The 192,565-nt window shown below is 42.0% G+C and carries 189 protein-coding genes, 3 tRNA genes, 1 other RNA gene and 5 pseudogenes (1 of these 198 running past the window's edge); 41 read left to right on the top strand and 157 right to left on the bottom strand.

Going from position 1 to position 192,565, the window contains the following annotated elements:
• Nucleotides 1–950 (bottom strand): annotated as a pseudogene (locus FZ941_RS04880) (IS110 family transposase); the annotation flags it as partial.
• Between the two features lie 439 nt (nucleotides 951–1,389).
• Between FZ941_RS04880 and FZ941_RS04870 the strand changes: the two are divergent.
• Nucleotides 1,390–1,575: pseudogene (locus tag FZ941_RS04870) on the top strand (transposase); the annotation flags it as partial.
• A 328-nt stretch (nucleotides 1,576–1,903) separates the two neighbouring features.
• On the opposite strand, the gene FZ941_RS04865 reads toward FZ941_RS04870, so the two are convergent.
• The 7 genes from FZ941_RS04865 to pezA all read right to left on the bottom strand — a co-directional run bounded on the left by FZ941_RS04865 (nucleotide 1,904) and on the right by pezA (nucleotide 7,264).
• Nucleotides 1,904–2,983, bottom strand: coding sequence for an Abi family protein (locus FZ941_RS04865; protein ID WP_148887049.1), 1,080 nt, complete (start codon nucleotides 2,981–2,983; stop codon nucleotides 1,904–1,906).
• A gap of 327 nt (nucleotides 2,984–3,310) precedes the next feature.
• Nucleotides 3,311–5,017, bottom strand: a complete 1,707-nt coding sequence (locus tag FZ941_RS04860; RefSeq protein WP_148887048.1) for a DUF2326 domain-containing protein — start codon at nucleotides 5,015–5,017, stop codon at nucleotides 3,311–3,313.
• A complete protein-coding gene (locus FZ941_RS04855) occupies nucleotides 5,007–5,240 on the bottom strand; it encodes an ABC-three component system middle component 6 (RefSeq protein ID WP_044814943.1) in 234 nt (77 codons plus the stop codon). Before FZ941_RS04855 ends, FZ941_RS04860 begins: the two co-directional genes overlap by 11 nt.
• Complete coding sequence (locus FZ941_RS04850) at nucleotides 5,227–5,790, bottom strand: hypothetical protein (protein WP_148887047.1); 564 nt, start codon at nucleotides 5,788–5,790, stop codon at nucleotides 5,227–5,229. Before FZ941_RS04850 ends, FZ941_RS04855 begins: the two co-directional genes overlap by 14 nt.
• Nucleotides 5,791–5,970 (bottom strand): hypothetical protein, encoded by a 180-nt coding sequence (locus FZ941_RS04845; RefSeq protein ID WP_148887046.1) that lies wholly within the window; start codon nucleotides 5,968–5,970, stop codon nucleotides 5,791–5,793.
• A gap of 41 nt (nucleotides 5,971–6,011) precedes the next feature.
• On the bottom strand, nucleotides 6,012–6,788 hold the full coding sequence (pezT, locus tag FZ941_RS04840; RefSeq protein ID WP_148887045.1) for a type II toxin-antitoxin system toxin PezT: 777 nt from the start codon (nucleotides 6,786–6,788) through the stop codon (nucleotides 6,012–6,014).
• Entirely contained in the window at nucleotides 6,788–7,264 is a 477-nt protein-coding gene (gene pezA, locus FZ941_RS04835; RefSeq protein ID WP_148887044.1) for a type II toxin-antitoxin system antitoxin PezA, read from the bottom strand. Before pezA ends, pezT begins: the two co-directional genes overlap by 1 nt.
• A gap of 542 nt (nucleotides 7,265–7,806) precedes the next feature.
• Between pezA and FZ941_RS04825 the strand changes: the two genes are divergently transcribed.
• The 3 genes from FZ941_RS04825 (at nucleotide 7,807) to FZ941_RS10735 (ending at nucleotide 10,172) form a co-directional block, all read left to right on the top strand.
• Nucleotides 7,807–8,568, top strand: a complete 762-nt coding sequence (locus FZ941_RS04825) for a hypothetical protein (protein WP_148887042.1) — start codon at nucleotides 7,807–7,809, stop codon at nucleotides 8,566–8,568.
• A 128-nt stretch (nucleotides 8,569–8,696) separates the two neighbouring features.
• Entirely contained in the window at nucleotides 8,697–9,059 is a 363-nt protein-coding gene (locus FZ941_RS04820; RefSeq protein ID WP_148887041.1) for a hypothetical protein, read from the top strand.
• Nucleotides 9,060–9,926: 867 nt separating this feature from the next.
• A complete protein-coding gene (locus tag FZ941_RS10735; protein WP_262366270.1) occupies nucleotides 9,927–10,172 on the top strand; it encodes a hypothetical protein in 246 nt (81 codons plus the stop codon).
• Between the two features lie 82 nt (nucleotides 10,173–10,254).
• Here FZ941_RS10735 and FZ941_RS10655 read toward each other — a convergent pair whose 3' ends face one another.
• The 10 genes from FZ941_RS10655 to FZ941_RS04760 all read right to left on the bottom strand — a co-directional run bounded on the left by FZ941_RS10655 (nucleotide 10,255) and on the right by FZ941_RS04760 (nucleotide 20,373).
• A complete protein-coding gene (locus tag FZ941_RS10655; RefSeq protein WP_222861808.1) occupies nucleotides 10,255–11,688 on the bottom strand; it encodes a hypothetical protein in 1,434 nt (477 codons plus the stop codon).
• On the bottom strand, nucleotides 11,679–14,483 hold the full coding sequence (locus tag FZ941_RS04800; RefSeq protein WP_222861807.1) for an N-6 DNA methylase: 2,805 nt from the start codon (nucleotides 14,481–14,483) through the stop codon (nucleotides 11,679–11,681). Before FZ941_RS04800 ends, FZ941_RS10655 begins: the two co-directional genes overlap by 10 nt.
• A gap of 99 nt (nucleotides 14,484–14,582) precedes the next feature.
• Nucleotides 14,583–14,882: a DUF5960 family protein gene (locus FZ941_RS04795; RefSeq protein WP_148887039.1), complete on the bottom strand. Its 300-nt coding sequence runs from the start codon at nucleotides 14,880–14,882 to the stop codon at nucleotides 14,583–14,585.
• A complete protein-coding gene (locus FZ941_RS04790) occupies nucleotides 14,875–15,237 on the bottom strand; it encodes a hypothetical protein (protein WP_148887038.1) in 363 nt (120 codons plus the stop codon). The genes FZ941_RS04795 and FZ941_RS04790 overlap by 8 nt, the downstream gene beginning before the upstream one ends.
• Nucleotides 15,234–16,649, bottom strand: coding sequence for a Y-family DNA polymerase (locus tag FZ941_RS04785; protein ID WP_148887037.1), 1,416 nt, complete (start codon nucleotides 16,647–16,649; stop codon nucleotides 15,234–15,236). The genes FZ941_RS04790 and FZ941_RS04785 overlap by 4 nt, the downstream gene beginning before the upstream one ends.
• A gap of 3 nt (nucleotides 16,650–16,652) precedes the next feature.
• Nucleotides 16,653–17,339 (bottom strand): XRE family transcriptional regulator, encoded by a 687-nt coding sequence (locus FZ941_RS04780; RefSeq protein WP_148887036.1) that lies wholly within the window; start codon nucleotides 17,337–17,339, stop codon nucleotides 16,653–16,655.
• Nucleotides 17,340–17,347: 8 nt separating this feature from the next.
• On the bottom strand, nucleotides 17,348–18,205 hold the full coding sequence (locus FZ941_RS04775; RefSeq protein WP_148887035.1) for an ImmA/IrrE family metallo-endopeptidase: 858 nt from the start codon (nucleotides 18,203–18,205) through the stop codon (nucleotides 17,348–17,350).
• Between the two features lie 116 nt (nucleotides 18,206–18,321).
• Nucleotides 18,322–19,437 (bottom strand): FRG domain-containing protein, encoded by a 1,116-nt coding sequence (locus tag FZ941_RS04770; RefSeq protein ID WP_148887034.1) that lies wholly within the window; start codon nucleotides 19,435–19,437, stop codon nucleotides 18,322–18,324.
• Nucleotides 19,424–19,972, bottom strand: coding sequence for an ImmA/IrrE family metallo-endopeptidase (locus FZ941_RS04765; RefSeq protein ID WP_148887033.1), 549 nt, complete (start codon nucleotides 19,970–19,972; stop codon nucleotides 19,424–19,426). Before FZ941_RS04765 ends, FZ941_RS04770 begins: the two co-directional genes overlap by 14 nt.
• Nucleotides 19,973–20,031: 59 nt before the next feature.
• The gene (locus FZ941_RS04760; protein WP_002908809.1) at nucleotides 20,032–20,373 is read right to left on the bottom strand and encodes a helix-turn-helix domain-containing protein; all 342 of its coding nucleotides are present in this window, start codon (nucleotides 20,371–20,373) and stop codon (nucleotides 20,032–20,034) included.
• Between the two features lie 862 nt (nucleotides 20,374–21,235).
• Here FZ941_RS04760 and FZ941_RS04750 point away from each other — a divergent pair.
• From FZ941_RS04750 to FZ941_RS04680, 15 genes are all read left to right on the top strand, one after another.
• Nucleotides 21,236–21,532: a hypothetical protein gene (locus FZ941_RS04750; protein ID WP_000611955.1), complete on the top strand. Its 297-nt coding sequence runs from the start codon at nucleotides 21,236–21,238 to the stop codon at nucleotides 21,530–21,532.
• 22 nt (nucleotides 21,533–21,554) lie between these two features.
• Nucleotides 21,555–22,010, top strand: a complete 456-nt coding sequence (locus FZ941_RS04745; protein WP_148887031.1) for a conjugal transfer protein — start codon at nucleotides 21,555–21,557, stop codon at nucleotides 22,008–22,010.
• Nucleotides 22,011–22,020: 10 nt separating this feature from the next.
• Nucleotides 22,021–23,709, top strand: coding sequence for an FtsK/SpoIIIE domain-containing protein (locus FZ941_RS04740; RefSeq protein ID WP_148887030.1), 1,689 nt, complete (start codon nucleotides 22,021–22,023; stop codon nucleotides 23,707–23,709).
• 204 nt (nucleotides 23,710–23,913) lie between these two features.
• Nucleotides 23,914–25,146: a replication initiation factor domain-containing protein gene (locus tag FZ941_RS04735; protein WP_148887029.1), complete on the top strand. Its 1,233-nt coding sequence runs from the start codon at nucleotides 23,914–23,916 to the stop codon at nucleotides 25,144–25,146.
• 13 nt (nucleotides 25,147–25,159) lie between these two features.
• Nucleotides 25,160–25,390: a hypothetical protein gene (locus FZ941_RS04730; RefSeq protein ID WP_148887028.1), complete on the top strand. Its 231-nt coding sequence runs from the start codon at nucleotides 25,160–25,162 to the stop codon at nucleotides 25,388–25,390.
• A gap of 3 nt (nucleotides 25,391–25,393) precedes the next feature.
• Nucleotides 25,394–25,951, top strand: coding sequence for a conjugal transfer protein (locus tag FZ941_RS04725; RefSeq protein ID WP_148887027.1), 558 nt, complete (start codon nucleotides 25,394–25,396; stop codon nucleotides 25,949–25,951).
• 11 nt (nucleotides 25,952–25,962) lie between these two features.
• Nucleotides 25,963–26,958 (top strand): conjugal transfer protein, encoded by a 996-nt coding sequence (locus FZ941_RS04720; RefSeq protein ID WP_148887026.1) that lies wholly within the window; start codon nucleotides 25,963–25,965, stop codon nucleotides 26,956–26,958.
• Nucleotides 26,959–26,969: 11 nt separating this feature from the next.
• Nucleotides 26,970–27,194: a TcpD family membrane protein gene (locus FZ941_RS04715; RefSeq protein WP_001091060.1), complete on the top strand. Its 225-nt coding sequence runs from the start codon at nucleotides 26,970–26,972 to the stop codon at nucleotides 27,192–27,194.
• A 2-nt stretch (nucleotides 27,195–27,196) separates the two neighbouring features.
• Nucleotides 27,197–27,607, top strand: coding sequence for a conjugal transfer protein (locus FZ941_RS04710; RefSeq protein ID WP_148887025.1), 411 nt, complete (start codon nucleotides 27,197–27,199; stop codon nucleotides 27,605–27,607).
• A gap of 12 nt (nucleotides 27,608–27,619) precedes the next feature.
• On the top strand, nucleotides 27,620–30,124 hold the full coding sequence (locus FZ941_RS04705) for an ATP-binding protein (RefSeq protein WP_148887024.1): 2,505 nt from the start codon (nucleotides 27,620–27,622) through the stop codon (nucleotides 30,122–30,124).
• Nucleotides 30,125–30,135: 11 nt separating this feature from the next.
• Nucleotides 30,136–32,022 carry a conjugal transfer protein gene (locus tag FZ941_RS04700; protein ID WP_148887023.1) on the top strand — a complete coding sequence of 629 codons (1,887 nt, stop codon included), beginning with the start codon at nucleotides 30,136–30,138 and terminating at the stop codon, nucleotides 32,020–32,022.
• A complete protein-coding gene (locus FZ941_RS04695; RefSeq protein WP_148887022.1) occupies nucleotides 32,000–32,224 on the top strand; it encodes a hypothetical protein in 225 nt (74 codons plus the stop codon). The genes FZ941_RS04700 and FZ941_RS04695 overlap by 23 nt, the downstream gene beginning before the upstream one ends.
• Before the next feature lie 14 nt (nucleotides 32,225–32,238).
• Nucleotides 32,239–33,351 (top strand): CHAP domain-containing protein, encoded by a 1,113-nt coding sequence (locus FZ941_RS04690; RefSeq protein WP_148887021.1) that lies wholly within the window; start codon nucleotides 32,239–32,241, stop codon nucleotides 33,349–33,351.
• Nucleotides 33,352–33,363: 12 nt separating this feature from the next.
• Entirely contained in the window at nucleotides 33,364–33,636 is a 273-nt protein-coding gene (locus FZ941_RS04685) for an excisionase family DNA-binding protein (RefSeq protein WP_148887020.1), read from the top strand.
• Between the two features lie 11 nt (nucleotides 33,637–33,647).
• Complete coding sequence (locus FZ941_RS04680) at nucleotides 33,648–34,865, top strand: site-specific integrase (RefSeq protein WP_148887019.1); 1,218 nt, start codon at nucleotides 33,648–33,650, stop codon at nucleotides 34,863–34,865.
• Between the two features lie 110 nt (nucleotides 34,866–34,975).
• Here FZ941_RS04680 and rpsI read toward each other — a convergent pair whose 3' ends face one another.
• The 6 genes from rpsI to FZ941_RS04650 form a co-directional block, all read right to left on the bottom strand.
• Nucleotides 34,976–35,368, bottom strand: a complete 393-nt coding sequence (rpsI, locus tag FZ941_RS04675; RefSeq protein WP_002902303.1) for a 30S ribosomal protein S9 — start codon at nucleotides 35,366–35,368, stop codon at nucleotides 34,976–34,978.
• A gap of 18 nt (nucleotides 35,369–35,386) precedes the next feature.
• Nucleotides 35,387–35,833, bottom strand: a complete 447-nt coding sequence (gene rplM, locus FZ941_RS04670; protein ID WP_003026230.1) for a 50S ribosomal protein L13 — start codon at nucleotides 35,831–35,833, stop codon at nucleotides 35,387–35,389.
• A 183-nt stretch (nucleotides 35,834–36,016) separates the two neighbouring features.
• Nucleotides 36,017–36,880, bottom strand: coding sequence for a DegV family protein (locus tag FZ941_RS04665; RefSeq protein WP_148887018.1), 864 nt, complete (start codon nucleotides 36,878–36,880; stop codon nucleotides 36,017–36,019).
• A gap of 142 nt (nucleotides 36,881–37,022) precedes the next feature.
• Nucleotides 37,023–37,667: a hypothetical protein gene (locus FZ941_RS04660; protein ID WP_148887017.1), complete on the bottom strand. Its 645-nt coding sequence runs from the start codon at nucleotides 37,665–37,667 to the stop codon at nucleotides 37,023–37,025.
• Nucleotides 37,667–38,398 (bottom strand): 23S rRNA (guanosine(2251)-2'-O)-methyltransferase RlmB, encoded by a 732-nt coding sequence (gene rlmB, locus FZ941_RS04655; protein WP_148887016.1) that lies wholly within the window; start codon nucleotides 38,396–38,398, stop codon nucleotides 37,667–37,669. The genes FZ941_RS04660 and rlmB overlap by 1 nt, the downstream gene beginning before the upstream one ends.
• Nucleotides 38,399–38,927: 529 nt before the next feature.
• Nucleotides 38,928–39,296: a hypothetical protein gene (locus FZ941_RS04650; RefSeq protein WP_125372661.1), complete on the bottom strand. Its 369-nt coding sequence runs from the start codon at nucleotides 39,294–39,296 to the stop codon at nucleotides 38,928–38,930.
• Between the two features lie 215 nt (nucleotides 39,297–39,511).
• Between FZ941_RS04650 and FZ941_RS04645 the strand changes: the two genes are divergently transcribed.
• Nucleotides 39,512–40,402: a helix-turn-helix domain-containing protein gene (locus FZ941_RS04645; protein ID WP_148887015.1), complete on the top strand. Its 891-nt coding sequence runs from the start codon at nucleotides 39,512–39,514 to the stop codon at nucleotides 40,400–40,402.
• A gap of 173 nt (nucleotides 40,403–40,575) precedes the next feature.
• Here the strand turns inward: FZ941_RS04645 and tig are convergent, their stop codons facing one another.
• The 5 genes from tig to truA form a co-directional block, all read right to left on the bottom strand.
• Nucleotides 40,576–41,859 (bottom strand): trigger factor, encoded by a 1,284-nt coding sequence (gene tig / locus FZ941_RS04640; RefSeq protein WP_148887014.1) that lies wholly within the window; start codon nucleotides 41,857–41,859, stop codon nucleotides 40,576–40,578.
• A 428-nt stretch (nucleotides 41,860–42,287) separates the two neighbouring features.
• The gene (locus FZ941_RS04630; protein WP_148887013.1) at nucleotides 42,288–42,851 is read right to left on the bottom strand and encodes a TIGR01440 family protein; all 564 of its coding nucleotides are present in this window, start codon (nucleotides 42,849–42,851) and stop codon (nucleotides 42,288–42,290) included.
• A gap of 12 nt (nucleotides 42,852–42,863) precedes the next feature.
• Nucleotides 42,864–43,346 (bottom strand): ECF transporter S component, encoded by a 483-nt coding sequence (locus tag FZ941_RS04625; protein WP_015605737.1) that lies wholly within the window; start codon nucleotides 43,344–43,346, stop codon nucleotides 42,864–42,866.
• Complete coding sequence (locus FZ941_RS04620) at nucleotides 43,336–44,097, bottom strand: bifunctional hydroxymethylpyrimidine kinase/phosphomethylpyrimidine kinase (protein ID WP_148887012.1); 762 nt, start codon at nucleotides 44,095–44,097, stop codon at nucleotides 43,336–43,338. The genes FZ941_RS04625 and FZ941_RS04620 overlap by 11 nt, the downstream gene beginning before the upstream one ends.
• The gene (gene truA / locus FZ941_RS04615) at nucleotides 44,087–44,836 is read right to left on the bottom strand and encodes a tRNA pseudouridine(38-40) synthase TruA (RefSeq protein WP_148887011.1); all 750 of its coding nucleotides are present in this window, start codon (nucleotides 44,834–44,836) and stop codon (nucleotides 44,087–44,089) included. Before truA ends, FZ941_RS04620 begins: the two co-directional genes overlap by 11 nt.
• A gap of 121 nt (nucleotides 44,837–44,957) precedes the next feature.
• Between truA and FZ941_RS04610 the strand changes: the two genes are divergently transcribed.
• Nucleotides 44,958–45,449 carry an NUDIX hydrolase gene (locus FZ941_RS04610; protein WP_187418377.1) on the top strand — a complete coding sequence of 164 codons (492 nt, stop codon included), beginning with the start codon at nucleotides 44,958–44,960 and terminating at the stop codon, nucleotides 45,447–45,449.
• 146 nt (nucleotides 45,450–45,595) lie between these two features.
• Here the strand turns inward: FZ941_RS04610 and FZ941_RS04605 are convergent, their stop codons facing one another.
• The 17 genes from FZ941_RS04605 to FZ941_RS04520 all read right to left on the bottom strand — a co-directional run bounded on the left by FZ941_RS04605 (nucleotide 45,596) and on the right by FZ941_RS04520 (nucleotide 59,779).
• Entirely contained in the window at nucleotides 45,596–46,747 is a 1,152-nt protein-coding gene (locus FZ941_RS04605; protein WP_148887010.1) for an FtsX-like permease family protein, read from the bottom strand.
• Nucleotides 46,748–46,750: 3 nt separating this feature from the next.
• On the bottom strand, nucleotides 46,751–47,431 hold the full coding sequence (locus FZ941_RS04600; RefSeq protein ID WP_148887009.1) for an ABC transporter ATP-binding protein: 681 nt from the start codon (nucleotides 47,429–47,431) through the stop codon (nucleotides 46,751–46,753).
• Entirely contained in the window at nucleotides 47,428–48,006 is a 579-nt protein-coding gene (locus tag FZ941_RS04595; RefSeq protein WP_148887008.1) for a TetR/AcrR family transcriptional regulator, read from the bottom strand. Before FZ941_RS04595 ends, FZ941_RS04600 begins: the two co-directional genes overlap by 4 nt.
• 397 nt (nucleotides 48,007–48,403) lie before the next feature.
• Nucleotides 48,404–48,952 (bottom strand): carboxymuconolactone decarboxylase family protein, encoded by a 549-nt coding sequence (locus tag FZ941_RS04585; RefSeq protein ID WP_148887007.1) that lies wholly within the window; start codon nucleotides 48,950–48,952, stop codon nucleotides 48,404–48,406.
• A 183-nt stretch (nucleotides 48,953–49,135) separates the two neighbouring features.
• Nucleotides 49,136–49,906 carry an acetyl-CoA carboxylase carboxyl transferase subunit alpha gene (locus tag FZ941_RS04580; RefSeq protein ID WP_148887006.1) on the bottom strand — a complete coding sequence of 257 codons (771 nt, stop codon included), beginning with the start codon at nucleotides 49,904–49,906 and terminating at the stop codon, nucleotides 49,136–49,138.
• Nucleotides 49,903–50,766 carry an acetyl-CoA carboxylase, carboxyltransferase subunit beta gene (accD, locus tag FZ941_RS04575; protein ID WP_148887005.1) on the bottom strand — a complete coding sequence of 288 codons (864 nt, stop codon included), beginning with the start codon at nucleotides 50,764–50,766 and terminating at the stop codon, nucleotides 49,903–49,905. Before accD ends, FZ941_RS04580 begins: the two co-directional genes overlap by 4 nt.
• A 65-nt stretch (nucleotides 50,767–50,831) precedes the next feature.
• The gene (locus FZ941_RS04570; protein ID WP_045500622.1) at nucleotides 50,832–52,199 is read right to left on the bottom strand and encodes an acetyl-CoA carboxylase biotin carboxylase subunit; all 1,368 of its coding nucleotides are present in this window, start codon (nucleotides 52,197–52,199) and stop codon (nucleotides 50,832–50,834) included.
• An 18-nt stretch (nucleotides 52,200–52,217) separates the two neighbouring features.
• Nucleotides 52,218–52,640, bottom strand: a complete 423-nt coding sequence (fabZ, locus tag FZ941_RS04565; protein ID WP_148887004.1) for a 3-hydroxyacyl-ACP dehydratase FabZ — start codon at nucleotides 52,638–52,640, stop codon at nucleotides 52,218–52,220.
• Nucleotides 52,637–53,134 carry an acetyl-CoA carboxylase biotin carboxyl carrier protein gene (accB, locus tag FZ941_RS04560; protein ID WP_148887003.1) on the bottom strand — a complete coding sequence of 166 codons (498 nt, stop codon included), beginning with the start codon at nucleotides 53,132–53,134 and terminating at the stop codon, nucleotides 52,637–52,639. The genes fabZ and accB overlap by 4 nt, the downstream gene beginning before the upstream one ends.
• Nucleotides 53,135–54,367 carry a beta-ketoacyl-ACP synthase II gene (gene fabF / locus FZ941_RS04555; protein ID WP_148887002.1) on the bottom strand — a complete coding sequence of 411 codons (1,233 nt, stop codon included), beginning with the start codon at nucleotides 54,365–54,367 and terminating at the stop codon, nucleotides 53,135–53,137.
• A gap of 50 nt (nucleotides 54,368–54,417) precedes the next feature.
• Nucleotides 54,418–55,152 carry a 3-oxoacyl-[acyl-carrier-protein] reductase gene (fabG, locus tag FZ941_RS04550; protein WP_148887001.1) on the bottom strand — a complete coding sequence of 245 codons (735 nt, stop codon included), beginning with the start codon at nucleotides 55,150–55,152 and terminating at the stop codon, nucleotides 54,418–54,420.
• Nucleotides 55,153–55,164: 12 nt separating this feature from the next.
• The gene (gene fabD, locus FZ941_RS04545; protein ID WP_148887000.1) at nucleotides 55,165–56,085 is read right to left on the bottom strand and encodes an ACP S-malonyltransferase; all 921 of its coding nucleotides are present in this window, start codon (nucleotides 56,083–56,085) and stop codon (nucleotides 55,165–55,167) included.
• Nucleotides 56,078–57,052 (bottom strand): enoyl-[acyl-carrier-protein] reductase FabK, encoded by a 975-nt coding sequence (gene fabK / locus FZ941_RS04540; RefSeq protein ID WP_148886999.1) that lies wholly within the window; start codon nucleotides 57,050–57,052, stop codon nucleotides 56,078–56,080. Before fabK ends, fabD begins: the two co-directional genes overlap by 8 nt.
• Before the next feature lie 129 nt (nucleotides 57,053–57,181).
• On the bottom strand, nucleotides 57,182–57,406 hold the full coding sequence (locus tag FZ941_RS04535; RefSeq protein ID WP_005591706.1) for an acyl carrier protein: 225 nt from the start codon (nucleotides 57,404–57,406) through the stop codon (nucleotides 57,182–57,184).
• A gap of 54 nt (nucleotides 57,407–57,460) precedes the next feature.
• The gene (locus tag FZ941_RS04530) at nucleotides 57,461–58,435 is read right to left on the bottom strand and encodes a beta-ketoacyl-ACP synthase III (RefSeq protein ID WP_148886998.1); all 975 of its coding nucleotides are present in this window, start codon (nucleotides 58,433–58,435) and stop codon (nucleotides 57,461–57,463) included.
• Nucleotides 58,435–58,869 carry a MarR family winged helix-turn-helix transcriptional regulator gene (locus FZ941_RS04525; protein ID WP_148886997.1) on the bottom strand — a complete coding sequence of 145 codons (435 nt, stop codon included), beginning with the start codon at nucleotides 58,867–58,869 and terminating at the stop codon, nucleotides 58,435–58,437. Before FZ941_RS04525 ends, FZ941_RS04530 begins: the two co-directional genes overlap by 1 nt.
• A 118-nt stretch (nucleotides 58,870–58,987) precedes the next feature.
• On the bottom strand, nucleotides 58,988–59,779 hold the full coding sequence (locus FZ941_RS04520) for an enoyl-CoA hydratase (RefSeq protein ID WP_148886996.1): 792 nt from the start codon (nucleotides 59,777–59,779) through the stop codon (nucleotides 58,988–58,990).
• A 245-nt stretch (nucleotides 59,780–60,024) separates the two neighbouring features.
• On the opposite strand from FZ941_RS04520, the gene FZ941_RS04515 reads away from it, so the two are divergent.
• Nucleotides 60,025–61,392: an aspartate kinase gene (locus FZ941_RS04515; RefSeq protein WP_148886995.1), complete on the top strand. Its 1,368-nt coding sequence runs from the start codon at nucleotides 60,025–60,027 to the stop codon at nucleotides 61,390–61,392.
• A gap of 66 nt (nucleotides 61,393–61,458) precedes the next feature.
• Here the strand turns inward: FZ941_RS04515 and FZ941_RS04510 are convergent, their stop codons facing one another.
• The 10 genes from FZ941_RS04510 to FZ941_RS04460 form a co-directional block, all read right to left on the bottom strand.
• Nucleotides 61,459–62,370, bottom strand: a complete 912-nt coding sequence (locus FZ941_RS04510) for a DMT family transporter (protein ID WP_148886994.1) — start codon at nucleotides 62,368–62,370, stop codon at nucleotides 61,459–61,461.
• 310 nt (nucleotides 62,371–62,680) lie between these two features.
• Nucleotides 62,681–62,917: a hypothetical protein gene (locus FZ941_RS04500; protein ID WP_262366269.1), complete on the bottom strand. Its 237-nt coding sequence runs from the start codon at nucleotides 62,915–62,917 to the stop codon at nucleotides 62,681–62,683.
• 48 nt (nucleotides 62,918–62,965) lie between these two features.
• Nucleotides 62,966–63,322 (bottom strand): hypothetical protein, encoded by a 357-nt coding sequence (locus tag FZ941_RS04495; RefSeq protein WP_148886993.1) that lies wholly within the window; start codon nucleotides 63,320–63,322, stop codon nucleotides 62,966–62,968.
• A 90-nt stretch (nucleotides 63,323–63,412) separates the two neighbouring features.
• Nucleotides 63,413–64,846 (bottom strand): Asp-tRNA(Asn)/Glu-tRNA(Gln) amidotransferase subunit GatB, encoded by a 1,434-nt coding sequence (gatB, locus tag FZ941_RS04490; RefSeq protein ID WP_148886992.1) that lies wholly within the window; start codon nucleotides 64,844–64,846, stop codon nucleotides 63,413–63,415.
• Nucleotides 64,846–66,312, bottom strand: coding sequence for an Asp-tRNA(Asn)/Glu-tRNA(Gln) amidotransferase subunit GatA (gatA, locus tag FZ941_RS04485; protein WP_148886991.1), 1,467 nt, complete (start codon nucleotides 66,310–66,312; stop codon nucleotides 64,846–64,848). Before gatA ends, gatB begins: the two co-directional genes overlap by 1 nt.
• Complete coding sequence (gene gatC / locus FZ941_RS04480) at nucleotides 66,312–66,614, bottom strand: Asp-tRNA(Asn)/Glu-tRNA(Gln) amidotransferase subunit GatC (protein WP_005591696.1); 303 nt, start codon at nucleotides 66,612–66,614, stop codon at nucleotides 66,312–66,314. The genes gatA and gatC overlap by 1 nt, the downstream gene beginning before the upstream one ends.
• A gap of 200 nt (nucleotides 66,615–66,814) precedes the next feature.
• Entirely contained in the window at nucleotides 66,815–68,551 is a 1,737-nt protein-coding gene (gene aspS / locus FZ941_RS04475; protein WP_148886990.1) for an aspartate--tRNA ligase, read from the bottom strand.
• Nucleotides 68,552–68,860: 309 nt separating this feature from the next.
• Nucleotides 68,861–69,418 (bottom strand): cysteine hydrolase family protein, encoded by a 558-nt coding sequence (locus FZ941_RS04470; RefSeq protein ID WP_148886989.1) that lies wholly within the window; start codon nucleotides 69,416–69,418, stop codon nucleotides 68,861–68,863.
• Nucleotides 69,418–70,206 carry a GTP-sensing pleiotropic transcriptional regulator CodY gene (gene codY, locus FZ941_RS04465; protein ID WP_005591692.1) on the bottom strand — a complete coding sequence of 263 codons (789 nt, stop codon included), beginning with the start codon at nucleotides 70,204–70,206 and terminating at the stop codon, nucleotides 69,418–69,420. Before codY ends, FZ941_RS04470 begins: the two co-directional genes overlap by 1 nt.
• A 212-nt stretch (nucleotides 70,207–70,418) precedes the next feature.
• The gene (locus FZ941_RS04460) at nucleotides 70,419–71,633 is read right to left on the bottom strand and encodes a pyridoxal phosphate-dependent aminotransferase (protein WP_148886988.1); all 1,215 of its coding nucleotides are present in this window, start codon (nucleotides 71,631–71,633) and stop codon (nucleotides 70,419–70,421) included.
• Nucleotides 71,634–71,890: 257 nt separating this feature from the next.
• Between FZ941_RS04460 and FZ941_RS04455 the strand changes: the two genes are divergently transcribed.
• The gene (locus FZ941_RS04455; RefSeq protein WP_005591690.1) at nucleotides 71,891–72,346 is read left to right on the top strand and encodes a universal stress protein; all 456 of its coding nucleotides are present in this window, start codon (nucleotides 71,891–71,893) and stop codon (nucleotides 72,344–72,346) included.
• Nucleotides 72,347–72,454: 108 nt separating this feature from the next.
• Here the strand turns inward: FZ941_RS04455 and uvrA are convergent, their stop codons facing one another.
• A complete protein-coding gene (uvrA, locus tag FZ941_RS04450; protein ID WP_148886987.1) occupies nucleotides 72,455–75,280 on the bottom strand; it encodes an excinuclease ABC subunit UvrA in 2,826 nt (941 codons plus the stop codon).
• 122 nt (nucleotides 75,281–75,402) lie between these two features.
• On the opposite strand from uvrA, the gene FZ941_RS04445 reads away from it, so the two are divergent.
• Together FZ941_RS04445 and FZ941_RS04440 are read left to right on the top strand one after the other, a co-directional pair.
• Nucleotides 75,403–76,347 carry a magnesium transporter CorA family protein gene (locus tag FZ941_RS04445; protein WP_148886986.1) on the top strand — a complete coding sequence of 315 codons (945 nt, stop codon included), beginning with the start codon at nucleotides 75,403–75,405 and terminating at the stop codon, nucleotides 76,345–76,347.
• Between the two features lie 18 nt (nucleotides 76,348–76,365).
• Nucleotides 76,366–77,040: a DUF1129 domain-containing protein gene (locus tag FZ941_RS04440; RefSeq protein WP_148886985.1), complete on the top strand. Its 675-nt coding sequence runs from the start codon at nucleotides 76,366–76,368 to the stop codon at nucleotides 77,038–77,040.
• Nucleotides 77,041–77,174: 134 nt separating this feature from the next.
• Here FZ941_RS04440 and FZ941_RS04435 read toward each other — a convergent pair whose 3' ends face one another.
• From FZ941_RS04435 to gla, 11 genes are all read right to left on the bottom strand, one after another.
• Nucleotides 77,175–77,684, bottom strand: a complete 510-nt coding sequence (locus FZ941_RS04435) for a GNAT family N-acetyltransferase (RefSeq protein ID WP_148886984.1) — start codon at nucleotides 77,682–77,684, stop codon at nucleotides 77,175–77,177.
• Nucleotides 77,685–77,778: 94 nt separating this feature from the next.
• Complete coding sequence (gene rpsR, locus FZ941_RS04430) at nucleotides 77,779–78,018, bottom strand: 30S ribosomal protein S18 (protein WP_000068664.1); 240 nt, start codon at nucleotides 78,016–78,018, stop codon at nucleotides 77,779–77,781.
• Nucleotides 78,019–78,058: 40 nt separating this feature from the next.
• Nucleotides 78,059–78,553 carry a single-stranded DNA-binding protein gene (locus FZ941_RS04425; RefSeq protein WP_148886983.1) on the bottom strand — a complete coding sequence of 165 codons (495 nt, stop codon included), beginning with the start codon at nucleotides 78,551–78,553 and terminating at the stop codon, nucleotides 78,059–78,061.
• A gap of 11 nt (nucleotides 78,554–78,564) precedes the next feature.
• Nucleotides 78,565–78,855 (bottom strand): 30S ribosomal protein S6, encoded by a 291-nt coding sequence (gene rpsF / locus FZ941_RS04420; RefSeq protein ID WP_148886982.1) that lies wholly within the window; start codon nucleotides 78,853–78,855, stop codon nucleotides 78,565–78,567.
• Nucleotides 78,856–79,031: 176 nt separating this feature from the next.
• Entirely contained in the window at nucleotides 79,032–80,036 is a 1,005-nt protein-coding gene (gene fni, locus FZ941_RS04415) for a type 2 isopentenyl-diphosphate Delta-isomerase (RefSeq protein ID WP_148886981.1), read from the bottom strand.
• On the bottom strand, nucleotides 80,020–81,039 hold the full coding sequence (locus FZ941_RS04410; protein ID WP_148886980.1) for a phosphomevalonate kinase: 1,020 nt from the start codon (nucleotides 81,037–81,039) through the stop codon (nucleotides 80,020–80,022). The genes fni and FZ941_RS04410 overlap by 17 nt, the downstream gene beginning before the upstream one ends.
• Entirely contained in the window at nucleotides 81,029–81,976 is a 948-nt protein-coding gene (mvaD, locus tag FZ941_RS04405) for a diphosphomevalonate decarboxylase (protein WP_148886979.1), read from the bottom strand. The genes FZ941_RS04410 and mvaD overlap by 11 nt, the downstream gene beginning before the upstream one ends.
• Complete coding sequence (gene mvk, locus FZ941_RS04400; protein ID WP_148886978.1) at nucleotides 81,958–82,836, bottom strand: mevalonate kinase; 879 nt, start codon at nucleotides 82,834–82,836, stop codon at nucleotides 81,958–81,960. Before mvk ends, mvaD begins: the two co-directional genes overlap by 19 nt.
• Nucleotides 82,837–83,026: 190 nt before the next feature.
• Nucleotides 83,027–83,959 carry a serine hydrolase domain-containing protein gene (locus FZ941_RS04395; RefSeq protein WP_148886977.1) on the bottom strand — a complete coding sequence of 311 codons (933 nt, stop codon included), beginning with the start codon at nucleotides 83,957–83,959 and terminating at the stop codon, nucleotides 83,027–83,029.
• Entirely contained in the window at nucleotides 83,956–84,693 is a 738-nt protein-coding gene (locus FZ941_RS04390) for a CppA N-terminal domain-containing protein (RefSeq protein ID WP_148886976.1), read from the bottom strand. Before FZ941_RS04390 ends, FZ941_RS04395 begins: the two co-directional genes overlap by 4 nt.
• Nucleotides 84,694–84,884: 191 nt before the next feature.
• Nucleotides 84,885–85,781 (bottom strand): aquaglyceroporin Gla, encoded by an 897-nt coding sequence (gene gla / locus FZ941_RS04385; protein ID WP_148886975.1) that lies wholly within the window; start codon nucleotides 85,779–85,781, stop codon nucleotides 84,885–84,887.
• A gap of 102 nt (nucleotides 85,782–85,883) precedes the next feature.
• Here gla and FZ941_RS04380 point away from each other — a divergent pair, with 102 nt between their 5' ends.
• Complete coding sequence (locus FZ941_RS04380) at nucleotides 85,884–88,175, top strand: Xaa-Pro dipeptidyl-peptidase (RefSeq protein WP_148886974.1); 2,292 nt, start codon at nucleotides 85,884–85,886, stop codon at nucleotides 88,173–88,175.
• A 36-nt stretch (nucleotides 88,176–88,211) separates the two neighbouring features.
• Here the strand turns inward: FZ941_RS04380 and FZ941_RS04375 are convergent, their stop codons facing one another.
• Nucleotides 88,212–88,625, bottom strand: a complete 414-nt coding sequence (locus FZ941_RS04375) for a glycosyltransferase (RefSeq protein ID WP_187418376.1) — start codon at nucleotides 88,623–88,625, stop codon at nucleotides 88,212–88,214.
• Nucleotides 88,626–88,794: 169 nt separating this feature from the next.
• Between FZ941_RS04375 and FZ941_RS04370 the strand changes: the two genes are divergently transcribed.
• Nucleotides 88,795–89,094, top strand: a complete 300-nt coding sequence (locus FZ941_RS04370) for a YbaB/EbfC family nucleoid-associated protein (RefSeq protein ID WP_015605798.1) — start codon at nucleotides 88,795–88,797, stop codon at nucleotides 89,092–89,094.
• Nucleotides 89,095–89,214: 120 nt separating this feature from the next.
• On the opposite strand, the gene purH is transcribed toward FZ941_RS04370, so the two are convergent.
• The 22 genes from purH to rsgA all read right to left on the bottom strand — a co-directional run bounded on the left by purH (nucleotide 89,215) and on the right by rsgA (nucleotide 114,026).
• Nucleotides 89,215–90,762, bottom strand: coding sequence for a bifunctional phosphoribosylaminoimidazolecarboxamide formyltransferase/IMP cyclohydrolase (purH, locus tag FZ941_RS04365; protein WP_148886973.1), 1,548 nt, complete (start codon nucleotides 90,760–90,762; stop codon nucleotides 89,215–89,217).
• Nucleotides 90,763–90,803: 41 nt separating this feature from the next.
• Nucleotides 90,804–91,511, bottom strand: a complete 708-nt coding sequence (locus FZ941_RS04360; RefSeq protein ID WP_148886972.1) for a suppressor of fused domain protein — start codon at nucleotides 91,509–91,511, stop codon at nucleotides 90,804–90,806.
• Nucleotides 91,512–91,571: 60 nt separating this feature from the next.
• Entirely contained in the window at nucleotides 91,572–92,123 is a 552-nt protein-coding gene (gene purN / locus FZ941_RS04355) for a phosphoribosylglycinamide formyltransferase (protein WP_148886971.1), read from the bottom strand.
• Nucleotides 92,120–93,142 carry a phosphoribosylformylglycinamidine cyclo-ligase gene (gene purM / locus FZ941_RS04350; protein WP_148886970.1) on the bottom strand — a complete coding sequence of 341 codons (1,023 nt, stop codon included), beginning with the start codon at nucleotides 93,140–93,142 and terminating at the stop codon, nucleotides 92,120–92,122. The genes purN and purM overlap by 4 nt, the downstream gene beginning before the upstream one ends.
• 44 nt (nucleotides 93,143–93,186) lie before the next feature.
• On the bottom strand, nucleotides 93,187–94,629 hold the full coding sequence (gene purF, locus FZ941_RS04345) for an amidophosphoribosyltransferase (RefSeq protein ID WP_148886969.1): 1,443 nt from the start codon (nucleotides 94,627–94,629) through the stop codon (nucleotides 93,187–93,189).
• A 12-nt stretch (nucleotides 94,630–94,641) separates the two neighbouring features.
• Nucleotides 94,642–98,367 (bottom strand): phosphoribosylformylglycinamidine synthase, encoded by a 3,726-nt coding sequence (locus FZ941_RS04340; RefSeq protein WP_148886968.1) that lies wholly within the window; start codon nucleotides 98,365–98,367, stop codon nucleotides 94,642–94,644.
• 56 nt (nucleotides 98,368–98,423) lie between these two features.
• Nucleotides 98,424–99,131, bottom strand: coding sequence for a phosphoribosylaminoimidazolesuccinocarboxamide synthase (gene purC / locus FZ941_RS04335; protein ID WP_148886967.1), 708 nt, complete (start codon nucleotides 99,129–99,131; stop codon nucleotides 98,424–98,426).
• Between the two features lie 183 nt (nucleotides 99,132–99,314).
• Entirely contained in the window at nucleotides 99,315–100,661 is a 1,347-nt protein-coding gene (gene glnA / locus FZ941_RS04330; protein ID WP_148886966.1) for a type I glutamate--ammonia ligase, read from the bottom strand.
• A gap of 29 nt (nucleotides 100,662–100,690) precedes the next feature.
• Entirely contained in the window at nucleotides 100,691–101,056 is a 366-nt protein-coding gene (locus tag FZ941_RS04325; protein WP_125372569.1) for a MerR family transcriptional regulator, read from the bottom strand.
• Nucleotides 101,057–101,132: 76 nt separating this feature from the next.
• The gene (locus FZ941_RS04320; protein WP_125371179.1) at nucleotides 101,133–101,657 is read right to left on the bottom strand and encodes an aromatic acid exporter family protein; all 525 of its coding nucleotides are present in this window, start codon (nucleotides 101,655–101,657) and stop codon (nucleotides 101,133–101,135) included.
• A gap of 243 nt (nucleotides 101,658–101,900) precedes the next feature.
• A complete protein-coding gene (locus FZ941_RS04315) occupies nucleotides 101,901–103,100 on the bottom strand; it encodes a phosphoglycerate kinase (RefSeq protein WP_048764136.1) in 1,200 nt (399 codons plus the stop codon).
• 244 nt (nucleotides 103,101–103,344) lie between these two features.
• Nucleotides 103,345–104,355 carry a type I glyceraldehyde-3-phosphate dehydrogenase gene (gene gap / locus FZ941_RS04310; RefSeq protein WP_000260673.1) on the bottom strand — a complete coding sequence of 337 codons (1,011 nt, stop codon included), beginning with the start codon at nucleotides 104,353–104,355 and terminating at the stop codon, nucleotides 103,345–103,347.
• A gap of 238 nt (nucleotides 104,356–104,593) precedes the next feature.
• The gene (gene fusA / locus FZ941_RS04305) at nucleotides 104,594–106,672 is read right to left on the bottom strand and encodes an elongation factor G (RefSeq protein WP_148886965.1); all 2,079 of its coding nucleotides are present in this window, start codon (nucleotides 106,670–106,672) and stop codon (nucleotides 104,594–104,596) included.
• Between the two features lie 170 nt (nucleotides 106,673–106,842).
• The gene (gene rpsG, locus FZ941_RS04300) at nucleotides 106,843–107,313 is read right to left on the bottom strand and encodes a 30S ribosomal protein S7 (RefSeq protein WP_005591659.1); all 471 of its coding nucleotides are present in this window, start codon (nucleotides 107,311–107,313) and stop codon (nucleotides 106,843–106,845) included.
• Between the two features lie 19 nt (nucleotides 107,314–107,332).
• Entirely contained in the window at nucleotides 107,333–107,746 is a 414-nt protein-coding gene (rpsL, locus tag FZ941_RS04295; protein ID WP_005591658.1) for a 30S ribosomal protein S12, read from the bottom strand.
• Between the two features lie 333 nt (nucleotides 107,747–108,079).
• Nucleotides 108,080–108,625: a hypothetical protein gene (locus FZ941_RS04285; protein WP_148886964.1), complete on the bottom strand. Its 546-nt coding sequence runs from the start codon at nucleotides 108,623–108,625 to the stop codon at nucleotides 108,080–108,082.
• Nucleotides 108,626–108,640: 15 nt separating this feature from the next.
• A complete protein-coding gene (gene purR, locus FZ941_RS04280) occupies nucleotides 108,641–109,456 on the bottom strand; it encodes a pur operon repressor (protein ID WP_148886963.1) in 816 nt (271 codons plus the stop codon).
• A gap of 200 nt (nucleotides 109,457–109,656) precedes the next feature.
• A complete protein-coding gene (locus tag FZ941_RS04275) occupies nucleotides 109,657–110,601 on the bottom strand; it encodes a 3'-5' exoribonuclease YhaM family protein (protein ID WP_015605815.1) in 945 nt (314 codons plus the stop codon).
• Complete coding sequence (locus tag FZ941_RS04270; RefSeq protein WP_148886962.1) at nucleotides 110,591–111,847, bottom strand: DNA recombination protein RmuC; 1,257 nt, start codon at nucleotides 111,845–111,847, stop codon at nucleotides 110,591–110,593. The genes FZ941_RS04275 and FZ941_RS04270 overlap by 11 nt, the downstream gene beginning before the upstream one ends.
• A 1-nt stretch (nucleotide 111,848) precedes the next feature.
• Nucleotides 111,849–112,481: a thiamine diphosphokinase gene (locus tag FZ941_RS04265; RefSeq protein WP_148886961.1), complete on the bottom strand. Its 633-nt coding sequence runs from the start codon at nucleotides 112,479–112,481 to the stop codon at nucleotides 111,849–111,851.
• Nucleotides 112,474–113,133, bottom strand: coding sequence for a ribulose-phosphate 3-epimerase (gene rpe / locus FZ941_RS04260; RefSeq protein ID WP_148886960.1), 660 nt, complete (start codon nucleotides 113,131–113,133; stop codon nucleotides 112,474–112,476). Before rpe ends, FZ941_RS04265 begins: the two co-directional genes overlap by 8 nt.
• Nucleotides 113,134–113,147: 14 nt before the next feature.
• A complete protein-coding gene (gene rsgA, locus FZ941_RS04255; RefSeq protein ID WP_148886959.1) occupies nucleotides 113,148–114,026 on the bottom strand; it encodes a ribosome small subunit-dependent GTPase A in 879 nt (292 codons plus the stop codon).
• 99 nt (nucleotides 114,027–114,125) lie between these two features.
• Here rsgA and FZ941_RS04250 point away from each other — a divergent pair.
• Nucleotides 114,126–114,208 (top strand) — tRNA-Leu (locus FZ941_RS04250).
• A 117-nt stretch (nucleotides 114,209–114,325) separates the two neighbouring features.
• Here FZ941_RS04250 and rsmA read toward each other — a convergent pair.
• Genes rsmA through FZ941_RS04220 form a run of 6 tightly spaced genes read right to left on the bottom strand, consistent with a single transcriptional unit; the run spans nucleotide 114,326 to nucleotide 119,192 of the window.
• Nucleotides 114,326–115,198, bottom strand: coding sequence for a 16S rRNA (adenine(1518)-N(6)/adenine(1519)-N(6))-dimethyltransferase RsmA (gene rsmA, locus FZ941_RS04245; protein ID WP_148886958.1), 873 nt, complete (start codon nucleotides 115,196–115,198; stop codon nucleotides 114,326–114,328).
• Nucleotides 115,195–115,530, bottom strand: a complete 336-nt coding sequence (locus tag FZ941_RS04240; RefSeq protein WP_148886957.1) for a hypothetical protein — start codon at nucleotides 115,528–115,530, stop codon at nucleotides 115,195–115,197. The genes rsmA and FZ941_RS04240 overlap by 4 nt, the downstream gene beginning before the upstream one ends.
• Nucleotides 115,531–115,541: 11 nt before the next feature.
• Entirely contained in the window at nucleotides 115,542–116,957 is a 1,416-nt protein-coding gene (locus FZ941_RS04235; RefSeq protein ID WP_148886956.1) for an SseB family protein, read from the bottom strand.
• 36 nt (nucleotides 116,958–116,993) lie between these two features.
• On the bottom strand, nucleotides 116,994–117,848 hold the full coding sequence (locus tag FZ941_RS04230; protein WP_148886955.1) for an SDR family NAD(P)-dependent oxidoreductase: 855 nt from the start codon (nucleotides 117,846–117,848) through the stop codon (nucleotides 116,994–116,996).
• Nucleotides 117,849–117,859: 11 nt separating this feature from the next.
• Nucleotides 117,860–118,456: a ribonuclease M5 gene (rnmV, locus tag FZ941_RS04225; RefSeq protein WP_148886954.1), complete on the bottom strand. Its 597-nt coding sequence runs from the start codon at nucleotides 118,454–118,456 to the stop codon at nucleotides 117,860–117,862.
• Nucleotides 118,422–119,192 (bottom strand): TatD family hydrolase, encoded by a 771-nt coding sequence (locus FZ941_RS04220; RefSeq protein WP_148886953.1) that lies wholly within the window; start codon nucleotides 119,190–119,192, stop codon nucleotides 118,422–118,424. Before FZ941_RS04220 ends, rnmV begins: the two co-directional genes overlap by 35 nt.
• Before the next feature lie 235 nt (nucleotides 119,193–119,427).
• On the opposite strand from FZ941_RS04220, the gene FZ941_RS04215 reads away from it, so the two are divergent.
• From FZ941_RS04215 to FZ941_RS04205, 3 genes are read left to right on the top strand one after another with little or no spacing between them, the layout of a single operon-like run.
• Nucleotides 119,428–119,904: a DUF2975 domain-containing protein gene (locus FZ941_RS04215; protein ID WP_041826919.1), complete on the top strand. Its 477-nt coding sequence runs from the start codon at nucleotides 119,428–119,430 to the stop codon at nucleotides 119,902–119,904.
• Between the two features lie 8 nt (nucleotides 119,905–119,912).
• Nucleotides 119,913–120,131 carry a helix-turn-helix transcriptional regulator gene (locus FZ941_RS04210; protein ID WP_005591644.1) on the top strand — a complete coding sequence of 73 codons (219 nt, stop codon included), beginning with the start codon at nucleotides 119,913–119,915 and terminating at the stop codon, nucleotides 120,129–120,131.
• A 2-nt stretch (nucleotides 120,132–120,133) separates the two neighbouring features.
• The gene (locus FZ941_RS04205) at nucleotides 120,134–121,552 is read left to right on the top strand and encodes a DUF4153 domain-containing protein (RefSeq protein WP_148886952.1); all 1,419 of its coding nucleotides are present in this window, start codon (nucleotides 120,134–120,136) and stop codon (nucleotides 121,550–121,552) included.
• A 421-nt stretch (nucleotides 121,553–121,973) separates the two neighbouring features.
• On the opposite strand, the gene rpmH is transcribed toward FZ941_RS04205, so the two are convergent.
• The 21 genes from rpmH to FZ941_RS04080 form a co-directional block, all read right to left on the bottom strand.
• A complete protein-coding gene (gene rpmH / locus FZ941_RS04195; RefSeq protein WP_000831905.1) occupies nucleotides 121,974–122,108 on the bottom strand; it encodes a 50S ribosomal protein L34 in 135 nt (44 codons plus the stop codon).
• A gap of 139 nt (nucleotides 122,109–122,247) precedes the next feature.
• A complete protein-coding gene (locus FZ941_RS04190) occupies nucleotides 122,248–122,880 on the bottom strand; it encodes a ribonuclease P (RefSeq protein ID WP_148886951.1) in 633 nt (210 codons plus the stop codon).
• A 51-nt stretch (nucleotides 122,881–122,931) separates the two neighbouring features.
• A complete protein-coding gene (gene jag / locus FZ941_RS04185) occupies nucleotides 122,932–123,942 on the bottom strand; it encodes an RNA-binding cell elongation regulator Jag/EloR (RefSeq protein ID WP_148886950.1) in 1,011 nt (336 codons plus the stop codon).
• Nucleotides 123,943–123,960: 18 nt separating this feature from the next.
• Nucleotides 123,961–124,776 carry a YidC/Oxa1 family membrane protein insertase gene (locus FZ941_RS04180; protein WP_148886949.1) on the bottom strand — a complete coding sequence of 272 codons (816 nt, stop codon included), beginning with the start codon at nucleotides 124,774–124,776 and terminating at the stop codon, nucleotides 123,961–123,963.
• Complete coding sequence (gene rnpA / locus FZ941_RS04175) at nucleotides 124,760–125,119, bottom strand: ribonuclease P protein component (RefSeq protein WP_045500481.1); 360 nt, start codon at nucleotides 125,117–125,119, stop codon at nucleotides 124,760–124,762. Before rnpA ends, FZ941_RS04180 begins: the two co-directional genes overlap by 17 nt.
• 355 nt (nucleotides 125,120–125,474) lie before the next feature.
• Complete coding sequence (locus FZ941_RS04165) at nucleotides 125,475–126,116, bottom strand: DUF6287 domain-containing protein (RefSeq protein ID WP_148886948.1); 642 nt, start codon at nucleotides 126,114–126,116, stop codon at nucleotides 125,475–125,477.
• A gap of 250 nt (nucleotides 126,117–126,366) precedes the next feature.
• The gene (gltX, locus tag FZ941_RS04155) at nucleotides 126,367–127,824 is read right to left on the bottom strand and encodes a glutamate--tRNA ligase (protein WP_148886947.1); all 1,458 of its coding nucleotides are present in this window, start codon (nucleotides 127,822–127,824) and stop codon (nucleotides 126,367–126,369) included.
• A gap of 111 nt (nucleotides 127,825–127,935) precedes the next feature.
• Nucleotides 127,936–128,715, bottom strand: a complete 780-nt coding sequence (locus tag FZ941_RS04150) for an alpha/beta hydrolase family protein (protein WP_148886946.1) — start codon at nucleotides 128,713–128,715, stop codon at nucleotides 127,936–127,938.
• A 160-nt stretch (nucleotides 128,716–128,875) separates the two neighbouring features.
• Nucleotides 128,876–130,543, bottom strand: coding sequence for a ribonuclease J (locus FZ941_RS04145; protein WP_148886945.1), 1,668 nt, complete (start codon nucleotides 130,541–130,543; stop codon nucleotides 128,876–128,878).
• 447 nt (nucleotides 130,544–130,990) lie between these two features.
• Nucleotides 130,991–132,373, bottom strand: a complete 1,383-nt coding sequence (locus FZ941_RS04140) for a glycoside hydrolase family 1 protein (protein WP_148886944.1) — start codon at nucleotides 132,371–132,373, stop codon at nucleotides 130,991–130,993.
• Between the two features lie 328 nt (nucleotides 132,374–132,701).
• A complete protein-coding gene (locus FZ941_RS04130; RefSeq protein WP_148886942.1) occupies nucleotides 132,702–133,832 on the bottom strand; it encodes an ABC transporter ATP-binding protein in 1,131 nt (376 codons plus the stop codon).
• Between the two features lie 157 nt (nucleotides 133,833–133,989).
• The gene (locus tag FZ941_RS04125) at nucleotides 133,990–135,273 is read right to left on the bottom strand and encodes a response regulator transcription factor (protein WP_148886941.1); all 1,284 of its coding nucleotides are present in this window, start codon (nucleotides 135,271–135,273) and stop codon (nucleotides 133,990–133,992) included.
• 7 nt (nucleotides 135,274–135,280) lie between these two features.
• Entirely contained in the window at nucleotides 135,281–136,924 is a 1,644-nt protein-coding gene (locus FZ941_RS04120; protein WP_148886940.1) for a sensor histidine kinase, read from the bottom strand.
• Nucleotides 136,921–137,541: a DUF624 domain-containing protein gene (locus tag FZ941_RS04115; RefSeq protein WP_148886939.1), complete on the bottom strand. Its 621-nt coding sequence runs from the start codon at nucleotides 137,539–137,541 to the stop codon at nucleotides 136,921–136,923. Before FZ941_RS04115 ends, FZ941_RS04120 begins: the two co-directional genes overlap by 4 nt.
• Before the next feature lie 134 nt (nucleotides 137,542–137,675).
• Nucleotides 137,676–139,157: an ABC transporter substrate-binding protein gene (locus FZ941_RS04110; RefSeq protein ID WP_148886938.1), complete on the bottom strand. Its 1,482-nt coding sequence runs from the start codon at nucleotides 139,155–139,157 to the stop codon at nucleotides 137,676–137,678.
• Between the two features lie 85 nt (nucleotides 139,158–139,242).
• Entirely contained in the window at nucleotides 139,243–140,175 is a 933-nt protein-coding gene (locus FZ941_RS04105) for a carbohydrate ABC transporter permease (protein WP_148886937.1), read from the bottom strand.
• A gap of 12 nt (nucleotides 140,176–140,187) precedes the next feature.
• The gene (locus FZ941_RS04100; RefSeq protein ID WP_148886936.1) at nucleotides 140,188–141,108 is read right to left on the bottom strand and encodes a sugar ABC transporter permease; all 921 of its coding nucleotides are present in this window, start codon (nucleotides 141,106–141,108) and stop codon (nucleotides 140,188–140,190) included.
• A gap of 167 nt (nucleotides 141,109–141,275) precedes the next feature.
• Entirely contained in the window at nucleotides 141,276–143,159 is a 1,884-nt protein-coding gene (locus FZ941_RS04095; RefSeq protein ID WP_148886935.1) for a family 20 glycosylhydrolase, read from the bottom strand.
• Nucleotides 143,144–144,022, bottom strand: coding sequence for an ROK family protein (locus FZ941_RS04090; RefSeq protein WP_148886934.1), 879 nt, complete (start codon nucleotides 144,020–144,022; stop codon nucleotides 143,144–143,146). Before FZ941_RS04090 ends, FZ941_RS04095 begins: the two co-directional genes overlap by 16 nt.
• Before the next feature lie 94 nt (nucleotides 144,023–144,116).
• Entirely contained in the window at nucleotides 144,117–146,756 is a 2,640-nt protein-coding gene (locus tag FZ941_RS04085) for an alpha-mannosidase (RefSeq protein WP_148886933.1), read from the bottom strand.
• Between the two features lie 22 nt (nucleotides 146,757–146,778).
• Nucleotides 146,779–148,068, bottom strand: coding sequence for a glycoside hydrolase family 125 protein (locus FZ941_RS04080; RefSeq protein WP_148886932.1), 1,290 nt, complete (start codon nucleotides 148,066–148,068; stop codon nucleotides 146,779–146,781).
• Nucleotides 148,069–148,237: 169 nt separating this feature from the next.
• Between FZ941_RS04080 and FZ941_RS04075 the strand changes: the two genes are divergently transcribed.
• On the top strand, nucleotides 148,238–150,337 hold the full coding sequence (locus FZ941_RS04075; RefSeq protein ID WP_148886931.1) for a GH92 family glycosyl hydrolase: 2,100 nt from the start codon (nucleotides 148,238–148,240) through the stop codon (nucleotides 150,335–150,337).
• A 198-nt stretch (nucleotides 150,338–150,535) separates the two neighbouring features.
• On the opposite strand, the gene FZ941_RS04065 is transcribed toward FZ941_RS04075, so the two are convergent.
• The 7 genes from FZ941_RS04065 to FZ941_RS04035 all read right to left on the bottom strand — a co-directional run bounded on the left by FZ941_RS04065 (nucleotide 150,536) and on the right by FZ941_RS04035 (nucleotide 156,161).
• Nucleotides 150,536–152,239 carry an alpha-L-fucosidase gene (locus FZ941_RS04065; RefSeq protein WP_148886930.1) on the bottom strand — a complete coding sequence of 568 codons (1,704 nt, stop codon included), beginning with the start codon at nucleotides 152,237–152,239 and terminating at the stop codon, nucleotides 150,536–150,538.
• Nucleotides 152,240–152,478: 239 nt separating this feature from the next.
• The gene (locus FZ941_RS04060; protein ID WP_148886929.1) at nucleotides 152,479–153,516 is read right to left on the bottom strand and encodes an alcohol dehydrogenase catalytic domain-containing protein; all 1,038 of its coding nucleotides are present in this window, start codon (nucleotides 153,514–153,516) and stop codon (nucleotides 152,479–152,481) included.
• A 744-nt stretch (nucleotides 153,517–154,260) separates the two neighbouring features.
• On the bottom strand, nucleotides 154,261–154,467 hold the full coding sequence (locus FZ941_RS04055) for a CsbD family protein (protein WP_015605852.1): 207 nt from the start codon (nucleotides 154,465–154,467) through the stop codon (nucleotides 154,261–154,263).
• A gap of 34 nt (nucleotides 154,468–154,501) precedes the next feature.
• Nucleotides 154,502–155,101 carry an Asp23/Gls24 family envelope stress response protein gene (locus tag FZ941_RS04050; RefSeq protein ID WP_005591615.1) on the bottom strand — a complete coding sequence of 200 codons (600 nt, stop codon included), beginning with the start codon at nucleotides 155,099–155,101 and terminating at the stop codon, nucleotides 154,502–154,504.
• Nucleotides 155,102–155,114: 13 nt separating this feature from the next.
• Nucleotides 155,115–155,288, bottom strand: coding sequence for a DUF2273 domain-containing protein (locus FZ941_RS04045; protein WP_005591614.1), 174 nt, complete (start codon nucleotides 155,286–155,288; stop codon nucleotides 155,115–155,117).
• Nucleotides 155,289–155,300: 12 nt separating this feature from the next.
• Nucleotides 155,301–155,867 carry an alkaline shock response membrane anchor protein AmaP gene (amaP, locus tag FZ941_RS04040; RefSeq protein WP_045500434.1) on the bottom strand — a complete coding sequence of 189 codons (567 nt, stop codon included), beginning with the start codon at nucleotides 155,865–155,867 and terminating at the stop codon, nucleotides 155,301–155,303.
• Between the two features lie 54 nt (nucleotides 155,868–155,921).
• Nucleotides 155,922–156,161, bottom strand: a complete 240-nt coding sequence (locus tag FZ941_RS04035) for a GlsB/YeaQ/YmgE family stress response membrane protein (protein WP_148886928.1) — start codon at nucleotides 156,159–156,161, stop codon at nucleotides 155,922–155,924.
• A 283-nt stretch (nucleotides 156,162–156,444) separates the two neighbouring features.
• Here FZ941_RS04035 and FZ941_RS04030 point away from each other — a divergent pair, with 283 nt between their 5' ends.
• Nucleotides 156,445–157,926, top strand: coding sequence for a M protein trans-acting positive regulator PRD domain-containing protein (locus tag FZ941_RS04030; RefSeq protein WP_148886927.1), 1,482 nt, complete (start codon nucleotides 156,445–156,447; stop codon nucleotides 157,924–157,926).
• Between the two features lie 161 nt (nucleotides 157,927–158,087).
• Here the strand turns inward: FZ941_RS04030 and FZ941_RS04025 are convergent, their stop codons facing one another.
• The 15 genes from FZ941_RS04025 to FZ941_RS03945 form a co-directional block, all read right to left on the bottom strand.
• On the bottom strand, nucleotides 158,088–158,846 hold the full coding sequence (locus FZ941_RS04025; protein ID WP_061422115.1) for an ABC transporter ATP-binding protein: 759 nt from the start codon (nucleotides 158,844–158,846) through the stop codon (nucleotides 158,088–158,090).
• Nucleotides 158,843–159,709, bottom strand: coding sequence for an ABC transporter permease (locus FZ941_RS04020; RefSeq protein WP_125370900.1), 867 nt, complete (start codon nucleotides 159,707–159,709; stop codon nucleotides 158,843–158,845). The genes FZ941_RS04025 and FZ941_RS04020 overlap by 4 nt, the downstream gene beginning before the upstream one ends.
• 102 nt (nucleotides 159,710–159,811) lie before the next feature.
• On the bottom strand, nucleotides 159,812–160,306 hold the full coding sequence (locus tag FZ941_RS04015; RefSeq protein WP_061908850.1) for a carbonic anhydrase: 495 nt from the start codon (nucleotides 160,304–160,306) through the stop codon (nucleotides 159,812–159,814).
• Between the two features lie 167 nt (nucleotides 160,307–160,473).
• Complete coding sequence (locus FZ941_RS04010) at nucleotides 160,474–161,169, bottom strand: TIGR00266 family protein (protein WP_148886926.1); 696 nt, start codon at nucleotides 161,167–161,169, stop codon at nucleotides 160,474–160,476.
• A 72-nt stretch (nucleotides 161,170–161,241) separates the two neighbouring features.
• Nucleotides 161,242–162,609 carry a DNA repair protein RadA gene (gene radA, locus FZ941_RS04005; RefSeq protein WP_148886925.1) on the bottom strand — a complete coding sequence of 456 codons (1,368 nt, stop codon included), beginning with the start codon at nucleotides 162,607–162,609 and terminating at the stop codon, nucleotides 161,242–161,244.
• A gap of 10 nt (nucleotides 162,610–162,619) precedes the next feature.
• Complete coding sequence (locus tag FZ941_RS04000) at nucleotides 162,620–163,186, bottom strand: histidine phosphatase family protein (RefSeq protein WP_262366268.1); 567 nt, start codon at nucleotides 163,184–163,186, stop codon at nucleotides 162,620–162,622.
• Nucleotides 163,137–163,580, bottom strand: a complete 444-nt coding sequence (locus FZ941_RS03995) for a dUTP diphosphatase (RefSeq protein ID WP_148886924.1) — start codon at nucleotides 163,578–163,580, stop codon at nucleotides 163,137–163,139. The genes FZ941_RS04000 and FZ941_RS03995 overlap by 50 nt, the downstream gene beginning before the upstream one ends.
• 85 nt (nucleotides 163,581–163,665) lie before the next feature.
• Nucleotides 163,666–164,115, bottom strand: coding sequence for an 8-oxo-dGTP diphosphatase (locus FZ941_RS03985; protein WP_148886923.1), 450 nt, complete (start codon nucleotides 164,113–164,115; stop codon nucleotides 163,666–163,668).
• A gap of 254 nt (nucleotides 164,116–164,369) precedes the next feature.
• Nucleotides 164,370–165,059, bottom strand: a complete 690-nt coding sequence (locus tag FZ941_RS03975) for a gamma-glutamyl-gamma-aminobutyrate hydrolase family protein (RefSeq protein ID WP_005591601.1) — start codon at nucleotides 165,057–165,059, stop codon at nucleotides 164,370–164,372.
• A gap of 169 nt (nucleotides 165,060–165,228) precedes the next feature.
• Complete coding sequence (locus FZ941_RS03970) at nucleotides 165,229–165,972, bottom strand: 16S rRNA (uracil(1498)-N(3))-methyltransferase (RefSeq protein WP_148886922.1); 744 nt, start codon at nucleotides 165,970–165,972, stop codon at nucleotides 165,229–165,231.
• Nucleotides 165,973–166,926 carry a 50S ribosomal protein L11 methyltransferase gene (prmA, locus tag FZ941_RS03965; protein ID WP_316246081.1) on the bottom strand — a complete coding sequence of 318 codons (954 nt, stop codon included), beginning with the start codon at nucleotides 166,924–166,926 and terminating at the stop codon, nucleotides 165,973–165,975.
• A gap of 143 nt (nucleotides 166,927–167,069) precedes the next feature.
• Entirely contained in the window at nucleotides 167,070–167,540 is a 471-nt protein-coding gene (locus tag FZ941_RS03960; protein ID WP_148886920.1) for a GNAT family N-acetyltransferase, read from the bottom strand.
• Complete coding sequence (locus tag FZ941_RS03955; RefSeq protein ID WP_148886919.1) at nucleotides 167,527–167,964, bottom strand: NUDIX hydrolase; 438 nt, start codon at nucleotides 167,962–167,964, stop codon at nucleotides 167,527–167,529. The genes FZ941_RS03960 and FZ941_RS03955 overlap by 14 nt, the downstream gene beginning before the upstream one ends.
• A gap of 1 nt (nucleotide 167,965) precedes the next feature.
• Nucleotides 167,966–169,033 (bottom strand): site-2 protease family protein, encoded by a 1,068-nt coding sequence (locus tag FZ941_RS03950; RefSeq protein WP_148886918.1) that lies wholly within the window; start codon nucleotides 169,031–169,033, stop codon nucleotides 167,966–167,968.
• 18 nt (nucleotides 169,034–169,051) lie between these two features.
• Entirely contained in the window at nucleotides 169,052–169,522 is a 471-nt protein-coding gene (locus tag FZ941_RS03945) for a DUF3013 family protein (protein ID WP_148886917.1), read from the bottom strand.
• Between the two features lie 87 nt (nucleotides 169,523–169,609).
• Here FZ941_RS03945 and FZ941_RS03940 point away from each other — a divergent pair, with 87 nt between their 5' ends.
• From FZ941_RS03940 to FZ941_RS03930, 3 genes are all read left to right on the top strand, one after another.
• On the top strand, nucleotides 169,610–170,878 hold the full coding sequence (locus tag FZ941_RS03940) for a replication-associated recombination protein A (protein WP_148886916.1): 1,269 nt from the start codon (nucleotides 169,610–169,612) through the stop codon (nucleotides 170,876–170,878).
• 67 nt (nucleotides 170,879–170,945) lie between these two features.
• Nucleotides 170,946–171,139: non-coding RNA, 6S RNA (gene ssrS / locus FZ941_RS03935), on the top strand.
• Between the two features lie 4 nt (nucleotides 171,140–171,143).
• A tRNA-Lys gene (locus FZ941_RS03930) sits at nucleotides 171,144–171,216 on the top strand.
• Between the two features lie 86 nt (nucleotides 171,217–171,302).
• Here FZ941_RS03930 and FZ941_RS03925 read toward each other — a convergent pair.
• A pseudogene (locus FZ941_RS03925) lies at nucleotides 171,303–171,980 on the bottom strand (site-specific integrase); the annotation flags it as partial.
• Nucleotides 171,981–172,113: 133 nt separating this feature from the next.
• Between FZ941_RS03925 and FZ941_RS03920 the strand changes: the two are divergent.
• Together FZ941_RS03920 and FZ941_RS03915 are read left to right on the top strand one after the other, a co-directional pair.
• Nucleotides 172,114–172,629 carry a DUF308 domain-containing protein gene (locus FZ941_RS03920; RefSeq protein WP_148886915.1) on the top strand — a complete coding sequence of 172 codons (516 nt, stop codon included), beginning with the start codon at nucleotides 172,114–172,116 and terminating at the stop codon, nucleotides 172,627–172,629.
• 62 nt (nucleotides 172,630–172,691) lie between these two features.
• Nucleotides 172,692–172,764, top strand: a tRNA-Lys gene (locus FZ941_RS03915).
• A gap of 137 nt (nucleotides 172,765–172,901) precedes the next feature.
• Here the strand turns inward: FZ941_RS03915 and FZ941_RS03910 are convergent.
• Nucleotides 172,902–173,989: pseudogene (locus tag FZ941_RS03910) on the bottom strand (AI-2E family transporter).
• 9 nt (nucleotides 173,990–173,998) lie between these two features.
• Entirely contained in the window at nucleotides 173,999–175,288 is a 1,290-nt protein-coding gene (locus FZ941_RS03900; RefSeq protein ID WP_148886914.1) for a DUF308 domain-containing protein, read from the bottom strand.
• 802 nt (nucleotides 175,289–176,090) lie between these two features.
• Here FZ941_RS03900 and FZ941_RS03890 point away from each other — a divergent pair.
• Nucleotides 176,091–177,236 (top strand): low temperature requirement protein A, encoded by a 1,146-nt coding sequence (locus FZ941_RS03890; RefSeq protein ID WP_148886913.1) that lies wholly within the window; start codon nucleotides 176,091–176,093, stop codon nucleotides 177,234–177,236.
• A 49-nt stretch (nucleotides 177,237–177,285) separates the two neighbouring features.
• Here FZ941_RS03890 and FZ941_RS03885 read toward each other — a convergent pair whose 3' ends face one another.
• Complete coding sequence (locus FZ941_RS03885; protein WP_148886912.1) at nucleotides 177,286–177,741, bottom strand: GNAT family N-acetyltransferase; 456 nt, start codon at nucleotides 177,739–177,741, stop codon at nucleotides 177,286–177,288.
• A 72-nt stretch (nucleotides 177,742–177,813) separates the two neighbouring features.
• Here FZ941_RS03885 and FZ941_RS10730 point away from each other — a divergent pair.
• Nucleotides 177,814–177,966: pseudogene (locus FZ941_RS10730) on the top strand (dehydrogenase); the annotation flags it as partial.
• 272 nt (nucleotides 177,967–178,238) lie between these two features.
• On the opposite strand, the gene groL reads toward FZ941_RS10730, so the two are convergent.
• The 13 genes from groL to FZ941_RS03815 all read right to left on the bottom strand — a co-directional run bounded on the left by groL (nucleotide 178,239) and on the right by FZ941_RS03815 (nucleotide 191,524).
• The gene (gene groL, locus FZ941_RS03875) at nucleotides 178,239–179,861 is read right to left on the bottom strand and encodes a chaperonin GroEL (protein WP_148886911.1); all 1,623 of its coding nucleotides are present in this window, start codon (nucleotides 179,859–179,861) and stop codon (nucleotides 178,239–178,241) included.
• Between the two features lie 23 nt (nucleotides 179,862–179,884).
• Nucleotides 179,885–180,166: a co-chaperone GroES gene (gene groES / locus FZ941_RS03870; protein WP_048766103.1), complete on the bottom strand. Its 282-nt coding sequence runs from the start codon at nucleotides 180,164–180,166 to the stop codon at nucleotides 179,885–179,887.
• 141 nt (nucleotides 180,167–180,307) lie between these two features.
• Nucleotides 180,308–180,598 (bottom strand): hypothetical protein, encoded by a 291-nt coding sequence (locus FZ941_RS03865; protein WP_005591588.1) that lies wholly within the window; start codon nucleotides 180,596–180,598, stop codon nucleotides 180,308–180,310.
• 17 nt (nucleotides 180,599–180,615) lie between these two features.
• Nucleotides 180,616–181,455 (bottom strand): PTS system mannose/fructose/sorbose family transporter subunit IID, encoded by an 840-nt coding sequence (locus FZ941_RS03860; protein WP_039975565.1) that lies wholly within the window; start codon nucleotides 181,453–181,455, stop codon nucleotides 180,616–180,618.
• 1 nt (nucleotide 181,456) lies between these two features.
• On the bottom strand, nucleotides 181,457–182,302 hold the full coding sequence (locus FZ941_RS03855) for a PTS sugar transporter subunit IIC (protein ID WP_005591586.1): 846 nt from the start codon (nucleotides 182,300–182,302) through the stop codon (nucleotides 181,457–181,459).
• 124 nt (nucleotides 182,303–182,426) lie between these two features.
• A complete protein-coding gene (locus FZ941_RS03850) occupies nucleotides 182,427–182,921 on the bottom strand; it encodes a PTS sugar transporter subunit IIB (RefSeq protein WP_005591585.1) in 495 nt (164 codons plus the stop codon).
• Nucleotides 182,922–182,959: 38 nt separating this feature from the next.
• Nucleotides 182,960–183,394 (bottom strand): PTS sugar transporter subunit IIA, encoded by a 435-nt coding sequence (locus FZ941_RS03845; RefSeq protein ID WP_148886910.1) that lies wholly within the window; start codon nucleotides 183,392–183,394, stop codon nucleotides 182,960–182,962.
• A gap of 179 nt (nucleotides 183,395–183,573) precedes the next feature.
• Nucleotides 183,574–184,854: an ABC transporter substrate-binding protein gene (locus FZ941_RS03840; RefSeq protein WP_148886909.1), complete on the bottom strand. Its 1,281-nt coding sequence runs from the start codon at nucleotides 184,852–184,854 to the stop codon at nucleotides 183,574–183,576.
• Nucleotides 184,851–185,534 carry a response regulator transcription factor gene (locus FZ941_RS03835; RefSeq protein ID WP_148886908.1) on the bottom strand — a complete coding sequence of 228 codons (684 nt, stop codon included), beginning with the start codon at nucleotides 185,532–185,534 and terminating at the stop codon, nucleotides 184,851–184,853. The genes FZ941_RS03840 and FZ941_RS03835 overlap by 4 nt, the downstream gene beginning before the upstream one ends.
• Nucleotides 185,527–186,840 carry a sensor histidine kinase gene (locus tag FZ941_RS03830; protein ID WP_148886907.1) on the bottom strand — a complete coding sequence of 438 codons (1,314 nt, stop codon included), beginning with the start codon at nucleotides 186,838–186,840 and terminating at the stop codon, nucleotides 185,527–185,529. Before FZ941_RS03830 ends, FZ941_RS03835 begins: the two co-directional genes overlap by 8 nt.
• The gene (locus FZ941_RS03825; protein WP_148886906.1) at nucleotides 186,840–187,826 is read right to left on the bottom strand and encodes a substrate-binding domain-containing protein; all 987 of its coding nucleotides are present in this window, start codon (nucleotides 187,824–187,826) and stop codon (nucleotides 186,840–186,842) included. Before FZ941_RS03825 ends, FZ941_RS03830 begins: the two co-directional genes overlap by 1 nt.
• Nucleotides 187,827–188,037: 211 nt before the next feature.
• Entirely contained in the window at nucleotides 188,038–189,816 is a 1,779-nt protein-coding gene (locus FZ941_RS03820) for an ABC transporter ATP-binding protein (protein WP_148886905.1), read from the bottom strand.
• 1 nt (nucleotide 189,817) lies between these two features.
• Entirely contained in the window at nucleotides 189,818–191,524 is a 1,707-nt protein-coding gene (locus tag FZ941_RS03815; RefSeq protein WP_148886904.1) for an ABC transporter ATP-binding protein, read from the bottom strand.
• Between the two features lie 157 nt (nucleotides 191,525–191,681).
• On the opposite strand from FZ941_RS03815, the gene FZ941_RS03810 reads away from it, so the two are divergent.
• Nucleotides 191,682–192,565 carry the 5' portion of an NAD(P)H-dependent glycerol-3-phosphate dehydrogenase gene (locus FZ941_RS03810; RefSeq protein WP_148886903.1) on the top strand. 133 nt of this gene lie beyond the right edge of the window, so the window shows 884 of its 1,017 coding nt (coding positions 1–884); the start codon lies at nucleotides 191,682–191,684; its stop codon lies beyond the right edge, outside the window.

Raw genomic sequence — 192,565 nt, 5'->3', positions numbered from 1 at the left:
GCGAGAAAGTTCCCAGATTCATAGTGTCTCAGGTCAATGCTAATAAAAGCGTTGATTTGATTGGTAGACTGAAAGCGACGAATATCTCCCAATTCGCCAATGATAGATGTCGCTGTGGTTTCTGCGATGCCAGGAATTGACCGTAAGATGTCATACTCTGGTAAAAGCTGAGCTAGAGCTACCATGTCGTTTAAGACAACTTGTCTGCGTTCAGAAAGACGAAGCAATTCTTGAGCATAGTAACGAACCTCTTCAAGCATTGGAGAGGTTTTCTTGACCGCACAAAAAGATTGTTTAGCGAGTTTTATAAGTTTATCAGTCAGGTAAGCAATACGCTTTTCAGAGATGCGTTTGGAGGTAGATTGACGGATAATCTCACACAAGTTACTTTGAGATAGGCTTAATACAAACTCTTTGCATGGAAAAGCCATCACTAAGTTTCAATATTGCTCTCCAGTAGGTGTGGATAATAGATTTTCCAATTCAGGAAATGTGACTTGTAGGACCTTGTGCAGACGGTTTTTAGTTCGAACAAGATCTTCTGTCATATTTTGATAGAAACGGCTTAAATCACGCAGGTGTTGATAAACTTCTTCCTGCACGTAAGTTGGTTTACGATTGTGCACAAGCTAAGATTTAGCCAGCTTTTCAGCGTCAATTTTATCTGTTTTACGAACTCGCAGACTATCCAATTGCTTCTTAGCTTCCAGTGGATTTAGCCGTGTGTAAGCGTAACTATATTCCTCAAGAAAGGCTTGAAGACGTCGAGAATAGACACCTGTAGCCTCAAATATAATCTCAGGGTTATGAACAGTTTTCAAGTCGCCCAACAGGCGATTGAATCCAATAGCATCATTGAGTATGGTGTAGCCATGAACCTTCTCACCGTTGACTAAAATGGCCACCTCAGAACTTGTTTTACTGACATCAATTCCAAATACTGCACGCATGACATTACCTCTTTTGTCTTGAATAATTCCATGCTTTAGTGATTTTATTTTCAATACGCGACGTTTAGCGTCCTACATACTTTGATCAAACTCCACCTAAAACAAGGTGTCTTGCCAGTTTGTCAAGCGACGTCTAGCGCCATAGAGCCCTACGACTTTACAAGACACCACTACTTTAACATAAAGAAAAAGTAGTGAGTACTCTCTCGCATCGGAGATTTCTTCACTACTAATCTTAGTATGTTTTCTACAACAAAATAGACTCTATAATTCCTATGGTGGCTTTACCCACTACAGAAATTATAGAGCCAAGAACTTTAGCTTGCATACCCAATAGCTAAAGTCCTTTTGGTAGTGTAAAATAGGTTGTGTAAACACAAAAAGGAAGAAATCCGTTATAGTAGAGTTACGAAACATTACTAGAACGAGGTTTATTCCTATGACTCAGTTTACCACAGAACTACTTAACTTCTTAGCCCAAAAGCAAGATATTGATGAATTTTTTCGTTCATCCCTTGAAACAGTTATGAACGATCTGCTTCAAGCAGAGTTATCAGCCTTTTTAGGGTATGAGCCTTACGATAAAGCTAATTATTTTAAAGCCAACAGTCGTAACGGAACGTATTAACGGAAATTCAAGGTTCAAATATTTGGGGTGAACAGAAAAAGCATCCCGTATTTTTGATACGAAATGCTTTCAATAAGTTTAAATAAGTTTTAACGTTTACTAAATTGTGATGCTTTACGAGCTTTCTTAAGACCTGGTTGGAAACACTTCTATTTGAATACGTTTCAAGATGCGCTTAAAATCAATGTTTTCCCACGTTTTCAGTAAGAACAATTTCATCTAATTTGAATAACTTTCAGTTGAATGGTGTGAATTTTACACTAAAAATACACGAATTGAGCTAGATTTTACCAAAAAGTTCACACCATTTTGGTTATTATTAGTTTTATGCATTCTTTTTCTGGATTTTTAGCAATTCAAACCAATTTTCTGGAAAACCATAATTTACAAAATCGATTTCATAGCGATGACTCTCTTCCAACAATCGTTTTAACTTATCATTCCAAAATAAATGTGACTCTTCAGACATAGATATTATAATATGCCTCATTGCCACAAAATAGACAAATAATTTTTTATCATCATCATCATCTAAACAATCACACACCAATTCTTCATCAGCACGATGAATAATTGGTGGCAAATTGTGCAACCGACCATATAAACGTCCATTATGGGAACAGATATTTCTCAAGTAGCGAAGAGCATTACACCATGACAACAATACCTTAGCGGCAATTTTATTTGTTTGATCTAAGGGTAAACTTACATAGGAAGCAACCTTATTTCTATAAAGAGGCTGCAACGCAACCAAAAAAGAAGAAATATTCCCAAATGTCATCAAGCGGAAAACTGTCCAAGGAAGTACTACCCCAAATTCAGATATCTGTTTTTTAACTATATTGTCTTCACTTTTTTGCAATATCAGGCTAGATAAATAATATTTCGTTCGAAGAACTAAATCTTTCCTATGGGGGTCATCCTTACTATATTTTTTACTCTCATTATAATACAACTCATCATCTTCAAAAATATAGATTTCTTTATTATAGCCCAATGTTATAGCATCTGAGGTACTCTTTTTCAAAAAAACTTCAATACGTTCTAAAATCTCTTGAAGAAAATTTCTTAAATAGCTGTCAAATAAATAGGCAGTTTTTGCTTTGAAATAATTACGTTCCGTTAACTTACCATACTGTGAGAATGATTGAAAATCAATATCTCTTAAAAAATTAACGCAATCTTCTTTATAAAAATCATCGCAATCTTTTTTTGAGAAATTCCATTTAGATATATATTTCATGTGGTCATAAAGCTTCTCTTCCGATAACGATGGTTCAATTTCTTTCTTCAATTGAGTTGGTGCTAAAATCGGTTTATAATGTAAATATTCTTTATCAGAAATATCAACTTCTAATGGTAAATATTCTTTAAAATTTTTGAGTTCAAATATGTTATCTGACATGAATAATATTCCCTCTATGTATAAAAAAAGGCCACCTAGTTATGCCCAACGGCACCTTCGATGACTTCAAATCTAAAGTAAGTATAACAAAACATAAAATATTTGTCAACAATATTCTATATCTTCAATGGTAGAAAATAAGTATCTAAATTATTTCTAATAATAGAACCGAACTGTTTGTATATATCTGGCTATAAACCCTTTCGAATATCATTTGGTATAGGAAATTTATATTATCGATAACCATAATAAAAACTTCTCTTAAATTATTCTTAGGTATCCGATTTAGATTATAAATAATTAACAATGAACATTTAATAACTCACTTCATTTCTCAAACAATCTATCTTTCATAGAAAGTTCCAAAATAATCATTTTGTTTTGTTCCTCCAATGACATCCCAGAGGATACCAACTTTTCTTTTAAAATCGCTGAAATATATTGTATTTGATTACTTTCCACTTCGTCAACTAACGCCCTAATATCATCACCTTCAATACTCTCAAGAACATCATGTACAATAAATTTAGGAGTTGCTTTATTAATTTTTCTAGCAAAAAGTTGATAAGCAATATCGTATGCAGCAATAAGAGACTTTCTAGTCCCTGTACTTGTACCTTCAGATAGTTGGCCAATTGAAACTGGAAATTCATCTGTCTTGGGATTATAAAGTAAGACAGGCTGTTCTTTATTTATTCGACCTGCAACGCTCTTAAAATAACTATTAAAAATATCCATTTTTTTCTGGTATTCTACTTCATTATTTTTAACAGTCTTCTCCAGTTCAGATAGTCTTTTTTCTATAGACTGTTTTTGCTCCTCAATGTTTTCTAAGCTAATAATTGTTGAATTATTTTGTACTTTTTTTATTTTTAACTCATTTAGTTGATTTAATTTATCATAATATAAATCTACTTTATTTTCTTCTACTAAAGAAATAAATTCTGAATTTTTTTCAGTCAATTCCGTCAATATATTTTCTTTATTTTCCTTTTCTCTTATCAATTCTTGAATTCTATCATTAAAATAAGACAATTTATTTATACTCAATTGGGAATTAAATTCAACTAAATCCAAAAAAGTTTTAGTAATACTAGGTAGCAATTCTGAAATTTCTTGAAAAAAGTCATTTGCCAGTTCTTGATTAACTATTCTTTGGGATTTCTCCTCAGCCTCTTTGATATATTTTTGTAACTGTAAAATGTCAAAATCAATTTTACTTAATTGTCGACTTATCTCCTCGTATTTTTTTCTAATATCGTTGATATGAATTCTATTTTTCTCAAATGCTTTTTTATCCACTAAATCATTTATTTCTTTTTCTAACCGATCAATTTCTTTATCAATTGCAACATTAATTTGTTTTATTTTTACAACATCATCTATAGTATTTGTTTTTTTATAATTCTCTTCCTTACTTTTTATTTTTTTTAATTCCTGTTTTAATTTACCAAGCTCTAAATCGTTTTTAGGATCTGAAATATCGAACAAATAATTATATATAGCACGATATTCCGAAATATTTGAAAAATTATCTAATACTTTTAAAAATTGAGTATTATCCTTAGTCATTAAAATTCGTACAAATGACTTTATTGTGCTTCTAAAACTTGGCTTTTGAGAGCTGTTTTCAAACAATAATTCATTTAAATATTTGTTAACTTCATCATATGAAGTTTGCTCACCATTAATATATCTCTTACCTCTGTTAAACAACTCTGTCTTTATAGAAACTTCTTTAGAAGGATGGTTGAAATCATCTATTAACACCATATCAGTATAGATTTTTTGATTTTCAATGAACAATCTTAATTGCTCATTAACACTCTGTGTTTCATAATCTTTAAAAATGGCATCTTTACTTTTTGCCCCTAAACTTAAATCCAGTAGTTTTAAGCATGTTGTTTTTCCAACTTTATTATGCTTATCAGACTTCTCCGAATCTACTATAAAATTAATTCCATTTTTAAATTCTATTTTTCTCAATATAACATCAGTATTTTTACTGATAATACTCAAACTTTTAATGAACACTCTCAATATCTCCTTCATTATTAACTCTTATTTTATCTAATAGAAAAAGAAAATCTAGTGCTAAAATAAAAAAATCATAATTTAGTTCATCTTCAATTTCTTTTTGAAGTTCTATATAAAGACTTTCTATATTGACTATCTTCTTTAAAATCAAGCCATGTACAATAGCTGAAAGATAAAAAATAGTCTTTTTGGGCTCAGCATTTTTATCAAGTAATAACATTATTATCCCCCATATAAATATTTGGATTCAATAATATCTGACACTCCATGACTCCATATTGAAGAAGTGCAATAATAAATTTATCCAATTCTAAGTCATCAATTTGACTAGATAAAAAATCAGGATCTCTCGCGATTCTTTCTTTGATATCATCATGCATCTTTTTCAAACATTCATCACCATTACCTACTGTCGGATTTCCTTCTGCATCTATAGGAGTATGATCCATAAAAATATTCTTTATATTTTCAACTACTCTTTGACTATCTGTGAATTCATCTTTTAGTACCTCTTCTAGTGAAATATAGTTACCGAGACCCTCTTTAAATAATCTAATATATCTCCTAGAATTATTAAATTGTAGTTTTGCTTTTAATTCAGCTGGTTGTTCAAGTAAAAATTCTTCATCGTTTTGAGAGTGAAATCCTTCAACATATTTTAAAAGCTGAAAAATAACAGTTGGGATCAATGTACGCTGCTCAATATTTGTTATGTATAAATTTTGAGTATTATTATTGCTATGATTTCCAATACTCTGAGAATTAGCCATCTATTTCCCCCTATCACCAATATTTTGCACATTATTACTACTATTATTACCTATATTTTGACTATTATTAGAATTTTTTATAATTACTTCAATATCTTTCTTATTTTTAAGAGAAATTACCGTAGCATATATACCAAACAACGATCCAACTATTCCTAAAATTGTATTTACAGTTTCCATTATCTATCCCTCATATTATATACTAAATATCTATGTGAAAATTAATTTTCCACCGTCACACTTCCCCCTAGCTCTCTCAACCGTTCCTGCCCCATCTTCAACATCTCTTCCTCCACCTTACTCCATTTTCCGAAGAGGCATTCGTGTAGAACTTCTGCTGCTGAGGTTTCGTCTACTTGCGAATCATAAACACACGATTGATCTCTTTGATAAATTTGAATTTGATTAAAAATCTTGTCATTTTCTAACTCCCGTAAGTTATCAACTAAATGTTCTACAATTCCATCATGGTGTGCTTTAGAAGTTACTCTAGCTTGACTAGGATTTATAGTATAAAGCTCTTCGTAACGTATCAAGGTGCTAAGGTAGGACAATTCTGGCTTGGTCGCAATCAGTGCAAGTGAGACTTGATATCCTCTAATTGCCAATAATTGGGCCGTTTTTCGGGGAACTTCTGTTGTTCTCAAGGTACCCTCGATTAATAAATGATAACCTTTTTTACTCAACTCATCTACAAGATATTCAACCATTTGTCCCGCGAATACTTTGGTATAATCCACACTATCTTTGCCATACTTTTCCTGTAGGCCAAGGTAGTTCGGATGAAAAGAGCGATAACTATCCCCATCAATGATAATGATATTACCTTGAAATTCCCTTTGTTTAATACGATGAATCGTTGTTTTCCCAGCACCACTCTGTCCACCGAGCAAAATAGCCTTAGGATGAGATGAGGTTGTTTTTCCACGAGTTAAAGAACGAACGAGTCGTTTGGAGGCTTGTTCAAAATTATCTTGACTAAATTCTTCTAGCTTCATTAAGCCACCACCAGATGACTAGCTTGTTCTAGCATACGTTCAATGCCATCCAAATAGCCATTATATCGCTCTACATCCTCAAAAGTTGCAACAAGATAAATCTTCGTGTTAATTAAATCAGACAGATCATCGCTCATTAGAACCCACGGATTAGAAGTATCATTAAATGCAATTCCTTGTTCATCTTGAAAACGATAAAGTCGCGCTAAGACATTCGCCCCCCGTTCCTTTATTAATTCTATTTTTAAAGTTAACTGGTAATCTTCTACTGGCGTAAGCATCTTTTCCTCCCCTATGATATCGATATAGGAAACATTAAATTTCTGGCAAATACGGTCTATCAATTCTGTCGAAACTGAGCTTGTCCCATTTTCATAGCGGCTCAAACTATTTCGTGAGATACCAACAATCTTTGCGAACTCAGGTTGGGTTAGATCATGTGTTTTACGTAATATTTTTATATTTTCTCCAATCATAAGAGGCCTCCTTTAGTTATTTCTTATTATAGCATAAAAAAAGAAAACACACCATTTTTGGTGCGTATAGTCTTGCTACATTCTATACTTCTTTTAACAGATCTGTTGATAAGCTTCTTAGAATAGAAGATTCCAACATAGTTCCTATGACAGTTGGTGAGTTCGCCCTAAGATCTCTGAAACAATAAGGTAAACTTTGAGGTGAACTTTTTCAAAAAATACGAAAAAAGCACCCATAAGATAAACTTTTGAGTGCTTTGAAATATTGATATAAAGCCGTTTCTTAACGCTTTGAGAACTGGCTAGCTTTACGAGCTTTCTTAAGACCTGGTTTGACAAGGTCTCTTTTTATGTGAATTCAAAAAGCCACAACCATAACCTCTTTCAAAACCTTTTATCGAAAAAGATTTCAAAAAATTTGAATGAATTATTTTAAAACAGGGAAACTATTTCCCAATCTTCCTATCGTTGATGATATCAGCAGGTAAAAGTTATTAATTTTATAATTAGTATTATATAATAGAAGAAAACGGAGGTCAATAATGATAGATGAAGAACTAAAGGCTAATATTATGCCTGCAACAGTTTTATTGAATAACTTTGTTGATAACGAAAGTCACTCAAACTATGAATACTTCCTAATGGAATATCTCAATCAATCCCTATTCTTTCAAAAAAAATCAGAACATCATGTATATGAACACCCTTTAAGTGAAAGCAATTCTGAACCAGATGCAACCACACCTTCTTACGAGATTGACTTTAAACTTCTAGCTTCAAGATCCTATCTCAGAGGTCTGCGATTAGCTAGCCCAAGCGTATCAGTTCCATGCAAAGGTGTAACAGCTTACGGGCCACCTAGAGAACCGAATAAAAATTTTAGAGTTGGCGAAATTCATAAAATATTTAGATCCTTAACACTCGATGATATGTTGTATTTACGAGAAAATCAAAACAATAAACCTCTATGTGATGAAGTTGATATTCTCGACGTATTAAACACTATAGAAACAGAAAAAAATTTACTACTTTTCTTCCCTTATATGTTCTATACAAAACGAGAAATAAAGCAAGATAAATTAACATTTCTTGTCAAGGAAGCTATAGAAAATGACTTTATTGAATTAGCAACCTACCGAAGTCGTTCTGTTCCAAAATTTGAAACATATATTGTTACCGAATGTAACAACTATTTCATTCTATTCACATTCAACCCTACAGGCTTTCAATACATAGAAAAAATTGAAGTTCAGAGGCTACCAACCTATGTTAAGTTACTTAAATATTCCAAACAATTTAGATAAATTGTCTACACATTAACCACTATTTTCCGAAAAAGACTTATTTTCCCGAAAGAAGGAAAACTAACTTAAAAAATTAATGTCTTACACCTGTAATATTCCTTTGATATAATAGAAATGGAGGTAAGCAAATGAAAAGATTTATCACATTACTTTTAGTGTCTCTATCTGCCGTTTTATTAATTGCCTGTTCTAACCAATCAAGCAATTCTTTAGATGGCGAATACTACTGGATAAACGAGAGTCGAAATGAAGTTGCCTTTACCATTTCAGGTAACAAAGGAAATATCAATAAAGGGGAGGCTGATGCCTTTACAATTGATAAAGATAGTTCAACAATCGAACTGACTGGTTCTAATATCATAAATAGAAAAGAGAATTATACCTTCAAGGATGGCGTATTCACTGTAGATATTTCAGGAACGAAGCAGGACTATTACAAAAAGGGTAGTGAAGCATATAAAGAAGCTGTGAAGAAATACGGCAACAAGTAAACTTTCAAACTATTCGTTATTCTTTATACAATAAAAACGCTTTGATTGAAGCGTTTTTTGTTGTCCCATTAACAAAGGGAAATTGGGCATAATTTATTTTTTAGTGCTTTTCAGGCTATATTTTGATCATTTGAGGAAAGCAACATTATTTTTAAGAATTTACCTGATAAGATAGGAGTATGAAAAATTTAAAAGAAGATAACATTCAAAAATCCTTATGGCACATCAAACGACATTGCGAGAATATAGAGAAAAATACTGATATTCTTAGAAGAAAAATCGAACTCCTTCATCTGAAGGAAAGTGTCGAGATACTAAAGAGAGTTTTTAACGATGAGAAACCCTATCCGAATTTGGATAGGGAGGAAGTGTTTTGATACATGTCTCACTTAATTTTAGTTCAGATTCTACATTTTGGAAAATCTGGCTTAATAAGCGTTTATTTCAACCAGTTTCAAAAAGCTTTAGCTTCAACATTTTTAGAATTACCGCTCAAATTTTATTATATTTGATTCAATTATATCAGAATGGTGTAAATTTTGCTGATCTTCCAAAGGGGAATCAAGCAAAGTCCTAACATAAATATTATACCATTTATTAATTGAAATATATATAAGATAATTCAAAAGATTAGGTCTACTTAAACGGACTTATCAAAAAATTTCCGTTATAATGGACATTATTTTATTTTTTAGCAGACAAATATTATCTATTATAACAGTAGAAAAGGAAAATTTCACCACGAAAAAAATCTTATCATTTCTACTTCTTACCCTATCAGAGTTTATCCTCATTTCTTGTTCCCCACAAGACAACCTAGATGACAACTACTATTGGATTAATACCGAGAATGGTCTAAGAAACGAGTTGTCATTCTCTATCAAAGATACTGAAGGTACGATCGATAAGGAAGAGTATGACAAATTCACCATCAATAGTAAAAACAACACCTTTGAACTTTCTGGTGAAGAGGTTTCAGCTAAAGAAGTTACTTACAAACATTCTGACGGTGTTATTACCGTAGATATTAGTGGTACAGAACACGACTATTATCTAAAAGGAACGGATGCTTACGAGGAAGCACTTAAGAAATACAATGAATTACAAAACTAAAATCTTCTTTATACATAATTTAAAAAGGGCTACGAAACTAATAAAACAATAGTTTCGTAGCCCTTTTTTCTAGAATGGACTTTTAACTTTTCAGGCTTTGTTCAATTAAACTTTCAACTTCCAATTGCTTTTCTATAATTTGTTCAGTTGATTGATTCTGCAAGTCTATCTCTCCTTTTATCAAAGAAACGATTCTTTCTTGCTCCTCAATGGTTATATCCGGTATAGGAAGTTCCTGAATTTGACTAGGAAATATATTTAAGTTGTTTCCCAGACCTTTCCAGTTTACTTCCAATAAATGTTGGAAATAAGTTGTCCTGAAATAATAGTAAGCAAATCTAGGTAAATACGATTTAAGTCTAATTCTCATCGTAAAATCGGCAAATATTCCTTCATGATTATCATTATCAATTAAAGCGACTTTGCCTATTGTCCCCTTACCAGATCTTGCTAAGATTATATCACCTTTTTGAATAGACTTGGTTGCTTTATTTTCATTATAATACTGTTCTGATATTGTCTTTGCGTTCTCAGAATCAGGATTAAATCTCCAATCCTTTATAGCAGCCATTGATATATAATAGCTTTCTCCTTCTTCGTCATAATTGACAGGTGATATACTTTTACCTAAGACGATAGGTTCTGAAATATAGTCCTTTATCTTTTTCGATGACTGTTTCTTTAACTCATTATATACATACTGTCCGGATGGCCAATGAAATTTCACACTATTACGAAGATCTAAATTCGCTGAAAAACTTTCTAAACTGGTTTGGAAAATTCTAATTTTCCTTTTCTCATGATACTCATTTAAATTCAAACTGAATTCTTGCTTAAATATATCATTTATTAATTGGCTTTCAGGTTTTCTGGTACGCTCTAGTTGTAAAATTTCACTCTCTCTTTGCTCTATTTTCTGCAACAATTCCTGTTCTTTTTTTAAAAGTAAATCAATTATCGATGCATCAAACTTCATAGATAAGAGATCCGTTTCATTTAATGTTGGATATCCTTTACCTTGTCTAGAAATCGCAATCAGATTCTCAAAAAACAAAGTTCGCATGCAATAATACATAATCTTACCCATCTTTTTAGGTCGAATGTGTATAAAAGCAGAAGTATAATAATATTTCGAATTATCATCATCAATTAGTAAGATCTTCTTTAAATAAGGTCTTACTTTTGAAATAAGTATATCCCCCTTTTGAACTTTTATAATATTTCCTTTTTCAATTTTCTTATAATAATCTTCATCTTCTAACTGACGATTATTAAAATTTAATTTTACAGGAAATACATTTCCTAATTTATCCGCATTTCCAATTTCGACATAATAAAAATCATCGTTTAGATTCTCTAAAGGTACTTTATGATCATTAACTATCTCAAAGAGTTCTTTGAATTTATAGAATCGATTAACGACAGCATTTTCAAATGAAATAAAATTTGAGTCATTTCTCAGACTTGGCTCTAAAGCCATTCTTTGAAATTCAACGTTATAAATCTTTACTGCCATTCAACTTCCCTCAAATAATCCAAAACTTTTATTTTTACTCCACTTCTCAAAGCTACCCTATGAGATATAAATGGCTTAAGGTACGGATTTAGAAATACAGATTGCAACTCACCTTGTTGTATTCGATCAAAGTATTCATCTTTCAGTTTTCCGTCATCATACAGTTTATCTATTAGATCTTCTAGCTCAGCAATTTCACGTTCTAAATTAAGTCTTTTCGTTTCTAACTTACCTAATTCATCTAGTGATTTTTTTGTTTCGTTCTTTTCTAGATTTTCTATCTGACTCAACACACTAGTTAGTTCTGATAACAATGGCTTCATAACCTCCTCTTTATCCAACGTTTGGGGTGCGATTTCTAAATCATAAAGATCATTTGGCATTTCTTTTTCAGATCGTTTAGTTCTCTTATAACCTACGTTGTCAACTTCAGCCATAAATATTGAATAAGACAGTTCCTTTGCAACTTGATTAAATACCCACCATGTATTTACAAAACCAAATACTTCCTTTGTGTCCTTATCTAGTGTAATTAGATCAATCAACTCTTGTCGATAGGTTTTGAGTAATTCTATGATCGATAGATTTTCATCAATTGAATCGTAAACATTTAACAAATAGAGAATATTATTTTTTCTCTGTTCTTCATTTTCAGAAGCTATAGACCATTTACTATTCAAAGTTATATTTGATAATAATTCTTCAAGTTCTGAAAAACTCTTTTGAACAAGAGAATCCTTATCCGATTTTTTCAACTGATAGCATTTTTTTATCTGTTTATATAGCTCATCCTTTTCTTCAGCCGACAATTCATCAAAATTATCCAGCAATTCCATCAAAGTAAGTAATTCAAGCTCTTTTTCTATCCGTGTCTTTAACTTTTCCCACTCTTTACCATATTTTTTCCACAGAACATTCCATTCGGAGATTTCTTCAGGAGTTTTTTTCTGAGCAAACAGTAAACTTGTTTTTGTAGAAGTATACGGCTCAAAAGTAACTTGTGGAAGACTAATAATTGCTTTAACATTGAAGTACTTATAGATGAATAAACGAATATACTTATTTTCACTAGTATCAAATACACTCTCAGGCAAAACAACTCCCAACCGCCCTTTATCTCTTAATAATTGATAGTATCTTTCGATAAATAAATTTTCAGAGTTTTTCTTATCTGAGAAAAGGAAACCATCATTTAATTTCCGTTTTGTATCTTTGTCTAGATCCACAGAAAAAGGAGGGTTAGTCACAATCACATCAAAGGCCTTGTTTACCTTTTTATTATTATAATATGAGTCTTCCGACGAATTATTTAAGACATTAGGAGCTTTCTCGCTATTGTATTCCATAAATGGCAATAAGCCATCACCGTTTGGACTTCCAACGAAGATATTAGTTGAACCATCACCATGCAAAATCATATTAACCTTTGTAGCTGTCCCCAAGTTAAAATTGATATCCGACCCATATATGTAATCCTTCGCCCATTTATTTTCTCGATGGTCTGGTGTAAACCATTGATCAAATTTATCTTCAACATCCCTACTAGTCGCTAGTTGGTCCTTAAAGCGTCGCTTCAAGTTCTCAGTAATGAATTTCATATATTCGATAAGAAATGTCCCGCTCCCAGAACTCGGATCAATCATATATGGAATTTCTTGATCTTTATTGACACGTTCAATTGCTAACTTATCAACTTGTAATCCCCACAATAAAAATTTTACAACATTGATATGGGTAAAGAACTGTCCTTTACTTTGTTTGAAACCTTCCCTAATAATTCCTTCAAAGAAATCACCAAGTATATCTTTACCCGTGAATGAATTTTTTCCATCAACAAAAGAATAAGATTCCAGTGTTTGCACAGTATATTTTAGTTTAGAAAGAGAAAATTTATTTACATCAATAACTTTTGCATCTTCTACTTTTGATACATTCATTCTCTGATTTAAAGCACGTTGATATAATAAGTTAATCCGATCAAATAATACTTCATCAGATTCGATAGCATTATCCTTAACATCAGCTAGAATTTGAAAGTCATACTGATCTCCATTTCTTTTCTCACTTTCATCCTGTATTTTTGCAAGAATGATATTTACCAAACTGGAAAAGACTTCATTATCATCTGTTCCACCTCCTCCCCATAGTACATTATGGAGATTAACTCTAATTCCGTCTATCTGTTCATGAGTAAAATTTTTCTCTAAATCTTTATCACTACCTTTACAGTAAGGCTGTTTTTGAGCAATACCATATCTTTTTGGAATTTCATCGGAGAAATCTCTTACTTTTTCCCAACTCTCATAAGATTTAAATTTTTCAAAATCAATGATAATTACTTTATCTTTTATTGTTTCACCATTAATTTCATATGTATAATACGCCAAATATTTAACACCAGTCTTTGCATCCTCACTTGGTGCTAAATTAAACAATTGATTTTCAATTGCTTCTTCTTTTTCTTTCTCAAATTGATCTGGCTCTTTTACTTCAATGAAAAGAAATGCTTTTCCTTCATTATCACGTACAATTACATCAACACGTGGACGTTCTTTAGCTTTTTTTCTACCTACTGGGTATTCTGTTTCAATTTCAATTTTTCCAATTTCATAATCTAATTCATTAACAAGTTTTGATAATAAATACGATCTAACCTGTTCTTCAGGAGTGAATGAGGAAATACTCCAACCTTTTAAGTTTTCAGTATATTTCACTTTTTTATTTGTAAAATCAAATTCTTCTACAACTTTATTTTTTACAGTAGATAAATAGAGTTCCAATGCACTCGTCATCATTTATTCTCACTTTCTCTTTATAAATAATACCTTCTAAATTATATCACACTTCACTCAAACATCCCATAGTAGTACATAGGGATATGTTCTAAAATAAAGTCAAATACATTGAAGGCTACTAAACACCTGCAAATACTGATACTTCCTAACCATCTTACTTTCATCACTCATTTTAATTTTAAAGTAGAAATAATGTTCTCGCCCATCCTTAGAATTCTCTTTATTAAGTTTGAAGTAGTTTTTCTGATTCATAGCCATAGTTCTGAGAATATCATCAACTAGAAAAGTAAGTGGTATGTCCATTGCTGAGTATTTTTGGAAATCTTCTTCAAATCGAATATAGTTGTCAGAGAAATAGTCCATCTGCAATTTATTCTCATAGAGTTCTTTTCTACTCATAGGCAACCTCTTCTAATAGTTGAATGTCCAGGATGTCTTCCACTTCAACCAGCTGGTATCCTTCAAGTGTTTTGAGGGATATTTCCTTTACTGCAATTTCCCCCACCTCCCCAATTAAGGTTATTTTTTGAGCTTTTTGTTTGACTGTGAAACGACCTTTTAAACGCCCAACATAAAGCTGAGAAAGTAACAAGAGTTTTTCTGTTCTGTTCAAGTCACTAGTTAGATCGACACGATGTTTCTCTTCTCCTAGTGATGTAGTATGTTCAGATAAAAAGAAGCCCATCCACTTTTGCATACCTGAATCTTGATATTCTCGGGCTGACTGATAGGGCAAATAGGAACGATCTATCATTTTAAACCATCTAGTCCACCAGCAGAATGACCTCCAATTAGTTTACTTCTAACAATGCTTCTTGATGCTGACTCAAGGGCATTGGCTTTTAAGAGTGAAGTGAACCCAAACTGATCTCGGATGCTGTCAATCGCTGATTGGAGCCTTTCTTCTTTTTCTATTTTTTCAACATCATCAAATAAAGAAATGAGTCCAAACGATTCATCCACTAGACCTGAATAGTTGACAGCAACGTTCCTTACGGCACCTGAACTGTATTTCTGATGCAATAACTGTAAAACCACATTAGTTAGCGTGTCCGTATGATTAGTCGGTTCGATCTTTTTTTGTGTGTTGATTGATTTTTTATTTTCCTGTTTGGAATAGCCTACATGAATAGAGACAACAGTTGTTTTCTTACCCGCTCGTCTAAGACGAATAGCAACCTGCTCTGCCATCTCTCGAAGGACAATCTCGATATCCCGTTGCTTGATATAATCCCTTGGTAAGACTTGAGAGTTACCTAATCCTGTGCTCTTTGGTTTATATGGATTATTAACATTACTTTCATCTACTCCATTTGCGTAAAACCAGAGACGTAGCCCTACTACTCCTAAAGACTTTTTTAGTAAATCGGGATTACTATTAGCAAGTTCCTTAATAGAAAAAATTCCCAAATTATTTAATCTCGTTTCCATACGATGACCAATTCCCCAAAAATCTGTCATGTTACGAATTGCCCAAACCTTACTTTCTACATCTTCATAAGACCAATTAGCACGCATGGTGGGCATTTTCTTAGCTTCGTTGTCCAAGGCTAGCTTAGCAAGCAAGGGATTACTATTTGACATACCAACAGTTGAGTAAATACCTGTCTTTCGCCAAATATCTTTTTGAATCTTAGCAGAGATCATATCCAACTTATCTTTTCGGGATATGGTCTGATTACTAATAAAGTAGTTAAGAGAAGTTGTTAGGTCAATAAAGCCCTCATCAATCGAATAAGGGTATATTTCATTGGGGCTACCGTAGTTTTGAAAAACTCGCTGTATTTCCATATTAACCTCAATGTACTTGTCCATTCGAGGTGGAACGATAAAGGTGGTCTTCGCCCATTCCTCAATATAGCGTACAAAATCTGGATCCGTTGGAAGTCCCTGCTTTTTTGCGTTATAGTAAGAAAATTTTCTGGTTTTGACATCAAAGGGTAAATCATAAGCCCGACCAACATTCTTTTTCCCAAATACTTTCTTAAACATGGGTGATGATGCCAATATCAATCCAGCAGAATTATCTGCTCGACTCATCACACAGAGGGAGGTTTTAAGAGGATGAAGCCCTCGCTCCACACACTCAACGCTGGCATAGAAAGATTTCATATCAATAAAGGCAATATCACTAACAGGTTCTTTTGAATAGTCAATGATTCCCATAACCTAGTCCTCTAGAGGCATAAAATTTCCGACAATTTTTCCGACAATGCGAGGATCATCGTCATAAGGAGCAAATTTGTCTTTGTATTTCTTGTTGATGGAAACGAGGCGTAAGCCGTCTTCTTCCAGGTAGACTCGCTTGATATAGGTCTGCTCATTCCAAACAACTGCATAAACTGCCCCATTATAATCAAAGCCCGTCTCACGAATAAGGGCAACGGAACCATTTGGATATTTAGGCTCCATAGAATCCCCCGATACCCAAGAGGCGAAATCATGCCCTAACTCTTCGTTATAGTAGACTGTATCGTATTCTTTTTCTCCATAGATAGTGGCACCAAGACCAGCAGACATTTCTTCATAGACCCGATATTCATAGCGTGGTTCAGTAATAGAGACCACCTTCTTATTTTGCTCTTCTGCGACTAAGTCACGAGCATAAGACACAACTTGTTCTTTTCCATTTGGTGAGAGGACATTATAAAGTCTGACAATCTCTATCTCAGTGAAATAGCCTTTTGGAACTTTCAAAAGTTTCTCTAATAATGCCACTTTCTCAGTAGAAGGTTCTTTGACTCCACGTTCCCAAGCAGAATAGGCTTGATAGCTAATTCCTAGCTTATCTGCAATATCTTTTTGTGTTAGTTTTAGCTCTTTCCTCCGAGCTTTTAATTTTTCTGGTTGATACATGATTCACCTCACATGACTAATAATTCTAAATTTGCCTTTCTCCTAGCTTCTGCCTCTGATAGTTTGTTGCTATCCCACACATAGGCTAAAGATTTTCCTTTATTGTAAACAAGCCATACCTTGAAATTCTTTACCGCTCTAATCTCGTCCCATCTTTTCTGGTCAAGCAACTCTGGTAGTTCATGACTAGTCACAAAATTGCTTTGTTTCAATCTCTTTTTTAGCCGTGCTATAAGCGAGGGTTGATATTGATTGAACTCTTCAATCAATATTTCTTTCAGTTGATGAAAGTAATGGTGAAGGGAGGCATTTTGACCGTCTAGGTATTCATCTACTGCCTGTTTGATAACTGATTCAGTATCCACTTGGTAAACTCTCAACAAGTCAATCAGTCGGAAATAAAGTGCCTGCTTTGAAACTTCTAGATCCTCTTTGACCTTTTGAAAAGATTCACAAGCGTAGTAAATCTTGGATAGTAACACTATATCAGGCATTAGTACAATAGCTGAAAATACATTGGCTTCTCGCTCTAGAATCGATTCCTGATTATCCACCGACTCTGTAAAATAAGAGCCATCGTGCTTCAAAATGAAGTGCCCTAATTCATGACATAAGGTAAAATTACGCTTGGTTACAGGATTGTCTTGCTCATAGGAAAAACTCGTCCCTAGTTTATCAATAACTGTCAAACCTTCAATTTTATGATTTGAAAAGTGGTGACTAATAACTTGAATGTTATTATCATGAACGCAATAGTCAAAATAATAGTGAAAGTGATAGTGTAGAGTTGAAATTTCTTCCTCTTTCATAAAGGAATAAAGGACTTGTTTTGTGATTTCACTTACTCTTGAATACAATTCATCCAACGAACAGTACCTCCTTTAAGTCACAACGCTCTATACTAAACCGAATTGGTTGAGTATATTATACAAAAAAAGCGGACAATTGTCCACTTTCATTTTATTATTAATTAGGAAATTTGTTATTCAGGTTTATCGAACAACTTCATTCTATTCTTTAAAAAATCTTCAAAATCTGGGAATAAATCATCTTCATTGTATTTAAACTCAGATAATTTTTTCCTTAATTTTTCTTTAACATCCTGAAAAATTTCTGCTCTATCAACAGTAAATACATTTCCATATTCTTTCGCTAATGTCCTCGTATTTTTGTTTTTTCCTAACTTTTCGTTAATTTCAGATTGCTTTTTATTTTCCGCTTCAGTGTCTTCCTCTAAGTACTTAATTTCCAGAACCACTCTAGGTATTTGCATTTTATTATCATCGTTTTTTAATTCATCAATCAAACTAGTATTTCTCTTAACTTTTGAAAGCAGCATTTCAAAATTAAGAAAAGCACCCTTTTGAGCAAGTATTCTATTATTTAATTCAGTCTTTTCGGGCTCCATAAATAACTTTGTATCTGAAACATCATAAAATTCAAGTTTTGGATTATCCATTTCTCCATTAGTCATAAACAATAAAGCTATAAATGGATTTGACGTAATATCTAATAATGCAGTATGTAGTTCATAATGTTGTAATAAAGCTAACTGTTGACCTCGAGCTTGTATTATTGTTGAACATTCATCTGATACTCTCATTTGAGGAAATTCTACATATTCAATTTTCTCAGGAAATTTTCGATGAATCTCTTTATAAATATCTTCAAATTCATCAGAATATAAATCCCCATGGATATTTACAAGATCTCTGAAAGCAGAAGGAATTGTTTTCCATTCCCCTTTTCTCTGTCCCCTATAATAATTAAAGTGAAATTCATCCCTTGACAATATCTGAATACACTCTTTTATTAAAAAAAATATACTCCATCCCGAATTCTTATCACTTGTTTTGAAACCTGTATTTGATTTATTGGAAACCTCTTTATTAAGTTCCTGAATAAATTTACGAATTTTTATAAACTTATCATTTTTTCCTTCAGAGCTAGCTTCAATTTTACTAACTCTATATTTATGAGATAAATCATCACTATTATCATTAATACCAACAAGCCCAATAGTAATTATCAACGTATCAAAGAGCGAATCCTCTTTATCTAAAAAGTCTTTAATTATTTTATATTCATTTTTGCTCATTTATTACCGCTTTCAATCTGTATTCCATTGCGATATAAGAAACATTAAATTTATCAGCTAGCTTAGTAACTACTTGCCTTTCGTTTCGAATTTCCTTGTTATCTTCTAAGTATTTTTTTACACCCAAAAGTAGCTTCTCAGGCATCAAAAGTTTTGAGGCAAAATCATTTGCTTGTCTCTCAATAAGAATATCTACAAAAGAACGTTCTGTTTTATTAATCTTTTGATCTTTCGTAATTCTATTTCTAACACCACTATGGTCATAGACATTATGCCCAATCTCATGAGCTATTGTAAATCTTTGTCTATAATCCGGATCAAGTTCATTAACAGTAATCTCTTTACTTTCTATATTATGACTTCCGGCCTTTGATATTAAAAAACTATATTTTATTTTACATCCCAGCGATTCTGCAATTTTTTTCACATCAATTTGAGGATTATCTATGCTCACATTAAAATCATCAAATTTAAAATCTTTTTTCTCAAGTAAAGATTTTACATCTTCATCCAAATACTCTTTTAGGTTGGTCATGTTTTTTTCCTTTCATATACTACTTTATTATTGATAAATTAGTCTACTTATGTTATTCGTTATTCTCTGGTCTCAAACGCTTTTTTTCGTTTTCTCATAAACTCAATTAATTCTTTTTTAAAAATTATCTTTTCTTCTTCAGTTAATCCCTTTGAATTCATTCGGAAAAGTAATTCAATATTGTCGAATTCATCTGATTGTTCTTCTGAGTTGCCAACTAAATAGTCAACTGTAACGTTTAGTATCTGTGCAATTTTAATAAGATTTTCTTGTGTAGGTTTCTTCACTCCACGTTCCCATGATGCGTATGCCTGTTGAGAAATATCTAGTTTTTCAGCTATTTGGGATTGTGTTAATTTTACTTGTTTCCTCAGTATTTTCAAGCGTTCTCCGAATTTCATATGTGACCTCAAAAAATTAATTTAAATTTTTGTAGAAAATCGTTGACTTTTACAACTAATGGTTGTATAATAAAATCAACAACTAATAGTTGTATAGCAATTGAAAATAATAACCTTATCTTCAAGGCTGAATCACGATCATTGACAATTAAATAAAAAGTGCGTCTGACAACCAGAGGACTGATTGCCAAAACTACACTAAACTTCGTACCTTTATTGTAAACGTTTTGGAAAGAAAAGTCAAGTCTGTTTGATGGTTGAAGTGAAGATTTAAAACATTTTTTGTGGACTTCCACGCATTTCGGACTTTCGCACTTTTCCGAATAGTAAAGTGAACTGGCTTCGCCAAAAGGCGTAAGAGAATCTTAAGGGTATGACAATGACTACCTGATGAGATTGGCTGGGAAAGCGATGGTAATTGATGCAAAGCACCTTGCTAAACGTTGCCACCGCGAAGGAGGAATCCTTCAACCAAATAACTTTTCTCTACTGCTTTCTATCTAATTTACTAGATAGATTTACTCTAGCTACTAAGTCCATTTTCTTAGTAGCTTTTTACTTTTACAATAAAGGAGAACACTATGTCTAACTTTTTTCGCACAACAATGTGAACGACTCTACAATAATTACATATTCACCTATGATATGTTTTCTGCTTCCGAACAACTCCAGGGACAACTCTATCATCAAGCCCAAAATGATTTAGATAAACTTGCCAACCAATCACTACTTACTGGCTTTGCTCAAGGTGAAGTACAATTTTATACCAGAATGTTTAAACGAAAACTTTTTACTCATTACTACTCAAGAGTGAAGCAACTAGCTTAACTCTTTTTAATTTACACTCAGAAAGGAAACACTTATGATCCCAGAAACACTTGTCATGCTACCAGAATTTATCGGTACTGCTTACTACGAAAAATTGGGAAATGCCCCTCGCTATGTCTTCGGAAAAGAAGGCAAATATCAACGCCACGTGCTAAACAATGAACAACACGGAGCCTTCCACGTAATCACACCTGCTTCAGCTACCGTCTTTCCAGAAGATGCTTTGGTTGAAGTGGTTAATCCCATTTTTCTCGCAGATACTTCCCTAAACGGAAATTCTGTTGCCCCAGCACTTAATGTATTTGCTGAAAAATTGGTTTTGAAAAAATAAAAAAGAATAGGAGAAAACATACATGGCTAAAATTGGATTAAACTACGGAGAAAAACTTCAAATTGCAGATAAAACCTATCGAGTTATTTCAGAAGGTCTAAACATCCCTCAAGTCTTTGGAAAATTGACTTTCCGAGGAATTGAAGGAACAGATACCATCTATGAAATTGACCGTTCCCAACGCAATCCTGACGGATCCTACGTTCAAGTTAATACGGGGGAAATTCGGGGTGTTGTGGTAGGGATTCATTCTTCAGTCCAACATGAAACTCTCTTTTTCACCATTGCCGATATGTCAGAGTCTGAAATCGAAGACTTGGGGCTCAAGTACCGTGAGGGAGTGGAGCTAGAAGACATTGTCGTAACTCATACTCACGTTAACCGCAATGATATCTACAAGCTCTTTGCTTCTAAGATTAAGAAAAAAGGGGCAAACCCTAAAGACTCTAAACCCGTAGAAAACAAGAAAGAAAACTAGGAGGTGACACATGAAACTCTTTACCTACCGTGGACAAAGAGTTCAAGTCTATCATCGACATATCAAGGCAATCACTTGGTTTATCTTGTGGTCGCCTTTTTTATTTGCCTTAGCTTATTATGTCTATCAACACCACTTGGAACTACAAGCCCAACCCCTTCCCACAACCTACTACTTAGTTGCCTTTGCCTTACTATCCGCTCTCATCTCTCAAATTCTGAATTGGCTTTGCTACGAGAAACTACTCGCTTTTCAAAAACTCAATAGCTTGCGAATTCTCTCTCGTTTTCTCTTAGAAAACAATCTCTACCTAGTCAAGAAAGTCAAACGAGAGAAAAGGATGATAGAGAAAATCAGACTTCCTCAAGTCTATCTCAAACAATCCCGTTATAGTTTGGAAGTGAGTTTTATCCTAGAAGGCAATAAGTTTCAAGATCGATTTCTCAATCTTGGGGCAACCCTTGAAGTCATGTTTAATGGTGACTTTCGAAATAAAACCTTTGATAAACGTTTTATTAAGTACGATATCGCCATCAATCGGATTGATAGCCGTATTGGGATTGACCAAGTAGTGGTTGACGGGTCAAAACTCCAACTTATGAAAGATGTTGTTTGGGACTTCATCGAAGAACCACACTTACTGATTGGTGGAGGGACAGGAGGAGGGAAAACGATTCTTCTCATGTCCATCATCTATGCTCTTGCTAAGATTGGTTTCATAGATATTTGCGATCCGAAAAATTCTGACCTATCTGGTTTGAAAAAAATTCCTGTCTTTCATGGTCGAGTCTTTACCAGCAAGGAAGATATTATCCAGTGCTTTAGGGAAAACGTGGAGTTCATGGAGAAACGCTATGAACTCATGTCTAACTCTCCCAAATTTCAAGCTGGTAAGAACTTTACGTATTACGGGATGAAGCCTAAATTCATTCTGGTAGATGAGTGGGCAGCACTTATCGCTAAAATCGAACGTGATTATAGCCTACAAGCAGAAGTCACTGAATACCTGACACAACTAGTCCTAGAAGGCCGTCAAGCTGGAGTTTATGTAATTTTTGCCATGCAACGTCCTGACGGGGAATTTGTCAAAACTGCTCTTAGGGATAACTTCATGAAGCGTCTCTCAGTCGGTCATTTAGAATCAACAGGCTATGACATGATGTTTGGAGATGCCAATAAAACCAAAGAGTTCAAAAAACTGGATGAAATCAATGGCGTTAAGGTCAAGGGACGGGGTTACATCGCAAACAACGGAGACTTGGCTGGTGAATTTTTCTCACCTTATGTACCATTGGACCAGGGCTTTTCTTTCTATGAAGCCTACTCGCAAATTCCTATTTTAGAATTTGAAGGAGAAGAGTTTTCTGTCTTTAAAGACTATGACTCACTAGTCCCAACAAAAGAACTAATAGAAGAGGTAGTACAGTTAGAAAACCATATCAACCAACGACCACTAAAGGATTTTGCAGAAGAGCAGGAACTAAAAGTCGCAACACTTCGAAAGATTATCTATCTCTTAGAAGAACAAGGAATTAATTTTGACCGTTCTGACTCAGCTATTTTGGTGACTCCTCTTCAAGAAGAACTCCTTCTGGAAACTCTGATTCGCTTTGAAGAGGGCAGACGAAAATCATATGCCAAAGCCGTTCAGACGGCACTTAATCATCAGGAACTAGGACAAGGGCAAGGGCAAGCCTGACGGCAAGTCAGGCGCAGACCGTAGCCCGAAGTTCCTAGTTTCTGATGATGAAACCCCCGATTTCTAATAGGGGGGTTACATTTGGCAAAATGGCAAAGTCCAACCCTCCTCATTCCTTGTGGGAGTTGGGATTGCGAATTTTAGAAAGTGTGTCACTTTGGCAAAAAAAATGTGTCACTCATAAAAAAGGAGGTGTCCCCATGAATGGATAAAATCAGCCCATTCAATCTTAAGAAATTTCGTCAAGAAACAGGTATGAGCCAAAAACAATTTGCAGAAGCGGTTGACCTACCTACTAGAACCTATCGCTCCTACGAAGCTGGCGAGAGAGGATTGAGCATTGAAAAATTCCGTGACCTAAAAGCCAAACTAGGCTTTCATAGAGAGCATGAAAAACAAAGTTTGCGTGCTCGGATTGACTACTTACGAATCTCTTTTCCTGCCCTACGTGACTTAGATTCTTTCTGTGAAAACTATCTCTTCTGTCATCTGAGCGAATTTAGCGCTCAAGAAACACGGCTCATGAACTATACTCATCTTTGGCAACGAGGTAACATTTGGATTTTTGATTTCTTTGATAAAGCAGAAACCAAAGACTACCAATCCTGTCTTCAACTATCAGGACAAGGGTGCCGTGAGTTGGAAGTACTCCTAGAATATAAGGGAATCACTTGGCAGGCCTTCCTTCAAAATCTCTTCTATGCTTATGAGGATTGCCGAATTAAGAGGTTAGATATTGCTCTAGATGAGCTTTACAAAGGGTTTGGAAAAGAAGACCAGCAGATTCATATCCCTAAGTTAATTGAGAAGCTCTACGCTAAGGAAATAGTTCTTAATACTTTTCGGAAATGGAATGTAACAGGAGGTGGCTCTTTTATTGATAATGAGGATATGGAAGCCAATCACGGTTTATCTCTCTACTTTGGCTCAAGGCAAAGCCAACTCTACTTTAACTTTTACGAGAAACGCTATGAACTCGCCCGTCAAGAAAATATCTCCTTGGAAGAATCCTTGGAGATTTTTGGTGTTTGGAATCGCTATGAACTTCGCTTTTCAGACCAGAAAGCACAAGGAGCTATCGAGGAATACATCAACGGTGTAGACCTTGGGGAAATCGCCCGTGGGGTTATCAATCATGAAATGCAAGTCTATGATGGAATCAATCAATTTGGAGCTTATAAGCCTGACCAAAAATGGCAGCGACTTTTTGGTGGAGTGGAACCTTTGAAACTCTCAACCAGTCCTCAACCCTACTCTATTGAACGAACCATCCGCTGGTTAACTTTCCAAGTGGCGAACTCCCTTGCACTAGTTTCAGAAGCAGATCGCATCATGCAGACTGAATACATGAAGATGATTCAAAATAGTGGAGAAATTACTGAAAGAGGGGAGGCAATGTTAAAACTCCTCAAAACCAATCAAACCTACCACTCATAGAAAGGAAACACAAATGGAATACAAAGTACATATCAACTCACTAGAGAACTTTAAAGCATGGTCAGGCGCTGTAACAACCCTAAATACTGTCCGTGAACGTGGAGGATTAGATACCCTCACCACTATTTGTGAGGACATCTTCTCTGGTGATATCCCAACTGAAACCCAAATCAATGATTGGCTCTGGTTTGAGTCTGATTTCATTTACCAGGCCTTGGGTTATCAGGATCTAATTGAGGCATAAGTCATGCTCAAGAAAATCTACCAAGCAGATTTATTTCTCTTGCCAGATAAACAATTTTGGCACTTCTACATTCTCCTAAGAAGGGGAAAAGATTTCTACTATGAATGTGCTGGAAGGTGTACCGAAAAGGAACCAAATTCTAAAGGTCTCTATAGCTACGAGCATGCTTGCTTCACACTAGAAGGACAAGTTCTTACTAACAATCAGAAGATGCGTCCCTCACTTATTGCTTACATCCAACAAACCATCAAGCAAAATCAAGAACAATTTAGAAAGGAAATCGAAATGGCAACAAAAACAAACTTCACTCGACAAGTAGAACAAGTCGTTAATGAATTAGGCGAATGTCTCAAAAAGAAAGATTATAAAGAATCTTGGACAAAAGCAGGTGAATTAAATAGCTTGCTGAAAAAAGAGGAGGCAAAGACTCTAGCTCCCCAATTACTGGAACAACTTCAATACGAGCTAAAAGGATATTACTTTATCAATTCAGAAATGGAAAAACTTAATAAACGATTCTATGCAAAAGGAACCAAACTTATTGAGTTAGCCCAAGTGTAACAGGAGGAACTATGGACAATTTAAAATCCTATCTCTTAAAGGTGAGGCAATTTCTAGAACAATTTAAAAAGGTTGAACAGAAAAAGAAGCCTCCAAAACTTAAAACCCTCACCAAAAAACAAGTTAATCTTGCTGTAGTTGGCGGAACTTGCTGCCTTCTCTTTATTGGGCTCATGGGCTCTATTCGAGCTATCACTTTATCAAATCAAGTTTCAAGTCTAAAAACAAGCATTGAAAACTTTGAAAAGGAAAAATCAGACACCCCTTCAACTACTAGGCAATATGACTACCGCCTACAATACTATCTAAATGATTTTGTTTATGCTTACTTTACTCTCTCACAAGAAAATAATAAGCAAACCGAACAAATAAATCATCTGAATTCCTTTTATGGTGCCCTTCCTGACACCAAGTCACAAGGGCAAGTCCGAAACCCTAGCGAGGTGATTTATTCGCAACTTGTCACTGTAACAGATAAAGTGGCAACCTATCGTGTCAAATACAAGGAATGGATCAAAAAGGACAACAATACCGAGAAAAAGGAAATCACAACAGGATTTAATATTCCTTTTGAGGAAGTAAACGGTAAATATCGTATCGCTGGTCTACCTTGGTTCTCAAGTCTTGACTCCTCACAAGCAACTCCATCTTCAAAAGATGAGCAATTGACCTTATCAGCAACTGATCGTCTATCGGAGGATGAACACAAGAAAGTAGACAAGTTTTTAACTGTTTTTTTCACCAACTACACTACAAATCAAGACAACCTGAATTTGATTGCTAAAGATGTTTCTGTAGTCGCAAATACTACCTTTAAAAGTATTGACTACACCTATCTAAAAGAAGATGGGGAAAAGCTTATCGCAATTGTTCAAGTTACTTTTGAAGTAGGGGCTTCAACTCATTCAGAGAATTTCACTCTCACGCTTACTCAAAATAACGGGACTTATTTTGTAGATGAGTTAGCCCACACTATCCCTCTTAACTACGCAAAACAAGAAAAATAAAGGAGAACAACATGAACACAGAAAATTTACGAGCCTTCCTACAAGGAGATGCTGTTTGGGTACTAGGAGCAATTGCCGTACTACTTGCAGTTAAAGCTTGGCGCAACAGCTCCTGGATCCAACTTTTTTCAGTAGTTTGTTTTTATGCTGTCATTGTCTCACTCACAAAAGGGCAAGACATTCTAAAAGCATTTGGCTGGTTCCTTCGTCTCTTTGGGATTGAAACAGGACTCTAACTATGAAAGATGAAAAACTGTATGATTACGCCAAGGGGCTTAACGCCCCTTATTGGATTCAAGAGATAAAAACTAAAAAAGGCACTCGCATTTGGTACTTTGCTACACCCATGCAACTGTCCTTTTTTATAGTCTTTATCTTCATCTTTGTTACCATGCTACTCTTTGGTGGTTTTATTCTTGTACCTCTAGCTAAAGCCACTCACTCTATTTCGTTAATTCTCTACTGGTTTATCCCTTATAAACTAGCAAAGTTTTATACCGAATACGAACCACATGGAAAGAAAATGCATCTCTTTCTAGCAGATTACCTAATCTACTGTTGGGATTTTAAACTCAATAGAAAGGCAATCTACCATGAAGATCATATTGAACCGGTTGAAGAAATTGTATTTGAAAAAACAAACCTCTAGAAAGGAGGAAATATGCCTCTACCTTTAACTTATCCCATTCTACAAACGCATGATAATCTTGTCTTGAAACGGGATCGGTCTGTAATGGCCTACTACCGTATTCCGAATACCCCAATCACCATCACGGATGATGAACGAAAAAATAAGCACAAATTAACTGTTGCCCAAATGATGAAGAAACTTCAAAAGAATCAATATTTTGAGGTTTCCCTCATTCCCAAGGACTATCTTTTAGAGGAGAAATTAAAAGACTTTTCAGATGCACTAGCGGATGATAGTAGAGAGCTCGGTGAAGAACTCCTCCTCTACACCGTTGACCATTTAACAAATGAAATGGAAATCCCCTATCAATTTGATTGGGTGATTGGAGTTAACCTACGAAAACAAAACCATGGGCAAACAATCAAAGAATTAGCACTTGAAAGCCTCACTGATTTTTCCGAAAAAATCGCTCAGGGATTTGGCTATGAATATGAACTCGCTGAAAACTGGTATGAGGACTACCGTGCAGATGAGTTTACCATTTACCAAGCCCTTGCTCCCTTACGAGCAAAAGCCTTATCGGATGAGGAATTGTTCTACTATCAACGGATGCAATATCTCCGCTATATTCCCCACTACAAAAAGGAAGTCCTTGCCAATCGTTCCCAATTTAATATCACGGATACTCTAATTAAAGTCACCAAGGGGGGCTTTTTAAAACTAGAAAGTCCTTATGGATCTTCTTTTGTAACCATTCTTCCTGTTGGAAAATTCCCCATTCAGTTTAACGGCTTTCATCTAGGAGAATTTGTTCAACGGCTTAACTTTCCTGTCGAATTGCGTATTAAGGCAGAATTTATTGATAACAATAAAATCAAAGGGAAAATGGGACGTTCCAATACCCGTTATCGCAATATTATGGAAGAGGCAGAAAATACAGATACTGTCCAACAAGATGAAATCATCATGGGGTCGCTTTCTCTGAAAGACTTGATGAAGAAGGTAGGAAATAAGGAAAATATCATCGAATATGGAGCTTATCTTATTGTCTCTGCTTCCAGTATTGGACAACTACGACAACGTAGACAAGTAGTTCTCAATTACTTTGATGATATGGGCGTTGAAATTAGTGAAGCTAGCCAAGATGCACCCTACCTTTTTCAAGCCCTCCTCTATGGTCAACACCTTCAAAAGAAAACGAGAACTTGGACTCATATGGTAACTCCTCGTGGTTTCTCAGAACTGATGCCCTTTACCAATAGCTCTTCAGGAAATCGGATTGGCTGGTATATCGGACGAGTAGACAACTGGACAGGGCGTTGGGATTCGATTGAAAAAGCTATCGAATCCTCCAAAAACATTGTCCTATATAATGCCACTGTCGGTAACAAAGAAGATATCGCTGGTAAAATCACTAAGAATCCACACATTATCATCACAGGTGCTACTGGACAAGGAAAATCCTTTTTGGCTCAGATTATTTTCTTGAGCGTTGCCCTGCAAAATGTCAAAACCCTCTACATTGACCCGAAACGAGAACTCAGAAATCACTACCAACAAGTGATTAACTCGCCTGAATTTGCAAAGCTCTATCCTGAACGTAAGAAACAGATTGAGGCATTTAACTTTGTCACTCTTGATAGCTCGCTACCATCTAACCATGGTGTTTTGGATCCTATCGTCGTTCTTGAGAAAGAACAGGCGGTCGAAGTCGCAAAAAATATGTTGGAATTTCTCCTGCAAGCCGTAGATGATGTTACCATGGATCAAAAGACAGCCATTACAGAGGCTATAAATATCATTGCAGAGAAAAGAGAGCAAGGTCAAGCTGTTGGATTTAAACAGGTCTTAGAACGCCTGAAAATGGACGAGAAGGACGATATTGCTTCTGTTGGACGTTATCTAACTTCTATTGTCACAAATTCCATCTTAGAACTTGCTTTTTCAGATGGAACCACTCAAGGACTCAACTACGATTCCCGAGTCACCATTCTAGAAGTTAACAACCTTAAGCTCCCTAAGGATAATTCCACAAAGATTTCAGATCACGAAAGAAATTCCATTGCCCTCATGTTTGCGCTTGGCGCCTTTTGTACCCACTTTGGAGAGCGCAATGAAAATGAGGACACCATCGAATTTTTCGATGAAGCATGGATTCTGATGAAATCCGCAGAAGGAAAAGCTGTTATAAAAAACATGAGACGTATTGGGAGATCAAAAAACAATACCCTCGCACTCATTACTCAATCTGTACATGATGCTGAAAATGACGATGACACGACTGGCTTTGGAACCATATTTGCTTTTTACGAAAAATCAGAAAGAGAGGATATTCTTCGTCACGTCAACCTAGAAGTCAACGAACAAAACCTAGAATGGATTGATAACATGATTTCAGGGCAATGTCTCTACTATGACGTCTATGGCAACCTGAACATGATTTCTGTTCACAATCTTTTTGAAGATATTGATATGCTACTAAAACCTATGAAAGCAACAGTTTCTTCAAGTCTTGAAAATAAATACGCTAGTTAGGAGGTGAAACCATGCAAGAAGCTTTTGAGAAATTAAAAGGCGTTGATATTTTCTCGCTCAAATCCTATATGGAGCCAACTGGGTTCGGTTCCTTTAACGGTGCATGGGTAATGATTAATGAAATCTTCGTCAATTTTTTCTTTTTCCTGCTCAATGCCATTGTCGGTTTCTTCTCTCTTCTTATTCGTATCTTAGAACAAGTAGACCTCTACTCCGCCTACAAGACTTATGTCTTTAACGGTGCAAGTTCTATATGGCAAGGATTCACTGCTTCAACCACTAACGGAGTTGGCAAAGATTCGCTCATTTCAATGTCCTTACTTATTCTTGGGATTTATCTATTTTACCAATACTTCTTTTCTAAAGGGAGTTTCTCAAGAACGGTGCTTCATGTCTGTTTAGTAATTCTCTTAGGATTTAGCTACTTTGGAACAATCGCTGGAACTTCAGGTGGGCTTTATCTGCTTGATACCATCCACAATGTTTCAAAAGATGTCTCCTCGAAAATTTCCAAAATTGAAGTCAACTATGATAAAAATAAGTCTATCAAAATTGGCGATTCAATGGCTGATAGCTATATTGCTGAAACTTCTTACAAAGCCTATATCTTTGTGAACACTGGACAAGAAAACGGTAAATACAAGAATAGTCAGGATGGAAAAGAAGAGGAATTTGATAATAGTAAAGTTTTAGGTACTTCTGATTCAAACGGAAACTTTACAGCAGTTAAAGCTAAAGAGCGCTCTGACTATCTAGATAAAATCGGAAATGGTGCTAATGAGGATGGTGAAAAGAACCGCTGGGTGTCTGCGATGCCTGACTTCATCTTCATTCGTATGTTTTATATCATATTTAAAATTTTAGAAGCCATTGTTTTAGCTATCCCAGTTATATTGATTCAAATTCTAAATATACTCGCTCAAGTTCTAGTTCTTATGATGATTTTATTATTCCCAATTGCTCTTCTTGTTTCCTTTATTCCACGGATGCAAGATTTGATTTTTGGGGTTCTTAAAGTCATGTTTTCGGGCTTAACTTTTCCAGCAATTACTAGCCTCTTAACACTATTCATCTTTTATATTGAGCAATTAGTTGAAAACTTAGTAACGTCTGGCTTTGATGGTATTTTGAAGACTCTCCCTTCTCTCCTGCTTTTTGGACTCGTCTTTAAACTCTTGGTTTCTGTTGCTTCTAAAGCTATGATCTTTTTCCTCCTTTGGAAATACAAGGCGGAAATTATTCAGTTTATTCTTGGTTCTAAAGCTCGTATGGTAGCAAATGATATCGGAAATAAGGTCACGCAAACGGTTAGCCAAACAAAGGAATTAGCTTCACAAGTACCAACTAGGGCACTTTCATCTGCTCAAGGATTAGGAAATTTTGTCCTTTCTAGCGCTGGATATGGAGCTGGTGCAGTCATGAATGCAAAGAGCCAATTCCAACAAGTTGGATCATTCTTTACTAATAAGCAGCCAAATGAGGATGAACTTTTACCACCCATAGAAACAGAGCAAGCCCAAGAAGATGGGGCTAAATTATATCCTAGGGTTCAGCATAGAACGAAACAACAAGAAAAAACACTTTCGTCTAACTTTGAACCAATTTCGCAACCAAACAATGAAAAAGTCACTCCAGAAGAAGAATTTGAAACTCTCAAGGAAGAATGGATTTCTCCTATCAAGCAATACCGTATCAATCGTATAGAGGCAAAACTAGAAGATTACAAAGATCCTCAATCCATGTTTAAAGCGCAAGGTTCAAATGCCTTTACCCGTGCATACAGAAAAACTATGACAAGGGATGATAAAATCAAGGCTAATATTGAACGCAGAAACAGACTAACCGAGAGACTAAACCAATTACGAGGAGAAGCAAATGAACACAAAAATTCGTTCTAGAACCTCATTCCCAAGAATTCTAGAAGATACACTCTATCAAGCCTATCAAGAAGGAAAACGCTCAGTCGATTTCCTTCTTTTATTTCCAGTAAAGGATTCTGAAAGAGAAATAATTATCTCCCAAGTAAAAGCACATACAATTGTCTTAGATGCCAAATGGCGCTTTGGAACAGTTCTCTTTACTGCCTACATTCGCTATTAAGAGTAGGAGGGTTTATGAAAAAAATCAAATGGTTTCTCATCCTCGGTCTCCTCCCTCTGCTCATGCCGATTCTTGTTATTCTCATTCTTGCCTCTGCTATGGCTGGGGGCTCTATTGGTGGAAATTCCAACAGTCAAAACGGAGTTACCTATTCTGAACACTGGTCAGACGGGGACGCCTACACACATAATCTATTAGTTCATCGTTACGGAATCAAGGCCTCACAATTAGATGGATTCCTAAAAACTCTAGGAATCAACTATGATTCAAGTCGCATCAATGGGACAAAATTGTTAGAGTGGGAAGCCAAGTCAAATCTGGATGTTCGAGCGATACTTGCAATCGCATTGAATGAAAGTTCACTAGGAACTGCTGGAGTTGCTACAAATCCAGGAGCCAATATGTTTGGCTATGGAGCTTTTGACTCTAATCCCGAAAATGCCAATAACTTCAATGATGAGGTTGCCGTAGTCGCTCTTACCCAACAAACTATCATTGGTAATAAAAATCAAACCTTCAAAATCCAGGACGACAAGGCAAAGAAGTTAGCTTCTGGCACTTTGAATACTGCCGTTGATGGAGGGGTCTACTTTACAGACACTTCTGGTTCAGGAAAAAGAAGAGCTGAAACCATGCAAAAACTGGATACTTACATTGATGAAAACGGGGGAACTCCAAAAGCACCTAAACAAACTACAAGTAAAACAAGAGACGGTGGCGGTGTTACTTCAAGCGATATTCCAGAAGGCTACAGTCTTACTCAAGTTATTGATACTACTAACTATATCGCAAGTTCTTATCCATGGGGGCAATGTACTTGGTTTGTCTATAACCGTGGAAAAGAAGTTGGTGTCAACTTTGACCCTTATATGGGGAATGGTAATCAATGGATGGAAAAACCAGGTTATACAACTACAAATACGCCAACTGAACACTCTGCCTTATCCTTCTCATCGAGTCAAGCTGGCGCAGACCCAGTATACGGGCATGTAGCATTTGTAGAGCAAGTTAAATCTGATGGATCCATACTTATTTCCGAATCTAATTTTAAGGGACTCGGAATAGTCAGCTATCGAACATTCGATGCAGAATCAGCTAAACAATTTACATATGTCTTAGGACATTAGAAAGGAGAAAATATGTTAGTACAATTACCTGACGAACAAACACAAGAAATTCAACAAATGATTGCAACACTCTTAAAAAACGAAATTCATCACTTTAAAGAAGAAATTGGGGCAGATAGTCCTTTTCTTAATAAAAAGCAAACTTGTAATTATCTGGGTGTATCCAATAACACTTTAGATATTTGGATTGCTATGGGACTACCATTTATTCGAATTGGAAAATCCATTCGCTTTAATAAAGAAAGTATCAATCAGTGGATGACAAGATTAGAAATTAGCGCATAAAGGGGAAAACAGTGGCAATAAAGAAAACAAAAAATGGAACATATCATCTAAAAGTATATATTCCAGCAGAAGTTCAAGGAAAACTCGGTTTAGGACAATATTTTGAAAAAAGATATAAAAGTAAACGAGAAGCGAAAGAAGCAGAAATAAAATTAAACATTGATATTGAAAATGCACGATTAGGTAGACAACCCATAGATTCAAAACTTAATGGGAATATCTTATTTAAAGATTTTTATAAAGATATTTGGCTGGAACCTTACAAAGCAGGTCAAACCACTACTACTATAAAACCTCCTACTAAAGCTACTGTTTTTCAAACAGAGAGTATTTTTAGATTACATATTCTTCCGATATTAGGGAAATACTCGCTAGAGCATTTAATAAATAATAAACAACTAGTTCTGTCACTCCTTACTCCCAAAGCAAATAGTTATGCTAATTTCAAGGTCATTAGGAGCTATGTAAATTCTGTTTTCGATTGGGCTGAGGAGCTTGAGTATATTCCATCAAATAAACTCCGAAAGACAATTAGTAGAATTAAAGCAAATAAAAAAATTCTCCTTAAAGAGAGTAAACGTGAAGAAGATCTTTCTCTCGATAAAGAGGAGTTAAAGTTATGGTTACAAGCTTTTGACACTGATTTAGAGGAAGGACTTATTGAGCTAAAAGACTACACTCTCTTTTATACAACATTCTTCTTATCTGACCGAAAATCAGAAAGTTATGCTTTGCAATGGAAGCACATCAACTTTTCAACTGGAGAAATACTCATAGAACAAGCTTTAGACCGTTTTGGCAATGTAAAATCAACTAAAGGGAACAAAAAAACTCTCTTTAAAGCTCCGACTGAATTGATGGAACTTCTAGAGAATTGGAAAGTTAGACAACAAGAAGAACTCAAACTTTTTGGACTACGACAAACACAGAAACAATTTGTGTTTACATATAATGACCGGACTAATAACATAAATTTACCTCTCCATACAGACTATCTCAACTACCGAATGAAATCTGTAAGAAAAAGACATCCTGAACTTGCCCCAGCATCTCCACATAAATTGAGACACACAGGTGCTACTTTAGCGAAACGAGCTGGTGTCTCACTAGAGACTATTTCTGAAGCTCTAACTCATAGCGATAAACAGGTAACAAAAATATATGTAAATACAGCTGATACCGTTAATCAGACAGTTGGTGAAATTGCTTTTAGGAATCTCAAAAAATGATTCAGGGAAATCTCAGGGAAATTTTCAGGGAAATTCTTGATTTTTAAACAAAAAAAGACATCCAAGAGAAAATTCTTGAATGTCTGTAAACGTTGATATAATCGTATTGATTAACGTTTTGAGAATTGTGATGCTTTACGAGCTTTCTTAAGACCTGGCTTCTTACGTTCTACCATACGGGCATCACGAGTAAGAAGGCCTGCGCGTTTCAATGAATCGCGGAAGTCTGGGTCTACTTGAAGAAGGGCACGAGCGATACCGTGACGGATAGCGCCTGATTGACCAGCGTAGCCACCACCATCAACGTTTACAAAAACGTCGTATTGACCAACAGTTGAAGTAACTGCGAATGGTTGGTTGATAACCAAACGAAGGTCAGCGTGTGGGATGTACTCTTCAACATCTTTTTTGTTTACAGTGATTTTACCAGTTCCTGGAACAAGGCGAACGCGTGCAACAGCGTTTTTACGACGTCCAGTACCTGCATATTGTGCTTGTGACATACTTTATTGTTCCTTTCCTTAGATAAGTCCTGAAATATCAAGAACTTCTGGTTGTTGTGCAGCGTGAGTGTGCTCAGCGCCTACAAATACTTTCAACTTCATACCTTGAGCGCGGCCAAGAGTATTGTGTGGAAGCATACCTTTAACTGATTTTTCGATCAAACGAACAGCGTTCTTAGAGCGAAGTTCACCAGCAGTGATAGACTTCAAACCACCTGGGTACATTGAGTGAGTGTAGTAAACTTTATCAGTTGCTTTTTTACCAGTCAATTTAACTTTTTCAGCGTTGATAACGATTACGAAGTCACCTGTATCAGTGTGTGGTGTGAATGTTGGTTTGTTTTTTCCACGAAGTACGCTTGCTACAACTGCAGAAAGGCGTCCAAGAGGTACATCAGTAGCGTCTACTACATACCATTTGCGTTCAACTTCACCTGGCTTAGCCATGTATGTTGTTTTGTTCATGATTTCTCCTATATGAATATCGTTTTTGTTTACAGGGCGGATGTTCCGGTCCGCGGGTTATTTGAAAGGTTCCGGGGCCTTACAAATGGGGTAAACAATACCGCCTACTATCATACCAAATTTTCTAACCAAAAGTCAATATATTTGATGCAATTATTTATAAAATAACGATTTCATTTCTATTTAGTCTGAAAGTTCACTGCCAATGCTAAAAAGTCCTAGAGTACCTGGGCCGGTATGCGTCGAAATAACCGGACCAAGAGGCAGTATAAGGACTTCTGTGACCTGCCCAGAAGCTAAAAGCTGCTCCTTGACAGTTTCAGCGACTTCTTTTTCACCTGCATAGGCGACCACCACCCGTGGATCAGAAATCGTATCTAAGGTCATCCGAACCACCTCAGCCTGCGCCTTCTTCTTGCCTCGCACCTTAGCGACCGAATCCAGACTTCCATCAGCTGTGACTGCGATAATGGGCTTAATATTGACCAAGCTTCCCATGAGAGCCGCTGCCTTGGAAATACGGCCACCCCGCATGAGGTGGTTGAGGTCATCTACTAAGAAATAGGTCTGGACTCTAGGCACTAGACTTTGGAGCAAGTCTGCCGTCTGCTCCAGACTTTGACCTGCCGCTCTCGCTTCTACAGCCTTCATGACCAAGAGGCCTTCACCCATCGAAGCTGCCTTGGTATCAAGGATGGTGATGATCGCCTCAGGATAATCCTCTAAGACCATCTCCCTTGCCATGACTGCACTTTGGTAGGTTCCAGACAAGGCTGAAGCAAAAGCCACATAGAGAACCGCTGTGCCCTCCTGAGCATACTGGCGGAAAACATCTTCAAATTGGCCGACATTGATCTGGCTGGTAGTTGGCTTGCTGCCAGACTCCATCTTGGCTAAAAGCTGCTCACTGGTCAGCTTATCTGGTCCGACGGTCTCGTAGGTTTGCCCGTCCAGCTGAATGGTCAAGCCCAGAACCTGCACATCATGTTCTTGGGTCCAGCTTTCTGGCAGATCTGCCGTCGAATCCGTTAAAATTTTAAAGGTCATCTTTTTTCTCCATCATTTTTTAGTTGCCACAGAGAAGACTTCTCCATGGACATAAGCGGGTTAGTAGTGGTGCTTTGACTGCCACCATATCGAGACTAGCTATGGAAATTTCTTACTTCTTAGGAAAGCTAGTTTCGCTCGGTTAGTCTAGAACAGGACTAACACCTTGAAAGCCTTTCAAATCAAAAATATATTGGAAATATTCATCTTGTGAATTTTTTAAAATAAGGTTTGCTTTGCCATTAAGCAATTCAATACAGGTCCATTCCCCATCTAAACACTCAACATTATATTTTTTATCTTCTAAAAATAAATTTGATAATTGCACCTCTGGATATTTATTTTGAAAAGAAACCATCCCAGAGTTATCACTTCGGAAAGCAAGCACAGGAACTTCCACTTTTTGGTTCCCCATATAAAAGGAACTCATACACCTCTTTTCAGCAAGGCACTCATATTTTCCTTTTACATAATTCACAATCTCTTTATTTAAAATTGTAGAAAAATTGAGAATACTGATGAAATCCGCCTTATCACTAGATAAGGTTTCTACCTCAATGAGGTATTTCAAAGCGCCATTTACCTGACTTCCTTGACCGTATAAATCCGTGCAATTCAAGGAATACTGGGTCAATAAGTCCTCTAAGGGATACTGGTCTGCTTCCTCAGTGATTTCAAAGCAAAAGCAATAATTATCTTCTCTTTTATTATGGTAGATAGCATAAATGATCGGCTCAAACGTTTCTGTTTGATATTTTTCTAACAGATAGCTTCCTAGTACTTGCATTAGCCCACCCGATTTCTAAAGACTTCATACATGAGAATGGCCGCTGCGACGCTGGCGTTGAGGCTTTGGACATGACCATTCATGGGAATGGTCAGCATTTCGTCCACTTGCTTCTTGATGTTGCTGGAAATCCCCTTGCCTTCGTTGCCGATGATGAGGGCCAACTTTCCTGCCGTATTCCACTTATGAACAGGCGTCCCCTGCATATCCGTCCCAAAAATCCAGAAGCCAGCTTCCTTGAGCTTGTCCAGAGTCTGGCTGAGATTGGTCACACGGGCAATGGGAATGTGCTCGATAGCGCCCGTAGAGGTCTTGGCCACAACTGGTGTCACGCCGACTGCTCGGTGCTTAGGAATGATCACTCCAGTCACATTGGTCGCGTCAGCCGTGCGCAAGATAGAGCCCAGATTATGCGGGTCTGTCAAGCCATCCAAAATCAACAGCAGAGGATTCTCTTTCTGCTCTGCTTTTTTCAAAACATCCGCCAAATCTGCATAGGCAAACTCCGATACCCGCAAGACAAAGCCTTGGTGAACAGCTCCATCTGTCATCTCCTGCAAGGTTTTCTTGGGTGTCCAAGAGATGGAGACCTTCTTTTCTGCCGCCAGATCTTTCAGCTTGCTCACGTTTTTGCCACGCAAGTCGTCCTGAATGTAAAGTTTATTTCCCGTATTGGCCATCAAGGCCTCGGTCACAGCATGCACGCCGTAAACAATATCATTTTTTTCCATACTAACAGTATATCACAAGCTCCCCAAAAAAATCTGTCTAAAAGCTAAATATCTCTCTATGACAGCCTAGCATTTCTCAGCAATCAGCTAAAAGCTGCTTTTTGGTATCCTATTTATTTTTGAAACAATTCCCTATTTGAGACCTAGAAAGAAATCTCCCTCTCGTCAAATACTTACTTTTGGCCAACAGCTATCAAAAAGTATCATTTACCTCAAAAACTAAAGGAAAGTGACCGACCGAGGCCTAAGCTACCAAAAAACTATAGGAAAAGTGGCTAGCCAAGGCTTAGATTGCAATAAAACTATAGGAAAAGTGAGCGGCCGAGGCCTAGATTACCAAGAATCTATAGGAAAAGTAGCCAGCCGAGGCTTAAGCTAGACATACTTCCTCTAACCAGTTACTCCAAGAGGTCAAACTTTTTATCATAGAGCCCAAAATCTAAACATGCAACAAAAAAAGTTCCACTTTTAAGTGGAACTTTTCTCTCTAATTCAACAACCAGCAATTAACATCAGCAAGTTGTATGATTTAGTTATTCTTAAGTGCTTCTTTGATTTCACCAACTGTTGCAGCAACACTTTTATCTTGGAAAGATTTTAATTCTTTATTGCCATTCTCATCAGTTGTCTCTACTGGATTACTGTAGTCATCTGTAGAGCTAGTTGTAAAACCACCTGATTTGTCTGCAATGATCAGTTTACTGTCTGATAAACCTGAAAAGTAGTCATTAATTTCTTTTTCAGATTTACCTTTTAGTAAATTCTTATAAATTGAAATCGTCTGATTTTCGTTTGTTTTACCGATTGTTGTTTCTGCAATAACTGGTTTCAGCAAAGTATATGAAGCAATTCCTAATGCTACGACTGATAAAGTTAACAGCATCTTTTTCTTAGCCATTTTTGACCTACTTTCTTATTTCTAAATTCCATATCCTACACAATTCTCTAGCCTAACATAGAGTTTAGTAAGAATATATAAGAAAATGACAGAACATAATTTACGACTTGAATTTTTTTATATTTCTTTGCATTCCTCCTTACTAAATTATATAATGTAGTCAGAATCATGTAGTATTGTTTTAACTATTTTCAAGCTTTTTTGGAGATTATGATATGAGATATGATTTTGGAAAAGTTTATCAAGAAATTAGAAAGTCTAAAAACCTCACTCAGTCAGATGTGTGTGGCAATGTACTGTCTCCTACAACACTCTCTAAAATAGAGAATGGACTTGTCGTTCCAAAGTATGAGAACATGGCTTTTTTACTTCAACAAATTAATATGAGCTTTGATGAATTTGATTATATTTGTAATCTTTACCATCCTAGTGAGCATACCCAACTATTAAATCAAATCAGCAATATTCATTCAATTAGTGGAGTAGGAGAACTTGAAACTATTTATAAAAAATGTGAATCTTATCTAAAAACTCATTGGGATATCTCTATCCAAAAATTGCACCAATCCTTGACAGTCATACTTCAAGTCAGAAAGAATGGAATTTCAAACAGAGATAAGGTGACACCAGATATCGTTGACATTTTACGGAACGATCTAAAACACCATGACACCTGGTACGCATCAGATTTCAACATTTTAAACTCCATTCTTTTTGTCCTTCCTACGGAGACTATTCTAGATACAACTCAATTAGTTCTTCACAGACTAGAAAAATACTCTGACTTCCAAAATATCCTTCCTATAAAGTTAGCTCTTCTATCAAATTTGTCTACCTTTTATTTTTATTACAAACATTTTCCGATGTGCAGTCATATTTGTTCGATGGTTATTAAAACAGCAAAATTACTTAAACGGTATGATGCAATTGCATTTCATTCGGCTAGAATCGGAATTTGTGATGCTAATGAGGAACTGACACAAAAGAATCTTGAAATATTACGTTTACTAGAGGAAGATGAGTTATTAAAAATTATTGAAAACGAAATAGCTGCATTTCATGCTACTAAAGCATTAAACGAAATGGGTATGCCATGGATGTTGTGATATGAGCTCTATAATTTCTACAGAGATTAACTCCCTGTAGGAATTGTAGAGCTTATTTTAATCTAGAGATTAGCTTTCCCATTTTAAACCATCCCTCCAAGATCAAAAAAGAGAGAACAAATCGTTCTCTCCTGTGCTTGCATTTGTCATCCACTAGGGCTGACTAGAAGCTATTATTTTACTTTAGCAGTGCTTGTGATAACTTCAACTGCTTTTTTAACAGCGATATCATGTTTAAGCATTTCTTCTGAAAGCAATTGGCGAACGCGGTCTGCTTCCATGTTGTAGTCTGTTGCCAATGAAGTGATTTCTGCTTCAACTTCTTCAGCGCTAGCTTCAAAGCCTTCTGCTTTCGCAACTGCTTCTACAACAAGGTTAGTCTTAGTACGTGCTGCAGCATCTGCTTCATATTGTTTGTGAAGGTCTTCTTGAGTTGTACCAGTGATTTGGAAGTACATATCAGGAGAGATACCTTGACGTTGCATGTTTCCGAGGAATTCGTTCACAGCGCGATGAACTTCTTCGTGAATCATTTCTTCTGGAAGGTCAACGATTTCTGCATTTTCTACTGCAAGATCAATCGCTGCTGCTTCAACTGCATCGTTGTAAGCTGCTTCCTTCGCTTCTGCTAATTCTTTACGGTATTTTTCTTTCAATTCAGCAAGAGTTTCAACTTCTTCGTCGATGTCTTTTGCAAGTTCATCATCAAGAGCTGGAACTTCTTTTTCTTTAACTTCATGGATTGTTGTAACGAATTTTGCTTCTTTACCAGCAAGGTCAGCTGCTTGGTAGTCTTCTGGGAAGGTTACAACAACATCTACTGTTTCACCAGCTGAGTGGCCAACCAATTGGTCTTCGAAGCCTGGGATGAATTGACCTGAACCAAGTCCAAGTGAGAAGTTATCACCTTTTCCGCCGTCAAATTCAACACCGTCAACAGAACCAACAAAGTCGATGACAACTGTATCACCTTCAGCTGCTGCTCCATCTTTCAGAACCAATTCAGCCAAGTTGTTGCGTTCACGCTCAATGCGCTCATCAACTTCAGCGTCAGTAACTTCCTTAGAAACTTCTACAGATACTTCAAGGTCTTTGTAAGCACCCAATTTCACTTCAGGTTTTGTCACAACTTCAGCAGTGATCACCCAGTCTTGGCCTTTTTCCATTGAAGTTACATCAATTTTTGGTTGTGCAACCACTTCAAGACCAGCTTCTTTTACAGCTGCTTCATAAGCTGCTGGAAGCAATGCATTCAAGACATCTTGATAAAGTGATTCTTCACCAAAACGTTGGTTGAAGACTGGACGAGGAATATGACCTTTACGGAAACCTGGTACAGCAATATTTTTCTTAACTGCATTAAAAGCACGATCCAAAGCAGGTTTGATTTGGTCTTGACCGATAGTAAAAGTCAACACTCCACGATTTGTTTCTTTGTTTTCAAATGATACAGACATTCTGTCAGTTCTCCTTCAAATTTTTTACATACAATCCATTATAACATAAGTAGCAGTTTTTTCAAGCGACACCTTTTATTTTTCGCCTTTTTCCCCGTTCACAAGCCAAAATCCAAGCCACTTTTTGCTCTTTTTTGACCATTTGCCCAGCTCTTAGCAGACAATATTCTCCTATCACTGTGGGTTTATTTCCCTCACCAGCACGAGAATCGACTAGCAAAGTCTACCATTTGGGAAAAGAGAGTGGGACAGAAATCGGTCATTCGTTAGAATTCGATTTCGTCGTCCCACCTCCGCACAGTTGAGTAGGGCTGTAAAAGCTGATGAAATCAGCGTAGTAGAGCCCACTCAACCACTGCGTCTTGCTCGACAATCCAAAGACAATTGAGAGGCTAGGACTTTTGTCCCAGCCTCTTTCTACTATCCTACTAAGATTTTCGAATCCTATCTTCGATATAAGACGCTCTAGCTCCGCCAATTAACTTGGGACGACTGGCAAGGGCGGTAACGTGAGCCTGACCCAAACTGCGTAGCTGAGGGCGAATCGGAACCTGAACATGCTTGACATGCATTCCGATTGACGTATCTCCCACATCCAAGCCAGCATGGGCTGTGATAAACTCAACCTCCACAGGATCTTTCATATAGTCAAAAGCCGCTAGCTGGCCACTCCCGCCTGCATGTAGACTGGGCAGGACATTGACAATCTCTAGGTCTTTCTTTTCTGCCAATTCTCGCTCCACGACCAAGGCGCGATTGAGGTGTTCACAGCCTTGAACGGCCAAGTAAATCCCCCGAACTTGCAGAATATCTAACAAGGTCTTGACAATGACCTGACCGACTTCCCTGCTGGAATGCTGGCCAATGTGTCCCCCCATGACTTCACTAGAAGATAGACCTAGGACAAAAATATTTCCCTTAACCAAACCCGCCTTGTCCAAGACATCTGTAGCGATCTGGCTGGTCTCCTTTTCAAGCTTCTCTAAATCCATCTCTTACCTCACTTACTCTGGCTGAAGGGCTCTTTTCAAGACAAGGGGAAAGGCTCTATAAAGGGCATAGCCGACCACCAAGCCAAAAATATTTTGCATGACATTGCCCCAAATCGCTGCGATAGCTGCACCAGGTCCACTCAAAATGCTACCAAAGAGAGCATAACCGCCGACCATGGCAAGTCCAGCCAAGAGTAGACCGATATAACGCTGCTTGCCAGTGAAGCCGGCAAAGTAGCCTTGAAGGCCATGGCAGATGAGACTGAAGACCATCCACTGAGGATAGCCGGCCACCAAGTCAATCAAGAGACCGGACAAGCCCCCAACCAAGGCTCCTTCCTTACGACCAAAATAAAATGCGGTAAAGTAAATCCCTGCATCTAGCAAGGTCAGAAAGCCAGTTGGCGTCGGGATTTTGAAAAAATTCCCCAAAACAATAGATAGGGCTGTAATGACAGCCAGCAAAGCGATTTTTCTTGTCTGATTATTTTTCATATTGAATAACTCCATACTGATCTGAGCGCTGGATAGCGCGGTAAACAAAATCTTTTGAATAGTTGACGGCTTCAAGAGGTGATTGGCCTGCTAAAAGCTGACTAGCTATGCTAGAAGCAAAGGTACAGCCGGCTCCTGTATTATTATTTGCTAAAACAGGGCTTTCTAACAACTCAAAGTCTTTGCCATCGTAAAATAAATCAAGGGCCCGATCTTGACTGAAACGATTTCCTCCCTTGATTACGACATTTTGAGCTCCTAGTTCATGGAGGGTCACAGCCGCAGCCTTGAGGTCATCCAGACTCTTGATCTCCGACTGGGTCAGGATCTCTGCTTCTGGTAGATTGGGCGTGATAATGGTCGTATAAGGGAAAAATTTGATCAATTCATCTCGGAGAGCCGAAACTTCCACATCATGGGTTTCCTTGCAGACTAGGACAGGGTCTAGCACGACTGGTATGCCCGCTTGCTTTTTGATGAAGGCCAGGGCCTGATCTGCAATGGCAACCGTCGGTAACAAGCCCAACTTGATGGCCGAAAACGGCACATCTTTGAGCGAGGAGAGTTGCTGCGCAAAGACCTGCTCGTCGGTCGGAAGAACTTCAAAGCCCTTGTCCGTCATAGCGGTCAAGCAAGTCACCGCTACAAAACCATGCAGGCCATAGACCGTATAAGTAGCCAGATCCGCATGAAGACCACCACCACTAAAAATATCATTGCCAGAAAGGGCTAAAATCAGCTTATTCTTCATAAATAATCTCCTTTAGATAAAGACCGTTGGGTGCTGCGGTTGGCCCAGCTAGTTGCCGATCTTTTTCTTCTAAAATCCGTTCGATTTGGTTGACTGGCATCCGCTTATTTCCAATCTTAAGCAAGGTTCCCACCATGTTGCGGATTTGCTTATAGAGAAAGCCATTGCCCGAAAAAGTAAAGACTAGAAAATTGCGTTGCGCATCAAAAGTCAGACTGGCCGTTGTAATCGTGCGAACCTTATTTTCCACACTGGTACCCGAGGCTGTAAAGCCCGTAAAATCATGCGTTCCCTCCAAAGCTTTAATGGCCTGCTCCATCAGAGGAATCTCCAAAGGATAGGGATAGTGGGTCGCATAGTGGCGCATCATTGGATTTTTTGGCCGACCAATATCCACCAGAAACTCATAGGTCTTGCTGTGCGGCTTGTAACGGGCATGAAAATCCTCCGTCACTTCCTCCACAGAAATGACATCTATATCTTCTGGCGTCTGGGTATCCAAGGCAAACCGCAGCTTTTCTTCATCCCTAGCGGAAGGGAGGTCAAAGTGAATGACCTGCCCAAGCGCATGAACGCCGCTGTCGGTCCGACCAGCTCCGTGGATGACAATGGGCTGGCCTTTGTTAATACGAGTTAAGGTTTTTTCAATTTCTTCCTGAACGCTCCGAGCATGAGGCTGGCGCTGAAAGCCAGCAAAGTCATGTCCGTCGTAGGAAATAAGGGCTTTATAACGAGTCATGTCCTTATTTTAACAGGAAAAAAAGCCTGTCGCAAGAGAGAAAGAATAGGACTGTCTGGGTACAGAAAGTATTGACAGGAAGTTCTAAATCAAGTAAACTAAAAAACGCAAGGAGGATACTATGGCAAAGGATATTTCTTATAGGCAAGGACAGGAGCGCTTTCGCTATCGGGCTGCTGCACTCATCATTGAGGAGGAAGCCCTCTGTGTCATATCTTCTCCTAGCGAGGACTATTTCTATTCAGTGGGAGGGGCGGTCAGATTTGGAGAGACCTCCGAAGAAGCTGTCCAGCGAGAAGTTTTCGAAGAAACTGGACAAAGGTATGAGATTGAAAAGCTAGCTTTTGTTCATGAAAATTTATTTTCAAACTCAACCGGTGTCCTCAAAGGACTAGACTGTCATGAGATTTGCTTCTATTACCTAATGAAACCACGCGGCAAGCAATTTGATTACCAAGATAAGCAAGAACAAGTCTATTGGATTCCCCTGACAGACTTGGAAAACTACAAAGTTTTTCCAAAAGAAATCACACACATCCTCAAGCACCTCCAAACAGGCATCCAGCATATCATCAGTAAAAAGAGAGTGGGACAGAAATCGGTCATTCGTTAGAATTCGATTTCGTCGTCCCACCTCCGCACAGTTGAGTAGGGCTGTAAAAGCTGATGAAATCAGCGTAGTAGAGCCCACTCAACCACTGCGTCTTGCTCGACATTCCAAAGACAATTGAGAGGCTAGGACTTTTGTCCCAGCCTCTTTTATTCTCCCAACATGACCTGCTTAATAGTCAGTTGATCTAGCCTCCTGTTGGATAAATAGATTAAACTTTCATAGACTAAGACAAAGACTAGCAAAGTCATCAGGCAGACTCCAAAATCAAAATCATAGTCAACTTTCTGAGCTATGGATTTTTCCATCAATCTGAGTAAAAGCTGCATAATCCCGTATTGATAGCCTGTTCCTAAAACGAAGCCCAAAAAAGCAAGAAAGCGGTAGGGAGCAAACAAACTCTTATGGCACTCATTTCTACTATAACCAAAAACCTTCATAATAGCTAGGGTTTCTTGATTTTCCTGCAGGAGTACTCCCAGCGACAGATAGAGGATTGCCACTGACAGGACAGTACCGATTGACATCATCATGATCTGAATGGTCTCATCTGTCAATTCTTTCATACCAAATGATAGTTGAATCATAGCTGAAAAGCACATCGAACCGAAAATGACAAAGAAAATTAATAACTTTCTAGACCAGAGCAGACTGGCAGAAAGGTCTGTTAAAAAGGGGCGGTCTTTCCTTATTTGCTTTACTGTTTTTCTTTTTGGTGACCTTCGACTAGGGCTGACCCGCTTGAGCAAGTCTAGAGCAGGCAAACGTAGACAATAACTAGCGTAGAGAACAGCTAAAGCAGCAAAGGCAAGAGTCGGCAAGACAACGAGAAACAAGAAGAGGGGCCAATGTTGCCGGATGGTAATTTCAGGCAAAACTCCGCTTTGATTACGCAACTGATAAAAATGTGGCATCATGACAAACGAAGAGAAGTAGCCAGTGCCTGTTCCCAAACCAATTGGAAGACTAAAAAGCCAAAACTTTCGAGCAACTTCCCAGTTTTTATAGCCCAGAGCCTTCAGAATTCCTAATTCTGGCTTATGCTGGTCAATAAATTGCCGAATGTAAAAGAAGAGGAGGAGTATCGATGTTAGGGATAAAACAGCTCCGCTAATGGATGCAATCAACCAAGAAATCGCAACTTGAGCATCGTAAGCAGCTCGAATCTCAGGCAACCAATTTGTTTGATCTAATAAACGGATATCCAGATAAAAATTTAAGAAGAGATTGGTCACAAAGACCGCACAAAAGCTAATAATTGATACAACGACTAATCTATACAAATCTTTTATTGAAAACATAGCTTACCATCCAATCTCATAGGCCGTCTTAGGCTGGCTATTTGTCTCTAAGCTTTGAATCTGACCGCTATTGATATGAACCACAGTCTTAGCCATCTGAGCAATATTTGCATTGTGGGTCACCATGACCAGCGTAAAACCTAGCTCCTCTTGAAGACTTGAAATATAGGCTAGAATCTGACGACCTGTTGCTTCGTCCAAGGCTCCAGTCGGCTCGTCCAAAAAGAGGACACGCGGTCTTTTAGCTAGGGCTCGTGCAATAGCCACCCGCTGCTGCTCACCACCTGACAGCTGACTTGGATAATGCTGAAGTTGATCACCTAAACCTAAAGCCTCCAAAATACGGACATAATCTTGATTGCCTGCTAGGTTGGCGCCCATTTTGACATTTTGCTCCACTGTGAGATTTGGAAGTAAGAAATACTGCTGAAAAATAAAGGCAATCTTCGCTCGACGAAAAGCCGTCAATTGAGCTTCTGTCAGCTGGGATAGATCTTCCTCACCGTAGTATACATGACCACTGTCTGGTTTTTCTAGGCCTGATAAAACGTTGAGCAAGGTTGACTTTCCAGATCCAGAAGCTCCCAAAATGACCAAGTAATCTTGGTCAACAATCTCTAAGTCGATCCCTTTTAAAACTTCTCTTCCATTGTGGGACTTGCGAATTTCCTTTAATCTAATCATTCTTGCTTTCCTTTCATTTCCTTTAGGAGGGCAGTAAATACTTGCGTTAAGCGTTCTGTCACTTCCTCCTGACTAAAAGAATAAATACCCGCTGCTATCATGCTAGCCAAACCATGAGAATAGATAAATAAATGCTGATAAACAAACTCTGCACTCTCTATGGACATGGGATAATCCTCCACAATCGACTCTAATATCTGCTGATAACTATGGTCTTTCTGAGGTAAAAAGTCCTTGAAAGACTCAATGGGGTGCTTGTGAGGATTTAGATAGAGAATTTTAAAAAGCTGAGGTTCCTGACTGGCAAAAAGAATATAGGCCATACCAACTGCTCTGAAAGGCTTGGCTCGCTCCAAAGCCGAACGGATATATTGGACCAGAACGAATTCAGCCGCCCGAACAACCGAATGACTTAGATCCTCCATATTTTCAAACTGACCGAAAATGACCTTGGGGCTAGAATGTAATCGTTCCGCCAGAGAACGAGCCGTCAAACCAGCCAAACCGTCTTCTCTGACAATCCCTAGAGCTGCTTGGATAATTTCATCACGAGTAAATTTATTTTTAGGTGGCATCAGAACTCCTTTTAGATACAATTGTTGCGCAACATTTGTTTCTTAAAATATAATATCACACAAAACATTAAAAAACAAGTATAAAAAGAAGCCTTTCGGCTTCAATTTTTTATATTTTCTAAAGTATTAGTAAAGCTCTTTCAGAAGTTGAGCCAGGGAAAGTCTCCCCAGCTCGGGACTAGTTTTTACTTGGCTATAGCTAATGATAAGAGTCTGGGACAAAAGTCCTAGCCTCTCAATTGTCTTTGGATTGTCGAGCAAGACGCAGTGGTTGAGTGGGCTCTATTACGCTGATTTCATCAGCTTTTACAGCCCTACTCAACTGTGCGGAGGTGGGACGACGAAATCGAATTCTAACGAATTACCGATTTCTGTCCCACTCTCATCTCCTCAAAGGCTAAGCATAAGGCTGCAATTCCGGATTAATTGGTGTGTTGGCCATATTATTGGCATAATTGCAGAGGGTCGCAAGGCTGACACCCAGAACCACATCCAGAGCATTCTCATGCGTATAGCCCGCTTCTAGGAAGTCTGCCAAAGCCTCGTCTCCGACTCGTCCCTTGGTATTAATGACGGCAATGGTAAATTTAGCAAGCGTATCTAGCTTCGGATCTGTATCAATCGGAGTACGATTGCGCAGAGCCTCCAAAAGATCATCATTCATTTGAATCTGCTTGATTGAAAAGGCTGTATGACCCGCTACACAGAAAGCACAGCCATTAGTGACCGCGGCCGTTATCTGCACTACTTCACGCTCAGTCGGTGTCAGACTGTTACGGCGATTGATAGCTCCAACCGTCCGATAAGTTTCCAAAGCCGTTGGCGCATTGGCCAAAAGACCGATAAGATTGGGAATGTAGCCACCGTTATCTTTTTGAACCGTTTCTAAAACCTCTTTCACCTCAGCTGGTGCAGACTCAATCGTATGGATAGTAAATTTTGACATATGAAACCTCATTTCTTTTGATTAGCAACTATCTTAACATAGGTCTGGCAGCTTGTATAATATATATTTTATATGGCCTCTATAAAGAGAATATATTGCTACATGTCAAACCTAAATATATTACCTGCCTTAACTGCCTCCATACCTCTCTCAAGCATGAAAAAGAAGCCCTAAGGCTTCTGGCTAATATTTTCTAAAACGTTGATAACGCTCTTCTAAGAGTTGGTCAAGGGAAAGTTTAGAAAGTTCCGCTAGTTCAGTACTGATCTCTTGCTTGACTGCAGCTAGGAGCTCATTTTTATTAAAGCCGCGTTCGGGGATGACCTTCTCAACGACACCCATCTGCAAAAGCTCATGCGAGGTGATTTTCATCATCTCAGCCGCCTCCATTGCTCGGCTGCCATCCTTCCATAAAATCGAAGCAAAGCCTTCAGGACTGAGAATGGCATACATAGAGTTTTCCAGCATCCAGACCTTGTCAGCAACTGCCAAGGCTAGCGCCCCACCAGAGCCACCCTCGCCGATGATAATGGCAATAATGGGCACTTGCAGATCGCTCATTTCCATGAGATTACAGGCAATTGCCTCACCCTGTCCGCGCTCTTCAGCACCGACGCCAGGATAGGCACCAGCCGTATTGATAAAGGTCACGACTGGACGGCCAAATTTCTCAGCCTGTTTCATGAGACGCAAGGCCTTACGATAGCCTTCAGGATGAGGTTGTCCAAAGTTTCGTCGCAGATTGTCTTGCAAATTGCGACCTTTTTGAATACCGACCACTGTGATCGGCTGACCATTTAATGTTCCGATACCGCCAATGACAGCACCATCATCACGAAAACCACGATCTCCGTGCAATTCCACAAAATCATCAAAAATGCCTTGGGCAAAATCCAGAGCCGTCAAACGGGACTGATCACGCGCTGCTTTGATAATCTGACTGATTTTTGTCATTGGTCACCTCCATGAAAGCTCAAGAGAGTAGCAATCCGATCCCGCAATTCACCACGTTTGACAATCGCATCAACAAAGCCATGCTCCAGCAAAAACTCTGCCTTTTGAAAATCATCTGGCAATTTTTCCCGTACAGTCGACTCAATAACCCGGCGACCAGCAAAGCCTATCAGAGCCTGCGCTTCTGCCAAGATAATATCCCCTTCCATAGCGAAGGAAGCTGTTACACCGCCTGTAGTCGGATCTGTCAAAACGGTCAGGTAAAAAAGACCAGCCTTTGAATGACGTTGCACAGCAGCAGAAGTTTTAGCCATTTGCATCAAGCTCATGATACCTTCCTGCATGCGGGCACCGCCAGAAGCTGTAAAGAGGACGACTGGCAACTGATGCTCTGTCGCATACTCAAAGAGGCGGGTAATCTTCTCACCAACAACCGTTCCCATGGAAGCCATGATAAAGTTAGAATCCATGATCCCAAGGGCAGATTTGTGACCTTTTATCAGAGCGGTTCCTGTCAAAACGGCTTCATCTAGACCAGTCTTTTCCCGCATCTTTGCCAGTTTTTCTTGATAATTTGGAAAATGTAAGGGATCTGTCGTCTCAATACCTGTGAACAATTCCTCAAAGCTTCCTTCATCCACCGTCAAACTCAGGCGCTCAAAAGCTGAAATCCGAAAAGTGTAGCCACAGCTTGGACAGACACGCTCTGCCCCCAAATCCTTTTGATAAATGATATGCTTACAACCTGGACACTTGGAAAAAAGCTCATCTGGAACTTCTGGTTTTGGCTGAGGCAAGGCACGAGAGGAACGATTAGGATTGATTCGAATATATTTATCCTTTTTTGAAAACAAAGGCATTGCTTACTCCTTCATTAAATTTTAGAGTGATTCTGCTTCTTTCAAACAAAATCACTCCTTGTCATCTATTTTTTCTCTTGATAAGCCGGAAGGAACTTCTCCATGAGAAAAGCTGTATCATAATCACCAGCAATCACATTAGGATCTGAAATCAAATCCAGCTGGAAACTGCTATTGGTCACAACACCGTCGATTTCTAGCTCATAGAGGGCCCGTTGCATCTTCATCAGGGCATCAAAGCGATTTTCCCCGTGAACGATGATTTTGGCAATCATACTGTCATAGTAAGGAGGAATGGTGTAGCCAGGATAGACTGCTGAATCCACGCGCAATCCCACTCCACCACTTGGCAGATAAAGATTGGAAATCTTGCCTGGGCTCGGTGCAAAGTTAAAGGCTGGATTTTCAGCATTGATCCGACATTCAATCGCATGACCGCGAATTTCAACATCTTCTTGACTAAAGGACAGCTCTTGACCATCCGCAATCTTAATCTGCTCTTTAACAATATCCACACCGGTAACAAACTCAGTCACTGGGTGCTCAACCTGCACCCGAGTATTCATCTCCATAAAGTAGAATTCACCCTTGGCTTCATCCAGCAGAAACTCAATCGTCCCAGCATTTTCATAGCCGACAGACTCAGCTGCTCGAACAGCCGCTTCCCCAATCTGCTGGCGTAGGGTTTTCCCAATTGCCACAGATGGACTTTCTTCCAGTACCTTCTGATTATTCCGCTGCAAAGAGCAATCCCGCTCGCCCAAGTGGACGACATGCCCCTGCTGATCTGCTAAAATCTGGACTTCAATATGGCGCGCTGGATAGATAACCCGCTCCATATACATAGCACCATTACCAAAAGCCGCTTTGGCTTCACTAGAAGCAGACTCAAAGGCCGCTACTAAATCCTCAGGCTTTTCAACCTTACGAATGCCCTTACCGCCGCCACCAGCAGAAGCTTTGAGCATGACTGGATAGCCAATTTTTTCGGCTACTTCCAAGGCTTCTTCAGAGGTATGGACTTCTCCATCAGAACCTGGGATAACTGGTACTTTGGCCTTAATCATCTGAGCCCGAGCATTAATCTTGTCCCCCATCAAGTCCATAACAGCACCTGAAGGTCCAATAAACTTAATGCCGACTTCTTCGCACATGGTCGCAAATTTAGAGTTTTCACTCAAAAAACCAAAACCAGGGTGAATGGCTTCTGCACCTGTCAGAACAGCAGCAGATAGGACAGCATTCATATTCAGATAAGAATCCGTAGACTTGGCTGGTCCGATACAAACCGCCTCATCAGCCAGTAGGGTGTGGAGTGCTTCCTTGTCAGCCGTTGAATAAACAGCGACAGTATCAATTCCTAGCTCGCGAGCTGCACGAATAATTCTGACCGCAATTTCCCCACGGTTAGCAATTAAAATTTTACGAAACATGGTGAAATCTCCTCTTTCTTATTGACCAATCGCAAAGGTCAAGGTTCCGCTGGCTGCAAGTTTACCGTCAACTTCGGCCTTGGCCTCTACCACTGCAATGGTTCCGCGACGCTTGACAAACTTGGCCGTCATAATCAGCTGATCGCCTGGTACAACTTGCTTCTTGAACTTAACCTTGTCCATGCCAGCATAGAAGACCAGCTTGCCCTTGTTTTCTTCTTTAGACAATTCCAGCACACCAGCCGTTTGAGCCAGTGCTTCCATGATTAAGACACCTGGCATAACTGGATACTGAGGGAAATGTCCGTTAAAGAATGGCTCGTTGATTGTCACATTTTTCAAAGCGACAATCTCATCTTCGCTGACTTCCAATACACGGTCCACCAACAACATAGGATAGCGGTGCGGAAGCGCCTCTTTTATTGCATTGAAATCAATCATTTGATGCGTACCAGCCCTTTCCCAAACTCAACCATTTCTTCATTCTGAACCAGAATTTCTGTAATCAGACCATCTTTCGGTGCTGGCACTTCATTCATGACCTTCATGGCTTCAATAATCATCAGGGTTTGACCTTTTTTAACTTGGTCTCCTACACTGACAAAAGCTGGTTTATCTGGACCTGCGGCCAAGTAAGCCACGCCAACCAAGGGACTTTCCACGACATCACCCTCAGCAGCTGGTGCTGGGGCCTCTGGAGCCACCTCAGGTGCTGCAGTTGGAGCTGCTTGGGAAACTGTCTCAGATACAGGTGCACTTGCTGGCTGCACTGGAGCTACAACAGGGGCTGCACTGGCTGCTGGAGTTGTTGCGACTGCGGCAGAACTTTCATTCTTGCTGAAAGTCAATTCATCACTTTGATTTTTGTAAGAAAATTCACGCAGGCTTGATTGGTCAAACTGAGCCATCAAGTCTTTAATTTCATTGATATTCATCTAGCCCTCCCAACGCTTGAATGCCAGAACAGCATTGTGGCCGCCAAAACCAAATGTATTGGAAATCGCATAAGGAATTTCTTGCTCCAAGCCTTGTCCATAAACGACGTTCGCTTCAATATAGTCTGACAATTCACTTGTTCCAGCTGTTTTTGGTACAAAGTTATGGCGAATTGCCTCTATTGTAGCGATTGCTTCTACCGCTCCTGCAGCTCCAAGCAAGTGTCCTGTGAATGACTTGGTTGAAGATACAGGTACTTCTTTACCAAGAACAGCTACGATAGCTCCACTTTCTCCTTTTTCATTAGCAGGAGTTGAAGTACCGTGGGCATTGACATAAGCTACTTGCTCTGGGGAAATCTCTGCCTCTTCCAAAGCCAATTTAATTGCCTTGATGGCACCTTGACCTTCTGGATGTGGAGAAGTCATGTGGTAAGCATCACAGGTATTACCGTAGCCAACTACTTCAGCCAAGATAGTCGCTCCACGTTTTTCAGCGTGTTCCAGACTTTCAAGCACCAACATACCAGAACCTTCTCCCATGACAAAGCCGTTACGGTCTTTATCAAATGGAATAGAAGCACGAGTTGGATCTTCTGTAGTTGATAGGGCAGTCAAAGCTTGGAAACCAGCAATGGCAAATGGAGTGATAGAAGCTTCTGATCCACCAACTAACATGACATCTTGGAAGCCAAACTTGATAGAGCGGAAAGCATCTCCAATCGCATCATTTGATGAGGCACAAGCTGTATTGATTGATTTACAAATCCCGTTTGCTCCGAAGCGCATAGCAACATTTCCTGAAGCCATATTTGGCAAAGCTTTTGGAAGAGTCATTGGCTTCACACGTTTTGGACCTTTTTCATGAAGACGGATAACCTGATCTTCGATTTCTTTAATTCCCCCAATACCAGAAGCCACGATGACACCAAAGCGATCTTTGTCGATTGCTTCTACATCAAGATTGGCATTTGTTACCGCTTCTTGAGCTGCATACAAGGCATATAAAGAATAGTTGTCAAAACGATTGGTATCTTTCTTGATAAAGTATTTATCAAAAGGAAAGTCTTGGACTTCAGCCGCATTATGAACAGCAAAATCGCTATGATCAAACTTGGTGATGGGACCAATCCCAATCTTACCTTCTTTTAAACTATTCCAAAATTCTTCTGGTGTATTTCCGATGGGAGAGGTTAAGCCATAACCTGTCACAACAACTCGATTTAGTTTCATAGTGAACTCCTTTATGATAATTGGTAAACTGTCAAATCCAAATTCAGCAATTACTGCATTGTCAGTCCGCCATCAATCGCGATGACCTGACCAGTAAGGTATTCCTGACCTGCTAAGAATAGGGCAACATCCGCCACTTCTTCGGTATTTCCGAACCGCTTCATTGGGATTTGAGCCAGAGAAGCTTCTTTGATTTTTTCAGAAAGCCCGTCTGTCATATCCGATTCGATAAAGCCTGGGGCAATCACATTGACACGGATATTACGCCCAGCTACCTCACGAGCAACCGACTTAGAAAATCCAATCAAGCCAGCTTTAGAGGCTGCATAGTTGGCCTGACCGACATTACCAGTCAAACCGACAACACTTGATAGGTTGATAATTGCTCCCTGACGAGCCTTGGTCATTGGTTTCAAGACAGCTTGCGTCATATTGAAGGCTCCAGTCAGATTGACCTTCAGCACTTGCTCGAAGTCTTCCTCTGTCATCTTGAGCATAATCTTATCGCGGGTAATTCCAGCATTGTTGACCAAGATATCTACAGAACCCAAAGCCGCAATCGCCTCCTCAACCATTCGCTTAGCATCAGCGCCATCAGACACATCGCCTGAAATAGCCACGACCTTTATTGGATAGCCAGCAAACTCAGCTAAAACTTCGTCCGAAATTTGTCCGCGCCCGTTCAAGACAATATTGGCACCTGCACTTGCAAACTTATGTGCAATGGCCAAACCAATCCCACGGCTAGAGCCAGTAATAAAAACATTTTTATTCTTTAATTCCATTGATATTCCCCATTATTTTTCCAGTAGGGCTGTCAAAGTCTCTACACTTTCAACAGAATGAACAATTGCCGATTTATCAATTTTCTTCATAAAGCCAGACAGGACTTTCCCTGGGCCAATCTCGATAAATTCTGTCACACCAGCTTCCTGCATTTTAGCGATACTGTCATAGAAACGAACTGGTTCCATGACCTGACGGGTCAGCAATTCCTTAATTCTGCCAGCTTCCATAATATCCGCTTCTGTATTTCCCACTAGTGGAAGCTGAAATTCAGCAAATTCCGTTTCAGCCAAAACCCGAGCTAATTTTTCACTGGCTGGTTTCAAGAGCGCTGTATGGAAAGGACCAGAAACATTCAGCGGAATCAAGCGTTTCACACCTGCTTCCTTGAGCAATTCCACCGCCTTATCCACCGCTGCCACATCTCCCCCGATGACGATTTGACCTGGAGTGTTGTAATTAGCTGGAGAGACCACGCCCAGCTGGCTAGCTGTCTGGCAGACTTCTTCAATAAGAGCCACATCCGCATTCAGGACCGCAACCATCTTTCCAGAACCAGCAGGAGCTGCTTCCTCCATGAAAGCTCCACGTTTTGCAACTAGAGCTACCGCTGTTTTGAAGTCCAGCGCGCCAGCAGCTACCAAGGCAGAGTATTCACCTAGAGAGAGGCCAGCCACCATATCAGGACGGATTCCTTTTTCTCCCAGCAGGCGATAAATAGCAAGAGAAATTGTCAAAATTGCTGGTTGAGTATAGCGAGTTTGGTTGAGTTTTTCTTCATCTTGGTCAATCAATGCCCGAACATCATAGCCCAGAACTTGACTCGCTTCCTCAAAAGTCGCCTTGACCACATCATACCGCTCATAGAGGTCACGAGCCATTCCCAGATATTGGGCTCCCTGACCGGCAAAGAGAAAGGCTGTTTTAGTCATTTCTAGTAACTCCTGCCCAACGTTTTGCTTCTTGCTGAATCTTTTCAGCAGCGCCATAGTAAAGATCCTTAAGGATTTCTTCGACCGTTTCTTCCTTGCTGACCAAGCCGGCAATCTGACCAGACATGACGGAACCATTTTCCACATCGCCACGGACAACTGCATTGGCCAAGGCACCAGCACCTAGATTTTCAAAAACAGTCAAGTCTGGAGTTTCTTGCTTGAAGGCCTCTTTTTCTGCCTTTTCGAAGTCACGCGTCAGCTTATTCTTGATAGCACGAACCGCATGGCCGAAATGCTGAGCAGAGATTGTCGTATCAATATCACGAGCCTTCAAGATCATATCTTTATAATTTTGGTGGGCATTGGATTCCTTAGCCACGACGAAGCGTGTTCCGACCTGAACAGCCTCTGCCCCCAACATGAAGCCAGCTGCAGCACCAGAGCCATCCGCAATACCACCAGCTGCAATAACTGGAATGCTGACTGCTTCTACAACCTGACGAACCAAGGTCATGGTCGTTAACTTACCGATGTGACCACCGGCTTCCATCCCTTCAGCAATGACGGCATCCGCTCCGATTTTTTCCATCCGTTTAGCCAGAGCCACACTTGGTACAACAGGAATCACAGTAATACCTGCTTCGTGGAAACGAGCCATGTACTTACTTGGATTGCCGGCACCAGTCGTTACCACTTTTACCCCCTCTTCAATGACGAGGTCCACGATGTCATCTACAAAAGGCGACAAAAGCATGATATTGACACCGAAAGGACGATCCGTCAAAGACTTAATCTTGTCAATATTGGCTTTCACCACTTCCTTAGGCGCATTTCCACCACCAATGATCCCAAGACCACCAGCCTTTGAAACCGCACCAGCCAAGTCACCATCTGCGACCCAGGCCATACCACCTTGGAAAATAGGGTATTTAATATCTAATAATTCTGTAATTCGTGTTTGCATAATACCTTCCTCTAATCATTGCTTAAGTAATAGCTTGAGCTAAAGCTGCTAGATAGCAGACTTTTTACTTTGACAGTCAAACTATTACCTAAACAAGAGAGAATATCTTGCGATACTCTCAAATCTTTATTATTTTGTTTTTTCTTCTACGTAAGCAACCAAGTCACCAACTGTTTTCAAGCCTTCTTCAGTTTCGATTTGGATGTCAAATGCATCTTCGATTTCTGAGATTACTTGGAACAAATCCAATGAATCTGCTTCAAGATCATCGAAAGTTGACTCAAGTGTAACTTCTGATGGCTCTTTACCAAGTTCTTCAACGATAATTTCTTGTACTTTTTCAAATACTGCCATGGATAGACTCCTTTAAAAATATATATTTTTATCTATGTGTTTCCACATGATTAACTAAATTGTAACAATAAGCGTGCCCCATGTCAAACCTCCACCGAAACCTGACAACAAAACTGTCTGGTCTCCGTTCAACTTAATCAAGTCCTGTTGAACACACTCAGATAATAAAATCGGGATACTGGCTGCACTAGTATTGCCATACTCCATCATATTGGCAGGCAGTTTTTCCCTAGAAACTCCGAGCTTCTTAGCCATTTTTTCTAAAATTCGGATATTGGCCTGATGCAAGAGCAGACAGTCAAGCTCCTCCACTGAAAACGGACTCTCTTCAATGGTGTTTTTGATAGAATTAGCTACATCGCGAATAGCAAAGTCAAAGATTGCGCGACCTTCCATTTTCAAATAGCGGTCATCAGCTTGCTTTTCCGAAAAGGGAGAGGACAAACCAAGTCCACCACAAGTCAAGCTCTGACCTCTCAAACCATCAGTAAACTGACTTTCAGCCCAAAAATGCTGCTTTTCTGCCGCTTCAAGCAAGACTCCCCCAGCCCCATCACCAAATAAGACTGATGTCGCACGATCCGACCAATCAACGACCTTCGAAAGCGTTTCGCTACCGATGACCAAACCTCTTTGATAGCGACCAGAGGAAATGAACTTTTCTCCAGTTGATAAGGCAAAAATAAAGCCACTGCAAGCTGCCGTCAAGTCAAAAGCAAAAGCCTTGGCAGCTCCAATATTAGCCTGCACTCTAGCTGCAGTTGACGGCATCATAGAATCCGGAGTGATCGTCGCAACAATGATAAAATCAAGCTGATCAGCAGACAGCTGAGCCTTTTCTAGCAATTGCTCAGCAACCTTTGTAGCTAAATCACTTGTTGACTCAGTCCGAGATAAATGTCGTTGTTTGATACCTGTTCGACTTGAGATCCATTCATCACTTGTATCCATCATCTTAGCCAGATCATCATTTGTGACAATCTGCTCTGGAGCATAATGAGCTACTTGAGTAATTCTTGCATAGTTCATTATTTCAACTCCTCTAAAAAATTATACAAGTTCTGCAAACCTTTTTGCATTGCATTTTTTTCTTCTGAGGACATTCCTTCCACTACTTGCATGACCATGCGATTGTGGAATCGTTTATGAAGGCGATACAAGAGCCTCCCTTTCTTAGTCAAGCTCAGATGAACCACGCGACGGTCAATGGATGAACGACGGCGCTCGATATACCCTTTACGCTCCAAATTATTCAAGCTAGTTGTGACAGTCCCCAAAGTGACTAACAATTCCTTTGAAATATCGCTTGGAGTCGCATTAGGCATGCTACCAATAACATCAATAGTGTGCATTTCTTTAATGGAGACGTCTTTAAATTGACTGCCTCGGAGGCTGGACTCTTCAATAACCAAAACATTATTAAAAATGGATGTTAAATAATCATTGACTAATTGATAATTCAAACCAACACCTCCTTCATAAATACTTTGACAATCAAATTTTATCAGATCTCAAAATATTTTGCAAGTCTTTTTGAAAATTTATTTGATTTTCAAACAATTTTCTTATCCTGCAAAATCCTTACTTACCTGTAAATTGTGGACGCCGCTTCTCAGTATAAGCTTGGACACCTTCTTTGAAGTCCTCAGTGAAAGCCAGGGATTTCTGCAAAGCCAACTCCAGCTCTGCATACTCTTTCCAACCGCTGAAGAGACTCTTCCAGACCATTTCTTTCATGGCTCTGTAAGAATTCAGCGAGCCACGTTTTAGCTTTTTCAGCAACTGTTCCGTTGTTTTTTCCAGTTTTTCTGCTTCACAAACCTTATAGAGCAAACCATAATCCAGAGCCTTCTCTGCAGTCAGGGCCTCTCCAGTCATAACCAAATGGGTTGCCCGAGTCACACCAATTGCCCGAGTTAGTAAATACAATCCACCAGCATCTGGCGCTAGCCCCACTCCCACAAAAGCTTGAATGAATCGAGATTTTTCCGTCGCAATGCAGAAATCTGCAGCCACGACCATATTGGCAGCTGCACCAGCAACAGGGCCATCCACACTCATAATAACTGGCTTGGGTAGCCGTTTCATGGCAAAAGAAATGTCATTGACCAGCTCTGCAATTTTTACCAAGGATTGAATATCGTCAGCACTGACAGCTCTTTGCATCTCAGCTAGGTCGCCACCGACAGAAAAGACCTTCCCATTGGCATTGATCACTAAAAACTTCACTGCCTCATCATTTGCGGCCAGCTCAATCGCTTCTAAAATCTCCTCACACATGGGAATATTGAAACCATTTGAAACTTCAGGACGATTGAAGGTAATAGTTGCCACTTCATCAACTACCTTATAAAGAATACCATTAAAAGTCATTCTAACTCCATTCCAGACTGGGTACTTACAGTCGTTTTCTTTTATAATTAAATAATTTGATAATCAAATTATATTTATTCTAGCATAAAAGATGTAAGAAAGAAAACAAAAACTAGAAAATTTGATTTCATATTCGCTTTTTACTTATTTTTGCAACAAATTTACATAAAGCAGTGCTTCTGATAGATTTGCAAAATTTTCAGAATTTTGTTATAATTTTTCCTAAATCGTGTTTAGGAGTTTCTATGAAAGTTGTAAAATTTGGCGGAAGTTCACTCGCTTCTGCTTCACAATTAGAAAAAGTCTTACATATTGTAAAATCTGATGCCGAGCGTCGCTTCGTTGTCGTTTCTGCACCAGGAAAAAGAGATGACCAGGATACAAAGGTCACTGATGCTTTGATTAAGTATTATCGCCAGTACATTGCAGGAAATGATGTCTCCAAGGAGCAAAATTGGATTATTAAACGCTACTCCGATATGGTCTCTGAGCTAGGCCTGAAATCTGCAATTATTGAAAAAATCTCTAAGAGCATCATCTCCCTAGCTACTCTGCCAATTGAAAATAATGAATTTCTTTACGATACTTTCCTAGCAGCTGGTGAAAACAACAATGCTAAGCTCATAGCAGCTTACTTTAACCACAATAGCATTCCGGCTCGCTACGTCCATCCTAGAGAAGCTGGACTAGTGGTTTCAAGCGAACCAGGAAATGCTCGAATCCTTCCTTCAAGCTATGATAAATTAGAAGAACTAATCCATTCCGATGAAGTCCTTGTCATCCCTGGCTTCTTCGGTGTCACTCAAGATGGACAAATCTGTACTTTTTCTCGTGGTGGCTCAGATATTACAGGATCAATTATTGCAGCTGGTGTCAAAGCTGACGTCTATGAAAACTTCACTGATGTGGACGGCATCTTTGCTGCTCACCCTGGGATTATTCACAAGCCACGCTCCATTGCTGAGCTTACTTATCGCGAAATGCGGGAATTAGCCTATGCAGGCTTTACGGTTCTTCACGATGAAGCCCTGCTTCCAGCCTATCGCGGAAAAATTCCACTCGTTATCAAAAATACCAATAATCCAGAACACCCTGGTACGCGCATTGTCCATAAACATAGCGAAGATCATCCTCCTGTTGTAGGAATCGCTGGTGACTCTGGCTTCGTAAGCATTAACATGTCCAAGTATCTCATGAACCGAGAAGTTGGATTTGGCCGAAAGGCGCTTCAGATTTTGGAAGATCTAAATATCGGTTGGGAGCATATGCCAACAGGAATTGATGATCTTTCCATCATTCTTCGTGAACGTGAATTAACTCCAATTAAAGAAGAAGAGATTCTACGCCAGCTTGTACAAAAGGCAGAAGTAGACTACGCTGAGATTGAGCATGACCTCTCTATCATCATGATTGTCGGCGAAAAAATGAAAAGTCATATCGGGGTGACTGCTACTGCGACTAGAGCTCTTTCTGACAACAAAATCAATATCCAAATGATGTCACAAGGTTCCAGTGAAGTTTCTATCATGTTTGTTGTCAATAAGAACCAAGAAAAAGAAGCCATCCGTGCTTTGTATAAAGCATTCTTTGGCAGCTCAGAAAGCGATGAATAAACCGAATAAGTAAACAACAAAGACCTAGCTCTATATGGAGCCAGGTCTTTCCTTATTCTTTCTTGCTTATAATAAACCTTTTTTCTTTTCCAAGATCAAGTCCTTGACAGATATCAACAGGACAGCTAGCAAAATCATGCCCATACCTACAAAATCAAGCAGATAAAAGCGTTCATTCATAATGACAAAGGCAAAAAAGACCGCTGAAATTGGCTCAATCGAGGCTAGGAGGCTAGATTTGACAGGGCCAACCAAGCTTGTTCCCTTCAAAAAGACGGTGTAAGCAAAGATTGTTCCGATGACAATGATGCCGACCAGGGCTAGAAGGATATCCAAACGGAATAGCCACTGATGCTGGAAAATACCGCTGAAAGGAAGGAGCAAGATACCTGCAATGGTCATGCCAAGCCCGATAACCAGCATGCTTCCCCACTTTTTAATGAGCTCAATCGGCAAAAGAATATATAGCGCGTATGTAAAGGCTGAGAAAATCCCTAAACATAAGCCTTTTGGCGTCATCGAGAGCTGATTGACCTGACCGTGGGTCGCAATCAGAAAGGTCCCACCTATGGCTAGAATCATTGAACAAATTTGAACCACAGTCGGTGCTACTCTGTCTTTGATACAAGTGTATGCCAAAACACCAACAGGACAGAGATACTGTAAAACCGTTGCCGTACCTGCATTTGTCTCATGGATGGCCGCTAAATATGCATATTGATTGATGAATAAGCCTAGAACTGCAAAAATTAAAATGTGTAGCAGAGAGCTCTTATCTTTCCAAATCTCTTTAAAAGAGTCTTTATTTGTCGCATAAGCCAACATCATCAGGACCAAACCCGCTAGCAACAAGCGCACATTGGTCAAGCTCAGTGCCGAAAAACCATGCTCCATCAGATATTGACCACTTGTTCCCGATAAGCCCCAAGCAATCCCCGCAGCCAAGGTATAAAGGGTCCCCCTTAAAACTTTTGACATCCCCAACCTCTTTCTTTTAGCTTCGATCATTATAACATAAACCATAAAGAAGAGTGTGGGACAGAAATCGGTAATTCATTAGAATTCGATTTCGTCGTCCCACCTCCGCACAGTTGAGTAGGGCTGTAAAAGCTGATGAAATCAGCGTAGTAGAGCCCACTCAACCACTGCGTCTTGCTCGACAATCCAAAGACAATTGAGAGGCTAGGACTTTTGTCCCAGCCTCTTTATGATTCGACACAGCTCAAAGACGGCTAAGCTTCTATCTCAAGAAGTAAATAAGGCAAGCCTAAGATCAAGCCAACAACTCCTAGCATAGCTCGCATTCCAGAAGCTGTGACAAGTACCTTCTGCCATCTTTTACCTGAATCTTATGCGATTTCATAAAACTTTGTCCAACCTGTAGTTTAACACTGTCTCCCTCAAAAGTCAGCGTTTTACTTTCATCATTCGTAAGTTTATCCACAAGTTCGCCATTTAGATATACTGCAATATTTTGAGCTATTCCAACCATACCCGTAGAACGCGTAATTGTAAATTTTGACATCAAAAACTCCCTTATTTCAATCCAGCCTATCAACCAAAACTTCTAAGTTTATTCTTCAATCCTAGCTGAGTAAAAAGGCAGAAGAAACATTAAAGCCATAGCAAGAAGCAATAAAATTGCACGCACTAGGCCACCAAAGAACAGGCCGAGCAACAAAAGTCCTAGACAACTAGAAAAATTCGTAAAATTCGTTTCAACCAACAAGGTTTGCCCTGCTTTAACTGTCACTGGCTTGGTTCTCATAGGAGCAGCTCCTACACGAACAACAGCTTCTTCTCCCTCAATAGGAAAGACAGCCTCGTCACCATTCTGGATTGTACCAACCTTTTGACCATTGATTAAAATTGGAAAATTCCCAATAATCCCTACAAAACCTGTTCCACGTTTTACTTTAATTTCTGACATAAGGACTCCTTTATTTTTTACCTATTTTACCATAAGTTCCATTCAAATAAAAGGTAAAAACCAGCCTCACGACTGGTTTTCCACTTATTTCTAAAGTTTTTCCAACTCTTCATTGAGCAATTTTTGTGCTACTTGTGGGTTGGCTTGACCCTTGGTAGCCTTCATCAATTGACCGATCAAGGACTTGGCCGCATTCTTGTTGCCGCCCTTATAGTCATTGATGGCTTTTTCATTATCCGCAAAGACTTGCTGGATAATAGGAAGAAGTTGAGCAGGGTCTGAGATTTGAATCAGGCCTGTTTTTTGTACATATTCCTTTGCAGAACCGCCATTTTTGGCCAGATGGACAAAGACCTTCTTAGCAATCTTAGAAGAAATCGTGCCATCTGCAATCAGGGCAATCATCTCAGTCAGGTTCTCAGGTGTCAACTCAATCTCAGAGATGGTCTTGCTTTCGGCATTGAGGTATTGAGCTACTTCTCCTTGGAGCCAGTTAGAGACAGATTTAGCATCGCCACCTGCCGCAACAGCTGCTTCAAAGAAATCTGACACAGCCTTCGTAGCTGTCAGCTGCTTGGCATCGTAGTCAGACAGACCGTAGTCGCCCACATACTTGGCACGGCGCTCTTTTGGAAAGGCTGGCAGGCTACTGCGCACTTGCTCAATCCAAGCATCTTCGATCTCAAAGATAGGCAGATCAGGCTCTGGGAAGTAACGATAGTCAGCCGAACCTTCCTTCACCCGCATGAGCAGAGTTTCGCCAGTCGCTTCATCATAACGACGGGTTTCCTGACGGATTTGACCGCCACTACGTAGGATTTCTGCTTGGCGTTTTTCCTCAAATGCCAGACCCTTACGGACAAAGTTGAAAGAGTTAAGGTTTTTCAGCTCAGTCTTGGTACCAAACTCTTTCTGGCCGTAAGGACGGATGGAAATATTGGCGTCGACCCGCATGGAACCCTCTTCCATCTTGACATCAGAAATGCCCGTGTACTGGATGATTTCCTTGAGGGCAGTCAGATAGGCATAAGCTTCTTCTGGACTGCGCATATCTGCTTCCGATACAATCTCAATCAGCGGTACCCCTTGGCGGTTGAGGTCCACATAAGAGTAGCCATCGCTGCCATGGGTATTCTTTCCGGCATCTTCTTCCAAGTGGGCCCGCTCGATACGGATTTTCTTGGTCGTGCCATCTTCTAGCTCAATCTCAATCCAGCCATTGTAGCCAATCGGCTCATCAAACTGAGAAATTTGATAAGCTTTTGGATTGTCCGGATAGAAGTAATTCTTGCGATCAAAGTGCATCTTCTGGTGAATATCCATGTTCAAAGCTAGAGCAGCCTTGATACCATAATCAATGACCCCCTTATTCATAACAGGCAGAACACCTGGGAAGGACCAATCAATGATATTGGTGTTGGCATTTGGATCTTCACCGAAGTGAGCTGGAGCCGGTGAGAAAATTTTTGAATTGGTCTTCAATTCAACATGGACTTCCAGTCCGATAACTGTTTCAAAGTTCATTATTTTTCACCTCCAAAGATAACTGGCTGCTGTTTGTGGTAGTCAGTCGTCGCTTCAAATGCTGCGGCTGCCTGATAGATGGTCGCTTCATCAAAGTGGTTACCGATCAGCTGCAGGCCAACAGGAAGACCATCTGCAAAGCCAGCTGGGATTGAAATGCCAGGCAGACCAGCCAGATTAACTGGAATGGTCAAAAGGTCAGCCAGATACATAGCCACCGGATCTTGGTTTTGACTGCCCAAGTCATACGCTACAGTTGGTGCAGTTGGACCTAAAATCAAATCATATTTTTCAAAAACATTAGCAAAATCCTGCATAATCAAGGTCCGAACCTGACCAGCTTTCTTAAAGTAGGCATCGTAGTAACCAGATGACAGACTGAAAGTCCCCAGCATGATGCGGCGTTTCACTTCTTCACCAAAGCCTTCGCTGCGAGATTTGACATAGACATCTTCTAGATTTTCAATGCCTTCTGCGCGGTAGCCATAGCGAATACCATCAAAACGCTGCAGGTTGGAGCTAGCTTCAGAGGAAGCAATGATATAATAAACAGCTACACCATACTTGCTGTGGGGCAGGCTGACTTCTTCAACAATCGCACCTAGGCTTTCCAAGTGCTTGGCTGCTGCCAAAATCGTTTCCTTGACCTTGCTGTCAATTCCCTCACCCATGTATTCCTTAGGTAGGGCAATCTTCATCCCCTTGATGTCTTGGCCAATCTTGCTAGTAAAGTCTGGCACTGCCTCTTGTGATGATGTAGAGTCCTTAGGATCATTACCAGCAATAACATTTAGAAGCTGAGCATTTTCCTTAACTGTCTGAGAGAAAGGCCCAATCTGGTCTAAGGAAGAACCAAAAGCAATGAGACCAAAACGGGAAACTCTCCCGTAGGTTGGCTTGAGGCCGACTACACCGTTAAAGGAAGCCGGCTGGCGAATAGAACCACCCGTATCTGAACCCAGTGACAGACGAACCTGACCAGAGGCAACCGCTGTCGCTGATCCACCAGATGATCCACCAGGAACCTTGCTGCTGTCCCAAGCATTCTTAGTCGTCTTAAAATAAGAGTTTTCGCTGGATCCACCCATGGCAAACTCGTCCATGTTGGTCTTCCCAACGATAATCATATCCTTACCGTAAAGCTTCTCTACGCTGGTCGCATTGAAAATTGGCTTGTAGTTGTAGAGCATTTTAGATGCAGCTGTTGTCAAAATTCCCTTGGTTGAGATATTGTCCTTAACAGCCAGCGGAATTCCACTCATAAGATTATCAGCATCAATGCCCTTGGCATCCAGAGCCGCTGCCTGAGCCAATGCTTCCTCTTCACTGATAGTGATGAAACTGTCCACGGCAGCTTCACGTTCTTTGATGTCTGCCAAAGTCGCCTGAGTTAACTCTACTGCAGAAATTTCTTTCTTGACCAGCAAATCATGCAGCTCTTCAATGGTCTTGTGATTAAAAGTCATTAGGCATCTCCTCCGTCATCTAGGATGGCAGGCACTTTGATGTAGCCCCGCTCTTTTTCAGGTACATTTTGGAAAAGCTCTTCCCGGTTCCAGCCTGGCTGAGCCACATCTTCTCGCATATAGTTGATGTTAGCTGCCACATTGGAAGTGAAAGGCACACCCTCCGTATCTACTTCATTGAGCAATTCGACCATGTCGACAATTTTAGACAAGGTTGTCGCAAACTCAGCTGTCTCTTCTGGTGAGAAAGCCAGTTTTGACAGTTTTGCAACGTGACTTACTTCTTCTTGAGTAATCTTCATCTCTGATTCCTTTCATAAGATAGGCGAGCCTGAATACCGACCGAAAACGATAAATCTAAGAAAAATCTTTGTTTTCGAGGTTGAGCTCGCATTGTTTTGCTAAGATAGGGACGCCAAGCTCTCGTAGCTGCGACCTCTTTCTTTGGCTTCTTCCTGATTTCTTCAGGAATTCGCATCATTTCATTTTACCATATTTCAGGCTAATTCTTCAATTCCAAATGCAGTTCTTTGAGCTGTCTTTGGTCAACCAAACTTGGACTTTCCAGCATAGGGTCAAAGCCAGTACCATTTTTCGGAAAGGCGATGACTTGGCGGATATTTTCTTCCCCAGCTAAGATCATAACCAAGCGATCTAAGCCCAGAGCCAAGCCACCGTGCGGTGGGAAACCATATTCTAAGGCTTCTAGGAAGAAACCAAAGTCCCGCTCATAGTCTTCTCGGCTCATGCCCAACAGCTCAAACATCGCTTCCTGAGCTTTAAGATCATGAATCCGCAGACTACCTCCGCCAATCTCATAGCCGTTCAAGACGATGTCGTAAGCGTGGCTGCGGAATTGATCTGGCGCCTGACCTTCTTCAAAAATGCCCTGTGTGAAAGGATGGTGCATGGCTTGATAGCGGTTTTGGTCTTCATTCCACTCCAGCAATGGCCAATCCACAACCCAGAGGAAATGAAGCAGACTCGGATCGATCAAATCTAAAGCTTTTGCAACTTCTAAACGCAGATGTCCCAAAGCTTCCTGAGCCCGACGCTTCTTGGCCATGACTAGCAGGATGAGGTCTCCATCCTTGGCCTCAAAACGTGCCTGCAAAGCCTGACTTTCAGCTTCAAAGGTACTAGCCAAATCCCCAATCAACTGGCCATTTTCAACCTTGAGACTGGCAAAATGACTGCAGCCAAAGTCCTTCATTTCTTGATAAAAATGACTGAGCTGTTTCTTGCTAAAAGCACTAGCCTCATCTGGCACACAGATTCCCATCACTTCCTCTTGGCTATCCAAGGCTTTCTTGATAAGAAGAGAGCCATTTTCTTGGCACAAATCCGTCAAATTCTTTAGTTCCAAACCAAAGCGCGTATCTGGCTTGTCAGAGCCGAAGCGGCTCATAGCCTCTTCATAGCTGATAGTTGGAAAAGCTTCCGTCAGCTCTAAACCATGAGTTTTCTTGACAATAGCCTTGAGCATGGCTTCAACCAGAGCTCGTATTTCTTCCTCGCTGGCAAAACTCAGCTCTAAGTCCACCTGGGTAAACTCTGGCTGACGGTCGCCCCGCAAGTCTTCGTCACGGAAGCAACGAACAATCTGATAATAGCGCTCGAGTCCAGCTCCCATCAGCAACTGCTTGAGCATCTGTGGGCTCTGTGGCAGCGCGTAGAATTGATTTTTAAAGACCCGACTAGGAACTAAGAAGTCTCTAGCTCCTTCAGGAGTTGACTTGGTCAGATAAGGCGTCTCGACTTCCAAGAAGTCCAATCCGTTCAAATATTCTCGAATGGTTGAGGTGACCTGATGGCGCAGTTTGAGGTTATGTGTCATCTTCTCACGGCGCAAGTCCAGGTAGCGGTATTTCTGACGCAGGTCTTCCCCTGTATGAGCATGCTGGTCCAGCTCAAAAGGCAGGGCCTTGCTGCTGGCAATGACTTCAATCTTCTCAGCCCTTAGCTCAACCTGACCAGACTTAATGGCCTTGTTGACAAAGCGCTCTTCTCGCTGAACGACTTGCCCTGTCACTGCGATGACATCTTCCTTGCCAATTTCTTCCAGCTTAGCAAAATCTTCAATCTCACCGCCAACGAAGACCTGCAGCAAACCCTCACGGTCCCGCAATTCAATAAAGGCTAGCTTACCGTGATTGCGGATATTGGCCACCCAGCCAGTTGCGGTCATGGTCTGTCCTACCTGCTCTAAACCATAATTTCCGATAAAAATTTCTTTCATGTTCTTTCCCTCTCAAATCCATTTGCAAGCTGCCCTGTCCTTGAGCATATTAGCAACTCTCTTACAGCATCTCTACTTTTCCTTTTGCAAAATAAAAAGCTTTCGTCTCTAAAACAGACGAAAGCCGTGGTACCACTGTTATTCGCTGCCCTAAAAGGCAGCCTCTGAGCTCGTAACGTGAGCGACGTTTATGCTTGATCACACAAAAGATTACGAAACATGTTCTTCGGTTTTGCTTTCTTGGTGCTGCTCTCAGCTATCAGCACTCTCTGTGCAAGTCAGCAAGCCTACTCTGCTTCTCTTTTACTCTTAAATTGTATTTATTATAGTCGAACCCAGGACATTTTGCAAGTGATTTAAGGCAAATTTGTGATTTTCCTCTGACAAAGAAGCCACAGCTGGCTCTACCACCTGAATCTGGTAACCAAGATTATAGGCATCGATCGCCGTATGCAGGACGCAAATATCCGTCAAGACTCCAGTCAAAATGACCGTATCTACCTTTCTTTCCCGCAACCGAATATCTAAATCCGTGCCAGAAAAAGCAGAATAATGGCGTTTATCCATCCAAAAGACCCGAGAGTCTGCTTGATGCTTGTCATAAAAATCAGCCAAAGGACCATAAAGATTGCGACCGCTAGTCCCTTTGATATTATGAGGCGGAAACAGCTTGCTTTCAGGATGAAAGGCATCATTCTCATCATGAGCATCAATAGCAAAGAAGATATAGTCGCCTCGATCAAAAGCTGCCTCGGTCACTTGGGCAATGGCTTCAGAAATCGCCTGAGCCGGCGCTCCTGCGGTCAACTTGCCCTCATCTGCAACAAAATCAACTGTATAATCAATGGAAATCAGTGCTTTAGCCATTAATAGTCCCTCTTTTTAATTTCCTCAAAAACATCTGGAATCAGTACTTTCAGATAAGTTCCCTTCATCCCCAGCGAGCGGCTTTCAATAATCCCCGCACTTTCCAGCTTGCGCAAGGCATTGACAATCACTGAACGGGTAATCCCGATGCGGTCAGCAATGACAGAAGCCGTCAGTTGTCCTTCATTGCCATTGAGCTCGCCCAGAATAGCTGAAACGGCTCTTAGCTCTGAGTAAGACAGGGTATTAACCGCCATGGTCACAGCTGTCCGGCGACGGATGTTCTTCTCGTCCTCTTCCCGCTGGAAGTTAAGCAGCTGGATACCGACCACTGTGCTGGCAATCTCAACCAGAATCAAATCGTCATCCAAAAATTCCTTGTCATTACGCCAGATAATCAATGAGCCTAAGCGAATCCCTGAAACATGAATCGGCGCGATAGTAGTCAAACCATCTGGAAATTCATCCTTGGTTTCCACTGGGAAAATGGTCAAATCGTGAGTTACAGGCAGATTGGCCTCTGTCTCATACACCATGTTTGCTTCTTGGACATATTCTTTGGGGAATGTCTTGTCTTGGAAAAAGGCTTCTACACGATCATTATTTGTCTTGTAGCGCATGAAATAGCCCAAAAGACGGCCCTTGCTGTTGATGATGCAGGCATTGCAATGAATAATATCAGCAAGCTGGCGAGTGATCGCATTGTAAGGAAGTTCCTCCTGAAGTTGCTCCTCTGAACGTTTCAAGATAGAAGTAATCTTCCTTGTTTTTTCTAATAGTTTTGCCATACATTTACCTCGTATTTAGTCTCCTTGATTGTATCATAATCGACCCAAATTTTCAATAATTATCTGAAAATTGTGTATTGAAAAAAAATTCGCTACAATTCTGAAAGATTCAGAATTTAATGATAGCGAAAAAAATCACTTCATCAAAAAAACCATTTAAAACAATTCTAAGACGAATTTGTTTTAAACGGTTTATGACTTGTATTTTATGCTTATCTGCGGTATTGGCGCAGGAAGCGCGTCATTTTTTCTTGGATCTGAGCTAACTCATCTACCCGAGGCAGATAAACGATTCGGAAATGATCTGGATCCTTCCAGTTAAAGCCTCGTCCATGGACAAGGAGGACTTTTTCCTGCTTGAGGAAATCCAAGACAAACTGCTCATCATCATCGATACGGTACATTTCTCGATCAATCTTCGGGAAGATGTAAAGACCCGCCTTAGGTTTGACTGCAGACAAACCTGGAATATCTTGAATGGCATTGTAAATGAAGTTTCTTTGTTCATAGATACGACCGCCTGGCAAAAGCAATTCATCCACCGACTGGTGACCTCCAAGCGATGTTTGCACAACCTGCTGGGCCAAGACGTTGGAGCACAAGCGCATATTGGAAAGCATATTAAGGCCTTCGATATAGCCCTTGACATGTGTCTTAGGTCCAGACAAGACCATCCAGCCAACTCGGAAGCCAGCGATACGGTGGGACTTAGACAGACCATTCATGCTGACACAAAAGACATCTGGAGCTAGGCTTGCCACAGGCGTATGCACATGCCCATCCATCACCATACGGTCATAAATTTCATCCGCAAAGATAATAAGATTGTTCTGGCGAGCAATTTCCACAATTTCTAGCAAAAGTTCCTTAGGATAAAGTGCTCCCGTTGGATTGTTAGGATTGATGATAATGATAGCCTTAGTATTAGAAGTGATTTTTGACTTGATGTCATCAATATCTGGATACCATTCCGCCTGCTCATCACAGACATAATGAACAGCATTCCCACCAGCAAGACTAACTGCAGCCGTCCAGAGCGGGTAGTCCGGCATTGGTACTAGGACCTCATCTCCATCATCCAAGAGTCCCTGCATAGACATAACAATCAGCTCGCTGACTCCATTTCCAAGGTAAATATCATCGATATCAACATTAGGGAAATTTCTGAGCTGGCAATACTGCATAATGGCCTTACGGGCTGAGAAAATCCCCTTAGAATCAGAGTAGCCCTCACTATCACGCGCATTCATAATCAAATCATGAATGACCTCGTCTGGAGCAGTAAAGCCAAATTCAGCTGGATTTCCTGTGTTCAGGCGGAGAATTTTCTCTCCATTAGCCCGCATCCGCATCGCTTCATCCAAAACCGGTCCACGAATATCATAGGCTACATGCTCCAGTTTGCTGGACTTATTAAATTCTTTCATCCTATTTTCCTCAATTCATCTGAATGATTTTATTATACCATCAGAAAAAAAGATTGACAATCAGGAAGAATTTGGGAAAGCTCCTTTCAACTAAAATAGGGCTTATAATTTAGGAAAATACACTAATTCATCAAAATAATTTCACTTGATTTCTGAATTTCATTTGCAGCTTTACTTTTTTTCTGAAAAGGTTTACAATATAAGTGAAGATATAAGAAACTCGAATCTAAGATTCGACAAAAGATGGAGGTAGCTTTATGACTCAACAAAAATATGAAAATATCATGGTCGCTGTTGACGGCTCTCGCGAAGCAGAACTCGCTTTTGAAAAAGGTGTTAATGTAGCGCTGAGAAATGCTTCTCGTTTGACAATTGCTCATGTGATTGATACACGAGCTCTCCAAAGCGTCTCAACCTTTGACGCCGAGGTCTACGAAGACCTCCAAGAAGAAGCACAAAAGTTGATGACAGAGTACAAGGAAAAGGCGCAAAAAGCAGGGGTCAAATACGTTGATGTCGTCATTGAATTGGGCAATCCCAAAACCCTCCTGTCAACTGACATTCCTGACGAACACAAGGTTGATTTGATTATGGTCGGAGCTACTGGTCTCAATGCCTTTGAACGCCTCCTAGTCGGCTCATCATCTGAATATATCCTCCGCCACGCTAAAGTGGACTTACTGGTCGTTCGTGACAAAGAAAAAACATTCTAAACCCACCAGGTAAGCAGTTCTAATGCCCTGCTTCACCCATAAATGCAAGTTAAAATCCCTCATTAGGTTAGCCTAGTGAGGGATTTGTGTTTTAGAACGATAAAAATCTTATTTCAGCTTGCCTTTCAAATACTGACCAGTATAGCTGGCTGGATTGGCTGCGACTTCCTCTGGTGTACCTGTCGCAATGATCGTTCCACCACCGACACCACCTTCCGGTCCTAGGTCGATGATATGGTCTGCCGTTTTGATAACGTCCAGATTGTGCTCAATGACGAGGACCGTATTGCCATCATCCACAAAGCGTGATAGCACATGAAGAAGCTTGGCAATATCCTCAGAATGCAGACCCGTGGTCGGCTCATCCAAGATATAGAAGGACTTACCAGTCGAGCGCTTGTGAAGCTCGCTGGCCAGCTTCATCCGCTGGGCTTCACCACCCGACAAGGTTGTGGCTGGCTGCCCTAGAGTCACATATCCTAGTCCCACATCCTTGATTGTCTGGAGTTTGCGAGCAATCTTGGGAATGTGCTGGAAGAATTCTACCGCATCATTGACCGTCATGTCCAGAACCTGAGCGATATTCTTCTCCTTGTAGTGGACTTCCAGAGTTTCACTATTATAGCGGGTGCCGTGGCAGACCTCACAGGCCACATAGACGTCAGGCAGGAAGTGCATCTCAATCTTGATAATTCCATCACCCGAGCAGGCCTCACAGCGGCCACCCTTGACATTAAAACTGAAACGTCCTTTCTTGTAGCCGCGAATCTTGGCTTCATTGGTCTTGGCAAAAAGATCACGAATATCGTCAAAGACTCCAGTATAAGTGGCCGGATTAGAGCGCGGTGTCCGCCCAATCGGACTTTGGTCAATATCAATCAGTCGATCCACATGCTCAATGCCGCGGATTTTCTTGAACTTACCTGGCTTGGCAGAATTGCGATTGAGTTTTTGAGCAATGGCCTTTTTAAGGATAGAATTGACCAGCGTTGACTTACCAGATCCAGAAACTCCAGTCACAGCGATGAATTTGCCCAAGGGGAATTTAGCTGAGATATTCTGCAGATTATTTTCCTGAGCCCCAGTCACTTCGATAAAGCGGCCAGTGCCGACACGGCGGTCCAGCGGTACTGGGATTTCACGTTTACCTGACAGGTATTGCCCAGTAATAGACTTCTTATTTTTAGCCACTTGTGCAGGAGTACCGGCTGCGACGATTTCTCCACCGAAAACACCGGCTCCTGGTCCCACATCAATCAGCCAGTCAGCCTCCCGCATGGTGTCCTCATCGTGCTCAACTACGATGAGGGTATTGCCCAGGTCGCGCATCTTCTTGAGGCTGGCAATTAGGCGGTCATTGTCACGCTGATGCAAGCCAATAGAGGGCTCGTCCAGGATATAGAGGACACCACTCAAGTTAGAACCAATCTGAGTCGCCAAGCGAATCCGCTGGCTTTCTCCTCCTGATAGAGTCCCAGCCGAGCGAGACAGGGTCAGGTAATTGAGACCAACATTATTAAGGAAGGTCAGGCGATCATGAATCTCTTTGAGAATAGGCCGCGCAATAGTAGCTTCATTGTCAGTCAGACTTAACTTCTCCAACTGTTGCAAGTGATCTGCAATAGACAAGTCTGAAACCTCACCGATGTGCAAGCCGTCTTCGCCGCCAACCTTGACAGACAAGGCCTGAGGGCTGAGTCGATAACCATGGCAAGCCGCACAAGTCAGCTCATTCATATAAGCCCGCATCTGCGTCCGAGTAAAATCACTATTGGTTTCATGGTAGCGACGGTTGATATTGGTGACAACCCCCTCAAAAGGAATGTCAATATCGCGCACGCCACCAAATTCATTTTCATAATGGAAATGGAACTCCCGCCCATCTGAGCCAAAGAAAATCAATTGCTTCTCTTCCTCCGTCAGCTCCTCAAAAGGCTTGTCCATATCAATGCCAAAGGCTGCCATGGCCTGCTCCAGCATCTGCGGATAATAGTTGGAGGAGATGGGATTCCAAGGTGCTAGCGCTCCTTCGCGTAAGGTCTTGCCAGCTTCTGGCACCACCACATCTAGATCCACCTCCAGCTTAACCCCCAGACCATCACAGTCCGGACAGGAGCCAAAAGGCGCATTGAAAGAAAAGAGGCGCGGCTCTAGCTCTGGCACCGTAAAGCCACAGACTGGGCAGGCATAGTGCTCAGAAAAGAGCAACTCTTGACCATCCATGGTGTCAATCACCACATACCCCTCAGCAATCCTCAGAGCTGCTTCGACCGAGTCAAAGAGGCGACTGCGCACTCCTTCCTTGATGACAATTCTGTCCACCACAACTTCAATATCATGCTGCTTGCTCTTAGAAAGCTCTGGCACTTCTGTTACATCGTAGACATCACCATCCACTCGCACTCGGACATAACCGTCTTTCTGAATCTTATCAAAAACGGTCTTATGCTGGCCCTTTTTCTTGCGAATGACCGGCGCTAAAATCTGCAGCCGCTGACGCTCTGGCAATTCTAGGACCTTGTCGACAATCTGCTCAACAGACGAAGCCTTAATAGCTCCATGTCCATTGACACAGTAGGGCGTTCCAACACGGGCATAGAGCAGCCGTAGGTAGTCATTGATTTCGGTAGCTGTTCCCACAGTTGAGCGGGGATTTTTGCTGGTCGTCTTCTGGTCGATGGAAATAGCCGGGCTAAGACCATCTATCGAATCAACATCCGGTTTTTCCATATTGCCCAAAAACTGCCGAGCATAGGCCGACAGACTCTCTACATAGCGGCGTTGTCCTTCAGCATAGAGGGTATCAAAAGCTAGGCTGGACTTACCCGAACCAGACAGACCAGTCACTACGACTAGCTTATCTCGGGGGATTTCTACATCAATATTTTTTAAATTATGAGCTCGCGCTCCATGAATTACAATTTTATCTTGCATCTAGTCCACACTTTACCTTTAAACTTCTTCTATTATAGCAAATTTTTCTGCAAACTTTTGCCCAAAAGACTAGAATTTGTAGTATAATAAGACGGTGCTTATAAACGATTCTAGGAGGAGATATGAAACAAGTATTTTTATCAACAACAACCGAGTTCAAGGAGATTGATACACTTGAATCGGGAACTTGGATCAATATGGTCAATCCTTCCCAGAATGAATCTTTAGAAATCGCAAATGCTTTTGGCATTGATATTGCTGACTTACGAGCACCACTCGATGCCGAGGAAATGTCTCGGGTCACCATCGAAGATGACTACACCTTGATTATCGTGGATGTGCCCATCACAGAGGAACGGAATAACCAGACTTACTATGTCACCATCCCTCTTGGTATTATCATCACGGAAGATGCCATCATCACGACTTGCTTGGAAAAGCTGCCCCTGCTGGATATCTTTATCCACCGTCGCTTGCGTAACTTTTATACCTTCATGCGGTCACGTTTTATCTTTCAGATTCTTTACCGAAATGCCGAGCTATATCTGACAGCCCTGCGTTCTATTGACCGCAAGAGTGAGCAGATTGAAAGCCAGCTGCACCAGTCAACTCGAAACGAAGAACTGATTGAGCTCATGGAGCTGGAAAAGACCATCGTCTATTTCAAAGCCTCCCTCAAGACAAATGAGCGCGTGATTAAAAAACTAACCAGCTCTACTAGCAATATCAAAAAATATCTGGAAGATGAGGACTTGCTAGAAGACACCCTGATTGAGACCCAGCAGGCCATTGAGATGGCTGATATTTATGGAAACATCCTCCACAGCATGACAGATACTTTTGCGTCCATTATTTCCAACAACCAGAACAATGTCATGAAGACACTGGCTCTGGTAACCGTTGTTATGTCCATCCCGACCATGCTCTTCTCAGCCTATGGGATGAACTTCAAAGATAATGAACTGCCTCTAAATGGCGAGCCCCATGCCTTCTGGATTATCATGTTTATCGCCTTTGCTCTGAGCGGCTCTCTAACCCTCTACCTCTTCCATAAAAAATTATTCTAACCACCAGAAAGGACTCACATGTCACAAGTAGTATCAGACAAACTAACTAAGAAAAATAAGGAATTCCTCCACATTGCTACTCATCAACTCCTCAAAGATGGCAAATCCGATGAAGAAGTGAAAGCAATCTTAGAGGAAATCATTCCAAATATTTTAGAAAATCAAGCCAAGGGTATCCCTGCCCGTGCTCTCTATGGGGCACCAACTTACTGGGCTTCTTCTCTCACTGCTAAAGAGCGCTATGATGCCGAGCATCCCAAGCAGAATGATGATCCAAAATGGATGATGCTGGATTCCGTCCTCTTCATTTTCGGTTTCTTCACCGTTCTGACCTCCATCGTCAACTTAGCATCTTCTAAACCCTCTGTTTACGGCATGACGACACTTGTCTTTGGTAGTATTGTCGGTGGTCTTGCTTTCTACGCCCTCTATCATTTCGTTTACCGTTTTTACGGACCAGACACTGACCGTAGCCAACGACCACATCTACTCAAATCTATCCTTATCATGCTAGTAGCCATTGCTCTTTGGACCCTTTCAATTGTTGGTTCTAGCCTACTGCCTGACTCTCTCAACCCACATTTATCAAATATCATTGTTGCCATCATCGGAGGGATCACCCTAGCACTTCGTTTCTACCTCAAGAAACGCTTCAATATCAAGAGTGCGACTATGGGACCAGCAAAATATTAAGCAGCATAGAGAGGCTAGTACTTTTGTCCCAGCCTCTCTATTATCTTTGGATTGTCGAGCAAGACGCAGTGATTGAGTGGGCTCTACTACGCTGATTTCATCAGGTTTTACAGTCCTACTCAACTATCCCACTCTCATTTTGCACTTTTTGAAAAGTATAAGACCAACTCATCGTTATTCTCGCACGAAGCATAGGGCGTGAGTGGCTGATTTTGAAACCAAACTCCTGACCCATCTGGCATATAACCACGACCCACATACAGTCGTTGTGCTGGACCATAGCCTTTATGCAGCCCAACACCCAAGCTGACCACATCTGAATAATGCCGCGCTACTTGCTCAGCTTTGTTCAATAAAGCCGTGCCAATTCCTCGCTTTTGGAAACTTTCAAAAACATTAAAATCAGTTAACTCAGGATAAAGACTAGCAAAGGGTCCATGCTTTGCCAATGGAATAACCGTAATGTAACCAGCCAAAGATTCCCCAACAACAGCCACCAAAACTTGGCGCTCACCCGCCTCTTGCTCCAGAAAGTAGTTTTTTAAAATCTCTCTCCGTCCAGGCCAGCCTTGCTGGATAAAAGCATTCGATAAGCCTTCAATGTCCTCAAAAAACATCTTCCTAATGGCTAGTGCTTCTGTCATGGCAAGCCTCCCATATCTTGATAGTTTCTTCTATTATAGCACTGTCCCTTTCTATCATCACAGCAAAAATCCCTGCTAGAAGCAGGGACTCTCATTAGTCTTCGTTTACGAAAGGCATCAAAGCCATTACGCGAGCGCGTTTGATAGCTGTTGTTACTTTACGTTGGTTTTTAGCTGAAGTTCCTGTTACACGACGAGGAAGGATTTTCCCACGTTCTGAAACGAAACGGCTAAGAAGCTCAGTATCTTTGTAATCAACATATTCAATCTTGTTTGCTGCGATGTAATCAACTTTTTTACGGCGTTTGAATCCGCCACGACGTTGTTGAGCCATGTTATTCTCCTTTATATTATAGTTCTAGTTTTGTCCATTATTAGAATGGTAAATCATCGTCTGAAATGTCCATTGGATTTGAATTGCCAAATGGGCTTTCATCACGAGAAAAATTCGGTACTTGGTTGAATGAGTCAACATTACCATAGCTTGGTGTAGAATTTCCACCGAAGCCACCGCCACCAAAGCCAGCTGAAGGCTGCCCTTCACGGCTTGCACGACTTTCCAGAAGCTGGAAGTTGTCTGCAACGACTTCTGTGACATAGACACGCTGGCCTTGCTGATTGTCGTAGTTACGAGTCTGAATGCGACCAGTAATTCCGATTAGAGCGCCCTTTTTTGCCCAATTAGCAAGGTTTTCTGCCTGCTGACGCCAGATAACAACATTGATAAAGTCCGCTTCACGCTCACCACTTTGATTTTTAAAGTTGCGATTAACAGCCAGAGTAAAGGTTGCGACCGCTTGGTTTTGCGGTGTATAGCGAAGTTCAGCATCACGGGTCATACGTCCCACAAGTACAACGTTATTAATCATAATTTACCTTCTTAAGCGTCAAGTTTGACGATCATGTGACGAAGAATGTCAGCGTTGATTTTTGAAAGACGGTCAAACTCTTTAAGAGCTGTATCGTCGTTTGCTTCAACGTTAACGATGTGGTAAAGTCCTTCACGAAAATCTTGGATTTCGTATGCAAGACGACGTTTTTCCCAGTCTTTTGATTCAACAACAGTTGCACCGTTGTCAGTCAAGATAGAGTCAAAGCGTGCTACCAAAGCGTTTTTAGCTTCTTCTTCAATGTTTGGACGAATAATATAAAGAATTTCGTATTTAGCCATTGATATGTTCCTCCTTTTGGTCTAATGACCCCAAGTCGCTGCAAGGGGTAAGTGAGGTTCACTCACAAATAATAATTATACTAGATTTCCTTGCAAATAGCAAGAATAATTTTCGCTTTTCTTTGAATGATCTTCCAAAGCATTTTATCAGCTATACAAAGCATAGCATCCAGTGATTATTGTACCTGTTCAGCTCCTTCTTTTAAGCGACCATAGAGCAGATAGGGAACGGATCTTAATTCTTCAAGGTTGCGGCAGGACAAGGCGCACATCAATAGACCTAACTCTTCTTTCCAGCCGTTCACGATAGCAATGACCTCTTCGACTGAGTATTTTTCTACCAAGGCTAACATGGTTCGAGAAAGGCCAACTGCCTTTACCCCCAGAACCAAGGCTTTAACCATGTCTAGAGGATGGCGAATACCACCGCTAGCCAGCAGCTCCACCTTGTCCACCCAGTCCTGCGCTGCCAGCAAGGCTTGGGCTGTGGTCTGCCCCCAACCGTTGAGATAGTCTCGCTGACGGCTCCGCCGATTTTCAATATAGGCAAAGCTAGTACCACCACGACCAGAAATATCAAAGGTAGAGATACCTAGTGCCTGAGCCTCCTCAATTGTCTTCCGATCCATGCCAAAGCCTACTTCCTTGAGAACAAGGGGGACTGGAAAATCTTTTCCATAGGCTTCCAGATGCTGCTTCCAAGTTCTGAAAGTCCGCTCTCCCTCAGGCATTAGCAATTCTTGCATGACATTGACGTGTAGCTGAAGAAACAAAGGTTTCAAATCCGACACCGCCTGCAAGCCTGCCGCTACTGGTTTATCAAGACCAATATTGCTGGCCAAGAGTAGGCTAGGCTTATCCTTTGCCACAGCATAAGAATCATCATCTGGATTTTTCAGAGCAGCACTGTAAGAACCTGTCACAAAGAGGATGCCACAGGCCTCTGCCACTTTAGCCAGTTTTTCATTGATTTCTCGCCCTTTTGGACTTCCACCTGTCATAGCATTGATATAAAAGGGAAAATCCCAATCACGACCAGCGAAATGAGTGGATAGATCAATCTCGGCCAAATCATAGGCTGGCAAAGATCGATGAATCAATTCTATATCATCAAAGCTATTGTAGCCAAGGGGCTGTTCTAGGGCGTAGTTGATATGATCATCTTTACGACTTTGGCTCATAAGCACCCATCCTTTCTTGGTAGAGTAATTCCAGACCAGCTTCTTGCCAGCGTTGGATCAATATTTGACTATCCTCGGTAGCAAAAGACAGGGCGAAACCACAGTCTCCACCGCCTGCCCCACTGCTTTTAGCGACACAATCCAAGCCCTGACTCGCCTCTCTTAAGGCCTGTAATTGCTCCGTGTAAATCAGCGGACTGAGGCTATCTAAAAGCTGGCTGGCAGTCGATATGCTATCTTTTACAGCTGTCTTATCAGCAGACTCAAGAGCTTCTTTCAGACAATCCACCTGAAGCTGGGTCTGATTCAGGAAGTCTTCGTTTAAACTCGACTTAACCTGCTTGACAAGGTCACTCGAAATAGCTGGTTCTCCCGTCCAAGCAACCAGAAAATCACAGGCTAATGCAGGCTGGATGGGCTTGATTTCATAGCCCCAATCTTGCTCCAAAATCTCTAATAGACTTGTGTCAGCCAATCGCTGGCGGATTGCCATCCGGTCAAAAGAACGATAATAAACCAGTTGCTCATAAGCAATGCAGGCCAGATCTCCCATGGAGCCATTATCCCCCCGCTTGAGAAGTACTACTGCAGCTAGTCTAAAGAGGAGGTCAGAGCTTAGTTTCAGCTGATAAAAGGCAGCCATAGCTTTGATCGTCAAGACAACCACGCTGCCACTAGAGCCCAACCCAAACTTGCGCCCGTCTTTCTCCATTTTTCCCCTGATAGTCAAAGCAAATGGGTGTAATGGGCGTTGCAGCAAGCTGAGATAGTCGTTCATCAACTGAATGGTCTCTTGAATCAAGCCATAATCCGCATCTGGTGCTAGACTGGCTTTATGGCTAAAGAGATCCGAATCCAGCTCATAGATGTCCGCCGCCTCAATCTCTGCCCGCATATAGATGGGAATATTCTTAATCAAAGCCGCATACCCAGGGCTCAGGACAGCATATTCCCCGGCTAGATAAAGCTTCCCGCAGGTCTGGACTTGTATCTTAGTTTCCATCAGGCAATTCCTTCGTTTTGGAGACAATCAGACGGTACTGATCCGCAAAGAGGGGCACCAAGTCTTCCAAGTCCTCTTCAAGACAGAGAACCTTGACATTAGGACCAGCGTCCATGGTGAAATAGCAAGGATGCCCCTGGTCTCGGAGCTGGCGAACAAAATCCATCGCAGCATAGCTTTCCTCCGTCAGATAAGTAAATGGAGGCGTAGCTGTCTCGGTCGTTGCATGCATCCGCAGGGCATTCTCCTCGGTCAACAGCCCAACTTTCTCAAAATCATTATCCTTTAGGTAGACTAGCATATTCTGATAGTCCTGAGCTGACTGGTCAATCCAAGCCTGAAAATTTTTGGACGTTTCGGCACAGAGCTGCATGCCAAGTCGACTAGAAATCGGCTTTTTCTCATCATTAAGCACCAACATAATCATGGCCAGCTTAAGGTCGGTTTGCACAGGGTAAATTGCTCCGCTATCCTTGTCCCATGCTGCCAAAGGACCAAAAAAGGAGCGAGCCGACGAACCTGAAGCAAACTTAGCCAACTGGGCCAACTCCTCAGTATTGTAATGAGTTTCAAAATAAGCATCACAAGCCTTGACCAGAGCAGATAAGCCGCTGGAACTAGAGGATAAACCTGCTGCTGTCGGCATATTGTTACTGGTGTCAATCCGCACCCAGTCACTTGGCTCCGTCCGAAAACGATCAATAATCCGACTGACCTTAGCATGCTCTTCTGGGCTTTGCAGTTGCCCATCGATATAAAATTCATCGCCAGCAGCCTCAGCCGAAAGTGGACTTAACTGGGTTTGGGTATACATATTCTCTAAAGTCAAGGAAATACTGCTAGTGGAAGGAATCATCCGCTCAGCATCTGCCTTTCCCCAATACTTGACAATAGCAATATTGGCGTAAGACTTGACACTTACAGGCTTTCTATCCATATATTGCTGGCTCCTTTCTCTCTCAAAAGACGGGCTAAGTCTTCCGCCTCTTTATTTTCTTTGATTAGCACAATCACGCAGCCGCCTAGGCCACCGCCGCTCATTTTGGCTCCAAGAGCCCCATTTTCAAGCGCCAGCTCAACCAAATCATCAGATAGCTGGCAAGAAACTCCCAACTGAGCTAGTTTGCCGTGAGCCTTAGTCATAGCCTGACCCATGGTCAGCAAATCTTTGAGATGGATTGCCTTTTCAACAATTTTCGTCAGATTTCCCAACTCCTGTAAGAGGGGCAGAGCCTCCTGACCCAAGATTTCCACCTTTTTGATGGCTTCCCGCGTGTGTCCGTGAATGCCCGTATCCGCAATCAGCAGATAAGCGCCCAAATCTAACTCAATTTCTGAAAATCCGACATTACGGATAAACTTGATAGCTACATCACTAAGACAGGTCTTGGCATCCAGACCGCTTGGATTCATATGGGCAATCATCTCTGCTCGATTAGCCAAAATTTCCAGAGTTTCATGATCCAAGGCTTCCTCGAAGTAGTCAAAAACCGCACGAATAGCTGCAATGCTGACAGCTGCAGACGAACCCATGCCTCGCTTTTCTGGCACCATGGAATTCACCTGGCAACGAATCTGAGCACCTTGCTTCCCCAAGTGCTCCAGGCAGGCAAAAACAGCCATGGACAAGGTATCTTCCTCATAGAGAGTCCAAGGCTTCTCAGAAGGAAATACCTGACAAGTCACTTCGATATTATTGAGAGGCAAAGCCAAGGCTGGATAGCCATAAACCACCGAATGCTCTCCCATCAGAATAATCTTGCTATGTGCCTTGCCGACACCCTTCTCTTTTGTCATACTTTCTCTCTATTTCTTCCTTCTATCTTCTATATTTTAATATACTTTTGGAAAAAAAGCGATCTTTTCCTATCTTGACTGACAAAGTCACGTTAAGCAGTCAAAAACTCCAAGCAAGTGCCGGAGTTCTATCCTATTTCATCATCAGTGACGGGCTTTTGACTTCCATTGCAAATATGGAGTGGGGAGGCTACCACTCTCTTCTGATTAGATCCATCAGTTCATTGCGGTCTAAAATCCACTGGGCTCGTTCATCCTTTTCATAGGTGCGATTAGACAGAAAGATTGCAGCTTTCTGGTCTGCTCGATTATACATGATAAAAGTTCCCGTATAGCCAGTATGATCCAGCCATTCTCCCTCCAAATTCCAAGCTAGACTACGCGTCTTGCCCGGCTCTAGAGCAAAGTTTTGGCTCAATTTCTCTGCAAATTCATCCTGCAAATAATGCTCTAAAAAGATCTGCAAATCCTCAAGTCTTGAAAAAAGCCCGGCACTTCCAGCATGCTGGCCTAAGACACGCGCTTTGGGATCATGAACCACTCCCGCTTTCACGCCACGAACAGTCGGCACCGCAGAAGCCACTGGCCCAAAGCTAGTGTTCTTCATCGCCCACGGCTTAAAAATCTTGTCTTCAAATAAACGGTCCAAAGCTTCCCCGTACAGCTCCTCCAACATAAAGCCCAGCAGGAGAAAATTAACATCTGTATAATGGAAGGTTTTGTCATCCAGCACTGTCAAGCTATTGAGTGCTGCCTTTAATTCTTGAGCATTGAGCCTATCCCGATTAGGAATAAAGGGATCGAGCCCAGAGGTATGGGTTAACAGCTGGCGCAGAGTCACCCGATCATCATGAAAGGCAGGATAATATAGTCGCAAAGGCGCATCAACATCCAAGTCACCAGTCTGAAACAAAAATGCCACCAAGGTTCCTACGCCAACCACCTTACTGACGCTGGCCAGATCATAAACCAGACCAGATCGCGTCTCTGACTGATTGGCTGGGTCTGCCAAGCCCAGATAGAAACTCTGCCAGTGCCCATCTCGATAAAGAGACAAACTAGCCCCAGGATAAAGCCCCACAGCAAGCTGCTGATCTATCTTTTCTAAAATCCGCTGGGTCATAGTTGCTCAAACCATAATTCAATATTACTTTGATCTTGGCTGACCAAGAATTTTTTAGATTTTGGGACAAAAAACTCCTGCGTCGCAAAAATCGATGACAGTTGTTCCACATCAAAATTCGCCACCAAACATTTGAGCATAGCCAAATCCCAAGTTTTCGTATTATCAGCTGTCAAATCTTCTCCTTGGGCTTCCTGCACATCTAGGAAATCCAAGACATTGCTTACTGGCTGATAGAAATCCTTGACAGCCTGCAAATCTGGAGCACGAAGCTCGATCTTTTCCACTTCAAATTGACTCAAGCCGATAAAATCGTCCTGCACTTCAAATGCAGGAGTTTCTTGGACTGGTTGCAGACAAGTCGCCTTCTCTTCCGCATAGAGCAAGATGCGATCACCTTCTGGGGAAGTCGCTTCAAAAGCATATCCTTTCTCCCCACGGTACAAATTGTCAACTTGGATTCCTCGAGCCAGCAAAGCCTCAATTTCTGACGCTTGTGCCACCTTGATCACTAAGCGAGCCAATTTCTTTGCCCCTTTCACTCGGCGAGAGCGCATGCTTGGAGATTCTTCTAAGATCAATCTTTCTGTTCTGGTTTGATCGCCCAAAGACAACTGGGCTCCTTCTTCCAATAGGGATTTCATCCCTAGCGTTTTACTATAGAAATCTTGATTTAGGTTCCGATTATTTACTTTTATTACTGGAACAACTCTTGCAACATGATTCACACTCATAACTTCCTCCAAACTATTTTATTGTAATAAATTTTCATTTTTTTGACAAGAAATTATGCGCAAACCAACAATTTTCAGAACATTTCCACTATCCTAATCTAACAGACCAAAAATATAAACCAAATCGCATTTTTCCATTAGTCAAAAGCTAACAAAAAAGACCGAGATTTCTCTCGGTCTTTTGATAAATATTATCCGTAAATCGCTTTAAACAAAGCTACTGCTGTGATACCTGCAAGAATTGGTGCCACAACTGGTACCCAAGCATACCACCATTTTGAATCACCCTTGTGTTCACCAAGGATTGATTTTGGCAAGATAGAGTGCAAGATACGAGGTCCAAGGTCACGGGCTGGGTTAAGACCTGGTCCAGTAGGTCCACCAAGTGAAGTTACCAAGGCCATAACAAGGAAACCAAGTGCCAAGTGAGCAACCGCAGATGAACCATTTGTTGCTTGTGCAAATGTATTATGAATCAAACTTTGAACATCAGATTCCGCTACTTTTTGACCAGCTTGAGCTGCTTGAAGAGCTTGTTGCTGCACATTCTTCTCGATAAGGACCTTCAATTCCGCACCGAAGTGAAGTTTAGTCATGCCCATCGCTGCAAAGAAAAGAACAAAGGAACCAACAAACTCATTGATAAAGCCATTGATTGTTGCTGCTTTACGAGACTCAGCTGTTCCGTGATCTAGACTTGAAATGGTTGAGAAAGTACCTAAAATATTATTAGCTTTTTCTGTTTGCAAGTAGTAAGGACGGTGTGTTGCTACGACCAAAGCCTGTCCGAAGATCGCACCCAAAACTTGAGCAATAATATAAGGAGCTACCTGAGCCCATGGGAAGTAACCGCTAATCGCAAGCCCTAAAGTGAAGGCAGGGTTGATGTGGTTACCTGAGGTATTTCCAAACATCAGAGCTGGAATCATAACCCCCATACCGTAACCAACGGCAATGACTAACCAGCCACTTTGATGACCTTTAGTTCCTTTTAATTCAACATTGGCAACAGCACCATTCCCCAAAATGATAAGGATTGCTGTTCCGAAAAATTCCGTGGCATATTTAATAGCCCAACTGAAATCCATCTAATTTCTCCTTTAAAATTTTTTAGACAATCTATATTTTATCAAGTATAATGGATAATGTAAAGGTCATTTTAAACAAAAATAAGAAAAAGAGGGAAAAATATGCGCTTTAATCAGTATAGTTATCGCAAGACAAATCCAGACATCATGCGCCAAGAATTAGCCGGTCTGGGTTTTATTTATGAGCCACACCTTTCTGACAAAGATAATCTCCAAAGCTTTCTACGACGCTGTTTCTTTCTCTATCAGGATACCGACTACTTACTTCGAGCTTGGGCCGCTGATAGCGAAACAGACTTGTTGACCTTCTTCGAGTCAGACCGCGAACTAACAGCTGAGGTCTTTTATATGACAGCCTTTCAGCTCTTGGACTTTGTCCCTTTTGTTGATTTCACCGATCTTGAGAAATTCCGAACAGAAAGCGACTTCCCTATTGTCTACGGCAATCTGCTAGAAAACCTCTACCAGTTGCTCAATACTCGGACAAAAAACGGTAATTTGCTGGTTGATAAGCTAGTCAGCGAGGGGTTGATTCCCGAGGACAATACCTACCACTACTTCAACGGCAAGAGTCTGGCGACCTTTTCCAGCCACGATGCCATCCGCGAGGTGGTTTATGTGGAAAGCCGAGTTGATACTGATGGAGACGGCCGGCCAGATCTAGTCAAGGTCAGCATTATCCGTCCTCGTTATCAAGGGCAAATCCCTGCCGTCATGACCGCTTCTCCTTATCATCAGGGAACCAACGACCCGGCCAGCGACAAGGCTCTCCATAATATGAATGTGGATCTAGCAAAAAAAGAGCCCCATCAAATCACAGTCCAAGACCCTGAGCTCAAATTGCTCCAGCTGGATGCGCCAGCTCCAGCTCAAGAAGTCTCTGAAGCCGAGGAAAAACTGGGTCATATCGGCACCTACACGCTCAATGACTACTTGCTACCCCGCGGCTTTGCCAATCTCTACGTGTCTGGCGTAGGAACCAAGGACTCTGAAGGTTTGATGACCAGCGGAGACTATCATCAGATCGAAGCCTATAAGAACGTTATTGACTGGCTCAATGGCCGCTGTCGAGCCTTCACCGATCACACGCGCCAGCGGGAAATCAAGGCTACTTGGTCTAACGGAAAAGTGGCTACGACCGGCATCTCCTATTTGGGCACCATGTCCAATGGATTAGCGACAACTGGTGTAGATGGGTTGGAAGTCATTATCGCAGAAGCTGGGATTTCTTCTTGGTACAACTACTACCGCGAAAACGGTCTCGTCACCAGCCCCGGTGGCTACCCAGGAGAGGACTTTGAATCCTTGACCGAACTGACCTACTCCCGCAACCTGAGGGCTGGTGACTACCTGCGCCATAATGATGCTTATCAGCAAAGTCTAGAGCAACAGCGCAAGGACTTAGACCGGCAAACCGGAGATTACAATCAATTTTGGCATGACCGCAACTACCTGCTCCACGCAGATAAGGTCAAGGCTGAAGTCGTCTTCACCCACGGCTCTCAGGACTGGAATGTCAAGCCCCTCCATGTTTATAATATGTTCCGAGCTCTGCCAGCTCACATCAAAAAACACCTCTTCCTCCACAATGGAGCCCATGTTTACATGAACAACTGGCAGTCCATCGACTTCCGCGAAGCCATGAATGCCCTTCTCAGCAAGAAACTACTGGGCTATGCTTCAGACTTTGAACTACCGCCAGTCATCTGGCAGGACAACAGCCAAGCCCAAAACTGGCTGACTCTGGAGAACTTTGGTGGTCAGAAGAACTACGCTCATTTCCAACTAGGTAAAGGCACTCAAAAGATTCAAAATCAGTATTCAGAAGAAGACTACAATCGTTTTGCCAAAAACTACCAAAGCTTTAAAAACGAACTCTTTGACGGCAAGGTCAACCAGATTACTCTGGATTGGACTTTAGAAGATGACCTCTTCCTCAACGGAGTCACCCAGCTCAAACTGCGCCTCAAATCCAGCACGGACAAGGGGCTGATTTCCGCCCAGCTACTGGACTTTGGACCAGCCAAACGCCTCACTCCAATTCCGACACCGCTTGAGCCTCGAGTTATGGACAATGGCCGCTACTATATGCTGGACAATCTAGTTGAGTTGCCTTTTGCTGAAACGCCACACCGTGTCATCACCAAAGGCTTTCTCAACCTGCAAAATCGGACAGACTTGCTGACGGTCGAAGAAGTTGCCCCTGACCAATGGATGGAGTGTAGCTTTGATCTACAGCCAACTATCTACAAGATGAAAAAAGGCGACCAACTGCGCCTCGTCCTCTACACCACTGACTTCGAACACACCGTCCGTGATAAGACCGATTATCAGTTGACGGTAGATTTAGGGCAATCTAGTCTAGACTTGCCGACCATGGCATCACTTTCATAAAACCTAAAAGACGCTGAAATTCAGCGCCTTTTTCTTCTACTGTACATTGAAATATTTTTCTGCATATTTTTTATAATCTGGCTTTTCCTTGCGGTTCATGGCAAAGAGCATACTACCTGTGAGATAGTCATCGTCTGAATCAGGAATTAGCATAATAGCAATATTTTTATCTTTCTCAGGAAAGACGATAGAAAATTTTTTGCCATTATCTTTCCGAGTCAGGCCATAATAACTCACCCCATTTTTAAAACCAACAGCATTTTGAGTATACTTATACTCTTCTTCGTTGACAATGATGGTCTTGTCTTTTATTTCAATGATCGTTTGTTCACCGCTAACATCCTGAACATTCCATTTCCCCTGAATTTTAGGGCTGCCACTACAGCCGATTAGGATGAAGAGGGATGAGAGCACTACCAACAGCAAGCCTTTTATCTTCTTGTTTTTCAAGTTATATTCTCCTCGGTATATAGTTTCATGACTATACTACCATAAATACTAAATCTTTGTCAAACCGTCTAAAAATGTTCTTCTTGCCACTTTCCTAAAAAATGATATAATTGAAGAGTGAAGATTACTAAGGGACTCAGCCCTTGCGAGAGAAAGGAAAGAAAATCTTATGATGAATATGCAAAACATGATGAAGCAAGCCCAAAAACTTAAAAAAGAGATGGACATTGCTCAAGCAGAATTAGCCGCAACTGAATTTGTTGGAAAATCTAGCCAAGATTTAGTTGTAGCAACTCTTACTGGTGATAAAAAGGTTGTCAAAATTGACTTTCAGCCTGCTATCGTAGACCCAGAAGATATGGAAACTCTATCTGATTTGACTAGCCAAGCTATCAATGCTGCTATCGATCAAATTAACGAAGTAGCTAAACAAAAACTCAGCGCTTTCCAAAGTGGACTTTCTTTCTAATTCTGTTAAGTCCTTATAAAAATCAACTCCCAAAAATATGGTTCATTCATCCTTTTGGGAGTTTTTTTGCGCAAAAAAATTGGAGAAAAGGTCTCAGCATTTTCTCCAATATAAATCTTCTTAATGTCTAAAATGTCTCACTCCTGTGAAGACCATGGTCAAGCCATATTTGTCCGCTGCTTCGATGGACTCTTGGTCACGAACGGAGCCACCTGGCTGGATGATGGCTTTGATTCCTGCTTTGGCGATTTCTTCCACATTATCCGCAAATGGGAAGAAGGCATCGGAAGCAAGAACAGCACCGTCAAGGCGGTCTTTGGCCTGGTCAATGGCGATACGAACAGAGGCCACACGGTTAGTTTGACCCGGGCCAACACCAAGTGTCATGTGGTCGTTGGTCACGATGATACCGTTTGATTTGACATACTTGATAGCCTTCCAAGCGAAATCAAGGGCGGTTGCTTCTGTCTCAGTTGGCTGACGTTTGGTCACCACTTGCCAGTCAGCTGGACTTTCTTTGACCACGTCTTGGTTTTGCACAAGAAGTCCACCTACTACACCGATGTATTCTGCTTCCACTTCACTAGCGTCTTGAGCATCAAATGGCAAGGCAAGGATACGCAAGTTTTTCTTTTTATTAGTCAAAATAGCTAGTGCTTCATCCGTATAGCTCGGTGCTATGATGATTTCAAGGAAAACACCGTGCATCTTCTCAGCCGTCGCAGCATCCACCTCACGGTTGAGGACGACAATCCCACCAAAGATAGAAACTGGGTCAGACTCATAAGCGTAGTCCCAAGCAATTTCGATGTCATCAGCCTGACCAATACCACATGGGTTCATGTGTTTGAGAGCCACAACGGTTGGACGATCTTTGAAGTCACGAATAATACGAATGGCTGCATCCGCATCACGGATATTGTTAAAGGACAATTCTTTACCGTTGAGCTGTTTCGCTGATGCAATCGAATAGTCAGTCGGTAAGGCTTTTTGGTAAAAGTCCGCATCCTGCTGAGGATTTTCCCCATAACGCATTGATTGCTTGAGATCATAAGTCAAAGTGAGCTTTTCAGGTTTTGTTTCACCCACTTGAGCTGTGAAGTATTCTGCAATCAAGGCATCATAAGCCGCAGTGTGACGGAAAACCTTGGCTGCTAAACGTTGGCGAGTTTCGTAACTTGTTTCACCATTGGCTGCCAATTCGTCCAAAACCACTGCATAGTCTGCAGGATCTACCACAACTGTTACGCTGGCATGATTCTTCGCTGCTGAGCGAAGCATAGATGGTCCACCGATGTCAATATTTTCCACCGCATCAGCGTAAGTCACATCTGGTTTGAGAATGGTTTCCTTGAAAGGATAAAGATTGACCACTACAAGGTCAATGAGCTCGATTTGATTGTCCTTAGCCGCTTCCAAGTGGCTATCCAAGTCACGACGAGCGAGGAGCCCACCGTGGATATTTGGATGAAGGGTCTTGACACGACCATCCATCATTTCTGGGAAACCAGTCACATCATCGATGGCAATGGTCTCCACCCCGGCATGGTCAAGGGCAACTTTGGTACCACCTGTTGAGATGATGTCCCAACCAAGTTTTTTGAGTTTTTGGGCAAATTCAACAATGCCCGCTTTATCTGAGACACTGATTAAGGCGCGTTTCGTCATGTTATTTCCTTTCATTGTATCAAGAGGTGCTTTCATATCATTTAAACCAAAGACTGGCGATTATAGTCTGTAAGCTGATTCCCAAGTTCTTTTAACAGTTTTCTGACCTCAAGCTTACTAGTTTCACTTTCGTACACACTTCGCAGTTCTGCATCTGTCGCACCAATTAAGGTTACAAATTCCACTTTTCCATGTGGAGTATCTAGAGGTTTAGCTAAATCATCAGCGGCAGTCAAGAAGCCTGTCAAATTAGATTTCTGTTGGGCATCAATTCCTACCGTTTGCTTGGTATATATGTATTCTTCTGGCAAAACCACTTTACCAGTTTTAAAAATATATCTTGCCACATACTGTAGCAAACCACAGCCATTTTTAATTTCTTCTTCGTCATTATTTGATTTCTTTAACTTAAACGTTAATTCAATCCCATAACCACTGTATTCTGGATCTGAGCTTTCCTTTGTATATAATTCTGACAAGCCATAGCCAACAAAATGCCAAAAATCTCCTGCATCGTAAACACTGATGCCATCAAGTGGATCTGGGCCGCCTAGCATATACTTGATAACTGTCCCATAATGAAGTGGATTGGGCTGATCAGGGTATAAACGATTAAATTCTGCATCAATCGCTTCCCATCCTGGAGCGCTATCATCTGTATTTTCAACTTTAATAACAATCTTGTCTTCATCTTTAGTTGACTTCTCTTCATCAGAAGATTTCTTCTTAAAAAAATCAAACAACCCCATAAATTTCTCCTTAGCAGATGACTTTTATTCCTTGCCACAAAATCATCTATGATTTCCTTCTTATTTTCGTGCAACTCCCAAACTATCCAATACCTCTGGATACAACTTGTACTCCGCTTCATGAATGCGAGCTTCAAAGCTTTCTATGGTATCATCAGCTAGCCGTGGCACACGGACTTGTTTAATAACCTTCCCTGTATCCACACCGGAGTCCACCCAGTGAATGGTAACGCCGCTCTCAGTAACGCCTGCATTCCAAGCATCCTCAATGCCATGAGCACCTGGAAATTCTGGCAAGTAAGCTGGATGAATGTTGATAATTCGGCCCTCATAAGCTGACAATAAAGTTGGCCCAACGATTTTCATGTAGCCTGCTAGGCAAACCAAGTCAATCTGGTGTTCTTCCAAGAGTTCAACAAGGGCTGCTTCGTAGTCCGCCTTGTTCTCAAATTCCTTGAGTTCAAAAGCATAGGACAGAACACCGAGATTGTCTGCACGCTCGAGCACATAGGCGTCACGATGGTCTGAAAAGACAAACTCCACCGGAAACTCTTCAGCAATCACCTGAAAATTTGAGCCATTACCAGAAGCAAAAACCGCTATTTTTTTCATTTGATGATGACACTTTCGTTTTCTTTCTTGACGATGCGACCAATTTCATAGACTGGTTCATCCAGCAATTCTTTGATACGATCTACGTTTTCAGGGCTAACTGCCAGCATGAGTCCCACACCCATGTTGAAGATTTCAAACATTTCTTCATGCTTGATTTCACCATATTTTTCAAGGGCTTTGAAGATTGGTAAGACTGGAACCTTACTTTCCTCAATCTCTGCAGCCAGCTCAGCTGCAAACATACGAGGGACATTTTCGATAAAGCCCCCACCTGTGATGTGGGCAATGCCGTTAACCAACCCTTCCTTGATGAGTGGCAAGACAGCCTTGACATAGATACGGGTCGGCTCAAGCAGAACTTCCTTAAGTTTCTTGCCTTCCAATTCTGGCAAGACTTCCTCACCTGTGTAGTCAGCAAAGACACGACGCACGAGTGAGTAACCATTGGAGTGAATGCCACTCGAAGCAAGTCCGAGAAGAACATCTCCTTCAGCTACTTTTGAACCGTCAATGATTTGAGATTTTTCAGCCACACCGACTGCAAAACCAGCCAGATCGTAGTCATCTTCGCCATACATACCAGGCATTTCAGCCGTTTCCCCACCGATGAGGGCAGCGCCTGCCTGCAAACAACCTTCTGCCACACCAGCAACGACTTGTTCTAGTTTAGCTGGTTCATTCTTGCCAGTCGCGACGTAGTCAAGGAAGTAAAGAGGCTCCGCACCTGCAGCGATGATGTCATTAACACACATGGCCACACAGTCCTGCCCGATGGTATCGTGCTTGTCGTACTTGATAGCCAGCATGAGCTTGGTCCCGACACCGTCAGTTCCTGAAATCAAGACGGGCTCTTTGACACCAGTTTTTGAAAGGTCAAACATGCCACCGAAACCACCAAGGGCTCCCATAACACCTGCGCGTTCCGTACGAGCCACGTGCTTTTTGATCCGCTCAACAACTTCATAACCCGCTTCAACATCCACACCCGATTGGGCATAAGCATTCTTATTTGTCATTTTTGTCTCCTCTTCCTTTCCTTTAATGGAGGGTCTTCATCCGCCTATTTGTAAAAACTGGTTTTTTCATCCAAACTTCTACGATAGTCTTCTTCATAGTCGTAGAGAGGAGTTGGGTAGTCGCCATCAAAGTAAGCGACACAGAGGCCACCGTTCGGCGCATCTGTTTCAATCCCGATAGAATTAATCAAGCCATCAATTGAAAGATAGGTCAGGCTATCCGCACCAATGATTTGGCGAGTTTCTTCAACTGTATGATTAGCCGCAATCAGCTCCTGACGCGTCTGGATATCAATACCGTAGAAGCATGGATAAGCTAGTGCTGGACTTCCAATGGCAACGTGAACCTCGGACGCACCTGCTTCTTTCAAGAGCTGAACGATACGACGAGAGGTTGTTCCACGAACAATGGAATCATCAATCATGACCACACGTTTACCTTTGACAACACCCGAAACAGCAGACAGTTTCATCCGCACCCCTTGCTCTCTCAATTCTTGAGTTGGTTGGATAAATGTACGTTGGGTATATTGGTTTTTGATCAGCCCCATTTCATTTGGCAAACCAGACTCCTCCGCAAAGCCCATGGCTGCACTGAGTGAAGAATTAGGCACACCGACCACGATATCCGCCCCATGCTTAAATTCACGCGCCAATTGAGCCCCCATACGTTTGCGAGCTGTATGGACATTGACCCCATGGATGTTAGAGTCAGGGCGAGCAAAATAGATATACTCCATAGAACAAATCGCCAACTGGGTATCATTCGTATAACTATCGTACTGGATGCCATTGTCATCCACAATCACAATTTCCCCTGGTTTTACATCACGAATCCACTCGGCACCGATTACTTCAAAGGCACAAGTTTCAGAGGAAACGACAACTGCTCCGTTGGCCATTTTCCCGATTGATAGAGGTCGGAAGCCATTTGGATCAAGGGCTGCAATCAACTTATCTTCAAACAGCAAGAGATAAGCGAAACCACCTTTGACAAGACTAAGCGCTTCCTTGATTTTGCCCATCAAGTTTGGATTGTGGCTACGGCGAATGAGATGAGCCAAGATTTCCGAGTCCGAAGTCGCGCTGAAAATCGCTCCTCTTTGTTCCAATTCTTGCTTGAGAGATTCTGCATTGGTCAGATTCCCATTATGAGCCAAACCAAACTGCATATCATGAAAGCGAAAGAGGAAGGGTTGGATGTTATCAACAGAAGCTTCGCCAGCAGTCGCATAACGCACGTGTCCAATCGCTCCAGGCCCTGTCAATTTATCCAAATTAGCAGGATTTCTGAACACTTCTGATAAAAGCCCCATATCGCGATGACGCTTTAATGTCCCTTGGTCATTGGAGAGGATCCCTGCCCCCTCCTGACCACGGTGCTGAAGACTGTGGAGCCCAAAATAGGTCATTTTAGCAGCATCTGGATGTCCCCAAATACCGAAAACACCACATTCTTCATTAAGAGATTTTACTTCGTATGTCATTTTTTATACCTTTTATTTCCCTGTGAAATAACGCACAGCTGACGCAAATAGGTGCTGGTCTTTATTTCCTGGGATATTTTGGAAAAGACCGTCTTCATAACGTTCTGAGTGCCCCATTTTACCGATAATCTGGCCGTTCTTACTGATGATTCCTTCGATGGCATTTACAGAACCATTTGGATTATATTTAGAATCCATGCTTGGTTTGCCTTCGAAGTCCACGTATTGGCTGAAAATTTGTCCATTGTCACGGAGCTCCGCAAATTCCTCCGCCGTCACGACAAACTTCCCTTCCCCGTGCGAAACAGGAATAGCGTGGATATCGTCCACTTGCACCCCAGCCAACCATGGCGAGTTGGTATTGGCAATGCGAGTTTCCACCATCTTGGCCACGTGTTGGTTGGCATCATTGTAGAAGAGGGTTGGACTAGTACTGCTTGCATCTTCAAAGTTTCCGTATGGAAGAAGGCCTGATTTTACGAGAGCTTGGAATCCATTACAGATACCGATAATCAAGCCACCACGAGCGATAAAGCTATCAATGGCCGCACGCACTTTTTCATTGAGAAGGATATTGACGATAAACTTAGCTGAACCATCTGGCTCGTCCGCAGCTGAGAATCCACCGGCAAAGAAGAGGATATTAGCCTTGCCGATGTTGTCAACCATGGTTTCAACTGACTTGACAATAGCTTCTTCATTCAAGGTCACAAATGGCACCAAGTTGACCTCTGCACCTTCTTTTTCGAAGGCCTTAGCTGAGTCATATTCTGAGTTGGTACCTGGGAAGACTGGGATGTAAACCACAGGTTTTTCAATAGTTTCTTTGGCTTTGATGACTGCGTTAGAAGCGACAGCTGGAACTTCTGCCAGTTCTTTCGCTTGGGCAAATTCTGTTGGGTAAACAGCTTCTAATTTATCTTGGAAGGCACTGTCTAGTTTGTCTCCATCTAGCTTCACGCCGTTGACAAGGAGAGCAAAGTCTGCACTCGTTTGACCAATCTTCTCAACACCAGCAATTTCTTCAGGAGATGTGAAGACAAATCCGCCTAGCTGAGCTGTCAAAGAACTTTCAAGTTCAGGCAAGGTCACCTCTGCACCGATATGGTTTCCAAAAGTAGCAAGTGCCAAACTTTCAACCACACCACCATACTTGACAGCTGATGCAGATGTCACATTGTGAGCCTTTTGAAGGGCTTCAAACTGAACGAAGTTAGACTTGATAAGATCAAAGTCAATCTCTTGTGCCAAGGCTTGACCTGGAATGTAGTAGATGTTTTCACCAGCAGTTTTGAACTCAGGAGAAAGAACCTGACGGCTATCCGCTGTTGTCACCCCAAAGGCAACCAAGGTTGGCGGTACTGTCAATTCTTCAAAGGTACCAGACATAGAGTCCTTACCACCGATAGATGGCAAACCAAGTTGGATTTGTGCTTCGATAGAGCCTAGAAGAGCTGCTACTGGCTGACCAAAACGCTCTGCTTGCTTGTCCATCCGCTCGAAGTACTCTTGGTAAGAGAAACGAGCCTTAGACCAGTTGGCGCCTGCCGCCACTAGACGAGCAGTCGCTTCGATAACTGCATAGGCAGCTCCGTGGTATGGAGACCATTCAGCTACATATGGATTGAATCCTTGAGCCATGACGGACGCAGTATGAGTCACACCGTGTTGAACTGGTAATTTCTGCACAGATGCCTCAGTTGGTGTGAGTTGGTAGCGACCACCAAGTGGGTGATTAACCGTAGAACGACCAACGGAACAGTCAAAGATAGTCTGCAAGCCTTTTTGACTCGCATGGTTGAGGTCAGATAGAACCGCAAGGGTATCTGTTTCCAGTGTTTCAACACTCGTCTTGCGCTCTTCTGGGAGCTTGACATCCTTGTCCACCACCTTGGCATCAACAACGACACGCACACCATTGGTATCAAGGAAACGACGCTCCAAGTCCACGATTGTCTCACCATTCCAATGCATGACTAGATTTGGTTTTTCAGTCACTGTAGCAACCACAACCGCGTCAATATTTTCTTTGTTACATTCAGCAACGAAGGTATCTACATCCTCAGGACGAACCACGACTGCCATACGTTCTTGTGATTCAGAGATGGCAATTTCGGTACCATTCAAGCCTTGATATTTAAGAGGAACCTTGTTGAGGTCAATTTCAAGACCGTCTGCCAATTCACCGATAGCTACACAGACACCACCAGCACCGAAGTCGTTGGATTTCTTGATAAGACGAGTGACATCTCCATTACGGAAAAGACGTTGAATCTTGCGTTCTTCGATGGCATTCCCTTTTTGAACCTCAGCACCAGCAGTCTCTACAGACTCAACTGTTTGAACCTTAGAAGACCCTGTCGCACCACCGACACCATCACGGCCGGTCTTGCCTCCAAGAAGGATAATCACATCACCGGCTTCCGGTTTTTCACGGACTACATTGCCCTTGGGAGCAGCACCGACAACAGCACCAAGCTCCATGCGTTTGGCTACAAATCCTGGATGGAAATACTCACGAACGTAGGTCGTCGCAAGACCAATTTGGTTACCATACGAAGAATAACCATGAGCTGCTGTTTTAGAAATGACTTGTTGTGGCAATTTCCCAGCACGCGTTTCTGAAATCGGAGCTGTAATATCACCCGCACCAGAGATACGCATAGCTTGGTAAACGTATGAACGCCCTGACAACGGGTCACGAATGGCGCCACCGATACAAGTAGCCGCCCCACCAAATGGCTCAATTTCCGTTGGGTGGTTGTGGGTTTCATTTTTGAACATGAGAAGCCATGGCTCTTTCACACCATCAACGTCCACTTCGATTTCAACTGAACAAGCATTAATCTCGTCAGACACTTCCATGTCGTCCAAACGACCATTAGCACGCTCATAACGACCAAAAATAGTCGCCATATCCATCAAGGTTTGTGGCTTTTCCGAACGCCCCAACTCCTCACGCATGGCAATATACTTATCATAAGTCGCCTGCAATTGTTTTTGGAATTTAGAAGCTGAGAAATCAATCTGTTTCAACTCTGTCTCAAAAGTCGTGTGACGACAGTGGTCAGACCAATAAGTGTCCAAAACCTTGAGCTCTGTCTCAGTTGGCACGCGCCCGATTGACTTGAAATAGTCTTGGATAAAGAGCAAATCGTCCACTTCCATGGCCATCCCTTGCTCTGCCTTGTAGCGGGCAAAGTCTTCTGCCGTATAGCTTTCAAAGAAGGTCAATTTTGGAATGGTCTTGTCTGACTCTGAAAATTCCTGCTTGGCAATCCCTGTCGTAATGTCCTTGAAACGAGAATCAACTGGATTGAGCAAGTAGTTCTTGACCGCTTCCAACTCCGTCGCATCAATATCTTTATTGACCAAGTAAAGTTGGGCTGTATTGACTGTCACATCACTAGAGCTTCCAAGCAGAAGCAAGGCTTCTTGAGAGGAAGCCGCGCGTTGGTCAAACTGCCCTGGCAGGCTTTCAATGGCAAAGAAAGCATAGTTGGCAAGATCCGCTTGCACAGCCGATTCTTCCAAGACATGGTCTGTCACCTGCTCAGAGAAGATGTGTTTCTCTGCGGGCGCAAACAAATCCTCTGCCAAATCAAAGACATCATAAACTTGCACAATGCGAATACTTTTCAAAGTTGACAGTCCCAAGTTGTGCTGGAGTTCTCTTACCAAACTCTCTGACTTGACCTGAAAATCAGCCTTTTTTTCAACAAAAATACGTTTATCCATCAATTCTTATTCCTTTATTTCAGCTCTTGCAATATTCCCAAATGACCTTGAAGGTGTTATTTTAAACCTTGCAACTTCTCCCAGACAACTTCGTAAACGTCTGTTAGTTCACCTAGACCTCTACGGAAAACATCCTTATCCATGTGGTTTCCATCCGCATCCCACAAACGGCAGTTATCTGGTGAAAATTCGTCTGCCAAGATGATCTTGCCATCCTTGTCAAAACCGAACTCTAGCTTAAAATCAATCAATTTGAGGCCAATTTCAGCAAACCAAGCTTTCAAAAGCTCATTGATACGACGCGTTTCTTCCTTCAAGTAGGCAATCTGCTGGTCATCCGCAATTTTAAGGAATTTCACATGCTCGTCATTGATAAAGGGATCATCCAAATCATCATTTTTATAGTAAAATTCTACAATTGGAGTCTCAAATGCGATACCTTCTTCTACGCCAAAACGTTTTGAAAAGGAACCAGCTGTGTAGTTGCGGAGCACGACTTCCAAAGGAATGATATCAACTTTTTTATTGAGCTGATCTGTATCTGAGATTTTCTCGATAAAATGCGTTGCTACACCGGCAGCGTTCAACTTTTCAAAGATAAAGGCTGAAATCTGATTATTCAAAACTCCCTTACCTGCAATCTGCTCCTTCTTGACACCGTTAAAAGCAGTCGCCTGATCCTTGTAGCGGGACAAAATCACCTGCTCATCTTCTGTCGCAAAAATATCCTTTGCTTTTCCCGAATATAACAACTTGTTTGACATTTTATTATTCGCCTTTCGTGCTTTTATGCTTTAATTTTATCACTTTTAAATACATTTTACAAGTATTTCCGTACATTACGGACGTGAAAACATGAAAAAGATTGGAAAAACAACATTTAAAAGCTGAAAATATCCTGTTCCCATACAAAAACAGGACTTTTTCAAGCCCTGTTCTAGATTTCTCTAATATAAGTCCAAATAATTATCAACTTCCCATTGGGAAACAAAGGTCGCATAGCTAGCCCATTCAATCCGCTTGGCTTCAACAAAGCTAGTGTAGATATGGTTACCCAAAGCTGCCTTGACGACCTCATCTTCAGTTAAAGCCTTAAGGGCATTATGGAGAGTAGATGGCAGGTCTGTAATACCGGCTTCCTTGCGTTCCTCAGCTGTCATCACATAGATATTTTCCTCGATTGGAGCTGGCGCTTCGATTTTATTTTCCACTCCATGCAGTCCCACTTCTAGGAGCACTGCCATAGCGATATAAGGATTGGCCATAGGGTCTACTGAACGCAATTCCAAGCGAGTTCCCATGCCGCGCGATGCTGGTACTCGCACCAAAGGCGAGCGATTTTGACCAGCCCAAGCGATGTAAACTGGCGCTTCAAAGCCAGGCACCAAACGTTTATAAGAGTTGACAGTTGGATTCATGATAGCCGTATAGTTATAGGCGTGCTTAATCAAACCGCCCAAGAAATAGTAGGCTGTCTCAGACAACTGCATTCCTTTTGGATCCTCTGGATCATAAAACGCATTATTTCCATCTTGGTCAAAGAGGGACATATTGCAGTGCATACCAGAACCAGCAATACCAAACTTTGGCTTAGCCATGAAAGTCGCATAGAGACCGTGCTTACGAGCAATGGTTTTCACCACCAATTTAAAAATCTGAATCTTATCACAAGCGCGAAGCACTTCATCATACTTAAAGTCAATCTCGTGCTGGCCGACTGCTACCTCGTGGTGACTAGCTTCCACTTCAAAGCCCATCTTAGTCAAAACATTGACAATTTCTCGACGGGTATTATCCGCCAAGTCTGTCGGCGCCAAGTCAAAGTATCCACCCTTGTCATTCACTTCCAGTGTTGGATCGCCATTTTCATCCAATTTGAAAAGGAAAAATTCTGGCTCAGGACCAAGATTGAAAGACTTGAAGCCCAGTGCTTCCATATGTTTGAGAGCTCGCTTAAGGTTGCTACGAGGATCTCCTGCAAAGGGAACATGTTCTGTCGTATAAACATCACAGATCAAGCCTGCTACACTGCCATTTTCATCTCCCCAAGGAAAAACTGTCCAAGTATCCAAATCAGGATAAAGATACATGTCAGATTCATTGATCCGAACAAATCCCTCGATAGACGAACCGTCAAACATAGCCTTATTTGATAAGACCTTTTCAAGCTGCTCATCCGTTGCTGGAATTTCAACGTTTTTCATGGTTCCCAAAATATCAGAGAACATCAGACGGATGAAAGTGACGTTTTTTTCTTTTACTTCGCGACGAATATCAGCTGCTGTAATGGACATGGGTAACTCCTTATATTTTTAAAAATAGTTTATGGTCGACGCATGTGACCAAAAGTTGGCAGAGAAGAGCCAAAACGACCTTGCTGTAAAATATCATTGTGGAGAGCTCGACGGACTTCCTTTTCACTAATCGTTTTGTGGGATTTAGCTTCACGCTCAGCATATTTCTTTTTGATAGCAGCGATATTATAGCCTTCAGAAATATAATCCTTAATTTCCAAAAGTCGATCCATATCATTCAAGGAATACATCCGACGATTGCCCTCATTCCGAACGGGGGTAATCAGATTTTGCTCCTCATAATATCGAATCTGACGGGCAGATAAGTCCGTTAACTTCATAACGCTACCTATGGGAAAGACTGCCATATTTCGGCGAAACTCTTTTTCCTTCATTTTTTTCCTCTCTATGCACTATTATAACTAATTTTTTTTGTATGTCAACAATCAATGTGAGATTTTCTTACACATTTTAATTTATAGATTTAAAGAAATTCTTAATTCTATCTACATCCGAATTTACAACTATTGCGACAAAGACTCCCATAAAGGTTTCAAAGACCCTAGCAAAAACGTATAAAATAGTATCTTCCGGACTAATGGAAAGAGTGATAATCAGCATGGCTGACACACCACCAATCACTCCAGCCTTATTGTTCATAGCAACATTGGTCATGATCGTCAGCATCGTACAGATTGGCACAAATACTAAAGTCACCCAAAACTGGCCATTCAATAAATTTCCCAACAAATAGAATATCAAGGCATAAAAGCCCCCGACACTATTTCCTAAAATACGAGAAGTCCCGAAATGAACACTTTTATCAAAATCTTCTCGCAGGCTAAACACCGCTGTCAGAGCCCCAATTTGGAGCCCCTTCCAGCCAAACATGCCAAAAATAAGTAGGACAATAAAGACTGCTATCCCTGTTTTCATCGTCCTCATGCCTAAGCGAAACTTTGATTTATCAAATTTGTACTTACTAAAATAGCTCATGCCTTTTCCTTTTTAAAAGTAAACTATCTCTATTCTAACATATTTTCTAACAAAAAGGCTCTGTCCATCCAGTTTATTGTTTGTATCCTACAGGGATGCATAGCCAGCTCCTACTGTATTTCTAACTACATTTCCCATTATTGATTACTCGCTAGGAAAATAGAAGTCAAAAGCCCATTTCCTCAGACGCCTACGAGGACAACAGAAAAAGAGTTGGTTTCCCAACTCTTTCCGTTTCAAAGATTATTTTTCAGTCAAAGCTGCAAGCCCTGGAAGAACTTTACCTTCAAGAAGCTCCATAGAAGCGCCTCCGCCCGTACTAATCCATGAGAACTTGTCTGCACGACCAAGGTTGATGGCTGCGGCAGCTGAGTCACCACCACCGATGATTGATTTCACACCTGGTTGTTTCACGATAGCGTCCATGACACCGATTGTACCAGCTTGGAAGTCAGGGTTTTCAAATACACCCATTGGTCCGTTCCATACAACTGTTTTGGCACCAGTTAAGGCTTCGTCGAATTTAGCGATTGATTTTGGACCGATATCAAGACCAAGGAAACCTGGATCTACTGCTTCACCTTCAGTATCTTTCACTTCAGTGTAGTCAGCAAATGCGTTTGCTTCTTTTGAGTCAACTGGTAAGATCAATTTGCCGTTTGCTTTTTCAAGAAGAGCTTTAGCAACATCCAATTTGTCTTCTTCTACAAGTGAGTTACCGATTTCGATCCCTTGCGCTTTGTAGAATGTGTAAGTCATACCACCACCGATAAGGACTTTATCAGCTTTTTCAAGCAAGTTTTCGATAACACCGATCTTGTCTGAAACTTTTGAACCACCAAGAATGGCCACGAATGGGCGTTCTGGAGCTTCGACTGCTTCTTGGATGTAAGCAATTTCGTTTTCAAGAAGGAAACCAGCAACAGCTTTTTCAACATTTGCTGAGATACCAACGTTAGATGCGTGCGCACGGTGAGCTGTACCGAATGCATCGTTTACGAAGATACCATCTCCAAGAGATGCCCAGTATTTACCAAGTTCAGGATCGTTTTTAGATTCTTTCTTGCCGTCAACATCTTCAAAACGAGTGTTTTCAACCAAGAGAACTTGTCCATCTTCAAGAGCGTTAACAGCGGCTTCCAATTCAGCACCACGTGTAACACCTGGGATAAATTTAACTTCTTGTCCCAATTTAGCTGCCAAGTCAGCAGCTACAGGAGCAAGTGATTTACCAGCTTTGTCTGCTTCTTCTTTTACACGGCCAAGGTGAGAGAAGAGGATAGCACGTCCACCTTGTTCAAGGATGTACTTGATAGTAGGAAGAGCTGCAGTGATACGGTTGTCGTTGGTAATCACGCCATCTTTTACAGGAACGTTGAAGTCAACACGAACGAGAACTTTTTTCCCTTTCAATTCAACGTCTTTAACAGTCAATTTTGCCATTAGATATGACTCCTTCTTTTTTTATACGTGTTAATTATATCACAAAATCTACAAAAGTGATAGCAAAAATTAATGGCTTTTCCTTTTCTCCAATCAAAGATAGATGAAAGACTACACGATTCTCATTTTTCTGATAAATGCTAATGATGTTGCATGAGCAAGGTGATTTCCAATAGCCATTCCTTCACGCTGTTCCGCAAAACAAAAAAAGAGATCCGATAGATCTCTTTTTCATGCAATTGAATTATTTAGCGATTTTTGCAAAGTATTCAAGAGTACGAACAAGTTGTGAAGTGTAAGACATTTCGTTGTCATACCATGAAACAACTTTAACCAATTGTTTACCGTCAACGTCAAGAACTTTAGTTTGAGTTGCGTCAAACAATGAACCGAATGACATACCTACGATATCAGAAGATACGATTGGATCTTCAGTGTAACCATATGATTCGTTAGAAGCTGCTTTCATAGCTGCGTTTACTTCATCAACAGTAACGTTCTTATCAAGAACCGCTACCAATTCAGTTACAGAACCTGTTGGAACAGGAACACGTTGAGCAGCTCCGTCCAATTTACCGTTCAATTCAGGGATAACCAAACCGATTGCTTTAGCAGCACCAGTTGAGTTAGGAACGATGTTAGCTGCAGCAGCACGAGCACGGCGAAGGTCACCTTTACGGTGTGGTCCATCAAGAACCATTTGGTCACCAGTGTAACCGTGGATAGTAGTCATCAAACCTTCAACGATACCGAAGTTGTCATGAAGAGCTTTAGCCATTGGAGCCAAACAGTTTGTAGTACATGAAGCACCTGAGATAACTGTTTCAGTACCATCAAGAATGTCATGGTTAGTGTTAAATACAACTGTTTTAACATCTGATCCACCAGGAGCAGTGATAACAACTTTCTTAGCACCACCAGCGTGCAAGTGTTTTTCAGCAGCTGCTTTAGTAGCAAAGAAACCAGTTGCTTCAAGAACGATTTCTACACCGTCGTTAGCCCAGTCGATTTGTTCTGGATCACGTTCAGCAGAAACTTTAACGAATTTACCGTTAACTTCAAATCCACCTTCTTTAACTTCAACAGTACCATCGAAACGACCTTGAGTTGTGTCGTATTTCAACAAGTGTGCAAGCATCACTGGATCTGTAAGGTCGTTGATGCGAGTAACTTCAACACCTTCTACGTTTTGGATACGGCGGAAAGCAAGACGACCGATACGTCCGAAACCGTTAATACCAACTTTAACTACCATTAGTGATTTCCTCCTTATGAAAATCATGAAAATTTTATTGTGAAAAGAGTAACTTGAATCACTACAAATCACCTTTCAACATATCTATTATATACCTTATTGAGCAAAATTGCAACTGATTTCATTATTATTAACAAGTAACAAATTTTCTTTCATGTATTTTCGATATTTTTCATAAATTTCATATGTTGATCCATAAAGAAAAAACGCCCGCTAGAAGCGAGCGTCATGTAGTAAATTATTCACCACGGTGTTTCTTAATGATTTCTTCTTGTACTGACTTAGGTACATCTTCGTAGTGGTCAAATACCATCATGAAGGTACCACGTCCTTGTGTTGCAGAACGAAGAACAGTCGCATAACCAAACATTTCAGCAAGTGGAACATAAGCACGAACGATTTGGCTGTTACCATGTGCTTCCATACCGTCAACACGTCCACGACGAGCTGTTACGTGACCCATAACATCACCAAGGTTTTCTTCAGGAACAGTGATTGTTACCAACATCATTGGCTCAAGGATAGCTGGTTGTGCAGTCTTAGCAGCTTCTTTCAAAGCAAGTGAAGCCGCAACCTTGAAGGCTGTTTCAGATGAGTCGACATCGTGGTATGAACCATCGTAAAGTTTAGCTTTCACATCAACGATTGGGTAGCCAGCAAGGACACCATTCGCCATTGACTCAATCAAACCTTTTTCAACCGCTGGGATGAATTCACGAGGAACCACACCACCGACGATAGCATTTTCAAACTCAAAGCCTTTTCCTTCTTCGTTTGGAGTAAATTCAATCCATACATCACCGAATTGACCTTTACCACCAGATTGGCGTTTGAAGAATCCACGAGCTTGAGTAGAAGCGCGGAATGTTTCACGGTAAGATACTTGAGGAGCACCTACGTTTGCTTCAACCTTAAACTCACGACGCATACGGTCAACAAGGACATCCAAGTGAAGCTCACCCATACCAGAGATAACCGTTTCACCAGTTTCAACGTTTGTTTCAACGCGGAATGTTGGATCTTCTTCAGCCAATTTTTGAAGGGCGATACCCATCTTGTCTTGGTCAGCTTTAGATTTTGGCTCAACCATCAATTGGATAACTGGTTCTGGAACGTTGATTGACTCGAGGATGATTTTTGCTTTTTCATCGGTCAATGAGTCACCAGTTGTCGTATCTTTCAAACCAACGGCAGCAGCGATATCACCTGAGTAAACAGTGTCAATTTCTTTACGAGTGTTGGCGTGCATTTGAAGGATACGTCCGATACGTTCACGTTTACCTTTAGAAGTGTTCAATACGTATGAACCTGATTGAAGAACACCTGAGTACACGCGGAAGAATGTCAAACGACCTACGAATGGGTCCGTCATGATCTTGAAGGCAAGCGCTGCAAATGGCTCTTCGTCAGATGCTGGACGTTCTTCTTCTTCGTCTGTATCTGGGTTTACACCCTTGATTGCAGGGATGTCAAGTGGGCTTGGAAGGTAATCAAGGACAGCATCCAACATCAATTGAACCCCTTTGTTCTTGAAGGCAGAACCACACAATACTGGGAAGAATTCAACGTTGATAGTCGCTTTACGGATACCAGCTTTCAATTCTTCATTTGTGATTTCTTCACCTTCAAGGTATTTCATCATCAAGTCTTCATCAGTTTCAGCGACTGCTTCAACTAATTTTTCACGGTATTCTTGAGCTTGGTCAAGGTATTCAGCTGGAATATCTTCTTCAAGAATGTCTGTACCAAGGTCGTTAGTATAGATTTCAGCTTTCATCTTGATCAAGTCAATGATACCACGGAAGTCATCTTCAGCACCGATTGGCAATTGGATTGGGTGTGCGTTTGCTTGAAGACGGTCGTGAAGTGTGCTTACTGAGTAAAGGAAGTCAGCACCGATTTTATCCATTTTGTTGGCAAATACGATACGTGGAACTCCGTACTCAGTTGCTTGACGCCAAACCGTTTCTGTTTGAGGCTCAACACCTGATTGTGAGTCAAGAACGGTTACAGCACCGTCCAAAACACGAAGAGAACGTTGTACTTCGATCGTGAAGTCCACGTGTCCTGGTGTGTCGATGATGTTTACACGAGTGTCTTTCCATTGAGCTGTTGTTGCAGCAGATGTGATAGTGATACCACGTTCTTGCTCTTGCTCCATCCAGTCCATTTGTGATGCACCTTCGTGAGTTTCACCGATTTTGTGGATTTTACCAGTGTAGTAAAGAATACGCTCAGTAGTTGTTGTTTTACCAGCATCGACGTGAGCCATGATACCGATATTACGAGTTTTTTCAAGTGAAAATTCGCGTGCCATGAGGTTAGTTTCTCCTATTTTTTTATTTTACAATCTATTATAACATTATTTAGCAAAAACGGATAGGCAAGACCCACCCGTTCTCAATGTTTATCTTGTTTTTGTTAGTTTCAACTTACATAATGGTAAATTGAATGATACTCGGGCTAAAAGCTCGTAGTATCTTATTCTTACCAACGGAAGTGTGCGAAGGCACGGTTAGCTTCAGCCATACGGTGAGTATCTTCGCGTTTCTTAACTGCTGCACCAGTGTTGTTAGCCGCATCCATGATTTCTTTTGCAAGACGATCTTGCATAGTGTGTTCACCACGACCACGTGAAATTGTTACCAACCAACGAAGCCCAAGTGTAGTACGACGCTCTGGACGAACTTCAACCGGTACTTGGTAGTTTGAACCACCAACACGGCGTGCACGTACTTCAAGAACAGGCATGATGTTTTCCATCGCTGTTTCAAATACTTCAAGTGCATCATTTCCAGTAGCTTCTTTGATTTGCTCAAAAGCTCCGTAAACGATAGAAGCTGCTGTACCACGCTTACCATCAAGCATAACGCGGTTGATAAGACGAGTAACTAATTGTGAATTGTAAAGCGGATCTGGCAATACTTCGCGCTTAGGCGCACGGTTTTTACGACTCATTTATCTTTATCCCCTTTCTTTATGCTTTTGGACGCTTAGTACCGTATTTAGAACGGCCTTGCTTACGGTCAGTAACACCTGCTGTATCAAGTGCACCACGAACGATATGGTAACGTACCCCTGGAAGGTCTTTTACACGTCCACCACGAAGAAGCACCACGCTGTGCTCTTGCAAGTTGTGTCCGATACCTGGGATGTAAGCTGTAACTTCGATCAAGTTGCTCAAACGTACACGGGCAAATTTACGAAGGGCTGAGTTAGGCTTCTTAGGTGTCATCGTTCCGACACGAGTTGCAACACCACGTTTTTGTGGTGAAGATACGTTTGTTTGAACTTTTTTGTGGCTGTTGTAACCAACGTTCAAAGCTGGTGATTTAGATTTTTCTACTTTTGATTTACGCGGTTTGCGAACCAATTGGTTAATTGTAGGCATCTACATTCTCCTGTATTTTTTTAATTTTGGTGATGATACACTTGGTGACAGCTACCATCTGTGTGTACTTTTGCAACATTTGTCAGCACGTCTCTGTACACTTTTGAGAGACCAAAAGTAAAAAGTACCGTTTATCATTGTAACACAGAAGCCTATCCTCGTCAATAGGTTTTCTTAATTTTTTACTTATTCTGATAATCTTTAATAAGCGTTTAAAATAAAAATATTTTACTATTAACAAACTAAAAAACTCTCAGAACATGCTTCATATTGCACGATTGAGAGTTCTTATTATTTTTAGCATGATTCTTCTACTCGTAATCACTGTGTCGCTTAAGCTCCTGCGGGAGTTGAAGACGAGCTGGGAGTATGCTCCGAATTTGTAGCAGGAGCTGGATTGTGATTTTCCTGTGGTTGAGACGGTGTCTCACTTGAAACTGCGGGAGCTACATAAGCTGGTGAGGGCGTTGGAACAGGCTGCTGGTCTGAATCAGGTTCAGAGGAGCCCTCAGGTGTTTTCATTGCATCTTTTACGGCTTGAATTCGGCCTTGGAACTTAGCTTTGGATTCCTCATCTTTTACCTTATCAACCGCCGCTTGTGCTTGAGCTAAACTTTCATCGGTACGCTCTTCTTCTAATTTTTTAACAGCAGCTTCAGCATCCTGAATCGTATTATCTTCTGATGATGCTTGATTCGTAGAGCTAGCGTCGCTAGAGCTTGAACGTCTACTGTAACTAACGTTTTTAGTAGAGCCCGTATTCTTCTGGGCTGGTTTTAAGAATAAAAGACCAGAAATCAAGATAGCCGCTAAGATCAATATAATTCCAGAACGAACAAAAATAGAAATTCCTTCTAATTTATCAAAAATATTTCTCATAATTCTTTCCTAAAGTTAATCAAATATATTCCCAATCTCAACATCAATCGTATTTGATTTAACATCGATATTGGTCACCTTTAACAGTGATTTGTATTCTAGATGATCGCGATTGGCTTGCGCATTGTCCGCAAAGACAGCTACTCCTGCTAACTTCGAATCAAACTCGGACAGAAGACTAATCATCCCATTAACCGTTCCGCCTCCCTTGAGAAAGTCATCGACAATCAGCACCCGACTTCCAGCCTTTAGGCTACGTTTTGAGAGGAACATTTTCTCAATCCGATCTCCGCTAGAGCCCGAGACATAGTTAACACTGACCGTAGAGCCCTCGGTGATTTTCAAATCGCGGCGGACAATGACAAAGGGAACATTCAAAACATTAGCGACAGCATTGGCCAAGGGAACCCCCTTTGTCGCCACTGTCATGACCGCATCAATCTTTTGGTCTTTGAAAGCTTTGGCAATGATGCGACCGATATTATTGAGGATAGATGGCGTACTAAGCAAGTCTGATAAGTAGATATAGCCGCCAGGGAGGATTCGATTACTCTCAGACAGCTGATCGCGGAGGTCTTGAACGATAGCCTTGGCCTCCTTTTCTGAAATGGAAGGAGTAAAGACGACACCTCCCCCAGCACCGGTAATTGTCTCAATCGTACCAATTTCGATTTCTTCAAAGGCACGTTTGATAATCACGATGTCTTCTGAAATGGAAGACTTGGCAGATTCATATTTTTCTGCAAATGTATTTAAACTTGTTAATTGGTAAGGATGGTTAATCAAGTAATTGGAAATAACCACCATGCGCTCACTTCTTCTTAATTTCATTTTTTCACCAATTCGACTCCATCAAAATCAGCCACAAACTAATCTATGAGCTAGAATTTTCTCACACAGAGCACAAATCAGCTCTTCCGATTCCAAAGTTTGGAGTGATTTCTATGAATATTTATTTTATTTTTTTCATTATATCATACTATATCAAAAAAACGAACATTATGCTAAATATAATGCCCATTTTTCGTATTTTACTTATCAATTTTTGGTTTATAGAAGGAACGATTTTCCAGAGCGAATATTTTATTGGTCATTTCTCCTGGAGCAACGAGAGACAAAGCCGTGGTCATCATCATCATTTCTGCATCCAGATTGTCAATCATGTGCAGGATTTCGGCCTCCATAATCTTTGGACGAACGGGACTGCCGTATTCGAGGAGACCGTGGTGACTGAGAAGAACGTGGCGCAAAACGATGACATCTTCTTTAGTATCATCGATTTTCAGCTCCGCCAAGGTTTTAGTCAGTTCCTCATCGATCAGTGCAATATGCCCAATCAAATTGCCTCGGACAGTGTATTCCGTATTTTCTGGGCCACTCAACTCAATGACTTTGGCCAAGTCGTGCAGCATAATCCCTGCAAAAAGTAGGCTTTTATTGAGCTGAGGATAGATGTCGCCAATCGCATCCGCTAGTTTGACCATGGTCGCTGTGTGAAAGGCTAGACCTGACTCAAAAGCATGGTGATTGGTTTTCGCAGCTGGATAGGAATAAAATTCCTTATCGTATTTGCTGTAAAGTGAACGGACCACGCGCTGCCAGACTTGATTTTCAATTTTGAAAATCATTTGCGCCAAGTATTCCCGCAGTTCTTTTTGATCAACCGGTGGTTTTTCTTTGAAATCCGCAGGATTGTTGGGCTCACCAGCTTTTGGCAGGCGCAAAGTCAACTGATTAACCTGCGGGGTGTTATTGTAGACTTCGCGACGGCCTTGCATATGGACGACTTTCCCCGCTGTAAATTCTGCCACATTATGGGGCTGGGCATCCCACAATTTCCCCTCAATCACTCCAGTGTCATCTTGGAAAGTGAAGGCGAGGTAATTTTTCCCAGCTCTGGTCTGTCGGACTTCCGCTGACTTAATCAGATAAAATCCTTCAAACAATTCATCCTTTTTCATTTGATTAATTTTCATAGTCTTCCCTTTCGTCTGGAATATCTAGCAAGTGTAACTGAAGGTCTTGGTCAGACAATTCAATATGCCGCAACGTTCTTTCAATGGCATTGGTTCGGCGAGTCAGTAACTCATCGATGCTGCCAGAAGCGTTCTTCAGATGCTTCTGAGCCTTGGCTAGAATGCCGCCAAATTTATTGAATTCCAGCTTGACACTGCCCAGAACCTTGCTGATGTCATCTGCGCTACGCTGGATGTTCAGGGTTTTAAAACCAACTGAGAGAGAATTAAGCAGGGCTGACAAGGTAGATGGACCCGCCACGACAATCTGCTCATCTCGCCGCAGACCGTCGAAAAACTCTGGATTGCGAACCACTTCGGAATAGAGACCTTCCGTTGGCAAAAACATAATCCCAAAATTAGTCGTAGCTGGCGGAGCTAGATATTTACTGTTGATATCCTTGGCAAAGCGCTTGACGCTAGCCAACAGCGACTTACGGTAAAGTTCAATTTCTTCCTTATTGCCAGACTCATAAGCCTCTTCCAAGCGGTAGTAATCCGCCAGAGGAAACTTGGAGTCAATAGGCAGGTAGACATAGTCCTGCTCCGTTTGTCCCGGCAATTTGATGGCATACTCCACGCGCTCACTAGAACCTGCCACTGTGGCAAATTCCCGCTCATACTGACTAGGTGTCATGATGTCTTCGATAATTTGTCCCAGCTGGAGCTCGCCCATAATGCCGCGGGTTTTGGTATTGGAAAGAACCTTATTGAGGCTGCCCACATCCCGAGCCACCGTCTGCATCTCTCCCAAACCACGATTGACAGACTCTAGCTGCTTGGATACCGTCTCAAAGGAGGTCTGCAGGCGACTCTGCAAAGTCTTCTCCAATTTTTCCTCAACGGTCTGGCGCATCTGCTCCAGCCGCAGGTCATTGGACTCCTGAATCTGACGCATCCGCTCATCGGTTTTATCTCGATTTTTGCTGAAACTCTCCGCCATTTCGGTTCGCAAATCAGTCAAATGAAGGTGCAAATCTGTTCGAACTTCTGCTAACCGATCTCCCAGAATAATTTCCAGCTCTTTTTGCCGAAGAGCCTCCTGCTGTCTTTCTTGCTCAAAACGGTAATCCAGCTGGTCAGACAAGTGATCCTCCTGCTCTTCTAGCAAGACTTTGATTGCCTGCTCCTGCTGACCCTGTTTCTGCCAGAAGAAATAGAGAAAGACCAGATTGATGATCAGCAGGATGATGATGATATATTCCATATCAACTCCTATCTTTACTGTAAATAACAACCGTATAACCCCTGTCAAAGGATAAAAATACAGGTCTATCTATAAATTCGTTAGAAGCATAGACTTTTTTAAAGAAAAAATTCCTTGCATTTAAAGGATATTTAGCTCCTTCAATGGTCAGAGCCACATCCTCTGTCGGCAGAAAGGCTAGATAGTCCATGCCTTCCACCGGCTTAATTTCATGACAACCAGAGGGCACATAGCGGATACAATTCTGGGCATCCACTAAAGTCAGCTGCTCCATATAGGGAGCGATTTTATCATTGCTGGGCAAAAAAACATTGGCCAGAGCATGGTCTAGACGACCGCCAAAGGCGCCGAAAATCGTCAGATAAGCATCTGGATAGCGCTCAAAGCAAGCCAGAACAGCCAATTCCAAGTCCGTATCATCCTTTTCAGGCTGAGCCTGAATGACTTCCTTGGCGCTAGCTTTTATGCGCAGCAATTCTTCATCAGAAACAGAATCAAAATCGCCAACCGCTAAGCCCAGAGGCAAGCCCTGCTTTAAGAGATAAAAGGCGCCGCGATCAACTCCGACAAAAACATCAAAATCTCGATTGACCGCAGTCAAATCACCGCCAGCAAACAGAGCAATTCTAAGCATCTAACGCATCCCTCAAAGTCTGCACTTGATGACTGACATCACCCTTGAAGACATAGCTGCCTGCTACGAAAACATTGGCGCCAGCTTCGCGGGCCATCTGAATTGTCTTATCATCAATCCCTCCGTCAACCTCAATATCAAAGTTTAGATGATTAGCTTCTCGCAGAGCGACTAGTTCACGAATCTTACCCATGGTTTCGGGGAGAAATGCCTGACCACCAAAACCTGGATTGACTGTCATGACTAGGACCTGATCCACTAGATTCAAAACATTTTTTATCGCTTCAACTGGTGTTCCAGGATTGATAGCAACGCTAGGTTTGACACCTGCCGCACGAATCTTCTGCAGAGCCCCATGAATATGCGGTGTCGCTTCCACATGGATGCTGATAATATCTGCGCCCGCCCGAGCGAATTCCTCAATATGATGCTCAGGATTGGACACCATGAGATGGCAATCAAAAACCATCTTGCTGTGGGGACGCATACTGGCTACGACACCAGCACCAAAGCTAATATTAGGGACAAAATGACCATCCATGACATCCAAATGGGCATACTCCGCCCCGCTAGCCTCTAGCTTTTTCAACTCGGTCTCAAAATTAGCATAATCCGCACTCAGAACAGAGGGAGCAATTTTAAATGTTTTCATGATGTTTCCTTTCTTTATTTAGGAAGTTTTTTAGCTGTCTTTTTATAGGTTTCACGGCGATTCTCGATTTCACTGAGAAATTGCAGGTAGTTTTCGAAACGAAAAACAGCAATTTGCTCGGCTTCTACGGCTGGTTTGACAGCACAAGCCGGTTCATGCGTATGGGTACAAGTGCGGAACTTGCAGTCCCGACTGATTTCGGCAATTTCTGGAAAGGCAGCATTTAAGTCTTCTGCCTTGTCCACTTCATAGTCCAGAGAAGAAAAGCCCGGAGTGTCCGCAATCTTTCCTCCGTTAAGATTATAAAAGCTGACCGCCCGTGTCGTATGGCGACCCCGCCCCAGACTTTCAGAGATTTCTCCTGTTTCTAACTGCAAGTCTGGTGCAATTTTATTGAGCAGGGTGGACTTTCCAACACCCGTCTGGCCCATGAAAACAGTAATTTTCCCCGTCAGAAGTGGCAGTAAATCCTCGACAGACTGGACCACCTGATAGCCAATCTGCTGATAGACCTGAACATAAGTAGCCAAGCTCCCTTCATCCTCCAGCAGATCCAACTTACTCAGATAGATGAGGGGGTGGATGCCCTTGTGCTCCAAAAGCACCAGAAAACGATCCAAGAGATTGGCATTGAAGTCTGGCTCTTTAGCACTCATGATGACAACTGCCTGATCAATGTTGACAATGGGTGGCCGCACCAAACTATTTTTACGCTCGGCGATTTTTAAAATGTAGCCTTCAGAATCCTTGTCCGCTGAAAACTCAACATGATCGCCAACATAAGGCGTTTGTCCTTTTTTGCGGAAATTCCCACGCGCTCTGGTCTGATACACCTGCCCATCTGACTCTACATAATAAAAGCCAGCCAAGGCTTTGATAATTATTCCTTGCAAGACTGCTCCTTTAAAGTTAATACAATTATTATATCAAAAAAACATATATTTGGCTTTTACTATTGGCATTTTCGAAAAATATGTTATAATAAAAAGCAAGCGGAGGTGGTGGAACGGCAGACACGCATGCTTCAGGCGCATGTGCCCGTACGGGTGTGAGGGTTCAAATCCCTTCCTCCGCATCTAACAGGAACTCTTGTCCAAGTTGACAAGAGTTTTTCTTTTGGAAAATTATAAAATCTTCTTGAAATTTCTTTCAGAAAAACCAGCCCTTTTCAAAAAGGGCTGGTTTTCAATTCTTATAATCCTTGTTCTTTCAAGGCATCTGCTAAGCGGGCAAAAGCTGCCAAGTCTAGCGCTTCTCCTCGAACATTGGCCACAAGATTGGCTTTCGCTAAAGCATTTTCAAGTTTTGCCTTGACTTCTTCAGACTTACCGAAATAACTGGTCAGATTATTCCAAAGAGTTTTTCTGCGATGGACAAAGCTAGCCTTGGTGACCTTGAAAAAGAATTTCTCGTCCTGGACCTCAACTGCTGGCTCGTCTCTGCGCACCATCTTGAGAATTGCCGAATCCACATTTGGAGCAGGCACAAAGACTGTCCGCGGTACGATAAAGGCAACCTTGGCCGTCATGTAATACTGCACCGCAATTGATAAACTACCGTAGGCCTTGGTATTCGGCTGAGCCGAAATCCGATCTGCTACTTCTTTTTGCATCATAACGACAAACTCACTAAAAGGAATTCCGCTTTCGATCAAATGCATAAGAATCGGCGTCGTGATGTAGTAGGGCAGATTCGCCACTACCTTGATGGGTAGATCTGGATTCTTAAACTCAGCTATGTACTGGGCTAAATCAACCTTAAGAATATCCTGATTGACCACTGTCACATTGTCAAAATCGCGCAGGGTATCCGCCAAAATCGGCACCAGCCGATCATCAATCTCAAAGGCCATGACTTCAGCGGCACTTTCTGCCAAAAATTCTGTCAAAGCCCCAATCCCAGGACCAATCTCGATAACATTGACATTTTTGTCAATCTCAGCCGTATCCACAATCTTCTGGAGGATGTTAGTATCTGTCAGGAAATTCTGACCGAAGGATTTTTTAAAAGTGAAACCGTGACGCTCCAGAATGGCACGGGTAACACTATAATCTGCAATTCTCATCTATTCTCTTTTCTTTTTAAATAATTTTCAGGTGTAGAATGGTAAATCAGCTCAAATTTGTTATCACCATTTGCCTCTTCAATCATTGTCTTTAACAAGGCATCTGCTTGAAGCGTCTCTTTTGTTTTTGTAAAGTAGGCTCCCTGTTCCCCATTGATATTACGAAGCTCCCATGCAACATCATTTCCTTGAACAAGGGGGAGATATCTATCCTCTTCAATAAAATCAAAGAAAGCTCCTACCGTCATTTCTTCAGACACTTCATATTCTGTCTTATGTGGAACAGTATCATCTCCTGCACTAACAGAGACTCTGTCAACTATGATCTTCATCTTCACCTCTTCTACTGCTTTGGAGCATCATTTAACTCAGCACTTATTTTTTCCATTTCTTTGAAAGAATCTTGGCTTATGTAACATCCCGCTTTTAGATACTCTGTTCCATTGACAATGTAGTCAAACATAGCAATCATATTTCCTGCCGGCTCAATCATTCCGTCCCATTCTTCATCAAAAACCATCCGCAGACGTTTCCAGTCTGTAAAGAGAGAGATAGCTTGTCGGCCATCTTTCCCTTCTCGAACGGGCAAATCTAGACTAGCCCCTCTTTCTAACATTACTTCCTTTGCTTCATCGCTCGCTTCAGGGAAATTCTCACCTCTTCGCACGGGAATGAGGAATTTAGCCTTAGGCACTGCCTTTGATAGGAAGCCATAATAAAGCCTGTCTACCAGCTGTTTGTCTTCTGTATCTGGCTTACCTAGCTGTCCAAGTAAGAGTAGCCATCTCACTACATCAGGATTCATGATAGGCACTTGGACCTCAGGTAGATTTGAAAAATCAGGTTCTTCTACCAAGCTTTTAGCCTTAATGCACACATCATCTGAATTCATGATAATTCCTAGCGCACCATTAAGGTAAAAGGCTGACCCCAAAAAGTTTTTAATAGCTTCTTTGTCCTCTGTATTTTCAATCCGTCTCACTTCGGTATTTGGCTGACTGTCAAACGTCTCTTTGTAATGATGGTACCAACGAGAAGTTGAGAGGTGAATCAAAGGATCTGTACACAGATAGCCATCATCCCCTCTGTCATATGTCTTTGAAAACATATAGGGCTCTCCTGTTAATTGCGAATAAATCACATAGACCTCATCTGCTTCAAGTAGCTTGTCTCTGACAACTTCCTCAAGATGGGCAATTTTAGCCAGATTTTTTTGATATTCTTCTTCGCTTCCATTTTGTCGATTCTCTCTACAATCCCATAAGAACAAACGCAAAATTTCTACACTATCTTCTAAACTAGCTCGCAGATAATCTTCATTGCTCATATCTCCATTCTGCATTTCCACAAAAGATGTATAAAGGGCATCTGTATAACTAGATAAAAGCTGGCGCTCATCTATCTTGGACTTGTAGAGAACACTCCCTTTTTTAAGTCGACCTGCGGTTTCAGATTCAGTTACAACAATATGGGCAAGGGGCTCGTCCGTCAAGGAGTTGGAATCTTCTTTTCCATTGCTTAATTTTTCAACAGACAGCTCGCCAAAAGACTCAAAACTTTCACCAGGATTGCATACTTGCAGACGGTCGCCTAACTTTAAGTTTCCTTTCAATCGGCCCAAGATCAGTACCTGATCGGATTTCCCAAGCGCAAAGAAGTCAAACACTCCCAAGCAAGCACTTGACTCACTGGTCTCTTTTTCAACTTCTGTTGTAGTTTCTATTTTTTCTTTTTTCTTCCCAAAATTAAACCAAGCCAAAGCTATTTCTCCTTATGAACTTTATTTTCTAACTCTTTATTCATTGTCCTTTACGCAGGTCATTTGCTCAAGCAAAGTGCAAAGTTTTTTCTGCTCTTCTTCCTCGTAAGCAGTTCTATTTGCTTTTACTTCCCTGCATTTCTCGTCATACAAAAAACCCTCATAGCCATCTTCTGTAGATAAAGCTGTATAGACTTTCGCCATTTCTTCAGGACTTATCGAAAATCTCGACTTAACTTTATACAGATTTTTCATAAAAGCGCTGAGATGATCATAGCGGCGCATATCAACTTTGACATTGGTTACACGGATTGTCTGAATTTTGATGCTTTTCCACTGTTTCCGCATATAAAGCGACAGCATCAACAAGGCCAGTTTATTCTGATAATAGGTCTTGGCAGGACTGTAATGTTTTTGACCAGATAAATTTTCAAAATCAAGCTTCATAAAAGGATAGAGCATCAGTCCTTGGGAAGAAATATTAATAATCCGACCACTATCCGACTTTTTCAGCAAATCTTTCAACTGGATAGACAGCAAGAAAGGGGCAACAACATTGGTCGCAAACTGCTTTTCTAATCCATCTTTGGTAAGAATCGGCTTTTTGACCGATAAATCAAAATCAGCCGCATTGTTAATTAAAACATCTAAAGTCTCTTCTCTTTGGATATACTGTTCTACTGCTTTTCTGACACTCTTCATCTCAGATAAATCAGCCAAGATATAATTCACATGCAGATTTCCTGTTTGTTGACGTATTTTTTCACAGGCTTGCTCAGCAGCTTCTTTTCGCCGGCAAAATAGGGTCACTGACCACCCCTTTTCAGCTAACTGTTTAGCAGCCTGGTAGCCAATACCACTATTGCCGCCCGTAATAATTACTTTTTTCATTTCTTACTCCGTTAGACTAAATATTTGAGCATGGCTTCTTCCACTTCCGCCAAGGTCACTCCAAACAATTCCAAGCGTTTAAGCAGTTGCTTGCCGTTAGAATAGCCGATACGAAGCTGCTCACCCAAATATTCTCGACGCTGACGGCTATCGCTTCCCATAAGCAGACCTAGTCGCATGAGGTCATTCTTTGTTACATCAAAATCACTGCTTGACTCAAAATGGCTGGTTAGCCCAGCAAGGGCTGTTTTTAAGTCTTCAAAACTCGCATGCTCAATGCCTAATGAGCGCCCTTTGGTCTTAGACTTGGGGGCTGCTTCGTTACGCTTGAGAAAGGCATGTTGGACAGTGGGAATTTCCGTCATGATCAGACGACGAATCCGCTCGCCATTGAAATCAGGGTCTGTAAAGACAATAACACCATGTAAGTCCTGCAGGCGACGAATTCGCTCGATATCCGCATTGCTGATAGCGGAGCCTCTCGTTTCATAGGTCTCAACATCAAAATAGCGCTTGAGATTGGCTGTGTCATCACGCCCTTCCACAACGACCACTTGCGGGATATTTATCTTTTCAGTCAAGCCCAAACACCTTCTTTGCATTTTCATAGGTCGCTTGCGCAGCTTCTTCGACCGTCAGCCCACGAAGTTCAGCAATTTTTTCTACCACATAGCGGGTATAAGCTGTTTTGTTTTCTCGGCCACGTTTGGGAACAGGCGCCAAGTAAGGCGCATCCGTCTCGACGAGGATTTTGTCCAAAGGCAGGTTCTGCGCAGCCTCCTGAATATCCGTCGCTTTTTTAAAGGTGACGACTCCAGAAAAGGAAATCATCATCCCTAGCTCGATAAAGCGCTCTGCCATTTCCAAAGAGCCAGAATAAGAGTGCATGATACCGCCACGAGGGCCTACACCCTCACTCTTGATAATCTCATAGGTATCTTCTAAAGCGTCTCGCGTGTGGACGACAAAGGGCAGATCTAACTCTTTCGACAGCTGGATTTGTCGGCGAAATACTCGCTCTTGCACTTCCTTGGGCGCTGTCATCCAGTGGTAATCCAGCCCAATCTCGCCCAGAGCCACCACTTTTGGATGAGCAAGCTTGCCCAGCAGATAGGCTTCCACTGCCTCATCATAAGTCCCAGCCTCAGTCGGATGCCAGCCAATCGTAGCGTAAATCTGCTCATAACTATCTGTCAACTCCAAGGCGCGCTCAATGGTCGGCCGGTCAAAACCGACAACATTCATATTGCTAACACCCAGTTCTGCAGCTAGCTGGAGCTCCTCTACCTCTCGCCCAGCAAATTCTTCCACATTTAAATGCGTGTGTGTATCAAAAATTTTCATGCTTTACTTCCTTGTATTTCCTGCCTTTCATTATACCAAAAAAGTCAGATAAAGGGGCAAGAGCTTTACTTTCTCTCCATCTATTCCAGCGAATATTTGTTATTTTTTTAGCGCCTATCAAAAATACTTTTACTGTTTTTTGATAATTTTTTATTATTTTTCGATATTTTGTTATTGATTATCGATATATTTTGTGCTATAGTAAATAAAAATAGAAATTTATTTGGAGGAATCCATGTCAAAGACAAGACAAAAAACAGCTGAAGATATAAGCATTGTGCTTACAAAAATCAGCCTCAGCATTTTATTTATTGCTTCCATTGTCCTGATAGCCATCGGACCTTGGGTGGTCAGCCTAGTCATCGAATTTCCCTCTCCTTTCTTTCAGGGAGAAAGTCGCTATTGGATATTGTTGCTTCTAGGCTATGTCTTGGGCTGCCTGGCTCTGACCTGTATCGTGCATCTCTATCGGCTCCTTAGCCGTATCGGGAAAAATCAGGTCTTTATCAGACAGAATGTACAGTATATGCGCTATCTGGGCTGGGAAGTCGGAATGGTCGCCCTCATTTCTTTCTTTATGGGCTTGACAGTCTATATGCCCATGCTCCTCGTAGCCGTTTCTTGCTGCATTTTAACCTTGATTATTCGGGTTATCCGCAATGCTTTTGGCAAGGCAATTGAGCTGCAAGAAGAAGTAGACTACACGATTTAGGAGGGACTATGATTCAGATAAATTTAGACCTTGTCATGGCTCAAAAACGGATTAGTGCTGGACGCTTAGCAGAATTGATTGACCTCACCCCTGCCAACTTGTCCATCTTGAAAAATAACCGAGCCAAGGCAATACGTTTTTCAACACTTAATGCCCTTTGTCGGGAATTGGACTGCCAGCCCGGCGATATTCTTGAATATATCACAGATGAAACCGAGGAGGAATAAACATGGAAACACCATCACAAGGACAGATGACGGGACAACCCTACCTTCCTTTTGAAAAAGACCAAGAACGAAAAAGCATCTTCACAGCTTTAAATATAAAGGAACTGAAGAATTTTAGAATCAGCTCTCTCATTCTCTATTTCTTAGCCTACTTTTATACAGTTGCCATTGACGGCAACAAGACCATTTACTTTTTTCCTATTGCGATTGGTTTGATTAGCCTGACCGAGTGGTTAGTAAGAAAAACGCCGACAAGCTTGCCTCAAATCGAAAAGGAGGCCTCTGCTGGCCTCGAGTCCAATCTTTTCCTGATTCTCAGCCTGACTCAGGCACTGGCTCTCAGTATCTGGGGCTTTCACCCGCAATTAGAGATTTTTCAAGCTTTGACTCTCCACATCTCCTTTTCTTTTTATATCCTATCACGGACGGGTTGGCTCAATCAAGGTCGCTTGGGAATCATGGTTTGGTACGATAGCATTCAGGCCTTTGTGATTCTACCTTTTAGAAACTTTTTCGCTGGTCTTCAAGTCTTTGCTCGGACTGGCAAGATTTCAGATACGACTGCTGAAGACGGCGATTCTTCTAAAAAGGCAGTCCAAAGTACGATGATAGCAAGTAGCCTTCTTATTGCTGGTATGCTTGTCTTCTTCGTTTGGTCACAACTTAGCCAAGTCTCTGATCGATTCGCTCTTTTCTTTAGTGATACAGCTGATGCCTTGCATCTTTTCTTTGACTTGATCTTTTCAAATCTTGATACAGACGCCATCGCTCTTCGCATCTTTTTGGCCCTACCTATCGGCCTTTATCTCTACAGCCTGATTGTTGGTGGATTATTGAATCAAAAAAATATCAAAGTTACCTACCAAAGCTTCCAAAATAACATTCAGCCACTGCGGATGTTCCCTGCTTTTACAGCCTATATCATCATCGGCAGCCTCTGCCTGACCTACGCTCTCTTTTTCCTCGTTGGTTTAGGAGAATTAAGTGAACTCCTTAGTGCTGGCACTAGCCTCCAAACTATTTCTCCACAAAATGCCTCAACTGTTGCTGTTGCTGGCTTCTGGCAACTCGTTCGTGTATCACTTCTAAATTTCGCTGTCCTAGCCGCCTTTTATTTGTTGGCTCAAAAGCCTCTCTGGGACCAGAAAGGTACTCGTCTAGCCAGCACTGTCCTCTTTATTTTTGCCTTTTTGCTGGCCTTGCTTGCTGGCTGGAAACTCTTTGGTATCTACATCTATCTTTATGGTCCAACACCATTGCGCCTGATTTCAGCCTGGTTTATCCTCGTTCTATTGGTCTGGTGTATCCTGACTCTGATTCGCTTCTACAAGCCCATCCAAGCAATCCGAATCGGTATCTTCTACGCGCTTATTAGTTTCACACTACTCTGCTATCTCTATCCCCTGCTCTTAGCTGCTTGATAGAGAGCATACTTATATGCCAATATAATTATCAAAAAGAGGCTGGGACAAAAGTCCTAGCCTCTCAATTGTCTTTGGATTGTCGAGCAGACGCAGTGGTTGAGTGGGCTCTACTACGCTGATTTCATCAGCTTTTACAGCCCTACTCAACTGTGCGGAGGTGGGATGACGAAATCGAATTCTAACGAATTACCGATTTCTGTCCCACTCTCTTTTCTTTTATTCAAACTAGATAAGATACACCTAGAAACCACCTAGACTAGCCCGTTTACCTTCCATTTCATGTAAAGTTCCTATTCTGCATGGACTCCTTCATAGCAATACTAGCCACCCTTAAACCATAGAAGCCTATTCTATCAAGTACAATAGAAAAACCAGCGGTCTCGAGTCTCCACTGGTTTCTTTATGGTAATCGTTTGGATTATGCAGCCAAAACTTTGCGTCCTTTACGACGACGAGCTGCCAATACGCGACGACCATTTTTAGTTGACATACGGTTACGGAATCCGTGTTTGCGCGCACGACGAAGTTTACTTGGTTGATAAGTACGTTTCACGATGAATACCTCCTCATAGATTTTGTATTCGTTTAGCCGGCTATAAAGTGATCAGTTACTAAACATACTTTACTATTCTATCGGATTCTCTCTTGTTTGTCAATAGTATTGGACGAATTGTTTCATTTTGGAAACGAAATCATTCAAATCGTGTCGCTTCATAGAAGGGAATCAAGGCAGTCATAGCCTGCTCAAGCTCCGATAAAACTTGCTGCTTGCTTGTAGCTTGGGAAAGATTGACGTCATATTTGATCAAAACCTTGCGGACTAGCCCAGCAGCCACCTCCTGTCTTAGATGCTGCCTATTTGCCTCCGTAGCTTCGAAGCGTTGACTCACGCCATCTATCTGGGCAAAATAGTAAGCTGGCGGCTGAATAGACAGATTCAGCACCCGATTTTGCTTGCTGAGACTGTGCTCGTCTTTCTTGCGCTCCATAAAGCTTACCTCCAGCGACACTCCAAAATCTTCTGCAGTTCCATACAAGCGCAGAGCGAACATGGGCTCCGTGATGTCCCCATAGCCTCTTAGATAGTTCCAAAAATGTGGGCGTAAAATCTGAGCCTGATTCAGCCAATTGCTGGTCCGCTCCAGACTCAGCTTAGGATAGAGTGCCTGAAAGTCTCGGACTAAGTTCGCAAACTCCTGCCGAGCAGCCTGACCTCTAGCTTTCAAATCCAACATTGTCTCTCGCAGATCCCCTGCCTTGTCTGGTGAAATGTATTTACTTCCTTGAGCAGTCAAAAATGACTCAATAGCTGGAAAAAGTGACATAGAATTTTCTCCTTTCTGTATCTAAAAACCAGCTGAGCAGCTGGTTAAGATTTATTCCGAATCAATATCCACAACAACGTAGCGGTTAGGCTCATCGCCTTCTGAATAGCTAGTCACACCATCAATTCTTGAGATAATCCGGTGGATGATTTTACGCTCACTATTGGACATAGGATCCGTATGCTGGCTGCGACGGTCTTCTAGAGCACGCTGAGCCAATTTTTGCGCATAGCTTTGTAAAACTTCTGCCCGATGCTCCACATAGTCATTTACATTGATAGAAATGTAGAAACTCTTGGAATATTGATTGTAAAGATAATTCTGAGCCAACAGCTGCAGAGCTTTCAAGACTTTACCGTGGTAACCAATCACGCGCCCTGGCTCATTGGTATCAATTTGCATATTGATTGTTCGGCGATTGTGGCTGCTGGAAAGAGTCGCTTCAACATCCATTTCATCCACAATCTTTTGCACATATGTGGTTACACTTGCGACAACTTCTTCAATATCACAATCATCCTCAACCTGGATCCCCAAGTCAAAGAAGGACGACTCCGCTGTCTCTTGCTGATTAGGTACCACTTCTGCTAAAGAGCTATCTTCCTCTGAGTCTTTCAGAGTTTGTGCTTCATCAATCGCTTGACTGGTCTTTAAGAAATCAATTGCACCTGTTTCTTCCAGAATGGTACTGGCGTCTTTATCGTTTTTAAGAATTTCAGCCTTGACTTTTTCTGAAACAACTTCACCTTCGCCCTCGGCCTTCTTGATAGCCGTCACCACTCGCCCTAAGTCGACTGTTGCTTCACTAACACTCTGTACCGGCTCGTTTTGTGCATTGATTTCCTCAGGAACTCCTTTTACCGCCTGTTGGTTGGCCTTGGCCACAGTCGTTTCAGCAATCGGCTCCACATCTACCTGCGCAGGCTTTTTGCCAAATAAACCGAGAAAACCTTTCTTTTCACGCGAAACAACGGTAATATGTGCTCTCATTCGTGGGATATCCAGCGTTTTTAGTCCATTTTGAATCGCTTCTTCAACACTTGCTCCTGTAAAAATAACCATCTGCAAGAGTCCTCCTTTTTACTTTTTCTTTTTCTGTGCTTTTTGAAGGGCACGTTTTTTCTTCATTTCCAATTGGCGCTCCGCCTTTGCCTTTGCTTCACGTTCAGCAATAATCTTAAAAGGATTGCTCAAAAGCAAGGTCTGACCGACTTGATAGGCGTTAGAAACCGTCCAGTAAAGAGCAACCCCGCTGGCTGCATACACCGCAAAGAAGAAAATCAATACCGGCATCAGGTAGGTCATCACTACCGTCCCACTATTTTTCTCTGGCAAGGCTTTATTGGATAGCCAAGTGCTAAAGAAAGTAAAGAGAGCAGCGAGAATAGGTAGGATAAAGGTCGGATCTGTTGTTCCTAGATTGAGCCAGAGGAAGTGACCTGTCTTTAGAAATTCAACTCGTGTCAGAGCTTGGAAAAGTGCCACAAGCACTGGCATTTGGATAAAGAGCGGAAGGAATGCAGCATAGGGATTGACGCCCATTTCTTTATAAAGCTTGCTGGTTTCCTCTGCTAAAGCTGCTCTGCTATCCATATCTTTGCCCGGATATTTTTCCTGAAGTTTCTTGATATGAGGCTGAACTTCCTGCATCTTTCTAGATGAGGTCGTCTGAAATTGGAAGACTGGCAACAAGACTGTCCGAATAATCAAGGTAAAGAGAATAATCCCGATCCCTGTACTTCCATTAAAGGACAAGAATTGAATCATCTCCGCAAAGAAATAAACTAATTTCTCCCAAAAATCACTTGAATTAGCAGTCACTTCGCTGGTGCCACAAGCCGTCAGAATGAGCAGCGAAGCCGCTAAAAGAAATCCTATTTTACTCTTCTTTTTCACAAACAAATCCTTCCTGATAAATTTTTGCAACTTTTAAGACATGCAATAAATTTTGTTCCACTTGATGGTAGTCTAGAGTTTCAACTCCCTTGCGGGCAATAACAACAAAGTCATCCTTGGTCAAGTCCGCCCGATGCTGAATCAAGACATGACGAATCTTTCTTTTGATACTATTACGAACAACTGCATTGCCCAGCTTTTTACTAACTGAAATCCCCACTCGAAAATGGCGCTGTTCTTTTTCTAATTTATAAACGACAAACTTTCGATTGGCAAAATTCTGCCCAGCTTTAAAAATCGCCTTGAAATCTTTTTCGCTCTTGACGCGATAGTTTTTTCTCAAAACTCAACTCCATCCACTAAAATTAACTCTATTATACCATATTTTCCCAAAAAGCCAATAAGGGCTAGGGTTGCAATGCGAGCCCTCTTTTTCGAAAAGTTCACCTAAAAATCGAACTTGAAGCAAGTACCGGTCACATTACAGAAAAATCCAGAAATGATTAATACCACAGCTCCAAAAAAGAGTCCGGGACAAAAGTCCTAGCCTCTCAATTGTATTTGGATTGTCGAGCAAGACGCAGTGGTTGAGTGGACTCTATTACGCTGATTGCATCAGCTTTTATAGCCCTACTCAACTGTGCGGAGGTGGGACGACGAAATCGAATTCTAACGAATTACCGATTTCTGTCCCACTCTCATTTTACACGGTAAAAAACGTCTAGGTGCTCTGAGATGCCTTGGGCAATAATGAAGCGGTCTTGACTGCTATCAGTCGGATCCTGCCCGCTAACAGTCTCTCCTGCTGGCAACTTTTTCCCTGCTGGAATAATAGACAAGGCAGCACCTGTAAGATTATGCCAACGAATGCTAGTACGATAAATTCCATTTTCATCCAGACCGGCGTATACCAGTTCCAACTTGGCAACATCCGATACCAGTCCCTTGGCATCAAATGTATAAGTGACGCCATTGGCATCCTGCCAAGTACCAGCCATGCTAGAAAAGTCCCCAGAAGCAATGGCCTGCATATCTAAACCAGAGGTAGCCGCAGGTTCGTCATTTCTCTTGCTTTCTGACTTAGCAGAAGACTCCTTAGTTGCTGGCTCCGAAGGCTCCTGACTGCTAGATATAGAAGTGTCCGAACTACTTGTTTCAGTAGACAGCTCTGTCGAACTTTTGCTCGTCTCAGACTTTTTGGAAGAAGCTGAGCTGGTCGAGGTCGAGCTAACTTTGGAACTGCTAGAAAGCGAAGTCGGCTGATCTTTCTTTTGACCGCAAGCCACTAACACAGACGATGCCACCAGAGTTCCAGCCAAGAGAATCATCCATTTTTTCATCTTTAGCACCTCGCAATATTTTCTTTTTCTTGTAACATTATTGTAACATAAATACAGCTTTTTAGAAAGCAAAAGGCTGGGACAAAAGTCCTAGCCTCTCAATTGTCTTTGGATTGTCGAGAAAGACGCAGTGGTTGAGTGGGCTCTACTACGCTGATTTCATCAGCTTTTACAGCCCCACTCAACTGTGCGGAGGTGGGACGACGAAATCGAATTCTAACGAATTACCGATTTCTGTCCCACTCTCATCTTATTGAATTTTTTTAAGCATATTGTCGATATGCTGGATAGATTTTTCGCGGCCTAATAGGTAAATGGTATCTGGCAACTCTGGTCCGTGCATTTCACCTGAAACAGCGATACGGATTGGCATGAAGAGGTTCTTGCCCTTGATACCTGTCTCTTTTTGGACGGCTTTGATTTGTGGGAAGATATTTTCTGTCACAAATTCTTCATCCGTCATTGCTTCCAGTTTCGCTTTGAAGGCTTCTAGAACAACAGGAACGGTTTCTCCTGCCATGACCTCGCGCTCAGCGTCTGTCAATTCTGGGAAATCTGAGAAGAAAAGATCTGTCAGCGGAACAATCTCATCTACTGATTTCATTTGTGGTTTGTAGAGTTCAACTAATTTCTCAGCCTTGTCAGTCAAGCGTCCTGCTTCTTCCAAGAATGGTTTTGCCATTTCAAAGATTGTTTCAAAATCCGCATTCTTGATGTACTCATTGCTCATCCAGTCCATCTTTTTCTGGTCAAAGGCCGCTGGAGATTTGCTGAGGCGATTTTCATCAAAGAGTTTGATGAGTTCTTCACGAGAGAAGATTTCATGCTCGCCACCAGGATTCCAACCGAGAAGAGCGATAAAGTTAAAGACTGCTTCTGGTAAATAACCTTTTTTACGGTAGTCTTCGATAAACTGAAGGGTGTTGGTATCGCGCTTAGACAATTTTTTACCCGTTTCAGAGTTGATAATCAAAGTCATGTGACCGAACTCTGGAGCTTCCCAACCAAGCGCCTCATAAACCATGAGCTGTTTTGGAGTATTGGCAATGTGGTCATCCCCACGGATAACGTGGGAAATTTTCATGTCATGGTCATCAATCACAACGGCAAAATTGTAAGTTGGGTAGCCGTCTTTCTTTTGGATAACCCAGTCGCCACCGATATTGCCACCTTCAAACTCAATGTCGCCCTTGACCATGTCCGTCCACTTGTAGATACCAGCTTCATTGACAGCCAGACGAACCGTTGGAATGATGCCCGCTGCTTCACGTTCTGCGATATAAGCTGCTTTTTCTTCTTCGCTCATACCGAGATATTCATTGATGTAGCGTGGTGTTTCACCTGCTGCTTCTTGACGTTCGCGCTCAGCAGCCAATTCTTCTTCTGTAACGTAAGATTTGTAGGCTTTTCCTTCTGCTAGCAATTGGTCAATGTATTTTTGATACAATTCCAAACGCTCTGATTGGCGGTAGTTTTCATGTGTTTCAGGGCTTTCATCCCAGTCCATACCCAACCAACGAAGGTTTTCAAGCTGTGAACGTTCACCATCTTCGACATGGCGCTTGCGGTCTGTATCTTCAATACGGATGATAAAGGTTCCGCCATGATGACGAGCATAGAGGTAGTTAAAGAGCGCCGTCCGCGCATTTCCGATGTGTAATAGTCCTGTTGGACTTGGTGCATAACGCACTCGAATATCTTTTGTCAATTTTCGATCTCCTATTTGGGAATAGCAGGGATATCTCGCTCCTGCTTTCGTATTCAAACGTTATTATTATATCACATTCTCGACCCAGAATCCGCTGAATCGCATGATTTTTTAAGACAGTCTTTCTTCGAGGACAAAGTCAATTGGCAGCCAAGCTAAAACCTGCTCCATCTGCTTTTCCCAGTAGTACCATTCATGGTTGCCAGGACTGTGGCTGTAGGTGATATCCATGCCTAATTCTCGCAGATTTTTCACAACCACCTGATTGGCCTCGTAGAGAAAATCCTCTTCACCGCACCATGCCCAAAGCTTGGTCTTTTTATCAGATTGCTTGGCTATGCTCTCCAGCGAATGAGAACTGCTGATCCAGTCTTTATAGTCTCCAAAAACTCCCCGCCAGTAGGCTGGTGTTGCTATTTCAACATCATCTGGATGACTATCAAGAAAACTCAAAGCCCCTGAAAGACTAGCCGCATATGAAAAACAGTTAGACTTGAGAGCCAGCTTAAAGGATCCGTAGCCGCCCATAGAAAGGCCAGCGATAAAATTCTTCTCTCGCTTGTCAGACATATTGGGGAAAAAGCGCTTGAGCACTCGTGGCAGCTCTTCAGCGATAGCCTCGTAATAGTTAAAGCCGTATTGAGTATCGGTGTACCAGCCATTGCTGGTATTCGGCATGACAACAATCAGGTTAGTCGAGCGAACCAGGCGCTCAATATTCGAGCGCTTGAGCCAGCTATTGTGGTTACCGTTCATACCATGAAGCAGATACAAAACAGGAATATCCTTATCATCTGGCTTGTCCACGCGCGACGCATCTGGATAGAGAACATTGACTCCCCACTCCATCTCCAAGGCTTCTGAATAATATTCGATCTGCATCACTGCCATCTTTTTTCTCCTCTTATAAAAACTACTGTTCTTGACTAGGCAGCACAGCCAGCCACACTCCGAAAGCAAAGCCTGTTCTGCGACCGCCAAAAGATAAGAAAAAGCCGATATTCGACTTTCTCTCTGCAAAATACTGGGAAAGTTGCTCCCTCGAGTGACTCTAGCGAACTTCCATGACAACCGGAAGAATAGCCGGCCGGCGCTTGGTCTGCTCAAAGAGGAACTTGGCCAAACTATCACGAACCGCTCCCTTGAGCTCGCCCCAGTCGAAGCTTTCCTGAGCCAGATAGTCTTCCACTGTCTTATTGATCAGGTCAGTACTCTCCCGCAGGATGTCACGACTCTTCTTGACATAGACAAATCCCCGAGTATGAACCTTGGCTTTGGAAATGATTTTCTTCTCCTTACGGTTGACCGTAAGGGCCACGATGAAGATGCCGTCTTCAGACAAGACCTTGCGGTCACGCAGGACGATATTGCCCACATCACCGATGGCATTTCCATCAATCATGACATCGCCTGCTGACACTGCTCCAGCTGGCACAAAGTCGCCATTTTCGTAGGCCATGATGCTACCACGCTTAGGTATCAAGATGTTTTCTGGTAAAATCCCGACTTCCATAGCTGCCTTGGCATGGGCGTCTAGTCCGCGGTACTCTCCCTGAATCGGGAAGAGGTACTTGGGTTGCAGTAAGTTGAGCATAAGTTGCAAGTCACGCGCATTGGCATGGCCAGATACACGTAAGTTTTGGGTAATCAGCTTGACCACGCCACCAGCTTGGTAAATCATGTTTTCCACACGCGCCACAACTGCTTCCTTGGCAATTGATGGCGTTGTAACGATATAAACCAAGTCTCCGTCTTTGATTTCTACATAACGGTGACGACCAATGGACATCTTGCGCAGGCCATTAATAGGCTCACCCATCCGACCCGTCTCCAAGATAATCAACTCATGGTCCTCAAACTTAGACATTTCCTTAGGCTTGATCAAAAGGCGTTCATCCGCCAAGGATAATTTCTTGAGGCGGATAGCCGTACGAACGATGTTTTCAATATCAAAGCCTGTCAAAACGACGCGACGACCTGTTTCTGCCGCAGCTTCAAAGACCTGCTGGATCCGAGACAGGTTGCTGGCAACCGCTGCTACGATGACACGCCCATCCCAATCCGAAATCGTGTCCGTAATCTCACGGCCAACCTCGCTCTCACTAGCCACTTGCACAGTGCTGTCAGCATTGGCTGAATCACTCAGCAAAGCTAGAACTCCCTCACGGCCAATCTCAGCCAAACGGCCGAAATCTGTCGCATAGGATTCGCTGGCAGATTGGTCAAACTTGAAATCTCCCGTATAAACAATATTGCCTTCACGCGTCTTGACAACGATTCCCAGACTCTCTGGAATCGAGTGGGTCGTCCGGAAGAAAGAGACAACCGTTTCGCCAAATTCAATCTCGGTATTTTCATCGATAACATGAAAGTCATTGAATTTCTTCACGGCGTCATTGTTTTTGACAAAGAGCTTGGCTAGCTCAATCGTCAACTCCGAACCAAAAACCGGTACCTTAGCTTCTGTCAAAAGATAAGGCAGTGCACCAATGGCATCCGCATGACCGTGGGTCAGAAAGACACCTGCAATTCGGTCTTTATTTTCAAACAAATAATCCATGTTGGGAATGACGACATCTACTCCCAGCTGCTCATTTTCTGGGTATTTGAGCCCAGCATCCAATACAAAAATGGAATCATCCACTTCGGCGACGTAGAGGTTTTTCCCATTCTCGCGCACGCCGCCCAAAGTAATCAGCTTAATAGTGCTTTTACTCATTTTTACTCCTATTCGATTTTAGAATCTCACGTATCAAAGATTCCTTGATTTTATTACTAACGGTCCTTGGCAAGCCAAGTCGAATTACAGTTTTGCAAACAAAGTTTGCACATCTTAGTCATTATAGCATTTTTTCACGCTTTTTTCAAAACAAAGGAAACTCATAGAGCAAGCTAGAAATCTAAGAATAGGTATTTGATACAGCAAGAAGTATCTGGCCACTTCTTCCTTCCTAATTCAAAATGCGGAGAAAGGCATACTCCCAGTTTCATTTTAGAAGATAGCTTTTAGGAGCTAGATCTACTCACAAGATAAAAAATAATAGAACCTAGTCTGAGACTAAATTCTATTATCCGAGCGGAATTCCCTATACTGATCTCCTAATATCGATTAGAAGATTACTTGGGAAACTGCCCTATCTTATATAGGCTGAATGGATGAACAGACTTACTCAAAGCCATTGTTCTGGCTTAATTCTTTGAACCAGTGCCCTGATTTTTTGATAGTCCGTTCTTGGGTTTCTAGATTGAGCTCAATCAAGCCGTAGCGGTTCTTATAGCTATTGAGCCAAGACCAACAATCGATAAAGGTCCACATGAGGTAACCTGTACAGTTGGCCCCGTCCTGGATGGCACGATGGAGCTGGCGCAGATGGCCTTTAACAAAGTCAATCCGATAATCGTCTTGAATCATGCCATTTTCACGGAATTTCTCTTCACCCTCGACTCCCATGCCATTTTCCGTCAGCATCCATTCAATATTGCCATAGTTTTCCTTGATGTTTTGTGCAATATCGTAGATTCCTTGCTCATAAATTTCCCAGCCACGGTGAGGATTAATCTTGCGGCCAAGCATAACATAAGGCTCATAGAAATGATCTGGCAGAAGCGGCGACTCTGGATGTTTCAAATACTTGGGCGCTGCAACCCGCAGAGGCTGATAGTAATTGACACCCAAAAAGTCGACCGTATTTTCCCGAATCGCTTGCAACTGCTCCTCAGTCGTAGCTGGTAAAAGATCATGCTCACGCAAAAGATCAACTAGCTCTGCTGGATAATGCCCCAAAACAGATGGATCCAAGAAAGACTTGGCTTGGAAGAGCTCGGCAATGCGAGCGGCCTTCAAGTCCACCGGATGCTGGCTGCGTGGATAAGCAGGTGTCAGGTTTAGGATAATACCGATTTTGTAGTCTGCTCCAACCTCATGACAGGCTTTCACTGCTAAAGAACTAGCTAGCTGGGTATGATAAGCCACCTTAACCGCAGCCCGAGCGTCCACTTTATTAGGATAATGTCCATCGTAGAAATAGCCAAACTCAACTGGTACAATAGGCTCGTTAAAGGTCACCCACTGATCCACCAAGTCCCCGTAGCTTTCAAAGCAGAAACGAGCATAGTCTACATAAGCATCGACTGTATCTAAACTTTCCCAGCCTTCTTGCGCTTCCTGCAAGGCAAAGGGCAGATCAAAATGATAAAGATTGACAATCAAGCGAATGCCCTTGGCCTTGATTCTTTCAAAAACCTTGCGGTAGAAGTCAACACCAACCTGATTAACCGGACCACGACCATCTGGAAAAATCCGTGACCATTGGATAGACGTCCGAAAGGCTGTGTGACCTGTTTCGACTAAAAGGTCGATATCTTGCTCCCAATTTTCGTAAAAAGTGGATGCCTTGCCAGGTCCAATTTCATTATAGAAACGATGGGCTTCTTGGCTAAACCAATAGTCCCAAAGATTGTCTCCCTTCCCATCTCCTGAAATCCGCCCCTCCGTTTGCGGACCCGATGTAGAAGATCCCCAGACGAAGCCTTTTGGAAATTGAATCATATTTTATTTACCTCTCGATTTATCTTTACACCTCATTATATAAAGACCTTTTGCAAAAAGAAAGCAACAGTCTATTCAAATTTCTCTACTGATTAAAGGCATTTGTGATTGCGAAGACTAAAAGTTCATTCAAAAAGAGAGTGGGAACAGGAATCGGTAATTCGTTAGAATTCGATTTTGTCGTCCCACCTCCGCACAGTTGAGTAGGGCTGTAAAAGCTGATGAAATCAGCGTAGTAGCGCCCACTCAACCACTGCGTCTTGCTCAACATCCAAAGACAATTGAGAGGCTAGGACTTTTGTCCCAGCCTCTTCATCATTTTCACTGATTAATAAACTGTTTTCTCTGTTTCGAAATCAAAGAAATGCGCCTTGTTTAGGTCAAAGCCAAGGTCAATTCCAGCACCTGTTTCTGAGTAGTCACGAGCATCTACACGTGCAATAAACTCGCTGTCACCAACTTGACAGTAAAGGTGAGACTCAGAACCCAAAAGCTCAGAGACAGAAATAGTCGCATGAACCACAGAATCTGGAAAGGTCTCTAAGAAGGCAGGTTCTGTATTGATGTCTTCTGGACGAATACCAAAGATCAACTTCTTGCCGTCATAACCCTTCTCACGCAGCACCTTCAGTGTTCCTTCTGGAACTGTCAAACGCAAGCCATTGGCAACAATTTGATTTCCCTCAAGTGTCACAGTGATAAAGTTCATCGCTGGGCTTCCAATGAAGCCTGCCACAAATTTGTTAACTGGGTGGTTGTAAACTTCTTGTGGGCTACCGATTTGCTCTACTCGACCAATCGTTCCAGTTCCAGCAGGGTTCTTGGTTGCTGACATGATAACAATCCGGTCTGCAAGCGTCATGGCTTCTGTTTGGTCGTGGGTAACGTAGATAGTGGTCGCTCCGATACGGCGGTGGATCTTGGCAATCTCAGCACGCATGGACACACGCAATTTAGCATCCAAGTTTGACAATGGCTCGTCCATTAGGAAAACCTTTGCATCACGCACGATGGCACGACCCATAGCAACACGCTGACGTTGACCACCTGACAAGTCTGCCGGCTTGCGATCCAAGAATTCTTTCAAACCAAGGATTTCAGCCGCTTCTTGCACCCGTTTGTCAATATCTTCCTTGCTGTACTTACGCAGTTTCAATCCGAAAGCCATGTTGTCATAGACTGTCATGTGTGGATAGAGGGCATAGTTCTGGAAGACCATAGCAATATCGCGGTCTTTCGGTGCCACGTCATTGACAACTTTACCATCAATCGACGCTGTTCCTTCTGTGATATCCTCAAGACCCGCAATCATACGCAGCGTTGTAGATTTCCCACATCCTGACGGACCAACGAAAACGATAAACTCCTTGTCCTTGATGTCCAAATTAAAGTCTTCAACAGAATAGTGCTCACTGTTTGGATACTTTTTATAAATATTTTTCAGATTTAACTCAACCATAAGCTTCTCCTAACTCCTTTACCATATTGTAAGTTCTTTCTGCTTGATTATATCACGAATAGCAGGCCCTCACACTGACTCTTCTATATCTTTTTTTCTACTTTTTTTAGCATTAATATAGAAAAGAAATAAAGGTTCACTCACTTCAGCGATTTCATCACTCGACTTGCTTCCGATAGGCCTTAGGCGACTTGCCACACAGCTTCCGAAAGACTTTGTAGAAATAACCAACATTGCTATAGCCAACTGCATAACAAACGTCTTCTATACTGTCATTTTTGGCAAGTAAGAGCTGCTGGGCAGCCTTGATGCGCTGCTTATTTAGCAACTCTGCAAAAGTGGAGTTGGTCTCCCGCTTGATTAGCTGCCCCAAATAAACTGGATTGATGTAGAGTTCCTTGCTGATATCTTTTAGGGACAAGTCTTTTTGATAATCGCGACCAATCACTTCCAAGACATTGGCAACATTCTCATTCATTCGATACTGGGCGAACAAATCTGAGAGCTGATCTTTCATATAATCCAGCAAGTCTGCAAAGGTATTCGTGCTTTCAATCTTTTTGATAATGGTTGTCATATCGTCTGGTTTCAAATGCTGAAACAGATGGTAAACATCCATGATAAACTGAATGAACAATTGCTTGGTAATTGAAACTTCAGGCGTATTTTGCAGCACGATATCCTTGAGCAGGTCCAATTCGTCCAAAATCTGGCCGATATTTCCTTGGATAATCACGCGATACATAGGCTCATAGTAGCTAAAGAGCGGATTGGTTTCTTGCAAGCTAACCGTTCCATAAAATAGAGTTTTTTCTAGATTAAGCTTGAAAGCCTGCAGGCCTTGTTTATAAGGAGCTGTGAATTCTTCCAAATAGAGCGCTTCTTCCTTTTGCGAGGATAAAAACAAATAGCCTGTCTGTCCTAAAATACTATAAGGGACTGAAACTAGCCCTTTTTCGTGAGCAGCTGCTCCCAGCCAAACACTATCAAAGGATTTAAGATAAGTAGCTATTTCATCTTCGCTTGTCTCTTCTTTAAAAATCAGCTCTAGTTGATTGTTGGAAGAACGGTCAAATTCCCTTTCTAATTTTTCTAGGATTGCTGCCAGTTCGACCTTATCGACTGGCTTCACCAGATAATCTGCCACCTGCAAATTGAGAGCGGTTTTGACATATTCAAATTCTTGATAGCCTGAAAGAATGATAAAAGCTGCATTGGGCAGGGAATTCTTCATCTGCTCAATCATCTGCAAGCCATTCATCCCTGGCATATTGACGTCGGTAATGACCAAATCCACAGGATTGTCCTTAATATAGGCGAGAGCCGTTTCTGCATCATTGGCTGTAGCCACAACCTGCATATTCCACTTTTCAAAAGGAATCAGCACCTTCAAGCCTTCTGTGATCATGTATTCATCATCGACTAGTAATACTCTGTACATCTTTTTTCTATTCATCCTTAATTTCTATAATATAGGTCACTCCTTGGTCCTGTTGCGATTTCAGTCGGATACTGTAACGGTCGCCAAAAAAGAGCAGGAAGCGTTCATGAATATTCCGAATACCAATGGATCTTTGCTGTTCTCGATTCTGGGCATCCATTAGCTCTCGGCTGGCCAGAATGTCTTGGATTTCGGCCAAACGGTCAGCTGGGATGCCTCGACCATTGTCTTGGATCATCAGCCTTACAGCGCCGTCTATCTTTTGAGCCTTAACACTAATAACATTATCCTGCCTGCGGTAGTCGATGCCATGTGCAAAGTAATTTTCAATCAGCGGCTGAATACTAAACTTGGGAATCATCATTTCTTCCAAGCCTTCTTCAATTTTGAAGCCATAGGCCACTGATTTGGGATGCCGAACCATGCAAAGATAGCTATATTTCCGACAAAATTCCAATTCATTTTTCAAACTGCTTCTGGATTCATCTGAGATATTATTTCTCAGAAGACTGCTAAATTCATAGATAATATCCGCTAATTCTTCCTGCCTCTGCATGACCGCATACATCCTGATAAATTCCAAGGTATTGTACATAAAATGAGGATTGATTTGCGCCTGCAAGGCTCTCATATTGGCATCTTTTTGACTGATCTCCAAGCGATAGATATCCCGAATACTCTTATCCATACTATCCAACATGGTATTGGTCGTTGTTGCAATCAGAAGCAACTCCTGCTCCTTGGTCTCTGTCGCAATACGTTTCTGATTATCACCATCTGTGATGAGATGGAGTGTATCCACAATATCAACAACCTGCCTTTGGTAATTGAGAAAAATTCTCTGCAACGCAGCATATAAAACTCCAACCAAAATCAAACCAGAAAAAATAATCAAACCAGTGCTGAAAACCGTCTTCTCTATCACATAATGCGCAGGCACTGCTGTCTGGACAGTGTAATTGTAGATAGTTTCTTTTTTGATCCAATCATTTTGGCCAATTCCTTTTGTATCACCAAAATGCAGAATTTCTTTTTTGTAAGGCGAAATAACGCTGAGAGCGAGTGGAACATCGCCCCGCGTATTATCGACAACCTTGTTGAAGACTTCCCCATCAATCCGAATGTAAATCGTTCCGATGACTTGATCAACTGCCTTATCATAAATCGCGATGGGAAAGGCATCGCGCGCAGGTCTAAATTCCTCAGCAGGAAGCTGTTTGCCACCTCTCGCTTGCCTTGTGGAGACAAAAACAGTTTTGTAATCATTTAAAGTAATATCAATGCCTGTAACAAATTCATTTTCAACATAAATATCATTGATATTTTGGTGGAGGGATACTTGAACATAAGTAGGCACATCTGCTGATAAGCGCCAACTAGCGTACTCAGAGGGACTCATGATAAAGTAGTTATAAACCCCGTCCAATTTTGCTCGATTTTCAACCAGACTTTGAGCCAGTTGATTCGCTCGGCGGTTATAATAATCCACTTCATCAGCCAATCGAGTCACTGCTTGTTGCGCAATCTGCTCAGTTTCCTTATAACGACTGTGCCAATCAGAATAAGACAAAATGAGACCCAAACATCCCACAATAGCCACCATAATGACAGCATAAACTTTTAGTAACGAATGGAGCCAAAATTTCTTCATGGTTTTTCTGTTATCAACTTAGACTGAATGGTTTGGTAAATTGGGTCTAGAACATCACTAACAAAAAAGTGCCAAAGCCCAATAAAAGCAAAGAAGAGTAAGGCCGGCATGAAGTAGCTGGCAATCAATAGCAGGATTGTCCCTAATAAGAGTTTCAACATGGCTGAAATATTGAGAAAGACGCCAATCAAAGATAATTTCAAGCTATTTTTATAAGAAAACTCAAAAAAGACCTGCAATTTCAGATAGACTGCATACACTGCTGGTGCCAAAAGCAAAAAGAGCAAATTTGCAATCGTCAACACCAGATAAAGGATAGTCTGGTGAGGAAGCTGGATGAGGATATAAATTCCATACGACAAAAGAGCTTGCACTATAAGCAAAGTGAAGAATACTTTATTTGTAGCAAGGAAATTTTCTTTAAACAAATCCCACGCTTCTTTCCAGTGATATTTTTTATAGTCATAGCGATATTGCTGAAACAAAGTCATGAGCACACAACCGGCTGGAGCAAGTCCAAAAACAAGACCTCCACACAGAGCCAATACCCAAAAAATTGCGGATGCAAGCATAGCCATATAAACTCGTTGAAAAATCCACTCAACTAGTCTTCCCATTGTTTTTCCTTTCTGTTCTTTGTATTCTGCACATTATAAAATTATAACACATTTCAACCGTTTCCAAAAATTCCTCTCAGTCAACAGAAGAAAAATCCTCCTCAAAATATGACGAGGAGGATTTATGATTTTGCTTATTTCTTAGCAGCAAGGAATTCGTCGTATTGTTTTTGCATTTCTTTCAATACTTTATCGTATGCTCCTTCAGATTTCAGTTTGTCCATCATCTTAGGAATTTCAACATCAGGATCAACTGTACCAGTGTTGATAGCAGTGTCGTATTCTTTCATTGTGTTCGTGATGCTAGATACTTCTGCTTTAACTGGGTCTACATTGAAGTTAAATCCAAGAGCTGGTGATTCTGGTGCTTCTGCAAGAATCTTCTTAGAATCTTCGATTTGTTGATCTGTTACGTTTTCATTGATGTAAAGGATCCAGTTGTTACCTGTGTTCCAGCCAGACATGTGGGTATTACCATTGTAGCCTTTCAAAGTACGAACGCGGTTTTCTTTACCTTCAACTTTTTCCCAGTTTTCGCCTTCTGGACCATATACAAGGCCGTTCAACAATTCAGGATTAGTGTTAAGCAAAGTCAACAATTCCATTGATTTTTCTTTGTTCTTAGAGTTGTTTGAGATAACGAAGTTCGCTACTTGAGTAGTTTGGTTCTTCTTGTAGTTCTTAGTCAGTTGGCTGATTTCGATCTTACGGTTAGCTACACGAGAAAGCAAGCTGTTACCATAGTCAGCAGGTCCTACTGTTTCTTCACGAACGAACCAAGAATCTTCAGACAATTGATAAGCAGTATCACTAGTTGCTACGTCTTTTGGAATGTAGCCAGCTTGATAGTACTTATGGATGGTTCTGAGGCTATCCAAGAAACGAGGGACTTCATAACGGTTTACAATCTTAGTTGTATCGCCTTCCAAGTCAATAACGAAAGGAAGTCCGTTAGTTACAGGATAATCAAAGTTATCAGATGGGATAAAGTTCTTACCGATAGCGAAAGGAACAACTTTTGGATCTTTTTCTTTAGCAGCTTTCAAAACTGGTTCCAAATCTTGGTAAGAGTGGATATTTGAAACATCGCTGATACCATATTTTTCAAGAAGTGGCCCGTTGAAGGCAAAGTTTTGTGAAGAAGTTACATTGGCATTAACTGGAACAGCATAGATTTTACCGTTGACAGTGTTTCCTTTGATGTAAGCTGGGTCTAAAGAATCGTAAAGTTTTTTACCTTCTTTTTTGTAGAGCTCAGTCAAGTCAGCATAAGCGCCTTTTTGGGCATTGATGACATAGTTTTGAGCGAAAGCGATGTCGTAGTTTTCACCTGATGAAGTGATAACGTTCATTTTTTGTTCGTAGTCACCCCAACCGATGTATTCAATATCCAACTTAGCATCGATTTCTTTGCCGATAATCTTGTTAGCATTTTCGAGCAATTTGTCCAAATTGTCTGGTTTGTCACCGATTTGGTACATCTTGATAACTGTCTTACCATCATCAGTTTTTGATGATTTTTGGTTGTCCCCAGTAAGACTACCGCAGCCTGCTAGGAGGCCTGAAAAAGCCAAGAAGCTAGCAGAAGCTAGAGCATATTTTTTCCAATTTTTCATAGAAAAATCTCCTTTTAATTTTTTATATACAAATTTAATAATGTGAGTTTTTAGTAGTAAAAACTCTAAGACTAAAGGGGGCAAGCTATTCTTTGACGCCTCCGATAGTCAATCCCTTAACGAAGTAACGTTGGAAGAATGGATAGACGCAAGCGATTGGCAAGGTTGCAATTACGACCATGGCCATACGTCCAGACTCTTTAGGGAGAGATCCTGTTAAGCCTGCAAGCTGAGCACTCGCTCCCGCACTCTTAGACAAGTAGTCCATATTTTGCTGAATCTTCATCAGCAAATATTGAAGGGGAACTAAGTTGTCACTGCGAATGTAGAGCAGGGCGTTAAACCAATCGTTCCAATAAGCAAGGGCAGTGAAGAGAGTGATTGTAGCGATACCTGGAAGAGATAGTGGCAAGCAGATTTGGAAGAAAATCCGAGTCTCGCTGGCACCATCAATCTTAGCAGATTCAATAATCGCTTCTGGGATCGTTCTCTTGAAGAAGGTTCTCATCAAAATGATATTGAAAGGACTAAGCAGTAGTGGCAAAATCAAGGCCCACACTGTATCTCCTAAACCAAGCAAGTTGGTCATAACGATGTAAGTAGGGATCATCCCTGCTTGGAAGAGCATACTTGCCATTGCAAACAAGGTAAAGAAGCGTTTGAATTTAAAGCTTCGACGTGAAATGGCATAGGCGTAAGTTGTTGTGAAAAAGACATTCAAACTAGTACCTACTACCGTAATCACCACTGTCACAAAGAGTGACTGCAAGAGCTGATCTTTCAAGCTAAATAAGAATTCATAGCCCGCCCAGCTAAACTGTGATGGCCAAAAGGCAAAACCATTATGAACCAAACTGCTTTCATCTGTCAGCGAGATGATGATGACAAAGAAGAAAGGCAGAACACAGGAAAGCGAGAAGATCGCAATCAAGATGTTAAAGAAAAAATCGGCTTTTTTACTAAAGGAGTGAATTCCCACATTATCGACTTTCTCTTTTTGAATTTTTGGGGATTTCATAAGTTCCTCCTTCTAAAAGAGAGCAGATTCTTTATCAATTCTGCGGACAATCAGGTTGCTGACGATAACGAGGATACAGCCAACAATTGATTGATAGAGACCCGCAGCTGACGCCATCCCGATATCACCTGTACCGGTCAATCCACGATAAACATAGGTATCCAAAACGTTGGTTACACTATAGAGCGATCCTGAATCATGCGGAACAGTGTAGAACAAACCGAAGTCCGCGCGGAAGATATTTCCAACTGCTAGAATGGTTAGTACTGTGATAAGAGAAGCCAAAGATGGCAAGGTGATATTACGGATACGCTGCCATTTTGTAGCGCCATCGACCGTTGCTGCCTCATAGTAAGTCGGATCAATTCCCATGATACTTGCATAGTACAAAATACTGCTGTATCCTAAGCCCTTCCAGATACCAATGAAAAGGATGAAGGCTGGCCAGAAAGAGACCACTGTATAAAAGTTGATATTCGGATTGTGCAACAAATTGTTCAGCAAGCCCTTGCCAGGGTTCAAGAAAGCATCTACGAAGAAACTAATAATAACCCAAGAAAGGAAATACGGAAACAGCATGGTTGTCTGATAAATCTTTACCATCTTTTTCGAACGAAGTTCGCTAAAGATAATGGCAATTCCGACAGAGAAAATCAATCCTAAAATAATGAAACCGCCATTATAAAGAATGGTATTTCGTGTAATCGTATAGGCATCCTTGGAATTAAATAAGAACTTAAAGTTATTGAAGCCCACCCATTCACTGCTCATAAGGCTATGGATGAATCCTTCACCACTTAGTTTAAAATTCTTAAATGCAACGACGTTTCCTAAAACTGGTATATAGAAGAACAAAACAAACCAAACAACTCCTGGTAAGACCATGAGCAAGAAAATAAAGTTTTCTTTCAGTGTTTTGATAACCTTATTCATTCAAATCTCCCTTTCTATTGTTTTGATATCGTTTTCATGTTTCTATTATATGCCTTTTTCTATTCTCATTTAAACTCCTAATTATAGAAAAAACTATACAAATTATTTATCTAATATACAGATAAAAAGTAGAGTAGAGCCATGAAAACTTTGATCAAGCAAAGTGCTTACGTTGTGTAAATCGTTGACGCTGTAGCGATAGTGTGCCATTGGTTGGCTGTCGTCGCTATTAGACCTTGCTCCTTATAAAAGTCATTGAAAGGCAAGATTTCTTGCTCTAATTCTTCTACAGAATCAAGCTGACCAGTCGTGTATTGCTGCAGGCGCTCCTGCGCCCGTTTGATCCGCTTGAGCAAACCTCCAAAGCGGATATCAATCGTATCCAGACCGAAAATCTTGTTTTCCTGCTGCCATTGATGGCTGAACTGCTCGGCAAAGTCTTCCACTTTTTGGTAGAGCAAAGGCAACTCTTTCTCAGCTAGTTCTGCCAAGCGAGCTTTGTCTCCTACACCATAGGCTTTTTGAATACCAGATGTGACAGCAATCTTCAAGGCCAAGAGCGCATTCAACTGAGCCTGAGTTTCAAAGAGATAGCTATATTCACCAGCTTTGAGGCTGACTTCTTGCAAGGACTGAGCAGCAGCTTCAAAATGCTGCCTGTCTTCTTCCGATCGGATATGGCGTTCCAGCAAAGGACATAGAATATCCTGATAGAGGATGTAGCGATTTGGATTGATACCGCTGAGGTTTTCTGGCAAGCCTGGCAAAAGATTGGCTAGGTCTACTTTCATAAAATCATCAAAGGCAAGGCCTGTGCTCACCAAGAAATGCTCGGCTAATTTATCTAAATCATTTCGGTAGGCTAGTTCTGCCCAAATCTGTAGGGCAGGCAGGATTGAGAATTGAGAGGTTTCTCCTCCATTATCCCCCCAGCCAGTCACAATCACTTCCTTGACATGATTCTTCCGGCAAGCCTTATTGGCTTCGATGGCTACCAAGCGACTGAAATGGTTGTGCGGTGTAAAGCCAATCCACTTCCAAGCACCGCCAGCAAAGGCAATGTCCTGACTGATTTTGTGATGATTTTGGAAGTTACGGTTGTATTTTTCCTCGCTATCCTGATAGTAATCCCAGTAAACCAAGGTCACACGTTCTTTGAGACGATCCAGAGAAACGCGAGTCTCTTCAGGAATTTCCACATCACGGTCGTACTGGCCATCTGCTGACATGAGCTTGAAGAACATATCGCTCCACATCTGGCAGTGGAAACCGTACTTATCAGCGATATCCAGCACGCGCTCAAGATGTTGGCACATGAGGAGACTGCGATTTTGGAAACCATGCTGAATCAAATGGCGTCCGAGGCCAACCAAGTGGGCTTCGTCCATCCCGATATTTATCTTACGTGTACGAAGCTGGGACATAGTCTTAAACATGCCTTCGATAAGGTCATAGACCTTTTCTTCCCCGATCAGTAAAATATCCTCAACATCTCGAAGCTCCTGCACTTCCTTGACACCCCATTTGACAAAAGCTGACAGATGGGCCAAGGTCTGAATGCAAGGCACGAAGGTCAAATCAAAATCTGCGGCATAGGCCTCAATCTCTTGCAATTCTGCAACAGTGTAGCGACCTCTGAAATAGCCAAAATAGGGCTGGTCTTCTATCTCATAGGTATCTTCCATGTAAAGTTCAAAAGTAGAATACCCCATCAAGGCCAAGACTTCAATCATTTTCTTAGCCGAGTTCAGATTCAAGACGGCGTTGCGAGAGCAGTCGGCCATATAAGCCAAGTCCTCATAAGCTGCTCTTTCCTCGATCTCCACCTCATCCTGCCCTGCTTTAAGGGCGGCAGATAGGAGGGCTAAAGCTCGATAGAGCTGATGAGGCTTATGATAGCTGACCTGATAACGTCCCATACAGCCTTCCACCTTGATTGAGACAGCTGAGTTAGGGACAAGACTGACTTCAATCTCACCTAAGTTCAAATATTTTTCTAAGCGAGCAAGAGCCTTTTCTTGCTTGCTTGATAATCCTACAAATGTGGCCATTGGCCTTCCTCCTGTAACCAGTTTACTAAAGCGCCATAAAGATTCGCTTCCCCCTTATAGGTACACGCTAAAATTTCTGGCACCACCGAATACTCTTCATAGCGATCGACATAATAAGCAATCGCTGATCGGACACCTTGGATGAAGTCTGGATTTTGACTAATGGAGCCCCCCAAGCTAATCACATCTGGATCGATGAGATACTGGATATTGAGCAAACCTTGCGCAAGATTGCGGTTCATCCGCTCGATAGCTTCTTGGCAAAGGGTATTTCCTGCCGCAGCTTCTTGGTAAATCTTGCGTCCATCCCAGTCTGTCTGCCCTGATTTCTCGACCACGTAAGCTACCATGTTGCCAGTTGAGGCAAGTTGCGACCAGTTGTTAAGCCTTTCAGCGGGGGCTAGAGTTGTCATATAGCCAAACTCCCCACCCAAACTGTGGCGGCCTCGATGGAGCTTGCCATTGATTATCATAGCTCCGCCAATACCAGTGCCGATAACTACACAGGCTGCATTTTCCAGCTCTGGATGGGCCAGAAGTTCACTCAAACCAACACAGTTGGCATCATTTTCTAAGTGAACCGGCAAACCATAAGAAGCCAGCTTATCATACCAAGAAAAACCGTGAATATAAGGAACAGCGCTAATCCCACCAATGACTCCTGTCTCTCGGTCAACCGCCCCAGGCACACTCATGGCAATGCCTTGGTAAGCCCGCTTGGAAAGACAAGAATCCAGCCAAGCCAGCAAGTCATCTAAATTGTCTGGCGTAGCAATGTCTTGCTTTTCCAGTATCTCTCCTTCTTTGGACATAGCCGCAAACTTGATACCTGTACCGCCTATGTCAATTGTTGCAATAAGCATTTTTTCTCCGTTCTCTGTTTTCTAGAACTTACAAGGCAATAGGGCAAGGAACTAAATTTTCAAGTATTTAGTCCATTGCCCTAGCCTCCTCTTTTTAATCTTTCTTCAAGAGCTCTGTGCGAATTTCCTGTGGTCCTAAGATTCCGTCTTTTTCTGGAAGTACTTCTTCCAAAAGGTTGACTAGGGTTTGGGAAGCAGTTGTCACTTCTTGCTCTTCTTGGGTCATATTGTAGTAGCGAAGTACGATACCTGACTCGTCTTCAGACACTTTCAGGGCTGTCGGACAAATTTCTGCTAGGTTCAAAGCAGGGTGATCCAAGGCTTGTCCAGCTGCCGCAACACTTCCTTCTTGTTTGGAAATTTGCAGAGCTGTCAATGGTGTTTGGAAGGCTTTGGCCCGACGGTAAGCAGCAAATCGCTCTTGTGGTTGGTGGCATTCTACTGTGTATTCGACTTGGAAGTCACGCAAGCACTGCGCTTCTGGCGTTGGGAAGTAGCCCCAGTCGCCCAGCTCACCTGTTGCCCGTAGAATAGTGACCGCAATCGTATCATCACCTAAAATCTCGTATTCATTTAGACCTTTATTAGCAACTGTGACTGCTTTTTGGTCATCATAAAGACTGACGAAGGATTGCTGGTGCTGTGGATTTTCTGGATTTTCCCATGAAGCAGCTGGTTGGTTGTTGCGGCGAACCACTTCGTAAATGCTGTCTGAATCGTTGGTTTTACTGCTGTTGTGAGTTCTGAAAAGAACACGAATGCGGTGATCCTTAGCAGTATTGGTAAAGCAAGTCTTAAAGCGCAATTGTGGGCTGTCCGCAAAGACTGTCAACTCAGTTGTCAAGATCATAGTTGTCAATTCTGACGAACGGCCTGCTGAGCGCTTCATAAACTCAACGATGCCCTTTTGTTCTTGATCCAACAGTTCATCTGCACTTACTGGCAAGGTCAATTCATGGCTTAATTCCACCTTGGCATAGCGGGCATTGTTTTCCAACACCTTAACGCCAGCCAGTTTAGCATAGATTGGCTCTGTATTTTTTGGCTGGAAGTAGATATACTCATTTCCAATATCGCCGCGATCTTCAAAGCGGAGGAAGCCTTCATAGGCTTCATGGGTCGTCTTATCATAGACGGTCAAGTCTTCATCAAAGCTGATAGTCACAAATGGAGTGTCAATTACACCATTACGGTAGAGACTTTCATGCTCTTCTTTTGCACCAGGAAGCAATTGGAAGGTTTTCCAAGCCAGAGGTGCTAGATGAATCGGTAACGTCACGCGCAACTGACGAGCGATATAAGCCTGACGGAAGCGGTCTTTTGGAAGATCATATTGGAAATTAGCTCCCAAATCCTCGATTTTAGCTTCAACATAGCGACCATCCAAATCCTGAACAATCAAGTCTGAAATTGTCAATTCTGCCATTCTTCGATAGGCTTCTGTCGGATGCGCTTCCTTGAAATCACGGGTCGCAAATGTCACATCTACAGAAATGGTATCTACCTTGTCATGGAGCCCAGTATTGACAACGGTGAAGAGCAGGTCGCTATCAGCTTGGCGGCTATCTAATTTTTGCTTCCATTCTTCCAGCAGGTTGCCTTTGACAAATTCGCCCACTTGATTAACCTTGGCGAAGCGAATTTCCATTTCGCGGTGAACTTCATCGACACTGCAACCGCAAATGCTATCATGTGGAGCATTTTGCAAGAGAGTCTTCCAAGCATAAGTCAGCTGATCTTTGTGATTGTGACCGCCTGTGATAACAGTCAGCGGCTCAACCACCTGCTCTAGCAAGTTGCTGCTTTCTTGGAAAGCCTGCTTCAGATAAATACGAGCTGAAGAGGTATTAGCCAAAGTGTACCAACCATCAGTTTCTTGGCTGGTCAATTCTCCTTGAACTGTTGACAGTTCCTCAGGCAGAGCAGCTTCCACAGCTTGCATATAGTCATCAAAAGAACTGTGGATAAAGTTTATTTCTGGATAAAGCTCATTGGCTACTCGGATGGCTTGGCTGAGGTCGCGCTGAACTGGCTGGTGGTCACAGCCATTCATCATTAGCCATTGATTGGTAGAAGCATAGTTCTTCACATCAGCCAGTTTTTGCTCCCAGAAAACTTTCGCTTCTTCTGGATTTGTTGGGATTTCATTTCCATTGCTGTACCAGTTGGCAAAGAGGATGCCTAGAACTTTACTGCCATCGGCACCTTGCCAGTACATTTCAGAATACTGAGAAGTAAATTGCTCATCCTCTAAAACTTGGTTGTCAAAGCCGATTGGCTTAACCCCACGGCCGAAAGCGGCTATATGAATGCCTGATTGCTGCAAAAGCTGAGGCGCTTGTCCCATATTTCCAAAAGTATCTGGGAAATAACCAATCTGAGTGGACTTGCCCCATTTCTTGCACTCTTGCTGACCAATCAAGGTATTGCGGACATTGGCTTCGCTAGAAATCAAATAATCATCCTGCAAGATATAGAAAGGCCCGATTTTCAGCTTGCCCTCGTCAATATAGCGCTGCAATTTGTCGCGATTTTCCGGACGGATTTCCAGATAATCATCCAAGACAATGGTTTGCCCGTCTAGGTGGAAGCTTTTGAATTCTGGATCATGTTCAAACAAATCAAAGAGATTGTCAAAAAGCTCGACCAGCTGCATACGGTGGGATTCAAAGGGGAGATACCATTCGCGATCCCAGTGGCTGTGAGAAATGATATGTACAGTAATATTTTCCATTTTTGTTCCTCTATTGTTAATTCTATACCTCAATTTTTAAATCATAATAATCTAATACTAGTTCGCAGAACATCATGTTGGCCCAGCTGAACCATTCACGAGAATACTTGGTTGGGTCGTCCACATGGAAGCTTTCGTGCATGACACCTGTGCCACCATCGCAGGCCACAAGCAAGTCCAAAATTCGACGTTTTTCTTCCTTATCGTGTGTGGTCAAGCCTTGAATGGATAGAGCAATCGGCCAGATATAGCGGTAGAAGGTGTGCGAGCTACCAAGTCCTGCAGCATATTTACCCTCATAATAGTAAGGATTTTCTGAGCTCAGGATGGTGCGGCGTGTCGCTTGGTAAACTTCGTCGTCAATTGAACAAAAGCCTAGATATGGCGCTGCCAAAAGACTTGGCACATTCGGATCGTCCATAATGCTGGCATTCCCCAAACCGTCTACCTCAAAAGCGTAAATCTTTTCGCCTTTAGCATTTTGGGTGTAGGCGTGGTTTTCAATTCCTTCCTTGATTTCCTTTTGCAGGCGCTGCGCATGCGGAACGATCTCCTCAGCACCCTCTAAGTTCAATTTTTCAAAGATTTCTGCCACATAGCCCAAGACAACCGTTGCAAACATATTAGACGGTACCAGATAGCTGTAAATACAAGCATCATCACTCGGACGAAAGGCTGACCAAGTCATGCCTGTCACTGCAAAATCAGGACCTTTCCCATCATTGACCAAGGTATCTTCCTTGCGATCCGTATCACGGACAAAGCGATAAGAAGACTGGCTGTGGTCCTGCTCGATCGTCCAAACTCGTAGAATTTCTTTAACACCAGCAACAAAGGTAGCGTCTAGATGACCCGTTTCCCCAGTCTCTTTCCACAAGAGATAAGCCAGCTGCAGAGGATAGCAGAGAGAGTCCACTTCGTACTTGCGTTCCCAAATCCAACCAGACAAGTCTGTGTGGTCTGTTTCATGGTGACCTTTCCAGTTGTCAGCGATATTAAAGGCATTGGCATAAGGATCTTTGAGAATCAGCGTCATCTGGCGTTTGACCAAGCCAGCAATCGTTTGACGAATTTTTGGATCTTGCTTGGCTACAAAGAGGTAGGGCTTGAGCTGAGCAGTCGAATCCCGTAGCCACATAGCTGGAATATCGCCTGTCAGCACAAAAGTAGATCCATCTTCTAAGATTTCGACCGTGTTGTCCAAGGTATCCGTATAGCAACGCTCAAAAACAGAGACCCAAGCTGGGTGATCCTGGGCTAACTGGGCAATAGACTCCAACCATTTCCCAACAATTTCTTTAGAATAAACCATATTCCTTCTCCTTTTTCATACTCGTTTACATTCTCTAGTATAGGCTAAACAGTTTTTAAAATATATACACAAACTAAAGGCCTTTCGATCATATATTTTTGCCTTGGTCACTGGTTCTCGATTCATGTTATAATCAAGACAAAGCAAGCTGGATTGAAGGAGATTTCCCATGAAAACAATACTAGAAACGATTGATACCCGCTATGGAACGGACAATTCCCATAGCTTTTCCCACGGCAATACCCTGCCCTATACAGGGGCACCATTTGGCATGAATTATTTCGTCCCTCAGAGCAGCCATACAGATGGATCTTGGTTCTTTAAACCAGACCTACCCATCTTCCAAGGCATTCGTCTGACCCACCAGCCCAGTCCTTGGATCGGTGATTTCTCTTGGCTCCTGCTCACGCCTGTCACCGAAAAGATAAGCAAGCCTGATATCTATCATCGTCAGTCGTCCTACCGACCGGACGAGAGTATTTTTCAGCCACATTATTTGAAAATTCACTCCAATCGTTATCAAGTCAGTACGGAACTGACTCCGACTACTTACGGAGCCTGCTTCCGTCTCACAGGCCAAGGGGCCCAGCCTATCAGCCTTATCCTACACAGTGAGGCTCAGGCTCATTTCCGTATGCTGGACGCCTACACGCTTCTAGGTTGTCTGAAAGAAGAAACCAATCCAGCCAAGCAAGCTCTGACCATGCATGTCTGCCTGCGCTTTGACCAGCCCATTCAAGCCAGTCATGCCCTTGGAGAGGACTTGGTGCTAGACTTTGAACAAGGAAAACTGCAATTTGCCCTAGCCACTTCCTTTATCTCGGAAGAGCAGGCCCTGACGAATTTGCCCCAAGCCGACTTTGATGCGGTAAAAGAACAAACCAAGCAAGCCTGGGAAAGTTATCTCCACCGATTTGATGTTGTGGAGCAGGGGAAAGTTGACCGCCGCATATTCGACCAGACTCTTTATCGCCTCTTCCTCTTTCCTCAGACCTTTTATGAAATAACTCCTGAAGGACAAGAAATTCATTGGGACTTTACCCATCAAACTGTCCAGTCTGGCAAATTCTTTACTAATATCGGTTTTTGGGATGGTTTTCGAACCAATTTTCCTCTCCTAGCTCTTATCGCACCAGACATCTATCATGACTTTCTAGAAGGATTTCTAAATTTCTACAAAGAAACGGGTTATCTACCCAAGTGGCTGGCTCCTGATGAACGGGGCATGATGCCAGGCACCTTGATTGACGGTGTTATTGCGTATGCCGCTGCGAAACATCTCATTCCCGACCTAGAACAGGAATTGTTCCAAGCCATGCTAGACACAGCTGAGAAAGAAGATCCTTCCAAACGTTACGGCCGACACGGGGCTAGCGACTACCGAGCCTTGGGCTACCTGCCAACAGATTATCATGAAAGCGTCAGCCACACGCTGGACTATAGTTACAGCGACTTTTGCATTGCCAGCCTGGCCAGCAAACTCCAAGAGGAACAAGTAGCCCAGCGATACGGCCAGCAGGCACGCCATTACCAAAACCTTTTTGACTCAGAAACGGGCTATATGCGGGCCAAAGACCGACAAGGACAATTCCGAGCCAACTTTTCTCCTTACAGCTGGGGACGAGATTACGCAGAATGCTCTGCTATTCAAAATACGCTCAGCGTCTTCCATGATATCGAAGGCTTGAAAGAGCTCATGGGCGGTGAGGCAGCCTTTACCGATTATCTGACTAGGCTCTGTCAGGATCAGCCTTATTTTGATGTCAGAGGCTACGGCTACGAAATTCATGAAATGAGCGAGATGGCGAATGCTCACTTTGGCCAGCTAGCCATTTCCAATCAACCTAGTTTTCATATCCCTTATCTTTTTCGCTATAGTGCCAAGCCAGAATATACTAGTATCCTAATCAAAAGCTTGAGAGAAGAGGCTTTTCAGGCTGGTTGGCAGGCTTTCCCTGGTGACGAAGACAATGGCAGCCTCTCTGCTTGGTATATCTGGAGCGTCTTGGGGCTCTATCCGACTTGTCCTGGCAAGCCTCACTATGACTTAGGCATTCCGCTCTTTGACCATCTGCGCCTCTACCTGCCACAAAGTCAAAAATGGCTTGATATTTACGCTCATGATAACTATCCCCACTTCCAGTTTGTGAAAAAGGCAGAATTAGACGGACGAAGCCAGCAGCGAATTTCCCATGAGGACTTACTAGCTTCTGACAGGCTGGACTTCTACCTGTCTTGGTTGCCAAATTCATCCTCTACACAATCATAAAAACAGCAAAAGGAGGCTAGGACAAAAGTCCTAGCCTCTCAATTGTCTTTGGCTTTTCGAGCAAGACGCAGTGGTTGAGTGGGCTCTACTAGGCTGATTTCATCAGCTTTTACAGCCCTACTCAACTGTGCGGAGGTGGGACGACGAAATTGAATTCTAACGAATTACCGATTTCTGTCCCACTCTTCTTTTCTCATTCTAACTTCCCTTGACCTCAATCTTGAGTCTGCTTTGACGACCATCCTCTCGGCTAGCACAAAGGTAAAAATTCAATTCCTTATGACCTGTGAAAGCCAAGGTTGATAAGGTCAACTCTTTGTTTGTCTCGCCCGAAGCAAAGGTCACATCCCAGATTTGATCCTCATAAGCCGTTCCGTGCGTACCTGTGCCAGGCTCCGTAACCAGTCGGATCTGCTCCGCTTGCTCCAGCCTGTCTAAACGACGCAGACGAATCTGACTTGATTGCCCCCCAATTACTGTGTCCGCTGCTTGTGAAAGTACCAAACCAGAAGGCCTCTTCTCTTCCTCCATGATCGCTGGTGTCCTATACACGGCCAGCTTACTCAACAGTGGCAAGGCTTGGAAATCCGTCAAAATCAAGCGTAAGTGACGAGCCTCGACCATTTCGCCCAAAAGCAGACGCTTATAGCCAATCGTCTGACCACGGGCAAAGACAGTCCAACCATCCTCCTTCTTCACTTCCAGGATAAAGCCTGCGACCCGTTGCCCTTTGGCAATCGGTTCTCTTATTTCTAGCAGATTAAAAGTGCAGCTGTGACCTAGGTCAATCTCCAAGATATAGGAAGCCTCCTCCGCATTCGGAGCCCAGAAGCTATCCCTTTGACCATCCGTCAGTTTGCTTGCTGGATAGCCTGCCCTTTCACTGCTACTTGTGACTTTAGCCTCCGCAGCCAAGTCTTCATCGTAAAGGCTAGAGATAACCTGATGAAATTCCTGCAGGCGCTGGACATCGACTTCCGCCAACAAACCCTCCTTGGTCGGAGGTACATTGAGCAAAAGCGGTGTCCCCCGCCCCACCGAAGCCAGATAAATATCCAACAAATCCGCCAAGGACTTGGGTTGCTGACTTTCATGATAAAACCAACCCGAACGCAGGGAAACATCTGCTTCTCCAACAGAATAGTGCGTACCGTCTGGATCGCCATGGTAAAGATAGACAGGCGGTGTCTGCTCACTCAACTTTTCCGGTCGAATCTTCTGCCACAAGGGATCGCCAGCTCGACCGCTTTCATTGCCAATCCAACGCAATTCAGTCGCCTCGGTTGAAAAAATGACAGCGTCCTTTTGATGGCGACGAATGGTCTCAAACCAAGCCTCAAACTCATAGGAAAGCTTTTGAGCCCCTTCTCCACGCGCCCCATCCATCCAGATTTCAACAAATTTCCCTTTATTGCCATAGAGCGGATTACTCAATATTTCTTCTAATTGCTGCTGATAGTACTCATTGTAGGCTTTTTGAGTATCTACGTGATAGAGCGGACTGTGGGCATCCCAAGGCGACAGATAAAGCCCCAAATCCATATCATACCGACTGGCTGAGCGTGAAATCTCAGCCAAGAGATCACCCTCACCATCTCTCCACGGACTGGCAGCCACCGTATAGTCTGTATAACGACTTGGATAAAGAACAAAACCATCATGATGCTTGACCACGAGAATGACCCGTTTAAAGCCTGTTTCTTTCAGAACTCTGATCCACTGGTCTGTATCTAGTTTAGTCGGATTGAAACGCTTAGGGTCTTCTTGACCATTTCCCCATTCCTGCTCGTAAAACGTATTGATGCCAAAATGGATAAAAGCTGCCAATTCATCTCGATGATAAGCTAGCTGGGCTTCCGAAGGCAAGGGACCAAAATCCGCAATCTCTTCCATTTTTTTCATAAGTCTCGCTATTCCTCATTTCTTCCTAGTCAATCTCTTCTCTAGCTCCACTATAGCAAAAAAAGAAGACGCTAGCAACGCCTCCTTTTCGACTTCCTAAAAAGCCACTCTTTCTTCTATAATTTGTGGAAGACTGAAAATCCTATCCTAATCCTTACAAATCGTTTTGCTGATCTCTCAGAATTTCAAATTCCTTTGAGTGCCTTTAACATCCCCTAGCATAATAATCTTGACAAACCTTAGTCAATCACAATCAAGGCCTTAATGGTCTTGCGTTCATCCATATCTTTATAAGCTTGATCGATCTCTTCTAGATTATAGCTGGAAGTAAAGACGCGACCTGGATTGATATCGCCATCAAGAACTGCTTTCAATAAGAGTTGTTTGTCGTAGGTTGTGACAGAGGCTGCGCCACCCGCCACTGTGATGTTTTGTGCAAAAGTGGAACCAAGGGCACGATTATTATAGTGGGGAACACCAACAAAACCTAATCGGCCACCATTATGAAGGACACCAAGGGCTTGGTCGACAGCCGCTTCTGTTCCGACACATTCAAGCGCAGCGTCGGCTCCGCCACCGAGGAGTTCGCGCACCTTGGCAATGCCTTCTTCACCACGCTCTGCAACAACAGCTGTCGCTCCTGATTCAAGCGCCATCTTTTGTCGGTCTTCGTGGCGACTCATGAGCACAATTTGAGAAGCTCCCCGCATCTTAGCCGCGATAACAGCACATTGTCCAACAGCGCCATCCCCGATGACAACTACCTTGTCGCCTGGTTTAACATCTGCCACACGCGCCGCATGGTAACCTGTCGGCATGACATCAGCCAGCGCCAAGAAGGACTTAAGCATCCCTTCTGAATAATCTGATGGCTGACCTGGAATCTTCACCAAAGCCCAGTTGGCATACTCGAAGCGCATATATTCCGCTTGCACACCATCTGACCAGTTATTGCCAATATGCCGGTCACAAGTCCCATCATATCCTGCTCGGCAAGCGTCGCAGTCCCCGCATCCATGGGTAAATGGAGCAATGACAAAATCGCCTGCTTTCACAGTCGTTACTGCATCACCGACTTCCTCGACAATACCGATCGCCTCGTGACCACTGTTCATGCGCCCAGGCTTCACCTGCTCATTTCGATAACTCCACAGGTCAGAGCCACAGACACAGGTACGAACAATGCGGATAATGGCATCATCTGGGTCTAGAATTTGCGGATGATCCATTTCTACTAGTCCAACTTGACCAGCCTTGAGATAGACTGCTGATTTCATTGCATTTCTCCTTGTATTTTGCTAACTATATTATATCACCTTTCAGATAGATAGACGAAGAAAAGCCCAAGGAGCTGTGGGGAAATTTTCTTCTCCAGCAAGCGCTAATGCCCTACCTCATCGCTTTTTAAAAGCTGCTTTCTTGGTCTTTACTAGCTGAAGTCCAAACTCCACTAACAACTGCCTGAATCAATCAAAATGACCTCTAGCTTGACTCGGCTAGAGGTCTGACTTACCTTGCTGATATGGGAGCAATCAGTTTATCCTATTCGGAACTGACTAACAATTGATTGTTGATTATTTAATTTATTAAATTTTTAATTCCTTTAAGCGCTAATGATTTTCTTTTATCTTAGCATTAGAAATATTAATCACAAAGCAACTATCGGTTAACATCTCGAAGTCTGAAAACCATCTAAAAAGCTTCTACTTTCTATCCCACTGTCATAATCAGATAGGCTAAGCAGGCCTACCCAACGATTTAACCAATAGTCCAGTAAAGCAACGACTTATATGTTACAAATAAATATATCAGCAAAGCAAATCGAATGCGAAATTTAGTTTTTCCTTTCTCTATCTTTACTTATATTATACTCCTCCTAGCAAAATATTGCAAGCGTTTACACCGTGTAGATTGAAAATATTTTAACTAAAAAGAATGAATATAAAAGTAAAAGAGACCCTAAAAGAGGTCTCCTTTAAACTGTAAATGATTTCTAGCCCCTACTATATATTAGCTTAGGCTTATTTATCATCATCTTTATGAAGCATGTTTTTAACACCTTCAATAGCGCCCTCAACTGCATCTTTTGCATCTTCAGCAACTTCTTTGACTTTAGAAACAACTTTTTCAGCTGCTCCTTCTTTTTCAAGTTTTTCGTCACCGATTACTTTCCCAACACCTTCTTTGACAGCGCCTTTAGCTTGGTTGAATTTTTCTTCTGTTGACATAGCTATGTCCTCCTTTATTTCTTTTTGTTTTTAATTAATGTACGCGAGCTTTTTCACTTGATGAAGCAGCATCTTTAACAGCTTCTACACCTTCACCAACTTTTTCTTGAACGGCTGAAAAACCACCGCTAAGACCAGATTTTGCTTTTTCGAATTGCTCTGAAGCAAATTCTCCTGTTGATTCAGCAACATCTGTCACTCGATCTTGAAGGCTAACTGAGTCAGCTTCATGTTGTTCTTTCGTTTTAATATCAACAACATTGACATTTACTTCAACAACTTCCAAATCAGTCATCTTAGAAACTTCCGCCACAACAACATCTTTAATTTCCTTGTACAAGGCAGGAACATTCTTTTGATATTCCACTACTACGTTCAAGTCAACAGCCACTTGTTCTTTCCCAACTTCAACATTAACACCATTCGTTACGTTATCAGTATTAATCAATTTATCTGCTAAATTAGAGAAGAAGCCACCATCAACAGCTAGCAAACCTGAAACTTTCTCTAAAGAGAGACCAATGATTTTTTGAATGACTTTATCTTCGTAAGTCAATTCACCTTTTACTTCATGAGTTGCTTGCGCAACTTCCTTTTTAGCAACATCTTTAAAATCTTTATTTGTATTTGACATAAGAAACTCCTTATTATTTATTTAATATATTTTTTTGTTGTATATAATATCCGATTCCTGCTCCTATGGCAGCGCAAATCAAGACAAATAGTGTCTTAAAGAAGCCAAAGGATAGGATAAAGCAGGCTAGAACACCGCCCGCTAATCCAGATAGGATTAGATATTGATATTTTTTAAACCATTCCATTTTGGTACTTCCTTACTTTACACGACTAGTATTTTTTTTAGCCTGCGATTTTGGTTTGAAATCTGATACAGAGATTTCAAGCTTGACATCATGATTGAGACCGAAGAATTCTGTTAATCCAGTAGCAATTTCTTCTTGAATCAACTGACTTCTTTTGATGATGTTTTCTGACGGAACAATTGCTCCTTTAACAGAAACCATACATTTGTTTTTCCGGCTATTTACGGAAACTGTAGGATCTTTAATAAAATCATGGTCTGTCACCAGACTACGAACAAATCCTTCAATTGCTGAATTTTTCAGCATCAGTTTCCCATCTGCATCAGCTAACTTAATTTCCAATGTTCTCTTAGGATAAAAAAGTATAACCAACATCAATAGCAAGATCAAACTTGATAAAACCAATGTTCCCCAGAAAACGTATCTAGAAAGAAAGTACCCTACAAAAGGAATATTCTTCCAGGTAAATAACTGAAGACCTAAACCACTAACTTTATGAAAATCTAGCAAAACAGGAATCAAAATCGTCAAGATTAAAATACAGAGAATAAGAAAAAGTATTTTTCTTGATTTTGACATATTAAATCCTTTCATAATTCAAATTTAAATTTAAATTGTATATAAAAAGAATTCTTATGCCTTTTTACCTACAAAAAACGATACAACAGCAACTACAATAACTGCACCAATGATAGAAGGAAGCAAGGCCATGCCAGCTAAACTAGGACCCCAAGTTCCCAAAAGCGACTGACCGACAGCAGAACCAACTAAACCTGCAACAACGTTGGCGACAATTCCCATAGAACCGCCTTTTTTTGTTATTGATCCAGCAACCAGACCAATAAGCCCACCGATAATAATTGACCACAACATAGTGATTCTCCTTTCTAAATCAAAATTATTTAATATTATTTTTGATTAATATAATTATATAATTTTTCATCAAAAAAACATAATAATTCAGCTTGGAATTGTTCCCAAATTTATGTATTATGGGTACGCAAAAATAATAGAACGCTTTCATTGTTTATTTAAAAGCGTATCACGTTTTTTCTTTTTTTAAAAATACTATTGAATAAGCATAATCACTCATAACATGATATAATTGTATAATAAAAAAACAATATAGGAACTATAATAAGAAAGAAAAAATATTATGAGAGAATTATTATCTAAAAAAAGCCTCAGGCAATTAGAATTGTTAGAATTACTCTTTAAAACTAAACGTCGGTTTTATATTTCTGAACTAGCCGAACGATTGAACTGCTCAGAACGGTTGGTAAAAGATGACCTATCTTATGTCAAGTCCTCTTTTCCTGACCTGATCTTTCACTCTTCTAATAGTGGTATTCGTATCATGAATACGGATGACAGTGATATTGAGATGGTCTATCATTATTTTTTCAAGCACTCAAGTCATTTTTCCATTTTAGAGTTCATATTCTTTAACGAAGGGTGTCAAGCTGAGGATATTTATAACGAGTTCTATATCAGTTCTTCCTCGCTCTATCGTATCATCAGTCACATCAATAAAACGATAAAAAAACAATATGATTTTGAAGTTAGTCTGACCCCTGTTCAGATCATTGGGAATGAGATTGATATCCGTTACTTTTTTGCACAATATTTTTCGGAAAAATATTATTTCCTGGAATGGCCATTTACAGATTTTCCCAAAGAGCCTTTGTGTCAGTTGTTAGAGATTGTTTATAAAGAGATTAGCTTCCCTATGAATGTATCCACTCATAGGATGTTAAAGTTGCTGCTCGTTACGAATCTCTATAGAATACAGTTTGGACATTTCTTGGAAGTTGAGAATGATTCTTTCAATGAACAATTGATGGAATCTTTTATGCAGGCTGAAGGGATAGACGAAGTAGTAGATAGATTTGCTACAGATTACGATATTTCTTTGACTAAAGAAGTAATCGGTCAATTATTTGTTTCCTACTTCCAAAAAATGTTTTTCATTGATGAAACACTATTTATGGACTACGTAAAGTCTGATAGGTATGTGGAAAAGTCCTATCATTTATTAAGTGATTTCATTGACCAGATATCATCCGCATACAATTTTAAAATAGATAACAAGGACCATCTGATTTGGCATCTACATAATACCGCACAACTGCATCGGCGGGAATTATCAACAGAGTATATTTTGTTTGATCAAAAGGGCAATACAATCCGAAACTTTCAAAATATTTTCCCTCAATTTGTTTCAGAAGTAAAAGAGGGAATCTTAAATTATCTTGAAACCTTGGGTATCCATAGTAACCAAATGCATGTCAATCATTTATCCTATACCTTTATAACTCACAGTAAGCATTTGGTTTTGAATCTGTTGCAAAATCAACCTAAATTAAAGGTGCTAGTGATGAGTAGTTTTGATCAACATCATGCAAAATCCATAGCAGAAACCCTTTCATATTATTGTAGCAACAATTTTGAACTGGAAGTTTGGAACGAATTAGAATTATCCATCGATTCTTTAAAAGAATCACCCTATGACATCATCATTTCTAATTTCATTATCCCACCGATTGAAAACAAGAAGCTGATTTATTCCAACAACGTTAATACGGTTGAGTTAATATCCTTACTTAACGCCATGATGTTTATTCAAATAGATGAGTGAGTAAGATTTTCACAAGATAAAAAACCGCAATCTAGCGGTTTTTCTTGATTTGTTTGAGAAAATGTTAAAAAGATACAGTCCTGTGGAAAACAGAACTATATCCGTTTAATAACTATTCACTGCTTATTCCCTTTGTCAGCCTTACAAAAAACTGGTCAACTTTACTCAAACAAGCCGTAATAGTCCGCTATGGTCATCTTGGCTTTTTCTTCTTGCTTGAGGTCTTGGATGATCTGACCCTCCTTCATGACAATCAGACGGTTGCCGTATTTGAGAGCATCCTCCATGTGATGGGTAATCATGAGGGCTGTCAGCTGGTCTCTGCGAACAAAGTCGTCAGTCAACTCCATAAGGGCCACACTGGTCTTGGGATCCAGCGCTGCTGTATGCTCGTCCAAGAGAAGCAGCTCTGGACGCTTGAGTGTCGCCATGAGCAGACTCAAAGCCTGTCTCTGACCACCTGATAGAAACTCAATCGGCGTATCCAAGTGTTTCTCCAGACCATTGCCAATCTTATCAATGGTCTCCTGAAACTCCTGCCGATAGCTATTCAGCCGACGAGGGACTAGACCGCGCGATTCGCCACGAAACTTGGCAATCAGCAGGTTTTCCGCCACTGTCATCCGAGGAGCCGTTCCCATCTTGGGATCTTGAAAGACGCGCGATAGATATTTGGCTCTCTTTTCAGGTGAAAAGTTGGTCACATTTTCGCCCAAGATGTAAATGCTACCGCTGCTCAGAGAGAGCGTACCGGCAATCACATTAAAAAGAGTTGACTTCCCTGCTCCATTACCGCCCAAAATCGTGATAAAATCGTGCTCATGAATCTCCAGCGACACATCGTTTAGGATGATCTTTTCTTCATCAAAGCCGTTATTGACCCGCTTGCTGGCATTTTTTAATTCTACAATCGCTGTCATTTGCTTAACTTAGCTCCTTTAAAGAATGTATTTTTCAAGGTTGGAATCATGAGGCAGACCGCCAAGATAACCGCACTGTAAAGACGGAGATAGCTCGTGTTGAAACCAAGAGCAATGACGCCCCAAATCAGAAACTGGTAGGCAATGGCACCAACCACAATGGTAATCAGACGTTCCGCCAAGGTCAGACCCCTAAAAAGCACTTCTCCGATAATCAGACTGGCCAAGCCGACGACGATAACCCCAATCCCGCGGGACACATCCGCATAGCCTTCCTGCTGAGCAATCAGAGCACCAGACAAGGCAATGACTCCATTAGACAAGATCATGCCCATCAATTCCATGCGACCAGTATTGATACCGAAACTACGCGCCATATCAGGATTGTCCCCAGTTGCGATGTAGGCCTGCCCCAGCTTGGTATCTAGGAAAAAGAGCAGAGCGACAATGACCAAACTGACAAAAATCAAGCCTGTCAGGAGATTGTTAATTTCTCCAGAGAAGGGCAAAAAGTCCTGAATCTGCCGAGTTCCCAGCAAACCTAGATTAGCCCGCCCCATGATCATGAGCATGATGGAATGACAAGAGGTCATGACCAAAATCCCCGACAGCAGGGTCGGAATCTTGCCCTTGGTATAGAGAAGCCCAGTCGCCAAACCTGCCAGACAGCCCGCCAATACCGCAGCTGCCGTTGCCAAGAAAGGGTTCACCCCTTTGGTGATTAAAGTGACGGCTACCGCCCCACCCAGAGGAAAGGAACCTTCCGTCGTCATATCCGGAAAATTCAAAATCCGAAAAGTCATGAAAATCCCCAGACCCAAAATGGCCCAGACCAGACCTTGTGAAATAATGGAAAGAATCATCTTATTGTCCTAACTAAATTAAAATCGTATTCTATTTTAACACAAAAAAGCAGCCAATTTCAATGCCGAAATACCGACAGATAAATTGGCTTTCCTAGGTAATTACTGAACGACGGTCATTCGCCCTGTAGCAACGTCATATACTGCTCCCGAGATCTCTACATCATCTGGGATTAGGGGTGATTGGCGGAGAAGCTCCACGTCTTCCCGCACACTTTCCTCCACATCTGTAAAAGGAAGGAAATCCTGACCGCTGACATCAACGCCTAGCTCTTGATTGAGAAAAGCAGTAAATTCTTCATTTTTGAAAGTCTGTGCGCCACAATCCGTATGGTGCAAGACTACAATTTCCCGCGTGCCCATCTGCTGCTGAGAGATGACCAGCGAGCGAATCATGTCCTCCGTCACCCGACCGCCAGCGTTGCGCAAGATATGAGCATCTCCCAGCGCCAAGCCCAGAGCCTGAGCCACGTGTAGCCTAGAGTCCATGCAGGTCACGATTGCCACCTTGGTCTTGGGCTTAATCGGCAGGTGGGAGGTCCCATGCAGGTCCACATAGGCTTGATTGGCCTTCATAAAATTTTCAAAATAGGACATTCTTTCCCCTTACTAGAATTCATTTGATATTCAAATTATTCCCTACCATCTTATCATCTTTTAAGTATTTTGTCAGTTTTTAATCCCCTATAAAGCAAAAATGTACGTTTTTTATAAAAAAATGGAAGAAAAATCTAAAAAAGGTGCGGAAATTCATCCACACCTTTCTATGAACCTTTTGCGATATAGCGACTGAGTGAGCCCGCAAAGCTTTGAAGATTGAGACTTTGAACATAGATTTCCCCGGTACCTCGGAAGGTGTTGACAACTCCTTCTCCCGTTCCGATCGACTGCCAGAAACCATTTTCTAGATGGATATTATAATCCAAAGACTGGCTCCAAGCTACGACATGGGCATTGTCAATGGTTACTTCTTGGTTATTTAGCTCAATTTTCCTAATCGATCCATAGGCATTGGCCAAGAGAGTACCCTGCCCTTTAGTCGTCATGACGAAGAGGCCACCTTGACCGCCAAATATCGCCTTGCCAACAGACTGGCGCTCCATCGTATAGTAAGCTGTACCATCCAGAGCCAGAAAGGCACCATCATTGAGCCGGTACTGCTTTTCTCCCAGATAGAGAGGAATAACTTGGCCGGGAACTTCTGGTGCTAAAGCTAGGAAACCATTGTCAGACTGGGCGACAGCTTGGGTGATGAAGGTACTTTCACCAGACACCATGGAACGGCCGACTGCCTTGACAAAGCGTCCCAAACCTGAACCGTTAGCATTGAGCTGAGTGTTCAAGGTTACATTAGGCGTGTGATAGACCATACTGCCACGCTGGATAAAGACTGTCTCTCCTTGATTAAGGTAGAGGTCAACGAGTGGAAATTGCATGTTGCTATCCATGGAAAATTGCATAAGAGTTCCCTCCTTGTTTTTAAGAAAATTATAGCAATAATAAAATATTTTTGCAATCTAAAACAAAGAAAATCATCCAGCAAAGACTTTTTTCAAGACTTCCCCAATCGTCGTCACACCGATGACTTGGATATTGTCTGGCACCTTGAGGCCGTTCAGAGAGTTTTTGGGAGCATATATCTTGGTGAAGCCCAGTTTTGCTGCTTCGTTGATGCGCTGCTCGATGCGATTGACTCGACGGATTTCACCAGTCAGGCCGATTTCACCGATGAAGCACTCTTGGGGATTGGTCGGTAGATCCTTGTAGCTGGAAGCAATGGCTACCGCTACTGCCAAATCAATCGCTGGCTCATCTAGCTTGACACCGCCAGCTGACTTGAGGTAGGCATCCTGATTTTGCAGGAGGAGCCCCGCCCGTTTTTCTAGAACCGCCATAATGAGGCTGGCTCGGTTAAAGTCCAGACCAGTCGTGGTTCGCTTGGCATTGCCGAACATGGTCGGTGTCACCAAAGCCTGCACCTCAGCTAAAATCGGCCGCGTCCCTTCCATGGTCACGACGATGGATGAGCCTGTCGCACCGTCCAGCCGCTCTTCCAGAAAGACTTGGCTTGGATTGAGCACCTCGACTAGCCCGCCAGACTGCATTTCGAAGATACCAATCTCATTGGTCGAACCAAAGCGGTTCTTGACTGCTCTCAAGATACGGAAAGTGTGTTGGCGTTCGCCCTCAAAATAAAGCACGGTGTCCACCATATGCTCTAGCGTTCGGGGGCCTGCTAAGGTTCCTTCCTTGGTCATGTGACCAACGATAAAGGTCGCGATATTATTGGTCTTGGCCAGCTGCATGAGCTCGGCTGTCACCTCGCGGACCTGAGAAACAGAGCCTTGAACACTGGAAATCTCCGGCGACATGACCGTCTGGATGGAGTCGATAATCAGAAAATCTGGCTTGATTTTCTCAATCTCCGTGCGGATATTTTGCATATTGGTTTCGGCATAGAGATAAAATTCACTGTCAATATCACCGAGCCGTTCCGCCCGCAGCTTAATCTGCTCAGCTGATTCCTCCCCGCTGACATAAAGAACAGTACCCTGCTGGGAAAGCTGGGTAGATACTTGCAGAAGCAGGGTAGACTTCCCGATACCAGGATCCCCACCAATCAGGACCAGACTGCCAGGCACTACGCCACCACCCAGCACACGATTGAACTCGTCCATGTCCGTCTTGGTCCGGTTGACATCAATCGAAGTGACCTCAGCCAGCTTCATGGGTCGAGTCTTTTCGCCTGTCAAGGAAACACGGGCATGCTTGACTTCCGCAGCCTCTACCTCCTCAACAAAAGAAGACCAAGAGCCGCAGTTGGGACAGCGGCCTAGGTACTTGGGCGAATGGTATTCACAATTTTGACAGACAAAGGTCGTTTTTTTCTTAGCGATGATAAACCTCTTTCTATATCTCTATCTCACACTCAATCACTTGGCAAAAATCAATTTGCTCATTTGGCACAAACTGACGGATCAGCATGCGATGGGCTACAAGGGCTACTGTCTGGTAATCTCGATACTTTGCCATACAGTCTACAAAACGAGCCTTCATCTCCTCAGCCGTCTCATACTGAATAGGACTACTGGGGAGCAAGGCACCATTATTTTCTAAAAACAGGCTTCGAGCTTTTTCAAAGTTCCCTCTTCCCGTTTGATAAACCTGCCATTCGTGTAGCAAAGGCTCCACTCTCAAAGGAAGGCCAGTGGCACAAGCCACATAAGATGCCGTTTCTAAAGCTCGCGTCATTGCAGAAGACACCAGCAAATCAGCTGAACGCAGTAAAGGATGCTGGCAAAGTTCCTGAGCCTGCCGTCTTCCCTGCTCAGATAAAGGCGCCAAATCCAGACCAAAGCCAGTATAAGAACGCTCCTCTAACTCATGGTAATCAGGCTCACCATGGCGCACAAAAATAACTTTCATCTCAATGCCCAGTAGAGCCAAATCCGCCTGTCCGCACACCGTCGGCTTCATCCCCATCTGCCATCAAAAATGGTGCGAAGACTGCCTGCACAATGCGGTCACCCACTTCCAGTACAACCTCTTGGTCCGTGATGTTCTGCATCTGAGCAAAGATATGACCTTCATTTCCAGGATTGCCATAGTAGTCGCCGTCGATGACCCCAACGGAGTTAATCAAAATCAGGCCTTTTTTACGAGGATTGGACGAGCGGTCATAGAGATAAAGCACCTCACCCGGCTGCATATAGGCCTTAACACCCGTCGGAACCAGCTTAATCTCCCTCGGCCCAATGATGGTACGCTCTGCCACTTTCAAATCATAGCCCGCTGCGTGAGCCGTCTCTCTCTTGGGTAACAAATCTTCATTTGGAAAGCTGGAAACCAGCTCGAATCCACGAATTTTCATACAGTTCTCTTTTCTATTTTTGCTGTCCCTATTATACTAAATTCGCAAAAAACAAGCAAAAGAACCGCCGATTGGGCGGTTCTCCTTAGTATAAATCTTTGATGACCTCTCCATCCTCTAGATAGGTAAACTGCTCCGTCAAATCTGATGTGAAAACCTGATACATTTCCTTAAAACTCACAGCTAGCGAGTAGCGGTCAAGATCTTTGCGGTCAATCCAGAATACCTCGCCTTCTTCGGATGAGACCAGTTCTCCCTCAAAACGATTGGTCTTGTAAAGAAAAACGATATAGCGCTCATCTTTTTCAGTGTAAAACTGCTTGACACCACACAAGCGAGGCTCATAGATAGTCAGGCCTGTTTCTTCTTTGATTTCCCGTATCACTGATTTGACAAAGGACTCACGATATTCAACATGACCACCTGGAAAGCAGAGGCCCGTCCAATCATCATTTACTTTATTTTGCACTAAAATGCGGTCCCCATCGTAAACCATACACATATTTGTTAAAATAACTCGCTCTGCTCTTGACATCCCTACTCCTCCATCTACCGACCGATTCGCTCGGCCTGCTGTGACTCATTATAACATAAAAGTGATTAAATTGATGAAAATCCAGATTTCTCAGCCCTTCCAGCAAAAAAACCGCCGATTGGGCGGTTCTTATAGGGAGATTATTATGAAAAAGAAAAGTTTTAGGATTTCATCAAATAAAGTTAGGAGGTCTTCATTTGATGGTTATATTATATAAAGCTTATCTTAAAATTAGCTAAAAATAATTTCAGTTTTTATAATTCTTGCAAAAGATATTGAAATAGTTCTAAATTGCCCTTTTCTTCGTTGATCAAAAACTCTGGATGCCACTGCAAACCGATGATACGGCTGCCGTCCACAGCTTCAATCGCTTCGATGGTATTGTCCCTTGGGTCAAAGGCTGTCGCTCGGAAATTAGGCGCCAAGTCCTTGATGCTTTGGCGATGAACAGAATTGATCTGGCTGGCCTGACCAAATAAACGCTCCACAACGCTGCCTTTTTCTGTACGAATGGAGTGCGAAGTCCCAAATGGTTGCCCCTGCCAATGATTGTCAATTTGCTGATTGAGCGTACCACCAAAAGCAACATTGACCAACTGCAGACCACGGCAGATAGCCAAGACTGGCTTACCCTGACGAATAGCCTCCTTTAAGAGTGCTAGCTCAAACTCATCCCGAGCCAGATTGTAATCATCGCTATCAATGGCCTTTTCCTCTCCGTAAAACTGCGGATGAACATTTTGACCACCTGATAGAATGAGCTTATCAATGGTTTCTATATAGTCCTTGACCAGACTTTTATCCCCGACAGGAATCACCATAGGCAGACCGCCGACTAGCTTGATGCTTTCGGCAAATTTGCAGGATACAGATGAATGAATGTTTTTGCCCGCCTGATCCACTGGACAAAGATTAGCTGACACTCCAACAATTGTTCTGCACATAGATGATCCCTCCTTAACTTGATATAGAATATCTTACCATTCCACCTCTCGGCCGTCCAATAGTATTTTTTTAAGCTGGCCATAAAAATTTTTTATGTCAAGAACAGTTTTCCACAAAAAGGGATATAGTAGCGACAGGCAAGGAAAAATCAGCAGAAGCCCGCTGACTTCATTTTTCTAATTCCAGCATGACACTGACTGCGGTCAAGGCATAAAGCGGAGCTGTTTCAGCCCGCAGGATACGTGGACCCAGACCGGCGGAGACAGCCCCTACTTGGCCAAAGGCGGCTATTTCATCTGGCGATAGACCGCCCTCCGGTCCGAAGATAAAGAGTAGTTTATCTCCCTTGTCCAAGCCTCTCACTGCCTCTACTAGAGCTGCAGATTCTCCTTCTTTGGCCGATTCTTCATAGGCTACGATGATGCGGTCAAAGTCTGCCAAGGCTGCCAGAAAATCTGCCTTTTTATCAAAGAGCCGAACCTCTGGAATCAGATTGCGCTTGCTCTGCTCTGCTGCCCCCTGAGCAATTTTCTCTAGCTTTTCACTCTTTTTGGCTAGCTTTTTGCCATCCCACTTGGCCACCGACCAGTCAGCTGGAAAGGCCCAGATAGCACTGGTTCCGAGTTCCGTTGCCTTTTGAGTGATAAACTCTAATTTATCGCCCTTAGGAAAGCCTGAAGCAATGGTCACTTGAACCGGCAGCTCGGTATTGTCTGCTAGCTCTTCCAAGATTTCCAAGCTCTGCTGACTGGGGTCCAACACCTGAGCCAGCCGTTTCAGGCCATCATCAAAGACCAGTGTGACTTGGTCACCCTCCTTGAGCCGCATGACTGAAAACATATGTTTGGCCGTGTCCTTATCCGTGACCACCAGAGGAGACTGAGGACTTCCTTTTATAAAATACTGCTGCATCTAACCACCTATCACGCCTGAAATGTCCTGCGTTTTCTTAAAGACACAGGCATTCCATTCGCCCTGAATCATATGTGTTTCTAGGAAAAATCCTGCTGCTTCTGCTGACTCGCGCACCATTTCCCACTTCTCAGAAATAATCCCACTCATAATCAGATAGCCCTCATCCTTGACCAGACGGTAGGCATCCTCTGTCAGATGGATGAGAATATCGGCCAAGATATTGGCAACAATGACATCCGCCTTGATTTCTACACCTCGGAGAAGATCCCCCGGCGCCACATGGATATTCTCCATACCAGGATTGAGCTCAATATTTTCCTGCGCCACTCGCACCGCTACCTCGTCTAAATCATAGGCGTAGATGTCCTTAGCGCCTAATAGAGAGCTGGCAATGGAGAGGACACCGCTGCCTGTACCCACATCCAACACCGTTTCTCCGCCCCGCAGAACCTGCTCCAGCGCAAAGAGGCTCATCTTGGTCGTCGGGTGAGTGCCCGTACCAAAGGCCATACCAGGATCCAGTTTGATAATCTTCTCACCAGCTGTCGCCTCATACTCCGTCCAGGACGGCACAATAGTCAAGTCGTGGGTAATCCGAGCCGGCTCAAAGTACTTCTTCCAATTGTCCGCCCAGTCTTCCTCAGCCAGTTCCTGGCGAGTCAGCTGAATATCTCCCGTCTCCAAGCCAAAGCCATCCAGCTCTGCCAGACGCTCATTGACCTGGGCCGCAATGGCCTCTATATCCACAGAATCCGGATAGTAGCCCGTAATCCTGACCCGTTCGCTCTGCTCAACTTCTGGAAAAAGCTCACCATACTGGTCAACCTGCCCCAGATAGTCTGCGCTGTCATCGATAGCCACACCCTGACTGCCCAGCTCAATCAGAATATTCGAGGCCGCTTCCTCCGCCTCCCGCTTCACTTCAATCGTTAATTCCTGCCAAGTGTCCATCATTAAAATACCAAGCCCGTAAAACACAAAGCCAAAATAGAAAATCCTCTGACGACGCTTGCGTCTAAGAGAACCTTATCTTTTTGGCACAGTGTTTAGGGCGGGTTCAGTTTAGAAATTTAACTGAATAATCCTTTCTTTGTTTATTTCATTGTCTTCGTCATATAGACCATATCCATGCCCTCTTTTTCGGGCTCAGTATGAGTCTGATGATAGCCGTTTTTCTCATAAAAAGCTACCATGCCTTTATCTTGGAAAACCGTGCACAAATCCCATTGCATAACGGTGGAGAATTTCTCCTCTATCAGATTAAGCCCCTCAGAGCCATATCCTTTGTTCTGGTACTCTGGCAAAATCGCCACTGTTCCAATCCAGCCTGCTGTCTGTTCGTCATTTGTATTCAAGCGGATAAAACCAAGAATCTTCTCATCGTCTTTGACAAAATAATAAAAACTATTGGGCCGCTCAACTAGTTTCCAGCAAATCCGCTCTCGCTCCTCCAGATAGGGGTCGTATTGATCCTGATATTTCTCATAAACCGCCTTAAAACTAGCGCGCTGAATATCGATAATAGTCTCTAAATCTTCAGCTCCCGCCTGCTCAATATAAATCATGCTTGTCCTCCAAATAATCTCTCACCCTAGCCTGCAACTGCGGAATAACCTTGTCATCTGATAAGAACTGGTTCACATCCATCATTTGATAAGCCTGCCCCTCATCGCCAAAGACGATGCTGGCAAAATCTTCCTGAGTGATGGTTCCCACCATAAAAATAGAGGTTTTGTCTGGATTAAGCATTCCTTGATAGTCCTTAGCCCAGACAATATCCGCTTCTTCAAGCTTCAAACCTAGCTCTTCAAAAACCTCTCGTTGCACACATTCAAAAGGTGTCTCCTCACCCTCTCGGCCACCGCCCGGCAACTCCCACATATTGGGCCAAGGAATGTTTGACTTATCGTCCCGCAAGATAGTTAAAATCCTATCATCACAAAAGAGGGCAATCTTGCAGCCTGTGAAATCAGAGAGTTCAATTTCCATGTTAGACTCCTTCGGCTAATGCCTTTTCCAGCTCTGCTAACCAGTTTTCATAGTAACATTGCTCATCCCGTAGCATCCGGCTGCTATTCATTTTCTGTCTAGCAATCTTCATAGCCTTGCGAGTTTGAGCTATATCATTCTTAACTTTAAATTGATACCAGGCTTGAATCATTTGCATATCTGCCAGTTTTAGAGATAAAAAGGATTTGACTCCTCGATTACTTGCATATTCCTCCGCTTTTTCATTATCCCCTTCTAGCAAGGCGATTTGAAGAAGGCATAGTTGGCAAGAAGTTTCAGACAGCGAGTGTTCTGTTCTCTCTAGTAAAGATTGAAATAGCTTTTTAGCTGCCTCTAAATGATCATCCAATATAAAAACCACTCCCTGAAGAGTTTCAATACTTTCTGCGAAACTCCCTCTCGCATCCTCATCAATAGGCATGGTAAAGTCTTTTAAATCATATTCTTGAGGAGCTAGCAAGGTCTGGGCAGAATGCCTCAACACCAGGTAGGCGTATTTCGTATTTTCAGGGTGTTGTCGCAATTCCCAGATTTTTGCTCCATCGGTGATGCCGACTGGCAAAGAGTTGTTTAGGAAGAAAGATAAATTCAGAAAAATCCAAGTACCAGCAAAATACCAGCTTCTTGTCAAAACTCCAAACAATATCGCCAATAATATCAAGCTGAGATGGACCATCAAGCCTCCTAAAAGCATCAGGATGATTCTTTGATCACTTTCATCTTCTTTCAATCCAATATACTGAGCACCAGCATCTTTCAGAACGGCTGTTCGACTAAGATAAAACCTGCCTGACTTTTTGGTCAAAAGAAAATGTCCTAATCCAAAAGCCACCAGCCGATAGCCTGTCAAGTAGCCACAAAAAGCATGACCCAGCTCATGAAGAATAAAGATTAAATACATGCTTAAAAGAGCGAAGGAATAACCAAAAGTGAATGCTAAAACTGCGGAATACCCCAACTCTGCAAATGCGATGGTTCCACAAGCAAAAGCTAGCATAATAAAGACAAAAGCTAGCACATAAACCAAATAAGTCCCAATTTTCTTCATAAAATCTCCAATCAACTCCTAGTATCTCGGATAAGGGTAAAACTCCCCTTCTTCCAAGCCAACTTTTCCTTCTTCAAAGACTTCTTGGTTCCATTCCATGACGAACTCTGCTGCCTCTGGATCTGCTAAGAAGTCCATGAGTGCATCGAGACCAGATTCAGCTGTCTGGGTCAGAAAATCCACGAAATAAGCCAGAAACTCCCGCGACAGCCCTTTCTTCGGCTCATAGGGCAGGGCAGCCAGATAGTCCTCGGCCTCAAAACGAGACTTAACTGGATTGTAGAAAAGCACGGCTTCCTCAAAGTAAATATCCTCAGCCGAGGCATTGCCCTCAGCATCAACGGTCTCAATCCCACCTGAATTTTGCACCTCAAGGAGAAAGGCCACTTCCACTGCGTGATTCTTCTTGTCCCAGTTAATCTCATAGTCAAAAGGAAAATTCTTCTCCATTTCCTCATCTAATATATCTAAAAAACCGTACTTAGTCATGATTTCCTCTTTTCATTGTGATAAAATATTACTATCTATAATAGTAACACAAAACGCTAAGAAAAACACTTGCAGAAAGGAAATCTTATGCCAGAAAACCTCGCCTTGCGCATGCGGCCGACCAGCATTGATCAGATCATCGGCCAGCAACATCTGGTCGGACCCGGGAAAATCATCCGCCGTATGGTTGAAGCCAACCGCCTGTCCTCGATGATTCTCTACGGGCCACCCGGCATCGGAAAAACCTCTATCGCCTCAGCTATTGCCGGCACAACCAAGTTTGCCTTTCGGACCTTTAACGCCACCGTAGATAGCAAGAAACGCCTGCAAGAGATCGCTGAAGAAGCGAAATTTTCCGGCGGGCTGGTGCTCCTGCTAGACGAGATTCACCGTCTGGACAAGACCAAGCAAGATTTCCTGCTGCCACTATTAGAAAACGGTCTGGTCATCATGATTGGGGCGACGACAGAAAATCCTTTCTTTTCTGTCACCCCTGCTATTCGAAGCCGGGTCCAGATATTTGAGCTTGAGCCCCTCAGCAACGACGACATTCGGACAGCCATCCAGCTAGCCTTGACGGATAAGGAACGAGGATTTGATTTCCCAGTGGAGCTAGATGATGAAGCTCTGGACTTCATTGCTATCTCTACCAATGGAGATTTGCGCTCCGCCTATAACTCGCTGGATTTAGCGGTGCTTTCTACCCCAGAAAATGACAAGGGCATCCGCCACATTACTCTTGATGTCATGGAAAACAGCCTGCAAAAGAGCTACATCACCATGGATAAGGACGGAGACGGCCATTACGATGTCCTCTCTGCCCTGCAGAAGTCCATCCGTGGCTCTGATGTCAATGCCAGCCTCCACTACGCAGCTCGGCTCATTGAGGCAGGAGACCTGCCTAGCCTAGCTCGACGCTTGACCGTTATCGCTTACGAGGATATTGGTCTGGCAAATCCTGACGCCCAAGTCCATACCGTTACAGCTCTAGAAGCAGCTCAGCGGATCGGCTTTCCTGAAGCTCGTATCCTTATTGCCAATATTGTTATTGATCTGGCTCTGTCGCCCAAGTCCAACTCAGCCTATGTGGCCATGGACAAGGCCCTAGCTGACCTACGGAAGAATGGAAACTTACCCATTCCCCGCCACTTACGCGACGGCCACTATGCCGGCAGCAAGGAATTGGGCAACGCACAGGACTATCTCTACCCTCACTCCTATCCTGGCAATTGGGTCAAGCAAGACTATCTTCCTGACAAGATAAGGGATGCCAATTATTTCACTCCCAATGAAAATGGCAAATACGAGCGAGCCCTTGGATTGACCAAGAATAAGATTGATGACTTAAAAAAATGATGGCATCGTTTGCAAAAAATCACATTTTTCTCTTGAATTTTTCAAAATTTATGGTATTATAATTATAGAAACGCTGTGGTGTACGACTTCACACTTAAGTGTTGACCGACTATTTTTTGTATTATTAGGGAAACAAAAGACTTCTAACAGCGTGCAAGCCGTGTCACGCGGAAGCAGCTTCAGTTAGAGCGAGTTGCCCACCTGCTTAATTGCGCGGGTTCAATACAAATCGTGAAGGTCCGGCACCAATACAGCTTTTTCTCTTGCCTCCTTAGCTCAGTTGGTAGAGCAGTAGACTCTTAATCTATGGGTCGCAGGTTCGAGCCCTGCAGGGGGCATAGAAAGTATGACTAAGAAAGCCTACTCTGTAGGCTTTTTTGCTTGCTCTGAAATCATTTTGCCCCACTTTCTGCCCCACATTTTTTTATGAGCAATCTTTCCAAATATCTCTTATTTGATTAAATTCTTCAAAAATTTTCTCTTCTAAAGTGTGTCCGTACACTTCTACCAACATTGAAATATCTCTATGCCCTAGAATTTTTGCGATAACTCCAAGGTCAAATCCTTTGTGCCAGAGGTAGCTCCCATAGGTATGACGTGCTCCTTTTGTCGTGATAATTGGATAAATGTCCAACTCATTTAAGAGAACACTCAAAGCTTTATTGACACTTGCGATATCTGGGACTGAATGAATATATCCAAAATGTTGAAAAATCATCCGATATCGATTTTTGATTCCTAACTCCATGTTTGCCCTTTCTTGCTCCGTTTGTAAAAGGCGCAAAATTTTGATACACTCCTCGTCTATTGGAACCATCCGAATAGACGTTTTATTTTTTGGTGGAACAAACTTATGAGAGAGAGTATTATACCTCCTGTATGTTTTTAACAATCCTCTGTCAAAATCAACCTCATTCCAAGTTAACGCTATTAACTCTCCAAACCTCATGCCTGTTTTTAATAGAAAATAGACAATATAAGGAACAATTGAACGTTGGTAATCAAATTTTCTCTTTACTGCTAAAAGTAAATCCAGATAGTCCTTTTCTGTATGTAAATATTTCTCTTCTGTCATCTGTTGTTCTTTGGATGAAAATAATTTGCTGTATGAGGGCGATTTTCTTTTTGTAAGTCAGACTGAAACTTCCAAATTGTTTATTTATTTTATTGACATTTTCTATAAAAATAAGTATAATAGTTTTATTATCAGACTATGCTATATAGGGGGTATTGAAATGAAATTTTCTAATCGTTTACTGCTATTCCTTGCAGGAGTTGTTTTTGTCCTTTTAGGACTTTTCCTATTTACACACCCAGTAGCTAATCTTGTTGCTTACAGCTGGTGGATTGCATTTGATTTACTGGTTGCTTCTATAGCAGCTCTTTTAGGCTATTTCTCTGCACCAAAAGAGCTTCGCTCACCTGTTTATCTTTTCCAAGGGTTTGTTAGTCTTCTTTTAGCTCTTTACCTCGTTGCTTATGGCTTTGTGACCCTGCCGGTCGTCATTCCAACTATTTTAGGAATTTGGTTAATTGTAGAAGCCATTATAGTTTTCTTTAAAGGCAATCGTCTGGGATTGATTTTCCCTATTATTGGCAACCATATCATGTGGGTAGCCTTGCTTGTATTTTTACTAGGTCTAGTGATTCTGTTCAATCCAGTGGCTACAGGTGTCTTTGTCGTTTATGTCATTGCCTTTTCATTTTTAGTTACTGGCTTCACCTACATTATTGAGGCCTTTCGTAAATAATCTAGTTGCCATTTTGGGCATATTAAAATAGCTGGGAAGTTACATTCTCAGCTTTTTCTGTTGCCTCCTTAGCTCAGTTGGTAGAGCAGTAGACTCTTAATCTATGGGGCGCAGGTTCGAGCCCTGCAGGGGGCATCTAAATCAACAGGAATAAGCCTTGAAACCAAGAATTTTTTGACGTCCAATAGCTTTTTGTAGAAAAGTATTTAAAAATAAAAGAGAAGAGAATCTCTCACTCTCTTCTCAGTATATCTTATTAAATTTAGTTTTTCTTAATCTACCTGATTTTCCTTTGCAACGACAAATTCTTTAACCAGTCGATAGATAACAGCAAATACGGGGGTAAAGAATATCATTCCAAGTAGTCCGAAAAGATTCCCTCCGATACTAGCAGCCGCAAGCGTGAAAAGGGCTGGTAAGCCAATAGATTGACCCACAACTCTAGGATAAATAAGGTTTCCTTCAATCAGCTGTATAACTTGATATAGAAGAAGAGAAAGTAAGGCTTGAGTAGGACTCACTGTGAAGATAAAAATCGCTCCCACAACACAAGCAATCATAGGCCCTACATAAGGAATGAACGATAGCACTCCTGCAAAGATACCTGTCATTACTCCATAGGGTATCCCAAACACGCTGTAACCAACCGCTATCATAACTCCTATGATAACTGCTTCAATCAGCTGACTCATCAAAAATTGGTCATAAGTCTCTAGTGCTACTTGTCCAATGTAAGTCAACTTTATCACCACCTTCTCTGGAAGAAAAACTTTTAGAAGTCGACTCGTCATCGCTGCCAAATGTTCCTTACTGGATAAAAATAAAAAGGTGAAGACTATAATCAAAAAGGCATTCATCAAACTTGAAAAAATATTGCCGATATTACTAGTCAGACCTGATAAAAAACCTATCAAAGCTTGGCTAATAGAACTAGATTGTCCCTGTATGCCTGATACGATAGTTGACAACATGTCTTTGGTTACAAATTCCGAGCTGCCTAGCAATTTCCCAAGTTGAGTAAGGACTGTTGAAAGGACTGTTCCCAGCTGACTAATAGTTGAGCTAGGGTTGGCAGCACCAAAACCAAAAGAGCAATCACGATTAAGATAAGAGCTAGGAAAACAAGTACCATGGCAATCGGACGACGCAACTCTGCCTTTACCTTCAATTTAACTAAGTACTGTTCAATTTTTTTCATAGGAACATTAAGCACAAAAGCAATAACAGCACCATAAATCAAGGTTGATGTTACATCAAAGAGAGAGATTGCTCCTGATATAAAGCTCGATGCATTCAGAATTACAAGAGCAACCAGCCCTATAAAAAGGATTAACGGGGTATATTTTTTAACTAAGTTCATAAATTCTCCTTAATAAACATGTTTAGATACGACTATACTATTTGGTTTTTCAAACTCTCGATTAAGGTAGGCTTGGTAAGTTCCTGGAGCGATAAATCCTTTGGGTGAGAGGATATCGGTTCCAGCTTGACCGACTATGGTATCAGCCAAGAGCACACAGTTTGTGGACAAGACAAAGTAGGATTTAAACTTAGATTTGATAAATTTATAAAGTTCCCCATCCGTCTCATGTCTGATTTTATAAGCGTAGGTGTAGTCTTCCTTACCATCTTCCGTTTTAATTTTATCTGCGCTTGGCTCCCAAGGAATCGTTAGTTGTTTTAATTCAGCTAATTTTTCCTGAACCGCTTCTTCCATTTCCGGTGTCAAATCTATTCCGTAACCAAATAGCGTTTTTTGACTCTCCCGTTTACATAAGTCAATGTACTTATCACGGTCACAGAAATATAAGACACCATCTCCTACCATACCAAATAAGGTCTCAGATGACGGATCATAGTTGCCATAAGAAATAACACGGCCCTGATAGCAGATATCCACATGACCAATAGCTGAAAACAGGGAGGTCTCAGCTGTATGAACAAAAATTTCTAGCTCTGCTGTCTTACCAGACTTCACTATTCCAAGATGGATATCTTCTTCCTCATCAGCATTTTCCAGCATAAATTTGTTAATTTTTGCTAAAGTTCTTGCAGGGATGAGAGCGGCTAGGACAATAGGTAAGCTAATTCTAATGCGACGTTTGAGATGGTTTTTCCCAATTTCCCCTTCAAATAAGAAACCGTCACGGATATTGGACAGACCATAAAGGAAAAAATAAGCCCCTAAAACAAAGAGTTGAAAGACAGAATTTCCCGTAGAGGACAAAAGACTAGCTCCACCAAGAAAAACTAGTAGAATACCATCTAGTAAGAGACGAAAACGAGGTCGAATATTATTTTTACGGTAGAGAACATAGGTGACAAGATTAATCGTGGCCCTAAAAATCTGATAAACTCCAATCACAAGAGCCAGAACATAAATCGGTATATCAGTCGCAAGATTAGAACCTAGCAAATATCCCAGCACTAACAATTTAACCAGTGCAACTCCCAAGGTATCCGTTGACTGGCTTTTTTTGAAAACTCTTAATAGCAAATCTACGACCGTTGCTATCCAAGCTAAAAACAGAACCAGGCGAATAACTGTTACTGGCAACCAAGTCCCCGTGACCATCAAGATGAGACCTAGCAGAACAAACAAGAACCCCTGAGCAAGTAATTTCTTACCTGTCAGACCTAAAGATAGAATTTTCGCCATATAAAAACCTTTCAACAATAAAAATTAAACACTCCGATTAAACTGACTAGTAAATAGCCAACACTACAAACAGCCTGTGCCAGCAACATATGGTGACTAGAAATGACTGTAATAATGTCACCATCTTGTCTTATGCACTTCTAAAATTTGTTATATTGATTAGAAACCAGAGCTTATAAAAACTAGCTAAACTCGAGAGATAGACACAATTGCGACGAAAAAATGTATAACCAATTCAACTTGTTAAGGTAAGAAAGCATTATTTCCAATCTATTAATTATTCATCTATTACCTATTATGACACAATATTCCCTATAGTTCAACTTTTTACTTGTTTTTATATTACACGGACTAAAAAGTTTTCAACAGTTGATTGCATTTGTTTTAATAAGTTTTAACCTTTCTTGGTTAGATAAAAAAAGAACCATACAGTTTAGAATCTGTATGGTTTTTGCCCCACTTTTGTCCCATTTTTAAATCATGACATTGAAAATACCTAAAATCACTTATATTTCAATATTTTTAATTGCTCTCAATATGAAAGTCCTTTCCAAATCCCTGTAGGGGGCATCTAAATCAACAGGAAAAAGCCTTGGAATCAAGGCTTTTTTGTGTAGTCTTAGCACTAAAAAACGATAGAAAAAACACCCCTTCTGAACTGCACCCCAAAAGTTAGACAGAAAAAACCTAACTTTTGTGGCGCAGTTCATTCGCGCCACATAAAGTTATTTAAGCATCTCCTTTTCTCTCATTACCATTTTATGTATAATAAATTGTACTTCTAAAATAGAAAGGTCTTAAGATGACAACTCTTATTAAACATAAACGTGTAGAATTTTCAGAACTTTTTTATGACTTAGTTTTTGTTTTTGCAATTTCAAAAGTAACTACTTTAATCGACCATCTTCATAACGGTATTTTGACTTGGAATTCTTTCCTTGATTTTTTCATTGCTATTTTGTTTCTCATCGATTCCTGGATGATTCAAACCGATTATACCAATCGCTATGGAAAGAACTCTTTATTTAACATGGTAATCATGTTTATCAAAATGGGACTTTTACTCTTTATAGCCAATATGATTGGACCTGATTGGCAACAATATTCTCATTATCTCTGTTGGGCTATTGGTACATTAACCTTTACCTTATTTTTACAATATTTGGTTGAATTTTTTAGAAAATCAACCGATAATGCTAATCGGGAAAGTATCAAAGGTTTTCTATGGATAACAGGTCTAGGAAGTTTAGGAGTCTATCTAGCAGCTCTTCTTCCTATTTACGTTGGGGTCTCTATCTTATTTGCTAGTATTCTGCTAACATTTATTATGCCAATTATCTTGCCTAGTAAAGATAAGCATTACCAGGTAAATCTCCCCCATTTAATCGAGCGCATCTCCCTTCTTGTCATTATTACGTTTGGAGAGATGATTACGAATCTAGCTAACTTCTTTACAATCGAGAATTTCTCGATTTATTCGGTTCTTTATTTCATAATTATGATTTCTCTGTTCTTGTTTTATTTTGGTCAATTCGACCATGCTATTGATCAAAAATCTAATCAAAAGGGACTATTTCTAATTTACAGTCACTATCCTATTTTCATTGGGCTTATGATGATGACTGTATCGATGAGTTTTCTTCAGAATCCTGAAGCTAATCGTCTCTTTGCAACCAGCTTCTCTTATATCGGATTTGGCCTCTTTCAAGCTGCTGTCCTAGTAAATGGGCCCTATAACAAACACTATCTTCGCTATTCGAAAAGTTACTACTGTGTCCAAGCGACACTCTATCTGGCTGCCTTGATTCTCTCTTTAATCTTTGCTTCTAATCCTATAATAGTAGTGAGTATAACAACCATTTTAGCTCTAGCTATAGCCATTCATTTTATTTATTTTTATATGACACAGAATAAAAAATATTCCAAATCTAACTGGGGGTTCTTTTAATGAGTTTATAACATAAAAAAAGCTTTGTGAACCAAAGCTTTTTTACTTTCTATCTAAACTTTTTCATGATGTATTTTCGTACAGGTTCTTCAACCATTTGAACGATTTCAAATCCTTCTTTTTGGTAAAGATTCTGAGCTCTTTGATTTGCCTCGTAGACATTTAGAGAGACAGTATCTATGTCTCCATTTTCAAAGGCCAAACTAACAAATTTCCTTAAAGCCTGGCTACCTAAGCCTTGCCCCTGTTTCTGGGGGTTGATAAAAAATCTCCCAATATGAAGATTTCTGTCTTCTAGCCTGATTTTCTGGATAAGCCCGACAAACTCTTGTCCATCAAAGATTGAAAAGATTCCTTCCAAATCTTGCAAGACTTGAATTGTCAAGGGAAAAGGAATCATTGTTCCCATCCATTGTTCTTGAAAGGATTTGCCGAGGGAGTTAGACCATTGGCATACGAATTGAGCGCTTTCTATACTTACCTTTTCTTCAAAACGGATTGTCATCTTTTTTCCTCACCATCTTATCTGTGTTTCTCTATTATACTACTTCTTCCATTTTTTACGAATAGATAAGTGTATTATCTCACATTGTCAGAAGAAATCAGGGGTTTGACTGGCTACTATTTTAATGAGAAGAAAGTGAAGTCAGTATCTGAAAAAGCTAAAACTTTAATCACTTATTGTAATGATAGAATTGAGTTGTTCCAAAACAAGTCTGAAATAGTTTAGCTTTCTTACTCCTTGCTAAACAGCGTTAATTTTCAAAACTAAAGTATTCTCTACTGCTATAAGATTATTTGCCCCATTTTGAAATAATCACATTTACAATCACTCCAAACAGCTTTCGAAAATCATTTACATTTCAAACTTTTCATTATTTTACAAGTTTTCATTTCATTATCAACACAATAAAAAGACTTCAAACCATTGTTTTTGATCAATAGTTTGAAGTCTTTTTTACTTTATTGATTTCAAAAAAGTTGTACTTTCTTCTATGTGTCTTACATCATTCCGCCCATTATGCTTGGATCCATAGCTGGTGCTGCTGGAGCAGGTTCTGGTTTATTGGCCACAACAGCTTCTGTTGTCAAAATCAAGCTGGCTACAGAAGCGGCATTTTGCAAGGCTGAGCGCGTCACCTTGACTGGGTCAATGATTCCAGCCTCAATCATGTTGACCCATTCGCCAGTCGCAGCATTAAAGCCTGTACCTGCTTCCGAGTTTTTCAAGCGGTCAATGACGATTGAGCCTTCGAATCCTGCATTCAAAGCGATTTGACGGACAGGCTCTTCCAAGGCACGAAGGACAATGTTACGACCTGTCGCTTCATCACCTGTTAATTCAAGGGCAGCTACTGCACCTAGTACGCTAACAAAGGCCGTACCACCACCAGATACGATTCCTTCTTCTACTGCGGCACGGGTTGCGTTAAGAGCATCTTCGATGCGGAGTTTCATTTCTTTGAGCTCGGTTTCGGTTGCAGCACCGACCTTAATCACTGCCACACCGCCGGATAATTTAGCCAGACGTTCTTGCAATTTTTCTTTATCAAACTCAGAAGTTGTACTTTCGATTTGAGATTTGATAACGGCCACACGATTGGCAATAGCTTCTGGATTGCCAGATCCTTCCACAATCACAGTGCTATCCTTGTCAACAGTGACTTTAGAAGCTTGTCCAAGCGCTTCAATCGTCGCATCTTTGAGCTCCAGACCAAGATCTTCTGTAATCACTGTACCGCCAGTCAAGATGGCAATGTCTTCCAACATAGCCTTGCGGCGATCACCGAAACCTGGTGCTTTAACAGCCACTACATTAAAGGTACCACGAATCTTGTTAAGAACCAGCGTTGGCAAAGCTTCACCATCCACATCATCCGCAATAATCAAGAGCGGACGGTTGGTTTTCAAAATACTTTCCAACAATGGCAGAATCTCTTGAATATTAGAAATTTTCTTGTCTGTAATCAAGATATAAGGGTTGTCCAGATCTGCCACCATTTTTTCACTATCCGTCACCATATATTGAGACAGGTAGCCACGGTCAAACTGCATTCCTTCTACGACATCCAGCTCTGTTTCCATCCCTTTGGACTCTTCGATGGTAATAACGCCGTCATTGCCAACTTTTTCCATAGCTTCAGAGATGTACTCACCGACTTTTTCGCTACGAGAAGAAACGGCAGCAACCTGAGCAATCGCTTCCTTGTTAGAAACTGGAATCGCCGTTTCTTTCAGAGCGCTGACAGCAGTCGCAACTGCTGCTTCAATTCCGCGGCGGATACCAATTGGGTTGGCACCCGCAGTTACGTTTTTAATCCCTTCTCGGACGATAGCTTGTGTTAATACAGTAGCAGTCGTTGTTCCGTCTCCAGCGATATCGTTGGTCTTTGAAGCCACTTCTGATACCAGCTTAGCCCCCATATTTTCAAAATGATCTTCCAGCTCGATTTCCTTGGCAATGGTCACACCGTCATTGGTGATGAGGGGTGAACCAAAAGATTTTTCCAAAACAACATTGCGACCTTTAGGGCCCAAGGTTACCTTGACAGTATCTGCTAAAATATCCACACCACGAACCATTGCACTGCGTGCATCTGATGAAAATTTAATATCTTTTGCCATCTTTAAACCTCTTTCTTCGATTTTTACTCAACAATTGCAAGAATGCTTGCTTCCCCAACAACCAAGAATTTCTCATCTTGATCTTTGACTTCAATGCCAGCATGGCTTTCAACTAAAACCTTATCACCTGGCTTAACACTTGGTGCAACCAGCTCTCCGTTCAACGTACGGATTCCTTGGCCAACTGCGATGACTTTTGCCTCTTTTGTCGCGTCTTGTCCTGCACCAGCAATGACAAAGCCACCAACTTTCTGTTCTTTTTCTTCTACTTTTAAGACCACACGGTCACCTAATGGTTTTAACATCTTTTTCCTCCAAAGATTGAATTTTAGCACTCTATGACATCGAGTGCTAATCTATAGTTAATATTGTATCACTTGGTCAGAAATAGTCAAGAAAAAACTTTGCCGAATGACAAAGTTTTTGGGGGAAATCAATTGGAAATATTATTGAGCCAACTTCAGTTTCTCTTCAAAATCATCAATAACCTTTTGCAAATTTAGTCTACCCTTGTAGATGCCATAGCCAAAGACCAGCATGACAAGAATTCCCAAAATAGCTAAGATGACTCCTACAATGAACAGAAGCAGATTGGTTCGATGAAAGAGATAGATCAGGACAAAACCGATACTGGCAATGGTGAAGAAAAGGCTAAACCAGCGTCCGAGATTTTCAATCATATGCTTCTGGTATTGAATTTCTGTTTCATAGCCTTGAATCAATTCTTGTTCTGTCATGATTTCCCCTCTTTTTCTTAATATTGGAGACCTGGGTTAAAGAAGCCAGCCAGTACACCAAGGAAAGCGATAACAACTAGAATGAGCATCACTTTGATTGGAGAAAGGTTCTTCTTGGCCATGAGCCACCAGCAAAATACGATAAAGACAGCTGTCAAGAGGCCTGGATAAACACCATCTAATTTGTCTTGCAGGACAAGGTAAGGCTCTTTTTCACCCGGATTGGTCAATTGGAAGGCAGTTTTGATAGGTACCCAAGTTGCTGCAACAGCACCGATAACCATTCCGCCGACAATCCCAACAGATTTACGGATAGCTTGCCCTTGTTCTCCTACTAAGAATTCAACGGCCTTGTCTCCTAATTCATAGCCTTTAAAGTAAGCAAAACGCATACCGAAATAAGCCAGCAGATTCCAAACTAGAATATAGAAGATGGCACCAACAGGCGAACCTCCATTTGAAAGCCCCATTGAGATCCCCAAAATAACTGGAATCAAGGTTCCAACGATCAGAGAGTCACCGATACCAGCAACCGGCCCCATCAAGCCAGCCCGAAGTCCGTTGATGGTTTCGTCATTTACTGCTTCTGCACCATTGGCACGCGCTTCTTCCAAACCAGCTGTGATCCCAACGACCAGAGTACCCAGCTGAGGTTCCGTGTTGAAGAAGGCTGTATAAGTGTGCATAGAGCGTGCTTGTTCTTCTTTTGTATCGTACAATTCTTCCACGATTGGTAGCATAGAAGTCAAGTAACCAAAAGTCTGCATGTGCTCTTGAGAGAAGCAGGTCAAGTGACCATAGTACCAGTGGTGGAATGATTTGGTCAGTGTTTTTTTAGATATTTTTTTAGTTGCCATCTTAGATATCCTCCTCGTCATCATCGTCAAAATCACCTACTGCCACAGCACTAGCTTTGACATTTTTTGCCATCTGTACTTCATAGAATAGCAGGGCAAAGATCAGTGATACAACTGCACTAGACACAAGGTTGAGACCAAGTGAGGCAGCCAAGGTAAAGCCAACGAAGAATGGGACAAAGTCTGTTACTTTTTCAACGATTTGTTTCAAGAGAATCGCAATACCGACACATGGGAGGAGAGAACCTACTGTAAAGAGGGTTTTCATTGGTAGACCATCCATTGGGAGGGCATCTTTCAGAGCTGTAACGGCATCAGCACCGTAACGGCAAAGAATCAGTGTTGGCAAGAAAGAGAAGAGGAAGTGGGAAACCCATGGCAGATACCAGTCAACCGCATACAATTTTTTGTATTCTCCCTGTTCGACTGCTTTCCAGCCCATGTGTTGCCATACCAAGTTCATTGTCGCTGTTCCGTAGAAGAGAACAGTTCCTAGTGTACCAACCAGCACACCCATTGATTTTGCAAAGTCAGCAGCCTGCTGAGCATCTGAAATCCCTTGTGACTTGATCGCAACCATTGCCAAAGGAATACCGATATAAGAAACTGCACGGACATCGGCAGAAACAGTACCGCCAGGGGTTACCAGTGCGATATACACCAACTGCATGGCTACCCCACAGATAATACCGAGGCTCACATCTCCTAAAATTAAACCACAGACGAGTCCTCCGACAAGCGGACGTCCAAGTGTGTAGTTACCAATACTTGAGCCACCCATACCCGGCATAGAGGATAAACTAGCAAAGATACCGAGGATTGCGGCTTGCAACCAAGAAATTGTCATAATCTTTCTCCTTTAAGTAAGATCGAGCAGGAGCAGGAGCTCGGTTCCAACTCCTTCAAATAGACCTTGCTTGGCAAGGCTATAGAAAGCTTAAAACCTTGTCCTGCTTAACTTCTGCCCCTGTTTAAAAACCAAATTTAGATTTGAAATCACTCCAGTAACCGATGGAAACGTCTGGAAGCAGCTGGAATTTTACCTTGTAACCTGCTTTTTCAATCGCTTCGATCGCTTCCGCTTCTTCTTGTGTGATGGATTGATTGTTGCCCAGCTTGACAGCTCCTGGACGGTCATTGGCTGGTCCGACGATGATTTCTTTGACATTGCCTGGCACATAGCCTTGGTCCACCAAAATTTCTTTCATATCAATCGGATTTTTAGTAATCAAGAAATAACGGCTGTCAGATTCGGTTACCTTGCCAGATTTTTCCTTGAAGGCTTCCTTAGTCCAAACGAAAGTTTTCTTGTCAGAAGCCCCTTTATAGGCTTGGATCAAAACCTTGTTGCTGGCTGCTGCATCATTGACTGCAATCAGCCCATCGCAAGGATATTCCTTAGCCCAACGAGTGACCGTTTGACCGTGGATCATGCGGTCGTCAATCCGTACAAATGTTACTACCATTTTGAATCTCCTATCTAAGTTAGTAAATGAATCACTTTTTAAATGTCGTCATCTTCCTCATCGTCATCTGATGAGACTTCAAACTCCTGTAAGGCTGCTGTCGCTTCTGAAAGAATCGTCTGTGCAAGATCTTTGCCTTCCAGCATGTCCTTCATCACAAGCCCAGTGAGCCCCATCGTCAGATTCAGCCCTCCAAGAATGACTGCCGAATCTAATTTGCCTAATTCTGCTAGGACACTAGCCGCTGTCGTTAGAGGACTTCCTCCTACAATATCGGCTAAAACCAAGACAGAATCCTCTGCTTCTAAACCTGCCAAGGCTTGACGGAAATCAAGAGCAAAATCATCGACTGATTTTCCCTCTTTCAGACCCACAGCGATGATTTGGTCTGTTTTATCACCAGCAAACATCTTCAAGGAGCTTTGTACGCCTTCAGCTAGCCCCCCATGACTGACCAGTACAAGATATTTCATCTTTCCTGCCTCCTTATTTTCTTGATTCTATTGTACACAAAATGAAATCGCTTCCCTATTGTCAAATGTCACTTTGAAAAGATGACAAATGTGAGTTTAGATGTGACAAATGTCATATTGGTCTAGTCACCCGTGGCTTTTTTTCTGACTTAATTAGAAATAAAAAAGAAAGCAGAAAATTATCTGCTTTCTATTTCTCTTTGAATGCTCGGCAAGGCACTGTCAATCTCTTGATTTCCCAGAGCTTCCTTAATCAAATAATCAAGTCTTTCCAAGGTCTGCCGATCAACTTCTTGTCCAATATCTATGATGGAACGCTCCATCATACTATCTAGCCTTTCAGAAGTCAGAGAATCCAAGCCGAAGTCATCTGCTTGCAAGATTTTTCTGGTTTGCTGACTTTTCACTACGGAGGGCAAGACTGAAGTTCCCTGCGATTTTTCAAACAAGTTCTGCTGGCTCTCTTTGTCCTGTGACAACAAGAGCATAAATTCCCAAGCCAGCTTCTCTTGCTTAGTGTTGGAAGACATGCCAAAGAGGGAAGTCTTGACCTGCGTTCCCATCACCTTGCTATTGGCTGTCGGCATCGGGATACAGGTCCAAGAAAAGCTAGAATATTTGGCAACATGATAAGGATAAGGCTTGTAGGTCCGATACTGGGCCAGACTCATAGGATAGAATACCACTCGCCCTTCATCAAAGTCATGAGAAGTCACCTTATAGTGCTGGCTGAGCATATCTAACTTGCTCATAAAGGCCAAGGCTTGGTGCATCTCTGCACTGTCTACATTGATACCGGATTTATCGGTCAAATGGCCACCGTAAGCTATCAGAGCTTGCTGCCAAGTGTAATCTGTAATACCGTACTGATCTACCACGCCATCGCCATTGGTATCCTTGGTTACTTTCTTGCAAATCTCATAGAAATCCGCCAGGGTCCAACCTGACTCAGGAATGCTAATTCCTTCTTTTTCAAGCAGGTCCTTATTGACACACATCATGATAGGATTACTCTCAACTGGAAGAGCATAGCTGACTCCCTGATATTGCCCAGCTTCATAAGCGACGGGATAAAAGGCTGCCCGTTCATCATCCGTTAAAAGGGTATCCAAGGATTTGAGGGCACCAGCAGAAGCCAACATGCTAAAGTCATTTTCTGGCACCATGAAAAGATCTGGCTGTTCGCCTTTTAAGACCTGTTCTGCTAGCCAGTCAGCATAATTCTTCTTGGGAATCCCGCTTTCGTAGACGACCTTGACATGGGGATGCGTCTTTTCAAACTTTTTAATCAGGGTGTCCAAGACCTTGTTTTCACGACTATTAGGAACATCCCAGCTCGAGCCTGCATAGACACCGATGCGTAGGACTTTTTCATGACTAGACGACCAAAGTGCAAAGCTTAAAATACCTGAAACAAGAACCAAAACAAGAACAACTAAATGTCTAAGTCGCCACTTCATTTGTCACTTCCCTTGCTAAAGTCTCGCTGGGTGACTCCGGTCTGCACGGCCCAGATAGCCAGCTGAGTCCGGTCACGCAGATTCAGTTTAGACAGAATCCCTGATAGGTAGTTGCGCACGGTTCCTTCCGACAGATAAAGCTTGGCTGCAATCTCCTTATTAGAAATCCCAAAGCCAATCTGCTGGATAATCTTCCACTCCGTCCGGCTCATATCCTCTACATTTTCCTCCGACACCGTGATAGTAAAGTTGGACTGGGCCATCTGTGAAAAGATTTTGAAGACCTTGGTGGCAATATTAGGATTAATCATAGCTCCGCCCCGATAGACTGTCTGAATGGCTTCGTGAAGCTCTTCTGTCGAAACCCCTTTGAGAATGTAGCCAGAGGCACCGTATTTGAGAGCAGAGAAGATAAATTCATCGTCGTCAAAGGTCGTCAGAATGATAATCTTAACATCCGGATACTGCTCCTTGACAGCCTTAGTACAGAGAACACCGTCCATGACTGGCATGCGAATATCCATCAAAATCACATCTGGGCGCACCCGATGAAGCTTTTCCAGCACTTCCTTGCCGTCTCCGACTGTCCCGACAACCTCAATATCAGCGTGGGCTGACAGGATGATTTGCAGAGACTCGCGAATCAAGGCCTGATCGTCTGCTATTAAAACTTTAATCATTCCAACCTCCTATTTTGGGGATTTCAATGTAGGTATAGAAGCCCTCTCGGTTTTCAAAATGAACCTTCCCACCGATAATAGCCAACCGTTCCTGCATTTGCTTCAAGCCATAGCCATAGTGCAATTCATCAAACCCTACACCATCATCTCGAATGGTCATAATATAATTTTCTTGTTCTAACAACTCAATCCAAACGGTCTTGGCGTGCCCGTGACGCACAGAATTGGTAATTGATTCCTGCACGATGCGAAACACAATATCTTCTTTGGCAATATCTAAATCGATCGTATCCCATTCATAGAGAAAATGGATATCCAAGTTGGAAATGGCTTCATACTCTCGGATAATCTTTAACAAAGCCTCTTTCAGACTGTTATTCTCCAGAGTACCCGGCCGCATTTTATTGAGCGAACCTCGAACATCCCGAATCCCGTCACGAACGACGACCGAGACATTGTTGAGCTGTTCCTTGGCCCGCTCGGTATCAATATCCACTAGGACCTTGATGGCGTCAATTCCCGCTGAGATACCCGTCAAAGCATGTCCCAGTGTATCATGAATCTCACGAGCAATCCGCTTTCTTTCTCGGTCTTCAGCAATTTTTTCTGATAAGGCTAGATAGCTGTTCAACTCCCGATTGGCCTGGGAAGCCATGCGAAGTTCCTCCTCAATCCGGTGCCGCTCTGTAATCGCCGACATGATATAAAAGAGCAAGGAAATCATAAAGACGACAATATTGAGGGAGAAAAGAAAGTTCTTTCCAAAAAGCAGCAGCAAACGTATAGATTCTGGATAAAAACGAATATAGGTATCCAATGAAGGCAGTTTGACAAAGAGCGACAGCAGGTCGTAGTTTGACAATAGCAACATACTGAAACTCAAAATAATAAAGGAAAACCAGTATTTTTTGTCCTTGGAGGCATTGAACTCTTTGGAGCCATAGAAAATATCTGCAAAAACAAGAAGAATCAGCCCGTTGTAAGACGAATGCAAAGCAGTAAAGATGACCAGCATCAGCAAAATCTCAATCATGGTCACCTTATCATAAACGGATAGCTGATTGGGATGCTTTTCCCGATAGTACATCACCAGCAATAGGCAGGCATAAAAGATAATGGAAATCAGAAAAATGAAACTGGGCGATCCTGGAATGGCATCTAAGCGTTCCAAAAGCGAGTGACTGAAGCCTCTTGTTACGGCATAATTAGTTGCAAAGAGGTAAATCGAAGCATTATAGACAATGGCTATAAAATTGATGACCATCAGAGCTATTTTACTGTAAAAAATGCTTTTGTTTGGTTTCATTACTGCCACCCTGTAACTGTATACTCGCTGATATTGTCCTTGTTTATCAAGCGGACTGGTATCAGATACTGGCTGTCACAGGATTTCTTTTCCCGCAGCAGCTCAATCACTTCTGCCACCTTTCGTCCCATCTGAATAGGCGATTGGGCCACTGTTCCTTGAATGTCATTCGTATTGGCTAAAAAATTCTTAATATCTGGAGAGCCGTCAACCCCATAGATATAAATTTTTTCTGCGACACCTTGATCTTTGATTGCTGCTAAGGCACCGATTGCTGCACGGTCATTAAGAGCCATGACAACGTTGAATTCCGAGCCATTATCCAAGGCATTTTTGACCTGGGGCATGCTTTCTTCGGTCTGTCCCAAAGTCTCCAGCTGAGAAACGATTCGATAGCTGGGATGGCCCTTGATCGTATCCAGAAAGCCCTGTAGCCGGTCCATAGCTGAGATGGCATTCTGGTGTTCAAGCAAGAGAATATTCGCCTCGGAAAGCCGACTCATCATATCTTTAGCAATCAAAACTCCCGCTTGATAGTTATCTGACACGATAGTCGTGTCAACAGCTACTTGCTTGCTCATTGGCGCATCTACCACGATAATGCGAATACCCGCTTTTTTAGCTTTATTCAAAGCCTTGATAATAGCTGGGCTGTCACTCTTTACTGGATTGATGACGATGATATCCACTTTCTCTTTGATAAAATAAGCAATTTGCTGGCTCTGCTTTTTCTCATCTAACTCCGAATCACGAACATAGAGCCGACTCCCCTGTTGATTGGTTTTTTTCTCCAATTCAGCATTCAAGGTTTGATAAAAATCATTGTTCATGGTCATATAGGTCGCCCCGATTTTCATTTGATTGCTATCGGGCATACTAGCCTTAGAATAAATAAAAGCAAGGCAACAAATTACCAGCACAAAAATAGACCAGAGAGCGCATTTCTGGCAAGTCTGAATCCTCTTTTTCCCCTTACTTGATCCCATTCCCATCTCCTAGTCACCTATACTTACTAACACTTCACTTACGTTTATTATATTATAATCAAGCGAAAAAGCAAAACGTTTCTTGAATCCTCTAATCAATCAGAGGATAAACGACAGACTTTTTAGCTTCTGATTTTTAGGGCGAGATAAATGAATATCAAAAACAAAAAACGAAGGTAGCCTCATGAAATACCTCCGTTTCTGTATATATTTATTCAAATACAAATTGATTGTGGTAAAGCTCAGAATAGAAGCCGCCTAGATGCAGCAATTCATGATGATTGCCTCTTTCAATGACTTCCCCATCTTTTAAGACAATAATCTGGTCCGCATTCAATATGGTCTTTAAGCGGTGAGCGATGACAAAGCTGGTTCGGCCTGCCACAATGGCCTCCATCGCGCTCTGGATCTTGCTCTCGGTTACCGTATCAACATTGGAGGTGGCCTCATCCAAGATCAGTACTTGAGGATCGGTCAAAAGGGTTCGAGCAATTGAAATCAATTGCTTTTGACCTGTTGAAAAGATGTTTTGATCATCATCTACGATCGTATCATATTTATCAGGCAAGCTTTCAATATACTCGTGAATATGAGTAGCACGCGCAGCGATTTCAACCATCTCCTGACTTGCATCCGGTACTCCAAATCGGATATTGTCTCGAATGGTTCCGCTGAACAAGACAGAATCTTGCAAAACGATACCTACATGACTGCGCAAGCTATCCAAGTCATAGTCTCGGATATCGCGCCCGTCAAATTCGATACTGCCCTTATCCACATCGTAAAAACGATTGATCAGGTTCATAATGGTCGTCTTGCCCGATCCTGTCGGTCCTACAACAGCTATCATCTTGCCTTTTGGCGCTGAAATGGAAACATCCTTCAAAATCGGCTTACCTTCGACATAAGAGAAATCCACATGCTTTATCTCGACGCCTTCTTTCAGCTCGGTAAAGGCTGGAGCATTCTGCGGGCGCACTTCCTCAGGCGCATCAAACATTTCCTGAATCCGATCCGCACCAGTGAAAGCCAGCTGCAGACTTCCCCAGCTTGCCGCAACCTGAATGATGGGCTGATAGTATTGTTGAGAAAACTGTGTAAAGGTTGAAATCAGACCAATGGCTACTGAGGTCTTCACATTAGGATCATTGAGCATAATGGCTGAACCCACAAAAATCACGATAGCCGTATTGATCAGGCTCATTCCGTTCATGACAGGAAAGAGTAAGCCAGCAAAAGCGCGTCCTCTGAAAGTAGCTGACCGAACCTTATCATTTTGCTGGACAAAGCCTTTGATGACTTCTTCTTGCATTCCCTGTACAATGACTACCTTCTGGCCGGAAATCGTCTCATCCATATAAGCATTGAGCTGACCAACTTCTTTTTGCTGCAAGTCTGTGTACTTGCGAGCCAGCTTGACGATGGACACCAAGACAATGATGGCTACTGGCGTACTGGCAATCGTCACCCAAGCCAAGGTCGCATGCCGCATAAACATGATGATAATCAGACCAATGTAAAGAGCGATATTGCTCATCACTTGGACTAGGCTCTCGTTGAAAGCCTGCAAGATATTATCTAAATCGCTGGTAAAACGCGACAAGATATCCCCGTCTTGATGGCGGTCAAAGAAGGAAACGGTCAAGCGAGCTAATTTTCCAAAGAGCCCCTTGCGCATTTCATTGGTTGAGTAGGAAATGATCCGACTCATCAATAGCATGTAGATCAAGCTAGATAGCGAAAGGAAGATGAAAGCCAGCGCTAAATTCCACATGATTCCTTGAAAAGCAGCAAAGGCTGAAACATCACCTGAAGCAAGCTTGCCACTCGCAAAAGCACTACCCAACTCTACCAGCTCACTGATGGCGAGACCAGTAAAAATCGGAAAGAGAACCTGTAAAACCGTCGAGATGACAATCATAATCATGACGACCAAAAAGGCCAGTTTATACTGTTTAAAATATTGCCAGAAAAATTTTGCTGTCTTCATATTAGTCCTCCTTTCCTTTTTGAGTCTCATAAATTTCTCGGTAGACATCATTTGTAGCAACCAAGTCTGCGTGTCTACCTTGCCCAATCAAACGCCCTTGATCTAGCACCAAAATCTTGTCTGCATGAACCACAGAGCTAATCTTCTGGGCAATGATGATGGTCGTTGTTCCCTTCAAATCCTTGTTCAGCGCCTCTTGAACCAGTTTTTCGGACTTGGCATCCAGAGCGGAAGTCGAGTCATCTAGGATAAGAATATTGGGACTGCTGACGACACCACGCGCGATGGACATTCTCTGCTTTTGTCCGCCAGAGAAATTATTTCCCCGTTCTTCGACCTGGCTGTTGTAGGTATCTTCCATGCGATTGATAAACTCGCTCGCCTGAGCAATGCGCGCCGCCTGTTCTAACTCTGGCAGGCTAGCATTTTGCTTTCCTTGACGCAGATTGTCCGCAATCGTCCCCTTAAATAAAATAGCTTTTTGCAGAACGATAGAGACATTTTTTCTCAGCGAAGCTTCACTAATGTCTCGCAAGTCCTTGCCACCAATCTTGATAGAACCTTCCTGAGGATCAAAAAGACGTGGAATGAGCTGGGCCAGAGTTGATTTTCCTGCTCCTGTCGCTCCGACAACACCAATCATCTCTCCCGGTTTGACTTCAAAGCTAATATCCTTGAGCATGGGCTCTGTATCTGTCGGATAGGTAAAGGTCACATGGTCAAAGACCAGACTACCTTCCAGATCTTCTTCAGCTTCATTCTTGAAGGTCATCGCTGGCTCTGTATCCAAGACCTCCTTGATCCGCCGAATCGACACCATGGCACGCGTAACGGTATTGCCCAAAAAGCCAACCATGATGATGGTAAACATGATTTGATTCAAGTAAGAAATGAAAGAAACAATCGAGCTAACCAAGCCTGGATCCATCTGTATCATGCTAGACAAGAGCCACATAGTCAGATAGACAGCCCCGTAGCCGACGATCATCATCATTGGTTGAACGATCGAAAAGGCGTATCCAATAAAGAGATTTTGCTCCAGAAGTTCATCTGAAACTTGCGTAAATTTCTGATACTGTTCTCTCTCCTGCACGAAAGATTTGACGACACGGACGCCACGCAGGTTTTCTTTGGCAATCGAATTGATCTTTTCTAAGAGGACTTGGAATTTGGCAAAGCGTGGACCCATCAAGCCCATCATCACTCCTGTCAAAAAGAAGACCAAAAAGACCATCAGGACAATCACCCACCACAAGGAAGGAATGGTCACTACCGCCAAAATAAAGGAACCTAAAAATAGAATAGGCAGGCGGAATAAAATCTGGAACATCATCATGACCAAATTTTGCACTTGGTTGATATCATTGGTCATGCGGACGACGAGATTTCCCGCATTGAACTGTTCAATATTGGCATAGGAGAAGGTCTGTATTTTCCGAAAGGTTTTTTCACGTAAATCTGACGACACACCTTGCGCAATATAGGCTGCCAGGGTCACATTTGCCCCGCCAGCAAGCAAGCCAACCAGACCAAAGCCCAGTAACCAAGCCCCCAAACGATAGATTTCTTGCCGATTTCCTGCCAAAAGAGCATTCAAGACATCTTTGAGATACAGGGGCTGCAACAGCGAGCTAGCTAGCATCAGCGATGTCATCAGAAGAGATAAAAAGATAAATAATTTATAGGCTGATAAAGCTTTTCTGAACATAATTCCTCCTCGTAGATTTTTAACTTTGTTTAGCTTCCTTACTATATCATAGATAAAAACAATGTCAAGTAGGAAATTTCAGTTATTATATGGTACAATATAATAAATAACTCTAAATTGATTGAGGCCTTTTGTGGGTCTCGTACAAGGAGAAAAGATGGATAAACAACGAATTGCTGTGGTTGGCCCCGGTTCTTGGGGAACGGCTCTATCGCAAGTCCTCAATGATAATGGCCATGAAGTCCGAATTTGGGGCAATATTGCAGAGCAGATTGACGAAATCAATCACCAACATACAAACAAACGCTATTTCAAAGATGTGGTTCTAAGCGAGGAAATTAAGGCTTATCATGACTTGAACTATGCTCTAGAAAACGTCGATGCTGTGCTTTTTGTCGTACCGACCAAGGTGACTCGTCTGGTAGCCAAACAAGTTGCGCAAACCTTGGATCACAAGGTAAAAATCATGCACGCATCCAAGGGATTAGAGCCTAACAGCCACAAACGGATTTCGACTATTCTGGAAGAAGAAATCCCTGCAGACTTGCGTAGCGAGATTGTCGTTGTTTCAGGACCTAGCCATGCTGAAGAAACTATCGTTCGCGACATTACCCTGATTACCGCAGCATCTAAGGACCTCGAAACCGCTAAGTATGTGCAGGAACTCTTCAGCAACCACTATTTCCGCCTCTACACCAATACTGATGTCGTTGGAGTGGAGACAGCAGGTGCTCTCAAAAACATCATCGCAGTCGGAGCTGGAGCTCTCCATGGACTGGGTTATGGTGACAATGCCAAAGCTGCCATCATCACACGCGGACTGGCTGAAATTACCCGACTGGGTGTCAAACTGGGAGCCAGCCCTCTGACTTACAGCGGTCTTTCTGGTGTCGGCGACTTGATTGTCACAGGAACTTCTGTCCACTCTCGCAACTGGCGGGCTGGAGATGCGCTGGGTCGTGGCGAAAAATTGGCTGACATTGAAGCTAATATGGGCATGGTTATCGAAGGAATCTCGACCACCAAAGCTGCCTACGAACT

Origin of the sequence: Streptococcus sp. Marseille-P6264, assembly GCF_902460355.1 — a bacterium.
Lineage (GTDB): Bacteria > Bacillota > Bacilli > Lactobacillales > Streptococcaceae > Streptococcus.
This window is presented reverse-complemented; position numbering and strand designations above follow the sequence as displayed.

Coding starts and splice junctions, on each gene's coding strand:
- FZ941_RS04665 (WP_148887018.1), bottom strand. CDS start 36,880: ATGACCTTTAAAATTTTAACGGATTCGACGGCAGATCTGCCAGAAAGC.
- uvrA (WP_148886987.1), bottom strand. CDS start 75,280: ATGCAAGATAAAATTGTAATTCATGGAGCGCGAGCTCATAATTTAAAA.
- FZ941_RS04150 (WP_148886946.1), bottom strand. CDS start 128,715: ATGGCAGTGATGCAGATCGAATATTATTCAGAAGCCTTGGAGATGGAG.
- FZ941_RS03955 (WP_148886919.1), bottom strand. CDS start 167,964: ATGGAAATTGAACTCTCTGATTTCACAGGCTGCAAGATTGCCCTCTTT.
- FZ941_RS04725 (WP_148887027.1), top strand. CDS start 25,394: ATGCTCAAGAAAATCTACCAAGCAGATTTATTTCTCTTGCCAGATAAA.
- FZ941_RS04535 (WP_005591706.1), bottom strand. CDS start 57,406: ATGGCAGTATTTGAAAAAGTACAAGAAATTATCGTTGAAGAACTTGGT.
- FZ941_RS04220 (WP_148886953.1), bottom strand. CDS start 119,192: ATGAAAATTTTTGATACACACACGCATTTAAATGTGGAAGAATTTGCT.
- FZ941_RS04825 (WP_148887042.1), top strand. CDS start 7,807: ATGATAGATGAAGAACTAAAGGCTAATATTATGCCTGCAACAGTTTTA.
- FZ941_RS04025 (WP_061422115.1), bottom strand. CDS start 158,846: ATGACAGCGATTGTAGAATTAAAAAATGCCAGCAAGCGGGTCAATAAC.
- FZ941_RS04650 (WP_125372661.1), bottom strand. CDS start 39,296: ATGGCTAAGAAAAAGATGCTGTTAACTTTATCAGTCGTAGCATTAGGA.
- FZ941_RS04380 (WP_148886974.1), top strand. CDS start 85,884: ATGCGCTTTAATCAGTATAGTTATCGCAAGACAAATCCAGACATCATG.
- FZ941_RS04130 (WP_148886942.1), bottom strand. CDS start 133,832: ATGGTTGAGTTAAATCTGAAAAATATTTATAAAAAGTATCCAAACAGT.
- FZ941_RS03835 (WP_148886908.1), bottom strand. CDS start 185,534: ATGATTAAAGTTTTAATAGCAGACGATCAGGCCTTGATTCGCGAGTCT.
- FZ941_RS04750 (WP_000611955.1), top strand. CDS start 21,236: ATGATCCCAGAAACACTTGTCATGCTACCAGAATTTATCGGTACTGCT.
- rlmB (WP_148887016.1), bottom strand. CDS start 38,398: ATGGAAAAAAATGATATTGTTTACGGCGTGCATGCTGTGACCGAGGCC.
- purR (WP_148886963.1), bottom strand. CDS start 109,456: ATGAAATTAAGAAGAAGTGAGCGCATGGTGGTTATTTCCAATTACTTG.
- FZ941_RS04090 (WP_148886934.1), bottom strand. CDS start 144,022: ATGCTTATTGCAACAATTGACATAGGCGGTACAGGTATCAAGTTTGCG.
- rpsG (WP_005591659.1), bottom strand. CDS start 107,313: ATGAGTCGTAAAAACCGTGCGCCTAAGCGCGAAGTATTGCCAGATCCG.
- FZ941_RS04390 (WP_148886976.1), bottom strand. CDS start 84,693: ATGAGTGTGAATCATGTTGCAAGAGTTGTTCCAGTAATAAAAGTAAAT.
- FZ941_RS04610 (WP_187418377.1), top strand. CDS start 44,958: ATGGCAAAGGATATTTCTTATAGGCAAGGACAGGAGCGCTTTCGCTAT.
- FZ941_RS04440 (WP_148886985.1), top strand. CDS start 76,366: ATGTCACAAGTAGTATCAGACAAACTAACTAAGAAAAATAAGGAATTC.
- FZ941_RS03940 (WP_148886916.1), top strand. CDS start 169,610: ATGCCAGAAAACCTCGCCTTGCGCATGCGGCCGACCAGCATTGATCAG.
- FZ941_RS04015 (WP_061908850.1), bottom strand. CDS start 160,306: ATGTCCTATTTTGAAAATTTTATGAAGGCCAATCAAGCCTATGTGGAC.
- FZ941_RS04210 (WP_005591644.1), top strand. CDS start 119,913: ATGATTCAGATAAATTTAGACCTTGTCATGGCTCAAAAACGGATTAGT.
- fabF (WP_148887002.1), bottom strand. CDS start 54,367: ATGAAACTAAATCGAGTTGTTGTGACAGGTTATGGCTTAACCTCTCCC.
- FZ941_RS04110 (WP_148886938.1), bottom strand. CDS start 139,157: ATGAAAAATTGGAAAAAATATGCTCTAGCTTCTGCTAGCTTCTTGGCT.
- FZ941_RS04000 (WP_262366268.1), bottom strand. CDS start 163,186: ATGAAGCCGACGGTGTGCGGACAGGCGGATTTGGCTCTACTGGGCATT.
- FZ941_RS04690 (WP_148887021.1), top strand. CDS start 32,239: ATGAAAAAAATCAAATGGTTTCTCATCCTCGGTCTCCTCCCTCTGCTC.
- purF (WP_148886969.1), bottom strand. CDS start 94,629: ATGACATACGAAGTAAAATCTCTTAATGAAGAATGTGGTGTTTTCGGT.
- FZ941_RS03885 (WP_148886912.1), bottom strand. CDS start 177,741: ATGACAATCCGTTTTGAAGAAAAGGTAAGTATAGAAAGCGCTCAATTC.
- FZ941_RS04585 (WP_148887007.1), bottom strand. CDS start 48,952: ATGTCAAAATTTACTATCCATACGATTGAGTCTGCACCAGCTGAGGTG.
- FZ941_RS04060 (WP_148886929.1), bottom strand. CDS start 153,516: ATGAAATCAGCAGTCTATCTCAAGGCTGGTCAAGTTGGACTAGTAGAA.
- FZ941_RS04050 (WP_005591615.1), bottom strand. CDS start 155,101: ATGTCAAATACAAATAAAGATTTTAAAGATGTTGCTAAAAAGGAAGTT.
- FZ941_RS03865 (WP_005591588.1), bottom strand. CDS start 180,598: ATGACAGAACAAGAATTGATTCAAGGCTATGAAACAGAAATTCAATAC.
- FZ941_RS04080 (WP_148886932.1), bottom strand. CDS start 148,068: ATGGTTTATTCTAAAGAAATTGTTGGGAAATGGTTGGAGTCTATTGCC.
- FZ941_RS04205 (WP_148886952.1), top strand. CDS start 120,134: ATGGAAACACCATCACAAGGACAGATGACGGGACAACCCTACCTTCCT.
- FZ941_RS04065 (WP_148886930.1), bottom strand. CDS start 152,239: ATGAAAAAAATGGAAGAGATTGCGGATTTTGGTCCCTTGCCTTCGGAA.
- FZ941_RS04265 (WP_148886961.1), bottom strand. CDS start 112,481: ATGCTTAGAATTGCTCTGTTTGCTGGCGGTGATTTGACTGCGGTCAAT.
- FZ941_RS04125 (WP_148886941.1), bottom strand. CDS start 135,273: ATGTACAGAGTATTACTAGTCGATGATGAATACATGATCACAGAAGGC.
- prmA (WP_316246081.1), bottom strand. CDS start 166,926: ATGGACACTTGGCAGGAATTAACGATTGAAGTGAAGCGGGAGGCGGAG.
- purN (WP_148886971.1), bottom strand. CDS start 92,123: ATGAAAAAAATAGCGGTTTTTGCTTCTGGTAATGGCTCAAATTTTCAG.
- rpsR (WP_000068664.1), bottom strand. CDS start 78,018: ATGGCTCAACAACGTCGTGGCGGATTCAAACGCCGTAAAAAAGTTGAT.
- FZ941_RS03820 (WP_148886905.1), bottom strand. CDS start 189,816: ATGAAGACAGCAAAATTTTTCTGGCAATATTTTAAACAGTATAAACTG.
- rpsF (WP_148886982.1), bottom strand. CDS start 78,855: ATGGCTAAATACGAAATTCTTTATATTATTCGTCCAAACATTGAAGAA.
- FZ941_RS04695 (WP_148887022.1), top strand. CDS start 32,000: ATGAACACAAAAATTCGTTCTAGAACCTCATTCCCAAGAATTCTAGAA.
- FZ941_RS04145 (WP_148886945.1), bottom strand. CDS start 130,543: ATGAGTAAAAGCACTATTAAGCTGATTACTTTGGGCGGCGTGCGCGAG.
- FZ941_RS04625 (WP_015605737.1), bottom strand. CDS start 43,346: ATGAAAAATAATCAGACAAGAAAAATCGCTTTGCTGGCTGTCATTACA.
- FZ941_RS04445 (WP_148886986.1), top strand. CDS start 75,403: ATGAAACAAGTATTTTTATCAACAACAACCGAGTTCAAGGAGATTGAT.
- FZ941_RS04055 (WP_015605852.1), bottom strand. CDS start 154,467: ATGTCAACAGAAGAAAAATTCAACCAAGCTAAAGGCGCTGTCAAAGAA.
- FZ941_RS04105 (WP_148886937.1), bottom strand. CDS start 140,175: ATGAAATCCCCAAAAATTCAAAAAGAGAAAGTCGATAATGTGGGAATT.
- FZ941_RS04010 (WP_148886926.1), bottom strand. CDS start 161,169: ATGCAATTTTCCATGGATAGCAACATGCAATTTCCACTCGTTGACCTC.
- FZ941_RS04645 (WP_148887015.1), top strand. CDS start 39,512: ATGAGATATGATTTTGGAAAAGTTTATCAAGAAATTAGAAAGTCTAAA.
- FZ941_RS04845 (WP_148887046.1), bottom strand. CDS start 5,970: ATGGAAACTGTAAATACAATTTTAGGAATAGTTGGATCGTTGTTTGGT.
- FZ941_RS03845 (WP_148886910.1), bottom strand. CDS start 183,394: ATGAAATATCTTGTACTGGTCAGTCATGGGGGGCTAGCTGAAGGCGTA.
- FZ941_RS04520 (WP_148886996.1), bottom strand. CDS start 59,779: ATGACTTTTAATGGTATTCTTTATAAGGTAGTTGATGAAGTGGCAACT.
- FZ941_RS04790 (WP_148887038.1), bottom strand. CDS start 15,237: ATGATAGATCGTTCCTATTTGCCCTATCAGTCAGCCCGAGAATATCAA.
- FZ941_RS04495 (WP_148886993.1), bottom strand. CDS start 63,322: ATGTCAGAAATTAAAGTAAAACGTGGAACAGGTTTTGTAGGGATTATT.
- FZ941_RS04780 (WP_148887036.1), bottom strand. CDS start 17,339: ATGTATCAACCAGAAAAATTAAAAGCTCGGAGGAAAGAGCTAAAACTA.
- FZ941_RS04215 (WP_041826919.1), top strand. CDS start 119,428: ATGTCAAAGACAAGACAAAAAACAGCTGAAGATATAAGCATTGTGCTT.
- FZ941_RS04270 (WP_148886962.1), bottom strand. CDS start 111,847: ATGGAATATATCATCATCATCCTGCTGATCATCAATCTGGTCTTTCTC.
- fabK (WP_148886999.1), bottom strand. CDS start 57,052: ATGCAAACACGAATTACAGAATTATTAGATATTAAATACCCTATTTTC.
- FZ941_RS10655 (WP_222861808.1), bottom strand. CDS start 11,688: ATGGCAGTAAAGATTTATAACGTTGAATTTCAAAGAATGGCTTTAGAG.
- FZ941_RS03825 (WP_148886906.1), bottom strand. CDS start 187,826: ATGGGATCAAGTAAGGGGAAAAAGAGGATTCAGACTTGCCAGAAATGC.
- rpe (WP_148886960.1), bottom strand. CDS start 113,133: ATGAAAACATTTAAAATTGCTCCCTCTGTTCTGAGTGCGGATTATGCT.
- gatA (WP_148886991.1), bottom strand. CDS start 66,312: ATGACTTTTAATCACAAGACCATTGAAGAGCTGCATGATTTGCTGGTC.
- groES (WP_048766103.1), bottom strand. CDS start 180,166: ATGTTAAAACCATTAGGTGACCGTGTGGTCTTAAAAGTAGAAGAAAAA.
- FZ941_RS03920 (WP_148886915.1), top strand. CDS start 172,114: ATGAAATTTTCTAATCGTTTACTGCTATTCCTTGCAGGAGTTGTTTTT.
- FZ941_RS04470 (WP_148886989.1), bottom strand. CDS start 69,418: ATGGCTAAAGCACTGATTTCCATTGATTATACAGTTGATTTTGTTGCA.
- FZ941_RS04700 (WP_148887023.1), top strand. CDS start 30,136: ATGCAAGAAGCTTTTGAGAAATTAAAAGGCGTTGATATTTTCTCGCTC.
- fabZ (WP_148887004.1), bottom strand. CDS start 52,640: ATGATTGATTTCAATGCAATAAAAGAGGCGCTTCCGCACCGCTATCCT.
- fusA (WP_148886965.1), bottom strand. CDS start 106,672: ATGGCACGCGAATTTTCACTTGAAAAAACTCGTAATATCGGTATCATG.
- FZ941_RS04580 (WP_148887006.1), bottom strand. CDS start 49,906: ATGACAAAAATCAGTCAGATTATCAAAGCAGCGCGTGATCAGTCCCGT.
- FZ941_RS03960 (WP_148886920.1), bottom strand. CDS start 167,540: ATGATTTATATTGAGCAGGCGGGAGCTGAAGATTTAGAGACTATTATC.
- FZ941_RS04020 (WP_125370900.1), bottom strand. CDS start 159,709: ATGATTCTTTCCATTATTTCACAAGGTCTGGTCTGGGCCATTTTGGGT.
- FZ941_RS04820 (WP_148887041.1), top strand. CDS start 8,697: ATGAAAAGATTTATCACATTACTTTTAGTGTCTCTATCTGCCGTTTTA.
- FZ941_RS04340 (WP_148886968.1), bottom strand. CDS start 98,367: ATGGATAAACGTATTTTTGTTGAAAAAAAGGCTGATTTTCAGGTCAAG.
- FZ941_RS04705 (WP_148887024.1), top strand. CDS start 27,620: ATGCCTCTACCTTTAACTTATCCCATTCTACAAACGCATGATAATCTT.
- FZ941_RS04605 (WP_148887010.1), bottom strand. CDS start 46,747: ATGTTTTCAATAAAAGATTTGTATAGATTAGTCGTTGTATCAATTATT.
- FZ941_RS04730 (WP_148887028.1), top strand. CDS start 25,160: ATGGAATACAAAGTACATATCAACTCACTAGAGAACTTTAAAGCATGG.
- FZ941_RS04720 (WP_148887026.1), top strand. CDS start 25,963: ATGGACAATTTAAAATCCTATCTCTTAAAGGTGAGGCAATTTCTAGAA.
- FZ941_RS04850 (WP_148887047.1), bottom strand. CDS start 5,790: ATGGCTAATTCTCAGAGTATTGGAAATCATAGCAATAATAATACTCAA.
- rsmA (WP_148886958.1), bottom strand. CDS start 115,198: ATGAGAATTGCAGATTATAGTGTTACCCGTGCCATTCTGGAGCGTCAC.
- FZ941_RS03890 (WP_148886913.1), top strand. CDS start 176,091: ATGACAACTCTTATTAAACATAAACGTGTAGAATTTTCAGAACTTTTT.
- FZ941_RS04735 (WP_148887029.1), top strand. CDS start 23,914: ATGGATAAAATCAGCCCATTCAATCTTAAGAAATTTCGTCAAGAAACA.
- FZ941_RS04745 (WP_148887031.1), top strand. CDS start 21,555: ATGGCTAAAATTGGATTAAACTACGGAGAAAAACTTCAAATTGCAGAT.
- FZ941_RS04240 (WP_148886957.1), bottom strand. CDS start 115,530: ATGAAGATCATAGTTGACAGAGTCTCTGTTAGTGCAGGAGATGATACT.
- FZ941_RS03840 (WP_148886909.1), bottom strand. CDS start 184,854: ATGAAGTGGCGACTTAGACATTTAGTTGTTCTTGTTTTGGTTCTTGTT.
- FZ941_RS04425 (WP_148886983.1), bottom strand. CDS start 78,553: ATGATTAATAACGTTGTACTTGTGGGACGTATGACCCGTGATGCTGAA.
- FZ941_RS04595 (WP_148887008.1), bottom strand. CDS start 48,006: ATGCCACCTAAAAATAAATTTACTCGTGATGAAATTATCCAAGCAGCT.
- accB (WP_148887003.1), bottom strand. CDS start 53,134: ATGAATATCAATGAAATTAAAGACTTGATGGCTCAGTTTGACCAATCA.
- fabG (WP_148887001.1), bottom strand. CDS start 55,152: ATGGAATTAAAGAATAAAAATGTTTTTATTACTGGCTCTAGCCGTGGG.
- pezT (WP_148887045.1), bottom strand. CDS start 6,788: ATGAAGCTAGAAGAATTTAGTCAAGATAATTTTGAACAAGCCTCCAAA.
- FZ941_RS03985 (WP_148886923.1), bottom strand. CDS start 164,115: ATGTCAAGAGCAGAGCGAGTTATTTTAACAAATATGTGTATGGTTTAC.
- FZ941_RS04760 (WP_002908809.1), bottom strand. CDS start 20,373: ATGAAATTCGGAGAACGCTTGAAAATACTGAGGAAACAAGTAAAATTA.
- fabD (WP_148887000.1), bottom strand. CDS start 56,085: ATGACTAAAACAGCCTTTCTCTTTGCCGGTCAGGGAGCCCAATATCTG.
- FZ941_RS04455 (WP_005591690.1), top strand. CDS start 71,891: ATGACTCAACAAAAATATGAAAATATCATGGTCGCTGTTGACGGCTCT.
- purM (WP_148886970.1), bottom strand. CDS start 93,142: ATGACAAATAAGAATGCTTATGCCCAATCGGGTGTGGATGTTGAAGCG.
- FZ941_RS04410 (WP_148886980.1), bottom strand. CDS start 81,039: ATGGAAACTAAGATACAAGTCCAGACCTGCGGGAAGCTTTATCTAGCC.
- FZ941_RS04035 (WP_148886928.1), bottom strand. CDS start 156,161: ATGTTGTGGTCAATTATTATCGGTGGGCTTATTGGTCTGGTTGCTGGA.
- FZ941_RS04325 (WP_125372569.1), bottom strand. CDS start 101,056: ATGAAGGAAAAAGAGTTTCGCCGAAATATGGCAGTCTTTCCCATAGGT.
- gla (WP_148886975.1), bottom strand. CDS start 85,781: ATGGATTTCAGTTGGGCTATTAAATATGCCACGGAATTTTTCGGAACA.
- FZ941_RS04285 (WP_148886964.1), bottom strand. CDS start 108,625: ATGAGAAATATTTTTGATAAATTAGAAGGAATTTCTATTTTTGTTCGT.
- accD (WP_148887005.1), bottom strand. CDS start 50,766: ATGCCTTTGTTTTCAAAAAAGGATAAATATATTCGAATCAATCCTAAT.
- FZ941_RS04630 (WP_148887013.1), bottom strand. CDS start 42,851: ATGGATTTAGAGAAGCTTGAAAAGGAGACCAGCCAGATCGCTACAGAT.
- FZ941_RS04030 (WP_148886927.1), top strand. CDS start 156,445: ATGAGAGAATTATTATCTAAAAAAAGCCTCAGGCAATTAGAATTGTTA.
- FZ941_RS03830 (WP_148886907.1), bottom strand. CDS start 186,840: ATGAAACCAAACAAAAGCATTTTTTACAGTAAAATAGCTCTGATGGTC.
- FZ941_RS04140 (WP_148886944.1), bottom strand. CDS start 132,373: ATGATTCAATTTCCAAAAGGCTTCGTCTGGGGATCTTCTACATCGGGT.
- FZ941_RS04770 (WP_148887034.1), bottom strand. CDS start 19,437: ATGAGCAAAAATGAATATAAAATAATTAAAGACTTTTTAGATAAAGAG.
- fni (WP_148886981.1), bottom strand. CDS start 80,036: ATGAGCCAAAGTCGTAAAGATGATCATATCAACTACGCCCTAGAACAG.
- FZ941_RS04190 (WP_148886951.1), bottom strand. CDS start 122,880: ATGTCACTTTTTCCAGCTATTGAGTCATTTTTGACTGCTCAAGGAAGT.
- FZ941_RS04510 (WP_148886994.1), bottom strand. CDS start 62,370: ATGTCAAAAGTTTTAAGGGGGACCCTTTATACCTTGGCTGCGGGGATT.
- gap (WP_000260673.1), bottom strand. CDS start 104,355: ATGGTAGTTAAAGTTGGTATTAACGGTTTCGGACGTATCGGTCGTCTT.
- FZ941_RS03945 (WP_148886917.1), bottom strand. CDS start 169,522: ATGACTAAGTACGGTTTTTTAGATATATTAGATGAGGAAATGGAGAAG.
- FZ941_RS04085 (WP_148886933.1), bottom strand. CDS start 146,756: ATGGAAAATATTACTGTACATATCATTTCTCACAGCCACTGGGATCGC.
- FZ941_RS04530 (WP_148886998.1), bottom strand. CDS start 58,435: ATGAACTATGCAAGAATTACTCAAGTAGCTCATTATGCTCCAGAGCAG.
- FZ941_RS04500 (WP_262366269.1), bottom strand. CDS start 62,917: ATGTCAAAATTTACAATTACGCGTTCTACGGGTATGGTTGGAATAGCT.
- FZ941_RS04165 (WP_148886948.1), bottom strand. CDS start 126,116: ATGAAAAAATGGATGATTCTCTTGGCTGGAACTCTGGTGGCATCGTCT.
- rpsL (WP_005591658.1), bottom strand. CDS start 107,746: ATGCCTACAATTAACCAATTGGTTCGCAAACCGCGTAAATCAAAAGTA.
- FZ941_RS04515 (WP_148886995.1), top strand. CDS start 60,025: ATGAAAGTTGTAAAATTTGGCGGAAGTTCACTCGCTTCTGCTTCACAA.
- aspS (WP_148886990.1), bottom strand. CDS start 68,551: ATGAAAGAAATTTTTATCGGAAATTATGGTTTAGAGCAGGTAGGACAG.
- rpsI (WP_002902303.1), bottom strand. CDS start 35,368: ATGTCACAAGCACAATATGCAGGTACTGGACGTCGTAAAAACGCTGTT.
- FZ941_RS04785 (WP_148887037.1), bottom strand. CDS start 16,649: ATGGGAATCATTGACTATTCAAAAGAACCTGTTAGTGATATTGCCTTT.
- FZ941_RS04435 (WP_148886984.1), bottom strand. CDS start 77,684: ATGACAGAAGCACTAGCCATTAGGAAGATGTTTTTTGAGGACATTGAA.
- FZ941_RS04855 (WP_044814943.1), bottom strand. CDS start 5,240: ATGTTATTACTTGATAAAAATGCTGAGCCCAAAAAGACTATTTTTTAT.
- FZ941_RS04120 (WP_148886940.1), bottom strand. CDS start 136,924: ATGAAGAAATTTTGGCTCCATTCGTTACTAAAAGTTTATGCTGTCATT.
- FZ941_RS04795 (WP_148887039.1), bottom strand. CDS start 14,882: ATGAGTAGAAAAGAACTCTATGAGAATAAATTGCAGATGGACTATTTC.
- tig (WP_148887014.1), bottom strand. CDS start 41,859: ATGTCTGTATCATTTGAAAACAAAGAAACAAATCGTGGAGTGTTGACT.
- FZ941_RS04685 (WP_148887020.1), top strand. CDS start 33,364: ATGTTAGTACAATTACCTGACGAACAAACACAAGAAATTCAACAAATG.
- groL (WP_148886911.1), bottom strand. CDS start 179,861: ATGGCAAAAGATATTAAATTTTCATCAGATGCACGCAGTGCAATGGTT.
- FZ941_RS04360 (WP_148886972.1), bottom strand. CDS start 91,511: ATGGGGTTGTTTGATTTTTTTAAGAAGAAATCTTCTGATGAAGAGAAG.
- rplM (WP_003026230.1), bottom strand. CDS start 35,833: ATGAACAAAACAACATACATGGCTAAGCCAGGTGAAGTTGAACGCAAA.
- FZ941_RS04765 (WP_148887033.1), bottom strand. CDS start 19,972: ATGACCAACCTAAAAGAGTATTTGGATGAAGATGTAAAATCTTTACTT.
- FZ941_RS04460 (WP_148886988.1), bottom strand. CDS start 71,633: ATGAAAGAATTTAATAAGTCCAGCAAACTGGAGCATGTAGCCTATGAT.
- FZ941_RS04715 (WP_001091060.1), top strand. CDS start 26,970: ATGAACACAGAAAATTTACGAGCCTTCCTACAAGGAGATGCTGTTTGG.
- gatB (WP_148886992.1), bottom strand. CDS start 64,846: ATGAACTTTGAAACAGTTATCGGACTGGAAGTCCATGTTGAATTGAAG.
- amaP (WP_045500434.1), bottom strand. CDS start 155,867: ATGTCAAAATCAAGAAAAATACTTTTTCTTATTCTCTGTATTTTAATC.
- FZ941_RS03900 (WP_148886914.1), bottom strand. CDS start 175,288: ATGGCGAAAATTCTATCTTTAGGTCTGACAGGTAAGAAATTACTTGCT.
- codY (WP_005591692.1), bottom strand. CDS start 70,206: ATGGCAAAACTATTAGAAAAAACAAGGAAGATTACTTCTATCTTGAAA.
- FZ941_RS04710 (WP_148887025.1), top strand. CDS start 27,197: ATGAAAGATGAAAAACTGTATGATTACGCCAAGGGGCTTAACGCCCCT.
- FZ941_RS04570 (WP_045500622.1), bottom strand. CDS start 52,199: ATGTTTCGTAAAATTTTAATTGCTAACCGTGGGGAAATTGCGGTCAGA.
- FZ941_RS04395 (WP_148886977.1), bottom strand. CDS start 83,959: ATGACCCAGCGGATTTTAGAAAAGATAGATCAGCAGCTTGCTGTGGGG.
- FZ941_RS03975 (WP_005591601.1), bottom strand. CDS start 165,059: ATGTGCAGAACAATTGTTGGAGTGTCAGCTAATCTTTGTCCAGTGGAT.
- pezA (WP_148887044.1), bottom strand. CDS start 7,264: ATGATTGGAGAAAATATAAAAATATTACGTAAAACACATGATCTAACC.
- glnA (WP_148886966.1), bottom strand. CDS start 100,661: ATGTCCATTACAGCAGCTGATATTCGTCGCGAAGTAAAAGAAAAAAAC.
- FZ941_RS04095 (WP_148886935.1), bottom strand. CDS start 143,159: ATGGCCACATTTGTAGGATTATCAAGCAAGCAAGAAAAGGCTCTTGCT.
- FZ941_RS04660 (WP_148887017.1), bottom strand. CDS start 37,667: ATGCAAGTACTAGGAAGCTATCTGTTAGAAAAATATCAAACAGAAACG.
- mvk (WP_148886978.1), bottom strand. CDS start 82,836: ATGACAAAAGAGAAGGGTGTCGGCAAGGCACATAGCAAGATTATTCTG.
- purH (WP_148886973.1), bottom strand. CDS start 90,762: ATGACGAAACGCGCCTTAATCAGTGTCTCAGATAAAGCGGGCATTGTT.
- FZ941_RS04370 (WP_015605798.1), top strand. CDS start 88,795: ATGATGAATATGCAAAACATGATGAAGCAAGCCCAAAAACTTAAAAAA.
- FZ941_RS04275 (WP_015605815.1), bottom strand. CDS start 110,601: ATGAAAATTAATCAAATGAAAAAGGATGAATTGTTTGAAGGATTTTAT.
- FZ941_RS03860 (WP_039975565.1), bottom strand. CDS start 181,455: ATGGCAACTAAAAAAATATCTAAAAAAACACTGACCAAATCATTCCAC.
- FZ941_RS03950 (WP_148886918.1), bottom strand. CDS start 169,033: ATGAAGAAAATTGGGACTTATTTGGTTTATGTGCTAGCTTTTGTCTTT.
- FZ941_RS03850 (WP_005591585.1), bottom strand. CDS start 182,921: ATGGTAGTAACATTTGTACGGATTGACGACCGCATGATCCACGGTCAA.
- FZ941_RS03815 (WP_148886904.1), bottom strand. CDS start 191,524: ATGTTCAGAAAAGCTTTATCAGCCTATAAATTATTTATCTTTTTATCT.
- rnmV (WP_148886954.1), bottom strand. CDS start 118,456: ATGAAAATGCAAAGAAGGTGTTTGGGCTTGACTGAAAAGATAAATATC.
- FZ941_RS04075 (WP_148886931.1), top strand. CDS start 148,238: ATGAAAACAATACTAGAAACGATTGATACCCGCTATGGAACGGACAAT.
- FZ941_RS04315 (WP_048764136.1), bottom strand. CDS start 103,100: ATGGCAAAATTGACTGTTAAAGACGTTGAATTGAAAGGGAAAAAAGTT.
- FZ941_RS04115 (WP_148886939.1), bottom strand. CDS start 137,541: ATGGGAAGACTAGTTGAGTGGATTTTTCAACGAGTTTATATGGCTATG.
- FZ941_RS04800 (WP_222861807.1), bottom strand. CDS start 14,483: ATGATGACGAGTGCATTGGAACTCTATTTATCTACTGTAAAAAATAAA.
- FZ941_RS04740 (WP_148887030.1), top strand. CDS start 22,021: ATGAAACTCTTTACCTACCGTGGACAAAGAGTTCAAGTCTATCATCGA.
- truA (WP_148887011.1), bottom strand. CDS start 44,836: ATGACTCGTTATAAAGCCCTTATTTCCTACGACGGACATGACTTTGCT.
- FZ941_RS04320 (WP_125371179.1), bottom strand. CDS start 101,657: ATGAGCTATTTTAGTAAGTACAAATTTGATAAATCAAAGTTTCGCTTA.
- FZ941_RS04100 (WP_148886936.1), bottom strand. CDS start 141,108: ATGAATAAGGTTATCAAAACACTGAAAGAAAACTTTATTTTCTTGCTC.
- FZ941_RS03855 (WP_005591586.1), bottom strand. CDS start 182,302: ATGACAATTTCTTGGTTGCAAGCCGCAATCCTCGGTATCTTTGCTAGT.
- FZ941_RS04620 (WP_148887012.1), bottom strand. CDS start 44,097: ATGAAGAATAAGCTGATTTTAGCCCTTTCTGGCAATGATATTTTTAGT.
- purC (WP_148886967.1), bottom strand. CDS start 99,131: ATGTCAAACAAGTTGTTATATTCGGGAAAAGCAAAGGATATTTTTGCG.
- gatC (WP_005591696.1), bottom strand. CDS start 66,614: ATGAAGATTACTCAAGAAGAAGTAAGTCACGTTGCAAAACTGTCAAAA.
- jag (WP_148886950.1), bottom strand. CDS start 123,942: ATGGTTATTTTTACAGGAGCAAGTGTTGAAGAAGCGATTCAAAATGGA.
- FZ941_RS04045 (WP_005591614.1), bottom strand. CDS start 155,288: ATGGAATGGTTTAAAAAATATCAATATCTAATCCTATCTGGATTAGCG.
- FZ941_RS04230 (WP_148886955.1), bottom strand. CDS start 117,848: ATGAAAAAAGTAATTATTACGGGCGGCAATAGTGGTATTGGCTACCAG.
- FZ941_RS03995 (WP_148886924.1), bottom strand. CDS start 163,580: ATGAAAATTCGTGGATTCGAGCTGGTTTCCAGCTTTCCAAATGAAGAT.
- FZ941_RS03970 (WP_148886922.1), bottom strand. CDS start 165,972: ATGCAGCAGTATTTTATAAAAGGAAGTCCTCAGTCTCCTCTGGTGGTC.
- mvaD (WP_148886979.1), bottom strand. CDS start 81,976: ATGGATAGAAAGCCTGTAAGTGTCAAGTCTTACGCCAATATTGCTATT.
- FZ941_RS04600 (WP_148887009.1), bottom strand. CDS start 47,431: ATGATTAGATTAAAGGAAATTCGCAAGTCCCACAATGGAAGAGAAGTT.
- FZ941_RS04865 (WP_148887049.1), bottom strand. CDS start 2,983: ATGTCAGATAACATATTTGAACTCAAAAATTTTAAAGAATATTTACCA.